General features: G+C 63.3%; 202 protein-coding genes, 1 other RNA gene, 5 pseudogenes and 1 riboswitch (1 of these 209 cut by a window edge). Of the genes and pseudogenes, 91 read left to right on the top strand and 117 right to left on the bottom strand.

Features of this window, described 5'->3' with window-relative positions; all coding sequences use genetic code 11:
- Positions 1 to 94 precede the first annotated feature (94 nt).
- Positions 95 to 1,057 (bottom strand): HNH endonuclease, encoded by a 963-nt coding sequence (locus THIVI_RS16955; RefSeq protein ID WP_014779763.1) that lies wholly within the window; start codon positions 1,055 to 1,057, stop codon positions 95 to 97.
- 562 nt (positions 1,058 to 1,619) lie between these two features.
- On the opposite strand from THIVI_RS16955, the pseudogene THIVI_RS26190 reads away from it, so the two are divergent.
- From THIVI_RS26190 to THIVI_RS16945, 3 genes and pseudogenes are all read left to right on the top strand, one after another.
- Positions 1,620 to 2,036, top strand: a pseudogene (locus tag THIVI_RS26190) (DUF1016 N-terminal domain-containing protein); the annotation flags it as partial.
- Complete coding sequence (locus tag THIVI_RS26185; protein WP_342610614.1) at positions 2,020 to 2,319, top strand: PDDEXK nuclease domain-containing protein; 300 nt, start codon at positions 2,020 to 2,022, stop codon at positions 2,317 to 2,319. The pseudogene THIVI_RS26190 and the gene THIVI_RS26185, both read left to right, overlap by 17 nt.
- Positions 2,320 to 2,556: 237 nt before the next feature.
- A complete protein-coding gene (locus tag THIVI_RS16945) occupies positions 2,557 to 5,406 on the top strand; it encodes a valine--tRNA ligase (RefSeq protein WP_014779761.1) in 2,850 nt (949 codons plus the stop codon).
- Positions 5,407 to 5,680: 274 nt separating this feature from the next.
- On the opposite strand, the gene THIVI_RS16940 is transcribed toward THIVI_RS16945, so the two are convergent.
- From THIVI_RS16940 to THIVI_RS16930, 3 genes are all read right to left on the bottom strand, one after another.
- Positions 5,681 to 6,412: a c-type cytochrome gene (locus THIVI_RS16940; RefSeq protein ID WP_014779760.1), complete on the bottom strand. Its 732-nt coding sequence runs from the start codon at positions 6,410 to 6,412 to the stop codon at positions 5,681 to 5,683.
- A 14-nt stretch (positions 6,413 to 6,426) separates the two neighbouring features.
- Positions 6,427 to 7,110 (bottom strand): c-type cytochrome, encoded by a 684-nt coding sequence (locus tag THIVI_RS16935; protein WP_157174492.1) that lies wholly within the window; start codon positions 7,108 to 7,110, stop codon positions 6,427 to 6,429.
- Between the two features lie 71 nt (positions 7,111 to 7,181).
- A complete protein-coding gene (locus THIVI_RS16930; RefSeq protein ID WP_014779758.1) occupies positions 7,182 to 9,017 on the bottom strand; it encodes an MtrB/PioB family outer membrane beta-barrel protein in 1,836 nt (611 codons plus the stop codon).
- 60 nt (positions 9,018 to 9,077) lie between these two features.
- Here THIVI_RS16930 and THIVI_RS23910 point away from each other — a divergent pair, with 60 nt between their 5' ends.
- Positions 9,078 to 9,800: an IS1 family transposase gene (locus THIVI_RS23910; protein WP_014776653.1), complete on the top strand. Its 723-nt coding sequence runs from the start codon at positions 9,078 to 9,080 to the stop codon at positions 9,798 to 9,800.
- Positions 9,801 to 9,802: 2 nt separating this feature from the next.
- On the opposite strand, the gene THIVI_RS16920 is transcribed toward THIVI_RS23910, so the two are convergent.
- The 3 genes from THIVI_RS16920 to THIVI_RS16910 all read right to left on the bottom strand — a co-directional run bounded on the left by THIVI_RS16920 (position 9,803) and on the right by THIVI_RS16910 (position 13,570).
- A complete protein-coding gene (locus THIVI_RS16920) occupies positions 9,803 to 10,801 on the bottom strand; it encodes an MtrB/PioB family outer membrane beta-barrel protein (RefSeq protein ID WP_014779757.1) in 999 nt (332 codons plus the stop codon).
- Positions 10,802 to 10,894: 93 nt separating this feature from the next.
- Positions 10,895 to 11,914 carry a DmsE family decaheme c-type cytochrome gene (locus THIVI_RS16915; RefSeq protein ID WP_014779756.1) on the bottom strand — a complete coding sequence of 340 codons (1,020 nt, stop codon included), beginning with the start codon at positions 11,912 to 11,914 and terminating at the stop codon, positions 10,895 to 10,897.
- A 642-nt stretch (positions 11,915 to 12,556) separates the two neighbouring features.
- Positions 12,557 to 13,570, bottom strand: a complete 1,014-nt coding sequence (locus tag THIVI_RS16910; RefSeq protein WP_014779755.1) for a helix-turn-helix domain-containing protein — start codon at positions 13,568 to 13,570, stop codon at positions 12,557 to 12,559.
- Between the two features lie 394 nt (positions 13,571 to 13,964).
- On the opposite strand from THIVI_RS16910, the gene THIVI_RS16905 reads away from it, so the two are divergent.
- From THIVI_RS16905 to THIVI_RS16895, 3 genes are read left to right on the top strand one after another with little or no spacing between them, the layout of a single operon-like run.
- Complete coding sequence (locus tag THIVI_RS16905; protein ID WP_014779754.1) at positions 13,965 to 14,594, top strand: IS607 family transposase; 630 nt, start codon at positions 13,965 to 13,967, stop codon at positions 14,592 to 14,594.
- Positions 14,591 to 15,979 (top strand): transposase, encoded by a 1,389-nt coding sequence (locus THIVI_RS16900; protein ID WP_014779753.1) that lies wholly within the window; start codon positions 14,591 to 14,593, stop codon positions 15,977 to 15,979. The genes THIVI_RS16905 and THIVI_RS16900 overlap by 4 nt, the downstream gene beginning before the upstream one ends.
- Positions 15,980 to 15,995: 16 nt before the next feature.
- Positions 15,996 to 17,294: a dicarboxylate/amino acid:cation symporter gene (locus THIVI_RS16895; RefSeq protein ID WP_014779752.1), complete on the top strand. Its 1,299-nt coding sequence runs from the start codon at positions 15,996 to 15,998 to the stop codon at positions 17,292 to 17,294.
- A gap of 27 nt (positions 17,295 to 17,321) precedes the next feature.
- Here the strand turns inward: THIVI_RS16895 and THIVI_RS16890 are convergent, their stop codons facing one another.
- Positions 17,322 to 19,055, bottom strand: coding sequence for an SWIM zinc finger family protein (locus THIVI_RS16890; protein WP_014779751.1), 1,734 nt, complete (start codon positions 19,053 to 19,055; stop codon positions 17,322 to 17,324).
- Between the two features lie 375 nt (positions 19,056 to 19,430).
- On the opposite strand from THIVI_RS16890, the gene THIVI_RS16885 reads away from it, so the two are divergent.
- The 4 genes from THIVI_RS16885 (at position 19,431) to THIVI_RS16875 (ending at position 23,322) form a co-directional block, all read left to right on the top strand.
- On the top strand, positions 19,431 to 20,540 hold the full coding sequence (locus THIVI_RS16885; protein ID WP_041447215.1) for an IS5 family transposase: 1,110 nt from the start codon (positions 19,431 to 19,433) through the stop codon (positions 20,538 to 20,540).
- 568 nt (positions 20,541 to 21,108) lie between these two features.
- Positions 21,109 to 22,014: a PhoPQ-activated protein PqaA family protein gene (locus THIVI_RS16880; RefSeq protein WP_083845773.1), complete on the top strand. Its 906-nt coding sequence runs from the start codon at positions 21,109 to 21,111 to the stop codon at positions 22,012 to 22,014.
- Between the two features lie 23 nt (positions 22,015 to 22,037).
- A complete protein-coding gene (locus THIVI_RS23905) occupies positions 22,038 to 22,760 on the top strand; it encodes an IS1 family transposase (RefSeq protein WP_014776653.1) in 723 nt (240 codons plus the stop codon).
- Positions 22,761 to 22,788: 28 nt separating this feature from the next.
- Positions 22,789 to 23,322 carry a PhoPQ-activated protein PqaA family protein gene (locus THIVI_RS16875; protein ID WP_052315052.1) on the top strand — a complete coding sequence of 178 codons (534 nt, stop codon included), beginning with the start codon at positions 22,789 to 22,791 and terminating at the stop codon, positions 23,320 to 23,322.
- A gap of 97 nt (positions 23,323 to 23,419) precedes the next feature.
- Here the strand turns inward: THIVI_RS16875 and trpE are convergent, their stop codons facing one another.
- From trpE to rpe, 3 genes are all read right to left on the bottom strand, one after another.
- Entirely contained in the window at positions 23,420 to 24,919 is a 1,500-nt protein-coding gene (gene trpE / locus THIVI_RS16870; RefSeq protein ID WP_014779750.1) for an anthranilate synthase component I, read from the bottom strand.
- A gap of 119 nt (positions 24,920 to 25,038) precedes the next feature.
- Entirely contained in the window at positions 25,039 to 25,713 is a 675-nt protein-coding gene (locus tag THIVI_RS16865) for a phosphoglycolate phosphatase (protein WP_014779749.1), read from the bottom strand.
- Positions 25,714 to 25,927: 214 nt separating this feature from the next.
- Entirely contained in the window at positions 25,928 to 26,611 is a 684-nt protein-coding gene (rpe, locus tag THIVI_RS16860) for a ribulose-phosphate 3-epimerase (protein WP_014779748.1), read from the bottom strand.
- A 331-nt stretch (positions 26,612 to 26,942) separates the two neighbouring features.
- Between rpe and THIVI_RS16855 the strand changes: the two genes are divergently transcribed.
- A complete protein-coding gene (locus tag THIVI_RS16855) occupies positions 26,943 to 27,983 on the top strand; it encodes an NADP(H)-dependent aldo-keto reductase (protein ID WP_014779747.1) in 1,041 nt (346 codons plus the stop codon).
- Between the two features lie 203 nt (positions 27,984 to 28,186).
- Here the strand turns inward: THIVI_RS16855 and THIVI_RS16850 are convergent, their stop codons facing one another.
- Both THIVI_RS16850 and hemF read right to left on the bottom strand, forming a co-directional pair.
- Positions 28,187 to 28,405: a hypothetical protein gene (locus THIVI_RS16850; protein ID WP_157174491.1), complete on the bottom strand. Its 219-nt coding sequence runs from the start codon at positions 28,403 to 28,405 to the stop codon at positions 28,187 to 28,189.
- Between the two features lie 19 nt (positions 28,406 to 28,424).
- Positions 28,425 to 29,366 (bottom strand): oxygen-dependent coproporphyrinogen oxidase, encoded by a 942-nt coding sequence (gene hemF / locus THIVI_RS16845; protein ID WP_014779745.1) that lies wholly within the window; start codon positions 29,364 to 29,366, stop codon positions 28,425 to 28,427.
- Between the two features lie 95 nt (positions 29,367 to 29,461).
- Here hemF and THIVI_RS16840 point away from each other — a divergent pair, with 95 nt between their 5' ends.
- The 3 genes from THIVI_RS16840 to speE all read left to right on the top strand — a co-directional run bounded on the left by THIVI_RS16840 (position 29,462) and on the right by speE (position 34,337).
- Positions 29,462 to 31,909: a penicillin acylase family protein gene (locus THIVI_RS16840; RefSeq protein ID WP_014779744.1), complete on the top strand. Its 2,448-nt coding sequence runs from the start codon at positions 29,462 to 29,464 to the stop codon at positions 31,907 to 31,909.
- A gap of 117 nt (positions 31,910 to 32,026) precedes the next feature.
- Positions 32,027 to 33,214 (top strand): DesA family fatty acid desaturase, encoded by a 1,188-nt coding sequence (locus THIVI_RS16835; protein ID WP_014779743.1) that lies wholly within the window; start codon positions 32,027 to 32,029, stop codon positions 33,212 to 33,214.
- Positions 33,215 to 33,464: 250 nt separating this feature from the next.
- Complete coding sequence (speE, locus tag THIVI_RS16830; protein WP_014779742.1) at positions 33,465 to 34,337, top strand: polyamine aminopropyltransferase; 873 nt, start codon at positions 33,465 to 33,467, stop codon at positions 34,335 to 34,337.
- Positions 34,338 to 34,537: 200 nt separating this feature from the next.
- Here speE and THIVI_RS16825 read toward each other — a convergent pair whose 3' ends face one another.
- From THIVI_RS16825 to THIVI_RS16815, 3 genes are all read right to left on the bottom strand, one after another.
- Positions 34,538 to 35,878 carry an ammonium transporter gene (locus THIVI_RS16825; protein ID WP_014779741.1) on the bottom strand — a complete coding sequence of 447 codons (1,341 nt, stop codon included), beginning with the start codon at positions 35,876 to 35,878 and terminating at the stop codon, positions 34,538 to 34,540.
- A gap of 23 nt (positions 35,879 to 35,901) precedes the next feature.
- Positions 35,902 to 36,240: a P-II family nitrogen regulator gene (gene glnK / locus THIVI_RS16820; protein ID WP_014779740.1), complete on the bottom strand. Its 339-nt coding sequence runs from the start codon at positions 36,238 to 36,240 to the stop codon at positions 35,902 to 35,904.
- Between the two features lie 76 nt (positions 36,241 to 36,316).
- On the bottom strand, positions 36,317 to 37,045 hold the full coding sequence (locus tag THIVI_RS16815; protein WP_014779739.1) for a TorF family putative porin: 729 nt from the start codon (positions 37,043 to 37,045) through the stop codon (positions 36,317 to 36,319).
- 382 nt (positions 37,046 to 37,427) lie between these two features.
- Here THIVI_RS16815 and ubiK point away from each other — a divergent pair, with 382 nt between their 5' ends.
- The 6 genes from ubiK (at position 37,428) to THIVI_RS16785 (ending at position 44,948) form a co-directional block, all read left to right on the top strand.
- A complete protein-coding gene (gene ubiK, locus THIVI_RS16810; RefSeq protein WP_014779738.1) occupies positions 37,428 to 37,694 on the top strand; it encodes a ubiquinone biosynthesis accessory factor UbiK in 267 nt (88 codons plus the stop codon).
- A gap of 16 nt (positions 37,695 to 37,710) precedes the next feature.
- The gene (locus tag THIVI_RS16805) at positions 37,711 to 39,237 is read left to right on the top strand and encodes a YifB family Mg chelatase-like AAA ATPase (RefSeq protein ID WP_014779737.1); all 1,527 of its coding nucleotides are present in this window, start codon (positions 37,711 to 37,713) and stop codon (positions 39,235 to 39,237) included.
- Between the two features lie 276 nt (positions 39,238 to 39,513).
- Positions 39,514 to 41,433: an ATP-binding cassette domain-containing protein gene (locus THIVI_RS16800; RefSeq protein WP_014779736.1), complete on the top strand. Its 1,920-nt coding sequence runs from the start codon at positions 39,514 to 39,516 to the stop codon at positions 41,431 to 41,433.
- Positions 41,434 to 41,449: 16 nt separating this feature from the next.
- Positions 41,450 to 41,989 (top strand): DUF2939 domain-containing protein, encoded by a 540-nt coding sequence (locus THIVI_RS22955; RefSeq protein WP_157174490.1) that lies wholly within the window; start codon positions 41,450 to 41,452, stop codon positions 41,987 to 41,989.
- Between the two features lie 13 nt (positions 41,990 to 42,002).
- Positions 42,003 to 42,296: a hypothetical protein gene (locus THIVI_RS16790; RefSeq protein ID WP_014779734.1), complete on the top strand. Its 294-nt coding sequence runs from the start codon at positions 42,003 to 42,005 to the stop codon at positions 42,294 to 42,296.
- A gap of 147 nt (positions 42,297 to 42,443) precedes the next feature.
- Entirely contained in the window at positions 42,444 to 44,948 is a 2,505-nt protein-coding gene (locus THIVI_RS16785; protein ID WP_014779733.1) for a glycogen/starch/alpha-glucan phosphorylase, read from the top strand.
- Positions 44,949 to 45,190: 242 nt separating this feature from the next.
- On the opposite strand, the gene THIVI_RS16780 is transcribed toward THIVI_RS16785, so the two are convergent.
- From THIVI_RS16780 to thiC, 7 genes are all read right to left on the bottom strand, one after another.
- Entirely contained in the window at positions 45,191 to 46,147 is a 957-nt protein-coding gene (locus THIVI_RS16780; RefSeq protein WP_014779732.1) for a GGDEF domain-containing protein, read from the bottom strand.
- Positions 46,144 to 47,220, bottom strand: coding sequence for a cobalamin B12-binding domain-containing protein (locus THIVI_RS16775; RefSeq protein WP_245537297.1), 1,077 nt, complete (start codon positions 47,218 to 47,220; stop codon positions 46,144 to 46,146). The genes THIVI_RS16780 and THIVI_RS16775 overlap by 4 nt, the downstream gene beginning before the upstream one ends.
- Before the next feature lie 276 nt (positions 47,221 to 47,496).
- Positions 47,497 to 47,649: a hypothetical protein gene (locus THIVI_RS24820; RefSeq protein ID WP_157174489.1), complete on the bottom strand. Its 153-nt coding sequence runs from the start codon at positions 47,647 to 47,649 to the stop codon at positions 47,497 to 47,499.
- Positions 47,650 to 47,670: 21 nt separating this feature from the next.
- Positions 47,671 to 49,356 carry a DUF262 domain-containing protein gene (locus THIVI_RS16770; protein ID WP_014779730.1) on the bottom strand — a complete coding sequence of 562 codons (1,686 nt, stop codon included), beginning with the start codon at positions 49,354 to 49,356 and terminating at the stop codon, positions 47,671 to 47,673.
- 13 nt (positions 49,357 to 49,369) lie between these two features.
- Entirely contained in the window at positions 49,370 to 50,185 is an 816-nt protein-coding gene (locus THIVI_RS16765; RefSeq protein WP_157174488.1) for a hypothetical protein, read from the bottom strand.
- Positions 50,186 to 50,357: 172 nt separating this feature from the next.
- Complete coding sequence (locus THIVI_RS16760; protein WP_169315581.1) at positions 50,358 to 51,527, bottom strand: AAA family ATPase; 1,170 nt, start codon at positions 51,525 to 51,527, stop codon at positions 50,358 to 50,360.
- Positions 51,528 to 51,580: 53 nt separating this feature from the next.
- Entirely contained in the window at positions 51,581 to 53,473 is a 1,893-nt protein-coding gene (gene thiC, locus THIVI_RS16755) for a phosphomethylpyrimidine synthase ThiC (protein ID WP_014779727.1), read from the bottom strand.
- Positions 53,474 to 53,693: 220 nt separating this feature from the next.
- Positions 53,694 to 53,861: riboswitch (TPP riboswitch) on the bottom strand.
- A gap of 161 nt (positions 53,862 to 54,022) precedes the next feature.
- Between thiC and THIVI_RS16750 the strand changes: the two genes are divergently transcribed.
- Both THIVI_RS16750 and THIVI_RS16745 read left to right on the top strand, forming a co-directional pair.
- Positions 54,023 to 56,128, top strand: a complete 2,106-nt coding sequence (locus tag THIVI_RS16750) for an EAL domain-containing response regulator (protein WP_157174487.1) — start codon at positions 54,023 to 54,025, stop codon at positions 56,126 to 56,128.
- Positions 56,118 to 56,777: a hypothetical protein gene (locus tag THIVI_RS16745; protein WP_014779725.1), complete on the top strand. Its 660-nt coding sequence runs from the start codon at positions 56,118 to 56,120 to the stop codon at positions 56,775 to 56,777. Before THIVI_RS16750 ends, THIVI_RS16745 begins: the two co-directional genes overlap by 11 nt.
- Here THIVI_RS16745 and THIVI_RS16740 read toward each other — a convergent pair.
- The 11 genes from THIVI_RS16740 to THIVI_RS16690 form a co-directional block, all read right to left on the bottom strand.
- Complete coding sequence (locus tag THIVI_RS16740; protein WP_014779724.1) at positions 56,774 to 57,916, bottom strand: ABC transporter ATP-binding protein; 1,143 nt, start codon at positions 57,914 to 57,916, stop codon at positions 56,774 to 56,776. The genes THIVI_RS16745 and THIVI_RS16740 overlap by 4 nt on opposite strands.
- A complete protein-coding gene (locus THIVI_RS16735; protein WP_014779723.1) occupies positions 57,916 to 58,581 on the bottom strand; it encodes a molybdate ABC transporter permease subunit in 666 nt (221 codons plus the stop codon). Before THIVI_RS16735 ends, THIVI_RS16740 begins: the two co-directional genes overlap by 1 nt.
- Positions 58,581 to 59,288, bottom strand: a complete 708-nt coding sequence (gene modA / locus THIVI_RS16730) for a molybdate ABC transporter substrate-binding protein (protein ID WP_014779722.1) — start codon at positions 59,286 to 59,288, stop codon at positions 58,581 to 58,583. The genes THIVI_RS16735 and modA overlap by 1 nt, the downstream gene beginning before the upstream one ends.
- A gap of 16 nt (positions 59,289 to 59,304) precedes the next feature.
- The gene (locus THIVI_RS26180; RefSeq protein WP_041447064.1) at positions 59,305 to 59,556 is read right to left on the bottom strand and encodes a TonB-dependent receptor; all 252 of its coding nucleotides are present in this window, start codon (positions 59,554 to 59,556) and stop codon (positions 59,305 to 59,307) included.
- 45 nt (positions 59,557 to 59,601) lie between these two features.
- Complete coding sequence (locus THIVI_RS26175) at positions 59,602 to 61,554, bottom strand: TonB-dependent receptor domain-containing protein (protein WP_041447063.1); 1,953 nt, start codon at positions 61,552 to 61,554, stop codon at positions 59,602 to 59,604.
- A gap of 42 nt (positions 61,555 to 61,596) precedes the next feature.
- Complete coding sequence (locus THIVI_RS16715; RefSeq protein ID WP_014779721.1) at positions 61,597 to 62,643, bottom strand: ABC transporter substrate-binding protein; 1,047 nt, start codon at positions 62,641 to 62,643, stop codon at positions 61,597 to 61,599.
- Positions 62,644 to 62,707: 64 nt separating this feature from the next.
- Positions 62,708 to 63,544, bottom strand: coding sequence for an energy transducer TonB (locus THIVI_RS16710; RefSeq protein WP_014779720.1), 837 nt, complete (start codon positions 63,542 to 63,544; stop codon positions 62,708 to 62,710).
- Positions 63,541 to 63,936, bottom strand: a complete 396-nt coding sequence (locus THIVI_RS16705) for an ExbD/TolR family protein (protein ID WP_014779719.1) — start codon at positions 63,934 to 63,936, stop codon at positions 63,541 to 63,543. The genes THIVI_RS16710 and THIVI_RS16705 overlap by 4 nt, the downstream gene beginning before the upstream one ends.
- A complete protein-coding gene (locus tag THIVI_RS16700) occupies positions 63,936 to 64,595 on the bottom strand; it encodes a MotA/TolQ/ExbB proton channel family protein (protein WP_014779718.1) in 660 nt (219 codons plus the stop codon). The genes THIVI_RS16705 and THIVI_RS16700 overlap by 1 nt, the downstream gene beginning before the upstream one ends.
- 29 nt (positions 64,596 to 64,624) lie before the next feature.
- Positions 64,625 to 65,734: an IS5 family transposase gene (locus THIVI_RS16695; protein ID WP_041447215.1), complete on the bottom strand. Its 1,110-nt coding sequence runs from the start codon at positions 65,732 to 65,734 to the stop codon at positions 64,625 to 64,627.
- Positions 65,735 to 66,368: 634 nt separating this feature from the next.
- On the bottom strand, positions 66,369 to 67,304 hold the full coding sequence (locus tag THIVI_RS16690) for an AEC family transporter (RefSeq protein ID WP_014779717.1): 936 nt from the start codon (positions 67,302 to 67,304) through the stop codon (positions 66,369 to 66,371).
- A gap of 666 nt (positions 67,305 to 67,970) precedes the next feature.
- Here THIVI_RS16690 and THIVI_RS25140 point away from each other — a divergent pair.
- Positions 67,971 to 68,132 carry a hypothetical protein gene (locus THIVI_RS25140; protein WP_014779716.1) on the top strand — a complete coding sequence of 54 codons (162 nt, stop codon included), beginning with the start codon at positions 67,971 to 67,973 and terminating at the stop codon, positions 68,130 to 68,132.
- Positions 68,133 to 68,189: 57 nt separating this feature from the next.
- On the opposite strand, the gene THIVI_RS16685 is transcribed toward THIVI_RS25140, so the two are convergent.
- Both THIVI_RS16685 and phaE read right to left on the bottom strand, forming a co-directional pair.
- Complete coding sequence (locus tag THIVI_RS16685) at positions 68,190 to 69,257, bottom strand: class III poly(R)-hydroxyalkanoic acid synthase subunit PhaC (RefSeq protein WP_014779715.1); 1,068 nt, start codon at positions 69,255 to 69,257, stop codon at positions 68,190 to 68,192.
- 57 nt (positions 69,258 to 69,314) lie between these two features.
- Positions 69,315 to 70,373 carry a class III poly(R)-hydroxyalkanoic acid synthase subunit PhaE gene (gene phaE, locus THIVI_RS16680; RefSeq protein ID WP_014779714.1) on the bottom strand — a complete coding sequence of 353 codons (1,059 nt, stop codon included), beginning with the start codon at positions 70,371 to 70,373 and terminating at the stop codon, positions 69,315 to 69,317.
- A gap of 314 nt (positions 70,374 to 70,687) precedes the next feature.
- On the opposite strand from phaE, the gene THIVI_RS16675 reads away from it, so the two are divergent.
- The 5 genes from THIVI_RS16675 to gatB all read left to right on the top strand — a co-directional run bounded on the left by THIVI_RS16675 (position 70,688) and on the right by gatB (position 75,913).
- Positions 70,688 to 71,872 carry an acetyl-CoA C-acetyltransferase gene (locus THIVI_RS16675; protein ID WP_014779713.1) on the top strand — a complete coding sequence of 395 codons (1,185 nt, stop codon included), beginning with the start codon at positions 70,688 to 70,690 and terminating at the stop codon, positions 71,870 to 71,872.
- Between the two features lie 162 nt (positions 71,873 to 72,034).
- Positions 72,035 to 72,508 carry a polyhydroxyalkanoate synthesis repressor PhaR gene (gene phaR / locus THIVI_RS16670; RefSeq protein ID WP_014779712.1) on the top strand — a complete coding sequence of 158 codons (474 nt, stop codon included), beginning with the start codon at positions 72,035 to 72,037 and terminating at the stop codon, positions 72,506 to 72,508.
- Between the two features lie 103 nt (positions 72,509 to 72,611).
- Complete coding sequence (locus THIVI_RS16665; RefSeq protein ID WP_014779711.1) at positions 72,612 to 72,977, top strand: phasin family protein; 366 nt, start codon at positions 72,612 to 72,614, stop codon at positions 72,975 to 72,977.
- 134 nt (positions 72,978 to 73,111) lie between these two features.
- On the top strand, positions 73,112 to 73,852 hold the full coding sequence (phbB, locus tag THIVI_RS16660; protein ID WP_014779709.1) for a beta-ketoacyl-ACP reductase: 741 nt from the start codon (positions 73,112 to 73,114) through the stop codon (positions 73,850 to 73,852).
- A 627-nt stretch (positions 73,853 to 74,479) separates the two neighbouring features.
- Positions 74,480 to 75,913: an Asp-tRNA(Asn)/Glu-tRNA(Gln) amidotransferase subunit GatB gene (gatB, locus tag THIVI_RS16655; protein ID WP_014779708.1), complete on the top strand. Its 1,434-nt coding sequence runs from the start codon at positions 74,480 to 74,482 to the stop codon at positions 75,911 to 75,913.
- Positions 75,914 to 75,944: 31 nt separating this feature from the next.
- Here the strand turns inward: gatB and THIVI_RS16650 are convergent, their stop codons facing one another.
- The 4 genes from THIVI_RS16650 to THIVI_RS16635 form a co-directional block, all read right to left on the bottom strand.
- The gene (locus tag THIVI_RS16650; RefSeq protein WP_014779707.1) at positions 75,945 to 76,991 is read right to left on the bottom strand and encodes a BPSS1780 family membrane protein; all 1,047 of its coding nucleotides are present in this window, start codon (positions 76,989 to 76,991) and stop codon (positions 75,945 to 75,947) included.
- A gap of 29 nt (positions 76,992 to 77,020) precedes the next feature.
- The gene (locus THIVI_RS16645; RefSeq protein WP_014779706.1) at positions 77,021 to 79,006 is read right to left on the bottom strand and encodes an outer membrane protein assembly factor BamD; all 1,986 of its coding nucleotides are present in this window, start codon (positions 79,004 to 79,006) and stop codon (positions 77,021 to 77,023) included.
- Positions 79,007 to 79,352: 346 nt separating this feature from the next.
- A complete protein-coding gene (locus THIVI_RS16640) occupies positions 79,353 to 79,964 on the bottom strand; it encodes a hypothetical protein (RefSeq protein WP_157174486.1) in 612 nt (203 codons plus the stop codon).
- A gap of 10 nt (positions 79,965 to 79,974) precedes the next feature.
- A complete protein-coding gene (locus THIVI_RS16635; RefSeq protein ID WP_174284512.1) occupies positions 79,975 to 80,733 on the bottom strand; it encodes a glycine zipper domain-containing protein in 759 nt (252 codons plus the stop codon).
- A gap of 789 nt (positions 80,734 to 81,522) precedes the next feature.
- Between THIVI_RS16635 and THIVI_RS16630 the strand changes: the two genes are divergently transcribed.
- Positions 81,523 to 81,765, top strand: a complete 243-nt coding sequence (locus tag THIVI_RS16630; RefSeq protein ID WP_014779703.1) for a hypothetical protein — start codon at positions 81,523 to 81,525, stop codon at positions 81,763 to 81,765.
- A 108-nt stretch (positions 81,766 to 81,873) separates the two neighbouring features.
- On the top strand, positions 81,874 to 82,668 hold the full coding sequence (locus THIVI_RS16625) for a TIR domain-containing protein (RefSeq protein ID WP_014779702.1): 795 nt from the start codon (positions 81,874 to 81,876) through the stop codon (positions 82,666 to 82,668).
- A gap of 97 nt (positions 82,669 to 82,765) precedes the next feature.
- Here the strand turns inward: THIVI_RS16625 and THIVI_RS16620 are convergent, their stop codons facing one another.
- The 6 genes from THIVI_RS16620 to THIVI_RS22950 all read right to left on the bottom strand — a co-directional run bounded on the left by THIVI_RS16620 (position 82,766) and on the right by THIVI_RS22950 (position 90,468).
- Complete coding sequence (locus tag THIVI_RS16620; RefSeq protein ID WP_014779701.1) at positions 82,766 to 83,044, bottom strand: hypothetical protein; 279 nt, start codon at positions 83,042 to 83,044, stop codon at positions 82,766 to 82,768.
- Positions 83,045 to 83,121: 77 nt separating this feature from the next.
- On the bottom strand, positions 83,122 to 84,762 hold the full coding sequence (locus tag THIVI_RS16615) for a formylglycine-generating enzyme family protein (RefSeq protein WP_245537296.1): 1,641 nt from the start codon (positions 84,760 to 84,762) through the stop codon (positions 83,122 to 83,124).
- Positions 84,763 to 84,862: 100 nt separating this feature from the next.
- On the bottom strand, positions 84,863 to 86,080 hold the full coding sequence (locus tag THIVI_RS16610) for an FtsX-like permease family protein (protein ID WP_014779699.1): 1,218 nt from the start codon (positions 86,078 to 86,080) through the stop codon (positions 84,863 to 84,865).
- Positions 86,081 to 86,084: 4 nt separating this feature from the next.
- Positions 86,085 to 86,849, bottom strand: coding sequence for an ABC transporter ATP-binding protein (locus THIVI_RS16605; RefSeq protein ID WP_014779698.1), 765 nt, complete (start codon positions 86,847 to 86,849; stop codon positions 86,085 to 86,087).
- Positions 86,846 to 88,918, bottom strand: coding sequence for a vWA domain-containing protein (locus THIVI_RS16600; protein WP_014779697.1), 2,073 nt, complete (start codon positions 88,916 to 88,918; stop codon positions 86,846 to 86,848). The genes THIVI_RS16605 and THIVI_RS16600 overlap by 4 nt, the downstream gene beginning before the upstream one ends.
- Positions 88,915 to 90,468: a serine/threonine-protein kinase gene (locus tag THIVI_RS22950; protein ID WP_014779696.1), complete on the bottom strand. Its 1,554-nt coding sequence runs from the start codon at positions 90,466 to 90,468 to the stop codon at positions 88,915 to 88,917. The genes THIVI_RS16600 and THIVI_RS22950 overlap by 4 nt, the downstream gene beginning before the upstream one ends.
- 249 nt (positions 90,469 to 90,717) lie before the next feature.
- On the opposite strand from THIVI_RS22950, the gene THIVI_RS16590 reads away from it, so the two are divergent.
- From THIVI_RS16590 to THIVI_RS16565, 6 genes are all read left to right on the top strand, one after another.
- Positions 90,718 to 95,565 (top strand): nSTAND1 domain-containing NTPase, encoded by a 4,848-nt coding sequence (locus THIVI_RS16590; protein WP_014779695.1) that lies wholly within the window; start codon positions 90,718 to 90,720, stop codon positions 95,563 to 95,565.
- A complete protein-coding gene (locus tag THIVI_RS16585; RefSeq protein WP_041447062.1) occupies positions 95,562 to 95,762 on the top strand; it encodes a hypothetical protein in 201 nt (66 codons plus the stop codon). The genes THIVI_RS16590 and THIVI_RS16585 overlap by 4 nt, the downstream gene beginning before the upstream one ends.
- A 16-nt stretch (positions 95,763 to 95,778) precedes the next feature.
- The gene (locus tag THIVI_RS16580; protein WP_014779694.1) at positions 95,779 to 96,483 is read left to right on the top strand and encodes a DUF2499 domain-containing protein; all 705 of its coding nucleotides are present in this window, start codon (positions 95,779 to 95,781) and stop codon (positions 96,481 to 96,483) included.
- Positions 96,480 to 96,734 carry a hypothetical protein gene (locus tag THIVI_RS16575; protein ID WP_014779693.1) on the top strand — a complete coding sequence of 85 codons (255 nt, stop codon included), beginning with the start codon at positions 96,480 to 96,482 and terminating at the stop codon, positions 96,732 to 96,734. The genes THIVI_RS16580 and THIVI_RS16575 overlap by 4 nt, the downstream gene beginning before the upstream one ends.
- An 8-nt stretch (positions 96,735 to 96,742) precedes the next feature.
- Positions 96,743 to 97,081 carry a hypothetical protein gene (locus THIVI_RS16570; RefSeq protein ID WP_157174484.1) on the top strand — a complete coding sequence of 113 codons (339 nt, stop codon included), beginning with the start codon at positions 96,743 to 96,745 and terminating at the stop codon, positions 97,079 to 97,081.
- 118 nt (positions 97,082 to 97,199) lie between these two features.
- A complete protein-coding gene (locus THIVI_RS16565; RefSeq protein ID WP_014779691.1) occupies positions 97,200 to 97,652 on the top strand; it encodes an NUDIX domain-containing protein in 453 nt (150 codons plus the stop codon).
- Between the two features lie 194 nt (positions 97,653 to 97,846).
- Here THIVI_RS16565 and THIVI_RS16560 read toward each other — a convergent pair whose 3' ends face one another.
- Complete coding sequence (locus THIVI_RS16560) at positions 97,847 to 98,380, bottom strand: rhodanese-like domain-containing protein (protein ID WP_217160910.1); 534 nt, start codon at positions 98,378 to 98,380, stop codon at positions 97,847 to 97,849.
- Positions 98,381 to 98,623: 243 nt separating this feature from the next.
- Between THIVI_RS16560 and THIVI_RS16555 the strand changes: the two genes are divergently transcribed.
- Positions 98,624 to 99,928 (top strand): MFS transporter, encoded by a 1,305-nt coding sequence (locus THIVI_RS16555; protein ID WP_014779689.1) that lies wholly within the window; start codon positions 98,624 to 98,626, stop codon positions 99,926 to 99,928.
- Positions 99,929 to 100,060: 132 nt separating this feature from the next.
- Here THIVI_RS16555 and THIVI_RS16550 read toward each other — a convergent pair whose 3' ends face one another.
- From THIVI_RS16550 to THIVI_RS16540, 3 genes are all read right to left on the bottom strand, one after another.
- Entirely contained in the window at positions 100,061 to 100,477 is a 417-nt protein-coding gene (locus THIVI_RS16550; protein WP_014779688.1) for a hypothetical protein, read from the bottom strand.
- Positions 100,478 to 100,672: 195 nt separating this feature from the next.
- On the bottom strand, positions 100,673 to 101,215 hold the full coding sequence (locus THIVI_RS16545) for a DUF1415 domain-containing protein (RefSeq protein WP_014779687.1): 543 nt from the start codon (positions 101,213 to 101,215) through the stop codon (positions 100,673 to 100,675).
- Positions 101,216 to 101,293: 78 nt separating this feature from the next.
- Entirely contained in the window at positions 101,294 to 101,500 is a 207-nt protein-coding gene (locus THIVI_RS16540; RefSeq protein ID WP_014779686.1) for a YjfB family protein, read from the bottom strand.
- 168 nt (positions 101,501 to 101,668) lie between these two features.
- On the opposite strand from THIVI_RS16540, the gene THIVI_RS16535 reads away from it, so the two are divergent.
- On the top strand, positions 101,669 to 102,121 hold the full coding sequence (locus tag THIVI_RS16535) for a hypothetical protein (RefSeq protein WP_014779685.1): 453 nt from the start codon (positions 101,669 to 101,671) through the stop codon (positions 102,119 to 102,121).
- A gap of 102 nt (positions 102,122 to 102,223) precedes the next feature.
- On the opposite strand, the gene lexA is transcribed toward THIVI_RS16535, so the two are convergent.
- A complete protein-coding gene (gene lexA, locus THIVI_RS16530) occupies positions 102,224 to 102,691 on the bottom strand; it encodes a transcriptional repressor LexA (protein WP_014779684.1) in 468 nt (155 codons plus the stop codon).
- A 239-nt stretch (positions 102,692 to 102,930) separates the two neighbouring features.
- Between lexA and THIVI_RS24815 the strand changes: the two genes are divergently transcribed.
- Positions 102,931 to 103,308 (top strand): hypothetical protein, encoded by a 378-nt coding sequence (locus tag THIVI_RS24815; RefSeq protein WP_014779683.1) that lies wholly within the window; start codon positions 102,931 to 102,933, stop codon positions 103,306 to 103,308.
- 93 nt (positions 103,309 to 103,401) lie between these two features.
- Here the strand turns inward: THIVI_RS24815 and THIVI_RS16525 are convergent, their stop codons facing one another.
- Positions 103,402 to 104,511 (bottom strand): IS5 family transposase, encoded by a 1,110-nt coding sequence (locus tag THIVI_RS16525; protein ID WP_041447215.1) that lies wholly within the window; start codon positions 104,509 to 104,511, stop codon positions 103,402 to 103,404.
- A gap of 247 nt (positions 104,512 to 104,758) precedes the next feature.
- On the opposite strand from THIVI_RS16525, the gene aceE reads away from it, so the two are divergent.
- The 5 genes from aceE (at position 104,759) to THIVI_RS16500 (ending at position 112,922) form a co-directional block, all read left to right on the top strand.
- Positions 104,759 to 107,413: a pyruvate dehydrogenase (acetyl-transferring), homodimeric type gene (gene aceE, locus THIVI_RS16520; protein ID WP_014779682.1), complete on the top strand. Its 2,655-nt coding sequence runs from the start codon at positions 104,759 to 104,761 to the stop codon at positions 107,411 to 107,413.
- A gap of 34 nt (positions 107,414 to 107,447) precedes the next feature.
- A complete protein-coding gene (aceF, locus tag THIVI_RS16515; protein WP_014779681.1) occupies positions 107,448 to 109,178 on the top strand; it encodes a dihydrolipoyllysine-residue acetyltransferase in 1,731 nt (576 codons plus the stop codon).
- Between the two features lie 70 nt (positions 109,179 to 109,248).
- Positions 109,249 to 110,256, top strand: a complete 1,008-nt coding sequence (locus THIVI_RS16510; RefSeq protein WP_052315050.1) for an ATP-dependent 6-phosphofructokinase — start codon at positions 109,249 to 109,251, stop codon at positions 110,254 to 110,256.
- Between the two features lie 233 nt (positions 110,257 to 110,489).
- Positions 110,490 to 112,202, top strand: a complete 1,713-nt coding sequence (gene lpdA / locus THIVI_RS16505; RefSeq protein ID WP_014779679.1) for a dihydrolipoyl dehydrogenase — start codon at positions 110,490 to 110,492, stop codon at positions 112,200 to 112,202.
- A gap of 15 nt (positions 112,203 to 112,217) precedes the next feature.
- Positions 112,218 to 112,922 (top strand): hypothetical protein, encoded by a 705-nt coding sequence (locus THIVI_RS16500; protein WP_014779678.1) that lies wholly within the window; start codon positions 112,218 to 112,220, stop codon positions 112,920 to 112,922.
- A gap of 129 nt (positions 112,923 to 113,051) precedes the next feature.
- On the opposite strand, the gene rlmKL is transcribed toward THIVI_RS16500, so the two are convergent.
- The 9 genes from rlmKL to rsxA form a co-directional block, all read right to left on the bottom strand.
- Positions 113,052 to 115,214: a bifunctional 23S rRNA (guanine(2069)-N(7))-methyltransferase RlmK/23S rRNA (guanine(2445)-N(2))-methyltransferase RlmL gene (rlmKL, locus tag THIVI_RS16495; RefSeq protein ID WP_014779677.1), complete on the bottom strand. Its 2,163-nt coding sequence runs from the start codon at positions 115,212 to 115,214 to the stop codon at positions 113,052 to 113,054.
- Between the two features lie 6 nt (positions 115,215 to 115,220).
- On the bottom strand, positions 115,221 to 115,643 hold the full coding sequence (locus THIVI_RS16490) for a YajD family HNH nuclease (protein WP_014779676.1): 423 nt from the start codon (positions 115,641 to 115,643) through the stop codon (positions 115,221 to 115,223).
- Between the two features lie 337 nt (positions 115,644 to 115,980).
- Complete coding sequence (locus tag THIVI_RS16485; protein WP_014779675.1) at positions 115,981 to 116,259, bottom strand: RnfH family protein; 279 nt, start codon at positions 116,257 to 116,259, stop codon at positions 115,981 to 115,983.
- Positions 116,260 to 116,283: 24 nt separating this feature from the next.
- On the bottom strand, positions 116,284 to 116,985 hold the full coding sequence (locus THIVI_RS16480; protein WP_014779674.1) for an electron transport complex subunit E: 702 nt from the start codon (positions 116,983 to 116,985) through the stop codon (positions 116,284 to 116,286).
- Between the two features lie 35 nt (positions 116,986 to 117,020).
- Entirely contained in the window at positions 117,021 to 117,683 is a 663-nt protein-coding gene (gene rsxG, locus THIVI_RS16475; protein WP_014779673.1) for an electron transport complex subunit RsxG, read from the bottom strand.
- On the bottom strand, positions 117,680 to 118,771 hold the full coding sequence (locus tag THIVI_RS16470; protein ID WP_014779672.1) for an RnfABCDGE type electron transport complex subunit D: 1,092 nt from the start codon (positions 118,769 to 118,771) through the stop codon (positions 117,680 to 117,682). The genes rsxG and THIVI_RS16470 overlap by 4 nt, the downstream gene beginning before the upstream one ends.
- A 1-nt stretch (position 118,772) precedes the next feature.
- A complete protein-coding gene (rsxC, locus tag THIVI_RS16465) occupies positions 118,773 to 120,293 on the bottom strand; it encodes an electron transport complex subunit RsxC (protein WP_014779671.1) in 1,521 nt (506 codons plus the stop codon).
- Positions 120,294 to 120,298: 5 nt separating this feature from the next.
- Positions 120,299 to 120,829 carry an RnfABCDGE type electron transport complex subunit B gene (locus tag THIVI_RS16460; RefSeq protein WP_014779670.1) on the bottom strand — a complete coding sequence of 177 codons (531 nt, stop codon included), beginning with the start codon at positions 120,827 to 120,829 and terminating at the stop codon, positions 120,299 to 120,301.
- Between the two features lie 139 nt (positions 120,830 to 120,968).
- The gene (gene rsxA / locus THIVI_RS16455) at positions 120,969 to 121,544 is read right to left on the bottom strand and encodes an electron transport complex subunit RsxA (protein WP_041447061.1); all 576 of its coding nucleotides are present in this window, start codon (positions 121,542 to 121,544) and stop codon (positions 120,969 to 120,971) included.
- Between the two features lie 467 nt (positions 121,545 to 122,011).
- Between rsxA and nifL the strand changes: the two genes are divergently transcribed.
- Together nifL and nifA are read left to right on the top strand one after the other, a co-directional pair.
- On the top strand, positions 122,012 to 123,652 hold the full coding sequence (gene nifL, locus THIVI_RS16450; protein ID WP_014779668.1) for a nitrogen fixation negative regulator NifL: 1,641 nt from the start codon (positions 122,012 to 122,014) through the stop codon (positions 123,650 to 123,652).
- A gap of 17 nt (positions 123,653 to 123,669) precedes the next feature.
- On the top strand, positions 123,670 to 125,256 hold the full coding sequence (gene nifA, locus THIVI_RS16445; RefSeq protein WP_041447688.1) for a nif-specific transcriptional activator NifA: 1,587 nt from the start codon (positions 123,670 to 123,672) through the stop codon (positions 125,254 to 125,256).
- On the opposite strand, the gene THIVI_RS16440 is transcribed toward nifA, so the two are convergent.
- From THIVI_RS16440 to THIVI_RS16425, 5 genes are all read right to left on the bottom strand, one after another.
- Entirely contained in the window at positions 125,231 to 126,502 is a 1,272-nt protein-coding gene (locus THIVI_RS16440) for an EAL and HDOD domain-containing protein (protein WP_014779666.1), read from the bottom strand. The genes nifA and THIVI_RS16440 overlap by 26 nt on opposite strands.
- Positions 126,499 to 127,149: a 5-formyltetrahydrofolate cyclo-ligase gene (locus THIVI_RS16435; protein WP_052315049.1), complete on the bottom strand. Its 651-nt coding sequence runs from the start codon at positions 127,147 to 127,149 to the stop codon at positions 126,499 to 126,501. The genes THIVI_RS16440 and THIVI_RS16435 overlap by 4 nt, the downstream gene beginning before the upstream one ends.
- 12 nt (positions 127,150 to 127,161) lie before the next feature.
- Positions 127,162 to 127,348, bottom strand: a non-coding RNA gene (gene ssrS, locus THIVI_RS23900) — 6S RNA.
- Positions 127,349 to 127,362: 14 nt separating this feature from the next.
- Complete coding sequence (locus tag THIVI_RS16430) at positions 127,363 to 127,740, bottom strand: cell division protein ZapA (RefSeq protein WP_014779663.1); 378 nt, start codon at positions 127,738 to 127,740, stop codon at positions 127,363 to 127,365.
- Positions 127,737 to 127,946, bottom strand: a complete 210-nt coding sequence (locus tag THIVI_RS16425) for a TIGR02449 family protein (RefSeq protein ID WP_014779662.1) — start codon at positions 127,944 to 127,946, stop codon at positions 127,737 to 127,739. Before THIVI_RS16425 ends, THIVI_RS16430 begins: the two co-directional genes overlap by 4 nt.
- Positions 127,947 to 128,110: 164 nt before the next feature.
- On the opposite strand from THIVI_RS16425, the gene THIVI_RS16420 reads away from it, so the two are divergent.
- From THIVI_RS16420 to yihA, 10 genes are all read left to right on the top strand, one after another.
- Positions 128,111 to 128,638 (top strand): UPF0149 family protein, encoded by a 528-nt coding sequence (locus tag THIVI_RS16420; protein ID WP_014779661.1) that lies wholly within the window; start codon positions 128,111 to 128,113, stop codon positions 128,636 to 128,638.
- The gene (pepP, locus tag THIVI_RS16415) at positions 128,635 to 129,954 is read left to right on the top strand and encodes a Xaa-Pro aminopeptidase (protein ID WP_014779660.1); all 1,320 of its coding nucleotides are present in this window, start codon (positions 128,635 to 128,637) and stop codon (positions 129,952 to 129,954) included. Before THIVI_RS16420 ends, pepP begins: the two co-directional genes overlap by 4 nt.
- A 27-nt stretch (positions 129,955 to 129,981) precedes the next feature.
- The gene (gene ubiH / locus THIVI_RS16410) at positions 129,982 to 131,229 is read left to right on the top strand and encodes a 2-octaprenyl-6-methoxyphenyl hydroxylase (protein WP_245537294.1); all 1,248 of its coding nucleotides are present in this window, start codon (positions 129,982 to 129,984) and stop codon (positions 131,227 to 131,229) included.
- On the top strand, positions 131,222 to 132,451 hold the full coding sequence (locus tag THIVI_RS16405) for a UbiH/UbiF/VisC/COQ6 family ubiquinone biosynthesis hydroxylase (RefSeq protein WP_014779658.1): 1,230 nt from the start codon (positions 131,222 to 131,224) through the stop codon (positions 132,449 to 132,451). The genes ubiH and THIVI_RS16405 overlap by 8 nt, the downstream gene beginning before the upstream one ends.
- 287 nt (positions 132,452 to 132,738) lie before the next feature.
- Positions 132,739 to 133,101, top strand: coding sequence for a hypothetical protein (locus THIVI_RS16400; RefSeq protein WP_014779657.1), 363 nt, complete (start codon positions 132,739 to 132,741; stop codon positions 133,099 to 133,101).
- A 68-nt stretch (positions 133,102 to 133,169) separates the two neighbouring features.
- The gene (locus tag THIVI_RS16395) at positions 133,170 to 134,423 is read left to right on the top strand and encodes a 6-phosphofructokinase (RefSeq protein ID WP_014779656.1); all 1,254 of its coding nucleotides are present in this window, start codon (positions 133,170 to 133,172) and stop codon (positions 134,421 to 134,423) included.
- Positions 134,424 to 134,429: 6 nt separating this feature from the next.
- The gene (locus THIVI_RS16390) at positions 134,430 to 134,633 is read left to right on the top strand and encodes a hypothetical protein (protein ID WP_014779655.1); all 204 of its coding nucleotides are present in this window, start codon (positions 134,430 to 134,432) and stop codon (positions 134,631 to 134,633) included.
- 440 nt (positions 134,634 to 135,073) lie between these two features.
- Complete coding sequence (ppa, locus tag THIVI_RS16385; RefSeq protein ID WP_014779654.1) at positions 135,074 to 135,622, top strand: inorganic diphosphatase; 549 nt, start codon at positions 135,074 to 135,076, stop codon at positions 135,620 to 135,622.
- The gene (gene moaC / locus THIVI_RS16380) at positions 135,622 to 136,107 is read left to right on the top strand and encodes a cyclic pyranopterin monophosphate synthase MoaC (RefSeq protein ID WP_014779653.1); all 486 of its coding nucleotides are present in this window, start codon (positions 135,622 to 135,624) and stop codon (positions 136,105 to 136,107) included. The genes ppa and moaC overlap by 1 nt, the downstream gene beginning before the upstream one ends.
- An 8-nt stretch (positions 136,108 to 136,115) precedes the next feature.
- Positions 136,116 to 136,775 carry a ribosome biogenesis GTP-binding protein YihA/YsxC gene (gene yihA, locus THIVI_RS16375; RefSeq protein ID WP_041447685.1) on the top strand — a complete coding sequence of 220 codons (660 nt, stop codon included), beginning with the start codon at positions 136,116 to 136,118 and terminating at the stop codon, positions 136,773 to 136,775.
- A 245-nt stretch (positions 136,776 to 137,020) separates the two neighbouring features.
- Here yihA and THIVI_RS22945 read toward each other — a convergent pair whose 3' ends face one another.
- Entirely contained in the window at positions 137,021 to 137,851 is an 831-nt protein-coding gene (locus THIVI_RS22945; protein ID WP_014779651.1) for a hypothetical protein, read from the bottom strand.
- Between the two features lie 320 nt (positions 137,852 to 138,171).
- Between THIVI_RS22945 and THIVI_RS16365 the strand changes: the two genes are divergently transcribed.
- Positions 138,172 to 139,659: a phosphomannomutase gene (locus THIVI_RS16365; RefSeq protein WP_014779650.1), complete on the top strand. Its 1,488-nt coding sequence runs from the start codon at positions 138,172 to 138,174 to the stop codon at positions 139,657 to 139,659.
- A 99-nt stretch (positions 139,660 to 139,758) separates the two neighbouring features.
- Here the strand turns inward: THIVI_RS16365 and THIVI_RS16360 are convergent, their stop codons facing one another.
- Both THIVI_RS16360 and THIVI_RS16355 read right to left on the bottom strand, forming a co-directional pair.
- Positions 139,759 to 140,205 (bottom strand): hypothetical protein, encoded by a 447-nt coding sequence (locus tag THIVI_RS16360; RefSeq protein ID WP_014779649.1) that lies wholly within the window; start codon positions 140,203 to 140,205, stop codon positions 139,759 to 139,761.
- Between the two features lie 149 nt (positions 140,206 to 140,354).
- Positions 140,355 to 141,134 (bottom strand): lytic transglycosylase domain-containing protein, encoded by a 780-nt coding sequence (locus tag THIVI_RS16355; RefSeq protein WP_014779648.1) that lies wholly within the window; start codon positions 141,132 to 141,134, stop codon positions 140,355 to 140,357.
- 120 nt (positions 141,135 to 141,254) lie between these two features.
- On the opposite strand from THIVI_RS16355, the gene nth reads away from it, so the two are divergent.
- The 4 genes from nth (at position 141,255) to THIVI_RS16335 (ending at position 144,954) form a co-directional block, all read left to right on the top strand.
- Positions 141,255 to 141,890 (top strand): endonuclease III, encoded by a 636-nt coding sequence (nth, locus tag THIVI_RS16350; protein WP_041447060.1) that lies wholly within the window; start codon positions 141,255 to 141,257, stop codon positions 141,888 to 141,890.
- Positions 141,891 to 141,990: 100 nt separating this feature from the next.
- Complete coding sequence (locus THIVI_RS16345) at positions 141,991 to 142,422, top strand: DUF1841 family protein (RefSeq protein ID WP_014779646.1); 432 nt, start codon at positions 141,991 to 141,993, stop codon at positions 142,420 to 142,422.
- An 84-nt stretch (positions 142,423 to 142,506) separates the two neighbouring features.
- Positions 142,507 to 143,904, top strand: coding sequence for a Si-specific NAD(P)(+) transhydrogenase (gene sthA / locus THIVI_RS16340; RefSeq protein WP_014779645.1), 1,398 nt, complete (start codon positions 142,507 to 142,509; stop codon positions 143,902 to 143,904).
- Between the two features lie 366 nt (positions 143,905 to 144,270).
- Positions 144,271 to 144,954, top strand: a complete 684-nt coding sequence (locus THIVI_RS16335; protein WP_014779644.1) for a hypothetical protein — start codon at positions 144,271 to 144,273, stop codon at positions 144,952 to 144,954.
- Positions 144,955 to 145,069: 115 nt separating this feature from the next.
- Here the strand turns inward: THIVI_RS16335 and gshA are convergent, their stop codons facing one another.
- The 6 genes from gshA to rluD form a co-directional block, all read right to left on the bottom strand.
- Entirely contained in the window at positions 145,070 to 146,653 is a 1,584-nt protein-coding gene (gene gshA, locus THIVI_RS16330) for a glutamate--cysteine ligase (protein WP_014779643.1), read from the bottom strand.
- Between the two features lie 2 nt (positions 146,654 to 146,655).
- Positions 146,656 to 148,755, bottom strand: a complete 2,100-nt coding sequence (locus THIVI_RS16325; protein ID WP_014779642.1) for a carboxy terminal-processing peptidase — start codon at positions 148,753 to 148,755, stop codon at positions 146,656 to 146,658.
- A 128-nt stretch (positions 148,756 to 148,883) separates the two neighbouring features.
- Complete coding sequence (gene def, locus THIVI_RS16320; protein WP_014779641.1) at positions 148,884 to 149,387, bottom strand: peptide deformylase; 504 nt, start codon at positions 149,385 to 149,387, stop codon at positions 148,884 to 148,886.
- Positions 149,388 to 149,390: 3 nt separating this feature from the next.
- Complete coding sequence (locus THIVI_RS16315) at positions 149,391 to 149,912, bottom strand: glycine cleavage system transcriptional repressor (protein ID WP_014779640.1); 522 nt, start codon at positions 149,910 to 149,912, stop codon at positions 149,391 to 149,393.
- 28 nt (positions 149,913 to 149,940) lie between these two features.
- The gene (gene pgeF / locus THIVI_RS16310) at positions 149,941 to 150,738 is read right to left on the bottom strand and encodes a peptidoglycan editing factor PgeF (RefSeq protein ID WP_014779639.1); all 798 of its coding nucleotides are present in this window, start codon (positions 150,736 to 150,738) and stop codon (positions 149,941 to 149,943) included.
- Positions 150,719 to 151,699, bottom strand: coding sequence for a 23S rRNA pseudouridine(1911/1915/1917) synthase RluD (rluD, locus tag THIVI_RS16305; protein WP_014779638.1), 981 nt, complete (start codon positions 151,697 to 151,699; stop codon positions 150,719 to 150,721). Before rluD ends, pgeF begins: the two co-directional genes overlap by 20 nt.
- Before the next feature lie 114 nt (positions 151,700 to 151,813).
- Between rluD and THIVI_RS16300 the strand changes: the two genes are divergently transcribed.
- Entirely contained in the window at positions 151,814 to 152,641 is an 828-nt protein-coding gene (locus tag THIVI_RS16300; protein ID WP_014779637.1) for an outer membrane protein assembly factor BamD, read from the top strand.
- Here the strand turns inward: THIVI_RS16300 and THIVI_RS16295 are convergent.
- From THIVI_RS16295 to sucC, 5 genes are all read right to left on the bottom strand, one after another.
- Positions 152,638 to 152,976, bottom strand: coding sequence for a P-II family nitrogen regulator (locus tag THIVI_RS16295; protein ID WP_014779636.1), 339 nt, complete (start codon positions 152,974 to 152,976; stop codon positions 152,638 to 152,640). The two genes, THIVI_RS16300 and THIVI_RS16295, sit on opposite strands and share 4 nt — an antisense overlap.
- A gap of 90 nt (positions 152,977 to 153,066) precedes the next feature.
- Complete coding sequence (locus tag THIVI_RS16290) at positions 153,067 to 154,677, bottom strand: NAD+ synthase (RefSeq protein WP_014779635.1); 1,611 nt, start codon at positions 154,675 to 154,677, stop codon at positions 153,067 to 153,069.
- Positions 154,678 to 154,771: 94 nt separating this feature from the next.
- Entirely contained in the window at positions 154,772 to 155,218 is a 447-nt protein-coding gene (locus THIVI_RS16285) for a DUF29 domain-containing protein (protein ID WP_014779634.1), read from the bottom strand.
- A gap of 78 nt (positions 155,219 to 155,296) precedes the next feature.
- On the bottom strand, positions 155,297 to 156,169 hold the full coding sequence (gene sucD / locus THIVI_RS16280; RefSeq protein ID WP_014779633.1) for a succinate--CoA ligase subunit alpha: 873 nt from the start codon (positions 156,167 to 156,169) through the stop codon (positions 155,297 to 155,299).
- Positions 156,166 to 157,362, bottom strand: coding sequence for an ADP-forming succinate--CoA ligase subunit beta (sucC, locus tag THIVI_RS16275; RefSeq protein WP_014779632.1), 1,197 nt, complete (start codon positions 157,360 to 157,362; stop codon positions 156,166 to 156,168). The genes sucD and sucC overlap by 4 nt, the downstream gene beginning before the upstream one ends.
- Before the next feature lie 222 nt (positions 157,363 to 157,584).
- On the opposite strand from sucC, the gene THIVI_RS16270 reads away from it, so the two are divergent.
- Positions 157,585 to 158,694: an IS5 family transposase gene (locus tag THIVI_RS16270; RefSeq protein WP_041447215.1), complete on the top strand. Its 1,110-nt coding sequence runs from the start codon at positions 157,585 to 157,587 to the stop codon at positions 158,692 to 158,694.
- 144 nt (positions 158,695 to 158,838) lie between these two features.
- On the opposite strand, the gene THIVI_RS16265 is transcribed toward THIVI_RS16270, so the two are convergent.
- The gene (locus THIVI_RS16265; protein ID WP_014779631.1) at positions 158,839 to 159,471 is read right to left on the bottom strand and encodes a hypothetical protein; all 633 of its coding nucleotides are present in this window, start codon (positions 159,469 to 159,471) and stop codon (positions 158,839 to 158,841) included.
- A gap of 52 nt (positions 159,472 to 159,523) precedes the next feature.
- Positions 159,524 to 160,318, bottom strand: a complete 795-nt coding sequence (locus THIVI_RS16260) for a DUF2272 domain-containing protein (RefSeq protein WP_014779630.1) — start codon at positions 160,316 to 160,318, stop codon at positions 159,524 to 159,526.
- 206 nt (positions 160,319 to 160,524) lie between these two features.
- Here THIVI_RS16260 and metG point away from each other — a divergent pair, with 206 nt between their 5' ends.
- The 3 genes from metG to hrpA all read left to right on the top strand — a co-directional run bounded on the left by metG (position 160,525) and on the right by hrpA (position 168,993).
- Complete coding sequence (metG, locus tag THIVI_RS16255) at positions 160,525 to 162,573, top strand: methionine--tRNA ligase (protein ID WP_014779629.1); 2,049 nt, start codon at positions 160,525 to 160,527, stop codon at positions 162,571 to 162,573.
- A 190-nt stretch (positions 162,574 to 162,763) separates the two neighbouring features.
- Positions 162,764 to 164,803 (top strand): response regulator, encoded by a 2,040-nt coding sequence (locus THIVI_RS16250; RefSeq protein WP_014779628.1) that lies wholly within the window; start codon positions 162,764 to 162,766, stop codon positions 164,801 to 164,803.
- A 74-nt stretch (positions 164,804 to 164,877) separates the two neighbouring features.
- Complete coding sequence (gene hrpA, locus THIVI_RS16245; protein ID WP_014779627.1) at positions 164,878 to 168,993, top strand: ATP-dependent RNA helicase HrpA; 4,116 nt, start codon at positions 164,878 to 164,880, stop codon at positions 168,991 to 168,993.
- An 80-nt stretch (positions 168,994 to 169,073) separates the two neighbouring features.
- On the opposite strand, the gene THIVI_RS16240 is transcribed toward hrpA, so the two are convergent.
- The 5 genes from THIVI_RS16240 to THIVI_RS16220 all read right to left on the bottom strand — a co-directional run bounded on the left by THIVI_RS16240 (position 169,074) and on the right by THIVI_RS16220 (position 176,002).
- Positions 169,074 to 169,727 carry a peroxiredoxin gene (locus tag THIVI_RS16240; RefSeq protein ID WP_014779626.1) on the bottom strand — a complete coding sequence of 218 codons (654 nt, stop codon included), beginning with the start codon at positions 169,725 to 169,727 and terminating at the stop codon, positions 169,074 to 169,076.
- Between the two features lie 181 nt (positions 169,728 to 169,908).
- Complete coding sequence (gene yoaA / locus THIVI_RS16235; RefSeq protein ID WP_041447680.1) at positions 169,909 to 171,831, bottom strand: DNA repair helicase YoaA; 1,923 nt, start codon at positions 171,829 to 171,831, stop codon at positions 169,909 to 169,911.
- A gap of 39 nt (positions 171,832 to 171,870) precedes the next feature.
- Positions 171,871 to 172,872, bottom strand: coding sequence for a tetratricopeptide repeat protein (locus THIVI_RS22940; RefSeq protein WP_014779624.1), 1,002 nt, complete (start codon positions 172,870 to 172,872; stop codon positions 171,871 to 171,873).
- 116 nt (positions 172,873 to 172,988) lie between these two features.
- On the bottom strand, positions 172,989 to 175,415 hold the full coding sequence (mrcB, locus tag THIVI_RS16225) for a penicillin-binding protein 1B (RefSeq protein ID WP_041447058.1): 2,427 nt from the start codon (positions 175,413 to 175,415) through the stop codon (positions 172,989 to 172,991).
- Between the two features lie 212 nt (positions 175,416 to 175,627).
- Positions 175,628 to 176,002: a VOC family protein gene (locus tag THIVI_RS16220; protein WP_014779622.1), complete on the bottom strand. Its 375-nt coding sequence runs from the start codon at positions 176,000 to 176,002 to the stop codon at positions 175,628 to 175,630.
- A 267-nt stretch (positions 176,003 to 176,269) separates the two neighbouring features.
- Here THIVI_RS16220 and ribF point away from each other — a divergent pair, with 267 nt between their 5' ends.
- Entirely contained in the window at positions 176,270 to 177,235 is a 966-nt protein-coding gene (gene ribF, locus THIVI_RS16215; protein ID WP_014779621.1) for a bifunctional riboflavin kinase/FAD synthetase, read from the top strand.
- Positions 177,236 to 177,259: 24 nt separating this feature from the next.
- On the top strand, positions 177,260 to 178,156 hold the full coding sequence (locus THIVI_RS16210; protein WP_014779620.1) for an ATP-binding protein: 897 nt from the start codon (positions 177,260 to 177,262) through the stop codon (positions 178,154 to 178,156).
- 137 nt (positions 178,157 to 178,293) lie between these two features.
- Here THIVI_RS16210 and mtnA read toward each other — a convergent pair whose 3' ends face one another.
- Positions 178,294 to 179,367, bottom strand: coding sequence for an S-methyl-5-thioribose-1-phosphate isomerase (gene mtnA / locus THIVI_RS16205; protein ID WP_014779619.1), 1,074 nt, complete (start codon positions 179,365 to 179,367; stop codon positions 178,294 to 178,296).
- A gap of 68 nt (positions 179,368 to 179,435) precedes the next feature.
- Here mtnA and THIVI_RS16200 point away from each other — a divergent pair, with 68 nt between their 5' ends.
- Positions 179,436 to 180,752 carry a TRZ/ATZ family hydrolase gene (locus tag THIVI_RS16200; RefSeq protein ID WP_014779618.1) on the top strand — a complete coding sequence of 439 codons (1,317 nt, stop codon included), beginning with the start codon at positions 179,436 to 179,438 and terminating at the stop codon, positions 180,750 to 180,752.
- 123 nt (positions 180,753 to 180,875) lie between these two features.
- Here the strand turns inward: THIVI_RS16200 and THIVI_RS16195 are convergent, their stop codons facing one another.
- The 3 genes and pseudogenes from THIVI_RS16195 to THIVI_RS23895 form a co-directional block, all read right to left on the bottom strand.
- Positions 180,876 to 181,931 carry a transposase gene (locus tag THIVI_RS16195; RefSeq protein WP_014777014.1) on the bottom strand — a complete coding sequence of 352 codons (1,056 nt, stop codon included), beginning with the start codon at positions 181,929 to 181,931 and terminating at the stop codon, positions 180,876 to 180,878.
- Complete coding sequence (locus THIVI_RS16190; RefSeq protein ID WP_014779617.1) at positions 181,906 to 182,148, bottom strand: hypothetical protein; 243 nt, start codon at positions 182,146 to 182,148, stop codon at positions 181,906 to 181,908. The genes THIVI_RS16195 and THIVI_RS16190 overlap by 26 nt, the downstream gene beginning before the upstream one ends.
- Positions 182,145 to 182,321: pseudogene (locus THIVI_RS23895) on the bottom strand (ATP-binding protein); the annotation flags it as partial. The gene THIVI_RS16190 and the pseudogene THIVI_RS23895, both read right to left, overlap by 4 nt.
- On the opposite strand from THIVI_RS23895, the pseudogene THIVI_RS23890 reads away from it, so the two are divergent.
- Positions 182,280 to 182,580 (top strand): annotated as a pseudogene (locus tag THIVI_RS23890) (transposase domain-containing protein); the annotation flags it as partial. The pseudogenes THIVI_RS23895 and THIVI_RS23890 overlap by 42 nt on opposite strands.
- Before the next feature lie 161 nt (positions 182,581 to 182,741).
- Positions 182,742 to 182,969: pseudogene (locus tag THIVI_RS25845) on the top strand (IS5/IS1182 family transposase); the annotation flags it as partial.
- Between the two features lie 56 nt (positions 182,970 to 183,025).
- On the opposite strand, the pseudogene THIVI_RS23885 reads toward THIVI_RS25845, so the two are convergent.
- The 4 genes and pseudogenes from THIVI_RS23885 to pyrE form a co-directional block, all read right to left on the bottom strand.
- Positions 183,026 to 183,445 (bottom strand): annotated as a pseudogene (locus THIVI_RS23885) (transposase); the annotation flags it as partial.
- A gap of 127 nt (positions 183,446 to 183,572) precedes the next feature.
- Positions 183,573 to 184,943, bottom strand: a complete 1,371-nt coding sequence (locus tag THIVI_RS16170) for a capsular polysaccharide export protein, LipB/KpsS family (RefSeq protein WP_245537291.1) — start codon at positions 184,941 to 184,943, stop codon at positions 183,573 to 183,575.
- A 4-nt stretch (positions 184,944 to 184,947) separates the two neighbouring features.
- Positions 184,948 to 185,877 carry a DUF4124 domain-containing protein gene (locus THIVI_RS16165; protein WP_281054926.1) on the bottom strand — a complete coding sequence of 310 codons (930 nt, stop codon included), beginning with the start codon at positions 185,875 to 185,877 and terminating at the stop codon, positions 184,948 to 184,950.
- A 94-nt stretch (positions 185,878 to 185,971) separates the two neighbouring features.
- Positions 185,972 to 186,613, bottom strand: coding sequence for an orotate phosphoribosyltransferase (gene pyrE, locus THIVI_RS16160; RefSeq protein WP_014779614.1), 642 nt, complete (start codon positions 186,611 to 186,613; stop codon positions 185,972 to 185,974).
- Between the two features lie 61 nt (positions 186,614 to 186,674).
- Between pyrE and THIVI_RS16155 the strand changes: the two genes are divergently transcribed.
- On the top strand, positions 186,675 to 187,364 hold the full coding sequence (locus tag THIVI_RS16155) for a sulfite exporter TauE/SafE family protein (protein WP_014779613.1): 690 nt from the start codon (positions 186,675 to 186,677) through the stop codon (positions 187,362 to 187,364).
- 89 nt (positions 187,365 to 187,453) lie between these two features.
- Here the strand turns inward: THIVI_RS16155 and THIVI_RS16150 are convergent, their stop codons facing one another.
- From THIVI_RS16150 to THIVI_RS16120, 7 genes are read right to left on the bottom strand one after another with little or no spacing between them, the layout of a single operon-like run.
- Positions 187,454 to 187,744, bottom strand: a complete 291-nt coding sequence (locus THIVI_RS16150) for a DUF167 domain-containing protein (RefSeq protein ID WP_014779612.1) — start codon at positions 187,742 to 187,744, stop codon at positions 187,454 to 187,456.
- A 12-nt stretch (positions 187,745 to 187,756) separates the two neighbouring features.
- On the bottom strand, positions 187,757 to 188,329 hold the full coding sequence (locus THIVI_RS16145; RefSeq protein ID WP_014779611.1) for a YggT family protein: 573 nt from the start codon (positions 188,327 to 188,329) through the stop codon (positions 187,757 to 187,759).
- Positions 188,326 to 189,156, bottom strand: coding sequence for a pyrroline-5-carboxylate reductase (gene proC, locus THIVI_RS16140; RefSeq protein ID WP_014779610.1), 831 nt, complete (start codon positions 189,154 to 189,156; stop codon positions 188,326 to 188,328). Before proC ends, THIVI_RS16145 begins: the two co-directional genes overlap by 4 nt.
- 59 nt (positions 189,157 to 189,215) lie before the next feature.
- Positions 189,216 to 189,911, bottom strand: a complete 696-nt coding sequence (locus THIVI_RS16135; protein ID WP_014779609.1) for a YggS family pyridoxal phosphate-dependent enzyme — start codon at positions 189,909 to 189,911, stop codon at positions 189,216 to 189,218.
- A 6-nt stretch (positions 189,912 to 189,917) separates the two neighbouring features.
- Positions 189,918 to 190,541, bottom strand: a complete 624-nt coding sequence (locus tag THIVI_RS16130) for an XTP/dITP diphosphatase (RefSeq protein WP_014779608.1) — start codon at positions 190,539 to 190,541, stop codon at positions 189,918 to 189,920.
- A gap of 22 nt (positions 190,542 to 190,563) precedes the next feature.
- Positions 190,564 to 191,280, bottom strand: a complete 717-nt coding sequence (rph, locus tag THIVI_RS16125; RefSeq protein WP_014779607.1) for a ribonuclease PH — start codon at positions 191,278 to 191,280, stop codon at positions 190,564 to 190,566.
- Positions 191,281 to 191,293: 13 nt separating this feature from the next.
- Positions 191,294 to 192,274 carry a serine/threonine-protein kinase gene (locus tag THIVI_RS16120; RefSeq protein WP_014779606.1) on the bottom strand — a complete coding sequence of 327 codons (981 nt, stop codon included), beginning with the start codon at positions 192,272 to 192,274 and terminating at the stop codon, positions 191,294 to 191,296.
- A gap of 126 nt (positions 192,275 to 192,400) precedes the next feature.
- Between THIVI_RS16120 and THIVI_RS16115 the strand changes: the two genes are divergently transcribed.
- From THIVI_RS16115 to THIVI_RS16070, 10 genes are all read left to right on the top strand, one after another.
- On the top strand, positions 192,401 to 193,267 hold the full coding sequence (locus THIVI_RS16115; RefSeq protein WP_014779605.1) for a YicC/YloC family endoribonuclease: 867 nt from the start codon (positions 192,401 to 192,403) through the stop codon (positions 193,265 to 193,267).
- A gap of 28 nt (positions 193,268 to 193,295) precedes the next feature.
- On the top strand, positions 193,296 to 193,907 hold the full coding sequence (gene gmk, locus THIVI_RS16110) for a guanylate kinase (RefSeq protein ID WP_014779604.1): 612 nt from the start codon (positions 193,296 to 193,298) through the stop codon (positions 193,905 to 193,907).
- A gap of 34 nt (positions 193,908 to 193,941) precedes the next feature.
- Entirely contained in the window at positions 193,942 to 194,244 is a 303-nt protein-coding gene (gene rpoZ, locus THIVI_RS16105) for a DNA-directed RNA polymerase subunit omega (protein WP_014779603.1), read from the top strand.
- Positions 194,245 to 196,578, top strand: a complete 2,334-nt coding sequence (locus THIVI_RS16100) for a RelA/SpoT family protein (protein ID WP_014779602.1) — start codon at positions 194,245 to 194,247, stop codon at positions 196,576 to 196,578.
- Positions 196,579 to 196,719: 141 nt separating this feature from the next.
- Positions 196,720 to 197,136, top strand: coding sequence for a hypothetical protein (locus tag THIVI_RS16095; protein ID WP_014779601.1), 417 nt, complete (start codon positions 196,720 to 196,722; stop codon positions 197,134 to 197,136).
- Between the two features lie 55 nt (positions 197,137 to 197,191).
- Positions 197,192 to 198,346 (top strand): 5-(carboxyamino)imidazole ribonucleotide synthase, encoded by a 1,155-nt coding sequence (purK, locus tag THIVI_RS16090; protein ID WP_014779600.1) that lies wholly within the window; start codon positions 197,192 to 197,194, stop codon positions 198,344 to 198,346.
- Positions 198,343 to 198,864: a 5-(carboxyamino)imidazole ribonucleotide mutase gene (gene purE, locus THIVI_RS16085; protein WP_014779599.1), complete on the top strand. Its 522-nt coding sequence runs from the start codon at positions 198,343 to 198,345 to the stop codon at positions 198,862 to 198,864. Before purK ends, purE begins: the two co-directional genes overlap by 4 nt.
- 2 nt (positions 198,865 to 198,866) lie before the next feature.
- Positions 198,867 to 199,664: a Uma2 family endonuclease gene (locus THIVI_RS16080; RefSeq protein ID WP_014779598.1), complete on the top strand. Its 798-nt coding sequence runs from the start codon at positions 198,867 to 198,869 to the stop codon at positions 199,662 to 199,664.
- Positions 199,665 to 199,769: 105 nt separating this feature from the next.
- Entirely contained in the window at positions 199,770 to 200,807 is a 1,038-nt protein-coding gene (locus tag THIVI_RS16075) for a type IV pilus twitching motility protein PilT (RefSeq protein ID WP_014779597.1), read from the top strand.
- Positions 200,807 to 201,964, top strand: coding sequence for a PilT/PilU family type 4a pilus ATPase (locus THIVI_RS16070; protein WP_014779596.1), 1,158 nt, complete (start codon positions 200,807 to 200,809; stop codon positions 201,962 to 201,964). Before THIVI_RS16075 ends, THIVI_RS16070 begins: the two co-directional genes overlap by 1 nt.
- A gap of 43 nt (positions 201,965 to 202,007) precedes the next feature.
- Here the strand turns inward: THIVI_RS16070 and THIVI_RS16065 are convergent, their stop codons facing one another.
- The 8 genes from THIVI_RS16065 to gshB all read right to left on the bottom strand — a co-directional run bounded on the left by THIVI_RS16065 (position 202,008) and on the right by gshB (position 209,189).
- Positions 202,008 to 203,300: a dihydroorotase gene (locus THIVI_RS16065; RefSeq protein ID WP_014779595.1), complete on the bottom strand. Its 1,293-nt coding sequence runs from the start codon at positions 203,298 to 203,300 to the stop codon at positions 202,008 to 202,010.
- Complete coding sequence (locus THIVI_RS16060; protein WP_014779594.1) at positions 203,293 to 204,291, bottom strand: aspartate carbamoyltransferase catalytic subunit; 999 nt, start codon at positions 204,289 to 204,291, stop codon at positions 203,293 to 203,295. Before THIVI_RS16060 ends, THIVI_RS16065 begins: the two co-directional genes overlap by 8 nt.
- Positions 204,288 to 204,941: a bifunctional pyr operon transcriptional regulator/uracil phosphoribosyltransferase PyrR gene (pyrR, locus tag THIVI_RS16055; RefSeq protein ID WP_014779593.1), complete on the bottom strand. Its 654-nt coding sequence runs from the start codon at positions 204,939 to 204,941 to the stop codon at positions 204,288 to 204,290. Before pyrR ends, THIVI_RS16060 begins: the two co-directional genes overlap by 4 nt.
- Positions 204,928 to 205,341: a Holliday junction resolvase RuvX gene (gene ruvX / locus THIVI_RS16050; RefSeq protein ID WP_014779592.1), complete on the bottom strand. Its 414-nt coding sequence runs from the start codon at positions 205,339 to 205,341 to the stop codon at positions 204,928 to 204,930. Before ruvX ends, pyrR begins: the two co-directional genes overlap by 14 nt.
- Positions 205,342 to 205,359: 18 nt before the next feature.
- Positions 205,360 to 205,926: a YqgE/AlgH family protein gene (locus THIVI_RS16045; RefSeq protein WP_014779591.1), complete on the bottom strand. Its 567-nt coding sequence runs from the start codon at positions 205,924 to 205,926 to the stop codon at positions 205,360 to 205,362.
- 145 nt (positions 205,927 to 206,071) lie between these two features.
- Positions 206,072 to 207,100, bottom strand: coding sequence for a TonB family protein (locus tag THIVI_RS22925; protein WP_014779590.1), 1,029 nt, complete (start codon positions 207,098 to 207,100; stop codon positions 206,072 to 206,074).
- Entirely contained in the window at positions 207,097 to 208,218 is a 1,122-nt protein-coding gene (locus tag THIVI_RS16035) for an FAD:protein FMN transferase (RefSeq protein WP_014779589.1), read from the bottom strand. The genes THIVI_RS22925 and THIVI_RS16035 overlap by 4 nt, the downstream gene beginning before the upstream one ends.
- Positions 208,219 to 208,232: 14 nt before the next feature.
- On the bottom strand, positions 208,233 to 209,189 hold the full coding sequence (gene gshB / locus THIVI_RS16030) for a glutathione synthase (RefSeq protein WP_014779588.1): 957 nt from the start codon (positions 209,187 to 209,189) through the stop codon (positions 208,233 to 208,235).
- A gap of 340 nt (positions 209,190 to 209,529) precedes the next feature.
- Here gshB and THIVI_RS16025 point away from each other — a divergent pair, with 340 nt between their 5' ends.
- From THIVI_RS16025 to THIVI_RS16005, 5 genes are all read left to right on the top strand, one after another.
- Positions 209,530 to 209,967 carry a response regulator gene (locus THIVI_RS16025; RefSeq protein ID WP_014779587.1) on the top strand — a complete coding sequence of 146 codons (438 nt, stop codon included), beginning with the start codon at positions 209,530 to 209,532 and terminating at the stop codon, positions 209,965 to 209,967.
- Positions 209,968 to 210,074: 107 nt separating this feature from the next.
- Entirely contained in the window at positions 210,075 to 210,509 is a 435-nt protein-coding gene (locus tag THIVI_RS16020) for a response regulator (RefSeq protein WP_014779586.1), read from the top strand.
- 5 nt (positions 210,510 to 210,514) lie between these two features.
- The gene (locus THIVI_RS16015; protein ID WP_014779585.1) at positions 210,515 to 211,114 is read left to right on the top strand and encodes a chemotaxis protein CheW; all 600 of its coding nucleotides are present in this window, start codon (positions 210,515 to 210,517) and stop codon (positions 211,112 to 211,114) included.
- 229 nt (positions 211,115 to 211,343) lie between these two features.
- Positions 211,344 to 213,287: a methyl-accepting chemotaxis protein gene (locus tag THIVI_RS16010; protein WP_245537289.1), complete on the top strand. Its 1,944-nt coding sequence runs from the start codon at positions 211,344 to 211,346 to the stop codon at positions 213,285 to 213,287.
- A 53-nt stretch (positions 213,288 to 213,340) separates the two neighbouring features.
- Positions 213,341 to 218,959 (top strand): hybrid sensor histidine kinase/response regulator, encoded by a 5,619-nt coding sequence (locus THIVI_RS16005; RefSeq protein ID WP_014779583.1) that lies wholly within the window; start codon positions 213,341 to 213,343, stop codon positions 218,957 to 218,959.
- On the opposite strand, the gene THIVI_RS16000 is transcribed toward THIVI_RS16005, so the two are convergent.
- Positions 218,956 to 219,690 (bottom strand): 16S rRNA (uracil(1498)-N(3))-methyltransferase, encoded by a 735-nt coding sequence (locus tag THIVI_RS16000; protein WP_014779582.1) that lies wholly within the window; start codon positions 219,688 to 219,690, stop codon positions 218,956 to 218,958. The two genes, THIVI_RS16005 and THIVI_RS16000, sit on opposite strands and share 4 nt — an antisense overlap.
- 9 nt (positions 219,691 to 219,699) lie before the next feature.
- Positions 219,700 to 220,092 (bottom strand): DUF423 domain-containing protein, encoded by a 393-nt coding sequence (locus THIVI_RS15995; RefSeq protein WP_041447671.1) that lies wholly within the window; start codon positions 220,090 to 220,092, stop codon positions 219,700 to 219,702.
- Between the two features lie 462 nt (positions 220,093 to 220,554).
- Between THIVI_RS15995 and aprB the strand changes: the two genes are divergently transcribed.
- The 3 genes from aprB to THIVI_RS15980 all read left to right on the top strand — a co-directional run bounded on the left by aprB (position 220,555) and on the right by THIVI_RS15980 (position 224,372).
- Entirely contained in the window at positions 220,555 to 221,022 is a 468-nt protein-coding gene (gene aprB, locus THIVI_RS15990; protein ID WP_014779580.1) for an adenylyl-sulfate reductase subunit beta, read from the top strand.
- 96 nt (positions 221,023 to 221,118) lie between these two features.
- Positions 221,119 to 223,098: an adenylyl-sulfate reductase subunit alpha gene (gene aprA, locus THIVI_RS15985; RefSeq protein WP_014779579.1), complete on the top strand. Its 1,980-nt coding sequence runs from the start codon at positions 221,119 to 221,121 to the stop codon at positions 223,096 to 223,098.
- Between the two features lie 164 nt (positions 223,099 to 223,262).
- Positions 223,263 to 224,372, top strand: a complete 1,110-nt coding sequence (locus THIVI_RS15980; protein ID WP_041447215.1) for an IS5 family transposase — start codon at positions 223,263 to 223,265, stop codon at positions 224,370 to 224,372.
- A gap of 398 nt (positions 224,373 to 224,770) precedes the next feature.
- Here THIVI_RS15980 and THIVI_RS15975 read toward each other — a convergent pair whose 3' ends face one another.
- From THIVI_RS15975 to THIVI_RS15955, 5 genes are all read right to left on the bottom strand, one after another.
- Positions 224,771 to 226,909 carry a tetratricopeptide repeat protein gene (locus tag THIVI_RS15975; protein WP_014779577.1) on the bottom strand — a complete coding sequence of 713 codons (2,139 nt, stop codon included), beginning with the start codon at positions 226,907 to 226,909 and terminating at the stop codon, positions 224,771 to 224,773.
- A gap of 148 nt (positions 226,910 to 227,057) precedes the next feature.
- Positions 227,058 to 227,927, bottom strand: a complete 870-nt coding sequence (locus THIVI_RS15970; protein WP_157174482.1) for a vWA domain-containing protein — start codon at positions 227,925 to 227,927, stop codon at positions 227,058 to 227,060.
- Between the two features lie 1,136 nt (positions 227,928 to 229,063).
- The gene (locus THIVI_RS24810) at positions 229,064 to 229,195 is read right to left on the bottom strand and encodes a hypothetical protein (protein WP_157174481.1); all 132 of its coding nucleotides are present in this window, start codon (positions 229,193 to 229,195) and stop codon (positions 229,064 to 229,066) included.
- Positions 229,196 to 229,248: 53 nt separating this feature from the next.
- Positions 229,249 to 230,358, bottom strand: coding sequence for an IS5 family transposase (locus THIVI_RS15960; RefSeq protein ID WP_041447215.1), 1,110 nt, complete (start codon positions 230,356 to 230,358; stop codon positions 229,249 to 229,251).
- 68 nt (positions 230,359 to 230,426) lie between these two features.
- Positions 230,427 to 230,686 carry the 3' end of a phosphatidate cytidylyltransferase gene (locus THIVI_RS15955; protein WP_014779575.1) on the bottom strand. It continues 688 nt past the right edge of the window, so 260 of the gene's 948 nt are visible here — the last part of the coding sequence; its start codon lies off the right edge, out of view; its stop codon occupies positions 230,427 to 230,429.

Genomic DNA, 230,686 nt, shown 5'->3' with positions numbered 1-230,686 from the left:
GTCCAGGCCAATCTGACCGCTCACCGCGTGCCCCGGTCGCACGCAGTTCTTTCGGTACCGACGGCTCATGATCCACTGAACGGTATCCATGCGCTCACCCCACCCGCCGAAACGCCTCAAACCGTTCAGCCAGATAATCCCGATTGGGCCGATCCCCGTCATGGCGAGGAAGGCGGATGGTCTGGCCGTGTAACGCTTTGATCGCCGTCTCCAGCGTCGGCCCGTCGTGCTGCCCGAGCACGGACTCGGCGATGACGATCCGCCCGTCTGGGTCGATGCCCAATAGATTTCGGTCGTAGGCGGTGTGGTGCAGGATCGAGAGACAGATGCCGTTGGTGACATCCGGCTGTCCGCGCTCATCGCGGTCAGGAATGATGTGGGCGGCTTGCAGCAGTTCCGGGATGGGTAATCCTGAAACCGAACAGCGACGGTCGTAGGCGGACAGCACCAGTTCGCGGAATTCGGCCTGATGCAGCCGGACCTTCGCCTCAATGGTGCTGTAGCGGCGTTCGATGGGTGACGCTGGCTCGCGCGCTGCGGACGGTTGCGCCAACTCATAGTGGCCGGCGGTCTCACGCACCTCGGAAGGTTGGACCAATTCAAATTGGCTGCCGATTGCGACGGTACAGAACAGGCTGTGCGGATTCCATTCCATCAGATAGCAGGGGTAGAGAATCTGATAGATGCCCGGCACCAGCGCGTAGAAATAGATCAGGGGCGACTGATCCGCGAACGCCTCGCGCAGACAGGTATTGTCATGGTTGCCGGGATCGTCACCCTGAAACGCATAGGAAAAATAGCCATCGCCAACGAGTGCGTCATCATAACGAGCCGTGCGGCCTTTCCGGGGTTTGGTGGTCTTGATACTGAGGACGCCCCGTTTCATCTGTCGCGGTCGATGAATGCCGCGCGCCTTGCCGGCGAGATAGACCTGCTCGCCGTCGAACTCGAAACCATCCTGAATCGCGTCCCAGGCAACGGCTCCGCTGTAGTCGTGCATGAGCCGCGCGCAACGAGCAAAAGCCGCCAGACGAATCTCGTGGTCTCTATCCGTCAATCGAATAGGCTCCTTATTCTTGACTTTGGTGGGCACAGGGCAGCAGCGTGAAATCCTGCAATCATGTGCTTCCCAACCTGACAGGTCGAAGTCGAACGTCCCGTCATCGTCCGCAACCTGACACGCCCGATCCTCTGCCGCAGCGGCGGCATCGACCGTCAGTGCCGGTTGCACTTCGGATATCGCATGTGGTGGGGCGGTGGGATAAACAGGGCCGTCGCTGTGGTCAGCGAACGTCGGAACCGGCGGGCAATGCGCCATCCCATTCGCGTATGGCGCCGATCGATGACCGTCGTTCGTCAGGGCTCGCCTCGATCACACCGCGCCAGTACGAGTTTTAAGCATACTACCGCAAATGCCCTGCCGGGCAGACAGCCGGTTCACTCTGATCGAAATACAGCGTTAATCAGCGCTGCGCGGACAGCAGGCGCGATCTTCAATGCCCTGATCGATGCCGGTGGCCAGGTCTAGCCCGTATCGTGGAAGGTGTGGCTGAAATTCGCTGCATGGCGCACCATCCACCGGGCCGGTTGATGCCTGATCTGAATCAGCCCGGCGGCGCATGCCGGCGACCAGCCATCGCGCTGCTCCCTTTCGCAATCGGTACCATCACAGCCGATCCCGACGACGCTGCGACGACAGCCACCTTGGAACAGATGTTCAACCAGATTCAGTCATGACCCATTCAGAAGCGCATTATGCGGGTCTGCAAGGCGACATCATTCGCTTGCTGGAGAGCGCCCGCCGCTCGGCGGCACGCAGCGTCAATGCGCTGATGACCGCCAGTTATTGGGAGATCGGGCGACGCATCGTCGAGTTTGAGCAGGGAGGAACGGAGCGCGCCGAATATGGCGAGGCATTGATCCAACGACTGGCGCTGGACCTGACAGGTCGGTTTTGGCGAGGCTTCAGCCGTCAGAATCTTCAGCAGATGCGAGCCTTTTACCTAACCTTGCCGCTGGATGACATTTGCCAGACACTGTCTGGCAAATCCTCGCCCGCCCAGACATTCGAGACGTCGTCCGCAACCTCTTCAGCGCCCCAAATTCGCCAGACGGCATCTGGAGAATCGCAAGCGACTCAAGGCGTCCAGACAACGCCGGCGCCATCTCCTGATCATCGACCTCAAGATCGGCAGGTTCAGCTACGCGGACGCCGGCCAGATGCACCTCTATCTGAACGATGCCCGCGAGCACTGGATGAAGCCCGGTGAGAACCCACCGGTGGGCCCTCATTCTCTGCGCCGGGACCGGTGGTCGTGAGGCTGTGCGTCAGACCCTGGCGGATATTTTGACTCCCGATCTCAACCTGCCGAAAGCGACAGCGACGCATGAACCAATGTTGACCTTGGCAAGAGTCGTGAAGGCCGCGGTATCGGCGCGATCCTGGTCACGAATAACGAAGACGATTTCAAAGCTTACCCTGGCTTGACTGTCGAAAACTGGACATCGGGTATACTGCGCCATTTCGCACGCGCGCGACCACGAGCCTACCCCGCCATGCTGGATAAAAATTACGACCCTCAAGCCCTGGAGAAAAACTGGTATCGGTTTTGGGAGGAACAGGGCTACTTTGTCCCGGCCGCAACCGCCCGCACGCACGAGGGCGGCGCCTACTGCATCATGATCCCCCCGCCCAACGTGACCGGCAGTCTGCACATGGGGCACGCCTTCCAGGACACCATCATGGATGCCCTGATCCGCTATCGCCGGATGCAGGGCGACCGCACGCTCTGGCAGGCGGGCACGGACCATGCCGGCATCGCGACTCAGATGGTGGTGGAACGTCTGATCAATGCCGAGGGCCAGACTCGGCACGATTATGGCCGCGCGCGTTTCACCGAGCGGGTTTGGGAGTGGAAGGCCGAATCCGGCGGGACCATCACCCGCCAGTTGCGCCGCATGGGCTCCTCGCTCGACTGGGCGCACGAGCGCTTCACCATGGACGAAGGCTTGTCCGAGGCGGTGCGCGAGGTCTTCGTGCGGCTGTTCGAGGAGGGGCTGATCTATCGCGGCAAGCGGCTGGTGAACTGGGATCCGGTGCTGCATACGGCCGTTTCGGACCTGGAGGTCATCTCCGAGGAAGAAAGCGGCCACATGTGGGACATGCGCTACCCCTTGATCCAGCCGCTCGGCGCGCCGGAACCGCTCTACATGGTGGTCTCGACCACCCGTCCCGAAACCCTGCTCGGCGATTGCGCGGTGGCCGTCAACCCCGAGGACGAGCGCTACAGACACCTGATCGGCGAGTTCGTCGAGCTGCCGCTGACCGGGCGGCGCATCCCTATCCTCGCCGACGAGCACGCCGATCCCACGTTCGGCACCGGCTGCGTCAAGATCACCCCGGCGCATGATTTCAATGACCATCAGGTCTGGCTGCGGCACCGCGACGAGACGAGCATCGCCAATCAGCCGCATGGCGGGCTCGTCAACATCTTCACGCCCGATGCGGCAGTCCGTGACAACGAGCCGGAAGAAGGCCAATTGTTGCCGGCCGCCTATATCGGACTTGATCGCTACGAGGCGCGCAAGCGCATTGTCGCCGACCTGGAATCGCTCGGCCTGCTGGCGGCGGTCAAGGATCACCGGTTGCAACAGCCACGCGGCGACCGCTCCGGCGCGGTCATCGAACCCTATCTGACCGATCAGTGGTACGTGCGCGTGCAGCCGCTCGCCGATCCGGCGATCAAGGCGGTCGAGAACGGCGATATCCGCTTCGTGCCGGACAACTGGAAGAACACCTATTTCGAGTGGATGCGCAACATCCAGGACTGGTGCATCAGCCGTCAGATCTGGTGGGGACACCGCATCCCGGCCTGGTACGACTGCGAGGGCAACGTCTATGTCGGGCGCTCCGAGCAGGAGATCCGCGACAAGCATCAATTCGGCCCCGAGGTGGTGCTGGTCCAGGATCCGGACGTGCTCGACACCTGGTTCAGCTCCGCGCTCTGGCCCTTCAGTACGCTCGGCTGGCCGGAGGAAACCGATCGGTTAAAAACTTTTTACCCAACGTCGGTGCTGGTCACCGGCTTCGACATCATCTTCTTCTGGGTCGCCCGGATGATCATGATGGGGCTCAAATTCATGGGGGACGTACCCTTTCGGGAGGTCTACATCCATGGCCTGGTGCGCGACGCCCACGGCGACAAGATGTCCAAGTCGAAGGGCAATGTCCTCGACCCCATCGATCTGATCGACGGTATCGAGCTGGAGGCGCTGGTCGAGAAGCGCACCAAGGGCATGATGCAACCGCATCTCGCCGACAAGATCGCCAAGGACACCCGCAAGGATTTTCCCGACGGTATCCCCGCCTTCGGCACCGACGCCCTGCGCTTCACCTTCGCCGCGCTCGCCACCACCGGGCGCGACATCAAGTTCGACTTGAGCCGCACCGAAGGCTATCGCAACTTCTGCAACAAGCTCTGGAACGCCTCGCGCTATGTGCTGATGAACACCGAGGGGCAGGATTGCGGTCTGGGATCCGACCCGCTGGAACTCTCCGCCGCCGACCGCTGGATTCGCGCGCGCCTCAACGCCACCATCGCCACCGTCACCGCCGCCATCGAGAGTTACCGCTTCGACCTCGCCGCCCAAGCGCTCTATGAATTCACCTGGAACGACTTCTGCGACTGGTATCTGGAGCTGTCCAAGCCGGTGCTCACGGGCGATCAGGCATCGGACGCAGCCAAGCGCGGCACCCGCCGGACTTTGGTCGCCACGCTGGAGACCCTGCTGCGCCTCGCTCATCCCGTCATGCCCTTCATCACCGAGGAGATTTGGCAGAAAGTTAAGCCGCTCGCCGGTGTCGATGGGGACACCATCATGCTCGCGCCCTACCCTGTCGCCGAGGTTGGCGCCGAGGACGCCCAGGCGGTCGACGAGATCGACTGGGTGAAGCAATGCATCCTGGGCGTGCGCAGGATCAAGGGCGAGATGAACATCGCACCCGGCAAACCGCTGCCGGTACTGGTGGCCAATGCCTCCGAACAGGACCGGCGCTGGCTCGACACCGCGCGGCCCTATCTGGATTTTCTCGCCCGTACCGAGTCCATCACCCTTCTTGATGACGAGCACGCCGCGCCCGAATCGGCCATCGCGCTGGTCGGCGCCATGAAGCTCCTGATCCCGATGGCCGGGTTGATCGACAAGGATGCCGAACTCAAGCGGCTGGACAAGGAAATCACGCGCCTGACCGACGACATCGCCCGCACCGAGCAGAAGCTCGCCAACCCGAGTTTCGTCGACAAGGCGCCGGAGGCGGTGGTCGGGAAAGAACGCGCCAAACTAGCCGAGCACGCCGCCGCCATCGGCAATCTCCAGACTCAGCGAGCCAGGATCGCGGCGCTCTAAACAGACCGGCGACAAGCGGGATGGAGTGCTCAATCCCGCGCGCGGGCGCCTCGGCGGCCCGTCACCACCGACGGCTTACGGTCACTGCCATTAAGTTAAGCCGTTCGTGGTGAGTCCTGAGCATGGCCGAAGGGTCGAACCATGAACGGCTTAACGCTCAAAGGCTTAGGATTTCCCGCCCGCCCCATTCGACAATCTCATGACAGGCTTCGACCCTTCGACAAGCTCAGGACTCAGGGCGAACGGAAAATCCTTAACTTAATGGCAGTGATGCTTACGGTGTGCCAGAAGAGACCTCCGTCTTGACCGCCATCCGGGAGATATAATCGGTCACCGCGTCAACCTCGGCATCCGAGTAGGGCTTGATGGCATCCACCATTTCCGGGTTGGCGTTGCGCCGTACCCCGTCGCGGATGTCGTAGGCCTGGCGCAGCAGATACTTGTAATGCTGGCCGTTCAGCCGGGGGTAGAACTTCTGATCGCTACCCTCGCCGCTGGAACCGTGACAGCTCTTGCAATCCTTCCGATACAGCTCGGCCCCAACTGAAAGCGTCTCGCCAGTTCCCTGCCCATGATCTTCCGGCACGGGAAGCCGATGCAGATAGACAGCGATATCGGCCATCTCCTGAGTGCTGATGACGTGCTCGTTGGCATAGGGGTACATCTTGGGGTTATCCCGGCGACCCTCGCGCACATCCGCCAACTGCTTGATCAGGACCGATGCGTGCTGACCCGCCAGCCGCGGGTAAAAGCCCGCTTCGTCGCCTGGGGCATCGCTGCCGTGACAGCCCACGCAGACGATGAAAGCGGCCTCGCCGTGCTCGGCGTTTCCCTGGGCGCGCAAGGCGAGCAGTTCCTCCCCCTTGAGATCGTTCCAGATATAACCGGGAGACTCGATGCCGGGGGCATAGGGTTGACGAGGAGGATCCACGATGGGTGGAGTGGGGGCGTCCGCCCACGCGGACGCGCCGATCAGCGAGAGTGCAAGGATCATAAACCTGTTCATCGTTTCACCTTCCTTTAGCGCCCGACCGGGGGCACCGGCATGGAGGCAACATATTGGGCCACGGCCTGGATCTCATCGTCCGTGAGCCGGCTCACCGTGGTGCGCATGAGCATCCCGAAATCGTTGGTGCGCTCGCCGCTACGGAAGTTGCGCAACTGCTGAATGACATACTCGGCGTTCTGGGCAGCGATCATCGGGAAACGGGGCGCCCCGGCTCCGGTCTTGGTGTGACAACCGGCGCAGGCGGGCACGCCGTTTTCCTTATTGCCTTCCAGGTAGACGCGCTCCCCCGCCGCGATCAGCTTGGGGTTGGTGACGATGCCAGGCGTCCGCTGCTGGCGGCTGAAATAATTCGCAATGGCCTGAATCTCGCCTCGACTGAGATCGCCCAGGATGGGCTGCATGATCTCGCTCTTGCGCGCGCCGCTCCGCACATCCCTGAGCTGCTTGGCGAGGTACTCGGCGGACAGTCCGGCCAGTTTGGGAAAAGGCGGCGCAAGACTGTTGCCGGTCTGGGTATGACAGGTCGCGCAGGAGTCCGTAATAAGCCGATCGACATCGGTGGTCTGCGCGAACAGCGGTGTCGCGAACAAGGCCGCGAGTGCGGCCAGCACCAGCGCTCCGACCCGCTTTTCAGGCCCTGATCGGCCCTTGACGGCGCCGCTCGGCCCGCCGTGACTCTCGATAAAACATGACACGTTTGATCCCCCCGCGAAATGAATCCAGGCACAAGACCGCCCGCCAGGCGTGCGGCCCGATCGCCGCGCTGTCAGAAGCTCACCTGCACCAACAGGCCGAAGACATTGTTGTGATAGTCCTGGGTTCCCGAATCCAGATAGACCGCCTGGTTCCCCGTCGTCAGCGGGACGGGATTCTCCGCCACGCCCACGTAATGCCAGTCGTCGACGGTACCTTCCTCGTAGCGATAGAGTGCGCGCAGGGCCACCGATTTGGAGATCGGCACGACGAGGTTGAAATTCAGGATCTGCTGGGTGTAATCCATGTCCGGCATACCGCTGCCCGCCAGTTCCGTCAGGACCGGCGTGAGGGCCAGGGCTGCGGGGTTGTAGCTGTAATCCAGGCTGGAACTGCCGGTGACATAGGTGTAATCCAGTTCCAACCGGGCGAATCCGAAGTCATAGCGCCCTCCCAACCCGAAGGCATGATTGGTGTCCTCGTTCTCGACCGTCCACTGCCGGCTGTCTGGCCACAGGGGACTGGTCGGCGAATGATCCGCGCAACTGTTCTGCCAGTCGCCGGAACTCACGAGCACCGTGTTGACAAGGGTCGCGCCAGCCCTCCCGGGCGCCGCTGGCGTGGTGCCGGTCCCGACAAATCCGTCGCTGTAGAAATAATAGTAATTGCCGATGATGCAGCCGTTCGGTTGGACCCCCGCCTGACTCAGCGAGGATTTCTGGTAGCTGTAGTAACCGAAGAGCCCGAGCTTGGCGGACGGCTGCCAATTCACATCGAGACTGGCCGAGCCGAGCGTCTGATTGTCGGTCCGTCCGAAGTCCGAATTGGGGTAGTCGTTATCCCGGTACTGGCCGCTGATCCCGATGTCGAGATCCTGCCTCGCAATGACGTCCAGGCGCAGGTCGAGCCCCAGACGGTCGCGGTCCGCGAGATCGAACTTGCGGAATGAACTCATGGCGTGGATCCAGCTTGCCACGTTGGTCAGGTTCGCCGTCGGTTCGGGACCAAGCGATGCGCTGTAGAACGCATGATAGGGGTCGGGGTCATAGGTATCGCCGCGCCGCCGCCCGTACTCGGCCGAGGCCCTCAGGGTGCCCCAATCGAAGGCGCGATTGACATATCCAACCTTGAGCATGTTCTCCCAGGTCTTGTCGCGTTCGCGGTGCTCACGGCGGTATTCCTCGCGCTCAAGTCGCCCGTTGATGCTCTGGCCGCGCGCCAGCCGGTATTCCCCACCGAACTCGTAATTGAGCTTGCTGTATTCGTAGGGGACGTTGCGGATATTGACGTTGCCGGCGCTGGGGACCAAACCCAGGGCCTGGGTCGCCTCCAGGTTGCAACCGGTCGTGTTGAAGGCGGTATTGAGGGTTCCCCTGGGATTGTTGCCGGCGGTGGCGTTGGGGAACACGAAGGCGCCGCCGCTGCCGTCGTTGAGCAGGCGCCCCCATTGTCCGGTCAGCGGGTTGCAAGCCTGATAGTCGGTCTTGTTGTCGGTCGCGTAATAGCGGATCTTGCCGTTGAGATCGAGTTTTGCGGTCGGGCGCATGACCAGCCCGAGATCGAACAGTTGGGTGTCGATCTCGGCGTCCGCGCTCTGCTTGCTGAGCGCGCCGGTGGTGTTCCAGTTGTTGAGCGCCGACACGCCATTGATCGAGAGCCCCCGCATGTCAAGCGAGGTCGGCGCGATCAGGTCATCATCCTGCGTCATCTTGCTAAGCGAAACGGTGGCGGTCAGCCGGCTGTTGAACCAGTCCGGCATGGAGCGGCCATACTCGGCGCGCAGATTGTAATAGTTGTTGTCCGGATAGAGATCGTAGGTGCCGGTGGTGAAGAGCGACGGATCGAGAACGTTCGGGGCGACGGCGGCGATGGTATTGGTGCCGACATAGAGCGGATTCTCGAAGGTCATGGTGTCGATGGGTAGTGCCCCAATCTATAGGATCTAAAATCTGACTGGATTTATTCAAACATGAATCACTGCCCAACTTGCAACACCACCAAGATCGTGAAGAATGGATTTAATGCAACCGGAAAGCAAAACCATCTTTGTCGGGAATGTGGCCGTCAATTCGTGATTGACCCCTTAGTTTCAGCGATTTCTGAAGAGACCAAATCGCTGATCGATCGACTGCTTCTTGAACGGATTGCGCTTGCTGGTATCGCGCGTGTTGCAAATGTCTCTGAATCCTGGTTGCAAATCTATGTCAATCAAAAATACGAGGGCGTTCCGCGCCAATTAAACGTGCCAAAGTTGTCTGATTTTCGACTGGTTGTCGAGTGCGACGAACTGTGGTCATTTGTTTTGAAAAAAGATGAAAAACAATGGGTTTGGATCGCGAAAGATCGTGACTCTGGATATGTTGTCGGACTTTATATCGGATCTCGTGGCATTAAGGGTGCGCAAGGATTATGGAATTCATTGCCACGCGATTATCAAGAATTGGCCGATTTCTACACCGATTTTTGGGAAGCTTATCAATCCGTTTTTCCAGAATTCCGTCATTACGCTGTCGGTAAGGAATCGGGAAAGACAAATCATATCGAACGATACAACTGCACACTCAGGCAACGTATTTCCAGGCTCGTACGAAAAGCACTTTCTTTCTCAAAAAAGCTTGAGAACCATATTGGAGCTATTTGGCATTTTGTCCATCATTATAATAGCACTCTCTCAGTTAAAGCTCATTCGTGAAATCATATAGAGAAGGGCACTACCGTGTCGATGTTGTTGCGAAACAGCGAGACATTGGCCTGTAGATTCAGGTTATTGACCCCGTCGTCGAAGCGCAGGGCGGCCAGGATGTCATGGGTGTCGTAGTCGATGGACTCGGGGAGTTCGATATTCCCGCCGCCGCCGCCGCCGCCGAACACGGCGGCAAAGGGCCGTTCGCCGTCGCGATGTTCCTTACTGTAACTGCCGTAAAAACGCCAGGCGTTGGTGATGTACTTGTCGAAGCTCAATCCACCCGTGCGCCGCACCAGGCCCAGTTCCGAGTCGTCGAGCGCGTCGATGGCATCGACCATGTTGTCGATGGTGGCGGTCTGACTCCTCGCCGCATTCGGGGCGCCGGTCGCCGGAACCCTGGTTCCGCCGGGCGCGAGCGTTTTCAGGGTCAGGTTATCGCTGCCAACCCCGTTCCACAGGTTGCGATAGGTGCTGGTAAAGGTGTGCGGGATCTCGTTGTAGAAGATCTTCACCTTCCAGTCGTTATAGCGCCCGAAGTTGATCCCGCCATATTGGTCCCGATAGCCCAGCCCCCCGCCCAACGCTTCCAGGAAGTAGCCCTTGCCTTTTTCCGGCTGATCCGCCTGGATGTGAAAGTTGTTGAGATACAGACCGCCCGTGGGCAGATCCTTGTACTGGTTGAACCAGGCGCTGCCGGTCGTTCCGGCCGAACCCATGCCGCCGGCCTCGATCTGGCCGTGATAGGTCCAATCCGAGGTGGTCGTCGTGGCGGGCACCGCCGCCGGCCAGCCAAGGAGCTTGCCGGTCGGCGTGCGCTCGCCCGGCGAGGCATCCAGGGTCTCCGGATCCCGCGCCGGAATGGTCCTCAAGGTATCGGGGTTGAGTGCATTGCCGAGCATGGTATTGACGCCGACGGCTGAGTCCGCCCGCACGCCACCCGCCCCCAGCTGCGCGATCGCCGCCGTGATACAGACGGTCAGGGTTTTTTTGCGCCATGGCTTATTCATATCGGCAAACCTCGGTTTCCGCTCTGATTCTTGGCACCGGCCGGGATTGTCGATCCGGCACGGTCATCTTCAATGACACTGCGGTAGGGCGATTCATCGCTGGAACCTGGCCCCGGACGGGTGGTTGCTGCCGTGGATCTGGGTATGGCAATTCTGGCAACCGCGCCCGATGACCCGCGCGCTCTGAATGCCTCCCAGCAGTTGCGACTGCGCGGTCTGGCTGTTGTTGTACATCGTGCCCGGATGGCCCACCGAGGCGTCATGACACTGTTGACAGAGGAATGGACGGGGCGTGACCAGCAGCTTTTCGTTGTTGGAGCCGTGGGGCACATGGCAGTTGGCGCAATTCTCGCGTACCGGCGCATGCTCCCAGAGGAAGGGGCCGCGCTTCTCGGCATGACAGGTGTAGCAGACCTCGTTGACCGTATCCCCCTTGAGCAATGGCCGGGTTGGGGAACCATGCGGATTGTGACAATCCACGCAGGTCATCTTGCCCTCCGGCAGGGGCATGTGGGAGCGTTTATGGAAATCCGCGCGCTCTTTCTGATGACAGGTGTAACAGGTCTCGGAAATGCTCGACCGGACCAGTGCCCCACTGACCGAGTTTTTCACCATCGGGCTGTGACAGTCGCTGCAGGCCAGCCCGTTGATATCATGGGTTGAGCGCACCCAATGCAGCCGTTCCCCGCCCTGATGGCAGGTCAGGCACTGCGTATTCTGTTTCGCGACCGGCGTACCCCAATCTCGCGTGAAACCGATGATCAGCGCGGGGTTCAAGCTATCCTCGGCGTGCTTGGAGCCGGGGCCGTGACAGGACTCGCAGACTTCGCCCTGGCGCGCGGTGCGGGGATTGGCGCGGAATGCCTTGAGGTGTTCCCCCATGCTGGCGTGCTCGTTCGCATGCTCGTGGCACTGGATGCACGCCTTTTCGCCGATGTAGGTCGAGTCCTGGTTCGTCAGGTCGATCCGCGTCTGCTCGCCGGCGGGAGATCCGTCATTCACGCCCTGATGCGTCATGGGAGTGCAGGAGACGATCAGCATGGTGGCCAACAACATCGCCACCGGGGTCGCCAGGCGGATGCGTGGCGGGGAAAGCGAGGGAAAAATGCTCATCGCGCTCCTCAGTCCTCGTTTGAGCCATGGCCATCGCCAGGGCAGGCTAGCGGGATTCCTCGCCACAACGACCGCATGGACGTTGGAGAGGGTGACACGGGCGGTACCGAGCGAATCGGCGAGCGCTCGGAAAAACGCCGATCAATCGTTTGAGAGGGAGAGAGAAGGACAGACGGAAACACGGATCGACATGATCGACCCCGATCCGCACGGAACATCCACCCCATCCAATTCGTTTTTATTCCCCTTGAGAGACGACCCAGCCGCGACACGCGATAGGGCGCATTCTCAAGAGAGCGCCCGTTCTTGCCGAGCGTTCACTCACAAGGCGAGTGTGACAAATTCGATAACAAGGTGTATTGACGCAGAATGACAGTGGTTTTGACTCTGAGCGCCATGGCGAGACAGGGCGCGTCAGTTGGCTCCATGACAGGCAGCCATCGGGACGTAGAAAATGGACAGTGGCTGAATGACGATCTCACGCGGAGGCGCGGAGTGCGCGGAGAGAGAAATGATGAATGATGGGGACGGCCTCCAAGTGGCCTCCCGATGGCAATCGCTCGGCGTGAGCCGTGAGACTTTTTCCGACTCTCCGCGTGCTCCGCGTCTCCGCGTGAAACTTAGAAAGTGTCCACTAACTGTCTAAAGCGCGGGCGTCGCGTCCGAGATGCCTGTGTTCAACTGGCTCCGGGCCTCGCGAGGCGAGATCCCGAATTGTTTGCGGAAGGCGCGGCTGAAATGCGCCTGGTCGTGGAATCCCCAGGTATAGGCAATGTCGCTGATGGAGCGTTTACCCGATGCGTCCTGACGCAGCTCCCGATAGCATTGCTCCAGGCGCAGCACCCAGACCCAGCGCATCAGGGAGATACCTTCGTCCGAGAAAACGCGGTGGATCTGACGGGGAGACAACCCCAGGGATCCCGCAATCAGATCCACGTTCAGAGCGGGGTTGCGCAGATTGAGTTGGACGATTTTCTTGATGCGATCTTTCTGGAACAGGGATTGTTGCACGCAGTCTCGGTTGATCGGGACGGCGAAGCAAACCAAGGCCCCCATCAGGTTGATCACGGCGTCGGCGAGACCGTCGTTCGCCGCCCCGCCCAGTGAATCCTGCCAACGATGCAGTGAATGCACCGCATCGCAGAAGACCGCCGGCACCCCGCTGCTCCCGCGAATGGGGGTGAGCATGGCTGCCCGCCACAGAGGGAAGCGGTCCGCGATCTCGTCCTCTGGGGCCTCGATCAGGGCGAAGCGGAAGGATCCCTCGACGCGCAACGACAGAGGGCGTCCGCTGCGTGTCAGGCACAGGTCGCCAGGTCCGATCTCGGCGGTGCGAGCCCCCTGCCTAGCGGTGGATGTCCCTTCGATCTGGATCAGCGCGGTGACCCTGGCCACGGTCGAACTCCCGTCGGTGTCGATGGAGAGGGGACCGCCGGATGCCTTTAGCATTTCAACCCGGCCAATGGCGCAGCTCTGGACGTTCAACTCCGGGGGATCGCCTGCCTCGATCCGGTGCGGACGTGAATGCGGATCACCCTGCCGTAAAGCGTCGTAGAGTGTGAGCGGGCGGACGCTTCGGGAGGCTTCCGCGCGGTCGGTAACGGGAACGTCCAGCGCGACTTGCCCTGCCAGAATTGAAGTTGAGGATCGCTGCATCGGTGCTCCTGGCAGAGGGCTGCCGATTGTTTGCACAATTGATGCGCAATTTGACGATGTTTTATTTGACTGTCAATGATTCATGTCAAACACCATGTCAATCAAGATTGACACTTATCATTCGGTTTTGACCGATATTGTGAAAGCGCTGACTCAACCGGAGCGATCGCCGCGCGCGACGGCGATCCTCCTCGCGTCTTGATGGCGTTCGACAAAATGCTCGATCTAGCTCGCCAGAAGTTCGGGGATCGACCGCTCACAATCGATCCGCCGTCTTTTGGTTCTGGCTTCGCCGGGTTAGGCTCATTCACTCAGGCGCCTGAGTTGACAACATACAGACCGGAGCTATCAACTGCTCCTTAATTCTTTTTCATAACTCACTATAATTGCTCTTATGAGCAAGATTTACCGCATCAACGAGTTTGCGAAACGGATCGGGAAAGCGCCCTCGACGCTCCGGCGCTGGGAGCGCGAGGGCAAGCTCGTCGCCAAGCGTCACCCGTCCGGGCATCGCTACTTTGACGAAACGGACGTGCGCCTGCTCACAGGCGTTGCCCCGGAGCAGCGCGCGGTGGTGGTGTACTGCCGCGTGTCGAGTGCCGGGCAGAAGGACGATCTGGCCTCGCAGGTCAAAGCGATGGAAACCTACTGCCTGGGCGCGGGGATCGCGGTCGACGAGTGGATTCAGGAAATCGGCGGCGGGATGAACTTCAAGCGCAAGCGGTTTCTTGCCTTGGTGGAGCGGATCGAACGCGGCGAGCTTCGCCAACTCCTGATCGCTCACAAGGATCGCCTGATGCGTTTCGGCTTCGACCTGTTCGAGCACATCGCCCGGCACAACGGTTGCGAAGTCGTGATCGTGAATCAGGAATCGCTCTCGCCTCAGCAGGAAATGGTCGAGGATTTGCTGGCCATCGTGCACACGTTTTCTTGTCGCCTGGACGGACTACGCCAGTACAAGCAAGCGATCAAGGCCGACTTCCCCGAGTGTTCCGCCGTCCAACCCAAGGCGCTCTGCGAATGAAGGTGACGCGCACCCTGCGCGCCGACGCCCCGCCTGAACTCGCGCCGATCTGTCGGGCGATGGGCTATCTGCGCGGGGACGTCTGGCGGCGCTACGGCGCGCTCGGTAACGTCGGACGCTCCGCCCTAGACATCCGCAAGGACATCGTTGCGCGGAATCTGTACGGATCGCTGCCGGTCGACGGCACCATCCGCAACGAAACGACCAAGGATGTCGTCAACGACCTCTTGACCTACAAGGCCGCAGCCAAACTCAAGGTGCGGCAGGCTATCGCCAAGCGCACGACCGACCCGGCCGAACGCAAGCGGCTCTATACCCTGCTCAAAAATGATCAATGGCGGGACGAGCCCTTTCTGCACCGGCAGATGCGCAAGCATTTCCGGCATGGTGTCAGCCACACGTCCAATCAGTTCGTCGTGCGCTCCGACAAGCACGCGTCGGCGATCGTGGATGGCCGGCTGGTCATCACGATTCGGATTGCCAAGCCGTCTGGCGGCGACCTCCGGTTGGTCACGACCAGCACCGGCAAGCATGTCGACCTGACCGGCTGCAACCTGCGCATCTGCGTCAAGGACGGCTTCACCGAGATCCACTACGCCGCCGACAAGGGGGCGGGGCGTCCGCACGGGGAGCAGGCACTCGGGGTCGACAAGGGCTACACCGAGGCGTTTACCGATTCCGACGGCGAGGCGCACGGCGCGGCTTTCGGTGCGGTCTTGACCGACTACAGCGACGCCGCCGCCAAGACCGGGAAACAGCGCAACAAACTCCATGCGCTGGAGAAAAAACACCGCGACGCCGGGCGGATCGCCAAGGCCGACCGGATTCGCCGCTGCAACCTGGGGCGCAAAAAGATCGACGCCCGGAAGCGGCGCACCAAACAACGTCTGCGCACCATCGCCTTCCAGTCTGCGCATTCCATCGTGGACAAGGCCGCGCTGGTGGCTTCCGAAGATTTAACGTCGCCCATTGCCAGCAAGGTGCAATGGAAGCGATACAACCGACGCATGAGCGGATGGGCGAAAGGCACGTTAGCCGATGCCCTCGACTCGGTGTGCGAGCAGCGTAATGCCGAGCATGTGCTCGTCAATGGCGCCTATACGTCGCAAATGGACTCGACCACTGGCTTGCTGCAAGGCCGGCGAGTGGGCGATAAGTTTTACCGGGCAACCGGGGACGTTCTTCAGGCGGACCATAACGCGGCTCTGAACGTGTTGGCGCGCCTCGCCGATCCCGAAATCAAGCGGTTTACGCCGTATCGGGACGTGAAGCGGGTGTTACTGGCACGTTCTCCGGCGCCACTGAGCGTCAAGAGGCTTGAGTTGGGCGATCCGTCGCGTCAACCCAGTGCGGATAAGTCCATTGAGCAAGTTTGCTCAAGATAAATGGAACAGTAACCCCATGGCACTAAGCAAGCTCAAACTCCACTGGCAAATCCTGATCGCCCTGGTTCTCGCCGTCACCGCGGGACTCTTGGTCGGCCGCGAGGCTGGATTCTTCGGCGCCAGTCTCTATTCCGCGCTCGATTTTCTCGGGCAATTGTTTCTCAACGCACTCAAAATGCTGATCGTGCCGCTGATCCTGTCGTCGATGATCGTCGGGGTTTCCGGGATCGGCGGGGCGAGCGATCTCAAGCGACTGGGTGCGAAGACGATCGGCTATTACGCCACCACCACGCTGCTGGCCGTGCTGGTCGGTCTGTTTCTCGTGAATCTGATCCAGCCGGGCGTGGTGGACGGCGATCCGAAGGCGGTCTTCGGATTCAGCGCGGACGCCACGGCACTCCAGGAACAACTGAGCGGCCGGGACGGCGGCGACGTGGTGGATGTCTTCCTGCGCATGATCCCCCCGAACGTGGTGTCCGCCGCGGCGAACGGCGAAATGCTCGGCCTGATCTTCTTCGGTCTGCTCTACGGGTTCTTTCTTACCCGCGTCGCGCCGGTCTACGCGGAGGCCCAGTACAACTTTTGGCAGGGCATGTTCGAGATCATGATGAAGATCACCGATCTCGTCATGCGCTTCGCCCCCATCGGTGTGTTCGCGCTGGTGGCCCGAACCGTGGCCGATACGGGTCTGGCGGCGCTTGGTCCGCTGGCGCTCTTCTTCCTGACCGTGGTGCTAGGGCTCGCCATCCACACGTTTCTGGTGCTGCCACTGCTGTTGCGTTTCATCGGCGGGGTCAGTCCCATGCGCCACTTTCAGGCCATGGGCGCGGCACTGCTGACCGCCTTCTCGACCGCCTCCTCGTCCGCCACCGTCCCGGTCACCATGGAGTGTCTGGAAAAGAACGCCGGGGTCTCGAACAAGGTCACCAGCTTCGTGATCCCGCTGGGCGCGACCATCAACATGGACGGAACCGCGCTTTACGAGTGCGTGGTGGTCCTGTTCATCGCGCAGGCTTACGGAATCGAGCTGTCGTTTGCCTCGCAGTTCGTCATCGTGATCCTGGCGCTCATGACCTCGATCGGGGTGGCCGGCATCCCGGCCGCGAGTCTGGTCGCCATCACCATCATCCTGGCCGCGGTCGGATTGCCGCTAGAGGGCATCGGGCTGATTCTCGCGGTCGATCGCATCCTCGACATGATGCGCACCGCGGTCAATGTCTTCAGCGATAGCTGCGGGGCGGTGATCATCGCCCGTCGCGAGGGGGAGACCGGTGTGCTGCAGGGCGAGACGTTCAAACCGAAATCCGGCGGGTGAAACCGCAAAGGACACAAAAGAAAGGATTCAGATCCTGTCGAGCAGTTTGATGAAATTCCGCTTCGGCTTGTACTGAATCCGCAGTTCGGCCAGGTACTCCGCGAATTGCCGTGTCCGATCCAGCGTCTTCATCAAGCCGCCGATTTTGCGGATTAGCTTGATCGCCTCGTCGTAGGCCGTGTTATTGGTCTGCTGGACGATGGACGGCACGACGCGCCGGTAGAGCGCGATGGCGTCCTCGGGTCGCGAGGCTTCGATCTGGTCGGCGAGTGCGATCAGCAAACGACGGTCGCAGGTGCCGGCACTGAGCGAAGCCGAAGCGCCTTGCTGGGCGGTCATCCAAGCGGCGTCCAGGTCGTTCTCCCACAAGGCGATTTCAAGCCGCCGCGAATAATCGGGAACCGATGGCGTCGTCTTCCAGCGGTTCGTCGTGGCGGCCTCGCGGACGATGGTCTCGTCCAGCCAGGCCAGCGCCCGCTCGCGCTGTTCGGTCCAGCGACCGAGCTTGTCGGCAACCGCGTGGAGTTTCCGATAGTGCGCAAGTTCCGGCTGTTCCTCGAACTGGATCCAGGTCAGTTGCAGCGCCTCGTCATGGCGTCCGCGTTCGAGATAGGCCACGGCCAGAAAATCGCGCAGACGGTTATCCGGTCGCTCGGGGAATGCCTTGAGTCCGCGTTCCGCCCAGTCCAGCGCCTTCTCGGGCTCTCCGGCCTTGACCCAAAGCTCGGCGATGTCGAGATAGCGATAGGCGGAGGTAAGATCTTGCGAGCGGATCGATACCAGTTCCTCGATATCGCCGCTGGCCTCGGCCAGTCGCTCCATGAGGCGGGTGATCCGTAATCGATGGGCGTCGTAAGCGCTCTTGCTGCTCCGGGGACCGAGTTCGCGCCACTCGGCTTCGACCAGCTCCCGATAGCGCCGCAGACCGGTTTCGCCCAGCACTTCGCGATAGGTGAACGGGTCGAAGCTGCAATAGTTGAATGAGAGCTGGGCTTCCAGCCGAAACAGGCGCGTTGCCAGTTCGACCGGATCCGGACGGGCCAGCTCGCAGGCATCCAGATGCAAGCGGTTCAAGCGATCCATGATCTCGACCGCCTCCCCCTCCTCATCGTCGATCTCCTGAGCGGCGGCCTCGGCGCGCTCGATCGCGTATTCGGTCAGATCAACCAGCAGTGCGGCCGTGTTGGGCTGGAGCAATTCATCCAGCGAATCGATCACCGTGCCAAGGTCATCGGCAAAATCGTCTGCCCCGCTGCCATTCACCTGGGTCGCGGCATTGATCGCCCGGCGGAAAATCTTGGCCTGATCGCTACCGGCGCCACTGCGCTCGGCCTTGAGCAGAAGCGACTGGTAGAGCCGATCGTCGCGCTGGACAATCTCCAGCAAGAGGTCGATGAGAATTTCCGCCGGCTGGGTCGCCAAATAGTCCCGGATGAGCCGCCAAGGGTCGGGCCTTGGTCCGGCGTCGGATTCCGGCAGATCCGCGGCTCCGGCCAGCCACGCGAGCCCGACCGCGACGCAATGCTTGCAGAAATTGCCCTCGGCGGCGTGCGGGCAGGTGCAATCATAGGCGAGATCGCCATCGTCATCCCACAGCTCGACCTGGTAGGTTTCGGTGCCCTCGACCTTGGCCGTGAGTTTGTCGCCGATCATCCGCACGCGCCGGACGGCCGCATTGGAGTAATAGGCTTCACCCCGCCAGAAGACCTTTTTGCCGGCCAGGTCTTCGAGCAGGTCAATGGTAATCAGATCGGCGAGCATCGAATTTCCCCTTTTGATCAGTCAGACGCGCTTCAACCCGCAGCCATAGCGATCGATCCCGACCTCGGCGGCAGTGAAGGCGCAGATCTTGTTAAGGTGATTTCCGGAAAAGCTCATACCCACTTTCGTGGTGACATTGCATCCGTTCGTGATGAGTCCTGAGCCCGTCGAAGGGTCGAACCATGAACGGATGCAATGTCGGCCTCGGAGTGCGATTTCCGCCCGTCCCATTCGGCAAGCTCATGACAGGCTTCGACACGCTCAGGACGAACGGAAATCGGTAAAGTCATTCCCGGAAATCACCTAAGAGGGTGTAGACAAAAATAATTGAGCTGCTATTTGTATACCAGTCTACAACTGAGCTGGTGTGCGCTGATGTCGAAAGCTGGTCGTCCCCCCAAGATTCACGAGGCGGAGCAAGCGGTATTGCGTCAAATTGTCACGGATCGCCCGACCTCCACGCTGTCAGAGATTGCCCGGGAACTCGCGGCACGGACGGGAATCGAGGCTCATGAAGCCACGATTCGCAAGTCCTTGCGGGAGGCGGGCGTCACGCGCCTCCGGGGCGAGAGTGGTCTCGAGGCGCAAGCGCGCGCAACGCCGCGTCGGTATGGGTATACGGATGCGCATCGTCGCCACGACCCCGACCAAAGCTACCCAAGTTGTCTGACCGATGCGGAGTGGGACTTGGTCGCCGCTCTCTTTGAGATGCCGGGCGGGCGGGGTCAACCGCCCCGCGTGTCGCGCCGGAGCATCCTGGAGGCGTGTTGCTACGTGGTGCGCACGGGGTGCGCGTGGCGGATGCTGCCGCACGATTTCGCGCCTTGGCAGAATGTCTACAAGACGTTTCGCCGTTGGAGTGCGGCTGGGAAGTTTGAGCAGATGCATGATCGACTGCGGGGGCAATGGCGCGAACGCGAGGGGCGTGAGATCGCGCCGACGGCGGCGGTGCTGGATGCGCAATCGACCCGCGGCTCGCCGCAGGGTGGACCGAGCGGCTTTGATGCGGGCAAGCAGGTCAAGGGGCGCAAGCGCAGCCTGGTGGTCGATACCTTGGGGTTCGTGTTGGCGGTGAGCGTGGTCGCGGCCAATCTTCAGGACCGCGATGCCGCCTCGGGCGCCGTCGCTGACGCGGCCGCCAAGTACCCCCAGATCAACACGCTGTTTGTCGATAGCGCCTACGCCGGTCAATTTGCCCAAACCACCGAGCAGACCCACGCGATCCGCGTGGAAGTCGTGCGCCATCCAGCCAACAAAAGCGTTGGCTCCTGGCACGTGGACGGGGCGCCTGACCGAGTGGTGATCGCCAACGCCGACGGCTTCGTTCCGCTGCCGAAGCGCTGGGTTGTCGAGCGCACCCATGCGTGGAATGAGCGTGCCCGTCGATTGATCATGCATCATGACCGTCTGCCAGCGGTCTCCGAAACCTGGGTTTGGCTGGCGGAGGCGCGCATCCTGCTGCGGCGGTTGACCACAACGGTTTGATTTTGTCTACACCCTCTAAGAAACTGTCCATTAACTGTTTCCCGATTTGAACTGTACTCTGTGCGTGGCGACCTTGAATCCGTTCGTGGTGAGTCCTGAGCCCGTCGAAGGGTCGAACCATGAACGGATTCAAGGTCAACCTCGGAGCGCGATTTTCCGTTCATCCTTCGACAAGCTCAGGACGAACGGAAAATCGGGAAATCGGGAAATCGGGAAATCGGGAAATCGGGAAATCCTATGTGGACAGTTACTAAGTTGGGCGTCGATCATCGTTTCGGCCATCGCTCGTTGTCGTTGTCGAATCATCGACAACGACAACGCATCTGCAAGCATTTGGCGCCATCAAGCAATCTGCGACATGGGGGCGGGACGCCCGCCCCCGGAACACTGGCCGGATCGGTGATCGAAGCCCCAAGTTGCCACCTTGATGGATCGGCGTCCATCGGAGTTCGCTAGCGTTGTAAGTGCCCCTGCTGCGCAACGACTGCGGAGCGTCGGGACATCCCGCCTCGGCACGCACGGGCAACTATACTTGAGTTAAAGCGAATCAATCCTAAAGAGGACAGTCATGAGCATTCGACTTGCACGCGGCACACTCGCGCTCGGGTGGTGCATGGCGTTGATGCTGACGGTCACGGCTCAGGTCGCGGCCGAGACGGCATTGGATGAGTATGTGGCGCGGCCCGATCCCGCCTACCGCTATCGCCTCTACCAGACTGATCGCACCTTTGCCTACACAACCTATTTCCTGCAGATGACGTCGCAACAGTGGCGCACCGCCGCCGAGGTGGATCGCCCCCTCTGGACGCATGAGATCCAGGTGACGGTGCCAAATTTGCGGTATTCCTCGAGTCCGCGGACCGCTCTGCTCATCGTCAATGGGGGCCGCAACGGTCGTCCCCTGGACACGGAAACCGGCGAACTCTTGAGTACCCTGGCCCTGGTCACGGGGTCGGTGGTGGCGATGGTGAATCAGATCCCGAATCAGCCGCTTTATTTGACCGACGAGATCGATGTACCGCGCTCGGAGGATGCGCTCCTCGCGTACAGCCTGGACAAGGTTCTGACCACCGGCGATCCCGCGTGGGCGGTGCATTTCGCCATGACCAAGGCGGTCGTGCGGGCGATGGATACGGTGCAGACCTGGCTGCGCTGGCGCCGAGTCCGGATCGACGATTTCATCGTCCTGGGAGGCTCCAAGCGGGGTTGGACCGCGTGGCTGGCGGCGGCGGTCGATCCGCGCGTCAAGGCGGTCGTTCCGGTATCGAGCGACCTGCTGAACCTGTCTCGGCAATTCACGCATCAGTGGGAGGCGTTGGGTTTCTACACGCCGGCGATCGCCGACTATGTCGCCTTCGATCTGCCGTGCCGGGCCCAGTCTCCGGAGGCGCAATCGCTACTGGAAATCATCGACCCCTATTTCTACCGCGACCGCTACACCATGCCGGGTAGTGCCCCAATCTATAGGATCTAAAATCTGACTGGATTTATTCAAACATGAATCACTGCCCAACTTGCAACACCACCAAGATCGTGAAGAATGGATTTAATGCAACCGGAAAGCAAAACCATCTTTGTCGGGAATGTGGCCGTCAATTCGTGATTGACCCCTTAGTTTCAGCGATTTCTGAAGAGACCAAATCGCTGATCGATCGACTGCTTCTTGAACGGATTGCGCTTGCTGGTATCGCGCGTGTTGCAAATGTCTCTGAATCCTGGTTGCAAATCTATGTCAATCAAAAATACGAGGGCGTTCCGCGCCAATTAAACGTGCCAAAGTTGTCTGATTTTCGACTGGTTGTCGAGTGCGACGAACTGTGGTCATTTGTTTTGAAAAAAGATGAAAAACAATGGGTTTGGATCGCGAAAGATCGTGACTCTGGATATGTTGTCGGACTTTATATCGGATCTCGTGGCATTAAGGGTGCGCAAGGATTATGGAATTCATTGCCACGCGATTATCAAGAATTGGCCGATTTCTACACCGATTTTTGGGAAGCTTATCAATCCGTTTTTCCAGAATTCCGTCATTACGCTGTCGGTAAGGAATCGGGAAAGACAAATCATATCGAACGATACAACTGCACACTCAGGCAACGTATTTCCAGGCTCGTACGAAAAGCACTTTCTTTCTCAAAAAAGCTTGAGAACCATATTGGAGCTATTTGGCATTTTGTCCATCATTATAATAGCACTCTCTCAGTTAAAGCTCATTCGTGAAATCATATAGAGAAGGGCACTACCCACCATGCCGAAACGGGTGATCAATTCGGCGGGCGATCAGTTCTTCCTGTCCGATTCCTCGCAGTTCTATTTCGCTGCCCTGCCCGAACCGAAGCAACTGCGCTACACGTTCAATACCGACCATCGGCAGGGCGAGGAGACGTTGAGTCTGCTGGATGTCGCTTTTGACTCGCTCGCCTGGATCCGCGACGTCGAGCGGGACGCCCCGGCGCCCCGCTTCTCCTGGACGTTCGAGGACGACGGCAGTATCCGGGTCGTCGCCGCGGATGCGCCGGACGCGGTCTATCTCGTGCAGGCCACGAATCCGTTCGCCCGCGATTTTCGCCTGGAGACGATCGGCGAGGCCTGGATGCGCACCCTGCTCCCGAGCCTGGGAAACGGGGTCTATGTCGGCTTCGTCCCGCCGCCCACGCGGGGATGGAGCGCCTTTGCCGTGGAACTTGTCTTCAACGCGCGTTCGTTCGAGCGTCAGACGCTGACGACCGATGTCAGGGTAACGCCCGCGACCCTGCCCTTCGCCGGCACGGCCTGTCGATGAGACATCGCCGAACCGGGCGGATCCGGGATGGAAGCGAGAATGACCGCCAGATGACCGGGTCTTCGGAAGCGAGTACGGCGGCGCCTGGCCCGAGCCGTCAGACGCGCTTCAACCCGCAGCCATAGCGATCGATCCCGACCTCGGCGGCGGTGACGGCGCGAAAGATGGCGCGGCCCTTGTTCATGGTCTCCTGCCATTCCATTTCCGGCACCGAGTCGGCGACGATGCCGGCGCCGGCCTGGATGTGCAGCATGCCGTCCTGGATGACGGCGGTACGAATCGCGATGGCGGTGTCCATGTTGCCGTTCCAGGAGAGATAGCCGACCGCGCCGGAGTAGATGCCGCGCTTGACCGGCTCCAGCTCGTCGATGATCTCCATGGCGCGGATCTTGGGCGCGCCCGAGACGGTCCCGGCCGGAAAGGTGGCACGCAGCACGTCGAGCGCGCTCATGCCCTCCCGGAGCGTGCCGACCACGTTGGAGACGATGTGCATGACGTGCGAATAGCGCTCGACGATCATCTTGTCGGTCAGGCGCACGCTGCCGATCTCGGCGACCCGCCCGGCATCGTTGCGGCCCAGATCGATCAGCATCAGATGCTCGGCCAGCTCCTTGGGGTCGGCCAGCAGCTCGGCCTCCAGCGTCTGGTCCTCGGCCTCGGTGTGGCCGCGGCGACGAGTGCCGGCGATGGGTCGCACCGTGACCACGCCATCCTCCAGCCGGGTCAGAATCTCGGGCGAGGAGCCGACGATGTGGAAGTCGCCAAGATCCAGAAAGTACATATAGGGTGAGGGATTGAGCCCGCGCAGCGCACGGTACAGATCGAGCGGCGGTGCCTGAAAGGGGATGGAGAGTCGCTGCGACAGCACCACCTGCATGCAGTCGCCTTCGAGGATGTAGTCCTTGATGCGCGCGACCGCCTGCTTGAAACCCTCTTCGGTGAAGCCGGAGACGAAATCGGCCTCGCTAACCTCGCGCGCTGTCCCGCCGTTGCGACGCGGCGCGCCGTGGCGCATGCGCTCGGTGAGTTCGGCGATCCGGGCCTCGCCCGCCTCCAGCGTATCGCCGGCCGTCGGATCGAGATGCAGGATGATGTAGAGACGCCCGCTGAGATTGTCGAACACGACCACCTCGTCCGAGACCATCAGCAGGATATCCGGCGTGCCCAACTGATCCGGATTCGGACACAGGGCCAGACGCGGCTCGATATAGCGGATGGTGTCGTAGCCGAAATAACCGACGAGCCCGCCCACGAAGCGCGGCAGCCCTTCAACTTCGGCGACCTGAAAGCGTTGCTGGAAGGCTTCGAGCCAGCCGAGCGGATCGGCCGTTTCGACCTCCTCGATCACCGTGCCGTCGCGCTCGACGCGAATCCGCTGTCCGTCGATTCGGATCAGGGTCCGGCAGGGCAACCCGATGATCGAATAACGGCCCCATTTTTCGCCGCCCTGCACCGACTCGAACAGATAGGAATAGGGTCCGCCGGCGAGCTTGAGATAGACGCTCAGCGGGGTATCGAGGTCGGCCAGCACCTCGCAGGCGACCGGAATGCGGTTGTAGCCCTGATCGGCCAGGGCGCGAAAGGTCTTGGGGGTCATCGGAATCTCCAGGCAAACGTCAGTGCCAAAGGTTAGCGAAGGCGTCTCGGCGTCGCCATCGCCGCCCGATCATTGCTCGTCTTGCCTGGATGTGCATCGCGCGGTACTCGCTTTCCGACTTAAGCCAAGGGAGCCAGCAATCCCTTGAGTTCGACCATCGAATCGATCACCGCGTCCGGGTTGGAGTCGCGGATATCCTCGCCATGGTTATAGCCATAGCTCATGCAGATAATCCCGAAACCGGCGGCCCGCGCCGCCTTCACGTCGCTGACCGAGTCGCCGATCATCAGGGCCTCGGCGGGCATGACGCCGAAATGATCGGCGGCATGCAGCAGGGGCATGGGGTCGGGTTTCTTGCGCGGCAGGCTGTCGCCGCTGACGACCAGCGTGAAGCGCTCGCGAATCCCGAGATGGGTCAGCAGCGGTTCGGTGAACTGCGCGGCCTTGTTGGTCACGCAACCGAGCGGATAACCAGCCGACGCCAGGAAGTCGAGACCCTCGCGCACCCCCGGATAGAGGATCGAGCGGGTGTAGGTATTCTCGGCATAGAGTTCGAGAAAGAGCGGATAGGCCAGCGAATAGTCGGCGGCGTCCGGCTCGCCTTCGAGTTGTCCGGTCAAGGCCCGGCACACCAGCTTTTCGACCCCGTTGCCCACCCAGGTGCGCACCGCCGCCTCGCCGCGCGGCGCGCGTCCGAGCCGCTCCATCATGGCGTCCACGCAAAAGGTCAGGTCCGGAACGCTGTCGACCAGCGTTCCGTCCAGGTCACAGAGGATCATCTTCGGTTGCAACATGCGGGGACTCGTTCCAGGTAAAAATTAAACGGCGCCTTGCGGGATATGCACTGATTGTGCATTGATCTGGTCTCGCATGAACCGGAAAACGCCGGTGCTGACGCCGTTTAAGCGTTTCATCTTTAATCACTTAAACCGCGTCGACACCGACGCTGATCGATTCATGCCAACCTGGCTGATCGCTCGAAACGACGCATGGTGCGCCGGACGCGGTTTAACCGGCCATCGCCGCGCGCATCTCGCGGATGATGCTGTCGTAGCGATGGGGGTCGGAATCCTTGCCTTTGCCGAAAATTCCGGAGCCCGACACGAAGGTATCGGCGCCAGCGGCCTTGACCTCGGCGATGTTGTCCGCCTTTACCCCGCCGTCGATCTCCAGGCGGATGTCGAACCCGGAGGCGTCGATCATCCGGCGCGCCTGACGCAGCTTCTCGAAGGTCGCCGGAATGAAACTCTGACCGCCGAAACCGGGGTTGACCGACATCAGCAGGATCATATCCACCTTGTCCATCACGTAATCCAGATAGCTCAGGGGCGTCGCCGGATTGAACACCAGACCGGACTTGCAGCCCTCGCCGCGAATCAGTTGCAGCGTGCGGTCGATGTGCTCGCTCGCCTCCGGATGGAAGGTGATATAGGTCGCGCCCGCGGCGGCGAAATCGGGGATGATGCGATCCACCGGCTTGACCATCAGATGCACGTCGATGGGTGCCGTGACCCCGTGCTTGCGCAGCGCCTCGCAGACCAGCGGACCGATGGTCAGGTTCGGGACGTAATGATTGTCCATGACGTCGAAATGGACGATGTCGGCGCCGGCGGCCAGGACGTTGTCCACTTCCTCGCCGAGCCGGGCGAAGTCCGCCGACAGAATGGACGGTGCGATCAGATCAGAAGCCATCGTGGTGTCCCCCAGGGTCGTCGTGGCTCGGCGCGGATGGCTCGGCCAGGATCAGGATTGAGTGTGGTTTTGTCAGCGGAGAACTCTAACCCATGCGCGCGAGATTTTCACTCGACCTCGACGCGAGCCAGCGCCGAAACGCTACAATCCTCATTTTGACGTAGGAGCCCACTTACGGGCGACTTGCGGATTTGCTTCTGGGCGATGGGGTGTTTGGCAGACCCAAGAGCGGCTGGCTGTCGCCCGCAAGCGGGCTCCTATGGTGGCGGATGACGCCACAATAAGGACGCCTGAATCCGCCCGACATCAATCAACCCTCACGGAGATCGCCATGCAACGCAGACCACTTGGCAACTCGGGGATCCAGGTCAGCGCGCTGTGCCTCGGCACCATGACCTTCGGCCAGCAGAATACCGAAGCGGAGGCCCACGCCCAACTGGATCGCGCCCTTGCCGCCGGGATCAATTTCATCGATACGGCCGAGATGTATCCGGTGCCGCCGCTGGCCGAGACCCAGGGGCTCACCGAGCGCTATATCGGCACCTGGCTCCAGTCACGCCGCTGCCGCGATCGGGTCGTGCTGGCCAGCAAGGTCGCGGGGCCGGGGGATTGGCTGCCGTATCTCCGCGGCGGTCGCAACCGGCTCGACCGCGCCAATATCGAGACCGCGCTGGATGCCAGCCTGCAACGGCTGCAAACCGACTGGATCGATCTCTATCAACTCCACTGGCCGGATCGCGAGACCAATTATTTCGGCAAGCTCGGTTACACGCACACCGCCGATGACCAAAGCGTGCCGCTGCTGGAGACGCTGGAGGTGCTCACCGATCTGATCAAGGCCGGCAAGATCCGCCACATCGGCGTGTCCAACGAGACGCCCTGGGGTCTGATGCGCTTCCTGGCGCTCGCCGACCAGCACGGTCTGCCGCGCATGGTCAGCATTCAGAATCCCTACAGCCTGCTCAATCGCACCTTCGAGATCGGGCTTGCGGAGATTGCGCTCCGCGAGGCATGCGGACTGCTGGCCTACTCGCCCCTGGCCTTTGGCGTGCTCTCGGGCAAATATCTGCATGGGCAGCGTCCGGCGTCCGGTCGCATCACCCTGTTCGAGCGCTTCAGCCGTTACTCCAACCCCGAGGCCGAATGCGCGACCGCCGAGTATGTGGCGCTGGCCCGCCGCCACGGCCTGGATCCGGCCCAGATGGCCCTGGCCTGGGTAACCAGTCGCCCCTTCACCACCTCTAACATCATCGGGGCGACCACGCTGGAGCAGTTGGACAGCGATCTTGCCAGTATCGATCTGGTGCTCGACGAGACGGTGATCGCCGAGATCGAGTCGATCCATACCAGTCAGCCGAATCCGGCGCCCTGAACGCCAGTCTGCACAGGATTGACTGCGATCGCCGCGCTTGCGGCGGCGGTTGATCCGAACGGGGAGCGCTGACGGTCACCTCACGAACGGGAAATCTTCCGGATGTTCGCGCCCTCCCTGAACCCGCCTGTCGTCTCCTGAAGCCGTTCGTGGTGAGGCCCTCGAACCACGAATGGCTTCACGCGCCGAAACCAGCTCAGGATTCAGGACGAGCGGGAAATCCTCCGGGTGTTCCCGGCGGGGACGGAGTATTGCACCCCGGCGTTCATGTTGGCGTATTCCTCTTCGCGCGTCATGGCCTGCCCGCTCGCACAGCGTTCAAACGCGCCAAACAGATCGCGCCGCGAATTGAAGCCCTGGTGCTCGACCTCGCGGAACCAGAACCCGCCTTTCCCGTCCGTGGCCATGTAGAAATCATCCACGGGAGGAGCCGCGAACACGCTAAATGGACGGCATGGATTCGCTGTCTTGGTCCAGCCACTCCCGCGGCACCAGAAAGCGTTCGTATAGATCTTCCTCGGGGCTACCGGGCTCGGGCCGAAAATCATAACGCCAACTGACCTCGGGCGGCATGGAGACGAGGATGGATTCGGTGCGCCCGCCCGACTGGAGCCCGAAGAAGGTTCCGCGGTCATAGAGCAGATTGAACTCGACATAGCGTCCGCGCCGGTATTTCTGAAAGGCGCGTTCGCGCTCGCCATAGGTTTTGGCCCAGCGGCGCTGCACGATGGGGAGATAGCCCGGCAGGTAGCCATCGCCAATCGCGCGCAGGAAGGCGAAACTGCGGTCGAACCCGCCCTGATCGAAGTCATCGAAAAAAAGCCCGCCGACGCCACGCGGTTCGTTGCGGTGCTTCAGGAAAAAATATTCGTCGCAGCCGCGTTTCAGGCGCGCATAGAGATCCTCGCCAAAGGGCTCGCAAAGCGCACGCGCGTTGCGGTGCCAGTGCACGACGTCCTCATCGAAGCCATAGTAGGGCGTGAGATCGAAGCCGCCGCCGAACCACCAGACCGGCTCCGCCCCGGCTTTTTCGGCGATGAAAAAGCGCACGTTGAGATGCGACGTGGGGACATAGGGATTCCAGGGGTGCGCAACCAACGAGACGCCCATGGCCTCGAAGCGGCGCCCGGCCAGCTCGGGCCGGCGGGCGCTGGCGGACGGCGGGAGCCGTTCGCCGAAGACATGCGAGAAATTGAGCCCGCACTGCTCGAAAACCATGCCGTCGCGCATCACGCGGGTACGACCGCCACCGCCATCCGGACGCTCCCAGGCATCCTCCCGGAAGCCCGCGCCGCCATCGGTGTCGCGCAGGGCATCGCGGATTCGGTCCTGCAACGCCATCAGATAGCGTTTGACGGACTCGGTATCGGGTTGATTCGGCATCGCGGGGCCTCCTTGGAGAGTTGGCAATCGTGAGAAGATAGGGCCGATCCGAAAAAATCGCTATTCCGGTTCACCAATCAAGGGTTCAAACGTCAATGTCGCGCCGCGTCCTCCTCCGGGTCTTGTCCATCCTGCTGATCCTTGCCGTGACCGGCGCCGCGAGTCTGTACTGGCTTGCCAGGCGTGCCGAGCCAGTTTACAGCGGCACACTGGCCCTGCCCGGCTTGACGAGCCCGGTGCGCGTCGGCTTCGGGCCGCACGCGGTGCCGACCATCGCGGCGGACACTCTCCGGGATCTGCTGTTCGCCCAGGGCTATATCGTCGCCTCCGAACGTCTGTGGCAGATGGATACGCTACGCCGACTGGCCGGCGGTCGTCTGGCCGAGGTGTTTGGCGCGGACGCGCTCCCGGCGGATCGCTTTTTTCGGACCGTCGGACTCGCCCACGAGGCCCGGCGGACGCTGGAAAGCCTGGATGCGTCCGACCGCGACTTGCTCGCGGCCTATGCGGCCGGGGTGAATGCCTATCGGGACGAAGCGCGCGCGCGGTTGCCGCTGGAGTATCGGATCGCCGGTTTCGCGCCCGCCCCCTGGGAGCCGGAAGACAGCCTGGTCATCGGCGGTTACATGGCCTGGACCCAGTCGTTCAACCTGCGCGCCGAGCTGACCTTTCTGCGTCTGGCGGCGCGGATCGGTTCCGCGCGGGCGCGCGAATTGTTCCCGACCGACGAGGGGATTCCGGCCCCCGAGGTGGCGCCGGAGCTGGTCCGCTATCTGTCCGCGAATCGCCCGTCGCGGATGGACCTGACGGAAGAGCCTTCGCTGGATGCGGCTTTCCAGTTGCCGGCGCGCTTCGGTCTGCCGATCCCCGGCGCCGCTAGCAACGCCTGGGGCGTGACCGGCTCGCGCACCGCGACCGGGGCGGCCATGCTCGCCAACGATCCCCATCTGGCCCCGTCCATGCCGGGGATCTGGTATGAGTTGGAGTTGATCGCTCCCGAGCTGCATCTGTCGGGCGTGACCCTGCCGGGCGTGCCCTTGGTTCTGATCGGCCACAACGAGCACCTCGCCTGGGGTTTCACGAGTGCGATCGCCGACACGCAGGATCTCTTTGTCGAACGCGCCACGCCGGATGGTCGGGTGGAGCGCGCGGGAAGCGACCCGGAGCCGATCCTATCCCGCATCGAGCGCATTCCCGTCAAGGACGCGGAACCGGTCGAGCTGGCGGTTCGTCGCACCTCGCACGGGGTCATCGTCAACGGAATCCTGGGCGACGCGACCGACAGTCCCATGGATCTGCCCGGCCTGGACACCGCCGATCTGCTGGCGCTGCGACAGAACAACGATCTGCCGGATCTGAGCTTCGCGGCCATCCACCGGCTCGCCCGATCCCGCACCCTGAGCGAGGCGCGCGAGGCCTCGACCGGATTCCGCCAAGTCGCGTTGAATCTGATGCTGGCCCACCGAGACGGTGGGATTGCCTGGCAGGTCACGGGCTTGCTGCCGAAGCGTGGCAAGGGTTCCGGCGCCTTTCCTTCGCCGGGTTGGCTGCCGGAGTACGCCTGGCGGGGATTCGTCCCGCAACGTCTTAACCCCGCCCAGACCGATCCCAGTGGCGGCGCCTTGATCACCGCCAACAATCGCACCATTCCGGCGGATTATCCGGTCGCGGTCAGCCGCGCCTGGATGGCGCCCTACCGCGCCCAGCGAATCGCCGAACTGCTCGCTGGGTCGCCGCCGCTGACGCCCGCGTCCATGGCCGACATCCAGCGCGATCGCGCGAGTCTTCAGGCGCGTCTGATGCAACAGTCGCTGCGTCGCATCGAGATGGAACTGCGCGCGGTCGACGCGCGTGCTTGGGAGATCGCCAGCGACTCGCTGCTCGACTGGAATGGCGTCATGGATGGCGACAGTCCTTCGGCGGCCTTGTTCATCCTGCTGGAACCGGCGCTGTTCGAGGCGCTCTACGGAGATGAACTGGGCGAGGATCTGGCCGCGCTGATGGAGATGGCCATGGTCGCCTACAACCCCCTGCAGGAGACGTTGCGCTCCGGTCAATCCAGCTTCTGGGACGATATCAGGACACCCAGGGTCGAAACCCCGGCCGAGATCTGGGCGCGGGCGATCCTGGCGGCAACGGCGGACCTAAAGGCCCGCTCCGGAGTCTCGGGCCAGGCGCCTCTGGAGCGCATCCGCACCCTGACCTTTCCGCACGCCTTCGACAAGCTGCCCGTCCTCGGACCCTGGTTCAGCGTCGGTCCCATCGGAGTGGGCGGCGGCACGGATACCGTTGATGTCATGAAGGCCACGCCGCTGAAGCCCGAGCAGGCCCTGTTCGCGCCCTCCATGCGCATGGTCGCGACCCCGGCGGACTGGACGCAGACCCGCGGCACTCTCCCGCTCGGTCAATCGGGACACCGCTTTTCGCCCTATCGGACCGATCAGCTCGATGACTGGCTGGCGGGAGACAGTCATCCCTGGCCCTGGAACGGACCGGTCGATGGCAATGTTGTGGGTCAGCTCCTGTTGATGCCGCTCGATTGAATTTGGCCGGCCATTCGCGATCAGACGACGAACGGTCCAAACCATTCCGGTCGGAATGGGTCTATAGATGGCTGGGTAAATTTACCCGAGCATCCCTTTTTCTCCATAGGAATTTCGATGACTCTCTACGGCATTCTCGATGTCAGCCTCTGGCAGGCAGTGCTTTTCACCCTCGTTCTGACGCACATCACCATCGCTGGCGTGACCATTTATCTGCACCGGGCGCAGGCCCATCGCGCACTCGATCTGCATCCCATCGTGGCGCATTTTTTTCGATTCTGGCTGTGGCTGACCACCGGCATGGTGACCCGCGAATGGGTGGCGGTGCATCGCCGTCATCACGCCAAATGCGAAACCGCCGAGGATCCGCATAGCCCGCGGGTGCTGGGGCTGCGCAAGGTCTTGACCGAGGGGGCCGAACTCTACGCCGAGGCCGCCGCCGATCGGCCAACGGTGGAGCGCTATGGGCAGGGCGTCCCCAACGACTGGCTGGAACGCCAGGTCTACAGCCGCTTCCGCTGGCATGGGTTGGGTCTGATGCTGATCCTCGATCTGGCGTTGTTCGGCCTTTATGGTCCGGTGGTGTGGGCGGTGCAGATGCTGTGGATTCCGGTCTGGGCCGCCGGTGTCGTCAATGGCGTCGGGCATTATTACGGCTATCGCAGCTACGAGTCGCCGGATGCCTCGACCAATTTCCTCCCCTGGGGCATCCTGATCGGCGGCGAGGAACTGCACAACAACCATCACGCCTATCCGAGTTCGGCGCGTCTTTCCTCGCAGTGGTGGGAATTCGACATCGGCTGGCTGTATATCCGGATCCTCAGCGCCCTGCGTCTGGCCCACATCCGCCGGATCGCGCCCCAGCCGCGGGTCATCGCGGGGAAGCATCAACTGGATATGGAGACCCTGCGCGCCGTCATCGTGAGCCGGATGCATGTGTTTGCCCGCTATGGCAAAGAGGTCATGCGGCCGGTTTCGCGGGACGCCTTGTGCCGTGACGCGGAGCATTGCCGACATCTGGTTCGAAGCGCCCAGCGTTTGCTGGTCAAGGAGGGGAAGCGGCTCGACGCTGGTGCCAGGGAGCGTCTGGAACAACTGCTGGCGCGGCATCGGACCCTAGCCATCGTCTATCGGTTCCGGGAGCGTCTCCAGGAGGTCTGGGATCGTCAGGCGTCGTCTCAGGAGGCGCTGCTGGCCGCTCTGGGGGACTGGTGTCAGCAGGCCGAGACCAGCGGTATCGAGGCGCTGGAACGCTTTTCCCGCAATCTGCGTGGCTATTCGCTGCAAGGCATGCCCGCAGTCTAGGCCCGTCCCCTCACAGCTCACTGCCATTCAGTCAAGCCGTTCATGGTTCGATAAACTCACCACGAACGGTTCGATAAACTCACCACGAACGGTTCGATAAACTCACCACGAACGGCTTGATAAACTCACCACGAACGGCTTGACTGAATGGCCGTGGGACGACAGCCTGGAATGATCGCGTCGGATCGCTTGTGAGCCTTCCGTCCGATTCCTCATAATGGCGATCCTTCTTTTCCACTGGATGCCCGCCATGCTCGACCCCACTCACTGGTTCTCGGAAGTTGCCGCGGACGACGGTAGCGCCTTCTCCCTGAAGATCCGCGAGAAGCTCCACGAGGAGCAGACGCCCTTTCAGTTCATCGAGATCTACGCCACCGAGGGTTTCGGCAATCTGATGGTGATCGACGGCTGCACCATGCTGTCGAGCCGCGATAATTTTCTCTATCACGAGATGATGTCCCACCCGGCGCTCTTCACCCATCCGGCGCCCCGGCGGGTCTGTATCATCGGCGGCGGCGACTGCGGCACCCTGCGCGAGGTGCTGAAACATCCGGGGGTCGAGTCGGCGGTGCAGATCGATATCGACGAAGGGGTCACCCGGCTCGCCGAGCGCTATTTCCCCGAACTCACCGCCGCGAACCATGACCCGCGCGCCCAACTGTTGTTCGAGGACGGCATCCGCTGGATCCGGGAAGCCCCCACCGGTAGCCTGGATCTCATCATCGTCGACAGCACCGACCCGGTCGGCCCGGCCCTGGGACTCTTCAGCCAGGACTTCTACGCCGAGTGCCTGCGCGCGCTCGATACCCATGGGATCCTGGTGCAACAGAGCGAATCGCCCCTGTATCACCTGCGCATCCTGCAGGAGATGCATGGTGCGATGCGCGCCGCCGGCTTCGCCGACACCCAAACCCTGTCGTTCCCTCAGCCGATCTACCCCTCGGGCTGGTGGAGCGCGACCCTGGCCGGCAAGGCGGTAACGCTGGCCGATTTCCGGGTCGCGGATGCGGAATGCAAACCCTTTGAAACCGAGTATTACAACGCGGGGATTCACCGCGCGGCCTTGGCTCAACCGGAGTTCGTTCGGCGCGGGCTCGCGGCGATTGCCGAGACGCGAGACTGATTCGGAGAAAAAAAAGGGGCCATCAGGCCCCGAAATCAAGTCACAACAGCAGAGAAAATCGACAGTCTCCGACCCCTTCGAGATGCCGGCAAGTTCCTTGCCGGCGGGAATCGGAGCGTCGCGTCAGCGGGAGCCAGCTCCGTGGCGGGTAGAGAAAAGATCCAGGTCGCGGTCGCATCCCTGCGACCGCCGCGCACGGCTCAGAGAATGTAACCGCGTTCGTCGTGCTGCGAGAGGTCGAGCCCCTCGGTTTCCTGCTCCTCGTTCACCCGCAGACCGATGGTCAGATCGACCAGCTTGAGGATGATATAGCTCAAAACCGCCGTATAGACCAGGGTCACCAGAACGCCCTTGGTCTGGATCCAGAGCTGACCGGCGATGGTCACGCCCTCGGCCAGACCGGCGCCGCCCAGGCTCGCGGCGGCAAAGATGCCGGTCAGCAGCGCGCCGACGATGCCGCCGACGGCATGCACGCCGAAGACATCGAGCGAGTCGTCGTAGCCCAGCGCCCGCTTGAGCTTGGTCGAGGCCAGGAAGCAGATGACGCCAGAAGCCGCGCCGATCGCCAGGGCACCGAGCGGACCGGCAGTCCCGGAGGCGGGTGTGATGGCGACCAGACCTGCAACGGCGCCGGTGGCGATACCGAGCACGCTGGCCTTGCCGTGGTTGACCCACTCCGAGAACATCCAGGCCAATGCCGCGGTGGCGGTGGCGATCTGGGTGACCAGCATGGCCATGCCGGCGCTCTCGTTGGCCGCGACCGCGCTGCCGGCGTTGAAGCCGAACCAGCCGACCCACAGCATGGAGGCGCCGATGACGGTATAGCCCAGGTTATGCGGCGGCATGGCGGTGGTCGGATAGCCTTTGCGTTTGCCCAGCACGAGCGCCGCGACCAGACCGGCGACACCGGCGTTGATGTGCACCACGGTGCCGCCGGCGAAATCGAGCACGCCCCAATCCCACATCAGCCCGCCATCGCCGCTCCACACCATGTGAGCGATCGGCAGATAGACGATGGTGAACCAGATCCCCATGAACCACAGCAGGGCGGAGAACTTCATGCGTTCGGCAAAGGCACCGACGATCAGGGCCGGAGTGATGATGGCAAAGGTCATCTGGAAGGTGGCGAAGACCGTTTCGGGGATCGCCGCCGTCAGGCTCTCGCGGGTCACGCCGCCCAACAACACCTTATCGAAGCCGCCGATGAAGGAGTTGAAATTCACCACGCCCTGTTCCATCCCGACGGTCGAGAAGGCCAGGCTGTAACCGTAGATCACCCAGAGCACGGTCATCAGCGCAGTGATGGCAAAACATTGCATCAGCACCGAAAGCACGTTCTTGGAACGCACCAGGCCGCCGTAGAAGAGGGCCAGGCCGGGAATGGTCATGAACAGCACCAGCGCGGTGGCGGTCAGCATCCAGGCGGTATCGCCGCTGTTCAGGACGGGAACCTCTTCCTGAGCCAGCGCGAGCATTGGGGCCAGGGTTAGGATGCCGGCCAGGGCCGGCGTGGCAAGCCGTTTGGGATCCAGTTTAGACATCGATAGGGTCTCCTTGGCGGCGATCACAATGCGTCCGACCCGGTTTCGCCGGTGCGGATGCGGATGACCTGGTTGAGTTCGAACACGAAGATCTTGCCGTCGCCGATCTTGCCGGTGCGGGCGGCGTTGCTGATCGCCTCGATCACCTTCTCGACCATGTCGTCGTCGACCGCGATCTCGACCTTGATCTTCGGCAGGAAATCGACGACGTATTCGGCACCGCGATAGAGTTCCGTATGGCCTTTCTGGCGTCCGAAGCCCTTGACTTCGATGACGGTGATGCCGGAGACGCCGATGTCTCCCAGCGCCTCGCGGACATCGTCGAGCTTGAAGGGTTTAATGACGGCTGCAACCATTTTCATGGCGTTTTAGCTCCTGTTGAAGACCGGGGCGATCACGCCCCGAGCCGTGGGGTTGACGTCGCGAACGTTGCCGAGATCAGAATTCTTTGTTCCAGCCGATCCACAACTTCGGATCCTCGTCGTAGGTGTCGCGGCCGATTTGATCGTAGTTGAAGCTGAAGGTACCGAAATCGCCGGCCTCGCGGCTGATGGAGGCGCCCCAGTGACCGTAATCGTTGCCGCCGTCGTTGTAGCGGAAATCGTAGTAACCGCCGTGCAGATTCAGCCCCAGTTCGTAGGGCAGATCGAAGTCCAGCGCGGCGTGATAGTAGAGGTCGCCCTGGATATAGTTGGCCTCGGTATTGGCCACCCCAGGCGCATCGTCGGCCTGACCATAAAACGTATAGGCGATGCCCGCGGTCAGCCATTTATAGGTTGCGCTGGCACCAAGCTCGGAAAAGTCGCTGTCGCGGCCGTCCGGATAGGCGTAATAGATGAGGTTGAGATCGTAGCTGAAGTCGTCGTTGATCGAGCCACCAAAGCCGGTGTAGAGGTCGAGTTCGTAATTGGTCTCGTTACCCTCGCCAAAGTCCACGTTCGACAGCCAGGTACCGGCATAAAAACCGCTCTGGTGCGCATAATCCAGCCCGCCCTGAACCGCCGGCTGATTATCGGTCTGGGTCTGTCCGCGCCATATGTAGTTGCTGACCACGCCGATGTTGGCGCTGATCGAGTGGGGATCCTCGGCCATGGCGGCCTGAAAAGCACCCGCGCTCATGACGAGGGTTCCAACGGCCAGTGCGGTACCGATGTGTGTTGGTTTCATTGGGTTGTACCTCAATAGGATCCAGGCATCTGTTAGAAGATAGGGCGGACCGGGCCGACGCCTGGAAGAAGGCCGGAATGCCGCACAATGACGTAGTGTCCAGTTTATGCACGGTACATGCCATTCCATGATTGCGGTAAAAACAAGACGTTTTTCGATCTTGCGTGCCATATTCGCAACAAAGATTGCACCAAGACAAAACAACGCTTTTCGACAAGACACTCGAACGCACCAAAATAGAGCGGCTTTCGACGCAGACGCGCAAACGCACCGCCCCTATAATGTTCGCCAGCATTCTCCCCCGGCCGCCTGTCTTCCAATAGGCGGGCCACGCTCGATTGGTCATGGGTCGCGACCGACCCCCGCGCAGAGGTAACTCCCAATGTTGGATCCGAAACAATTCGACGACCTGTTCCAGCGTCTCTCCTCGGCCATGCCGAAGGGTCTCCAGGTGTTGCAGGAAGACATCAATCGCAACCTCCGGGCTTCCCTGGAATCGGGACTGTCCCGACTGGATCTGGTGACGCGCGAGGAGTTCGACGTGCAGTCGGCGGTCCTGGCGCGGACACGCGAAAAACTGATCGCGCTGGAGACGCAGGTGAAGACGCTGGAGCAGGCGCTCGCGGTCGGCCGACCGCAAGCGGACTGAGCGCGCGGCCAGGGACTTGGCGCTCTGCATCCTGTACAGCCGCGCCCGCGTCGGCATCCATGCCCCGGCGGTGACGGTCGAGGTCCATCTGTCCGGCGGTCTGCCCTCGCTCTCGATGGTCGGTCTGCCGGAACTGGCGGTGAAAGAGAGCAAGGATCGGGTGCGCGGCGCCCTGCTCAACGGGCGTTTCCGCTTTCCCGACGGGCACGTCACCATCAATCTGGCGCCCGCGGATTTGCCCAAGGAAGGCGGTCGCTTCGATCTGCCGATCGCGCTCGGCATCCTGGGCGCCTCGGGTCAGGTGGCCGCCAAGGCGCTCGATCGCTATGAGTTCATCGGCGAACTGGCCCTGTCCGGCGCGCTGCGGCCGGTCAATGGGGTGCTGCCAGCGGCGGTCGCGGCGCGCGACGCGGGCCGCGAACTCATCCTGCCGCGCGAGAATGCCGCCGAGGCGGCGCTGGTCAGCGGTCTGTCGCTGCGACCGGCGGGTCATCTGATGGAGGTCTGCGAACATCTGAATGGCACCAGCCTGCTGTCCGCCTTCGTGTCGGGCGAGGATTCCGGCCATGACAACGATCCCGCCTATCCCGAACTGGCCGAGGTGCGCGGCCAGGAGCACGCCAAGCGAGCATTGGAGATTGCCGCCGCGGGGGGGCATAGCCTGCTGTTGATCGGCCCGCCCGGCACGGGCAAGTCGATGCTGGCCAACCGGCTGCCGGGTCTGCTGCCGCCCATGACCGAGGCCGAGGCGCTGGAGACGGCGGCGATCCGCTCGGTTAGCGACCGGGATCGCTTCGACCCGAGCCGCTGGCGCGAACGGCCCTTTCGGTCGCCGCACCATACCGCGTCCGGGGTCGCGCTGGTCGGCGGGGGCAGCAATCCCCGGCCGGGCGAGATTTCGCTGGCCCATCAGGGCGTGCTCTTTCTCGACGAACTGCCGGAATACGATCGCAAGGTGCTGGAGGTGCTGCGCGAGCCCCTGGAGTCGGGTTATATCGATATCTCCAGGGCGGCGCGCCAGGCGCGCTTTCCGGCGCGCTTCCAGTTGCTGGCGGCCATGAATCCCTGCCCCTGCGGCTATCTGGGCGACAGCAGCGGGCGCTGCCGCTGTACCATCGAGCAGATCGGGCGCTATCGCGGACGTATCTCCGGCCCCCTGCTCGACCGTATCGACATGCACGTCGAGGTGCCCCGGCTCGATGTCTCGCGGCTGGGCGGACCGCGTCCCGCGGACGCCGAAACCACGGCGCTGGTACGCGCGCGGGTCGCCGCCGCCCGCGTCCTCCAGCAGACCCGCGCCGGCAAGCCGAACAACGCGCTGGCACCGAGCGAGATCGATCGCGACTGCGCGCTCGACGAGGCCGGGCGGCGACTCATGGAGCAAGCGCTGACCCGCCTTGCACTCTCGGCGCGGGCCTACCATCGGATCCTGAAGGTCGCCCGGACCATCGCCGATCTTCAGCAGGCGAACGCCATCGATTCCACGCACCTGAGCGAAGCTATCGGCTATCGTCGTCTCGATCGAGGACAGCCGCACTCCTGAACCCGGTAGCGCCGACCGATAGGCCATCCGCGACATGACGCCATCGCGCCATTCGCATTCTCTTTTTAGCGACACTTTAGGCAAGCCGCGCAACAATTTGATGAGGGAAATCCCTTCCATCTGCTAGAATGGCGGTCACAAAATCCTATTTTGGTGGCATGCATGCAACAACTTATGCCGCGTCGACGCTTGGATTGAGCTTCACCGCACCCCGTTTTCCGTCATCGCGCAGGGCATCGCGTTGACATCTCCCTCACTCTCCTTGCCGCGACGATCATGCTTCAACTGAAAGACCTGAGTTTCCGCCGTGGCCCCAACCTCCTGCTGGAAGAGGCGTCGATCGCCATCTATCCCGGCCAGAAGGTGGGTCTGGTGGGCGCCAACGGCTGCGGGAAATCGAGCCTCTTCGCCCTACTGCTGGGCGATCTGCACGCGGACGCGGGCGGGTTTTCGATCCCGGCCGACTGGGAGGTCGCGCATGTCGCCCAGCACACCCCGGACACCGAGCGCGCGGCCATCGAGTTCGTGCTGGATGGCGACCGCGAGCTGCGCCAGATCGAGAGCGAGTTGACCGCCGCCGATGCCGCCGGCGACGGACTGCGTCACGGCGAACTGCTGGGCCGGCTGGAATCCATCGGCGGTTACGACGCCGAAAGCCGCGCCGCGCGTCTGCTGCATGGCCTGGGCTTCGCGCCGGGCGACGAGCGCCGCCCGGTCAACAGCTACTCGGGCGGCTGGCGGATGCGTCTCGCGCTGGCGCGCACGCTGATGTGCCGCTCGGATCTGCTGCTGCTCGACGAGCCGACCAACCATCTGGATCTGGACGCCGTGATCTGGCTCGAAGGCTGGCTCAAGAGCTATCCGGGCACCCTGATGCTGATCTCGCATGACCGCGATTTTCTGGACGCGGTCGGCAGCCACATCCTGCACCTGGAACATCGGCGACTCACGCTCTACGCGGGCAATTATTCGGCCTTCGAGCGCCAACGCGCCGAGCGGCTCGCCCAGCAGCAGTCGGCTTATGTCCGTCAGCAACGCGAAATCGCCCACATGCACAGCTTTGTCGAACGCTTCCGCGCCAAGGCGACCAAGGCGCGTCAGGCGCAGAGTCGGGTGAAGGCGCTGGAGCGCATGGAGCTGATCGCCCCGGCGCATATCGACTCGCCCTTCCGTTTCGGTTTCGAGCCGGCCGGGAATCTGCCCCGTCCGCTGCTGCGGATGGACAAAGCGACGGCCGGCTATGGCGCGAAGCCCGTCCTCCAGAGTGTCGGATTCAGTCTGGAACCGGGCGACCGCATCGGCCTGCTGGGACGCAACGGCGCGGGTAAATCGACGCTGATCAAGGTGCTGGCCGGCGAGCTGGCGCTGTTGTCGGGCCAGTGCGAGCGTGCGCAGGATCTGCGCGTGGGCTATTTCGCCCAGCATCAACTGGATCAACTCGACCGCCACGGCACCCCGCTCGGTCATCTGCGCCGACTCGATCCGAACGCCACCGAACAGACCTTGCGCAACTATCTGGGCGGTTTCGGTTTCGCCGGCGACCGCGCGCTCGATCCGATCGCGCCACTCTCGGGCGGCGAAAAGGCGCGTCTGGTGCTGGCCATGATCATCCGTCAGAAGCCCAATCTGCTGCTGCTCGACGAACCGACCAATCATCTGGATCTGGAGATGCGCCACGCGCTCAGCGAGGCGTTGCAGGGCTTCGAGGGCGCGCTGGTGCTGGTCTCGCACGACCGTCATCTGCTGCGGGTGACCAGCGACACCCTGATGCTGGTAGATGGCGGCGGGGTGCGCCTGTTCGACGGCGATCTGGACGATTATCCGGCCTGGCTGGCGGGACGCGATCCGGCCGCGCGACCGGCGGACGCGACGGACAGCGCCCGCGACGGCGGCGACCGCAAGCAGCAGCGTCGTCAGTCGGCGGAGGCGCGCAAGGCATTGCAGCCGCTGCGCAACCGCGAAAAGCAGTTGGAACAGCGGCTCGCGACGCTCAACGCGCGCCGCGCGACCCTGGATCAGGCGCTTGCGGCATCCGATCTCTACGCGCCCGAGAGCAAGGCGCGACTGCTGGCCCTGCTGGCCGAGCAGCGCCAAATCAGCGCGGATCTGGAAGCGACCGAGGACGCCTGGCTGGAGGTCAGCGAGTCCATCGAGCAATTTCATGCCAGCGACGATGCCCCGAATGCGCGCGCGTGAGAAGGCGGTTTTCCGAATGCCGACGATCACGCGCGCGCGCCATCGGACCTGGGTGGCCATGCACCGCTGGTGGCGGCGCGCGCGCCGGCCCGCCAGACGCCTGCTGCTTCTGGGCCTGGCACTGGTCATGCTCTACGGACTCTGGCCCTATGCGACACTCTGGAGCCTGAACCGCGCGCTCGCCCAGGACGACGAGACGACACTGGAGCGACTGGTGGATCTGGATGCGATTCGCGACGAACTGGCGCGCCGTCTCAACAAGGAGCGCCCCAGCGCCATCGACGGGCTCTCCGACGATTTTATCGAGTGGCTGGAGTCGGGGATTCGATACCACGGCGTCCATGCGCTGGAGCGCATCGTCACGCTCGACTGGGTGCGGGCGCAACTGACCGCGAGAGCGCTTCCCGGTGAAGACTTTCCGCCCCTCCTCGTCACCGGCTTTTTCGAGAGTCCACGAAATTTCCGCGCGCGGATCGGTCACCGCAACGCGGAGCCGGTCATCCTGCGGCTGCACCTCGACCGGCGAGGCTGGCGTGTCTCGACCCTCTACTATTGATGTCAATACCAACATGACGACCGCGAAGCTCACTGCATCGGAGCGGGCACGCCAATTGATCGCCCCGCTACTCGCACCCTCCGACAGTCCGTTCAAGGATTACCTCAGAGCCACCGATTACTGTACGGCGGTGATGTTGTACACCGAACTCCAGACCGACCGGGAATACCTGGCCCAATGGCGCGCGGCGTTCGCGGCCCTGATGGTCGCCAACGACGAGAAGCGGGCCCGCTTGCTCAGTCGGCTGCGGGGCGATTTCAAACACGGACTTTCGCCACTGCCGACCCTGATCGCGATGCGGAATTGAACGCGGGACATCCGCTGTCGGTACTGACTCAATGTTGCCGATTCGCCACGATTTGTCGCGGGCGGCACAACAGGTTCGCGCCCAGTCACACCAGCGGCTACTATATCGCCAATATTCAACACACAACCTAACAGGATCCAACCTAGTATGTCCCCCTTGAACGGCCCCACCAAACCTCATCCGAACGCGCACTTCTTCGACCTTCCGCCCCTGCCCATGGACTCCGAAGGGATCGCGCAGGACTTCCGGCGCTATTACGCCCACACCTTCGGGCGGGACCATGACGCGCAGGCGATCTATTATTCCTACAAGGCATTGTCCATCACCCTGCGCGACCGTCTGATGGAGCGCTGGAAGCGGACCCGCCAGTCCTATGACGAGGCGGGATGCAAGCGCACCTACTATCTGTCGCTGGAATTCCTGATGGGCCGCGCGCTATCGAACGCCATGCTCAACCTCGGAATCAACAGCGCCGTGGAGCAGGGACTCTACGGCATGGGTCTGGCGCTGGAGGAGATTGCCGGCAACGAACCCGATGCCGGCCTGGGCAATGGCGGTCTGGGCCGTCTGGCGGCCTGCTTTCTGGACTCCTGCGCCACTCTGCAGCTTCCGGTGCGGGGCTATGGACTGCGCTACGAATACGGCATGTTCCGCCAGTTGATCGAGGGCGGCGAACAGCTCGAAGAGCCGGATCACTGGTTGCGCGATGGCAACCCCTGGGAACTCGAACGCCCCGAATTCACCCAACGCATCCCCTTCGGCGGCCGCACCGAGACCAGCGTGGACCGACGCGGTCGCAAGACGGTGCGCTGGGTGGATACCCATGACGTCCTGGCGGTCCCCTACGATATTCCCGTTCCCGGTTATCGCAACGAGACCGTCAATACCCTGCGTCTCTGGAAATCCGCCGCCACCGACGAATTCGACCTTGGCGAATTCAACGCCGGCAGTTACCCGGAGTCGGTCGCCCAGAAGAACGAGGCCGAGCACATCACCATGGTGCTCTACCCCAACGACGCCAACGAATGCGGCAAGGAATTGCGGCTGCGTCAGCAGTTCTTCCTCGCCAGCGCCAGCATCAAGGACGTGCTGCGCGACTGGATCCGGCTCAACGGCAACGACTTCAGCCGCTTCGCCGAGCACAACTGTTTCCAGCTCAACGACACCCATCCCGCCGTCTCGGTCGCCGAGCTGATGCGCCAACTGATGGACGATCATGATCTGGAGTGGGACACCGCCTGGCCGATCGTTCGCCAGACCATGGCCTACACCAATCACACCCTGCTGCCCGAGGCGCTGGAACGCTGGTCGGTGCGGTTGTTTCGCCAACTGCTGCCGCGCATCCTGGAGATCATCTTCGAGATCAACGCCCGTTTCCTGGCGGAAGTCGCGACCCGCTGGCCGGGCGACACCGACCGCCAGCGGCGCATGTCGCTGATCGAGGAAGGCTACGATCCGCAGGTGCGGATGGCCTATCTGGCGATCGTCGGCAGTTTCTCGGTCAACGGCGTCGCCGCGCTGCACTCGGAGCTTCTGATCGAGGGCCTGTTCCGCGATTTCCACGACATCTGGCCCAAGAAATTCAACAACAAGACCAACGGCGTCACCCAGCGGCGCTGGCTGGCCATGTGCAATCCGGGTCTGCGCGAACTGCTCGACGAGACTATCGGCACCGAGTGGGTGCGCGACCTCAGCCAGCTCCAGCAGCTTGCGCCCTCTGCCGAGGACGCGGACTTCCGCGCCCGCTGGCACGCCATCAAGCAGGACAACAAGCGTCGTCTGGCCGAGCATGTCGCACAAATCTGCCGGGTGGACTTTCCGCTGGACGCCGTCTTCGACGTGCAGGTCAAGCGCATCCACGAATACAAGCGCCAGTTGCTCAATGTCCTGCATGTCATCCATCTCTATAACCGTATCAAGCGCGGCGACACCCGCGACTGGACCGCGCGCTGCGTCCTGATCGGCGGCAAGGCGGCCCCCGGTTATGTGATGGCCAAGCAGATCATCAAGCTGATCAATAACGTCGCTCGCGCCATCAACAACGATCCCGAAACCGCTGGCCTGTTGCGGGTCGCGTTCGTGCCGGATTACCGTGTCTCGCTCATGGAAGTGATCGCGCCCGGCACCGATCTGTCCGAACAGATCTCCACCGCCGGCAAGGAGGCATCCGGGACGGGCAACATGAAGTTCATGATGAACGGCGCGGTCACCATCGGCACCCTGGATGGGGCCAACATCGAGATCCGCGATCAGGTGGGCGAGGAGAATTTCTTCCTCTTCGGCATGACCGCCGCTGGTGTCGAGTCACGCCGTCATCACTATGACCCCAATGGCATCATCGCCGGCGATCCGGCCCTGCTGGAGGTCATGAGTCTGCTGGAGTCCGGGCATTTCAATCAGTTCGAGGGCGGCATCTTCGACCAGATCATCCTCGCGATCCGCAACCCGCACGATCCCTGGATGACCGCCGCGGATTTCCGCAGCTATATCGACGTGCAGGAGCAGGCCGCCGCGGCCTACCTGGATCGTGACCGCTGGTTGCGCATGAGCATCCTGAACAGCGCCCGCAGCGGTCATTTCTCGTCCGACCGCACCATCGCCGAATACAACCAGGATATCTGGCACCTCGACGCCGTCCCGCCCAAGGCATAAGGCTTGACGGCCTCCATGGACCCGGCAACGGGTCCATGGCAATACCTTCCGGGGAAGTTTCTACCGGAATCAACGCTTCAAATGGACGGGATTAACAGGATTGCTCAGGATAGACAGGATTTTGTCAAAAGCTGTTTTTAATCCTGTGAATCTTGAAACATCCTGTTAATCCTGTCCATTTTGAAGCCTTGGGCATGGGTATGAACTTTCCCGGAAATCACCTTAACGCTCCTATCGCCGCTTCAGGCGCCGCACGCCTCCGCGATCACCCGGTTACGTCCCTCCGCCTTGGCCCGATAGAGCAGATCGTCGGCCCGGATCAGGAGCGTTTCCGCCGTTTCCCCTGGACTCAACTCGGTCACGCCAAAGCTGGCGGTCACACGAAAATCCGCATCGAGCGGGCGCAGCTGGGACATCTGAACGCGCAGACGCCCGGCGGCTTCGCTGGCGGCGCGCAGGTCGGCGTCGAGCATGTACAGAACAAATTCCTCCCCGCCAAACCGCCCGGACAGATCGGCCGCCCGCACCTGGGACTTCAGCAAGCCCGCGAACGCGACCAGCGTCGCATCGCCGCCCGCATGCCCGAAACGGTCGTTGACCTGCTTGAAATGATCCAGGTCGATCATCACGAGCGATAAACGATGATCGCGCGCCTGGGCATGCGCGAGAGTGGTCTGCAAACGCTCCATGAAATAGCGTCGATTGGCGAGACCGGTGAGCGGATCGGTCCGTGCCAGCTCCAGATTCAAATCATTCGCCATGGCCAGTTCATGGTTGGTCTTGCGCAGATCCCGCACCAGCCGCGACATCTCGATCGCCAGGTTGCCCATGCGTTCGATGATGTCGCTCTTGGCGGCATTGGCCAACTCGCCGATGAGCAGGGAGCCCTGAGCGACGGGGTAGGCATGAAACAGATAGGTTTCGCCGCCGTCCAGGCTTTTGAAAACATGCGCGACCGGGGTACGGTTGACGAGTCCGGATTCGATCTCCAGGGTATCGCCGCGCCCGCCGCCCAGAAAACGCGACAGCGGCTCCCCCCGCACGCGCTTGAAGCTGGAAAAGTGCGATCGAAAGGCAAGATTGCTCTCGCCGATCAACCCCTGACCGTCCACTTCGACCACCAGCAGACGCCCCGAATCCATGACATAGTTGCGCAACGCCCAGATCAGATCGGGGTGAGATAAGATTTCTTCGTTCATGCAGCGATCTCCAGACTACGCGCCCAGATGACGGCTGCCTCGCAGTCGGTCAGAAACAGATCCGCGCCGATCGCGTCGAGCAGCGAGGGGGCGGTCAGCAGGGCGCGCCCGCCGACCAGGATGGGGGTGTCCGATGCCGGCCCGAGGTCTGCGCGCAGGGCCGCGACCGTTTCCCGAGCGGCCTCCAGATTGCTGAGGAGGCTGACCGAGAGCGCAATGAAGCGAGGCGATTCCGCGCGCATGGTATCGACCAGGGTCTCCAGCGCGCAATCGCTGGCAAGAAAAGTCACATCCCAGCCGTCGAGTTCAAGACAGGAGGCGACCATCCAGGCCCCGAGTTCGTGAAACTCGTTAGTCACCGAGGCGACGATGGCGCGCCCGCGCGCCTTGGCCGGAAAGGGTTGTTCATAATAGAGTGCGGAAAGCACCAGATACGCCATGGCGGTGGCCTGATGCTCCATTTCAACCGAGACGGCTCCTTTCTCCCAGCGGACGCCGATCTCGACCATCGCCGGATAAAAAATCCACTGGAGTAACCGCGGGAAGGTCATGCCCTCGTTCAGCAGATTCTGACAATGATGGAGCACCGCAAGGTGATCGCCCGCGATCAACGCCTCGACGACCTTCCCGTGTACCTCGACCAGTCCGACCGGAACCGTCGGGCGCTCCGATCGATACCGCTTGGCGGCCGCAATCACGTCGGCGTGGACCGCCAGCATCCAGTCATACAGCGGCATCAGGCTCGCCGCCTCGGCACTTGGAAGCTGCTCGCGGATCGCCCTTTTCCAGGCATCTAGTTGAACGGGAAAGTAATCATAGGGCACGCCCTGATGATGGTAGGCGTGATAGGCCCAGGGTAACGACTTGGCCAGTAGCTCAAAATTTCGAGTCCGCAAGACCTCCGCAACGAAGGCGCCGTGGTTGCGATGGTTAACCTCCAGCAGGCGGAATGCATTGCCGTTGAGGAATTCATCGAGACGGGGATGCTGCATCAGCAGATGCGAGACCTGACTGGCCAAGCGGTCGGCATGATCGGCATAGAGACGGGCGGCCCGCGGCGGGATCGGTGGCATATTTTCGAACCCGAATGCGGGCATCGCGGAAGGATCGATGATCATTGAGTCCTGGGGGGTCCGGGTCCGCCGACTCATGGCGCAAGAGGGAAAGATTATAGAATCTGGCAAGGCGCGAAACCAGCGCGCATTGCCGTCAGCATTTCCCGTTTCGGCGTTATCCGCCGACGTAGGAGCCCGCTTGCGGGCGACGTGACACGCCAAAATGCCTTCCGCGCGCACCTCCCGTCGCCCGCAAACGGGCTCCTACGGGTAAGCGCTTTCACGAGAATCGCCTTAAACCTCCTTGTAGATGTTCGCACCTTCCTGCCGGAACTCCCGCGCCTTTTCCTGCATGCCGGCTTCCACCGCGATCTCGATATTCTCGATCCGATGCGCCTGCGCATAATCGCGCACATCCTGGGTGATCGTCCCAACGGAAATGGCCATTGATCGACCAGCCCATTGAAGCTACTCGGTGTCGATCGCTGCCGATTGAGGAGTCGGATCGGGCGGAGGGATTACGCCCTCTCGTTTCATATGCTCCAACTCCAATTGAATAAGATAGTCACGCCGTACATTAAGGAATGCATCGCGGTTTCCAGTCTCAAGTAATCCCCAAGAATCCGGTGGAATACCATGACTAAGCAGGATTTGAGCACGTAGACTTGAGTCGAGCTTCAATAGCCAACTCATGGCTTGAGAGCGATCCTTGGGATCGAACCTAAGAATGCGATTCGCGGGACTCGACTTGAGATCCTTGTCGTTCACGGTGGCGGCGATGTAACCGATCGCATTGGATCGATGTTCCGTGATCAAACGCCAGGGCTCCTCCACGGGTTTGCCATCGCGGCCCCGAGGCTGGAGCGAGAGGAGCACGAGCAGCCAGGTGCGTGCTCGGGCGCTGCGCATGTCAAATGTTTTCGGGAAGGGTTGCGCTGGCTCATCCATGCGCATGTTCTCAAGGAGTGGATTTGGACAGCTCGTTCGTGCGATCTTGCCGCGCATCTCGGCAACTAAGTGTCCAACACGAGAAGGATTGCCGGATGCGAACCAGCCGGCAAACGACGAAACCCAGAACCAACGTCGTAAGAATGCCGTCTGATCCGGGGTGGGGCTTTCACAGTCGCGAAAGAACGCGGCGAGAACAACGAGCTGCATGGCATAAGGCAACAGGCGATCCGTATAGACGCCGATGCTGTTGAGGAACCGAGCGGCCCGCTCCATGGCAGCCTTGGTTGGCTCGATGATCGACGGAAGCCGCTTCAGCAGATCACTGCGCTTCGCATCCACGAGTCGAGTCCAATCGGTCCTGTAGATGTCTTCCTCCAGACAAGCCAGTAGGCCGCGCAGAACGATGGTTCGATCAATGCCGCCAAATCCATAGCCATCCAGAAGGTCAAGCATTTCATCGATCATTTCGGAGAGATTGAACGCCGGACTTCCGCCAGGCGCTTCGCGATACATGAGCGCCGACACCATCTGGTCCGCGCTCATTGGCTGCCCTTTGGAATTCAGCCGAGCGAAGATATCGACGGCCTGCGTGAGTTCGGTGTTGCTGATGCGAATGATGGGAAGCTTGTATTCGTTGAATGTCTGTAGGAGCGCTTCGATTTTACGGACGTAATGGCCTCCATTGTCACCGCCATCGTGAAGGATGCGTTTGCACTCTCCGATGAAAGAAATGGTGTCCATCAATTTCCTTAGCGGAAAATGCCAGGGTTGCAGTTCGTCGCCTACGCGCGGATGCTCGAATTGCTCATCCTTCGCGTTGTACCAGATCTCCCAGCGTCCGGGATCTTCATCATCCTGTTGCGCCGATTGATTGAGAGGCGCCATCAAGGCGCCCGCCAGGGTTGAGAGACGTTGATGTCCATCCAGCACATGAGACGATATCCCATCCGCGCCACGGGGGACAGGAATCGGTCCAATGTTAGGGCGGCTGCTGAGATGCTCGTCGGTATCCCAAATCAGGAGGCTGCCGATGGGATAGCGGCGGCGGATGCTGTCCAGGAGATCAAGCATTTGGACGCGCCGCCAAACGTAGCCTCGCTGAAAATTCGGTATCCGCAGTTTGCCGGCCGTGACGTTGCGCACGAGTTCGAAGACAAAGACGACTTCTGGTTTAACCTCGGGGGAGAAGGAACGCGGTTCCATTGATGCCTCTGGGTTAGAGACTCTGAGTGATCATGTCGACAAGACGGTCCAATTCGCCCTTGCCATCACGGTTGCGTAAGGCATCGGCGGTCAGGTGTTGCCGATGGGTCGACAGCAGATCAATGAGGTCATTACGAAGTCTATGGTTCTGCATCAAGGCGAGATCTTCGGGGGCGATATCGTCGTACAGCGCCTGCTCTTGTGAATCATCGAGTTGACCCGGAAATTTCTTTTTCATCGGCACATGATCGCGTTGTGCTGGCGTCAATCTGCAGATCGCGGCAACGAGCGGTCGGACCGCTTGGCTCGGCGGTTCGGTGGCCCAGCCCTGTAGGACTTCGTCCGGGATATAGTTCTCGATCGCGCGCTTGGACAAGATCAGGCAGAGCAAGGCATGTGCCTCGCACAGATCGGCGATGACCTTGGCGTCGTCGCTGATGTGTCCTGGGAATCGAGCATCGCTGTCCGCGAAGACAATCGCACGCAAGGGCAGTCCGGTTGCGGTGAATTCCTGAACACGAGACTCGATGATCTTCGGAAGCTCCCCATTTCCGCCGCCACTATCGCAACGGAATGGTTTCGCCGCGCATCCATCGAGGAAGACCTTGAGCTCGGCGGGTGCCAACACCGACAGAATCGCGTCCAGGAACAGGCCATCGGTGAAGCGATTCTCCACGCATATGCAGAGCGGTTGAGTGAAGAGGCGCGCGGCGACGTTGGGGGCGAGGGTTTCGGGTGAGTCCGTGAGCGAGACGCCCCAAACCTTGCGGTGTAGTCGTCCCCGAGGATAGCTGCTACGAATCGTGGCCTGCTCGAACAGCTTGCGCATCGACGGTCGATTGCTTCCACTGAGCCAGGCGCTCGCCTCCAGCGCATCCGGATCGTCGACTTGCCATTCGTGCCAACCGTCCTCGACGGCATAGAGGATGTGATCTAGATGCCGCCATTGCTGGGGGTCTTGAAGCGCGTCTGGTGCGAAGATTACCCGCATGCAAAGTGACTCAGTCTGAACGCGGGCGCGCGGCGCGGCGCATGGCACGCACCTCTTGGTAGCCTTCCGAGAAGACGCCTTCTGGCCAGTCATCGACCTCGCCGTCGGCGAGGATCTGAATCGGACGGATCTCGCTGCTGCCGTCGCTCTTGTCTTCGATCCAATACAAAGCTACGTCGTGAGGAGCCGCAACACTTTCCGCGATGCGTCGGCGGATTCGCAACAGAAGGTTTTCCGAGTGCGTCTCAACCAGAATTTGTCCCTTTCTGGTCGAGACGGTCTCTAGGAAGAGGTCGGCCAGGGCTGCGTGAGCTGCCGGATGGAGGTGCAATTCAGGCTCTTCGACGAGGTCTATGAACCCTGGATATTCTTGCGATCGATGCAGGAGTTGTTGCACAACAACCGGCAAAAGCTGTTGCATGCCATCCCCGGCGTCCGCCAAATTGATCTCGACTTCGCCGCGACGCAGCACACAGCGGAATATGCCAGCGGCGCTATCCAAGGCAAGGCGCCAGCCGTCCATGTGTTCTTGGAACCAATCGCCAGCCGCATCTAGCAGTTCCGATGACTCCGCAAGCCATTCTGGCGCTCCGTCACCGTCAAGCCCAATCGGACGCGGGGTGCTTCGCTCGTAGGAACGGTCGATTGGTTTGCGGTAACCGCCCAGATGTGAAATCCGCTCTTCGAAATCCTGGATTCGTTGGCGCCAGTCCTCGAACAACTCTCCGGGCAACCTTTGATGGTTACGCGCCTCAGGTAGCAAGCCCCGGAATTCAATCTTGCCGAAATCGCCATAACTCGGTGGGCGTCCGCGCGTTGCCTCCCATTCAAGCAGTAGCGACGGCTCCTCAAGCTGAAAGCGCGAAACAACTTGGTAATCACCCCTAGCGATGGCGCCCGACTGAGACTCGGAAATATTCTGAACCTTGGCGCTCAGGGCGATTTGCCGATGATTATCTTCGATTGCCAGAGAGAAGTTGATGTGGCCATGGATCAAGCGCTGATGGATCAGATCGCGGAAGGACTCGCCGTAGGTCAATTCATCGACGTCCAAGGGAAAGCCGCTGCGTGCGCGGGAAGACAAGGCGCGTAGCAGGAGCCTTGGTAGACGTAGCAAAGCGGTCTTTCCGCTGTTGTTTCGGCCAAACAGGATCGTGATTGGACGCAGTTCAATCTCCACCTTTGTTCGGAAAGGCTTGTATCCTTCACAACCGAATCTAAGGAGTTTCATTTCTAGACCGCCTTGTAGATCGCCGCCCCTTCCTCCAGGAACTCCCGCGCCTTCTCCTTCATGCCTTCCTCCACCGCGACCTCGATGTTCTCAATCCGATGCGCCTGCGCATAATCGCGCACATCCTGGGTGATCTTCATCGAACAGAAATGCGGTCCGCACATGGAGCAGAAATGGGCGACCTTGTGCGCGGCGTGGGGCATGGTCTGGTCGTGATATTCGCGCGCGCGGTCGGGATCGAGCGAGAGGTTGAACTGATCCTCCCAACGGAACTCGAAGCGTGCCTTGGAGAGCGCGTTGTCGCGGATCTGCGCGCCGGGCAGACCCTTGGCCAGATCGGCGGCGTGGGCGGCGATCTTGTAGGTGACGATGCCGTCGCGCACGTCCTCTTTGTTGGGCAGACCCAGATGCTCCTTAGGCGTGACATAACAGAGCATGGCGGTGCCATACCAGCCGATATTGGCCGCGCCAATGCCGGAGGTGATGTGATCGTAGGCCGGCGCGATGTCGGTGATCAATGGCCCGAGGGTATAGAAGGGCGCTTCATCACAGTCCGCCAGTTCCTTAGTCATGTTCTCCTGGATTTTCTGCAGCGGGACATGGCCGGGGCCTTCGATCATGACCTGGACATCCTGCTCCCAGGCGAATTTGGTCAGCTCGCCCAGGGTTTCGAGCTCGGCGAACTGGGCGCGGTCGTTGGCGTCGGCGATGGAGCCGGGGCGCAGTCCGTCGCCGAGGCTGAAGGTCACGTCATACGCCTTCATGATCTCGCAGATCTCGCCGAAGTGGGTGTAGAGGAAGTTTTCCCGATGGTGCGCAAGGCACCACTTGGCGAGGATGGAGCCGCCGCGCGAGACGATGCCGGTGAGCCGATCGGCGGTCAGCGGCACGTAACGCAGCAGCACGCCAGCGTGGATGGTGAAGTAGTCCACGCCCTGCTCGGCCTGCTCAATCAGCGTGTCGCGCATCAGCTCCCAGGTCAGTTCCTCGGGCCGTCCGTCGACCTTTTCGAGCGCCTGATAGATGGGCACGGTGCCGATCGGCATGGGAGCGTTGCGCAGGATCCACTCGCGGGTCTCGTGGATGTTCTTGCCGGTGGAGAGATCCATCAGGGTGTCGCCGCCCCAACGCGCCGACCAGACCATCTTCTCGACCTCTTCCTCGATCGAGGAACTGAGGGCCGAGTTGCCGATGTTGGTGTTGATCTTCACCCGGAAATTGCGCCCGATGATCATCGGCTCGACTTCCGGATGGTTGATGTTGGCCGGGAGGATGGCGCGCCCGCGCGCAATCTCCTCGCGCACGAACTCGGGGGTGATCAGATCGGGCAGGCTGGCGCCGAAGGCGTGGCCGGGATGCTGACGCAACACCTTGGCATAGCGTGGATCGGCGCGCAGTTCGTCGAGCCGCAGGCTCTCGCGGATGGCGACATATTCCATCTCGGGCGTAACGATGCCCTGGCGGGCGTAGTGCATCTGGGTGACGTTCCGCCCGGCCTTGGCGCGGCGCGGGGTGCGCAGATGCTCGAACCGCAGATGGGCCAACGTCGGATCGCTCTGGCGCGCGTGGCCGAAGGCGGAGGTCGGGCCGGTCAGGAATTCGGTGTCGCCACGCTCCTCGATCCAGGCCGAGCGCAGGTCGGCGAGACCGGCCATGAGATCGATGCGGGCGTGCGGATCGGTGTAGGGACCGGAGGTGTCATAGAGCATGACCGGCGGGTTTTCCTCCTCGCCCTGACTGGTCTGAGTCGGGGTCAAAGTCACCTCGCGCATCGGCACGCGCAGATCGGGGCGCGAGCCGGTCACATAGACCTTGCGGGAGTTCGGAAAGGGTTCGGTCACCTCTTCGGAGAGCCGGGCGGTGGTGCGGACGAATTCTTGCGGGATGGCGCTCATCTGATGTCCTCAAGGCTGAAACGGGGCGCATGGGCGCCGAAGGTCGATCGGTGCATGGCGGCTGGGGCGCTCGGGCAGGCCGGAACTCGACCGGATCAGCGGGGAAAGTCTGACGGGAAACGGGAATGCCGGAGACGTCGCCGCGGTGCGGGCCATGCGCTCCCGGTTGTCATGGGATCGGGCATGCATTCCCGCTCAACGGCGTTCTCTCCATTCGTGCCATTTCATTCGCCTGCTTTCCTGCGCCAGCATGACCCGGATCAGGTTCAAAGGGTCTTTTCTCAGCCCGCCACGCAAGCTGTCGATGGAACCTCGGTTGAGCCGGTCAGGCTCCAGACACCAAAGCTTCAGCGACAGCGGGTCATCGAGGGCACCCCCAGCAGCCTACAGTGGTTGAAACTAGCGAAAGGCGACGGTGATTTCAACCGCAATTCCCGCCCGTCCGGATTGCGTCACGCCCGCCAGCGTTTCATCATGCTGACGGGCTCCTCCGTCAACAGGAAAATCGCTGGCGATCATTTGTTCCCCGACGACAGGTTCTTCACGACCATGACACCTCTCACCCTCGCGGAAACTGGCCGCCGCGTCTATTATCTCGGGGCCGATCAGGGCTTGCTGACCGACTTGGCGCCTCTGCTCGAACCAAGAGACTTACATCTGACGGCCTTCGCCAGCCTCGCCGACCTGTCACAGGCATTCGGGCGCGCGCCGCCGGCCGCCCTGCTGCTCGACATGACCCACATCGCCGGAGCCAGCGGGTTGGAACGCTTTCTCGACGGACTCTTTCTCGCCGTTCGGCAGCGTCCTGGCGTGATCTGTATCGCCAGCCGCAAGGCCGGCGACGAGACCCTGGCGCATCGGCTGGCGGCCATGCGCGCGGGCGCCAACAGCTATGTGGTGGCACCGGTTCCGCCCCGCCGCCTGGCCAGTCGGATCATCCGGATGTGCGGCGTGGTCGAGACGAGCCGTTATCGCATCCTCGTGGCCGAGGACGATCCGGCCCAGGCCAAATATATTGCGGTCCTGTTGGCGAATGCCGGCATGGAGACGCTGGTGGTCGAGGATCCGATGAAACTCCTGGGCCGGATGCAGGCGTTCCGGCCCAACCTGATCCTCATGGATCTTTACATGCCAGGCGCGACCGGCGCCGAAATGGCCGCCATCATTCGCGATCATGACGAACTCTTTGGAATCCCCATCCTCTTTCTTTCGGCGGAAACCGATCTCGACAAGCAACTGGAGGCGCTCAAGGCGGGCGGCGACGGCTTCATCGCCAAACCGGTTCGTCGCAAACAGTTGATCGGCGCCGTCGAACACCGCATCCGGATGTCGCGCTGGCTGCAGGACCGGCACACCCTGGACAATCGCCGCGAGAGCGCCAACGGCTTCCTGCCCCGCGATGTCTTCATGCGGCACCTGGACCGGATCAGCCGTTCCGGAGCCATCGAGAGCGAGGGCCGTGGACTGCTGGTCATCGAGATCGACGACTATCCACGCATCCTTGCGGCACTGGGTCTCGGCCGCGTCGAGAAGATGCTGCGCCAGATGGAAATTCAGATCAGTCATCACATGACCGCCCGCGAAAGCGCGACGCGCCTGGACGACTGCCGCTATGGGCTGATCGCACAGCGGGAAAACCGGATGCAATTACAGGATCTGGCCAGAAAGCTGTGCGCGCTGCTGGCGCAGGTCAAGCCGGAGAAACCGGCGCAGGAAATCGGCATCACGGTCAGTCTCGGGATCGGACTCTTTCTGCCGAGCGCCGGGGACGCCATCGCCATGATCTCCAGGGGAGAGAAGGCGGCGGTCAGCGCCCGGCGAGCCGGCGGCAATCGGTTCCGTGTCTGGACGCCGTCGGTGGTGTCCGACGGGGTGCCCGAATCCGACGCGATGATTCAACGGCTGATCGTCGCCGCGCTCGCCCAGAACGGCCTGATCCTGCTGTTTCAGCCGCTCATGCCGCGCGTCCCAGGCGAAGGCGAACTTTACGAGGCACAGATCAGGCTCCGAACGCTGGACGGCGAACAGATCCAGCCGGCCGATTTTCTGTCCGTCGCGACGCGCGGCAAGCTGATGCCGCGCGTCGACCGCTGGGTGCTGGAACGGGCATTGGAGGTCATGGACCGCCAGCGCCAGCCCTGCAATGGCGCGCGGGGCAACCCGAAACTGCGGCTCCTGGTGCATCAAACCATCGGCACCCTGGCGGAACCCGAGTGGCTCCCCTGGTTCCGCGATCAGGTCGTCCAGCGCGACCTGATCCAGTCGAGTCCGCTGCTTGAATTCCAGATGAGCGATCTGCATCGGAACATCCTCGCCGCGATCCCCGTGCTGGAGCGTTTGCTCACCTATGGCGTCCAGATCTGCGTGGCGAATGTTTCCGGGACTCCGGAAGAGGTGGCCTTGCTCGGCAGACTTGGGGCGACGTTCGCGAAGCTGTCGTTCCAGACCATTCACAACACCGAGCAGGGGCAATTGATCGATCTGATCGAGCGCCTGCGCGAGCAGGGCATCGCCGTGATCGCCGCCGGCATCGAGGATCCGGATACCATCGCCCGCGTCTGGAATTGCCGGCCGGATTACCTTCAGGGGAATTTTCTGCAAATCCCGAGCGCTGAGTTGAGCTTCGACTTTCAGCATTCGTCCGATGACCATTGATTTCGACCGCGACGGCGGCCCCCTGGATGACGCCATGACGTCCGCTCGGTCGGGTGCCATGATCGCCAACCATACCGGTCGACTAATTCTGACGACCGAGGATCCCAGCGCCAGCCCGGACGGCGAGAAACTGATCGCGGCCATGGCACGCGCGGACTTGATCGGTGCGCGGCTGGATGAACGGTCAAACAGGCTTGGGACGGGGCCTCGCGACTGTGCCTACCGTATCGGCGACGGTTTTCTGAGTCTGGTGTCCTTTACGGGCTGCGCGGTCAGGATCGCGACCGCGCCCGATCCGCTCGCACCTTTCTGCCATCTTCGTTTTCCGCCGCTCGCGCCCCATCCGCAACTGTACGCCGGACGCAACACGCGGCCTCCGCGCTGCCGGGACTGCCGCGGGCGGCTGGAGAACTGGCGCGAACGCACGGCGCAGTGGGCGAACCAGCCGGATCTGTGCGTCCCCTGCCCAAGCTGCGGCGCGACCCGTCCGCCCTGGCAATGGGACTGGAAGGAACAGGGCGGATTCGGACGGCGGACGATTTTGATTGAAGAGATCTTTCCGGGGGAGGCCACGCCAACCGACGCGCTATTCGACCTGCTGCGAGCGGCTAGCGGAATTGGATGGCGTCATTTTTACGTGCGCGATTAAAAATGCACGGCGGTGTCGAGTGGATGGTGCATGCATCCTCGCAGCGGCAATGAACCGATCGGATCGACACAAATCGGACCATGCCATCTGGTCGGTAAGCTAATGATGGTGTCTTCCGGAACATCCAGCCTGGTCTGGGTTCCCGGCTCCGGACACTGAGCGGCTTGGGCCAGATGGATCCGTAGTAGCGAACGGTCGGTCAACCGGCAGAACAGGGCCTGATAACCGCCCATGTCAGAGACACGGGCGACCTCGACCGGCAAGCCCCGCTCTGCGTTGAGTCTCGGACCATCGGGCAGGATGGCGATGGCGTCCGCTCGCCTGCTCGGCTCGTGCGGCCCGAGCCGCAAAGCCCCCCAGGCTCCGTGTGCCGTCTGACGATCCCAGGACGACACCGACAGAAGGTTGTGCCAGCCGAGCACGCGCGCGGTCTCGGCATCGATCGGCCGGGCGAAGATCTCATGTGTGGGTCCGATCTGGCGCAGTTCGCCGTCGATGAGGACGCCGACCCGGTCGGCGATCAGACGGACGTCTTCCAGGTCGTGCGTCACCAGGATCGTCGGCACCGAGCGGTCGGCGAGCACCTCCTGAAACAGCAGCCGCAGCGATTGGCGCAGACTGCAGTCGACGGCGGAAAAGGGCTCATCGAGCAGCAGCACAGCCGGCTCGGATGCCAGGGCGCGGGCCAGGGCGACGCGCTGGCGCTGTCCGCCCGAGAGCGTCTCCGGTCGACGCGCGGCCAGTCCGTCGAGCTGAAGGCGCGCCAGCCAGAACGCGACCGCCGCCTCCCGGTCGCGGCCGCGCGGCAATCCGTAAGCGATGTTGCCGGCGACGCTCAGATGGGGGAAAAGCGCGTACTCCTGAAACAGAAGCCCGACACGCCGGTGGCGTGGGGCCAGATCGATTCGGTGGGCGCGGTCGAGCCACGTCCGATCGCCGTGCCGGATATGACCGGCGGCGTGGATCTCCAGTCCGGCCAGGAGCCTCAGCAGCGTGCTTTTTCCGCACCCGGACGGGCCGATCAGGGCGGTGACGCCGGTCGGCGGCACGCAGAGATCCAGGCGCAGACGAAAGCCGGGGCGGCTGAAGTCGAGAGAGGCTTCGAGGCCAACATCGAGATTGTCATCGCAACATCGCATCAGAGCCGTCCCAGCCGCCGCAGCAGCGTGAAGAGCCCCAACGACAGCACCCCAAGCAGCACCGAGAGGCGAGTGGCGCAGTCGAAATCGCCGTCGAGCACCCGATTGTAGATGGCCAGCGACAGAGTCTCGGTCGAACCCAGGATGTTGCCGCCGAGCATCAGGGTGATGCCGACCTCGCCGAAGGAGCGCCCGACCCCCAGGGTGAGACCGGCGGCGATGTGCCGCCGGATCACCGGGATCACGACCAGAAAGAGCGTCTCCCAACGGCCCTTGCCGAGCGTGTAGGAGACCTCGATCAGCTCGCGGGCCTGACCCTCGATGGCCGACTGGATCGGCTTGACCACCAGCGGCAGACCGGCGATGAAGGCGGCCAGCACCAGTGCCGGGAAGGAGAACACCAGATCCCAGCCCAGCCGCGCGTGCAGCGGAGCGCCGAGCGCGCCCTGCCGACCGAACAGCATCAGCAGGAAGAAGCCGATGGCGATCGGCGGAAACACCAGCGGCAGCGAGACCAGCGCGTCCAGCAGTCCGCGCAGCGGGATCGGCTGACTGAGCGCGTAGCCCAGCGCGATGCCGGCCACCAGAAAGAGGACCAGCACCACGCCGGCCACCTGGAGACTCAGTAGCAGGGCGCTCGGCGCGCAGTCGAGCAGGTGCGTCATCAGAGGCCGTACCGGGTCAGGATCGCCCTGGACTCGGCGGTGCCCAAAAAGGCCGCGAACGCCTTGGCCGCTTCCGATTCGGGCCGATCCTTGGGGAAAGCCAGGACGATAACCGGCGGATCATAGAGGTCGACGGGGATCTCATCGTAGCCGGCGAGCTTATCCTTGAGCCCCAGCGCATCGGTGATGTTGATGAAGCCCGCGTCCACCGTTCCTGCCGCCAGATAGGCGGAGACCTGCGGGACCGTCGCCAGGGTCATCAGCTTGCCCTTGATCGCCGGCATCAGCCCGCTGCGCTCCAGGAACTGGGTCGCGGCCTGACCGTAGATCGCCTTCTTGGGATCGGGCAGCGCGATGCGCTCGACCTTGGTGTCGGTCAACGCCTGATACCCGCTCAGACGCCGCGCGCCATAGGCCAGCACCAGCCGTCCGGTCCCGAGGGCGATGTCGCGCCCGAACAGCCCGGTCCGGGCGAGAAACGCCTGCTCGCCGACCACCAGATCGACCCGGCCGCTGTCGCGCGTCTGGGCCAGCACCTGTTGCAGGTTGCCGAAGATCGCCTCGACCTTGGTTCCGTAGGATTGGCCGAAGGCGTCATAGATCTCCATCAGGGGCTTTTTGTAGCCGGCACTGGCGGCGATCAGCAGCGGCTCGGCCGAGACCGAGAGGGACAGAAAAAGCGTGAGGATGAGAGTGATGACGCGCATGGACGCTCTCCTTGGCTCAGAACTGGGCCGACAGCCCGACATAGAGCGTGCGCGGCGCGCCGTATTGGTAGGTCGAACCGTTGCCGGTCACCCCGTTGAGGGCGGCGGTGTAGGCGGCGATGGCGTCGTCCGCGGCGCTGATCGGGCCGATGTATTCGCGGTCGAAGAGATTCAGCACATTCAGCGAGAGCGTCAGCGCGCGGGTCAGGCGGTACTGCGCCAGGACGTCGACCAGGGTCACCGCATCGACCCGCTCTTCGTTGAGCACGTCGCCATAGCGCTCGCCGATATAGCGTGCGTCGAGGCCGATGCCTCAGGCCTGATGGTCATACCGCGCGCCAAGCTTGAGCATGTGCTCGGGGGCGTCCACCACCTGCTTGTCTTCGCAGGCGATGGTGGCGGTCGAGGACAGCGCGAGGTCTTCCAGATAGCGGAAGCGGTTCCAGGTGTAGTTGCCGGTCAGGCGCCAGGCCGGGCTGATCCGCAGGTTGCCTTCGAGTTCGATCCCGTAACGGTCCGCGTCGGCTGCGTTCCAGGGATAGCGCACACCGATGGCAGGGTCGTAGATGGTGGATTGCTTGTTGTAGTGCCGGGCGTAAAAAGTCGTGAGGCCGACATCCCAGTTGTCCCGCGCATGCCGCAATCCAAGATCGATGTTGTTGGCCGTCTCCAACTCCAGCCGATCCCAGAGCGACTGGAAGCTCACGCCTTTCCGCACGAACTGCGCCTTCTGGACGTAGTAATAGGGGAAGAGATTGACATCCAGCCCGTAACTGCGTCCCAGCCGGGCGAACAGGCTGGTCGTGGGGTCGAGGGTCCAGGTCACGCCCAGGTAGGGCAGCCACTCGTCGAAGGTCTTGGCGTCGGCCGAGGCCATGGGATCGACGCCGCCGGCCGCGCGCGCGGCGTCGGGATCCGTCAGCGTGGCCGCCTTGCCGGTAGCGCTGTAGGCGGTGAGCGCGCCCAGGCGCAGATTGACGTACCGCAGTCCGGCCTCGACGTTGAGCCGGTCGAAGGTTCCCTGATAAGTGACATAAGGCGACAGCAGCCGGTGCGGATCGTTGTCGGACAGCATCTGCCAGCCATCGAAGACCAGCCCCGAGTTGGTAACCCTGTACTTCTGCTGGGTGGATGGCGGGCCGGGCGGCTCCTGGCTCTGGATCCAGAACCCCGGTTGAAGGCTCTGGGTGGGTGTCAGTTGCCAGTCCAGACGGGTCAGCACGCCCAGGTTTTCATGGTCGATCATCCAATCGATCACCCGGCTCTTGGTCGCATCCGTGGCATTGATCGCGCTGAACCAGTAGTTGCCGGACTCGTTGAGGTAATAGGGCTTGATCGAAAGCTGCATGTCCTCGGCCAGGCGCAGGCGCAGATTGGCGTAGACGAAGCGATCGATGAATGCCTGACGGTTGTAGTCGTAATGATCGACGCGCGTTGGATCGTTCGACCAGTCGCGCTCGAAGTTGGCGAAGTTGCTGGCGGTGGCGTAATCGAAGAAGCGATAGTTGTGGCGCTCGTCCTGGCTGTAGCCGGCATAGAGTTCGGCCTGCCAGGCCGCGCCGCCATCCAGGGCCATCCCGCCGAAGAGGTTCTGCCGCTCGAAGTCGCCTTCACCCTTCCATTTGTCGCCCGCGTTGAGGCTCCCCGACAAAAATCCGGAGAAGGGTCCGTGCTGGCCGGTATCCTGCCGGAAGAAGAGCCGTTTGAAATCGTCGCTGCCGCCCTCCAGCCTGAGCTGGCTGGCGGCGGTCGCCTGGGGTCCGAGCGTCGTCAGATTGATTTTGCCCGGCAGATTGCTGAAGCCCAGTGATTTATTCACCGGTGCCGCGCCCCGGTAAACGCTGATCTCGGAGATGTTTTCCAGATCCAGAATGCCCTTGCTGCCGCCAGGATTGACGGTGATGGGCAAGTCATCGATGTTGCGCGAGGAGGAGGGGCCGGTCTGACCGACACCGCGGATCTTGATGGTTTCGTGAAACCCGACCTCGGTCAGACCATGGGGGTCGGCACTCTGGAAATTGACCGACGGCGTGTCGGCGATGGCCTTGAACGGCGATGACGCGGACGGACCGGCCGCCGCGCGCACGGCGCGGGCATCGAGCCGCGTGACCGTGGCGGTCGCGCCGAGGTCGGGAAGTGCCTGTTCATCGGCGGTGACGGTCACCATCGGCAACTCGGGCGTCGTCTCGGCCGTGGCCCCGATCGCGAGGGGCAGCAGACAGAGAGTCAGGCACAGCCCGGTGGCTGTATGTCTGGTGTGGTTCATATTCGTTCGCTCTAAATTCATATCACGATAGGCGGCAAGGACTCAGCCCTGTCCGAGGATGTCGCGCACATTCACGACATCCGACGTCACGCCCAGGAAGAGCCCGTAGAAGGACGTGATCTCCAAGTCGGCATCCCAGGGGAAGCGCTCCGGATAGAGCCGATTGGCGAACCACTGGATGGCCAGCGCGCGCATGAAGGACGGCGGGCGTCCCAGCCAGTTGAAAGACTTGGTGGGCGCCAGATGGACCTGTCCCTCACGCACCGCGCGCAGCTCGCCCCAAGTCGGATCGGTCTTGACGCGGGCGAGGAACCGGGCGTCGTCGGTCAGGATGGCATCGGGGTCGAGCGTCTTGAGCTGTTCCAGCGTGACCTTTTCGCGTCCGCACATCGCCTGGGTCTTGCAGTCCATGACGTTCTCGCCACCCGCCAGGCCGATGACCTCGGCATGGAAGGAATCGGCGCATTCGGTGAGCAGACCCTCCGGACCTTCGGCGAAGTAGACCCGCTTGCGCTCGCCGTCCGGGATCGTTCCCACCGCCTGCTCGACGCGGGTCATGGCCTCGCGGATGGCGTTGGCAAGCTGGGTGGCGCGTGCCTCCGCGCCGATGGCCTGGCCGACCAATTCCAGGGCGGCGGGATAGTCGGCCAGTCGCGCGAGGTGAACGAAGAGGCCGGGCGTGCCGAGCCAGCGGAAGCTGTCCTCGACCCGCGTGGCGTCGATGAACGGCATGTCCCAGGCGATGGTGAGTTGGGGCGCGGCCTTGGCCAGAATCGCCGGATTCGGCGGCGGGCCTTCGCCCGTGTAGCGTCCGACGATCGGCAGCTTCATCACCGCCGGCGGGACATAGACGGCATCCTCGGGCTGGAAGGGGAAACTCAGGGTCACGAGCTTGCCGGGATCGATGGCATAGACCAGCGGGACGATGGGCGGCGTGGCGGCGAAGATCCGATCCACCCGGTCGGGGATTTGGACGCGGCGACCGGTCATATCGACCAGCTCGGCGGACTGGGCGGTGCCGGCGAGGACCAGCGCCGTCGCCAGCAGGGTGCGACGGTAGGGAAAGGGAGGGCGAAGAGCACTGTGCATCGGACAACTTCCTTCATCGTTTGACGATCTGAAAACCGCTTGGCAGGGCCAGGCGAGTCGTGGGTTATTGATTGAGCTTGAACCGGATGGGGATCCGCACCCAGACCGTGATCGGCTGCCCCTTCTGGCGGGCGGGTTTGAAGCGCCAGCGTTTGACCGCACGGATAGCGGACTGATCGAGGCTGGAGACGCCCGAGGAGCCGGCGAGCTGGACGTCGCTGGCCCTGCCGCCAGTCGTGACCAGCACGCGCAAATAGACCGTGCCCTCCTGACGCGCACGGCGTGCCGTGTCCGGATAGCCGGGCGCGGGATTGTTCAGATAGGCCGCAGGCGACGTGGGGCCGCTGCTGGCAGCCCGATCCTGGCCGCTGGCGGCGCCCGCTGCGCTTCCCTTGCCGGGCGATCCGGGGTTGCTTGCGGTCCCTGGATCGGCCTTGGCGAGACGCCTGTCCGGTTGCGGCGACGACACCGGTTTCGGTTTGGTTTTGGCGATCGGCTTCGGTTTGGGTATCGGCTTGACCTCGACCTTGGGCTTTGGCTGCGGTTTCGGCGCGGCGGCGACCATAGGTTCCGGGTCGGTCGGCTCCGAATCGGCTAGCTCCGGCGGCGTCTCCGGAACGACCGGCTCGGGTTCTGAAGGGGGCGGCGGAGTCGGGTCCGGCTCAGGTTCCGATTCCGGCTCCGCCACGGAAGAAAGGCCGCCCGCCGCACCAGCCGCAGCGGGTTCGGCCAGCACGGGGACGGAAACCAAACTGACTTCGATCGGGGCGCTCGGGGCCTGGAGATCGCGCGGCGACGGCCAGGCGGCGAGTCCCGCCAGCATCGCGCCTTCGGCCACCATCGCGATGGCGGCGGCCAGCCACAGCGGCAGGCTGGGCAGTGGCGCGGCGGCGCGTGTCACGCCTCCGGCTCCCGGGTCGCAATGCCGATACGACTGATGCCCACATGGCGACAGGTGTCCATGACCGCGATCAGATCGCCGAGCGCCGCCTCTTCGGCCCCGGCGATGACCACGCGGGATTCCGTGCCCCGGTCGCGCAGTAGCGCCGCGAGCTGCTCCAGGTTCAGACTCCGCCGATCGACGCTGATCATCCCCGCCGCGTCCAGACCGATCACGACCTGCGGCGATTCCAGCCGCTCCGCGCTGGAACTGCCCGGCAGCCGGCTGTCGATCCCGCTGGCCGGGATCATGTTGAGCGTGACCAGGATGAAGAACACCAGCAGAAAGAACATGATGTCGATCATGGGCACGATCTCGATCCGTGCCTTGCGACGCGACTGCAGATAGCGCATCAGCCCGCTCCAGAGCCGTCGGTCAGGACCAGCGGGATCGCCACGTCCGGTTGGCCGAAACGGTTGACCAGCATCGCCTTGAGCGTTTCGAGTTGATGGACCGCCAGCCGGACCCGTTCGCTGAGTCCGTTGAAGAACACCAGCCCGATGACGGCGATCAGCAGCCCGGCGGCGGTCGCGACCAGGGCCTCGGCCACCCCGCCGGTGACGGCGTTCGGCGACGCGCCCGGCTCGGTCAGGACATGGAAGGCGTGGAACATGCCAATGATGGTTCCCAGCAGCCCGAGCAAGGGGGCCAGGGTCACCGTGGTATCCAGCACCCAGAGACGCCGGTCGAGCAACGGGACATGGCGCAGAATGACCTCGTCGAGCCGGTTGGCCAACTGGGATTCGGCCGCTGGAGGCAGCGCCAGCGTGGTTTCCAGCAGCACGCCATGGAGATGCCTGGCCTGCGTGTCGCGGATCCATTCGAGCCCTGCGCGGTCCCCGATCGCGACCGGGACCAAGGCTTGGGTCAGTGCCTCGCCCTGACGTGTCAGGCTACGCAACACCCAGCTGCGCTCGGCGATAACCGTCAGCGTCACGGTCAGCAGCCCCACCATCAGATAGAGGATGCCGCCCGACTGATCGGCCAGTTGCAGCCAATAGGCAAAATTCATCCGCGCCCCCTCAGAGGGTGTAGACAAAATCAAACCGTTGTGGTCAACCGCCGCAGCAGGATGCGCGCCTCCGCCAGCCAAACCCAGGTTTCGGAGACCGCTGGCAGACGGTCATGATGCATGATCAATCGACGGGCACGCTCATTCCACGCATGGGTGCGCTCGACAACCCAGCGCTTCGGCAGCGGAACGAAGCCGTCGGCGTTGGCGATCACCACTCGGTCAGGCGCCCCGTCCACGTGCCAGGAGCCAACGCTTTTGTTGGCTGGATGGCGCACGACTTCCACGCGGATCGCGTGGGTCTGCTCGGTGGTTTGGGCAAATTGACCGGCGTAGGCGCTATCGACAAACAGCGTGTTGATCTGGGGGTACTTGGCGGCCGCGTCAGCGACGGCGCCCGAGGCGGCATCGCGGTCCTGAAGATTGGCCGCGACCACGCTCACCGCCAACACGAACCCCAAGGTATCGACCACCAGGCTGCGCTTGCGCCCCTTGACCTGCTTGCCCGCATCAAAGCCGCTCGGTCCACCCTGCGGCGAGCCGCGGGTCGATTGCGCATCCAGCACCGCCGCCGTCGGCGCGATCTCACGCCCCTCGCGTTCGCGCCATTGCCCCCGCAGTCGATCATGCATCTGCTCAAACTTCCCAGCCGCACTCCAACGGCGAAACGTCTTGTAGACATTCTGCCAAGGCGCGAAATCGTGCGGCAGCATCCGCCACGCGCACCCCGTGCGCACCACGTAGCAACACGCCTCCAGGATGCTCCGGCGCGACACGCGGGGCGGTTGACCCCGCCCGCCCGGCATCTCAAAGAGAGCGGCGACCAAGTCCCACTCCGCATCGGTCAGACAACTTGGGTAGCTTTGGTCGGGGTCGTGGCGACGATGCGCATCCGTATACCCATACCGACGCGGCGTTGCGCGCGCTTGCGCCTCGAGACCACTCTCGCCCCGGAGGCGCGTGACGCCCGCCTCCCGCAAGGACTTGCGAATCGTGGCTTCATGAGCCTCGATTCCCGTCCGTGCCGCGAGTTCCCGGGCAATCTCTGACAGCGTGGAGGTCGGGCGATCCGTGACAATTTGACGCAATACCGCTTGCTCCGCCTCGTGAATCTTGGGGGGACGACCAGCTTTCGACATCAGCGCACACCAGCTCAGTTGTAGACTGGTATACAAATAGCAGCTCAATTATTTTTGTCTACACCCTCTGAGTGAAGCGAATGGATTACTGGCTCATCCAGGCTATCGCTATACTTTTTTGGCATAACGTATTGCGAAACCAGATCGGGGGATCGAGCCCAGCGGACGGAGTTGTCAAAGCAGATTCGATGCCATCTTTCTGCCGTGCTCACGCCAGCCGTTAAAGGCTTGTCTCAGAAAAGAATAAGAGTCAAGCCGAAGAAAGACTCGGCGATGGATGGCTGGGAATGGAGCGAATGCCACGCTACGCTATAGTTATTTGTATATAACGTGACATCGAACTGATCGCCTTACACCTGTTCATGAGTCGCGCGGTCGGTCACCCACCCGAACCAAGGGGCACTTGTCCGAGCTGCGGCTAGACCCGTCCGCCCTGGCAGTGGGACTGGAAGGAACAGGGCGGATTCGGACGGCGGACGATTTTGATTGAAGAGGTCTTTCCGGGGGAGGCCACGCCAACCGATGCGCTATTCGACCTGCTGCGAGCGGCTAGCGGAATTGAATGGCGTCATTTTTACGTGCGGGACTGAACCCGCGACGGGTGGAAACCGATCGAGCGATCCCGCGGGCGCTGTCAGCTTCCGAGGATCCAGAGCCCCAGATTCAGGGTGAAGAAGGACAGCAGGGTCGTGATCAGCAGGGCGGATGCGCACAGTTCGCCCAGCCCATAGCGCTGGGCAAGCAGGGGGAAGATGGTGACCATCGGCAGCCCGGACAGAATCAGCGCCGCCTGGGTGAGCGTGGGGTCGAAGGCCGGAACCAGGAACAGCATCAGGAGCACCGCAGCGGGGTGAATCAGGAGCTTGCCGGCGGCGATGGCCAGGGCCGGCCCCAGTCCATGCTGGAGCCGTTGTCCAGCCAGGGTTCCGCCGATCGCGAACAGCGCCACCGCCGCCGCGGAACCGGCCAGCATGTCGACCGTGCGCCCGAGCAGGGCGGGCAGCCGCCAGCCAAGCGCGGCGAACAACAATCCGGCGGCGATCGCCAGCATGATCGGATTGCGGACGACCTGGAACACAACCTTGCCCAGGGTTCGCGCCAGGCCATGACGGCCCCGTCTGTCATGCAATTCCGCCAGGATCAGGGTCAGCGGCAGAATCAGCAGCACCTCGGTCAGGATCGACATGGCGACCGCGATCAGCGCCTCCGCCCCCAGGATCTGCGAGATCAGCGCATAGCCCAGATAGCCGCTGTTCGACATCGAGACGCCCATGCCGAAAAAGGCATTGTCCAGCGGATGCGTGCGCCGTGCGACGGCGGCCGCCGTCAGCCCGAGCGCGTAGGCGATCAGCGAACCGCCGACATAGGCGAACAGAAACGCGGGCACAATGATCTGGTCCAGAGGACGCTGCGACAGCGTATTGAAGAGCAGCGCCGGCAGGGCGAAGGAGAGTGCGTAGCGGCCCATGGCGAGCGCGCCCTCGCGCGGGATCCAACCCGCCCGAACCGCCGCGAATCCAAGTGCGATCAACAGGAAGATGGGCGAGGTGACGGAGACGATGGCAAGCAAAACGGACGCGTCCTAGACAGGTTGGCGGGCGGGTTGAGGCGGTGATCGTACGTCCTGCCGTGTCGTTAGCGTGAGTGGGAAACCGTCCGTTGTCACGGTTGGGCGAACAGCCAGCCGCCAGCCGTTATTTTGCCGAGGTTTTCGCTGATCGAAGCTTCCCCCGCTGGTTGACCTGAAACGCCAAGCGCAATGGCCAAGTGCTTGATTCAAAATCTGGCCGCTGGAGGCTGGAAGCTCTTTTCGGGGTTTAACCAAGGTATTCGCTAAGAAATATCCACGGACCGCACATGGCATTCCTTGTATTTTACTTTGTTATGGCTATTTTCGGTTGCGTGGGCAGGTGACCCACTCTACTCAACCGACAACTTGCTCTCTCATTTGACAGCTTGCGAAAAGAGGTGAATGTCATGACTCAAGAAGTGATGCGTAAAAACGAGCGCCAAGCCTTCTGGTTTATGGTTGCGATTTGCCTTGCCCCGCTTATCCCCTACGCACTGCGCGGGGGATCCTGAGGCCACTTGCTGACATCGACTCCGCCAGGGGCGGAGTCGACCGCTTCATTCGCGTCGCGGCAAGGGTTCCGGCCTTTGCGCGGCGCTCCTTTTTGACGGACAAACGTCAGGAACCCGCGAAGAGCGGCCCCCCAACGACTCGCTGGAGACCATCATGGCGAACAATTCGCTTGCCGCAGCCGAGCTTTTCGTGTTCCTGGGACTCGCTGGCTGGCTGCTTTACTACCAGTTTACGTCTTCGTCCAGGCGCGATGGCGACCACCAACAACCGCCAAAGGATCCGGTCGACACGCAAGACGCCAAGGAGGATGCGTGACCGGATTCGGACGGCTTGCGGATCGTCCCGCAAGCGCCCCGCTCCCTCACTGCCCGCTTACGACCGTTCGTTCAACCACTTGCCGATGGCGGGCGTGACTTCCTTCTGCGCCTTGCCGCTGACATAGATGCCGATATGGCCGCCGGGGAAGGCGAGTTCGGTGTAGTCCTCGCTGCCCACCAGACCCTTCATCGGGCGTGACGCATCCGGCGGAACCAGATGGTCCTGCAGGGCGTAGATGTTCAGCACCGGACAGGTGACATTCTTCAGATCCACCTCGCGCTCGCCCAGCATGACGCCACCATTGATGAAGCCGTTGCGCTGGTAGAAATCCTTGGTGAACTGGCGGAAGGTCTCGCCGGCCTGGTCCGGGCTGTCGAAGATCCACTTTTCCATGCGCAGGAAGTTCTTGACCTTGGCCGGGTCGTCGAGCATGTCGACCATGTTGATGTATTTCTGTCCCATCAGGCTGTAGGGCTTGAGGGTAAGGAATGTCCAGTTCAGCAACTCGCCGGGGATGTTGCCGATGGTGTCGACGGCCAGATCGACATCGACGTTCTGAATCCAGGCGGACAGCAGATTGTCCGGGGTCTTGAAGTCAACCGGCGTGACCATGGTCACCAGGTTATTGACCTTGTCCGGATGCATCGAGGCATACATGAGGCTGAAGACGCCGCCCTGACAGATGCCGAGCAGGTTGACCTTGTCGACGCCAAGTTGCTCGCGCAGATGATCCACGCAGCTGTCGATGTAGCCGTTGATGTAGTCGTCCAGATTGATGGCCCGATCGGCCTGATCCGGATAGCCCCAGTCGATCAGATAGACATCCTGTCCGGTGGCGAGCAAACCCTTGATGGTCGAGCGGTCTTCCTGGATGTCGGTCATGTAGGGCCGGTTGACCAGCGCATAGACGATCAGCAGCGGCACGGCGCTCGGGGTGACGCCCTCGGGGGTGTCGTAACGATACAGCACCAGCTTGTCTTCCTTGTAGACAGGCTGTTTCGGGCTGACGCCGGTGTCGATGGCCTCGGCGTTGAGCAGGTTTTCCATACCCTGACCCAGCTTGCGGCTGTAGTCGAGCATTTCCTGGGCAAGTTTGTCTGGTCGGATGTCGATCGGGATCATGATGTTTTGCCTCGCGGTGTTCGTTGGTGACGCAGCGCCGTGGAGATGCCGGCCGGTTTACTCTGGCTTGGCGACGGGCTTGCGGCGCGCCGGAGCCTTGGCGGCGGACGCGGCGACCTTCAGCGCGGTCGGCGGACTGGACAGGGTTTCGCCCGCCAGTGCCGCGACCTGCTTCTCCAGCGCATGCAGTCGATTGCGCAGGTGCTTGTTCTCGCGGCGGCTCTCCTGAAGACGCTCCTGCACCGTGCGCATTTCGCTCCGGCTTGGCATGTTCATCGCGCCGAGCTGTTCGTCGACCATGATCGACATGCGTTTTTTCAGGGCCATCTGCGCATTGATCAGGCGACCGTGGATCTGGGCGTATTCCGGTGTCGCGACCTCGTCGGCATAAACGGTCTCGCAGCAACTCACCCAGTTATCATAGAGCGCGCGGGCCGAGTCGATGCTCTTGCCGCTGTCGATCACTTCCTGAAGGTAGCCGCCCATGCGTTCCACCGACTTCATCCCGAGCCGGTTGTAGAAGCTGGTGTATTCCTGCAGCGCGGATTGATAGTCTGCGGCGCGGCGCATCAACTCCTGATACTGGCCCTGCTCCTCGCGGGTATAGCCGAGACCGGGCGCGGAGAGCACGCGGTCCAGGTTGCCCTTGAATTGATCGTGCGGGATGTTGCGCAGAAAATCGCCGGGCATGGGCGACATGGAGGACATCATGCGCTGCCAGTTGTCGAGCGGCAGTTCCCAGAAGGACATCATGCGCTGCGCCGCGTTGCCGCCGTCGTCCAGCGAGCCGGTGAAACGCTTCTGCATGTCCTCGATCGCCTTGGTCCAGAGTGCCAGGCCGTTGGTGGCGTTGTCATCGCCCGTGCGGGCGCCGAAGGTTTCCGCCATGCGGAAGAACGCCTTGCCCTGTTCCATCATCTTTTCCATGAATGCCTTGGAGGCATCCGGTGCGGCGGGGGACATGGCCTGCCACCAATGATCGAGCGCACCTTCCCAGGGCGTGGTCAGCTTGGCGCCTTCCATGCCCATCGCCTTGCTGCTCATCTCTGTCCAGTTATCCCAATACTTGCGCTGCAGCGCGAGCCAATCGTTATTGAAAAAGGTTTCGTTCGACATGTTTCTGCCCTCCCGGTTTCGTATGGGGCGAAACTTAACACGCGGATTTGTGCACTGCAACAAAGGTGCGTAGAATTAAAGCGCGTCATGGAGTGACCAAGGAGCGTTTCGATCGATCGGCTGGGTTGTCAGTCCCTCGGAAGGTCGGAGTCGACGCGCTTTGAATGATTAAAAATTTCAATTACTTGACCGGTTTTCCGCGACGGCGGTCGGTTTGTGCGAGTTCCCCAACTCGCCCGACATAAGGCATGTCATCGCGGACTCGGTTTAGATCTCACGTTCGCCACGAATAGATCCAAGAGGACATCCACACCATGAGCGAGAATATCGTGATCGTTGCCGCGGGTCGCACCGCGGTCGGCACCTTTGGGGGCGGTCTTTCCGCCCTCCCCGCCACCGAACTGGGCGCCGTCGTGCTCAAGGCACTGATGGAGCGTACAGGGATTGCCCCGGAGCAGATCGACGAGGTCATCCTGGGACAGGTGCTGACCGCCGGCGTCGGCCAGAACCCGGCGCGCCAGACCACCCTGAACGCGGGTCTGCCCCAGCAGGTTCCGGCCATGACCATCAACAAGGTCTGCGGCAGCGGGCTCAAGGCGGTTCATCTGGCCATGCAGGCGGTCGCCTGCGGCGACGCGGACATCGTGATCGCCGGCGGTCAGGAAAGCATGAGTCAGTCCTCGCACGTCCTGCCGCGTTCGCGCGAGGGTCAGCGCATGGGCGACTGGCAGTTGAAGGACACCATGATCGTCGACGGTCTCTGGGATGCCTTCAATCAGTACCACATGGGCGTCACCGCCGAGAACATCGCCAAGCAATATGCCTTTACCCGCGAGGCGCAGGACGCCTTTGCCGCCGCCTCGCAACAGAAGGCCGAGGCCGCCATCAAGTCCGGTCGCTTCGTCGACGAGATCATTCCGGTGAGCATCCCCCAGCGCAAGGGCGATCCGCTGGTCTGCGCCACCGACGAATTTCCGCGTCCCGGCACCACCGCCGAGACCCTGGGCAAGCTGCGTCCCGCCTTCGACAAGGAAGGCACCGTGACCGCCGGCAATGCCTCGGGCATCAATGACGGCGCAGCCATGGTCGTGGTCATGAAGGAGTCCAAGGCCAAGGAACTGGGTCTGACCCCGATGGCCCGTCTGGTCGCCTTCGCGAGCGCTGGCGTCGATCCCGCCATCATGGGCACCGGCCCGATTCCAGCCTCCACCAAATGTCTGGAAAAGGCCGGCTGGACCCCAGCCGATCTGGATCTGATCGAGGCCAACGAAGCCTTCGCCGCCCAGGCGATGTCGGTGAATCAGGACATGGGCTGGGATCTGTCCAAGGTCAATGTCAACGGCGGCGCCATTTCCATCGGCCATCCGATCGGCGCCTCCGGCGCGCGCATCCTGGTCACCCTGCTCTATGAGATGCAGAAGCGCGATGCCAAGAAGGGTTTGGCAACGCTGTGCATCGGCGGCGGACAGGGTGTCGCCCTGGCGGTCGAGCGTCTCTGACGCGAAGTCCGGGGGAATCCGCTGTCGCGAGTTTCCCCTGGTGATTGCGGTTTCAATGATGAAACATTGAAACCGCGTCAGCGCCGACGCGAGTTGGCGCGAACGAGTCAAGAACCCATGCGCAACACTTTGCAGACTATGCCGAACGCGGTTTAGGTGACCATGAACAGCGAGCGTCTCATCAAGAAATATCCGAACCGCCGCCTCTATGACACCGAGGTCAGCCGCTACATCACCCTTTCCGATGTCCGCGCACTCGTGATGAACTGCACCAGCATCAAGGTCGTCGACACGGCCAACGACAGCGACATCACCCGCTCCATCCTGCTCCAGATCATGCTTGAAGAAGAATCCGGCGGCGAGCCGCTTTTCAGCGCCACCATGCTCGCCCAGATCATCCGCTTCTATGGCGGCACCCTGCAGGGCATGTTCGCCCGCTATCTGGAAACCTCGCTCGATCTCTTCGCCAAACAGCAGCAGGAAATGACCCAGTCCTGGGCCGAAAATCCCTTCGAGGCCATGAGCCGCATGACCCAGAAAAATGTCGAGATCTGGGCCGACCTCCAGAAGGATTTTCTGCGCGCGGCCCGCTTCGAGTTCGGCGGCGAACGCAAGAAAAAGGATGACGCGGTTTAAATAAAAAGAATTGCAAAATCGGTGTTGACCTGAGCGGCCGAGACGGCTATTGTGCACTGCAACAATTGCTGCACTGCACAATCATGCTTCTGGAGAGATACCGATGAATACCACCGATACCTTGAACACCGTCAACGAAATGGCTAGCAAGAGCGTCGAGCGTCTGACCAGCCTGGGCGAACTGAACGTGCGCATCTTCGAGAAGATGGCGGCCCGTCAGATGGACGCGCTGACCCTGTACATGGATCACGCCACCCGCGTCACCAAGCTGGCCACCGAAGCGAAAGGCTACAACGAATTTTTCCAGGGTCAGGTCGACGCGACCAAGGAACTCAGCGAGCGCGTGATGGCCGAAAGTAAGACCACCATGCAGTTGGTCAGCGAGGCACGCGACGATTATCGCGCCTGGCTCGAAAAGAACACGGCCGAGCTGACCGCCGATCTGCGCAAGAACACCGCGACCGCGTAATCAGGCGGCGCATCCCAGCGGTCCAGGGACGGACCCCCATTGGCCATGATGCCGGGCACGCCCGGCATCATGGCCAATGGAACCTTAAACATCCGATAAACCCTAACGACCAATAAGATTTTGGAGGAATGACCATGGCACGCATCGCACTCGTCACCGGTGGTATCGGCGGAATCGGCACCGCCATCTGTACGCGTCTGGCCAAGGACGGTTGCACCGTCGTGGCGAACCACCACCCGTCCGAGGCGGATGCCGCCGACGCCTGGAAGCAAGCGCGCGCCGCCGAAGGCTTCACGATCGCGACCTTTGCCGCCGACGTCTCCTCGTTCGAGGACAGCACGCGCATGGTCAACGAGATTACCGAGCAGCATGGCCCGATCGACATCCTGGTGAATTGCGCCGGCATCACCCGCGACAAGACCTTCAAGAAGATGGAAGCCGCCCACTGGAACGCGGTGATCAACGTCAACCTGAACAGCGTCTTCAATGTCACCCGTCCGATCTGGGAAGGCATGCTGGAGCGCGGCTTCGGACGCATCATCAACATTTCGTCCGTCAACGGACAGCGCGGCCAGTTCGGTCAGGCTAACTACTCGGCGGCCAAGGCCGGCATGCATGGCTTCACCATGGCCCTGGCCCAGGAAGGCGCGTCCAAGGGCGTGACCGTCAACACCGTCTCGCCTGGCTATGTCGAGACCGCCATGACCCTGGCGATGGACGAGACCGTGCGCAACAGCATCATCGGCGGTATCCCGATGCGCCGCATGGCGCAGCCCGACGAGATCGCCGCCGCCATCGCCTTCCTGGCCGGCGACCAGAGCGCCTATGTGACCGGCGCCAACCTGCCGGTCAATGGCGGCCTGTTCATGCACTAACGGTCAACCGCGGACGAATCGGGCGCCAATGTTGCGACAAGCCTGATCTCCGACTGATTTTCACAGAGTCCTCCTCGTCTCTCTCATCATGAGACGTTTTCAGCCCGGCACCCCGCCGGGCTTTTTTTTGTTCCGAATCCGTGCGGCTCCCTGGCCCAACCGGATGACAGCCGCGTTGCCACGCCATGGCGTGTCGTTTCGCCGGATTGCGCATGGCGGTATACTGCCGTTTCGCAACGCGACGGCGGCCGAACTGGCGTGTTCATCGTTCGATGTGAGCGTTCCCGGCACCGCAGGCCACCCGACACGCGCGGTCGCACGCTGGATTCGCTTGGACGCAGCCGCGTCACTGCCATTAAGTTAAGGATTTTCCGTTCGCCCTGAGCTTGTCGAAGGGCGGACGGAAAATCCTAAGCCTCTGAGCGTTAAGCCGTTCATGGTTCGAGGGCCTCACCACGAACGGCTTAACTTAATGGCAGTGACGCAGCTGCGTCAATTCACCATCGACGCCGGCCATGCCGGAGACAGTCGCGGACCCCTTCGGATAGCGGGCGGCGTCTGGACGCCGGTCTGGATGCCTTGTTCTTTCGGGCCTCACGCGCGCCCCTCACTCAGGTTGACATCGTCATGGCATGGGAAACCGTCATCGGTCTTGAGATTCATACCCAACTCGCGACCCACTCCAAGATTTTCTCCGGCGCGCCGACCGCATTCGGTGCCGCGCCCAACACCCAGGCATGCGCCATCGATCTGGGCCTGCCGGGCGTGCTGCCGGTGCTCAATGCCGAGGCGGTCCGGCTCGCCGTGCGTTTCGGCCGTGCGATCAACGCGGAGATCGCGCCGCGCTCGATCTTCGCGCGCAAGAATTATTTCTATCCGGATCTGCCCAAGGGCTACCAGATCAGCCAGTACGAGCTGCCGGTCGTGGGCAAGGGTCAGGTCGAGATCGTCCTCGACGATGGCACGGTCAAAACGGTTGGGGTGACGCGCGCCCATCTGGAAGAGGACGCGGGCAAGTCGCTGCATGAGGATTTCCACGGCTATACCGGCATCGATCTGAACCGCGCCGGGACGCCGCTGCTGGAGATCGTCTCCGAGCCCGACATGCGCTCGGCCCAGGAGGCCGTGGCCTATGCCAAAAAAATCCATCAGCTCGTGCGCTATATCGGTATCAGCGACGGCAATATGCAGGAAGGCTCCTTTCGGGTCGACGCGAACGTCTCGGTGCGCCCGGTCGGTCAACAGGAATTGGGCACCCGTGCCGAGATCAAGAACGTCAACTCGTTCCGCTTTCTGGAGAAGGCCATCGCCTTCGAGGTCGAGCGACAGATCGATCTGATCGAGGGCGGCGGGCGTGTCATCCAGGAGACCCGGCTCTATGACGCAGCCAAAGACGAAACCCGCTCCATGCGCACCAAGGAGGAGGCGAACGATTACCGCTATTTCCCCGATCCCGATCTGCTGCCGCTGGAAATCGATCCCGACTTTCTCGCCGCCGCGACCGCCGATCTGCCGGAACTGCCAGATGCCAAGCGTGCGCGTTTTCATGACGAGTACGGTCTGTCGGCGTATGACGCCAATCTGCTGACCGCCACGCGCGAGCTGGCGGAGTATTTCGAGACGGTCGCCCGCGAGACCGGCGAACCCAAGCTGGCGGCCAATTGGATCGGCGGCGAGCTGATGGCGTCGCTCAACAAGGCGGAGGGCGATATCGCCCAGAGTCCGGTGTCGGCGCCCATGCTCGCGGGTCTGCTCCGGCGCATCCAGGACAACACCGTCTCGGGCAAGCTCGCCAAGCAGGTGTTCGAGGCGATGTGGGCTGGCGAGGGCGACGCGGACCAGATTATCGCGGCCAGGGGACTGACCCAGATCACCGACAGCAGCGCCATCGAATCGCTGATCGCGGACATCGTCGCCGCCAATCCGGGTCAGGTGGAGCAGTACCGCGCCGGCAAGGACAAGGTGTTCGGCTTCTTCGTCGGGCAGGCGATGAAGCAGAGCGGCGGCAAGGCCAATCCCGGGCAAGTCAACGAGATCCTGAAGCGGCTGCTTCAGGGTTGAGTATCAACCCTGCCCGTCCTGCCGGACAGGGTTATAGCAGGAAAATATCCCGATACGCGGCATAGATCGCAATGGTCAGAATGGGCAGAACCAGGATCAGCCCGAGCATGACTGGGATGGATCCCAGCAGCACCATCGCAATGGCGATGAGCGTGAAGACAAGGAAGGGCAGGATATTCTTCAGGCAACCGAGGAAACTCAGCCGGAAGGCTCGCAGCACGGGAACATCGTTCAACGCGACCAGGCTGGGCGCGAAAAAAACCGCCATCGCAAGCGGAATACCGAGCAGCATCAGGATGAGGAATGGCAATGCCACCATCGGACTCATCGCCATCAATGAATCCAGGTCGTTCGGATCCGGGGCTGCGGCATCCATCACAACCCCGGTCGAGGCCATGATGCCCACAAAGAGTGCCGCGAGGACGAGCAAGACCCCAATCCACAACAGCAGATAGACCCCGCCCACCAGGGCCAGCGGACCCGGTTTGTTCGACACCCCGGCAAACAGATAGCCGACCCTGAAGTCCTCGCCTTGCGTCTGGGCGTGGGCACCGATCATGAGTCCGGCGCTCAGCATGGGACCAAGAATAACGGTCGCGAGTCCGCCGAGCACGGGCACCAGACTGAGCACCATCAGGATCAGATAGAACAGCAGCACCGCGCCGATCCAGGCCCAGGGACGCTGCCGGAACAGGGACCAGGCATCGGCGATCCAGCCCCAGCCGCGCCCGATCGGAACCGCGCTGGGCACGGGCGAACCGGCTTCGCCGTCGCGCGTCTGAAGCGGCGACGCGAAATGCGACCCGGCGGCAAGCGCGGATGCCACACCCGGCGCGCCCGTCTCGCCCTGAGATTCGATCTCGATGACCAATCCGCTAGCCGTCAGCTCCGCGCCATAGCGTTCGGCTTCATTCACGGTCAGACCGTGTTTGATGATCCGCCCACCTCCCTTCAGGATCAGATCGTGAGCGGTTTCGACATCCATGCCGAAGCGCACGGCCAGGCGGTTCGCAACGTCCCGCGGATCCTGACCGGGCAACAGATTTCCAGAGAACCGGATGCGATACTGTGACGACACGGCGCTTGCTCCTCTTCGATGGGGACCATTCAGGCGGTGAAACGTTTCAGCCAGGCCAGAATACCGGGCTCGGCCAGCCAGACATCGCGCATCTCCTCGCGATACAGCCACGCCTGATCGTCGCCGCCGGGCGTCATCCCGAGCGGATTCAGGCGCGGCTGTTTGATGCGCTTGCGGGTCAGGTAGCCGGGGATGCGCGGCAGGCGTCGAATCGCCGTATTCAGCACCAGCCGCGCCCGCTCCTCCCGGCCCAGCCGATACAGCGCCAGCACCTCGCCATAGGCCAGATCGGCGAGCAGATCGTTCGGGAAGCGGCGCGCCAGGGCCAGCGCCTGTTCGTCCTCGCCATCCCGGAGATAGAGATTCATCAGTTCGGCGCGTGCGCCATGATTGTCCTGGGGGTTGAGGCGCAACAGGGTTTCCAGGGTATCGATCGCCCCCTTAGGCTCGCCTTCCTGAATCTGGCAGAGATAGCGGCGGAACAACAGCCGCAACGCCGGGCGATTGGTCGCCGCCGACCAGGGGATGCAGCGGTCGCCCTCCGGCGGGAGTGTCCGCTCCAGGATCGACCAGGCACGGTCCAGGAGAGGCCGCTGCAGGGCGTGCGAGATCCAGGGTAGCGCGCTTTCGGGATGTTCATAGAGCGCGGTGGCCAGATCGTCGAGAACATCCAGGCTATCGGCGACTTCGGGATGTTCGAGCAGATAGTCCAGCCAATCGGGTTCCTCCCACACATCGGCATCCTCGGCCAGCGAGAGGTGGGTGGAGTCCGGTTTGGCGGACGGATACCGCGCGCGCCAGATTGATTCGATACGCCGCACCGCGGCGGGCGGCCGCAGTTCCGCCTGGGTGCCCTGCCCGGCGGCCGACTCGCCAGTGGGCGTGTCGATATCCCCGGCGGACAACCGGGCGGCCGTGCGCTTCCGACTCAATCCCGGCGAATCCTCGCGGAGAGTCAGCGGGTCGGCCTTCTGGCGTCGGGAGGCGTCCCGCAGCAGCGCCGTTCCATACACTGGCAGCGGCCGGGTGCCAATGACGGCGACCCAATCGCGCAAATCCACCAACAGAGGATCCAGCGCGTCAACGTGGCTATTGACCATGGCCTCCTGCGGGTCGGCGATGGCGCGCTCCAAAAAATCCATGAAGACCTCGTCCTTGAAGCCAAGACGACGGAAGCGGTGCAGCCAGAAGCGCGACCGTTCGCGGGCCAGCAGATCCTTGTGCTGTGCCGCGAGCAGGGTGATTTCCAGCAGGGCGGTACTCGGGTTGTCCGGATTGCTGCGCAGAGCGGCCGTGAACGCGGCCTCGGCCTGGACGAAATCGCCCTCGTCGATATGCATGGTGCTGCGCCGCTGCCAGGCGGTGGCCTGCAGCGGCCGACTGCCCTCGGCGCAGACACGGTTGAGAAAGGCGCTTTTCTTGCGCCAGTGGTCGAGCCGGTCGTAGGCGTCGCAGAGGATGTCGAAGGCCGGCTCGTAGCGCGCATCCAAATCGTCCAGCGGCCCAGCGAAGAGCGGCTCCAGCAGGGCGACGGCGCGGCCTGGCCGATCCTCTTCGAGCCAGCGGTCGGCGATCTTCGCCAGCAGCGGACCGGGGATGGCATCCAGCGCCAGGGCATCGCGCAGGGTGCGCTCGGGGATCTCGTCGAGCAGGATCTCCCAGATGAGTTCGCTGGAGAGTTCGGGCATCTCGTCGAGATCGCCGCAGCAATCGCGGTGGCGCAGCCCCGATCCGCAGGCGCAGGGAGCCTCGGGCGGAAGCGGCGCGATCGGCTGCGGGAGGAAATCGTTGGTCGGCAGAGGCGTGGCGTTCCAGATAACGGTCCCGAGCAGGGTGGCGAGCCGTTGGCTTTCGAGCTTGCCCAGGTAGGTGTCGGACAATCCGAGCAGACTCGGAATCGTCTCCCGCGCCCAGGCGAGGAAACGATCCGCATCGGGCGTGGTCAGGATCTGTCGCACCGAGTGTACGATGACCAGCTCGAAATGCTCGGCGTCGGCGGTTTCATGAAGAAACATGGCGGGTTACTCCGATCAAGCGAGGCTTTGCCGCAAACGCGACCGCCTCCACGCATCAGGGTCGACAGCAAACCTTATTTAGGACAGATCCTGGCGGCGCCAAAACCGAATTCGCTCACTGGCCCCGATAAGACATTTGCAGACATTGTAACCGAGACGAGCGGTGCGATGAGGACGGGAAATCCGGGGCGTCGGAAGGACATGCCTGTCGAATGGGATGAACGGACAATCGCGCGTCGAGGTTGACCTTGAATCCGTTCATGGTTCGACAAGCTCACCACGAACGGATTCAAGGTCAATCTCGAACATGGTCTCGAACATGGGTATGCGCTTTTCCGGAAGCCGCCTAAAAGGCCTGACCGGAAACGGTTCCCACCAGACCGTCGATCTCGTTGAGTTCGTTCTCCAAGCCCCGCGAGCGTTGCTTGAGATCCTCCAGGGATTGCGCCTCCGGGCGGATCGAGCCTAGTTGGCCTTGCGTCCGGACGATTCGCGACTGGGCCTGATCCAGCCGTTCTACCCGTGTGCGGGCGGCGGGCGTCCGCTGTCCCTGAGCGGCCAGCAAGGCGCGCTCGCGCCGAATGCGATTCTCCTGTGCAGCCAGTCGCGCGCGCGCCCGATCAAGATCCGTGCGCACCGCCGCGCGCGCGCGCTCCAGTTCGTGGGCCTGTGCCTTGAGCTGCTCCTGTGCGCTCAGTTCGCCCCGATAGACACCCTCCCGCTCGTCGACCCGGCGCTGGTAGCCGCCGCCCGCGAGACCGACGACTCCGCTCGCGAATCCGCCCTGATGCGGATCGTCGTCGATCGCGCAGCCGCCGAGCCAGATCGGGAGACAGAACGGCAGGCACAGGCCCGCCAGCCACTGCCGCCAGCGAGGAAAACGCCGGTGCCTGAGAGCCCATCCCATGGCCGCGCTCGAAGCCAGTTCGGTCACCGCCATCTCCGCGTGGTCCATCATCGTCTCCTCGCTATGCGACCGAGATGCTGCTGGCCAGCCCGTCAAGGGTTTCGATCTGTCGATTGAAGGTCTGGATCTCTCCTTGAAGCCGGGCGGTATCGGTGGCGGGATTCTGCTGCCGGTAGGTCTTCTCCGCACCCTGGAACATGCCTTGTTTCTCCCTCGCGCCCTTGCTCGCCTGGGCAACCACCGACCCGTTAGCGGCAATTCGTTGACGGACACCGGCAACCTCGGCATCCGTGGCCTGGCCTTTCTTGTAACGCTTTTGAACATCGGCGAGGCGACGCTTGTCCTCGGCGATGACCGTGCGCACGCTCGCGATCAACTCCTTTGTCTCGGTATTGGACTGACGCACGTCAGCGATCATGGAGTCGAGCTGGTCCTCCTTGTCCGAATACTGATTCTGTTTGTGTCCGATATAGGCCCCGGCGAGCCCGCCGACAGCCCCCCCGACCAGCGCCTTTTTCAGGAGATCGGAGCCTTTGTCGCCCTGGATGACGCCCCACAGGGTTCCGGCGCCGGCCCCGATCAGCACCCCTTCCCAGACCGTTTTCTGGAAGGCGCGACTTTGCTCGCGCAAGCGCCGCTCGGCTGGGGTCAGATCCGCCTCCGCCGCCGCCGCGGGCACCGCTCCGCCGCCCACTCCCTGTATCCAGGACGTGGCGCCGGCCACCGAATTGCCGAGCTGGTCTCCGGGAGTGACGCAGCCGCCGGCCAACGCCCCCAACACCAGGGCACCCAACACGGCGCCAGGAGCGATCTTTAGCACGGTTCTCGTTTCGTCGGATTGGCGGCACATCATGAACTCCCTGCCCGCCAATGAGGACGGGCACAACTAAATCTTTGAAAAAAAATGTTAATAAGGCGATACTGACACACGCTACGAATTTTACGAATTGGTATTTTAATTTAATAAAAGCATGGCGTTATACGTTTTTGTTGGTCAGTAGAGCCAGCAAACATACATTTTAAAAATCACCGTATTGGAAAGATTCATGAAAAAAATGACGGCGTACAAAGCCGCTCCCGTAAAACTCCTGGCACCCCTTTGTTTGGGACTCACCCTCGCTTCAACACAGGCCCTAGCACAAAATTGCCCCGCGCCATCCAGCGGCAATCTCTTCAACCTTTCGCTTTGCGTTGAGGGAGATGTCGCCAGCGTAGGGGCTAATTCGATCAGCGACATTATCGTCCGGCCTACGACACCCTACCTCCGGGCGGCTCCTTCAGCCTCGGCGCCCGCTTCGGCAGTTACAGCCTCGGAGACTTCACTCAAAACGTCTTCACCCTGCCGATCTCCTACAGCTACGCCTTCGCGAATTATGATCGGCTGATCGTGCGGGCGCCGATCACTATCCACGGATCTGGGGTCTCTAGGCCATATTTTTTCCGGATCGCTCACGAGCGATCTGATGTTCTACGATAACAGCAAGTTTCAGGCAAGCATGGGCAACATGATTGGCTATTATCTAACCTTGCCAATACGCTTTGGCGATTACAGCGTGGACTACGACCTGGAAAACACGATCTTCGCAACGGACTTTTATTCTCGATTCGATTGCATAAACGCCTCTGGAACCGAGCATTCAGCATCGACATTTTTGCGACCGACACCCGCTTTTTCGGCGACGATCTCTATAGCGATAACTATCAGGAATTCGACATCAGCTTCGGCCCGTCGCGTTCCGGTGACAAGCTCACTCCAAACCTTGCCAGCCATCCCATGGGCGTTGGGATCAAGTATCTCACAGGGGACGGCGAAATCGACGGTTTTGAACTGAGTTTCGGCTATCGCTCCTAAGCCGCGTCCCGAGGGATGCGCGCTGTTTCCGATGCGCGGTTTAGGTCTACCCGGACCGTCGGACACCCGGCGGTCAAGCGCGTGACACTCGCATAGAGAACCATCGCCATGCCGCGTGTTTTCATCAGTTACTCAAGCAAGGATCTGGATTTCATCCGGACGCAACTGCAACCCATCCTCGACGAACTCGGCATGGTCGCCTGGTGCTCCGCGACGGACATGCGAATCGCCGCGGATTGGGAGCGCCAGATCCGTGTCGCCCTGGCTCAGGCGGACTGGTTCGTGGTCGTCATGTCGCCCGATGCGCAGACCTCCGACTGGGTCCAGGCAGAGACCCACTGGGCGCTGGAACATAAGCGCGGTCGGGTCATCCCCTTGATGGTCCGCAGTTGCACTCCCGAAGAAATTCACCTAAAGCTCGGCAAGCTGCAATATATCGATTATCGCCATGATCCGGCGGAAGCCGCCGCGCGGCTACGGGCGCTGATCGGCGAACCCGCATCCAACGCAATCACCAGGATGACCGCTCCCATCCCGATGCATGACGCTTGCGATGCCACCGTCATTCGCGAACGGCTGGCGGCCGAGGTGCTGCTCTTCGTCGAACCCGACTCGCAGCCGGGATACGAACAGCGACTGCGGATCCAGTCCTCGGCGATGATCGGCAGGATGGAGGGTGTCGATTTACGCCTGCCCGACGGATGCATCTCTCGCCGGCATGCCAAATTGAGCGTGAGTCGGTCAAGTTCTGGACCAGTCTTGACACTAGACGACCTCGACAGCGCAAACGGGACTTACGTCAATCAGGAGCGCTTGAGGGCAAGCCGCTGTCTCGCCGTGGGCGATCTGATCGAACTCGGTAATGTCCGGCTCTTGGTTCGAGTCATCGAGCACCAATCGTGACCAATGGCCGACTTGGTCAAACGCCCAGACTCAAGCCCTGACCATGCTGGAAACAACGCCGTCCAAGGTCTTGATCGCCTGATTGTAAGCGTCAAGTTCACGTTTCATGGCCTGGGATACTGGCTCCGACGATAGCGCCGCCGACCGCGTCTTCGGCATCTCCTCCCGCCACCGCGCCGATAGTGGTCCCCGCGACCGAACCGATCAAGACCGCCTGCCACACGGTCCGGTCAAACTTTCGGCCCTGCTCGCGGAGCGCTTGCTCGGCGGGACTGAGTTCGCCCGTATAGCCGTAATTATCCGTAGGCTCGAGCAGTTCGAGACCGCCGATCGAAAATCGCCCGCCGACCTCCGCCGGAGGTCGACCAGAACCCAAGACCGGCTCGGTGACTCATCCCCCCAAGGTCGCGAAGGGCAGCATGGCCGCCACGGCCAATCGTCTAAATGCAATCGTCATGGTTGATTCGCCGGGTCAATTCGCATCAGATCCTCCCGCCAACGCGCCTTGTCTACCGCCTGATCGCCGCGATAAGCCCGGAGATGAGCGACGAAGAGGCGCGCATAGGGGATGAGGTAGATATTGTTCTTCGCCTGAAGCTCAGCCTCGACGACAGGCAATTGCGCCTCCGCCTCGCTCTCCGTGTAATCGACGCCAACCCCAACCGTCATGTCTCCATAATAAGACAGGCTGTTGGCTAGACTGGTCTCGATCTCGCGAAGTGCCTCGTCCCACTTGACCTGCTTGGTCGCGAGCGACGAGCGCGCCTCATCAACCAGGGCATCTCCTCCGGCAACGCCTTTGGCACCCTCGCTCAGCTCCTCGAAGCGGCTTTTGGCGAGCTTCTGGAGGCTGCGGATCACCTCGGCGCGCTGGGCGTCGGTGACCACGCGCTTGCCCATGAAGGCGCCAGTGCGCAGCAGGGCACGCAGGGTCCGCGCCCGCGCCTCGTTAATTGCGGACTGAGACTGCTCCATGTTGCGCTGGATGATTTCGAGGCGGGCGCGTACCGCGTCGTCCTGAGTCTGAATCGACAGTTCCTGGAGTTGCTGCAACGCCAGTGTCGCATCCGTGCCGACCTCCCCGCCGAGTTGCGGAAGACCGGTCCAGGATTGCTTGATGGCATCCAGGCGCTCCGGAGAGACGATGACTGGGGCGGTCACCACCAGCCGGAAGCCCAGGCTGTCCATGGTCTTGGCCCGGCCAGTGCCCGGATCGAAATAATTGTGTTCCTGACGGACCGCGCTACCGAGTTGGCTGTCCGGAGTCAGGAGATCGCCGCCGCGACTGACGAAGCCACCGGCCTGACCGTGGTCGCGACCGCGCCGATCAAGATGGAAGGGAGTGAGGGTCAGCTCCGAGGCATTCCCGAGGATGTCGTGGAGACCGAGCGGATTGGGTTTCAAAAGCCCCACCGGGTGCAGTACGCCCTCGGCAGAGCCGGAGCTTTCGTACCAGGCATAGCGGGCCAGGTCGCCCTCCGGCATGGGAAAACGGGGGGCGAGAAAATCGGCGGCGTCCACGGCCAGCCCACCGCGTGCGGCAAACTCCCACTCCTCTTCGGTGGGTAGGCGCAGAAATCCGGACGCCCGGTCCTCCTTGGGCAGCGCATCCGGCGCCTCGCCCAGCAGCCACTCCGTATAGCGGCGGGTGAGGTCCACCGCCTCGAACCAGCTCGCCCCGGTCATGGGTAGGCGTCCGCGCATGTTGGGTTTGGGGCAGTCCGGCTCCATCAGCGCGGCATACTGATCGCGAGTCACCTCGTACTTGCCGAGATAATACCGCCGCGTCGCGCCCCCCTTGGTCGTGAAGGCTCCAGCCAGATGGCTCAGGCGCCGACCCTCCTTATAGCCACGCTCCGCGTCGCTGTGCCCAAGTTCCACCGGTCGGTCGTCCAGCCAGCCACCACCGGGAATCTCGACCGGCCGAAAGGCCATGGCACCACCGCAGGGCAGAGGCAGGATCAGGTCGGACGGCTGATCCGGCGGAGTCGGGGCCGGATTGTAGAACTTGTCGGGCCAGGCGATCTCGGCGCCCAAGACCGACAGCGTCGCCAGTAAGAGTGCAAGGGGTAAGATGCAAGGAGCAAGGCGCAAGGAAAGACTCCCTGCCTGCCCCTTGCTCGCGCTCACCCGCCGCCGACTCCTTGCGCTTTCTTGCTTGCCCCTTGCCCCTTGCCCCTTGCCTCTCAATCCTTCAGACATCGCGAATCCCCTCGGCGGGTTCGATGCGCGCGGCCCGCCAACCGGCCCAGGCGGCGGCCGCGGCGGCGCCAAACAGGGTGGTGACGAGCGCGAGCGCGACATGGATGGGCAGGAGCCGGCAGATCGACTCGCCCGGTTGCAGACTCAAAACGAACCAGCCATTCAGGATCGATGATACCGGCAGATAGACCAGCACCGCGGCGATCGCTCCCAGCGCAGCAACCAGGGCGGCCTGCGCGACCGGGAACAGGATGAGGCTCGCCGTGGGGAAGCCGATAAGTCGCAGAATGCTGAGTTCCCGCCACTTGCGCTCGACATTGGCAAGCAGGTTGGCGGCCAGCGAGGCGAGGAAACCCAGGGTGCCGATGAACGCGATCAGCCAGAAGACCCGGCTCAGATTCCGGTCCAGAGTCTGCATGCTCGCGATCTCCGCCAACTGGCTGCGTACCGCGATCCCCTCGGCGCTCAGGTCCGACTCCAGACGCGCCACGTCATCGATGCTCGCCGCATAGAGTCGAAACCGCGCGAAACTCCGCGCGACCTGCGGCGGCGCGGTACCCGCCCAACCGAGCGCGGGTACCGCGACCCCGTCCCGATAATCCTCGGTGGCGACGAGAAGTGGCAGCGAGACCAGCGCGGCTTCCTCGCTCATGATGTCCGGGGACAAGACGCCAGTGACCATGACCTCCCAGACCACGCCCTCGTCACGACCGCCATGGCTGCGGTCGATCCGGGCCAGAAGCCGTTCCCCGGCGGCGACCCCGAGCTTGCCCGCCGCGCTGACCGAGAGAACCAGTTCCGCGAGTCCATCGGGGGGCTTGAAATGCGGCCCGAGCAATGGATCGCGGGGACCGCTGGGGATCATCTGGAGCGCGCGCAGTTCGCTCCCGGTCTTCAGATTCTGGAGCCGGCTCAGGCTTGCGGCGATACGCCGGGTGTTGGGAATCACGAAGGCCACATCCGTCCGGGCGGTCATGCGCTCGAACCAGGCAGAGTCGAACCGGTCACTTCCCACCGCGCCGATCTCCCGATTGGCGGGCGACTGCACCAGACGTTGGGCCAGGGTGTCCACCAGCCCAAATTTGAGACCGAAGAGGATCAGGAGCGGGGCGAGCACCGCCGTCAGCGCCAGCACGTAACACAGCGAGATGCGCCGTTCGTGGGCGAAATCCCGATAGGCGAGCCGCAGGATCTCACGGGTGGCGTGCATGGGTTTAATTCCAGAAGAGCGAGCGGGTCAGATCGCCGTCGCGCTCGATGCGGTGCTCCAGAATCTGGACGCCGGATACCGCCCCAGGCGTCCAGTCATGGGTGGCGATCACCGCCGTGATGCCGGCCTTCCGGACCAACTCCAGGAGCAGTTCGCGGATCGCGACGGCGTTCACCGGATCCACCGAGGCGGTCGGCTCGTCCGCCAGGATCACGCTCGGACGATGGGCCATGGCCCGGGCGATCGCCACCCGCTGGCGTTCGCCCACCGAGAGCTGCCCAGGTCGCCGGTCCAACTGGTCGACGATACTCAGGCGCTCCGCCAGTCGCTCGATGTGTCCGCCAGGGTTGCGTCCCAGCAGCCGGCAGGCCAGGGCGATATTCTCCCGTGCGGTGAGAAAAGGCAGCAAGCCGCCGGTCTGGAGCACATAGCCAATCCGCGCCCCGCGCAACCGGCCAAGTTCGTTCAGATCGCTTCGCTCCCACAGCCGGAGCAGGTCCGTCGGTTCTCGATGCTCGGGACGAAAACTGAAGGTGTCGGCCCCGTCGGGCCGCAGCGCCAGTGCCAGCAGATCGAGCAGGGTACTCTTGCCGCTGCCACTCTCGCCGCGCAGCACCGCCACCTCGCCCGGCGCGATGGTGAGCGAGGGCACCCGCAGCTCGAAGCCCGCCACGCCAGAACCCGACCCCGCGCCTGCTTCCGGCGCGCTCAGTCGACGCTTGACCAGATTCCGGCAGACATAGACCGGCTGCGAGGCATTGAGCCTCAAGGCAGTACGTCCAGAGGAACGGTGGTGACGGATTCGCCCTTGGGCACAGTCGGCGCGAGCGTGATCCAGCGGTCGGTCTCATCGTGGATGCGGCGATAGAGCCGGATCTTCTCCTCGATCGCGTCCAGCACCTCCTGCTGCTCCGCGAAGGAGCGCGACAGCCAACGCGCCTCGGTGAGATTCATCACCTGGCTGGTATAGGGCAAGTCGTCCAGCCACTCGCCCACCAGACCGACATCCGCTAGCCGGCCCACCTGGACCTGACTGACCTGGTTTGGGTTGCGCGCCAGGGCCGCGGCGGCCCCCCGCAACTGGCCGAAGAAGTCCTTGGGACTCATGAAGGTTCCCTCCCCCGCCCTGAAGATCGCCTCCAGAGTCTCCTGGAGATCGCTCAACTGATTCTTGGTGATCAGCACCCGAACCTCAAGGGTCTTCTGGCTCGGGTCGAGCAGATCCCGATCCGCAACCCAGGCGTCGATCAGACGCGGCGCCCGGCTACCGCGTTCCCGCCCGAGATAGGCGAGCTGCATGGCCCGGCCCACCAAGGCGGTTCTGCGCTCCACCTCGTTCGCGTCGGACACTTTGGGAACCTGGATGACCTGACCCGAGCGGATGCCCTGGATCTGCTGCACCAGGACATCGGCCAGGGTGTCCACCTGGGCGCCGAAGGCATCGACCGAGCCGCCTTCCACCGGAAAATACAGATCGCCCGCATCGCCCCAGCGACTCAGTGCCCGGTACTGGGCGGCCGCGCCCGCGTGGGTCTGGCGGCCCTCGGGCGTCAGAAGGTGCAGGGTCGCGATCGCGATCTTGCCGCCCCCAGCCACCTGATCTTTTTCCTGCGCCAGAAGTCGCAGACGCTCCGCGCCCAACTGGGTGCGGGCCAGCGGATCCGTGGCATCCCGCGCCCCGGCGTCGGTGATCAGCACGATGAAGCGTCCCGCGTAGCCGCTCCAGTCGATCCTTTCGATGGCGTCATGAATGCCGGCGAAGGCGTCCTCGTTGAAACCCTTGCTGGAGACGTTGGATTCCTCGACCTGGGCGATCCGGGAGAGAAACGCGGATGGGTCGCGCCCGTCTTTCAGGGTCGCGACGACTTGGGTCACGTAGCCCAGACCAGGGGCGACATCCACATTGTCCCGGTAGGCGACTAGGCCAAACGTCAGTGCGTCGCCCATGGGCGAACCTTTGAGCTGATCGTAGATCCGCCGCACCGCGTCACGGGTGCGGTTGATGTAGGGGCCCATGGAGGTCGTGGTGTCGATGACGAAGACCACCGCCGCGCGGTAGTCCGCCGATACGCTCACCGCCCCGTCGACGGGAATTTCCCCGCCAGTCCCAGTGGGCTCGCTGGCGAGCAGATCCTGCTCCCCCGCCTGGAGCGTAACCGCCGCTATGTTGAGCAGAGTGGCGCTGTGTCCGCTTTCCAGATAGACCTCCTCGAATCCGAGAATGGGCAGCAGGTAGAACTGGCGGTTGGGGTCCACATAGGTGTCCGGTTCCCTGGCGATCGCCGGGAAGCCATCAGGGATCTGGCCTGCTTGAATCGCCGCTCGCAGGCGGTTGGTTTCCGGCGTCAGTTGCTCGGATTCCAGGAGACTCACGAGGCTCGCCTGGTCGCGGAAAAACAGTGCCGGCTCCCGATTTTCGGTGCGCGCGAAGGCAACAGTGAGCGTCTGGCGCCAGTCGATCGCGGCGGTGGCGGGCAGCCAGCCCTGAACGCCATTGCGAACCGCCGCGCCCACCTCGATCCAATCCTGGTCGCCGATGCGTTGACGCGCATAGACATGGAGAATGCTCAAGGGGGGCAAAACCTCGCCACTGGCACCCGACTTGCCCGGCGTCTCGTTGAGCAGCGCGCCAGGGCGGGTCAGCACCCGCTGGTAGAGTCCGGTCTTGCCGGTCATGGGCAGCGCCTCCCGATCGGCGCCCAGGGCGAGGGGGCAGGAGCCGAGCATGGCGCCTAGAAGCCATGCGATCGCGAGGGAACGTAAATCGACCCGTGGCCGCTGGTTGCGCGGAGCCTCCTGACGCATCGGGAATGACTGAGCGGACGCATATCGATTCATGGCATGGTCTCGGCGGACTGCATGGCTTCCAGACGCACACCCGCCTCCGCGACACCCAACTCGGCGGCGCGCCGATACCAGTCACGGGCCTTCTCGGCATTCGGCCTGGAGAACGGCGATGTCGTGTCAGACCAAAGGAGCGGGTCATAGAATTCCGCCAGGGCGAAGGCCGCCGGCCCATGCGCGTCCGTCGCGAGCACCCGGATCAGGGCGAAGGCCGGATCGATCTTGCCGGCGGCGCGCAGGCGTTCGGCCAGTGCCCAGATCTGGTCCGTGGGCGGTTTATCCGAGGCGAGACGGGCTTGGATCAGGGCGAAGGCATCCTCCAGCCGATCGGACCGAATCAGCCCTTCCAGGTTCTCCATGGCTGGAGTCGCCGGCCTGTCCGGCTCGCGATCCACCGGGTCGATCTTCGACACGGCCGGCTCGCCAGCCTCGATTCGGGACTTGGCGGTCGAGATCCCCGACTCGCCCGTCGGCGTCCGGGGGACATCGAGCGGCCGCAAGACCCAGTAGAGACTGGCGCCCATCCCCAGAAGCAGGATCAGCACGATGGCGGGAACCAGCCAGCGGCGACCTGTCGCCGGACCCGATCCAATCCGCCCAGCACCCGCATCCTTAGACGCTTCAGCGGAATCCTTGACGGCGAGGAGCGCGGAGGCAGGCCAGCGCTCCAGCAGCGCCTCCACACTGGCCGGACGCGCCGCCGGGTCCGGTTGCAGCATGGCGGTCAACCAGTCGCGCAGCGCGGCGGGCACCGCGCTCAAGTCCGGCAAATTCTGACGACTCCGCAGGGCGGCCGCGAAACTCTCTCCCATCTCCAGCGGCCGACCCAGGGCGGCGGCCAGGAGCAGGCCCAGGCTATAAATGTCCGAGCGGGCGTCCACCACCCCACCATAGAGCCCGAATTGTTCTGGGGAGGCATAGCGATACTTGCCGGCAAAGGACGTACCCACAATGGTTTCCTGACCTGGATCGGTGAGCTTGCAGAGCCCGAAGTCGATGAGCTTGGCGGACTCGATTCGGTCTCCCGGGAGGATCACATTGTCCGGGGAGAGATCGCGGTGCACCGCCCCCTTGCGATGCGCCTCGGCGAGCCCGGCGCACAACCGGTCGCGCAGGGTCAGAACCTCCTCGACCGTCAAGGGCTCGTGCTTCAGTCGCTCGGAGAGCGGCGCCCCCTCCACGTACTCCATGACCAGATAGTCCCGGCCCTGGTCATCGCGCACGAAGCCATCGTAGTTCACCACCGCATCGTGTCGGACGCCGCGGAGCACCTTCGCCTCGCGATAGAAAAGATCCATGACCTGCGCGTTACCGCCCATGGACGGGCGGATCACCTTGACTGCGTGCTCGGTCCCCAGTCCGGCATGGCGGGCCAGATAGACCTCCCCCATGCCGCCCCCGCCAAGCAGACGCTCCACCCGGTACGTGTTGACGAGCAGCGTATTGGGTGGGATGCCGTCGGCGGCGGGCCGCGGGGCCAGCACCTGGGTTTCCTGCTCATCCGCGCGGGAGGACTGCATCGGTCGGGTTTTCTCCAGGTTCATGGGTCAGTTCCGCCAGGCGCCAGGAATCGGAACACGAATAGCATGATCCGCCCGATCGTTTAGCCCAACACGAGCAACCACAGCGATTCCAGCAGGCAGAGTCGAGACCGGAGTCATAGCGCGATCCGTTGGCCAAGCATAACGAAGACAGGGGTATCGAGGTACTGGCACGAATGCTCCTGAACATCTTGCGCAGCGCTCGCGACCCGGCCAATCTACCGGCAAGCCAGCGCTTTCCGAACCCGAGCCATGACAGAACCCAAGGTCCGTATCTTCGTGTCCTCGCCCTCCGATGTCGAGCATGAACGCGCGCTCGTCAAGGACATCATCGAGGCGCTGGCCCAGGAGTACCGGCCCTATTTCCAGCTTCAAGCGGTGCTCTGGGAGGAAGAGGCGCTGACCGCCGCGCGGAGTTTCCAGGCCGGGCTGCTGCGTCCGTCCGAGTGCGAGATCGTTCTCGTCATGCTCTGGACCCGGCTCGGCACGCCACTCGCCGACGATCCCTATGGCGGTATGACAGGCACCGAATGGGAGTTCGTGGATGCGGTCGATGCCTCCGCGCGACAAGACACGCCGGAGGTGCTGGTCTATCGCAAGACCGCCCCGCGCCTGGTCGACATCAACAACGCCGAGGCGATCCGCGCGGCGGTGTCCGATCGGGATCGGCTCGACGTCTTCTTTCGCACCCATTTTTTCAACCCGGACGGCAGTTTCCGGCGCGCTTTCCGCCAGTTCGAGAACGATACCGCCTTCCGCGATCTGGTCGAGACCCAACTGCGCAAGCTGCTGAATCGGCGTATCAGCGCCGAGCGCCGCTTTGCCGCGGGCGTCATCGAGTGGCGGGGCAGTCCCTTTCGCGCCCAGGGGCCATTCGATGTCGGCGACGAGCGCGTGTTCACCGGACGCGAGACGGAAACCCGCGAGCTGGTCGCGCGGCTCGATGGACTGAGGGGCAAGGGGCAAGGGGCAAGGGACAAGGGACAGGGGCTGCTGTTGCTGACCGGTCCCAGCGGGGTGGGTAAGACCTCGCTGCTGCGAGCCGGCCTGCTGCCGCATCTGGTGCGGCCTTTTCTGCTGACCGGGGTGGCGGCTTGTCGCTGGTGTCTGGTCGCGCCGGACCCGGAGGATCCGCTGGACTCGCTCGCGCGCGCGCTGGTCTCGCCCGGCATGCTGGGAGCCTCGCTCGCGGCCTTCGGGCTGGATGCCGAGCGTCTGGCCAAACTCTTCGCGAGCGCGCCCACGGTCGGCGCGGACCAGATCCGCGCCGCGCTCGCCCAGACGGTCAACGACGACCTGCAACAGACGGGCGGGCGCGAGGGGCGTCTCCAGTTGGCCGTGATCCTGGATCCGCTCGACGGTCTGTTCGCCGAGGCGCGACTGGACGCGCCGCGCACCCAAACCTTTGCGGACACCCTGGCGGCGCTCGCCGCGCAGGAGGGCATCTGGATCGTCGCCGCGCTGGGCAGCCAGCATCTGCCCGGCCTGACACGGTTTCAGGCCCTGACAGACTTGCTTGACGAACAAAGCTGTTATCGACTGGAACCGCCGGCCCTGGGGCGGATCCGTCAGGTGATGGAAATCCCCGCGCGCGTGGCGGGCATCGAGTTCGAGGCGATGGGCCGGGATTCCGGACACGGGTTGGTCGAGGCGCTGGAGTCCGAGGCCAGCGCCGTGACGCACTGGCCGGCGCTGCTGGAACAGACCCTGGAGGATCTCTACCGGCAGCTCGTGTCCTCCGAGACCGCTCAAGATTCGCTGTTGACGTTGCGCGCCTACCAGGCCATCGGCGGACTCTCCGGCGCGCTGCTCAAGCGCGCCGACGACCTGTGGCAAACCCTGGACGAAGAGACGCGCGGCGCCCTGCCCATGCTCTGTCGCGCCCTACTGGCGCTGGAGGGCGGGCATCAGGCGCGGGCGAGCGCGCGCGAAGGAAATCTGCAAACCCTGCTGCGCGACGACCGCTGCGCGACCCTGACGCAAGTCTTCATCGCGGCCCGACTGGTCGTCGCCGAGTCGGTCTGGGATCCCGCGCAGCGCAGTCTCTGCCCCGTGATCGAGATCACGCTCGGCGCTTCGCTACGGCATCTCCTGGCCCAACTCCGCGAGGAATGGCGGGCGCGCTTCAAACTTGGACAGACGGCCGACTCGCTCGACGCCTTCCTCGCCGCGCCGGCGACCGACCTTGCGGAGACCGAGTCCGCCGCCGACCCGACCCTCCAGTGGGAGGAGTACCGGGCGATCGCCTCTTTCGCCCACCCGGCCCTGTTCCAGCGCTGGGGGCCGGTGCGCGATTGGCTGGCAAACCCCGACAACCGCCGCGATCTGACCCTGCGTTCGCAGATCGCCCGGCAGGCACGCCTGTGGAAGCGAACCGACTGCAATCGCGAATATCTGCTGGGCGAGGTCGGTCATGCCGCGGCGCGGGTCTTCGCCCAAGCCCACGGGGAGGAACTCGAACCCCTGGAGCAGGAATTTCTGGAGCGCTCCTGGTCGCGGCTGCAATGGCAGCGGCGGCGCAACCGCAGGGTCATCGGCGCGCTGCTGGCGGTGCTGATGCTGTTCGCCGGCGTCGCCCTCTACGCGCTCTGGGACGCCTCGCGCCAGACCCTGCTCAATCGGCAAAGCGGACTGTTGCGCGAGGCGGAGATCGCGATCGGACGCGGCAACACACCCGAGGCGATCCGCCTGGGTCTGGCGGCCGGTCCCGATCTGCCGGAGGTGGGAACCGACGTGCTCAGCCGCGCGCTCTCCAGCAATCGACTCCTGGCGATGCAGCGGATCGGAGACACCGCAGAGCAGGCGTTCAGCGACGACGGCGAATATCTGGCCACCCTGTCGACCGGCAAAGGCGCGCAACTCTGGGCGCGGCGGGGCAATGGCTTCGAGCCGGCGTCCGAACCCGCGTCCGAATTGGCCGGACCCGATCTCCCGATCCACGCGATCCGCTTCGCCGGACACGGCGAGCGACGAACGCTCCTGGGGATCGGAGCCACCGGCGTTTGGCGTCTGCCGGCCCCCGCCGGACAACCGCCAGACTGGAGCTGCGGCGAGATCAAGGAGACCGCCATCGCACTGGATCCGGAGGGTCGCTTCCTAGCCCTCGCGCACGAGATGCCACCGGACCGCTTCGCCGTCTGCCTGCTCGATCTCTCGCGTCCCGGCCCGCCACTCTGGAATCGCCCCCAACACAGTGCCGCGGTGCGCAGTCTGGACTTCGCGCCCGACGGAACACGCCTGGTCAGTGCGTCGCGCGACGGTCTGGCCAAAGTCATGGACACCCTGAGCGGAGACGAACGACTCGTCCTGCCCCGCGACGGCACGCCGGGGCGGCCCGCGCTGCGGGCGGTCTTCAACGCCGATGGCACACGAATCGCCGTGTCTTCGCTGGACGAACGGGTTCGCCTCTACGATCCGAGCGGCAACCAACTCGCCGAACTCGGCTCCATCCAGCGCGGCAATCGCCGTGTTCGGATCCATCAATCCACGGTGCGCGATCTCGCCTTCTCGCCTGACGGTCTCTCGCTGGCTGTCGGCGATGGCACGGGCCAGTTGGTGCGCTGGGATCTGCGCACCAAGTCCGCCGAGGTCATCGGCCAGCACGATCTGGGGATCGACCGAATCGAAATTTCCCGCCATCCCGACCCCAACCGTGGCGAACATCTGATTCTCAGCGTTTCGCAGGACCGGACCGCGCGTCTCTGGACCCTGGAGACCGGCCGCGAGCTGGCGGTCTTCAGTCATGAGCAGGCCATCGCGGAGGCCCGCTTCAGCCAGGATGGGCGATTCGTCATGACCACCGCGCGACCGGATGGCTCGGCGCGTCTGTGGTCGACGGAATCCGCGAACCCCCTGGCCGCCCGGCTGGACCAAGAGGATCACGTCTGGCACCTCGCCATGGCCGAGACGCCCGCCATTTCAGGGGGCGACGCCCGCGCGCTCCTGATCGCGACCGCCGCCTACGATGGCCGCGTGGAGGTCTGGAAGGACGACCGCCAGTCCAGCGCCGCGCCGCCGGTCAAGCTCAAGTCGCTGGACGGTCACCAGGGCCGCGTGCGTCGGGTCGCGTTCTCGCCCTCGGCGCGCTGGCTGACGAGCGCGGGCTCCGATGGCACCGCGCGCCTGTGGGCGCTGCACACCGACGCGGCCTGCGCGCTACGCGTCGCCAGTCAGGAGCAGGTCTGCCGGACCGCCGGTGCGCTGGACTGTCCGAATGTCTATCGGATCCTGTTCGCCCCGGACGAACGCTGGTTGCTGACCGCCTCCAGCGATCCCGACCAACCCGTCCGTTTCTGGGATCCCGAGACCTGTTCCGCCCTCCCCCTGCCGGATATTTTCGGTGCGTCCAAGGGCCGGATCCGGAGCGCGGCCATTGCCAACCCCGCGCCGGATGCAACGCTCCTGGCCACCGGCAACGATCAGGGCCGGGTCCAGTTGCTGCGACGCGATCGCCAGGGCGCCTGGACCCAGGTCTGCCAGTGGGACGCGCACTCGGCGGTCATCGCCGAGCTGACCTTTTCGCGCGATGGACATTGGCTGGCCGCCGCCAGCCGCGACGGGCGTGCCTCGCTCTACCGGATCGGCGCTGGCCCATGCGGCGAGCCCCGCTATCTGGACGGACAGGCCGGCAGCCTCTATGACGTCCAGTTCGCCCCCGACGGCAAGGCGTTGGCGACCGCCTCGCTGGAGTCCAAGGCCCATGTCTGGTCGCTCGATGGAACCCTGCTGGCCGAACTGGGCGGGCACACGAATCGCGTCATCTCCGCCCAGTTCAGCCCGGACGGCCGCTGGATCCTGACCGCCTCGCGCGACGGCACGGTGCGGATCTGGAAACGCCCGCTTCGCGCGCAGATCCAATCCATGGACGCCTATCTGACGCTCGACGCCAATCTCGGCGCCGTCACCCATGCCGCGTTCAGCCCCGATGGACAGCGCATCGGCGCCGGCTATTGGGAGAATGCGGCGCTGCTGTGGCGATTGTGGGACGAGGATGCGCGGCCCGATCGACATCTGGAACGGCTGTGGGGCAAAAACCGCGCCCGACTCCAGGTCATTCGCGAGGCGATTCGTTTCCGGGACGGGTTCCGACTTGAACGGTGATCGCTTGCAATGCCTTTTTTAGCCTGATTGTGCTGGCGTATTGGCTACACCGACGCATCCATGCCTGCCCGCGTTGCGGCGGGGCCTCGCGGGCGCTCAAGCCCCCACACATGGGATCGCCGGCGCGCTATCTCTACCGGCGCTGCCGCACCTTCTTCGAGCATGGCGAGATCGAGGGCGGGTGGCCGTGGAAATGACTCGGACAACCTAACTATGCTGCTCTCCTGGCCCACCTGGCTGATTCATCTCTTCACCGTCACGGAATGGCTGGTGGCGATGCGGCTCTTCTGGCGCTACGGCACGCTGATCCAGCGCCGGGAACCGCGGGTCTTCGCCGTTTGCATGACGCCGCATTTACTGGGCGGCATCCTGATTCTGCTGTTTCATCTCAGCGGGGATACGCAACGGTGGCTGTTGGAACTGGCGCGGGTCATGACCTTTGGCGGGAGCCTGTCGCTGTTGGCCGCGACGCTGGCGATGACGCTGGGTCGCCGGCAGCGCTGGGCGTGGGTCATCGTGCCGGCGGGTCTCCTCTGGGCACTGGCGCAGTGGCCCCTGCTCGGGGACTCCAGCGCGGTCCTGTTGCGCGGCGCGAATGTCGCTTATCTGCTCTTTCTGTTGACGTTGCTGCTGGTGTATCGTCGCGACCGAACGCTGTTTTCGCCGGTGACGATCGGCGGCTTCTGGTTCCTGCTGGCGTTTGTCGCGGTGACGATCCTCAGTACCCGGATCGCGACGGTCACGCAGGGCTTGCCGAGTCTGTCACACGCGGATCTGCTGCATGGCGCGAGCGAAAGCCTGCTGTCCGTGAGCAATCTCTTGGTGGCGCTGGGCGTGTTCCTTCACATTCAACGCTTCGGTCGGCCAACCGCACGCCGGCTTGACGGGGCGACTCAGACCGACGGAGACGCGCGATGACACGCTGGATCATGCTGATGTTCGCGGCGCTGCTGGCGATGCCGGTCGGGGCACGTTCGTCGGACGACGCACCGAAAGACCGCGACCAAGACCGCCGCGACAAGATCATCCGTCCCTTGATTCCCGGAACGTCTGCGCCGGATTATGGTGCTCCAGCGATCATCATCAAGGACGGGAAAGTCTACGATCTGATTCCGGGGACGCATGCACCGGATTATGGGTCGGGACGCTACCTCATCCAGGAGCGATGACCTCGCAGATGCCGGACGACAGCGATCTCGCCAACCTCGCCCGGCTGCTGCGGGCATCGCCGGAGGTCTTGCTCGCTTATGGTGTCGAGGACCAGACCGGGGCGGATGCCCAGGCGGTGGCGCTGCTCGGGACCGAACCCTTTGGACCGGAACGGCTCTCCGCGCTCCGCGCCGCGCTCGTCGCGACGGTCGAAACGGGTCGCCTGGAACTGATCGACCTTGGGCCGGTTCCGCCACAACGGCAACGCCAGATCCTCCAGCGCGGGCGACTGCTCTATGCGCGGGAGTGCGCGTTGGTCGGACCCTTCGAGCTTGGCGTCTTGCGCGCCTGCCTGGATGCACGCTGAACCTTCTCGGCGGAGGGCGTTCGATCCCGCGTGGACGCTGCCGCGCCAGACCGAGACGCGGGCATTGCGTGTCGCGCGCGTCTTTTCCTGCTGTCTGCATCCACCTGGAGCGCCGATCATGACCAAACCCGTGACCCCACTGCTGGCCGCCGATGCCATCATCGAGCTGGCCGACCGGCCCGGCCGCCCGATCGTGCTCATCGAGCGCCGCTATCCGCCGCCTGGCTGGGCGATTCCCGGCGGTTTCGTGGACATCGGCGAACGCCTGGAGCAGGCCGCCGTGCGCGAGGCATTGGAAGAAACGGCGCTGCGGGTGACGCTGCGCGCCTTGCTGGGGCTCTACTCGGACCCGCAACGGGATCCGCGCGGCCACACGGTCACCGCTGTTTATGTGGCCGAGGCAACCGGCGAGCCCCGCGCCCAGGACGACGCGCGCAACCTGGCGGTCTTTTCGGTCGATGCGCTGCCTGAACTGCTCGCCTTCGATCATGCCCTGGTGCTCCGCGACTATCTGCGCTTCCGGGAGACGGGCGAGGTCGCACCGCTGCGGGGCGGCTCTGGCAATCGCTGACGGAGGCAGGCGCTGAACCACTGGCATGAGTGTTAAGCCGTTCGTGGTGAGTTTGTCGAACCACGAACGGCTTAACCTCATGGCGGCGAGGCGCCGATCCCGAGCGGATTCAAAACCAGTCTCTTGGTGCGGATCTCTGGATTTCGAGGGTGGGTGATCGTGCAAACATAGCGGATGATCGCCCAGCGTCAACACTACGTCGGGCAGATGGCGGTCATCCAATCGAACCGCCGAAGGTTGGATTGCCAACCATGGCAACCCAACGACGCGGCTACCTCGCGCGGGATTCTTGAGGTAACTAACTCGACGGCAGGGAGTTGATTCGCTGTCATCGGGTCAAGATAGTCGACGAGCGCTTTGAATCCGCCCTCCAAAATGAAGACGTTTTCAAAACCGATATGGCGCAAGGCCGTGCCGGCGGCGGAAGCTCGAAGACCGGATTTGCAGAGAACCACCACGGTTCGATCCTTCGGTATGCGGGCGAGATTCGCTGGAAGAAAGAGTTCGTGGAGCGAGAGAGTGAGATGACCGGGTAACGCGGCGGTGAAGATCCCGGTCTCCGCGGGTGTGCGCACGTCGAGCGTGACCATCGGTTCACCCCGTTTCACTCGGTTGACGAAGGCTTCCGGCTTGATGCAATGCAACGCCTTGCCCGCCTGTAACCCTTGAACCGGCATGAACAGATTGGCATAGCTTTCGGCGAGCTTCGCATCGTAGGCCCCAGCCAACGGGCCGAATCCCGTCAAGAATGCGAACGCCGTCATCAAAACAACGGTACGAGTCGGAGACACGACACACCTCCTGTTTCACACGTTGATGAGACAATAAAAGTATATATAAAATTTCTAATATTGAAGTGAGAAAGGGGATAAATTGGTTACCTGACCGCCCCCAGTTTCTCAGCGGCGCGGCGCTCGTGCTTGGTGCCGGATTGATATTCGGATTGACCTCAACCCTGCCTGGAGCCTGTCGTGAGCATCTCCGAACCCGAGTTTGAACCGCTTGCACGCCATACCATCCGTCGTCTCACCTGGCGGCTGATCCCCTTTCTCGGTCTGCTCTATATCGTCGCCTATCTCGACCGGATCAACATCAGCTTCGCGGCCTTGCAGATGAACCAGGATCTGGGGTTGAGCGCGGTGGCCTATGGCACCGGTGCCGGGCTGTTCTTCCTTGGCTACGTGCTGTTCGAGATTCCCAGCAACCTCCTCCTGCAACGCATCGGTCCGCGGATCTGGATCGCCCGGATCATGGTGAGTTGGGGTCTGATCTCGATGGCGATGGCCTTGACCCAGGGGGAAACGAGCTTTTATGTGCTGCGCTTTCTGCTCGGGGTGGCGGAGGCCGGTTTCTTTCCCGGCATCATCCTCTATCTGACCGGCTGGTTTCCGGCGCGGGAGCGGGCGCGGGCGGTCGCCCTGTTCGCCACCGCCACCGCGCTCGCCGGGGTCATCGGCAGCCCGCTGTCCGGCGCTCTTCTGGAACTGGACGGCTGGTGGGGTTGGCGCGGCTGGCACTGGCTGTTCGTGCTGGAAGGACTGCCAGCGGTGCTGTTGGGGCTGGTGGTGCTGTTCAAGCTGCCCGATCGCCCCGAGCAAGCCCGCTGGCTGCCCCCGGACGAGCGCAACTGGTTGACGCGGACGCTGACGCGCGAGCGAGAAACCAACTCGGCGTGGCAACGCCAGACCTTGGGCGAGGCGCTGGGCAGTCTGGAGGTATGGCGGCTGGGGCTGGTCTACTTCTGCATGGTCATCGGGATGTACGGTATTGGGATGTGGCTGCCGCAGATGCTGCGCGCGATGACCAGGGCGAGCGACTTCACCCTCGGGCTGCTCAACGCCCTGCCATTCCTGGCGGCGGCCTTGGGGATGGTCCTGATCGGCTGGCACTCTGACCGGCGCGGGGAGCGGCGCTGGCATGTCGCCGGTTCGCTCGCGCTGGCGGCGACCGGGGCGCTGTGGGCGGCGACGACCCAATCATTACCGTTGGCGTTGCTGGCGTTCTCGTTGGCGGCGCTCGGGGTGTGGGGCGTGATGGGTCCATTCTGGGCGCTGGCGACCTCTTTTTTGAGCGGAACGGCCGCGGCGGGCGGGATCGCCTTGATCAATTCGCTGGGCAATATCGGGGGCTTTGTTGGACCCTACTTGATGGGGTGGTTCAAGCAGATGACGGACGGGTACAGTGCGGGCTTGGTGGCCGTGGCGGTAATCCTGTTGGCGGGCGGTGCCTTGGTGCGATCTTCAACTTCCGCGCGCGGTGGTTCTGCGGAGGGCTAATTGGTCATGATGCCATGTCATGCTTGGCGGTTGGTCGACTACTCCTCCGCCTGACCGCCCGAGGTCGGCATGCCTGCATTCGATGGGTGCGACGCGGGATCGTCGGTCCCGCGTGGCTTTCGCCGCTGGCGCTTATTGTTTGATCATGTCACGGCAAGCCGCGACCCGGAACGTGGCACTGGCCTGGGTGTAGCACAGTTCCAGCGTGTCACCCATTAGGGTTCCGGTGTAGGTGCCGTCCTCGTCGGCCATCAGCAGGTTCTGGCCATCGCGACGGATCACACCCACGGCATCTTCGCATTTGTGCTGGGTACACCACTGTGCGTGGAACGAGCGACCCTCCTGTTTTTCAATGTTCAAGGTAAAGGTCAGATCGGCCTCCGCCGCATAGCGGTCGCCTTCATGGTCGCCATGTGCGGAAAGGCCGGCTTTGGCGCCTTGCCGAGTGCCATCGGCTTCGACCCACTTGCCGACTAAGTTGCCATCCGCCAGCGTGAAACCACTGGCGAACAACAAGCCGGCGACCAGTGTGAGATTGACTGTTTTCATGCGTGTGCTCCTCTGCCGAGCCTCGCGAAACGGGGCGCGGAGTCGTTGGTGATGGAGAGATCAGGTGCCATCGGTGCACGGTGGCGGCGCTGTTGCGCGTTCCACGTTGAGCGTGGACCTCGCGTCTTGAGTATGGACCAACGCGAGTCGGCGCGGTCCCTCAGCGGTCGCGCCGGTCGGTCGGATGAACAGCCCTCATGGCTGACGCCACAAAGCCTGCCATCCCGCCTGCCCTAGCGCGTTGAGCGTCTCGATATTGCGCTCATAAATGGTCTCGGCTTCGGGGAATGCCGCCACGGCGCGTTCGATGCTTGCTTCGCGCAGCAGGTGCAGGGTTGGAAACGGAGCCCGGTTGGTGAAGTTGCCGAGGTCGTCGGGTTCTGTTCCCGCGAACTGGAAGGTCGGATGAAAGCTGGCGATCTGGATGACACCTTGCAGCTCGTGTTCCTCCACGGCCGCCTCGGCCAGCGGGATGAACGCATTGAAATCGAGAAAATCCGACAGCAGCGTGGGATGGACCAGTAGTGTCGTCTCGACGGCATCGTGGTCGGCGGCGGCCAGAAAATCCAGCTCGCGGTCAATGTCTTCCAAGAGTCCGTCCAGATGCCGCGCCCGGCTCACCACGAACCGCACCCGGTGCTTCACGTAGACCGCTTTGGCGAAGGGGCACAGGTTGAGCCCGATGACCGCCTGTTCGATCCATTTTCGGGTTGCCGCGATGATCGCTTCGTCGTTCATGAACGCGACTCCAAAGCGATGCACCATCTGATTGGGCTGCGTGCGCGTCTCGGGAGACGCTTGGATCGACTGCCGGCCTTACGCCGTGACATTGAGTTGCGTGCCCACATGGGCGGACCCACCCTGGGTGGAGCTGGGCAGGTTTTCCAGCAGTTGGAGGGCGGATTGCTCCTGGATGTCGATGGCTTTCTTGAGGACGGCCACATCCACCGCTCCCTCCAGCTTATTCTGACTCAAACTCGTCGCGAGTTGGGCCAGGCCGACGGTTGAACTGGGAATCTCCATGGAATGACCTCGTGGTGTCGGATGGAATGGTCACGCTGGCTCGTCAATCTCGACGAGCCATTTTGTTTTAACGGCCGCCGCCCCGGATCCTGGACTAGACTGGAAGCGGGATTCGTCGCGGCCCAGTCGAGGCAGCGGGGGTTGTCATCCACGACAGAGGAGATTGCCATGTTCCAGGTTCAGTCGATGCGGATCGCGATGCTCGCCGCTCTCGGCGTTCTCCTGGTCTTGTGGGGGAGCGCCCGGGCGGAGCAGGAACGCAAGGAGGATGCGGCGGCCGCGCTGGAGGTCAAGGTGCTGGAGGCGCAGGTGTCCCCAGGGCAAGGGGATCGCGACGAAGTGCTCTACCGCATGGAGGTCATCTCGGTGCTGCGCTCCACCGTCCAGGTCACGCCAGGAGACACCATCGTCGTACGTGCCGACGCCGTGAGCCAGGAGGCTCTGGACCGGGGCCTCGTGGGGCCAAGGGTTCTGGCCCCGGGTTGGCTCGGGGTCGCCTATCTCAACCCCGACCCCAAGGCCAGCGGCCCCGAGGCACGCCGGCAGTTCACCATGGGCGCCAACGACGACAGCTTCGAGGATCTCCCGCAAGGGCCTCCCTCCCTGCGGTGGACCCAGTAGGTCGGAAGGGCGGCCAGTCGCTCGCGAATCAGGCGATTCGTTTCTCGGCGCATCCGAAGGCGTTGCTCGGTTTAGAGATGCCGCCGGGCTTGTGCGGTAGGTTTAACGGCTCATGCGCACCGTGCCGGAGACGATCCCCAGGATCTCGATCTCGTCATGGCGCAGATAGAGCGGCTCCATGTCGGGGTTGGCCGGTTGCAGGCGGATACCGTTCGGCTCGACATAGAAGCGCTTCAGCGTGACGCGCTCGCCGTTGATCAGGGCAACCACCGTCTCGCCGTTCTCCGCCGTCTGGCGCTTCTCGACGATGATGATATCGCCGTCCTGGATCTGATCGTCGATCATCGAATGCCCACGCACCCGCAGCGCGTAGCTGTTCTTGGTCACCATCTGGCTGGGGACCGTGACGGTCTCGTAATCCTCGGGGGTTTCCACCGGACGACCTGCGGCGACATAGCCCAGGAGCGGAATCTCCACGCCGGGTTCGGTGTCCAGGTCGAGCGGTTCCAGGGTGGGATCCCAGACCAGACGCGTGCGTTTCGGGAAGAGCAGATACGCGGGTTGCACCATGAGCGGTCTCCAAGGCTTTCAGTGGCTTGACGGCACGCGATGCCTTCCAGTTTAGTCAAAGCAGACGAAGGGCGAAAGCGCCGGGGTGGCGGTCGCAGATAAGCTGTCATGTCTCCCAGGGCTTAGTCGTCTGCGTTCGTCTTGCGTGAGATGGGTTGTGTCCTAAACTTTATTACTGTGCGACACGTCCTCTTCGGTGCGTATCTTGAGTTGGACTTGGATTCAAGGAGACCGATGCAATGATTACTACCCACGACCACTCTATCGCCAGCGTAGCAGTCATCGTTTTGGCGACTTGGGCGCTCCCCGCTTCGGCAGGTTGTTATAGCGATTGGTGCGCGGGGCAGAGCAGCGGCTCGGCAGCGGCGAACCGCACTCTCAAATACGGCGGAACCTACGGACAGGCCGGCGCCGACGCGCTCAACTATGGACGCGGCTACGGCACCTCGGCTGGCTCGGGTGGCTACTACTCCCCTTATGCGAACGGTTCGCCACCACCGGGCTATGCCCCACCGCAACCGATGAGTCCTCAGCAACGGCAAGAGATCGAAAGGCTGCAACGCCAGACCGACACCTTGATCAACCAGATCTACAATGATCCGCGAATCTGGCGGTGACTGTGCGTGCTCGCTCACGGCCGTTCGTGCAGCGTTGTCAACGTAACGGAGGGGCCGCCTCATCGAGTGCCGACTGAGAGGGTGTAGACAAAATCAAACCGTTGTGGTCAACCGCCGCAGCAGGATGCGCGCCTCCGCCAGCCAAACCCAGGTTTCGGAGACCGCTGGCAGACGGTCATGATGCATGATCAATCGACGGGCACGCTCATTCCACGCATGGGTGCGCTCGACAACCCAGCGCTTCGGCAGCGGAACGAAGCCGTCGGCGTTGGCGATCACCACTCGGTCAGGCGCCCCGTCCACGTGCCAGGAGCCAACGCTTTTGTTGGCTGGATGGCGCACGACTTCCACGCGGATCGCGTGGGTCTGCTCGGTGGTTTGGGCAAATTGACCGGCGTAGGCGCTATCGACAAACAGCGTGTTGATCTGGGGGTACTTGGCGGCCGCGTCAGCGACGGCGCCCGAGGCGGCATCGCGGTCCTGAAGATTGGCCGCGACCACGCTCACCGCCAACACGAACCCCAAGGTATCGACCACCAGGCTGCGCTTGCGCCCCTTGACCTGCTTGCCCGCATCAAAGCCGCTCGGTCCACCCTGCGGCGAGCCGCGGGTCGATTGCGCATCCAGCACCGCCGCCGTCGGCGCGATCTCACGCCCCTCGCGTTCGCGCCATTGCCCCCGCAGTCGATCATGCATCTGCTCAAACTTCCCAGCCGCACTCCAACGGCGAAACGTCTTGTAGACATTCTGCCAAGGCGCGAAATCGTGCGGCAGCATCCGCCACGCGCACCCCGTGCGCACCACGTAGCAACACGCCTCCAGGATGCTCCGGCGCGACACGCGGGGCGGTTGACCCCGCCCGCCCGGCATCTCAAAGAGAGCGGCGACCAAGTCCCACTCCGCATCGGTCAGACAACTTGGGTAGCTTTGGTCGGGGTCGTGGCGACGATGCGCATCCGTATACCCATACCGACGCGGCGTTGCGCGCGCTTGCGCCTCGAGACCACTCTCGCCCCGGAGGCGCGTGACGCCCGCCTCCCGCAAGGACTTGCGAATCGTTGCTTCATGAGCCTCGATTCCCGTCCGTGCCGCGAGTTCCCGGGCAATCTCTGACAGCGTGGAGGTCGGGCGATCCGTGACAATTTGACGCAATACCGCTTGCTCCGCCTCGTGAATCTTGGGGGGACGACCAGCTTTCGACATCAGCGCACACCAGCTCAGTTGTAGACTGGTATACAAATAGCAGCTCAATTATTTTTGTCTACACCCTCTAAGAACCAACCCCAAAGATCGCCGAGTGCAACTCGGCGCTCCCGGGGCGCCATCCATCTCGGCCATGTACGGCTGACATCCATTGCTCGACTGAATTCTTAGCATTGCAGAAAAGCGGCTGCGATATAATCGCCGCATCGCTTGTACCGCCTGCTTTGAAAGCCTTCCGGGAAACGCCATGATCAACAAGCCCGACATCGATCCTCAAGAGACACAGGAATGGCTCGATTCGCTCGACGCCGTGCTGGAAAACGAAGGCGTCGAACGCGCCCATTTTCTGCTGGAGCGCCTGATCGACAAGGCGCGCCGTTCCGGCGCCTATCTTCCCTATAGCGCCAATACCGCTTACCTGAATACCATCCCCGTGCAGCGCCAGGAACCCTTCCCCGGGGACCGGGCCATGGAGCGACGCATCCGCTCCTTCGTGCGCTGGAACGCGATGGCGATGGTGGTCCAGGCCAATCGTCTGTCGACCGAACTGGGCGGACACATCTCCAGTTTCGCCTCCTCGGCGACCCTCTTCGATATCGCCTACACCCATTTTCTACACGCCCGCGACAAGGATCACGGCGGCGATCTGGTGTTCTTCCAGGGCCATTCCGCGCCCGGCATCTATGCCCGCGCCTTCCTCGAAGGTCGTCTCAGCGAGGAGCAGCTCTACGGTTTCCGGCAGGAAGTGGACGGTAACGGACTCTCCTCCTATCCGCATCCCTGGCTGATGCCCAATTTCTGGCAGTTTCCCACCGTCTCGATGGGGCTCGGCCCCCTGATGGCCATCTATCAGGCGCGCTTCATGCGCTATCTGCGCGACCGCGAAGTGGTCAATACCGCCGAGCGCAAGGTCTGGGCCTTCCTGGGGGACGGCGAGATGGACGAACCCGAGTCGCTCGGTGCCATCTCGCTGGCCGCCCGCGAGCGTCTCGACAACCTGGTGTTCGTCGTCAACTGCAACCTCCAGCGGCTCGACGGCCCGGTGCGCGGCAACGGCAAGATCATCCAGGAACTTGAAGCGGTCTTCCGCGGCGCCGGCTGGAACGTGATCAAGGTGATCTGGGGCAGCTATTGGGATCCGCTCTTGGCGCGCGATAAACAGGGCCTGCTGCTCAAGCGCATGGAAGAGTGCGTCGACGGCGACTATCAGACCTACAAGGCGCGGGGCGGCGCCTATACTCGTGAGCATTTCTTCGGCAAATATCCTGAACTCAGGGACATGGTCGCCAATATGAGCGACGAGGACATCTGGCGTCTCAACCGTGGCGGTCACGATCCGGTCAAGGTCTACAACGCCTATGCGCAGGCCATGATGGCTAACGGCAAACCGACGGTCATCCTGGCCAAGACGGTCAAGGGCTATGGCATGGGCGTGGCCGGCGAGGGGATGAACATTACCCATTCGCAGAAAAAGATGGGCGAAACCCAGCTCAAGGCGTTCCGCGACCGCTTTAATATCCCGATCTCGGACGACCGGATCGGCGCGGCGCCCTTCTACAAGCCGGCGGCGGACAGCCCGGAAGTTCAATATCTGCACAAGGTCCGCGAACGGCTCGGCGGTTTCCTGCCGGCCCGCCGCGACGAGGCCGCGCCGCTTGAGATACCGGGGCTCGACGCCTTCGCGTCGCTGCTCGAAGGTAGCGGCGACAAGGAAATGTCGACCACCATGGCGCTGGTGCGTCTGCTGACCATGATCATCCGCGACAAGCGGATCGGGAAGTATGTCGTCCCCATCGTCCCGGACGAGGCCCGCACCTTTGGCATGGAAGGCATGTTCCGCCAACTCGGCATCTACTCCTCCGTGGGCCAGCTCTACGAGCCGGTGGACTCCGATCAGGTGATGTATTACCGCGAGGACAAAAAGGGGCAGATTCTGGAGGAAGGCATCAACGAGGCCGGCGCCATGTCGTCCTGGATCGCCGCGGCCACCGCCTACGCGAATCATGGTCAAAGCATGATTCCCTTCTATATCTATTACTCGATGTTCGGCTTCCAGCGCATCGGCGACCTGGCGTGGGCGGCGGGCGATATGCGCGCGAGGGGTTTCCTGATCGGCGGCACCGCCGGGCGCACCACGCTCGCTGGCGAGGGTCTGCAACATCAGGACGGACACAGCCAGGTCCTCGCCTCCACCATCCCGAACTGCGTCGCCTACGACCCCGCCTATGCCTACGAGATGGCCGTCATCGTCCAGGACGGGCTGCGGCGGATGTACCAGGAGAAGGAAAACATCTTCTATTACATCACCGCGATGAACGAGAACTATGTTCAGCCGGCCATGCCCGAGGGCAGCGAGGCGGGTATTCTCCGAGGCATGTATCGCGTTCAGCGCGGGGAGGAGCGTAGCCATCGTGTCCAGTTGCTCGGCGCCGGCACCATTCTGCGCGAGGTGCTGGCCGCCGCCGACCTGCTGGAAAAAGACTTCGATGTCGGTTCGGCGGTCTGGAGCGTGACCAGCTTCAACGAGCTGCGGCGCGAGGGCATCGACGTGGAGCGCTGGAACATGCTGCACCCCGAGCAGGAACAGCGCACCACCTATGTCGAGGCCCAACTGGCCGGAACGCGCGGCCCCATCGTCGCGGCCACCGACTATATGCGCACCTACGCCGATCAGATCCGACCCTATGTTCCCCGCCGCTATCTGGTGCTGGGAACCGACGGTTTCGGACGTAGCGACATGCGCAGCCAACTGCGCAAATTTTTCGAGGTGAATCGATATTACGTGGCGATCGCCGCGCTCAAGGCACTGGCGGACGAAGGGGAAATCCCCACGACGATGGTCTCAGAAGCCATCGCGAAGTACCGCATCGACCCGGAAAAGCCCAACCCGGTCACGGTTTGAAGCACCCGGCAACACAGGCCCAGGAGGACACAGCGTGGCAACCGTCGAAGAAATTCTGCTGCCCGACATCGGGGACTTTTCCAATGTCGAGGTGATCGAGATCCTGGTCGCCCCCGGTGACCGGATCGAAGTCGAGCAATCCGTGCTCACCCTAGAAAGCGAAAAAGCGACCATCGAGATTCCCTCGCCTAAGAGCGGCGTGGTGAAGGAGATTATCGCCAAGGTCGGAGGCAAAATCAGCCAGGGTTCGCCGCTGATGACACTTGAGGTGTCGGAGACGGCGGAGGCAAGCGATGTCTCGACTCCGACGGCGGAGCCAGCCGTCGCGACACCGGAAGTTCAGCCGTATCGGCCATCGGCCGCCACGCTCGCGACCCGGCCCGCACCCAAAGCGCCGGGAAAATCCGTCGATAGCGGCGAGACGGTTTCGGTCGTCCTGCCGGACGTGGGCGATTTCAGCGATGTCCCGGTGGTCGAGATCCTGATCGCCCCCGGCGACCGGATCGAGGTCAATCAATCCCTGCTGACGCTGGAGACCGACAAGGCGACCATGGAGATTCCCTCGCCTCAGGCGGGCGTGGTCGAGGAAGTAGTCGTGAAGCTCGGCGATACCCTGAACCCCGGCGATCTGATCCTGACCCTGCGCGCCGAACCCGGCGCCGAGACCAGTCCGCCAGCAGCCAGGGAAGCGGAGCGTCCGCCGCCCCGACCGACGCCGAGTCAGACCGCCACATCGATCCCCGACACCGCCGCCGAACGCTCGACCGTCAGCGTGCGGGCACACGGCGAGGCCGAGCGCCGACAGGCGCCGGTGCTGCCGCGTCCGGAGGATATGACCGCCATCGCCAAAGGCCGTAAGCCACACGCCAGCCCCGGCGTGCGCCGCTTCGCGCGCCAGCTCGGCGTCGACCTGGCGCGGGTCAAGGGGTCAGGCCCCAAGGGTCGCGTGGTCAAGGACGACGTGCAGAACTTCGTCAAACAGGCGCTCACCCAGGGCGCGGGCGCCGCCTCCGCGACGGCGCTGCCCTTCCAGCTCCCCTCGGCCCCCGAGATCGATTTTGCCCGTTTCGGCGAGGTCGAGCTGACCGAACTGCCGCGCATCAAGAAGATTAGCGGACGGCATTTGCATCGCAGTTGGATCACCGTCCCGCATGTCACCCAATTCGACGAGGCGGACATTACCGAACTGGAAGCCTTCCGCAAGAACCAGCAGGAGGCGGCCGCCAAGGAAGGCGTCAAGCTCACCTTCCTGCCCTTCCTGCTCAAGGTCGTCGCCACCGCGCTCAACCGGATGCCGATCCTCAAGGCATCCCTGAGCGGCGATGGCGAACACCTGATCCACAAACGCTTCACGCATATCGGCGTGGCGGTCGACACCCCCAAGGGACTGCTGGTGCCCGTGGTGCGCGACGTGGACCGGAAAAGTCTCTACGCGCTGGCCCGCGAACTGACCGACCTCAGCGCCAAGGCACGCGACGGCAAGCTGTTGCCCGGCGACATGCAGGGCGGCTGCTTCTCCATCTCCAGTCTCGGCGGCATCGGCGGCACCGCCTTCACGCCCATCGTCAACGCCCCTGAGGTCGCCATTCTCGGCGTCTCCCGCTCCGCGATCAAGCCGGTCTGGGACGGTGAAGCGTTCGCGCCGCGACTGCTGCTGCCGCTCTCGCTTTCCTACGATCACCGTGTCGTCGACGGGGCCGATGGGGCACGCTTCACGGCCTTGCTGGGGCAGTTGCTGGGGGATATTCGTCGGTTATTGCTGTAAAACTTCTTTTTTTCTCGTGACGCCGCGTCGTGGTGTCACGAGACAAACCCCTTCGATTCACGCCATCCAAATGATTCCCCCCAAAGAGGCCGACCACTTGAGCACGCAGAGACCGCGACGCATTGGCGTTCTGACCAGTGGGGGAGACGCTCCCGGCATGAATGCCTGCCTGCGCGCCATCGTGCGCACGGCGGTGTATCACAACCTGGAGGTGATCGGTTTCCAGCGCGGTTATTGCGGGGTGCTGCTCGGGGAATACCTGACCCTCGACGCGCGCTCGGTCGCCAACATCATCCATCGCGGCGGAACCATCCTGGGCAGCGCCCGCTGTCCCGAGATGCATCATGTCGAGGGACTGGAGCGCGCGGCGAGTACCCTGAAAGGACTCGGGATCGAGGCCCTGCTCGTGATCGGCGGCAATGGCTCCATGCAAGGCGCGCTGTCGCTCGCCGAGCATTGGTCCGGGCAAATCATCGGACTGCCCGGCACCATCGACAACGATTTGGGTGGCACCGACTGGACCATCGGCTTTTTCACCGCATTGGATACCGCGCTGGATGCCGCCGACCGTCTGCGCGACACCGCCGAGGCGTTCGATCGCATCTTCCTGCTGGAGGTCATGGGACGGCATGCCGGCTGGATCGCCCTGTTCACGGGCATCGGCGGCGGCGCCGAGGAGATTTTGATTCCCGAGCACGCCTACGACCCCGACACCATCGTCAAGCGCATCAAGGAATCCCGTTCCCGCGGCAAGCGCAGCCACATCATTGTCGTGGCCGAAGGCGCCTGCGAAGGGGGCGTGAGCCGGGTGGCGGCGGACATCGAGGGCCACGGCTTCGAGACGCGCACCTGCGTGCTGGGTCATGTCCAGCGCGGCGGCTCGCCAGTGGCGCTGGATCGCTATCTGGCCACCGAACTTGGCGTCTTCGCCGTCCAGGCGGCGCTTGATGGCAAGAGCCATGTACTCGCGGGCAAGCAGGGGAAGACCAATCGGTTGGTCCCACTGAACGAGGCCCTGGATGGCAATAACCAACCGCCCATGCATCTGCTGGAGATTAACCGCTTCCTGGCGACCTGAACCACCTGCCAAGTTGTCTCCCGCGATCTCCCAGACACCAACCGTTGTTCGTGGATTGATCGACATGATTTCTCGTGATACCGCTCTGCGGTGTCACGCCTCTGACGGCGCTCCGCATCCTTAGCAATCCGACGCAGACCTTCGCCTCACGCGCCCGGATCGTTTAGCATTCCCTCCCAATCGAATTCATTGATCACCCAGCGCCGCTTCAGGCCATAGAGAAATATTGCACCATGAACGAAACGATCGAAATCAAGGTTCCGGATATCGGCGACTTCAAGGATGTGGAAGTCATCGAGGTGCTGGTATCGCCCGGCGACCAAGTCACTGAAGAAGCGTCACTGATCGCCCTCGAAAGCGACAAGACGACCATGGAAATTCCCGCTCCGTGCGCGGGAACCGTCAAGTCCGTCAGCGTCAAGGTTGGCGACCGGGTCTCGCAAAACGCTGCCATCCTCACGCTGGAGGTCGACAGCGAAGCCGCCGCCCGCGTCAGATCCGGCGCCGCGGCAAACGTCGCCGGCGATCAAGGCCCGGCGGATCTGGTGACCGAGGTCGTGATCCTCGGCGCCGGTCCCGGCGGCTACACCGCCGCCTTCCGCGCCGCCGATCTGGGCAAGAAAGTGGTCCTGATCGAGCGTTACGAAACGCTCGGCGGGGTCTGTCTCAATGTCGGCTGCATCCCCTCCAAGGCGCTGCTGCATACCGCCGTCATCATGGAAGAGGTCAAAACGCTGGGCGTCATGGGCGTCACCTACGCCGCCCCCGAGGTCGATCTCGACCAGATGCGCGCGGGCAAGAATCAGGTGGTCGCCAAGCTCACCGGCGGACTCGCCGCCATGGCCAAGCAGCGCAAGGTGCAGGTGATCCAGGGCAGCGGGCGTTTCGAGTCGCCCAATCGCATCGGTGTCGAAACCAAGGAAGGCCGGGTACGCATCCAGTTCGACCAGGCCATCATCGCCTGCGGTTCGTCCTCGATCAAAATCCCCGGCTTTCCGCATGAAGATCCGCGCGTCATGGACTCCACCGACGCGCTCGCGCTGGCCGATGTGCCGGAGCGGATGCTGATCGTCGGGGGCGGCATCATCGGTCTGGAGATGGCGAGCGTCTACAGCGCGCTCGGCTCGAAGATCGACGTGGTGGAGTTCAAGGACCAACTCATGCCCGGCTGCGACCTGGATCTGGTCCGCTGTGTCGAGAAGATCATCAAGAAACGCTACGACCGGATCATGCTGGAAACCAAGGTCGCCAGTCTGAGCGCCAGCGCCGAGGGCATCAAGGCCGTCTTCGAGGGCAAGCATCCCGGCGAGTCGACCTACGACAAGGTGCTGGTCGCGGTGGGCCGTCTGCCCAACGGCAAGCTGATCAATGCCGAGGCCGCCGGGGTCAAGGTCGATCAGCATGGCTTCATCAAGGTCGATCAGCACATGCGCACCAACGTGCCCAACATCTTCGCCATTGGCGACGTGGTTGGCGGCCCGATGCTGGCCCACAAGGCGACTCACGAGGCCAAGGTCGCCGCTGAGGTGATCGCCGGACTGCCCGCGCTCTTCGACCCGCTGACCATTCCCTCGGTCGCCTACACCGACCCCGAGGTCGCCTGGATGGGGCTGACCGAAACCAAGGCCAAGGCCGACGGCATCCCCTACGAAAAAGGCGTCTTCCCCTGGGCCGCGAGCGGCCGCGCGCTCGGCATCCATCGCGACGAGGGCATGACCAAGCTGCTGTTCGACCCCGAGACCAAGCGCATCCTTGGGGCCGGCATCGCCGGACCCAACGCCGGCGAACTGATCGGCGAGGCCGTGCTGGCGCTGGAGATGGGCGCGGACATGGAAGACATCGGGCTGACCATCCACCCACATCCGACCCTGTGCGAAACCATCGGGCTGGCGGCGGAGATGGCGCATGGGTCGATTACGGATTTGATTGCGCCGAAGAAGCGTTAGGGTGCATCCAAATCCATGCCCAAGGAACCCGAGTTCGCAACAGCCGGAAGCCAGCGCTGGCTCCAGATTGCCGTCGCCAAGGCACCTCATCTCATCGAGCAGGCACTCCGCGATGCGGGTGCCATCGAGGAGGATGAAACGCTCGCTTGGTGCTCGCCAATTGGCTTCACGCACTTTGCGGAGTATCGCGATGAAGCGGCTTTCAGGATGCTTGGTATCGGCGAGTTTCCGATCCGCGACCTGACGGATTTCTGGCCCCGTCGCGGTCCGGTTTGGGATGGGCTGGCCGTCACGAATCGAGAGAGGTTCGTCCTCGTCGAAGCCAAGGCGCATGTCGCGGAGGTCTTGTCACCTCCATCGAAAGCTGGCCTAAAGTCCAGAGCGATCATTGATGCCGCGCTTGAGGAAGCGCGCGTATTCTATGCCCCGCGCTCAAACAAAGTTTGGTCAGAGCATTTCTACCAATATGTGAACCGCCTTGCACATCAATACCTTGTCGCACATGTCAACGAACTTCCTTCTCGCCTCGTCTTCCTTGACTTCTACAATGCCAGAGACATGAAAGGGCCATCCAGCGCCGCCGAGTGGGTGGGTGTAGCGAAACTGATTCATGCTTTCCTTGGGCTACCCGAATCACTCGAACGCTTTGGCGTCTATCATGCGTTCGTCGATGTGGAAGAACTGGAAAATGCACTCTGCTCTCCCAGTCAACTGGGCTGACTCATTTGACACATCAGCAGCTCGCGTTTGATTTGGTCGGCGATTTAACGATCTCCCGGTCTCCCAAGGTTTCCGCCGCCATCGAATGGCTGTCCGAAGCCAAGGAAGCCGAGGCACGTGGAGCAATTTTCACGCGCCCGGATAACGGATCTTCCAGCAATTGTGGATCCGCGGATTCCGGGCAAAATCCCGCGGCAGGGTCTCGGCGCTGATGTCAGTCACCTCCAGCCCCGCCAACCCCTCCAGATCGATGCGGAAGCGGCGCAGGTTGTTGGAGAAGATCAGCACTCCGTCCGGCTCCAGCAGGCGCAGCGTGGAATGGATCAGGCTCACATGATCGCGCTGAATATCGAGCGTGCCGTACATCCGCTTGGAGGTCGAAAAGCTCGGCGGATCGAGAAAGATCAGGTCGTACTGTCGTCGGCCAGCCGTGCGGTCCAGCCAGCGCAGACAGTCGGCCTGGACCAGTTCGTGTTGCTCCAGATCGATTCCGTTCAGGGTCAGATTGCTCTGTGCCCAGTCGAGATAGGTGTTCGACATGTCCACCGTGGTGCTGGAAAGGGCGCCAGACCTGGCCGCGTAGACGGTCGCCGTGCCGGTATAGCCGAACAGATTCAGGAAACGCTTGCCCGGCGCCAGCGTGCCGATCAGTCGGCGCACGTCGCGATGGTCCAGGAACAGACCGGTATCCAGATAATCCTCGAAATTGACCAGGAAACGATGCCCGCCCTCGGCGACTTCGTGAAAATGGCCGGTCTCGTCGAGGCGCTCGTACTGGTTCGACCCCTTTTGGGGCTGACGCACCTTGAAGTAAACCTGCTCGCCAGGCACTTCCAGGACTTCCGGGATGAGCCCCAACGCCTCGCGCAGACGGTGGCGGGCCTTTTTTGGATCGATGCTGGCGGGCGCGGCGTATTCCTGCACCTGCACCCAGCGCTGCTTGCCGGCATAGATGTCCACGGCGAGCGCGTATTCGGGCAGATCGGCGTCATAGAGGCGCAGACAGTCGATCTGCTCGTCGCGCTGCCATTTGCGCAGCGCCTTCAGGTTCTTTTTGAGCCGGTTGGCGAGCATGTCGGCGCTCGGACTGCGCGCTTCCGGCGGCAATGGGCGCGGCTGGTTGGTGACGAAATACTGTGGTTCGACCTGAAAGTGCAGGAGCTTGCACTCGATGGGTCCGTTATAGAGCGTGTGCATTCTGACCGCCCGCAGACCCATGTACTTGCCCAAATCCGGTGTGCCGGTGAAGACCGCCGCGCGCCAGCCGAGGAAGCGATCCTTGAGGACCGAGCCCAGGCGGGCGTAGAGGGCCGGCAGTTCGTCCTCTTCCCCCAGGCGCTCGCCATAGGGCGGATTGACGATGACCAGGCCCTCGTCCTCGACCCGGCCCGGCCGGCAGTCGGACAGCTCGCGCCGCTCGAAATGCGCCAGGCCCTCAAGCCCGGCCCGAGCCAGATGGTGGATGGAGGCGCGGATCGCGTTGGGATTCTGGTCGTAACCGCGCAGCGCGCCGAGTCGTTTTAAACCGGCGTCGCGGCGAATGTGGGCCTCGTCAAGCAGGCGTTGCCAGACCGTGTCATCGAACTGGGTCCAGCCGTGGAAGCCGAAGCGCTCGCGCAGCAATCCGGGTGCGATGTCGGCCGCGATCAGGGCGCCCTCGATGACGAGCGTGCCCGAGCCGCACATGGGGTCGAGCAGCGCGCCGCCTTCGGCGGCAATCTCCGGCCAGCCGGCGCGCAGCAGCAGGGCGGCGGCGAGATTTTCCTTCAGCGGGGCCGCCGAGCCTTCGTCGCGATAGCCGCGCAGATGCAGCGAGTCGCCGGATAGGTCGAGACTGATGCCGACGCTGTCCTGATGGGCGTAGACATGGATGCGCAGGTCGGGATGATCCTGATCGACGCTCGGACGCCGCCCGAGCCGGCTCATGAAGTGGTCGGCGATCGCATCCTTGACCCGCAGCACGGCGAAGTGCGGATGATTGATGCCTTTCAGGTCGCCGTCGAACTGGACCGCGAAGGTGTGCTCCGGCGTCAGATGGTCCTCCCAGCGAATGTCCGCCGCCGCCGCGTAGAGATCGTCAGGCCCGACGGCCGGAGACTGGCCCAAGGGCAACAGGATGCGATTGGCGACCCGCGACCAGAGACAGGCTCGATAACCGTCTTCCAATCGGCCTGAGAAGCGCGCGCCGCCGCGCGTCTCGGTGGCGTCGGACATGCCGAGCCGGATGAGTTCCTCGGCGAGCAGACTGCCCATGTGCTTCGGGGCGGATGCGAAAAAAAGGTGAGGGGACATGCGGGTCTAATCGTCCTTCTTGAGCAGGCCAGCGAGCGCCTCGAACGGATTGTGGGTCGTCTGTTTCGCGGTCCCGCCGCTGCTGCGCGCGCCGCCGCGACCGGCGGCCAGCGCGGCGAGATGTTCCTCGTACTTCTGATGCTCGTTGTCGTGGCAGTAGAGACACAACAACTCCCAGTTGCTGCCATCGGGCGGATTGTTATCGTGGTCCATATCCTTGTGATGAACCGTCAGCTCGCGCAGATTTTCGCGGGTGAAAGTCCGCGCGCAGCGCCCGCAGACCCAGGGATAGAGTTTGAGCGCCTGGTCGCGGTAACCCGCCGCACGCTCCTCGCCGGCCTTGCGCGCGTCCGCGACGACGCGGTCGAGCTTGGCGCTGTCGATGGGTTTGCCGGTTTTTCCGTGGCGTGGGCCGTTGGTCGTGGCCATGTTAGAGATCCTCGATGAGGGAGTCGGTTCGCGCAACGCGATGCCCGTTCCGTTCTCCGGGAACATCGCGGAAGCGCGCCCGGAGAGAGCATTGACTGGGCGAGGGTCCATCCAGGGCAGGGGGCGGGACGATGGCTCCCGAGAATAACGATATTGGAGTTTGCTATCCGGAGCGCTGGATTGTATCCAACATCCTGACGGAATGTTAGCGCATCCGATTTGGATTGCCGATCGGTGCTCGGTTTCTTCGCTCCGGCCGGGCGGCCGAAACACCGAGTGTAATTCGGCGATTCCAGGGGAGGACGCGGCTCCGCCGCTGGCATCGAGAGGTTGGGATCTAATCCTCTACATCCGTGTCCCGGTCGCGCCGCTCGACGGTTTCCGGGTCGGCGGTGATGGGTCGGTAGATCTCGACCCGGTTGCCGTCACTCAAGCGGGTGTCGAGCGGGACGATCTTGCCGAAGATGCCGACCTTGTTGCTCGCGAGGTCGATGTCCGGGAACTGGTTGAGCAGGCCGGAGCGTTCGATCGCATTCCGTACCGTGCTGTCGTCCGGCACGTCGAGTTTGAGCCAGGTCTGTTTGAATTTGTCCGCGTAGGCGACGCCAATGTGCATGGGATCGATGACCTCCGGTTTTGGTTAAGCCGTCTTCAAGGCTAGCGATTCACGCCGTTTGGCCTCCGCCGCGCGGGCATCGATGACCCGCTTGCCTGCGAGCAGAAAGCCTAGGGCCAGGAAGCCGCCGGGGGGGAGGATGGCAAGCAGGAAGCCGCGATAGTCCGGGATCAGGGTAAGTTCGAGGAAGGACATCGCCTGTCCGAGCAACAGCGAGGCGCCCGCGAAGAGGGTGCCGCTGCCGACGATCTCGCGCACGCCGCCGAGCACCACCAGGATGGCCGTGAATCCAAGCCCCATCATGAGTCCATCGAGCGCGGCGGACGCAACCGGGTTTTTCGAGGCGAAGGCTTCGGCGCGCCCCAGGATGGCGCAATTGACCACAATCAGCGCAATGAATAGCCCCAGCACCTTATGCAACTCGTGGGCGTAGGCGTTGAGCCCGAGATCCACCAGGGTGACTAGGGTGGCGATCACCACGATATAGACCGGGATGCGGACCTCCGGCGTGACCAGGTCGCGGATCAGCGAGATCAGTATATTAGACGCCAGCAGGACCGCCGTGGTCGCCAGCCCCATGCCGAGTCCGTTGGTGGCGGTCCCGGTCACGGCCAGTGTCGGACAGAGCGCCAGACTCTGGCTGAGGACGACGTTGTTGGACCAGAGACCGTCGCGCGCGATTCGGCCCCATTGGATGCCTGCTGTTTTGTCTGTCGCTGTTGTCATGATGGTCGCCGGTTGTTTTGGTCAGTGGTCAGTGGTCAGTGGTCAGTGGTCAGTTGGCCGCCGTTGACTGAAATCACGGGCGGGGCGGTGAGCGTATCGCGCTGGGCGGCGAAGAATTCCAGCCCGCCCTTGAGCGCGCGGACCACTGCGCGCGGGGTGATGGTGGCCCCACTGAATTGGTCGAAGTCGCCGCCGTCCTTCTTGACCCCCCAGCGTTCCGCCGGTGGGTTGTCGAGCGAGAGTCCGTCGAATGCGAGTATCCAGTCGTCCTTGGCGATCTCGATCTTGTCGCCGAGTCCGGGCGTTTCCTTGTGCGACAGGACGCGCGCGCCCAGAACCTTGCCGTCGGCCGCGACCCCGAGGATGACGGCGATCTCGCCAGCGTAGCCGTTGCCCGTGACTTGAAAGGCGACCGCAGTCACCTGTCCTCCGACCAAGGCTCGATAGACCAGTGTCGGGGCTCCGCTGGTGTCGTTCAGGGTGAGAGTGTTGGCCAGCAGGTCGTTCTCGTGCAGTGCCGACGGAATGACCTGCTCCAGCGATGCCTTCATGTCCTCGGCCAGCCGCTGGGCGATGGGCTCGCGCGTCACCCGGTCGGCGACGACCAGCAGGGTGGCGGCGAGCGCCACGGTGCCCCCCAGCAGCAGGCCCTGATAGCCGATGCCCTGGCGGAAGTTGGACCATGCCAGTGTATTCATCGGCTGACCTCGATCTCGTCGGCGTATTCGATGGGGCTGCCCTTGCGGTCGCGTCCGTAGACGCGGGGGCGGACATAATGATCGATCAAAGGGGTACAGGCGTTCATCAGCATGACCGCGAAGGCGACTCCCTCCGGGTACCCGGTCCAGGTGCGAATGACATAGACCAAGAGTCCGCAGCCCGCCCCGAAGAGAATCTGGCCCCGGAGCGAGACCGGCGAGGTCACCAGATCGGTGGCGATGAAGAAGGCGCCAAGCAGGGTTGCGCCGGAGACCAGATGATAGAGCGGCCCGGTGTAGTGCTCCGGGTCGACAACGTGCATCAAGGTGGCGATCAGCGCGAGGGTTCCGAGCATCGCGACCGGGATGTGCCAGGTGATGATGCGTTTATAGAGCAGGAACAGCCCGCCGAACAGGATCAGCAGCGCGGAACCTTCGCCCAGACTGCCGGAGAGCGTGCCTACCGCGTCCGTCATGGGTGCGTAGATGCCGGGCAGAATCTCCGAGAGGACGCGGCCCTGTGCCAGTTCGGTGCGCACATGCCCCAGCAGGGTGGCCCCGGAGAAGGCGTCGGCCGCCTGTCCGCCAAAGGTGATCGCCAGCCCTTCCAGCCAGTCCGGGCTGCCGGCCGCGAACAGTGGCGCGGGGTTGACGAAGCTGGTCATCTCCAGCGGAAAGGAGATCAGCAGCGCGACCCGGGCGACCATCGCCGGATTGAACAGATTCTGCCCGATGCCGCCGAACACCTGTTTGGCGATGACGATGGCGATCAGGCCGCCGACCACGCCGGTCCACCAGGGCGCCCAGGGCGGCAGGGTCATGGCCAGCAGCCAGCCGGTCAGGACCGCCGAGCCGTCCAGGAGATAGGGTCGGATCGGTTTGCCGGCGATCCACAGACAGACGGCCTCGGCGAGCAGGACCGTCACCAGCGTCACCGCGAACAGCCAGATGGCCGGCCAGCCGAACTGCCAGAAGCCGAAGGCCGTCGCCGGCAGGAGAGCCAGTATCACCAGACCCATGGTCCGCGAGATACTGACGCGCTCGTGGGCAAAGGGACCGGCGGTGAGCGCGGGGGTCTCGATATTCATCTCATGCCTCTGTTTCGACTGCCTGAGCTTGAGTCGGCGCCGCGCCCGCGGGGATCGCCGCCGCCTCCGCCGCAGCGCGTTTCTTCGCCTCGGCCTCGCGCTTGCGCGCCGCCATGGCCTCGCGCTTGGCCCGCTGAATCGCCTCGATCCGCGCGGTGCGCTGTTCGATCAGCCGTTTGGTTTCGGCCTGCTTCTGCTTGGCGCGACCGCGCGCGGCCATCTCGCCCTTGGCATAGTTGAAAAACTGCACCAGCGGGATATGCGCCGGACAGACATAGGCGCAGGAGCCGCAACCGATGCAGTCCATCAGACCCAGCCCGACCGCGCCCTCCAGATCGCCGGCGCGGGTGTGCGCCGCCAGGTTCAGGGGGACCAGACCGCAGGGACAGGCCTGTACGCAACTGCCGCAGCGGATACAGGGCATGGGGTCGCGCAGATTGGTCTCGGCGGCGGTCAAGGCCAGCACGCCATTGCTGCCTTTGACCATGGGGACGCGAGTGCTCGGCAGGGGCTGACCCATCATGGGGCCGCCGCTGAGTAGCCGCGCCGGTTCTTCGCTGAATCCGCCGCAGTAGTCGAGCAGATCCTGCACTCGCGTCCCTAGCGGAACCCGTAGATTGCGCGGTCGCGAAATGGCGCCGCCGCTAATCGTGACCACCCGCGCGACCAGCGGATAGCCAAACCGCAGCGCCTCGTGCACCGCAAAGGCCGTGGCAGGATTGTGGACCACCACGCCGATATCCGCCGTCAGACCGCGTGCCGGGGTCTCGCGTCCGGTCAGGGTCTGGACCAGATGTTTCTCCGACCCCATCGGATAACGAGTCGGCAGGCGCGCGATCTGGATATTGGAATAGGCTGAGGCGGTGATCGCCATCGCCGCCTGCGCCTCGGGCTTGTTGTTTTCGATGCCGATGACGATCCGCGCGACGCCCAGCGCGTGGGCCATGATGCGGATGCCGTCGATCACCGCCTCGGTCCGTTCGCGCATCAGCCGGTCGTCGCAGGTGAGATAGGGTTCGCACTCGGCGCCGTTGATGACCAGGGTGTGTAGCTTATATTTCTTGCGCAGATTGAGCTTGACCGCCGCCGGGAAAGTGGCGCCGCCCAGCCCGACGATCCCAGCCGCGCCCACACGCGCGGCGATCTCGTCCGAGTCGAGCGCGAAGGGATCGGGGACGCCCTGGATCTGGTCCGACCAACGGTCCTCGCCGTCGGGCTGAAGGGTCACGGTGGGCACCGAGAGCCCCGAGGCATGATGTGCCGGGTAACTGCCCACGCCGACGATGCGACCCGACGTCGGCGCATGGACCGGCGCGGAGATCATGCCCTGGCCTTGGGCGATCAGATCGCCCTTGGCGACCCGCTGACCGCGCCGTACCGCCGGGCTGGCGGGTGCGCCGATATGCTGCTGGAGCGGGATATGCAGCAGGGCCGGCATGGGCAGGGTCTCGATGGCCTGTCCCGCCGCCAGTTGCTTGCGATCGTCCGGATGGACGCCGCCACGGATCTTGAAGAGTTTCATCGCATTCATCCCGCCAGAGCCAGTGGCTTGGGCCAGAACCAGGTCTGGAGTGTCGCGGTCATCGGGCGCATCTCGATACACTCGGTCGGACAGACATCGAAGCACAGCTCGCAGCCGATACAGGCGTCGGCGAAGACGCTATGGATCATGTTGTTCGCGCCCATGATGGCGTCGGTGGGGCAACGCTTGAAACACTTGGTGCAGCCCACGCAGAGGTTTTCGTGGATGTGCGCGATCATCGGCGGTTTGTCCGCGACCCCGGAGAGATCCGCCGTGATCCCGAGTAGAGCTGCCAGTTCTTCCGCCAGGACGCGACCGCCCGGCGGACAGAGCGTGACCGGTGCTGTGCCGGCGGCGATGGCTTCCGCCGCCGGTCCGCAGCCCGGATAGCCGCATTGACCGCATTGCGAGCCGGGCATCAGTGCCACCACCTGTTCGGTGAGCGGATTCCCCTCGACCTTGAGATAGCGCGCGGCGACGCCGAGCAGCCAACCCAGGATCAGGCCAAGCGCGGTAAGACTGGCGATGGCTAACATATCTGCACTGCTCGTTGGTGTAGGATGGGAAGAGCGGCCTGGCACATCATCCCAGGATGGTTCCGACGCCGACTGGCCGAGAAACCCATCGCGGCGAAGCGATGCGCTGGAAGAAATAGGTTTCGCTGCACTCTCTCCATCACGCCAACCCCGCGAAGCCCATGAACGCCAGCGACAGCAGGCCGGCGACGATGAAGGCAATCGGCATCCCAGCAAACGCAGCGGGAACCTGGGCCAGCGCCAGACGCTCGCGCAACCCGGCGAACAGCACCATGACCAGGGTGAAACCGAGCGCCGAGCCCAGGCCATAGAGCACGCTCTCCAGAAACCCATGCGCTTCCTGGATATTCAGCAGGGCCACGCCGAGCACGGCGCAGTTGGTGGTGATCAGCGGCAGATAGATCCCCAGCACCTGATAGAGCGCCGGCGAAATCCGCCGCACCGCCAGCTCGGTGAACTGCACCACCGAGGCAATGACCACGATAAAGGTCAGGATGCGCAGATAGCCAATATCCAGTGGCCCAAGCACATAGTTTTCCAACAGCCAGCTCGCCACTGCCGCCAGGGTCATGACAAAGGTCGTGGCAAGCCCCATGCCTAGCGCCGAGTCGAGTTTGCTGGACACGCCCATAAAGGGGCAGAGTCCGAGAAACTTGACCAGCACCACGTTGTTCACCAGTGCGGTGCCGAGGATCAGCATGAGATACTCGCCCATCTTGAAATATGTCCCTGCGCGTCAAACTTGATGAGTCAGTAAATGCAAAGGCGATGCCATCGATTTCCAGAGACGTGTCGCGCGCCTCCCGGCGACCCTTCGCGGTGAGGATGCAGGCGCCAGGAGTCCGTCGAAACAAAGGCTTAATTGAACGGAGATGACGGGTTGGAGCGGCCAGTCGCGGTTCATGTCGGAGGCGAACATCGATCTCCCCGCGACGTCGTCCTGTCATGACGGCAACAGAATTTTTGTTGCAGTGCAGTGCGATTGTTGGAAAACTCACAGCGTCTTTTCCGTCGCTTGCACTCAAGTACTCGCGACGGAAAGATCATCCGGTTTGTTTTTTGCCTAAATTTTTCATCTTTTAAACCGCGTCCCGCCGTGCGTCGTGGGCGACCAGCGAGGCTGGAGTCATCCGCAACCGCGTCTGGCACGCTGGACGCAGTTTAAAATATCAGGAGAACGCCGTGCCGGTTCGACATGCCCCGGAGCCCGTCCAGCAGGCCGTGATCAACGCGCTGAGCGCCTTTCTCGCCTCGCCCCCGGACGGCACCCCGCCGGAACTGGTTGAGGCGCTGGCCCTCATGGGCGGCAATGCGACCGACCCGCTGCCGCCGCGGCTCTTCTACGAGGCGGTCGAACAGTCGCCGATCGCCATCTCGATCACCGATGCCAGGGCGACGATTCTCTATGCCAATCTCGCCTTTGAGGCCCTGACCGGTTACAGCCGCGAGGAGGTGCTGGGCCAGAACGAAGCGATCCTGTCCAATAACGCGACCCCGGCCACGGTCTACGAGCATCTGTGGCGGACCATCGAGCGCAAACAGACCTGGACCGGCACCCTGGTCAACCGCACCAAGCAAGGCGGCGATTACCTGGCGGAGCTGATCATCTCGCCGGTGCTGGGGCGCGATGGCGGACTCCAGTATTTCCTCGGCATGCACCGCGACGTGACTAAGGTGCACGAGCTGGAAGGCGCGCTACGCCAGCAGAAGGCGCGCATCGAGACGGTGCTGGACGCCGCGCCCGTGCTGGTCGTGCTGCTCGACCGCGAGGGCAGGGTCATCCTCGACAATCAGGAATACAAAAAACTGCTCGGCGATCTGCGCGGCAAGGAACCGGTCGATGTCCTGCGCGCGGCGATCGGCGAGCAGATCGGCAGCGACCCCTTCGCGGCCTGTCTCGACGGTCGCGGTTTCAAGAATGTCGAGGTCAGCATCGACATCCGCGGGCATCAGGGACCGCGCTGGTTCTCCTGCTCGGGGACGCCGGTCGATGAGTCCGACCCCACGGCGCGTAGCTATTTCGGTCAATTGGCCCCTGGAGAACGCCGTCTGCTCATCCTGGCCAACGATGTCACCGGGCGTCATCGCGAGATCGAGCGCGCGCAACTGGAACATCTGCGCGCGAGCCTGGCCGAACAGCAGTTGATGCACGGCATGCGCGAGGCGCTGGCCGCGGCCATCTATCAAATTCAGGTGCCGCTCAATGTCATCAACGCCGCCGCCGGCATGCTGCGCAGCGGCGCGGGGAACGTGGAGACCCTGGCGGGGATGCTCGACCAGATCAGCGATTCCGGCGCGCGCGCGCTGGCCACTTTGAGCGCGGCCCTGCCCGAGGGACCGCGCGAGGCCGGCGTCATGGTCAATGTCAACGCGTTGTTGCGACAAGTGCTCGAACTGGAGACCGAACGCCTGCTGGCGACCGGTATCGTGGTGGATTGGCAGCCGGCCTCCGTCCTACCCGAACTGCCCGGCCACCAGAACCAGTTGCGCTCATTGTTCAAACATCTGATTGATAACGCCATCCAGGCGCTGCGCGAGTCCAGCCGTCCGCAGCGCGAGCTGCGCCTGAGCACCCGTCGCCTGGACAGCAGCGTGGAGATCGAGATCCAGGACAATGGTCCGGGCATCGCCTCCGAGGACCGCTACCGGGTTTTCGAGCCCTTTTTCATCGGTTGGCGCAACCGTCGCGGCCGGGCCGGAATGGGGCTCGCGCTGGCCCAGGAAATCGCCAACGCCCATGGCGGATCGATCGAGGTCGATCCCGAGCAAACCGACGGCTGTCTGATCCGCGTGTCCCTGACCGCCGTGCTACCGGACGAATGACCTTGCCAGAACGAGCCATGAATTCTCCTGTCACCGATTTCGGCCATGCCGAGGACGCCCTGCGTCTCGCCTTGCTGGAGTCCCAACTGGCCGCGCTGTTCGAGGTGAGCAGCGTGCTGAGCCGTTCGTTGAATCTGCGCCAGACGCTGCGCGAGGTGCTCGGCGTCCTGCACGAGTGTGGGCGTATGGGTCACGGACTGGTCTGTCTGCTCGACGAAGAGCGCGGCGAACTCCTGATCAGCGCTATCCACGACAAGGACGCCGAACCCTTTGAAAAGATCAGCTACCAACCGGGCGAGGGCGTGATCGGACGCATCCTTTCCACCAACGCCCCCTGGATTTTGCCGCGGGTGGCCGACGAACCGAATTTTCTGGATCGTCTGAACCTCTACGATCCGAATCTTCCTTTTATCGGCGTCCCGATCCGCTGCGGGGATGATGGCGCGATCGGCGTCTTCGCCGCTCAGCCGCCCGCCGACGAGAGTCTACTTGCCGACCGGTCGCGCTTTCTCGAAATGGTTGCCAACCTGATCGGGCAGGCGGTCCGTCTTGCCCGCACCGTCGAGGCCGAACAGCAGGCGCTGCGCGAGGAGCGCGACAAACTGCGCCGCGAGGTCAAGGGCGCCCATGGGTTCGACAGCATCATCGGGCGTGCCAACAGCATGCGCCTGGTCTTCGATCAGGTGCGTCAGGTCGCCAAATGGAACACCACGGTGCTGATCCGGGGCGAATCCGGAACCGGCAAGGAACTGATCGCCAACGCCATTCATTACAATTCGCCGCGCGCGCGCGCCGCCTTCATCAAGCTCAACTGCGCCGCCCTGCCGGATAACCTGCTGGAGTCCGAGCTGTTCGGGCACGAAAAAGGCGCCTTCACCGGTGCCGTCAGTCTGCGCAAGGGACGCTTCGAGCAGGCCGACGGCGGCACGCTCTTTCTCGACGAGATCGGCGAAATCTCGCCCGCCTTTCAGGCCAAACTCTTGCGCGTCCTGCAGGAAGGCGAATTCGAGCGGGTTGGCGGAGGGCGGACACTGAAAGTCGACGTGCGGGTGATTGCCGCCACCAACCGCGATCTGGAGTCCGGGGTGCGCGCCGGCGAGTTCCGCGAGGATTTGTATTATCGCCTCAACGTCATGCCGATCCGCATGCCCGCACTGCGCGAGCGCATCGAGGATGTCCCGGATCTGGCGCGTTTTCTGGTCGACAAGGTCGCCCGTCTGCAGGGCCGCGAACTCGAAATCACCGACAGCGCGCTGCGTGTCCTGATGCGCTACGACTGGCCCGGCAACGTCCGCGAGCTGGAAAATTGCATGGAGCGCGCCGCGGTCATGAGCGAGCAGGGGATCATCGATCGGGATGTCATCAATCTGACCGGGATCGACGTGAGCGCCGGGGGCGCGGATTTTTCCCAGCCATCCGTCGTCACGGCGACAACCAGTCAGATCGATCTCAACGACCCCGATCTGGACGAGCGCGAACGGGTCATCGCCGCGCTGGAAGAGGCCGGCTGGGTCCAGGCCAAGGCCGCGCGCCTGCTCAACATGACCCCGCGCCAGATCGCCTATCGGATTCAGACGCTCAATATTCGGATGCGCCAGTTCTGATGCCCGTTTCGGACACGATCCCCATCGTCTCATTGGACCACTGAAGCGCCTCCAGGTAGGCGCGCAAATATTCGTCGCGGGGGATCTGGCTGTCGGCCAGCCCTTCCCAACGCCCCTGCTCGTATTCGACCACCTGTCGCAGTAACTCTCCCAGGATGCCTTCGCCTTCCAAGAGTGCGAGCTTGATCGGCAGGCTCAAGCCCAGATTGTCGAGCAGGGTCGGCATGTCGCTGTCCATCAGGGCGTCGATGAGCGAAAACAGACCCACGACAAACATCTGGTGCCGGATGTCAGGCTGGAATCGCTCGGCCAACAGTTCGCACATGCGCGCTCGGATCATGCAGGTGACGATCAATGCGCTCGGCTTGCCGTGGGCAACTTGCCCCATGAGGATCAGGTAGGCCCAGTTCCGGATCCGATCGATTCCGATCAGCGTGATGGCGTCCCGCAATGAATCGATCTCGCGCCGCCGGGCGAATGCCGCGCTATTGACGTAACGCAGCAGTTTGTAGGTCATGGTCACTTCTTGCGCGAGTACCCGCTCCAGATCCCGTACATCGCTGTCAGGATCCTCTAACTGCTGGATCAACCGTAAGACCACGGCCTGATTGGGCGGCAGGCCATGTTGCGCGACCATCTTTGGACGGCAATAGAAAAAGCCCTGGAAATAGTCGAATCCCAATGCCTGGCAACGCTCATGGAGTTCCTGTGTCTCCACGTTCTTCGCCACCACGCCGACATCATGGGAACGGAGCATGGCAAGCAGTTCCCGAAGCCGTGCCGGATCCTGTTTGAGCACATCGAGCTTGACGTAATCCGCGAGTTCCAGGAGAGGCTGGCGACCCGGGCGGGCGGCGAAGTCGTCCAGGGAGACTTTATGACCGAGATCCTTGAGTCTCCTCAGACCGGTCAGGATCTGGTCGTCGGGCTCCAGGTCTTCGCGGATTTCCAGCACGACCTGCCCCTCGAAAAAGGGCAACAGGGATGCGTCGACGATGAATCGGCGCGAAAGATTGACAAACGCCAGCGCGCTGCCAACCAAGGTGTCGATCCCGATATGCATAAAGCTCCCGAGAATCACCGCCGATGACGCAAGATCCTCGTCATCGATCCGGGCATGCTCCGTGTTGGCATGGCGGTACAGAAGCTCGTAGCCGATCACTCCCAGGCTCTGGTCATGGATTGGCTGTCTGGCGATATAGATATCAAGTGCGTCGCTGTCATTGCGCGAGTCGGTGATGGTCATGATGGCGCGATCCGGCTCTGAACGAGGCGGTCGCCCGCGGATGGCTTGGCATAGACCTGACGTTCCGTGACAACCGCATCCAGTGGAATGTCCCAGGGACTGGGTTCGATGCGCGCGACGCGCTGACATTCGTGGGCGATGCCGATCAAGCGGGGGCGTCTCCAGGAGCGGCGTTCTCTCAGATAGGCCAGGGAGCGATCATAGAAGCCGCCTCCCATGCCGATGCGATGACAGTCCGTATCGAAGCCTACCAGGGGCATCAGCACGAGCGCTAGATTCCAGGGGAGTTTGAGCTGGCGTCCGCGGGCCGTCGGTTCCGGGATGCCGAAGCGATTGGGGCGCATACGGTCTCCCGGACGGAAGCGCACGAACCAGATCTTTCCGCGTCCCCAACAGGTGTTGCGTGGTCTCAGGACGGGGAGATAGCACACTTTTCCGCGCTGGTTTGCGTACCGCAGGAGTGGGCGCGGATCCAACTCGCCGTCGGTCGGCCAATAGAAGGCAATGCGCCGGGCACGCAGAAAAAAACGATGGTGTTTGAGTTGTTTCGCCACGCTGGCGGCGTGTCGTCGATGCTGGCGGGGTTGCAGTCGCCGTCGCGCGGCTCGCAGCTCGCGTCGCGTTTGAGGTGGGAGATTGAGTGGCATGGAGCGAAAGGGACACCCCCCATTGACGCCGTTATCGGCCTTCGTTCTTGAACCAAGCGGTTCAAGTGGGGACAATTGGCTCGGCTTCAGGCTTTCCGCTCGATGACGGACATGCGCAACAGCCAAGCGGTCCTCATCCCCTGGGTAGCAATTAGGCTCAAGAAAATACCCAGGCCGTGATCGAGCGCTACAGGGGGTGTCTTGGGAATAAGGCTATACCCTTTCATTCGAGGCGTCCAGCAGTGGTTCCGCAGGTTCTGCAAGAGGGGTTTCGGCGGGTTGTTCAGCGGGCGGTTCGTTGGCGAGCGCCATCGAGATCCGCTCCTGAAGTTCGCGTAGACGCCGACCGGCATCCGGGTCGAGTCCAGGCTGCGCGCGTTGAAGCTGAATGAGGTCATGCGCGATGTTCAACGCCGCCATCACCGCGATGCGGTCGGTGCCGATCACCCGGCCATTTTGACGAATCTCGCGCATGCGATGGTCGAGCAGACGGGCCGACGCCTTCAAATCCTCCTGTTCATGTTGCGCACAAGCGATCCGATACTCTTTTTCCAGGATTTTGATACTGACCTGCAGCGGCTCGTCGCTCACAAATTTTCCTCCATTGCGCGCAACCGGGACAGCATGGCTTCGACGCGGCTACGGCTCTGCTCGGTTTTTTCGATCAATTCGCCGCGTTCGGCGACCAGGGTTTCCTGGCGCGCGCGCAGGGTGAGATTTTCCTCCCGGAGCCGTTGATTCAGGCGGATCAGGGCGTTTACCTGCTGCTCCAGTTCGTCGAGGTCGAAGTTGGCCAAAGTCCGCGGCTCCGTTGAAATTCCCTGCACTATAGAAGGGGCGTCGTGAGCGGTCAATCGGGCGGAAGCGCATGCTATGATTTAGCGGTTATTTCTCAACATTTGGGCGTATCCCCCAGGGTACGGAGGTTTCCACGGACATCGACTACGATCAGGTTGGCCGCTTGTTGGAGGTCAGCCCTTTAAATCCGTCACCCGGCGAAGCACATGGAATCCTGTGCGGTCTCCTCTGCGGTGGCGATCCGGATCCGCTGAACGCCTGGTTTCTGCAACTCCTGCCCGCTGCGGAACCTGCGGAGCCCGCCGATCCGCGGCTCGCCGGGGTCCGCGAAGGTCTGAGCGATCTGGCGACCGCGACTCAAAACGGGATACGCGATCCGGATCTGGGCTTCCATCCGCTCTTGCCGGACGACGACCGTCCGCTAGCCGAGCGCGCAACCGCGCTCTATGACTGGGTGCGGGGATTCCTCTTCGCCTTCGGCGTACTGGGCGTGGCGGTGTCCGATCTCTCCGAGCAGACCCGCGAGATTCTGCGAGATTTTACCGATCTGACGCGGATGGACCTCGATGATCTTGACGATGTCGAAGAAAACGAGGAGGCGCTGGCCGAAGTGATCGAATTTATCCGTGTGGCGGCAATGCTGATTCATGACGAGCGGGCGAGTCCAGGCGACGCGTCCGGGCAGCCATGAACGCGACCGAATACAAACGCCGTCGGCGTGCCCTGTTGAAATCCATCGGTCCCGAAGGGCTCGCGATCCTGCCGGCGGCGCGCGAGGCGATCCGCAATCGCGATGTTCATTATCCTTTTCGTCAGAACAGCGATTTCAGCTATGTCTCCGGTTTTCCGGAGCCTGACGCCTTCGCGGTCTTTGTGCCCCGGCGCAAGGAAGGCGAATTCATTCTTTTCTGTCGACCCCGTGACGCGGAGCGCGAACAGTGGGATGGGGCGCGTCTCGGTCTCGAAGGCGCGACCGAGCGCTTTGGCGCCGATCAGGCCCATCCCCTCGACGCGCTGGATGAGATCCTGCCAACCCTGATCGACGGGCGGACCCGGCTGTACTATCCGATCGGCACCGACGCGGGTCTCGATCAGCGGGTGATGGGTTGGGTGAATCGGGTCCGCGCCAAGATTCGCACCGGCGCGGTCGCCCCCGACACCTTCATCGCCATCGAATCGCTGCTGCACGAGCAACGGTTGCGCAAAAGCAGGACCGAGGCCGCCCTGATGCGCCGGGCCGCGCGCATCTCCGCTCAGGCCCATCGACGCTTGATGCGCCATTGCGTCCCCGGCGTGAAGGAACTGGATCTGGAGGCCGAATTTCAGCATGCCTGCGCCATCGCCGGCGCCCGCTTCAACGCCTATCCGATGATCGTGGGCGGCGGCGCGAACGCCTGTGTGCTGCATTACATCGCCAATGACGCCGTGCTGCGCGACGGTGATCTGGTGCTGATCGATGCGGGCTGCGAACTTGACGGCTATGCTTCCGATATTACCCGCACCTTTCCAGTCAACGGCCGTTTCAGCCCGCCCCAGCGCGAACTGTACGAACTGGTGCTCAAGGCCCAGCAGGCGGCCATCGACAAGGCCCGTCCGGGTAGCCGCTGGAACGAACCGCACGACGCGGCGGTACGGGTGCTGACCGAGGGTCTGGTCCGGCTTGGCATTCTGAGTGGCGAGGTCGATCCGCTCATTCAGGAGGAAGCCTATAAGCCCTATTACATGCACCGCACCGGCCATTGGCTTGGGATGGACGTGCACGATGTCGGCGCCTACAAACACGCTGGCGCCTGGCGCGTCTTCGAGCCCGGCATGGTGTTGACCGTGGAGCCGGGGCTGTACATGCCGGACACGGAAGCGGTGCCGGAACCCTATCGCAAGATCGGCATCCGGATCGAGGACGATGTGCTGATCACAGAGGAGGGCAACGAGATTCTCTCCGCGGCGGCTCCCACGCAGCCGGACGAGATCGAGGCGTTGATGGCGGGGTCTCGTCAAGCACGTTGAAGAACGGGTGCGCTAACGATGGAGCAGATGAGCTTGGCAATGCTGCACGAATACGACGTAGCGATTATCGGCGGCGGTCTGGTCGGCGGCAGTCTGGCCTCTGCCCTGGCCAGCACCCGACTGCGGGTCGCGCTGATCGAGGCGGTACCGACGGTTGCCGCGCAACATCCCAGTTACGACGAGCGCGTCATCGCGCTCTCGCTAGGCAGCCAGCGGATTTTCGAGGCCATGGGCCTGTGGCCGGATATGGCGCCCGAGGCGGAGCCGATCCTGAAGGTGCATGTCTCCGAACGGGGGCAATACGGCATCGCCCGGCTCGATCGCGCCGAGGAAGGCGTCGCGACGCTGGGCGCTGTCGTGCCAGCGCGCGCCATGGGCGTGGCGATCCGTTTGGCGCTCGATCATGCCGACAACATCGAACTCCTCTGCCCCGCGCGGCTGATCGAGCATCGCGTGCATGGCGACGGGGTGGATCTGGATGTCCAGGTGGACGGGGAGACCCGTCATCTGCGCACCCGTTTGCTGGTCGCCGCCGACGGCGGCGATTCGGCCATCCGCGAACGGCTCAGTCTGAAGGCGCGGGAGCATGCCTATGGTCAGGATGCCATCATCGCTACGGTCACGCCGGATCGCCCCCGGACTGGCGTGGCCTTCGAACGTTTCACCGATTCTGGCCCTCTGGCGTTGCTCCCCATGACCGGCGGGCGCTATTCGGTGGTCTGGACCTGTCGCGAGAACGAGACCGCCGATCTGCTGGCGCTCTCGGACGCTGAGTTTCTGGACCGTCTCCAGGATCGCTTCGGGTATCGGCTGGGTCGCTTGACTCGGGCCTCTGCGCGTCGCGCCTACCCGCTCAAACTCCGGCTGATCCGCGCTCCGGTGCAGGAGCGTCTGGTCCTGATCGGCAACGCGGCGCACAGCCTGCATCCGGTCGCCGGCCAGGGCTTCAATCTGGGTCTGCGGGACGTCGCGGCATTGGCCGAGGTGCTGGCGCGGAGTGCGGTGACGGGCGCCGACCCTGGTGCGGCCGCGACCCTGTCCGAGTATGCGCGCTGGCGCGGTCGCGATCAGGCCGGAACCGCCAGTCTGACCGACGCCCTGGCGCGACTCTTCGTCATCCCCTTGGCGCCGGTTCGGTTTGCCCGCGGGGCGGGGCTGCTTGGGCTGGATCTGCTGCCGTGCGCGCGCCATCGGCTCGCCAGACGTTTCATGGGCCTGGACGTTCCCCTGCCGCATCTGGCGCGCGGACTTTCATTGGAGCATGTAAATGACTGAGCCAGAGCAGTCCTTCGATATCGCCGTCGTCGGCGGCGGCATGGTTGGCGCGGCCTTTGCCTGCGCCATGTCCGGCAAGGGTCTCTCCATCGCCGTGATCGAGTCGCGCGCGCCACGTCGCGACTGGCCGGCGGGCGAGGTGGATCTGCGGGTCTCGGCCTTGAGTCGGGCCAGCCAGCGGATGCTCCGGCGCCTGGGCGTCTGGGAGCGCATCCTGGAACTCGGCGCCAGTCCCTACCGCCAGATGCGGGTGTGGGACGCGGTCGGCGGCGGTCGGATTCACTTCGACAGTCAGGATTTGGGCGAGGCGGATCTGGGTCATATCGTCGAGAATCGAGTTATCCAGCTCGCGCTTTGGGAGCAATTGGAACAATCCCCCGACGTCACCCTGATCTGCCCCGCCGTCATCGCGGATCTGGACCGCCGCGAGCCGCCCGCGCGGATTCGGTTCGCCGACGGTCGATCGATCGACGCACGTCTGCTGGTCGGTGCCGACGGCCGCGATTCGCTGGTGCGCGATCTGGCCGGCATCCAGACCGAGGGCTGGAATTATGACCAACGCGCGATCGTCGCCAACGTCATGCCCGCCGACTGGCACCAGGAGACCGCCTGGCAGCGTTTTCTGCCGACGGGACCGCTGGCGTTGCTGCCATTGTCAGACGGGCGTTGTTCGATCGTCTGGAGCGCCGACGACGAGCGCGCGGTCGAACTCATGGGCCTGGACGACGCGCTGTTCTCCGAGGCGGTCACCGACGCCTCCGAGTCCTGTCTCGGTCGCTTGATCCTGGACGGACCGCGCGCGTCCGTCCCGCTGCGGTTACAGCATGCCAAGCAGTATGTCCTACCGGGACTGGCATTGATCGGCGATGCCGCCCATGCCATCCATCCGCTGGCGGGGCAGGGCGTCAATCTGGGTTTTCTGGATGCAGCCGAACTGGCGGCGACCCTGGATCTGGCGCTCGAACGCCGTCGCGATCTCGCCGGTCTCTGGACACTGCGTCATTATGAGCGGGCGCGTCGTGGCGACAATCTGCTGATGCTCGGCGCCATGGATGTCTTCAAACGGATCTTCGGCGACAGCCGGCAACCGCTGGCCGCCATACGCGGTCTGGGCCTGACGACCGTTGACCGAATCGCACCGCTCAAACGTTTGTTCATGGACCGCGCCCTGGGTCTGGGCGCGGATCTGCCGCCGCTGGCGCGGCCGTACACCGCTTCGTAGGAGCCCGCTTGCGGGCGATGCGATGGGCCGCGAGCAAAGGCTTCCGGTGACTCCGCGCCGCCATGTCGACCGCGTCGCCCGCAAGTGGGCTCCTACGGCGGCGGGGTGCCCAAACGAGAACCGGGGGACGGCGGTCATTGCCGGCGGCTGGTGTCCTCGCGGTTTAACATTTGGAACTGGCGTCCGTTTTGGTTAGTCTTGCTGCATTTTTCACGGAGTGCTTGCGATAGCGCGGTTCATCGCTCGCCATACTTGATCGAACAACGTCTGACCAGCGACAACCCAATATGGCCACCATCCCCGACATCACGGAAACCGAGCAGTGGCTGATGCGGACCACGCTCCGCGAGCGCTACGGGCATGACCTGGAGATCCAACTCGCCGACGCGGAGATCCGTCTCGCCGCCTCCGATCGCGAGCTGACGACCTGTCCGGTGATCTACTGGCAGTCCGATGACGGTTGCAACTTCGTCATCTTCAAGGCCGGCGAGCGTGCCTATCGCTGCCAGTTTTTTTATAAGCCGTACAAGCAGATGGGCACTGGTATCGAGCAGTACGACGACCTGGCCGAGTGCGCCGTCGCGCTGCTTCAGGCCCAGGCCGATTATGTCGCCGAACAGCGTGGCGATCTGCCTAGCGCGCGCCGCTGATGGCCGTGGCGCCAATGCATCATTTAGTCTGACATCCGCACACCTGAAATCAGCACGAGAGAACAACCATGTCCGCGAAAAATGCCTTTTATGCGCAATCCGGCGGCGTCACCGCCGTCATCAACGCCTCCGCCTGCGGGGTGATCGAGACCGCCCGCCGTCACACCGACCAGATCGCTAACGTCTATGCCGGTCGCAACGGCATCATCGGCGCGCTGACCGAGGATCTGATCGACACCAGCCAGGAATCCGACGAGGCCATCGCCGCGCTGCGCTACACCCCTTCCGGCGCCTTCGGTTCCTGTCGCTACAAGCTCAAAAGTCTGGAGGCCAACCGGCGCGAATACGAGCGTCTGATCGAGGTCTTCAAGGCCCACGACATCGGCTATTTCTTCTACAACGGCGGTGGCGACTCGGCCGACACCTGCTACAAGGTTTCGCAACTCTCCGAGGCGCTGGGCTATCCGGTCCAGGCGATTCATGTCCCCAAGACGGTCGACAACGACCTGCCGATCACCGATAACTGCCCCGGTTTCGGCTCGGTCGCCAAGTACATTGCCACCTCCGCGCTGGAAGCCTCGTTTGACGTGCGCTCGATGTGCAAGACCTCGACCAAGGTGTTTGTCCTTGAGGTCATGGGCCGTCACGCCGGCTGGATCGCCGCCGCTGGCGGTCTGATCGAGGACCACAACATCCCGGTCATGATTCTCTTCCCCGAGATCGAATTCGATCAGGCGCGGTTCATTGCCGCCGTCAAGGAAAAGGTCGAGCGTTTCGACTTCTGCACCATCGTCGTCTCCGAGGGCGCCAAATATCCCGATGGCCGCTTCCTGGCCGAACAGGGCACGCGCGACGCCTTCGGTCACGCCCAGCTCGGCGGTGCCGCGCCCGTGGTTGCGAACATGATCAAGGACGCGACCGGCTACAAGTTCCATTGGGCGGTGGCCGATTATCTCCAGCGCGCCGCGCGCCATCTCGCCTCCAAGACCGATGTCGAGCAGGCGTATGCCATGGGTCGGGCCGGGGTCGAATTCGCGTTGGCCGGACACAATGCCGTGATGCCGACCGTCCGGCGTCTGAGCAGCGATCCCTATGCCTGGGAAGTCGGCGAGGCGCCGCTGTCGGAGGTCGCCAATGTCGAAAAATTCATGCCGCGCGACTTCATCACCGAGGACGGTTTCGGCATCACCCCGGTCTGCAAGGAGTATCTGATCCCGCTGATCCAGGGCGAGGACTATCCGCCATTCGAGCATGGCCTGCCGAAGTACGTGACGCTGAAGAATGCCCCGGTGGCGCGCAAGCTCGGGACGTTCGAGGTCTGATCGACGATGACGCTCGACCATGCTCGCGAGCTGATTCGTACCCAGCTTCAGTTCGGCAGCGGTTATAACCGCCACGCCGTCCGGCTGATTCTGGGCGAGATTCAACGCGAGCATGGTCGGGGCGCGGTGGATGACGTGATTCGGGAACTGGATCTGGAAAAGTTCTTCGGGCTCCAGCCAGGGCAGGATTTTTCCGGAACGGGACGCTAGTGCGTGCCATCAATTCTATTTGTGTGGGATTCCCGCTGGCCTGTAGGGGTGAATTCATTCGCCGCGTGGGTTGTGCGGATACAGGGGATGTCGAGGATGTCGGGGCGAATGAATTCGCCCCTACTAAGGATGCCGCGCGACATCCATGTCGAGCGTATCGATCCCCAACTTGGAATATTGGCGGGATGGCGGTCATTCCCTACGAATACAATTGATGATACGCCCTAAACCGCGTCGACTCCGCCAGCCGGCTGGCCGATCACGTAACAGAACGCATCTCGTCCTGGATTAGGGTTCCGCGCGCAAGGATTGAGATTTCCAAGTCTGGGATGGATTACAATTGGCAATCGAACGTCGCGCCAGGCCCGTCAGGGCCTTTTTGCATTGAGCCCGAACGCTTAGCCGCGACGCCTACACTGCTGAACCACTGAGGCCGATCCATGGATTTATCGAAGGTTTCCCGGGGCGATAACGTCCCCAATATCATCAACGTGATCATCGAGATCCCGTCCCACGCCGAGCCGGTCAAGTACGAAATGGACAAGGAGACCGGCGCCATGTTCGTCGATCGCTTCATGTCCACGGCCATGCACTATCCCTGCAATTATGGCTATGTGCCCCACACCCTGTCGTCGGATGGCGACCCGGTGGACGTGATCGTGGTGACGCCCTACCCGCTGATCTCCGGATCCGTCATCAAGTGCCGGCCCATCGGCGTTCTGACGATGACCGACGAGTCTGGCGACGACGCCAAGATCCTCGCGCTGCCGGTCGACAAGCTGTTCAAGGGCTATCGTAACGTCGAGAGTTTCCGCGATATGCCGCCGCATCTGCTGGATCAGATCGCGCACTTTTTCGAGCACTACAAGGATCTCGACGAGGGCAAGTGGGTGCGCGTCGGCGGTTGGGGCGGTCGCGACGAAGCCTGTCAGGAAATCATGGCGAGCGTCGAGATGTTCGAGAACGCCCCGGAAAAGCCGGCCTTCTAATGCCGCTGACCCACTTCACGCCAGCGGGCGAGGCCCACATGGTGGATGTGGGCGGCAAGGCCGTGAGCCGGCGGTGCGCGGTGGCCGAGGGCTGGATCCGCATGGAGGCGGCCACCCTCGCGCTGATCGAGTCGGGTGGCCACGCCAAGGGCGATGTGCTGGGAATCGCGCGCGTCGCCGGGATCATGGGGGCAAAGCGGACCGCCGATCTGGTGCCGCTGTGTCATCCCTTGAGTCTGACCAGGGCCGAGATCGATCTGGCCATTCGTGCCGAGGACGGCTCGGTTTATTGTCGCGCAACCGTTGAAACCACGGGCCAGACCGGCGTCGAAATGGAGGCGCTCTGCGCCGTCCAGGTCAGTCTGCTAACGATTTACGACATGTGCAAGGCCGTCGATCGCGGGATGACGATCTCGAACGTCCGCCTTCTGGAGAAAGCGGGCGGCGCTTCCGGCCACTGGATCCGCGATCCGAGCCTAACGTGACAATGCAGATGAATCCCTTCTATCAGCGTGCCCACTTTCTCACCGCCGCCACGCGGCTTGATCAGACGCCCGCCGATAGCGGTCGCGAAGTCGCCTTCGCGGGGCGCTCGAACGCGGGTAAATCGAGCGCCATCAATACGCTCTGCCATCAGAAGAGCCTGGCAAGAACGAGTAAGACCCCTGGTCGTACCCAACAGATCATCTTCTTCGAACTGGACGCGGAACGCCGCCTGGTGGACCTGCCCGGCTATGGCTATGCCAAGGTCTCGGAGGCCATCAAGCTGCAATGGCAGCAGCATCTGGCGAATTATCTGGAATATCGCCGTTCGCTGGCTGGGCTCGTGATCGTGATGGATATCCGTCACCCGCTGACGGAGTTCGATCGGCGGATGCTGGACTGGGGCCGGCGGGGCGAGCGGTCGATTCTGCTGCTGCTGACCAAGGCGGATAAACTGAAACGGGGCGCCGCGCAGGCGACTCGGCTCGCGGTGGAACGCGAGGTCGCGAATGACGATGGCCGGGTTGCGGTGCGGTTGTTTTCGGCGTTGGAACGACAGGGTGTCGAAACGGTGCAGGGGTTGCTTGATCGATGGCTTGAGGTGCCCGATCCCAATCTCGTGGACAGTGCCGCTGACAGCGTGACGGGAATAGGCAGTTCTCGCTCCTGATTCATTGGCGCCATGCGCAGCGAGCGTTGCGCATGAATCCGGTCCTTAGTAACTGTCCACATACGATTTTCCGATTTTCCGTTCGCCCTGAGCCCTGAGCGGAGCCGAAGGGTCGAAGGGTGAATGGAAAATTCTGGTGGCCTGAAAGTTAAGCCGTTCATGGTTCGACCCTTCGACGGGCTCAGGGCTCGCCACGAACGGCTTAACTTAATCGCAGTGATCCGGCCCTTAGGATCTCTCGATCCTCAGTTGCCAGTCGACCAGGGCGGCGGGCCTTGATCGTAGCCCGGAGCTTCCGGGTAGGGCATCATGTGCGGATGCATCATGCCGCGTGGAGCGTTGCGATACGCGCCATCGCCCGGATAGCCCCAGGATTCCTGAGCGGGGCCGGCGTCAGGATAAGGCATGGGGCGCGACATCCTTTCCGGAGTGCGCCCGAAGAGTGCCTGGGCCGCTTCACGTTGCTCGTCGGTCATCTGTTCGACGGTCTTGCGGTATTCCTCAAAGCGTTTTTCCATCTCCTGGCGGCGTTTTTCGGCTTCTTCCCAAGGCGGCGTCTCGGGCATCTCGATGCCGCGTTCGGCCGCGTCCGCGCGCATCCGCTTCCAGCGTTCCTCGCGCATGGCCTGCCGCTCCTCGGGGGTTATGGCGCGCATCCGCTCTTGCATCCGTGCTCTCATGTCTTCACGCCACTGGTTCATCGCGGCGTTATCCTCATTCCGCATATCGTGCGGAACCGCCATCTCGGGCAGGGTTTCCCAGGGCGGCGATTCGGGCATCTCCACCCCCATCTCGGCGGCACTCGCGCGTAATTCGTCGTAACGCTTTTTGCGCTCCGCCAGCATGGCCGCGCGACGCTCTTTAGCTTCGGCGCGAGCGGTTTCGGCCGGTGTCGGCGTGGCATCGGCTGGTTTCGCACTGGCTGGGTAAGGGGCTGGAGCCGCGGGCTCGGCGGCCTTCGTGGGCGCGGGTTGCGGTTCGGCGGCGGTCGCGCTGGGCGCCGATAGCGTTTGGGTCAGCGCCAGAACCAAGGCGGCGGACGATGCGAGCGGGAGGAATGGTTTCGTCACGGTCATGATGGCTCCTCGTTATGATTGATGTTTGCTCGGTCGCACGGGCGATGACGATGCAGGCCGAGCCGCATGCGTTGTTATCTTCTTGTCGGCCCCGGCTGGCCGGTCCCGCGAGTCACCGCGAAGCGAAAACGCTCATCACCAAGGTCTGCAACCCTGCGCGCGGTTTGACCGGTCGACAGCCCTCTTGAAATACGATCGGGTTCCGTCTTTCACAAGGGGCGGTCGCTGTAAGATTGAAAATGCGCGGAATGACTGCGGTAAGATTGCGTTTTGAAACGAATCACCTTCAGCCGGCAAGGGTTCTCCGCGGGGAAGCGAGCATGCGTATTGGCGATCTGATGAACGAGAGCGGCGTCAAGTTTGGCACCAGCGGCGCCCGTGGGCTAGCCGCGGACATGACCGATTGGGTCTGTTATGCCTATACGGCAGGTTTTCTTGGCTATCTCAAGACCGCCGGAATCCTGGTGTCGGGTCAGGAGGTTGGGATCGCGGGGGATCTGCGTCCCAGTTCGCCGCGCATCATGAATGCCTGCGCTGCGGCCGTCCTCGATCTCGGCTGTCGTCCGCGCAATTTCGGCTCGATCCCCAGCCCGGCGCTCGTGGTTCATGGCATGGCGCGTGGCATGCCGACCCTCATGGTGACCGGCAGCCATATCCCCGACGATCGCAATGGCATCAAGTTCAATCTGCCGACGGGCGAAATTCTCAAGCGCGACGAGGAAGGTATCAGCCTTCAGGAGGTCCGGCGTCCGGAGGGTCTGTTCGATGCCCTCGGCGGCTTTGCGGTGGGGCAGGGCGCGGCGCTGCCGGATCCGGACCCGATCGCCTACCGTGAATATGTTGACCGTTATTTGGGGTTTTTCCCGGCGAATTGTCTCCGGGGTCTGAGAGTGGGCGTGTATGAGCATTCCAGCGTGGCGCGCGAGGCCTATGTCGAAGTGCTCGCGGGTCTGGGCGCGCGGGTCGACCGGCTGGGATACTCGGATGTCTTCATCCCGGTCGATACCGAGGCGATCCGCCCCGAGGATGTGGTCCTGGCCCGCGACTGGGCCGCGAGCGGCCAGTTCGATGCGCTGGTATCGGCGGATGGCGACGGCGACCGCCCGCTGATCGGCGACGAAACGGGCGCCTGGTTGCGCGGGGATATCGCCGGCGTGCTCTGCGCGCGCCAACTCGGTGCCCGTGGCGTGGTGACTCCGGTGAGCAGCAACACGGCGGTGGAAAAATGCGGCTGTTTCGCGTCGGTGAGACGCACTCGGATCGGCTCGCCATTCGTCATCGAGGGCATGTTGCAGACGATGGACGAAGGTCTGACTCCCGTGGTCGGTTACGAGGCCAACGGCGGTTTTTTGCTTGGCACGGACATCGAGCGCGACGGCCGCGTGCTGGCGGCGCTACCGACCCGCGACGCCGTCATCGTTGCAGTGACCATCCTGCTGGCCGCGGTCGAACAGGGCAAGCCGCTGTCCGCGCTCGCCCGCGATCTGCCGGGCCGCTTCACCCACAGCGATCGTCTCAAGGACTTCCCGACCGAGATCGCCCGGGCCGGTATCGCGGCGCTGTCCAGCGGCGATGTCCAGCGGGATAAGGCGGCCATCGAAGCGGCGTTTGGTGTGCGGTTCGGCGCGGTTGCCGACCTGGATACGACCGATGGCCTGCGGATGACCTTTGTCAGCGGCGAGATCGCGCATCTGCGCCCATCGGGTAATGCGCCCGAGTTGCGCGCCTATACCGAGGCCGACAGCCCGGAGCGGGCGGCGGAGATGAATCGGATCTGCATGGAGATTCTGGCCGGGTGGCGGGGGTGATCGGTTGACGCCGACCGGAGGTCGGCGCTCCCAGGTTCGCGCCCGGTCTTCGTTCAGAGTTCGGCAAGAATATGGCTATGCACTTTTCAGGAAATCGCCTTAAAGCTCGACCACATCCGCGACGATCTTGTAGAAATACTCAAGCCAGTGCTCGCTATCGGGAAAGTCCATCGAAAGCGGTCGCTGACCGTCGGTCTCCCGGATGCAGGTGAACACCGGCGAGCCATCTTTGCGGAGGGTCGCCTCGAAGCTCAGAAAGCCATGCGGCATGGCTAATTTCAGGCCATACGGCGCCCGCTCCGGTCCTGGCATCGACATCAGCAGCCCTGATACCCGATCGTCCCGACGATCATAGTCATCGGGCCAGATTTGACGCAGGACGGAGATGCGAACGTATTCGTTTTCGACATCCTTGAAGGCGCGGATGAGCGGCGCAGCCAGCTGAGCGCATGACGAATAGACATGCCGCTCCTTCAATTCGGAGTCCTGAGCGATCAGGACGCTTTCCTGCGCAAGTTCCCTTAATTTTTGAAGCGTTGGATTCATTTGAATATACCCTGGCCTTGGTTCGCCGTCGCCCGCCTGCCCGAGTCGATCATCGTGGGCAGCAGTCAGCATGATAGCGGAACAGGGTCTCATCTGGATGCCTGCTCTGTTATCGCCCGGCGAATTTCTCGGGTCTCCCACGACGCATGTCAACGAATGACACTCGTCTCCAACTCGAACATGGGTTTGCTTTTCGGACCCACTTCATGCAGCGACGGATCCAAATAACGGGCACTGAGCGTCGGTTTGACGTTCAGCGACAGCAGAGAGGGATCGAGATATTTTTTGAGCAGGCGCCGTGCCTTCCCGGTATTGCGCACGCCGCGCAGCGTGCGAACCTGCTTGAGCGCCGCTTGCGTGGGTGCGGTGCCGCCGTGACGACGATAATTGTTGATCACGGCCTCGGTATAGTTGAGTGTCTCCAGATAGGTGACCTGGCTGTTGGTGCGATCGACCACGCCCTCGCCAGCGTTGTAGGCCATGATCACTCGACCGTAATCGTTATTATATTTGTTTAGGAGTCGCTTGAGATGTCGCGTCCCCGTGCGGAGGTTGGTCTGGGGATCGAAGAGCGCGTCCGCCGAGGAGACGCCATAATCCGATGCGGTGGCCGGCATCAACTGCATCAGGCCGACCGCGCCGGCACTGGACACCGCATGGGCGTTGTAGTTGGATTCGGCGGCGACGACAGCGCGTACCAGTGCCTCCTCGACGCCGTATCGGCTTGCTACCGCGGGGATCAGTGCGGCGACCTGGGCGCGGCTTGGGCGTGTTCGGTTGGGCGGATAGGGCAAGGCTGGCCGAGGTGGCGCGGCGTCGACGGTTTCGGCGACATTCGCGGGTTGGGACTGATCTTTTGGCGTGCTCCAGGCGACGGTGGGAGCAAGCAGCAAGAGCAGCAACAGGACACTCGAAAAAGAGTAGATCATCCGTTCGACGAACCTCTGTGCTGGGCAGGAATCGGGTGGGATGGCTCGATCATGGTCGGTGTTGCCGATCACGGATCGTTCGAGTCGCATCGCACGACAGAGCGAGACACAATTCAAGCAATGAATAAAGAAAAACGCCACCGAATCTTTGAGCGTCTGCGCAACGCCAACCCCGCGCCCACCACCGAACTGATGTATGAGACGCCCTTCGAGTTACTGATCGCGGTCATCCTCTCGGCTCAGGCGACCGACAGGAGCGTCAACAAAGCCACGGCCAGCCTCTTTCCGCTCGCCCGGACTCCCGCGGAGATCCTGGCGCTCGGCGAGGAGGGACTCAAGTCGCACATCCGCACCATCGGGCTCTTCAACAGCAAGGCCCGGAATATCCTCAAGACCTGCGCCATCCTGATCGCCGAGCATGGCGGCGAGGTGCCGCGCGAGCGCAAGGCGCTGGAGGCGCTGCCTGGAGTCGGTCGCAAGACCGCGAATGTGATCTTGAATACGGCGTTCGGCGAACCGACCATCGCCGTGGATACGCATATCTTTCGAGTGGCCAACCGGACCCGGCTCGCCGAAGGCAAGACCCCGCTGGCGGTCGAACAGCAATTGCTGCGGCATGTCCCAAAGCCCTTCCAGAAAGACGCCCACCATTGGCTGATCCTGCACGGTCGCTATGTCTGTGTCGCCCGCACGCCGCATTGTCCGCATTGCATCATTGCCGATCTGTGCGAGTTTCCGGACAAAAGGCCGGATTGAGGATGGCGCGGCTTGACGACCCGATCCGACGCTGCCGGATTCTGATCAAGTTCCATCTGCGTGCCCATCCACCATTTTTTAGCGAGACGTCACGCACACCATGTTTTCCTCGGATCGCAACAGCCATCGAGACGTTTTCATCCAGGCCTGGAAGAAGGCCAGGGCCGAACAACCGCTGGAACCACTGGAACGACAGATCGTCGGAATCCTGCGGCAACATCCGGAGTATCAGCCGTTTCTCGAAGCGGAGGACAGCGCGCTGGAGCGTGATTTTCCCCCCGAGCAGGGCGAAGCCAACCCATTCCTGCATCTGGGGCTGCACATGGTCATTCTGGAGCAATTGAGCATCGATCAGCCCGCGGGCATCCGGAAATTGTATCGGAACCTGGCGCGGCGCACCGGCGACGCCCACGAGGCGGAGCACCGCATCATGGCGTGTCTCGCGGAGAGTCTCTGGAAACTCCAGCACGACCGGCAGCCCTTCAACGAAAACGACTATCTGGATTGCATCAGGCGTGCCGGCCGCGTTTGATCACGGCGGTGACCGTCGCCGGATTCGGGGGCTCCCGTGTTAGCCTTGACCTTCGTTAGAAACTGACAATGGAACCCTGAATCGATGGCCACGCAAGACTTCGACAGCATCGTGATTGGCACCGGACCCGGCGGCGAGGGGGCCGCGATGAAGCTGGCCAAGGCCGGTCAGCGGATCGCGGTCATCGAGGCCCACGACGCGGTCGGCGGCGGCTGCACCCATTGGGGCACGATCCCGAGCAAGGCGCTGCGTCACTCGATCCAGATGCTGGCGGATTACCGCCGCAATCCACTCTTCCAGCACACGCAGCACCAGATCGAGGTGGAATTTCCGGATCTGCTGCGGGCGGCGGATGGCGTCATCAACGAGCAGGTCCGTACCCGCTATCGCTATTACCAACGCAACCGGGTTCAGGTTATTTTCGGGCACGCGCGTTTTCTGGAGCCCGATCTGCTGGAAGTGCGACGCCCCGGCGGCCTGACCGATCGACTGCGCGCGCAACATATTGTGATCGCCACCGGTTCGCGACCCTATCATCCGCCCGAGCTGGATTTCAGCCATCCCCGGATCCGCGACAGCGACTCGGTGCTCGCGCTTCCGCATACGCCAAGATCGATCACCATCTATGGGGCAGGGGTCATCGGGTGCGAGTACGCCTCGATCATGAGCTCGCTCGATGTGAAGGTGAATCTGGTCGACACCCGTGACCGGCTCCTCTCCTTTCTCGACGACGAGATCACCGACGCGCTCAGTTATCGCCTGCGTCAGCAGGGCGTCGTGATCCGGCACAACGAGACCTATCGGCGCGTGGAGGCCGGCGCGGATGGCGTGGTGCTGCATTGCGAGTCCGGCAAGAAATTCAAGACCGATATCTTGCTGTGGGCGAACGGGCGCACCGGCAATACTCATGACTTGGGGCTCGACGCTATCGGCCTGACCCCAAATCAGCGGGGCCAGTTGGATGTGAACGCCAGCTATCAGACCGCCCTGCCCCACATCTACGCGGTCGGCGACGTGGTTGGCGCGCCTGCGCTGGCCAGCGCCAGTTATGATCAGGGACGTTTCGTGGGCGCTCATATCGCCGACGGGGACTGCGACTGGTCGCTGATCGAGGAATTCCCGACCGGGATCTACACCGTGCCCGAGATCAGTTCCATCGGCCGCACCGAACGCGAACTCACCGCCAGCCAGATCCCCTACGAGGTCGCGCAAGCGGACTTCAAAAGCATCGCCCGCGCCCAGATCACGGGACATACCGTCGGCATGCTCAAGCTGCTGTTTCATCGCGAGACGCTGGAGATCCTCGGCATCCACTGCTTCGGCGAACAGGCGGCCGAGATCGTGCATATCGGTCAGGCCATCATGTCCCAGCGTGGCGCGGCGAATACCATTCGCTATTTCACCGAGACCACCTTCAACTATCCCACCATGGCCGAAGCCTATCGGGTCGCGGCGCTCAATGGGTTGAATCGACTCTTTTGAGTATCGGTCCGGCCCTGGAATCGCCGAGTTGTACTCGGCACTCCGGATGCCAGACCGAAGCAATCGGCGAAATTCGTCTATTGCTATTTCATAAGATGCTTATATACTAACCCCGTTCTGAGCGAAAACCGCTGCTTGATCACGCAGGCACTCGTCCCTGAAGAGCCTGAATCGTCTGTGGTTCGCACTGTTGATGTAAAAAATTAAAAAACCGAAACCGTCTCTGCCGCAACGGTCAATGGCTAACGCAAAGCCGATGCCACTCGAAAACAGCGCCTGTCATGCTGGATGCGGTTTGATCGATCAGGATATTGCATAGCCGTTTGCGCGTTCGTTTCTTTGTCTTCCATCACCAAGGTGTGTCCTATGTCCAAGCTGATCCAAGCCGCTTCCATCCTCGCCCTCGCTGCCGCCGCCTCCACGGCTGGTGCCTGGTATACCGCTCCTCCCCAGGCCTCCGCCATGACGCAGGCGCCGCAACCGGCGGCGGTCGAGCAGGGCGCTGAGAATTTCAGGCCGGTAACGGGCCGTCCATTCGGTGCCGGTCACGCCTTCCCGGACGTTCCGCCGATGCCGGAGTTTGGACAATATCCCGTCATGCCCGAGATGCCCGCGTTCGGTCAGTTCCCGAACCGACCTGACATGCCGCCGATGCCCGCGTTCGGCCAGTTCTCGAATCGGCCTGACATGCCGCCGATGCCTGAGTTCGGCCAGCACCCCGCCATGCCCGAAATGCCCGCGTTCGGCCAGTTCCCGAATCGCCCTGATATGCCGCCGATGCCAGAATTCGGACAGTATCCAGCTATGCCCGAGATGCCCGAGATGAACCGTGAGCGTCCGGCCATGCCTGAAGCGTTCGAGGCCCGAATCAAGGAAATGGAAGCCCGTCGCGCCCAGGCGAAACAGCAGATGGAAGAGCGTCGCGCGGCCATGAAGAGCGAGCAGGAGCAGCGTCGTGCCCAGTATGCCGCGCACAGCTTCGATGCGGGCCGGGGTATGAACGCCAATGCGCCGTGCGCGCCCGCGACGACCTCGCCCTCCGTGCAGTAATGGGTTGAACGATCGCCATCGGCGGCAATCCGCCGCTCAGGCAAAAGCCCCGTCGCGGTCGCGACGGGGCTTTTTTCGTGGCTGAATGCGGTTTATGAATGCTCCCGAAAATCGCCTAATGGCCTTGGGCGAAATAGGCATCCAGAAAGTCGTCGAAGCTCCGATCGTCCGCGGCTTCGATCTCTCGCTGTTGCCGGAGCGAGTCGACCGCCAACCGATCGAACAACGCCTGACGTTCAGGACTCAGTTCCGATGACCGCAGGTCGCGACGATGCTCCTCGGCAAGCCGTTGCGAAAAGGCAAAAAATCCTTCGCGCCGCTCCCGCATCGTCTCCAGGATCCGCGCGGAGGGCGTGAGGTCGGGATGGTCGACCTTTTCCTGCTGCCGCCGCAAATTCTCGGAGCGCGGGCCATTCGCCGCGCCGTCCAGCAATTCCGCCGCCGCCGCCATGCCGGCAAGAATCTCGCCCGCCCACTGACGCAAGGTGACCGGGTGTCGGTCGCGGACTAACGCCAGCCCCGGCTCACGGCCGCGATGGGCGGTCAGCACCTGATTCTCGTCGATGTCCCGACGCTCGCGCGCGCCGATCCTCGGGCTGCCGAGCAGCAGGCAGTAGAGCATCAGGCCGTCGAGGAACAACAGTTGTTCGTCGCCCACGCCCACCGGCTCGAAGATGTTGACATCCAGCGAGCGGAGTTCGATATAGCGAATGCCGCGCCGACGCAAGGCCAGGGTCGGTTTCTCCATCCAGTCCGTGATCTGCTTCGGTCGCACCGTGCTGTAGTATTCGTTTTCGATCTGGAGCACGTTGGCGTTGAGCTGCTCGTAGCGGTCGCCGACCTTGACCCCGATGGCCTCGTATTGCGGACAGGGCGTCTGGATGGCCCAGGTCAGACTGCGTACATAGGCGTCGAGGCTGTCGTAGTTGGCCTTGATGCCCGTCCCTTCCTCCTGTTTGTTCTGATAGCCGATGTCGCCCATGCGCAGCGAGGTTGCGTGCGGATCGAAGAGGGTATCGGCATCGAAATGCTGGAGATCGGTCTCGCGCCCCTGCACGAAACTGGCGCAGACCGCTGGCGAGGCCCCGAACAGATAGGGCACGAGCCAGCCGATGCGCTGCAGGTTGCGGATCATGCCCATCTGGGCCTCGGCGCGAAATCCGACGCGCTCGCCCGCGACCGCCTCCTGGTCCTGGTAGAGATCCCAGAAGGCGTCCGCGAACGAAAAATTGAAGTGGACCCCGGCAATCAACTGCATGGTGCGTCCGTAGCGATTGCCGAGACCGCGCCGATAGGCGGTTTTCATGGTCGCCGCGTTGGAGGTTCCATACTGGGCGAGCGGAATCTCGCCGGCACGCGACAGGATGCAGGGCATGCTGGTGCCCCAGAGCAGTTCATCCGGAAGATGCCGGTAGACATAACAATGGATGTCCTTCAAAAATTCCAGCGCCGCCTGTCCGCTGCTCAGCGGCGGCGTAATGAGTTCGATCAGTGCCTCGGAAAAATCCGTGGTGATGTAGGGATGGGTGAGCGCCGCGCCCAGGGCGGACGGGTGCGGCGTCTCGGCGAGTCCGCCATTCGCCGAGACGCGCAGACCTTCTTTCTCCAGACCGATGCGATTGCCGGCGAAGGTGGCGCTGCCACCCGCGGCCGCCAGCCGCGCAATCCGCCGTTCCAGCGTCGCTTGCGAGTCGTTCAATCTCAGTCTCTCATCACGGCCATGGGGCGTTTGGCGCGTTCCAGCAGCACGCCATCGATCAGGATGCGCGCCGCTTCGTCCACCTCGATGCGCGCGATGGCCTTGCGCTGCACGTCCAGTGCATCCTCGTCGATCTGCTCCGCGTCCTCGTCCACGGGCGTGATTCCCCGCGCGCGCAGAAAGCTGTCCTGATCGTTCTTGAATGCGCGCTCGCGTTGCTCGTCAGCCGTGCGCCGTTCGGTTTCGCGCAGCGAGACCTGCGTTTGCTCCTCGATCTCGCGCATCATTTTGCTGCGCTCGGTGAGCATCTTGAAACCGGAATCGCGGGCAATCCGCTCGGCGGACTGGCGCGTCAACAGATCCACCCCGACCAGGCCGTTGCCCTGATAGGCGGCGGCCTGAATCCGCGTCCAGGGCAACGCATTGTCGAGCGAGCGTTCGCCGTGCTCCTTCAGATACTCCGCGCTCGGAAAACGGATATCGGGTTCGACGCCGCGCAACTGGGTGCTGCCGCCGTTGATCCGGAAGAATTCGGCCATGGTCAGCCGCAAACGGCCAAGATCGTTGGCCTCGCCGGGCACATAGCGGTTGAGATCGATCAGCGTTTGTACCGTTCCCTTGCCGAATGTCGGTTCGCCGATGATCAGACCCCGCCCGTAGTCCTGGATCGCGGCGGCGAAAATCTCCGAGGCGGAGGCGCTGTCGCGATCGACCAGAACGGCCAGCGGTCCGGAATAGGCCACGCCAGCATCGGTATCCGCCTCGATGTCGACCTTGCCGAAGGCATCCTTGACCTGAACCACGGGTCCGGTGTCGATAAAGAGACCGGTCAGCGACGTGGCTTCGGCCAGCGAGCCGCCGCCATTGCCGCGCAGGTCGATCAGAATGCCGGCGACGCCGCGCGCGACCAGATCGTCGATCAAACGGCGCACGTCGCGGGTCGTGCTGCGAAAATCGCGATTGCCGGATCCTTCCGCCGCGAAATCGCGATAGAAGGCGGGGATTTCCACCACGCCGATCTTCAGTCCGGGGCCGTTGGCGAGATCCTCTACGACAAAGCTCTTGGCGGCCTGATCTTCCAGCTTGATTTCATTGCGAACCAACGAAATCTCGCGCGCCCGACCGGTTGAACCGCTGGCCTTCGAGAGCAATTGCAGACGCACCACGGAACCCTTCGGCCCCCGGATTTTGTCCACCACGTCCTCCAGCCTCCAGCCGACCACGTCCTCCATCGGGCCGTCGAGTCCCTGGGCAACGCCCACGATCTGATCGCCCGTGTGGATCTGGCCGGAGTCGCGAGCGGGACCGCCGGGAACCGTGCTCTGCACGACGGTGTATTCGTTATCGCCGCGCAGCACCGCGCCGATGCCTTCCAGGGACAGCTTCATGCTGATGTCGAAATTCTCGGAGGTGTCTGGCGACATGAAGCTGGTATGCGGCTCCAGCGTCTGCGTGTAGGCATTCATGAAGGTCTGGAAGACATCGTCCCCATCGAACTGATGAATCCGCCGGGCAAGCCCCTCGTAGCGCTTTTGCAGACGCTCGCGAATCTCTGCGTCCGGTTTGTCGGCCAGACGCAGGGTGAGGAAGTCGTTCATCACCCGTTTGCGCCACAGATCGTCGAGGGTGGCGCTGTCGGTCGCCCAACGGGGATCGGCGGGTTCGAAGGCGTAGGACTCCGTCCGGGTGAAATCGAACGTGCCTTCCAGGAGTTTGAGCGCATGTGCGACCCGCTCGTCGACCCGCATGCGATAGACGCGAAAGATATCGAAGGCGATATCGAGATCGCCCCGGCGCAGGCTGTCGTCGAGATGACGGGCGCCATTCTCGAACCGCTCCACATCGCGGGCCAGGAAGAAGGAACGGTTGGGGTCCAGGGCTTCCAGGTATTTATCCAACACCTGACGCGCAAAGGTCTTGTCGAGATTCACCTTGCGGTAGTGATAGCGTTCCAGCACCTTGTTGATGACGATCGCCGATTTGGTGTGTCCCGGATTCGGGAAGAGTTCCGACAGCGGGATTGGATGCGGAACGGCAAGGGCGGCCGAGGCCGCCAACAGCAGCATCGCAACCGGCAGGAATCGGAACAGGCGCTGTTTCATGGGCAGTACTCTTTAACAATAGTCAATTTTCAGCCGCGTCGAGTCTGGCATGCGTCGTTTTCCGCGACGGACCGGCCTCTCTGGCGCCGACACACATCGGAACTGACACGGTTGCAGCGTTGAAATGTTCAGGTTTTGTAGACTTTCCGCCGGTAGAGGTCGGTCCGCCGGCTGACCACGCGGTCGACGAACAGCAGTCCGTCGAGATGATCCAATTCATGTTGGACCGCGCGCGCTTCATATCCCTCCATGGCGAATTCATGTTCCCGGCCATCGGGATCCTGTGTCTTGAGACGGATGCTGGTCGCGCGGATCACATTGCCGGTGTAGTCCGGCACCGACAGACAGCCCTCGCGCCCGATCGCATAGCCATCCCAGTGCACGATCTCCGGATTCACTAGCACCAGATAGCCGTGATTCGGGGTTTTGGGCCGCCCCGAGACGTCGACGATCACGATGCGCTGAAAGCGTCCGACCTGAGGCGCGGCAATGCCGACCGCAGCGGGGCCGTCCTGGCGCGTCTCTTCCAGATCCGCGACAAAGGCCCGCAGTTCGTCATCGAAACGCTCGACGGGCGCCGACACCTGCTTCAGTCGGGGATCGGGGAGTTTGAGAATGTCCAGAATGGCCATCGGTCAACCGATCAGTAAGTCGACGGGCGAAACATCCACGGATACGCCCTGTTCGACGAGAGGCGAAAGCGCGGACTCCAGGGTTTCCAGCGTCTCGGCGCAGAAACCCTGGATGTTCATGATATAGATCGGCCGCTCTTGGTCGCCAGCCACGTCCGATTCAAGTTCCAGGATGTTGAAGCCATGATTGGTTAGGATCCAGGTCACCTCGGCGACGATGCCGGCGCGATCCGCCCCCGTCACCCGCACCTGGAAATTCGGCACCAGATGCTGGTGCAATCCGCCATGCACCTGATCCAGATGGACGCGCAGACCGAGTTCGCCAGCCACGGGAGCGAGTGCGTCCAGGATCTCCCGACCGGACCCTTCGCCGCGCACCATCAGCATGATGGTGAAATTGCCGCCGAGCCGAATCATCGACGCCTCGCCGAGATGACAGCCGACCTCGTAGAGCGCGCGCGTGACCCGCGCGACGATTCCCGGGCGGTCGGCGCCCACCAGAGTCAACATATTCCAATCTGACATGGATTTTCTCTCTGTGAATCCGGAACAATCATGCTTGGTTCGCGCCTTGCGCGCGGGCGCTATCTTCGTCGCGCGGCGCGAGCCAGATCAGGCTGGCCATGCGCCCGGTGACGCCATCGCGCCGGTACGAAAAAAACCGTCGCGGCTGCGAGAAGGTACAGTCTCCGCCCCCGTAAACCCGTTCGATGCCAAGCCGGTCCAGACGCTGGCGCGCGAGCAGAAACAGATCGGCGAACCAGGGACTGCCCGGCGACTCTCCCGCGCCGGTCCGCGGGCCTGGACGAAAGGCCGCCGCCGCGCGCGCATCCGCTGCGACGAAGCGCTCGCGCACCTCGTCGCCGACCGCGAAGGCCGCGGGCCCGATCGCCGGGCCAAGCCAGACCAGCAGGCGCTCCGGTGCGATGTCCAGTGCCGCCACCGCCGCCTCCACCACGCCCCCGGCCAAGCCCCGCCAACCGGCGTGGACGGCGGCGACGCGGGTTCCCTGCGCGTCGCAAAGGAGCAGCGGTAGACAGTCGGCGGTCATCACGACACAGGCCGCGCCCGGCGTATCCGCCACGGCACCATCGGCGTCGCGGTTCAGACTCGCCGCGCCGGCGCGGACGATCGCGCGACCATGTACCTGACGCAGCCAGTAGGGCTCGGTGGACAACCCGAGTTGTGCTAGGAGTCGCGCGCGATTTTCATCGACCCGCGCAGGCTCGTCGCCCACATGATCGCCCAGGTTGAGGCTCGCAAACGGCCCTTCGCTCCGACCACCATCGCGAGTGGTGGAGATGGTGCGCACCCAGGGCGGCGCTGGCCACTCAGGGCGAATCAGTTCCAACCTTCGCCTCCCGTCGAAACAAATCCAACAAAGCCTCCAGGTCCGGGGCTATCGGAATCTCCCAGACCATGGCCTCTCCGCTCGCCGGATGATTCAGCCCCAAGCGGATCGCATGCAGCGCCTGACGCGGAAATGCCTGGAGTTCAAGGGTTAATTCGGCCGCGCAGCCGCGCGGCGGACGCGGCCGTCCGCCATAGGTGCGATCGCCGACCAGCGGATGGTGCAGATGCGTCAGGTGTACCCTGATTTGATGGGTCCGGCCGGTCTCCAGTTCAACGCCCAACAGGGTATGGCCAGGATAACGCTCCAGGACGCGATAATGGGTCACCGCCGGACGGCCATGGGGAACCACCGCCATCCGGATACGCTGGGTGGGATGGCGTCCGACCGGGGCATCAATGCGACCGCCCGTCACCAGTTCGCCGACCGCCAGCGCGCGGTATTCGCGATGCACCCGGCGCGCCTGAAGCTGTTCCACCAGCGACTTGTGCGCGGCGAGTGTCCTGGCCACGACCAGCAGACCGCTCGTGTCCTTGTCGAGCCGATGGACGATGCCGGCGCGCGGCACCTTCGCCAGCTCCGGGGCGTGGTGCAGCAGCGCGTTCTGGAGCGTGCCGTCGGGGTTGCCGGCCGCGGGATGGACCACCAGCCCCGCCGGTTTGTTGATCACCAGCAGGTGCGCGTCCTCATGGACCAGATCCAGCGCGATGTCCTGGGCCGTGCAGGCATCGCTCGCCGCGAGCAACGCATCGAGACGGATGGCGTCGCCGTCCCAGACCTTGTCGCGACAGCGGCGCGGCGCGTCGTTGACCAGCACCTGCCCGGACTCGATCCACTGTTGCAGACGGCTGCGGGAAAACTCCGGCAGGAGCGCCGCCAGCGCCTGATCGAGACGCGCGCCCGCGAGCGCGGAATCCACCCGCACCGCATGTCGCACCGATTCGGAGGCCGCCGGGTTCATGAGAAAATGGTCCCGGCGCCGAGGTTGGCGAGACGCGACGAACCGCATCGCCGCGCGCTGGAACAACGCCCTTCGGGTATACTGCCGACGATTTGAAACAGGTGTCTTTGAGTCATGCCTCGAACGTTAACACGACTGCCCGTGCTGTTGCTCGTCGTCGCGCTTGCCGGCTGTGGAATCTTCGGCAAGGAAATCGACCCAACCGAGGGCTGGAGCGCCGCGAAGCTCTACGCGGAGGCGGCCTCCGAACTTGATTCCAGCAATTACACGCGCGCCGTCGAACTCTACGAAAAGCTGGAGTCGCGCTATCCCTTCGGGCGTTATGCCATGCAGGCCCAGCTCGATGTGGCCTATGCGCACTATCGCGCGGAGGAGCCGGAGAAGGCCATCGCCGCCGCCGATCGTTTCATCAAGCTCTATCCGCAGAATCCGTTCGTCGACTATGCCTACTATTTGAAAGGTATCGTCAACTACAACCGCAGCGTGGGTTTCCTGGATCGCTACATCCCGACCGACCCATCCCAGCGCGATCCTGGCTCGGCACTTGACGCCTTCACCGATTTCTCCGCGCTGGTCGAGCGGTTTCCGGACAGCAAATACTCTGAAGATGCGCGTCAGCGCATGCTCTATCTACGTAACAACCTCGCCAGACATGAAGTCAATGTCGCACGTTATTACATGCGTCGTGGCGCCTATCTGGCTGCGGCCAATCGCGCCAACTACGTCATCGAGCGTTTTCAACGCACCAGTGCCGTCGAGGATGCGCTGGAGGTGCTGATCGACGCCTACCGTGCGCTGGACAAGCCGGAACTGGCCGCCGACGCAACGCGGGTGCTGGAGCTGAATCGTCAGGCCGGGCGCTTCGTGTCCGACGAGCCCGAGCCTGGCGAGGTCGATCTTGCCCGCAAGCTCTGGGAGTACCTCAAGCTCGACGAAGGTTAAATGGCGGCCTCGTCTTCCTCGCCGGTGCGAATCCGCACGACCCGCGTGACCTCGGAGACGAAGATCTTGCCGTCGCCGATCTTGCCGGTCCGGGCGGCTGCGGTGATGGCGTTGATGCAACCCTCGACCTGCTCGTCGGCGAGCACCAGCTCGATTTTGACCTTCGGCAGGAAATCAACCACGTACTCGGCGCCACGATAGAGTTCGGTGTGGCCCTTTTGGCGCCCAAAACCCTTGACCTCGATCGCGGTCATGCCCGTGATGCCGGCAGCGGACAAGGCCTCGCGGACATCGTCCAGCTTGAAGGGTTTGATGATGGCTTCGACCTTTTTCATGAGAATCTCCGTTGTGGGTCGCGGCGAATTGAAGTACGGAAGTATAGGTTCACGACCGAACGATGAACAGCGCCAAGGGGACGCTGCCGCTCAGAAGCCGCTGGTAATGGGATACCGACGATCACGTCCGAACGCCCGCTCCGAGATGCGGACTCCAGGAGGCGACTGCCGCCGTTTGTATTCGTTGCGATCCACGAGTCGCGCCACCCGGCGCACCACTTCGGCCGGGTAGCCCTGGTTAACGATCGCCTCGACGCCCTCGTCCAGTTCGATATAGAGGCGCAGGATCGCGTCCAAAACCTCGTAGGAAGGAAGGCTATCCTGATCGGTCTGATCGGGTCGCAATTCCGCCGAGGGCGGCCGCGTCAGCACACGCTCCGGAATCGCCGCCGAGCGCGTGTTGCGGTAGCGCGCCAGTCGATAGACCAGCATCTTGGGGACATCCTTGATGGGCGCGAATCCGCCCGCCATGTCGCCATAGAGCGTGGCATAACCGACCGCCATCTCGCTCTTGTTGCCGGTGGTCAACAGGATGCGCCCGGTCTTGTTACTAATCGCCATCAGAATGACCCCGCGACAGCGCGCCTGGATGTTTTCCTCCGTGACATCCGCCGGCTGTCCTGCAAAGGCCGGTTCCAGCATCTCCAGAAAGGTTCGGAAGGCGGGCTCGATCGGGATGATTTGCGTCGCCACCCCCAGCAGATGGGCCTCTTCGAGCGCATCCTCATTGCTCATGTCGGCGGTATAACGCGAGGGCATCAGAACCGCCTCGACCCGCTCCGGTCCCAGCGCATCCACCGCAATCGTCAGGGTCAGCGCCGAGTCGATCCCGCCGGACAGACCCAGCACCGCGCCGCTGAAACCGTTCTTGCGCACATAATCGCGCACCCCGAGCACCAGCGCGTCATAGATGGCCGCCTCTTCGTCGGGCGGCGGTCCCATGGCCGCGGGACTCGTCGCGACGATCGTCCCGGCGTCATCGAAGTCGACGGTCAGCACGGACTCCTCGAAACCCGGCGCGCGCGCGACGATCCGCCCGGCGCGATCCGCCACGAAGGAGGCCCCGTCGAACACCAGCTCATCCTGCCCGCCCACCAGATTCGCGTAGAGGATCGTCAATCCGTGATCGCTCGCCCGACGCGCCACCAGCGCCTCGCGGTCCTCGCTCTTGCCGGCATGAAAGGGCGAGGCATTGAGATTGAGCAGGAGCTGGGCACCGGCCTCGGCCGCCTGGCGCGTGGGTCCGGCGTGCCAGATATCCTCGCAGACACTCAGCCCGATCCGCAGACCGCGATGCTCGAACACCGTCGGCGTCGCGCCTGGCTGGAAATAGCGCTTCTCGTCGAAGACGCTGTAATTGGGCAGATGCTGCTTGGCATATTCGGCGATCACCTCGCCCTCGCGCAGCACCCCGGCCACGTTGAAGAGTCCGCCCACGGCCTGAAGCGGATAGCCCAGAACCAGTGTGATGCCAGTCGCCTCCGCGCGGATACGCTCCAGCGCCGTCTCGACCCGGCGCAGGAACTCCGGGCGCAACAGGAGATCCTCCGGCGGATAGCCGGTCAGCGCGAGTTCGGGGAAGACCAGCAGATCCGCGCCCTCGACGCGCGCCCGGGTGGATTCGGCGACGATGCGCGCGGCGTTACCGGCGACATCGCCGACCAGCGGATTCATCTGTGCGATCTGGATACGACAAGCCAAGGTGATTCGCTCCGAAGCTAAATGGTCTCAATCATAAAGAGTCGCCGTCGCTCAACGCGAATCCAGGCCCTTTTGTTCGTTCCATGGCGGATGGCTAGACCGACTCAGGCAGCCAATCCTCGTCCAGCATCTGTTCGAGAGAATAGGGACATCCGATCGGGAAAAGATGCGGCTCCAGATCGGTTTCGATGACCGCCTCGCGTACCGCCTTGCCATAGACTTTGGCAAGGTTCTCGTCATCCAGCAGCACCTTAAGGCTGGGCGATTGTTCCAACAGGCGTTCGATGGCCGTCCGTTGATGAACGATGGTCAGCAGCCAGCTTCGGCCGCGCCGTTCCGGTTGGTATTGATGTTTCAGCAGATGCAGGAGCAATACCTGCAAACGGTTCAGGAGTTCCCGGCGTTCGCTGGCACTCATGCCTTCCAGTTCCTCGGCAAGATGCTGGGCGTCCACCTGATCGATCTGACCGGCGCGCAGCAACCGGGCGTTATGCATGGCCCAGGCATGGAAATCGGCGTCATAGGTCAGGTTCTCTGTCATCGCTGTTTCCTATCGAGATGGATTGATTCGCGGAAAAGCCTGAACAGACTGATCAAATTCTATCGACCGTCGAATGGATCAAGCCCCCAGCAACTCCGCCATCCGCGCCCCCATCGACGCCGGCGAGCGCACGGTTGTGACTCCAGCGGCCTCCAGCGCGGCATATTTACCCTCGGCGGTGCCCTGGCCGCCGGTGACGATGGCTCCGGCATGGCCCATGCGCTTGCCGGCGGGCGCGGTGACGCCGGCGATATAGGCCACCACTGGCTTGGTCATCCGGGTCTGGATGAACGCGGCCGCCGCCTCTTCCGTGCCGCCGCCGATTTCGCCGACCAGAATTACCCCATCGGTCTCGTGATCGGACTCGAACAACGTCAGACAATCGACAAAATTCAGCCCCTGAATGGGATCGCCGCCGATCCCGATGCAGGTGCTTTGACCCAGGCCCGCCTGGGTGGTCTGAAAGACCGCTTCGTAGGTCAAGGTTCCCGAGCGCGAGACGATCCCGATCCGCCCTGGTCGATGGATCGAGCCGGGCATGATGCCGATCTTGCAGGCGCCGGGGGTGATGACGCCCGGACAATTGGGACCGATCAGCACTGACGCGCTGTTCGCCAGCGCCGCCTTGACGCGCAGCATGTCGAGCACCGGAATCCCCTCGGTGATACAGACGATGACCCGAATGCCCGCGTCCGCTGCCTCCAGGATGGCGTCCGCCGCATAGGGCGCGGGCACATAGATCATGGTGGCATCGGCGCCGGTTTCACGGACCGCAGCATGCACGGTATCGAACACGGGGCGGTCGAGATGGCGCTGACCGCCCTTGCCGGGCGTGACTCCGCCGACTAGATTGGTGCCGTAGGCGATCGCCTGTTCGCTGTGAAAAGTTCCCTGTTTGCCCGTGAACCCCTGACAGATCAGGCGCGTTCCGGCATCGATTAGGACACTCATTGCGCGCCCTCCCGCAAGCCTGTTCTCGCGGCGCGACCGGCGGCCGTCACCACCTTGTCCGCCGCCTCGCTCAGATTGCTGGCGGTCACGACGGACAGATCGCTGTCGGCGAGCATCCGCAGCCCCTGGGGCGCATTGGTGCCTTCCAACCGCACTACGACGGGGACAGCGACATCCACCTCGCGCACCGCCCGCATGATGCCCTCGGCGATCAGGTCGCACCGCACGATGCCGCCGAAGATATTGACCAGCACCGCCGTCACCTTGGGGTCGGAGAGGATGAGCTTGAACGCCTCGGCCACCCGTTCCGCCGTGGCGCCGCCGCCCACGTCGAGAAAATTGGCCGGTGCGCCGCCGTGCAGCTTCACCAGATCCATGGTCGCCATCGCCAGTCCGGCGCCATTGACCATGCAGCCGATATTGCCGTCGAGGCTGATGTAATTGAGTTCGTGCACCTTGGCCTCCGACTCGCGGGCATCCTCCTGGGTGGGGTCGCGCAAGGACTCCAGGTCGGGATGCCGGTACAGTGCGTTGTCGTCCAGATTGATCTTGGCGTCCAGCGCGATCAGATCGCCCGTCTCCGTCACGACCAGCGGGTTGATTTCCACCTGACTGGCGTCGCACTCGGTGGCCAGCCGGTAGAGTCCGTCCATCAGGGCCGCCAGCGCCTTGGTTTGAGTCCCTTCCAGACCGAGCCCGAAGCCGAGCCGGCGCGCATGAAAGGGTTGCAGGCCGGTGGCCGGATGGACCCGGGTCAGCAGGATCTTGTCGGGCGTCGCGGCGGCCACCGCCTCGATCTCCATGCCCCCGGACGCGGAGGCCATGAACAGCAGTTGTTCCGAGGCGCGATCCACCAGCAGGCTCAGATAGAGTTCGCGGGCGATCGCGGTGGGTTGCTCCACCAGCAGGCAGCCGACGGGCAATCCCTCCGGGCCGCTCTGATGGGTGACCAGACGACTGCCGAGCAGACACCGCGCCGCGCTGGCGACCTGTTCGTCCGCATCGGCCAGGATCACGCCGCCGGCCTTGCCGCGTCCGCCCGCATGGATCTGCGCCTTGACGACCCAGCGTCGTCCGCCGAGTTCGGCGCAGGCCGCCTGAGCCGACTCCGGCGTCGTCGCGACAAGCCCCGCCGGTACCGGGATCCGATAGCGACGAAAAAGCTGCTTGGCTTGGTATTCGTGTAGATTCATCGCATGCTCGCGGTCACGGTCGACAAGTGCGGATTGGATTCGAGGACGCTGCCCATTCCGCTGGCTGGATTCGCGCAATTCTGATCCAAACCGCGTCCAGAGTGAAATTAAACCGCGTCCGTCATTGAGAGCAAGGCAGGACGGCGTCCACTCAGAGGGTGTAGACAAAAATAATTGAGCTGCTATTTGTATACCAGTCTACAACTGAGCTGGTGTGCGCTGATGTCGAAAGCTGGTCGTCCCCCCAAGATTCACGAGGCGGAGCAAGCGGTATTGCGTCAAATTGTCACGGATCGCCCGACCTCCACGCTGTCAGAGATTGCCCGGGAACTCGCGGCACGGACGGGAATCGAGGCTCATGAAGCCACGATTCGCAAGTCCTTGCGGGAGGCGGGCGTCACGCGCCTCCGGGGCGAGAGTGGTCTCGAGGCGCAAGCGCGCGCAACGCCGCGTCGGTATGGGTATACGGATGCGCATCGTCGCCACGACCCCGACCAAAGCTACCCAAGTTGTCTGACCGATGCGGAGTGGGACTTGGTCGCCGCTCTCTTTGAGATGCCGGGCGGGCGGGGTCAACCGCCCCGCGTGTCGCGCCGGAGCATCCTGGAGGCGTGTTGCTACGTGGTGCGCACGGGGTGCGCGTGGCGGATGCTGCCGCACGATTTCGCGCCTTGGCAGAATGTCTACAAGACGTTTCGCCGTTGGAGTGCGGCTGGGAAGTTTGAGCAGATGCATGATCGACTGCGGGGGCAATGGCGCGAACGCGAGGGGCGTGAGATCGCGCCGACGGCGGCGGTGCTGGATGCGCAATCGACCCGCGGCTCGCCGCAGGGTGGACCGAGCGGCTTTGATGCGGGCAAGCAGGTCAAGGGGCGCAAGCGCAGCCTGGTGGTCGATACCTTGGGGTTCGTGTTGGCGGTGAGCGTGGTCGCGGCCAATCTTCAGGACCGCGATGCCGCCTCGGGCGCCGTCGCTGACGCGGCCGCCAAGTACCCCCAGATCAACACGCTGTTTGTCGATAGCGCCTACGCCGGTCAATTTGCCCAAACCACCGAGCAGACCCACGCGATCCGCGTGGAAGTCGTGCGCCATCCAGCCAACAAAAGCGTTGGCTCCTGGCACGTGGACGGGGCGCCTGACCGAGTGGTGATCGCCAACGCCGACGGCTTCGTTCCGCTGCCGAAGCGCTGGGTTGTCGAGCGCACCCATGCGTGGAATGAGCGTGCCCGTCGATTGATCATGCATCATGACCGTCTGCCAGCGGTCTCCGAAACCTGGGTTTGGCTGGCGGAGGCGCGCATCCTGCTGCGGCGGTTGACCACAACGGTTTGATTTTGTCTACACCCTCTTAGGGCGCGTCACCAATTCTCGTCCTGTCGGGGCGAATGTATTCGCCGCGTTGGCTGCGCGGACACAGGGATGCAGAGGCGAATGAATTCGCCCCGACGGCGATGCCGCGCAACACCCGCTCACCGGCTAACCATTGCGCATCACCACCGGCAGGCTCGCCAGATTCACGGTGCCGTACTGGCTGGTGAAGGTGATGGACGAGCCGCCGCCCTGCTGTTGGGAGAAACCGCCGATCTGATGATCGAGAGTGTCATAGACCCAGCAGTTGCCGCCGGTGTCCACGGCCAGGCGGCGAGCATTGGCGAAATAGGCGTATTTGACGTTGTTCTGAGCGCCGGTGGCGCTGGGCGAGCCGAGTTCGGCGGGCCACCAGTTGACTGACGGGTCCGGGACGAAGAGGCTGGATTGGCCCTGAAAACCGCCCGCTGTCTGGCTCTGATAGCCCATCCCGCCCTGGTTCTGGGACTGGAAACTCCCGCTTTGGAGCAATCCGGGCTGACGCGCCAGGACGCCCGAGAGATCGTTGCACAGCGAGTCGACACGGCCTTTCAGTGAATTGTTGAACATGTCGCCGAGCATGATCATGCCGCCCTGCATCCATTGGCCGCCGCCGCCGAATTCGGGATGGCCGAATTGGGCCATGGAGCCGTTGCCGTGCAGGACGGCGAACAGCATGTGGGTGACGGCGTCGGTGCTGAAGCCGTGACGCTGGGCCAGCTCGGAGACGAGATTTTGACCTTCGGGTGTGAGTTGCTGCATGTGCTTGGCCTGATGAGGTTGGAGTCGAATACAGGCTAGCACGCGCGGATGATTACAAGCGATTTTCCATGATCAGGAACCAGGGGCGCCGTGGCACCGTCTGCAGGCGTCCTTGGCCGTCCAGTTCCAGGGTTGTCCGCGAAACCGAGTTGCGGACGTTCCCGCCGATCGCCTCCAGGATCCGGGGGGTCTTGGCGACCACCAGATCGCAATGGGTGCTGGCGCCATTGAGTGCCCTGGCGCTGGTATAACCATTGATGCTGCTCGGGCGGGACGCGCCGCGGGAGGCGCAGATCAGATCGCCTGGCTGAGGGCTGTAGTCCATGATCCGGCGGGGAACGAACCAGCGGCCCGGATAGCCGGCTTCGTCGATCATGCTGGCGAGGTAGACCCAATGCGAGTCCGAGCGGCGGAACTGGCTCTCGGGGACGCCGGCCGACTGCATCACCCAGCTTATGAAGGCGGCGGACCAGGGCTGCTGGCAATCCATGCCGTCCAATCGCGGTTTGCCGACCGCGCGCCAGTAGGCATTGACCCGGCTGCTGTGGCGCCCACCGTCGTCCTCCCAGGATCCGACGTGCGGAATGCTCTCCTCGGACCCTTTTAATACCACGGTCTGACGGTCGAAAAACTCCCATTCGCGCGTGGCGCGGGAAATCATCGCCTGTTTGAGTCTGGCGTTGGAGGCGGGCGCCGATCCAATCCTGGCTCCCGCCCAGGTTCCGAATTTGTCCCTTGAGTCGGCCGCGGGGGTCTGGGGAGCGGTTCCGCAGGACGCCAGTGCGAGACAGAACGGGATGAGCAGGGCCAGTCTTGACCATTTCAGAACGACAGATTGGATCGGCACGGCGTGGTGATCTCCTGATGGCTGTTGGGGGGTGCCGCCTTACTGCCATTAAGTTAAACCGTTCGTGGAGAGCTTGTCGAACCATGAATGGCTTAAGCGCGCGCAAGCCCAGCCGGTGAAAATGGCTCGCCCGCGCCGGCATGGCCGGTGGGCGGGCGAGCGTGAGATACTTTCGATCTTTAGTCGAAGACCAACCGAGCAACCACATGAGCAAGCCTCGCGACATCCTCATCACCAGCGCCCTGCCCTACGCCAATGGGCCGATCCATATCGGTCATTTGGTCGAATATATCCAGACCGACATCTGGGCGCGGTTTCAGAAGATGCGCGGTCATCATTGCTGGTATGTGTGCGCCGACGACGCGCACGGCACGCCGATCATGCTGCGCGCGCGTCAGGAGAGCATTGCACCCGAGGCACTCATCGCGCGCGTCGCCGCGGAACATCAGGCCGATTTCGCGGACTTCCGGGTCGGTTTCGACAACTATCATTCCACCCATTCGCCCGAAAATCAGCACTTCGCCACGCTCATCTACGAGCGTAACCGGGACGCGGGACACATCGCCAAACGGACGATCACCCAAGCCTATGACCCGGTCGAACGGATGTTTCTGCCCGACCGTTTCATCAAGGGCGAATGTCCCAAATGCGGCGCGGCGGATCAGTACGGCGACAACTGCGAGGTCTGCGGGGCGAGCTACTCGCCCGCCGAGCTGAAAAATCCGCGCTCGGCGGTCTCGGGCGCGGTGCCCGAGCAGCGCGAATCCGATCATTATTTCTTCCGGCTGGGCGATTTCGAGGAGATGCTGCGGGTCTGGACCCGTGGCGGCCTGCAAAAAGAGGTCGCCAACAAGCTCGACGAATGGTTCGACGCCGGACTCCAGGAGTGGGACATCTCGCGCGACGCGCCCTATTTCGGCTTCGAGATCCCCGATCATCCGGGCAAGTTTTTCTATGTCTGGCTGGACGCGCCCATCGGCTATCTGGCGAGCTTCAAGAATCTCTGCGACCGCACCGAGGGGCTGGATTTCGACCATTACTGGGGGAAGGATTCGACCGCCGAGCTGTATCACTTCATCGGCAAGGACATCATCTATTTCCACGCGCTGTTTTTCCCCGCCATGCTCCACGGCGCGGGCTTCCGTACCCCGAGCGCCATCTTCGCCCACGGCTTTCTCACCGTAGACGGACAGAAAATGTCCAAGTCGCGCGGCACCTTCATCAAGGCGCGGACCTATCTGGATCACCTCAACCCCGAATATCTGCGTTACTACTTCGCCGCCAAGCTGGGGCCGGGCGTTGACGACATCGATCTGAACCTGGAGGACTTCACCGCGCGGGTCAACGCGGACCTGGTCGGCAAGGTGGTCAATATCGCCAGCCGCTGCGCCGGTTTCATCGGCAAGCGGTTCGCAGGCCGGTTGTCGGGCGCCTTGTCGGAATCCGCGCTGTTCGCCGAGTTCGTCCAGGCCGGCGACGCCATCGCCGACGCCTATGAGCGGCGCGAATTCAGCCGCGCGGTGCGCGAGATCATGGCCCTGGCCGACCGCGCCAATCAGTACATCGACGAGAAAGCACCCTGGGTGGTCGCGAAACAGCCGGTGCGGGATGCCGAGTTGCAGGATATCTGTTCCATGGGGCTCAATCTGTTCCGGCTCCTGATCGGCTATCTGCGCCCCATCCTGCCCGGCACCGCAGTCGATGCCGAGGCGTTTATGCGGATCGAGCCGCTGACCTGGGCGGCGCTCGCCGAGCCATTGCTGGACCACGAGATCGCGCCCTTCACGCCGCTCATGACCCGCGTCGAGCCGACCCGGATCGCGGCCATGCTGGAGGCATCGAAAGAAGATCTGAGCGTCACGGGCGCGACCGCGACCGCAGCCGTGCCGGACGAACCCAATCCGCACCTGACGCGCGACCCCATCGCCGACCCGGTCGATTACGAGACCTTCGCCAAAACCGATCTGCGGATCGCGCGCATCCGCGAGGCAAAATGGGTCGAGGGCGCCGACAAGCTGCTGCAACTCACGCTCGATCTGGGCGGCGAGACCCGCAACGTCTTCGCCGGAATCCGCTCGGCCTATGATCCCAAAGATCTGGAAGGGCGGCTGACGGTGATGGTCGCCAACCTGGCCCCGCGCAAGATGCGCTTCGGCATCTCCGAGGGCATGGTGCTGGCCGCCGGACCGGGCGGGAAAGATCTCTTCATCCTCAGCCCGGACAGCGGCGCCGAGCCGGGGATGAAGGTTAAATAGCGGGGCCTAGCGACCGTTCATGGTTCGACCCTTCGGCTGCGCCCAGCAGGGCTCACCTCGAACGGATGACAGGTTGCGGTTCACGGTTCGACAAAGGCACCACGAACGGATTACATTTGACCCAGACGTCTTCCGGACATCGTCTTAAAGACAACTCCAGATCCTCAACCTGGCGGGATGGAACCTAAACATGCTGACTCCAAGGCTTCGCGAGACAGAGACCGCCGGCAGGATCCTGTTCCTGACCCCGGACCGGGACGCCGCCGACGCGCTGCAGGCGGCGCTGAACCGTCGCTCGATTCGCTGCGAATCCTGCGCGACCCCAGCCGAGGCGATCGCGCGATGCGCGAGCGAGATGCCAGCGCTGCTGCTGTTCGATACGCGATCGGTCTCCGAGCCAGAAGCGCTTGGCCCTCTGACGGCGCGTATCCTGGCTGGCCATTCGCCTGCGAGCCCCCTGGTCGTCCTGGCCCACAGCGAGGATATCCGCTTCCGGCTCGCCGCCATGCGCGCGGGTGCCGAGGTCTATCTGCCGTTCCCGCGAGAGACCGGAGAACTGGCCGACCGCCTCGCGCGGCTGCTCGGCGCACAGCGGAAGGAGCCCGATAGAATCCTGGTCGTCGACGATCAACCGGTCGCCGCGCTCTTTGCCTCCCGGATTCTGCAGGGTGCCGGGATGGTCACCGAACGGGTCTGCGATCCGCTGGAGGTGATGCAGGCGCTGGATCGCTTTGCCCCGGATCTCGTGCTGATGGACCTGCACATGCCGGGCGCGTCCGGGATCGAACTCACCGGTATCATCCGCGATGAAGAGCGTTTCGCGGATCTGCCGATTATTTTTCTGTCTTCGGAGCTAGATCCGGAACAACAGATCGCGGCACTGCGGATCGGTGGCGACGACTTCCTCGCCAAACCGGTCGCGCCCGACCGCCTCGTGGAGCGCGTGCAACAACGTCTTCTCCGGGCCAGGGAACGGACGCGCCGACAGCCGGGAGCGGAGACCATCGACCGTTCGACGGGTCTGGCGACCCGCGACCGTCTGCTCAAGCGGCTCGATCAATTGATCGGCCTGGCGCGGCCAAACCAACCGCCGGGCGCCAATCCGCGTCAGGCCGGACAACGCGGCCTGGTCTATCTGGAAGTGGACGGCGATGCGCAAGCCCTGGAGCGAATGGCCGCGGTGGTCGCCGGTCGCATCCAGGAAGGCGATCTGGCTGCACGGGTGGGCGAACGTGCGATTGCCGTGCTGATTCGTCGCGGCACGCATCTGGCGCTGGCCGAGTTCGCGCAGGCATTGACCTATCAGGTTGGACAGGCACTGGCGGATGATGGAATGGCCGCGGATCTGGGCGGCGGCTGGTATCCCCTGGTTGGCGGCTGCAATGACTCGGTCACGCTACTCTCGCGCGCCGGAAAGGCGGCGCGTCTGTCCTTGCGGCACGGCCATCGCGACCTCGGGCATGATGCCCGCGCGGACCAGGACGAGGAAGACCTGGCGCTTCAGTCAGCGGTCGTGCAGGCAATCCGGGCCGGTCGCCTGCAGTTGCTGTTCGAGCCCATCGTGGCGCTGACCGGGACCGAGGCGGAACGCTACGAGGTGACGCCGCGCATCTGCCTGAGCGATGGCGAATTGCTTGCTCCAAGCGATTTCGCTCCGCTCTTGGCGCGCGCGAATGCTGGCGCCGACCTTGATCGCTGGCTCTTGACCGCTGGTCTGAATGTCATGCGAGAGCGGCTGAGCGCCGGTCAGCCGGTCCAGCTCTTTCTCCATCAGTCGTTCGCGGGAGTGGCGGCGGAGGATTGGGTCGAGTGGGTACGCGACCAGATCAACGAACGCGACCTGATCCGTCAGAGACCCATCGTGCAGCTTGAAGTCGCGGAGGCGGATGCCAATCTGGAACTCGCGATCGGAAGATCCGATCAACTCAGACGCCTGGGAATCCGGCTCTGTCTCAATGGCATCGACCGCGATATGCGCAGCAGCCGCGTCCTCCAGGCGATCCCAGCGCATTTTGCGCGGATCGTCCGGCGCGCCGTCCAAGGGCCGAACGCGGAAGCCCTCGCGGGGCTGATTTGGTCCGTCAAATCCAGCGGGGCGAAGGTGATCGCCACCGGGGTGGATGGACCGGACACCATCGGACGGCTCTTCGGCGCCGGCGTCGACTTCATCCAGGGGCCGTATGTACAGCCGCCGACCGGGGTCATGGACTACGATTTCATGGGCGTTTAGGTGTCGGGTGGCCTGACCCGAATGCCATTTCCAGATAACCCGAACCCTTGCTCCTTCGATAAACCAGATCCGCCTTGAATTCACTCCGACTCCCGTCCGACCAAGACCTTGATCGCTGCCTGATTCGAGACCGTCCGTCCTTGCGGTCGCGTCTGCGCGGGTTGCGCAAACGCGCCAGCGCGGCCCAGCCCTTCGATCAGGGTCTGGCCAAACTCTGGCTGGACATCCAGCAATCCCAGGCGTTGCTGGAACGACGCAAGGCCCAGGTGCCGAGAATCCAGTATCCCGAGGAACTGCCGGTCAGCGAGCGCCGCGCCGAAGTGGCCGAGTTGATCGCTCGTCATCAGGTGGTGGTGCTGTGCGGCGAGACCGGCTCGGGCAAATCCACTCAGCTACCCAAAATCTGTCTGGAATTGGGGCGCGGGCTGGCTGGACGCATCGGGCACACCCAGCCGCGACGGATCGCCGCGCGCACCCTGGCCAGCCGAATCGCGCAGGAACTCGGCGCGAGCGCGACCGATCGCGGGGGCGATCCGATCAACAGTCTGGTCGGCTACAAGGTGCGCTTTCATGACCGAATCCGTCCCGAAACCTGCATCAAGCTGATGACCGACGGCATCCTGCTGGCCGAAATCCAGCAGGATCGCCTGCTCACCGAGTACGACACGCTCATCATCGACGAGGCCCATGAGCGCAGTCTCAACATCGACTTTTTGCTCGGCTATCTGCGCGGCATCCTGCCGCGCCGCCCGGATCTCAAGCTGATCGTCACCTCGGCGACCATCGACCCGCAGCGGTTTGCCAGCCATTTCGCCGAACCCGACGGCCAGCCCGCGCCCATCGTCGAAATCTCGGGCCGCACCTGGCCGGTCGAGGTCCGCTACCGTCCGCCAGCGGACGACGAACACGCCGGCGAGCGCGACGACGCCATGCAGCAGGCGATCTCGGATGCGGTCTGCGAACTGGCAATGGTCGGGCGCGGCGACGTGCTGGTCTTTCTCTCCGGCGAACGCGAGATTCGCGAGACCGCCGAGACACTGCGCAAGCACCACCCGCCCGCGACCGAGATCCTACCGCTGTTCGCCCGTCAGGGGCCGCGGGAACAGGCGCGCATCTTTCAGCCGCACAGCGCGCGCCGCGTCATCTTGACCACCAACGTGGCCGAAACCTCGCTCACGGTGCCCGGCATCCATTATGTGATCGATCCCGGATTCGCGCGCATCAGCCGCTACAGCCATCGCACCAAGGTCCAGCGTCTGCCGGTCGAGCGGATTTCGCAGGCATCGGCCAATCAGCGCAAGGGACGTTGCGGGCGCATCGCCTCGGGCGTCTGCATCCGGCTCTACCGCGAGGACAATTTCGAGTCCCGCGCCGACTTCACCGAGCCGGAGATCGCGCGCACCAACCTGGCCGCCGTCATCCTGCAGATGAAGATGCTCGGTTTCGGGGCCGTCGAGCGTTTTCCGTTCGTCGACCCGCCCGATTCCCGGCTGGTCACGGACGGTTATCGCGCCCTGGAAGAACTGGGCGCGCTTGATACCAAAGGGGATCTGACCACGCTCGGCAAGCAGCTCGGACGCCTCCCCGTCGACCCGCGCATCGGGCGCATGCTGCTCGCCGCCGTGGATCATCACTGTCTGGGCGAGATGCTGATCATCGCGGCGGCGCTGAGCGTGCAGGATCCGCGCGAGCGTCCGCTCGACAAACAGCAGGCCGCCGACGAAATCCACGCCACCTTCCGTCATCCGGAGTCGGATTTTCTCACCTTCGTCAACCTCTGGCGCTTTCTCGACAAGGAACGTCACGAGTTGTCGCGAAATAAATTTATCAAACTCTGCCAGCGCCATTTCCTCTCTTGGAACCGGGTCCAGGAGTGGCGCGACATCCATGCGCAACTGCGCGAGCAGATGTTGGAGATCGGGAAGGGGGCGGAAAAGGGTCAAGGGGCAAGGGACAAGGGGCAAGGAAGAACAAGGGGCGAGGGGCAAGAGGTGAGGAGCAAGAAACAAGGAACAAACCAGCACGAGGCAAGCGCGTCTTCCCTTGCCCCTTGCCCCTTGCCCCTTGACCCTGTCGCAATCCACCGCGCCCTGCTGACCGGCCTGCTGGGCAACATCGGTTTCCGGGAGGCCGAGCGCGAGTTTCAGGGCGCGCGCAACGGTCGCTTCTTCATTCATCCCAGTTCCGCGCTCTTCGCCAAACCGCCGAAATGGGTGGTGGTCGCCGAGCGGGTCGAGACGACGCGCCAGTACGGGCGTATCGCGGCCCAGGTCCAGCCGGGCTGGATCGAGGACGCGGGCCGGCATCTGCTCCAGCGCAGCTATTCCGAACCGCACTGGCAGGCCAAGTCCGGTCAGGTCGCGGCCTTCGAGAAGGTCACGCTGTTTGGCGTGACGCTGGTTCCGAAGCGGCGCGTCAACTATGGCCCCATCAATCCCGCCGAGGCGCGCGAGATCTTTCTGCGCTTTGCCCTGACCGAGGGCGATTTCGAGACCCGCGCGCCCTTCTGGCGTCACAATCGCGAGTTGATCGAGTACGTCCGTCACCTGGAGGCCAAGTCGCGACGGCGCGACATCCTGGTGGACGAGGAGGCCATTTACACCTTCTACGCCGACCGCGTGCCGACGGGCATTTACTCGACCCCTCAGTTCGAGAAGTGGCTGCGTCAGGCCACGCGCGCGGAGCCAAAACTCCTGCACATGCGCATGTCCGACCTCATGCTCCACGAGGCGGCGGACGTCACCGAGCAATCCTTTCCCGACAGCCTGCGCGTCGGCGCCACCGCGCTGCCTCTGGAATACCGCTTCGAGCCCGGCGACACCGCCGACGGCGTCACGCTCGTCGTCCCGCTGCCGCTCATCAACCAGGTCTCCAGCGAACGGCTCGACTGGCTGGTGCCGGGTCTGATCGAGGAACGCATCGTCGCCCTGCTGCGCGGACTGCCCAAACAACTCCGCAAGACCTTCGTGCCCATCCCCGACACCGCTGCCCGGCTGGTCGCACGCCTGAAGCCGTCCGACCGACCGCTGGTCCAGGCGCTGTCCGAGGCGTTGAAGGCCATGACCGGCATCCAGGTGCCGGAGGATGCCTGGGATCCGTCCGTCATCCCCGAGCACCTGCGCATGAAGATTCGGCTAGTGGACGACACTGGTAAACCGCTCGCGGTCGGCGACGATCCGATTCAGCTCAAGCGCCAGTTCGGCGGCCAGGGTCGGCAGGGTTTTAGCCAGCAGTCATCCAGCCCGCTCGAACGCGAAGACATCACCCGCTGGACCTTCGGCGATCTGCCCGAACAGGTCGATCTGACCCGCGCCGGCATCCGGCTGCGCGGCTATCCGGCGCTGGTCGACTGCGGCGACCGTGTCGCCATTCGGATTCTGGATTCGGCGGAGAGCGCCGCGGCGGCGCAGCGCGCTGGACTGCGGCGACTCGTCATGCTGCATCTCGGGGCCGATCTGCGCCAGGTGCGCCGGCAACTGACGGATCTGGATCGGATGCGACTGCAATATGCCAGGGCACCCAACGCGAAAAATCGCGACGGATCGCCGGCGCTGGGGCCCGGAAGCCCGACCAAGGGCCAGCCGAACAAGGAGCCGGATCTGGCCGACGAACTGATCGCGCTCATCCTTGACTTGACCTTCCTCGAAGGGCTGCCGCCCATCCGCACTCAAGCGGTCTTTGAACAGCGCTTGGCCGAGCGCAAGGATCGCCTCTTTCCCACCGTGACCGAGGTGTGCAAGCTGATCGGCGGCATCCTCGCGGCCTATCAGGATCTGCGCCAGCGTCTCGCCAGTATCACCCAGGTCAACTGGATGCCCTCCGTACTGGACATCCAGGCGCAACTGGACGCGCTGATCTTTCGCGGCTTCCCGCAGCGCGTCCCTTTCGCGCATCTCAAGGACTATCCGCGCTATCTCAAGGCGATCGATCAGCGGCTGGGACGCCTGACGTATGCCCCCGACAGGGACCGGCAATGGATGGCCGACATGGACGAGATCCAGTCAAGCTGGCGCAAGCGCGTGGCGGAGCGTCAGCGCACCCTGAGCGACGCCGACGCGGATCCGCGCCTGGACGAGATTCGCTGGCTGCTGGAGGAACTGCGCGTCGCGCTCTTCGCCCAGCAGCTCGGGACCGCCGTTCCAGTCTCGGTCAAACGCATTCGGACACGGTGGCGCGAGTTGGGGTTGTGAACTCGACTGAAGCACCTCCATGCGCAAAAAAGCCCCGGCCTGGGCCGGGGCTTTCCCTCATCAGGTCGAATCGCGTCCGTTTAGAGCGACTTCTTGCAGAAGTACCAGTCCACGCATTCGTGCTCGCCAGCGGCGACCCGTGCGTTGGCCTCTGCCACGGTGCCCGGCGGCGGGACGATAACCTTGTCGCCCGGCTGCCAGTTCTCGGGGGTCGCGACCTTATGCGTTTCGGAGGTCTGCATGGCCTTGACCAGACGCAGAATCTCGTCGATGGAGCGACCGTTGCTCATCGGGTAGTAGAGCATGGCCCGCAGCACGCCATTGGGGTCGATCACAAAGGTCGCCCGGACTGCGGAGGTGTCGCTCGCGCCTGGCTGGATCATCCCGTAAGCCTTGGCGACCTGCATCGACAGATCGGCGATGATCGGGAAGCCGATTTCGACGTCGAATTTTTCCTTGATGTTGCGCACCCAGGCAACGTGGCTGTAATGACTGTCGATCGATAGTCCCAGAAGGTCGCAATCGATCGCCTGAAAATCCGCGTGCCGACGCGCAAAACCCATAAACTCGGTGGTGCACACGGGGGTGAAATCGGCCGGGTGCGAGAAAAGCACCAGCCACTTTCCGCGATAGTCTTCCAGGGTCTTGCGGCCATGGGTGGTGGGCGCATCGAACGCTGGCGCGGCTTCGTTGAGACGCGGCATGGCGGGGGCGACGTTGGATTCGTTAGTCATGCGAATGCTCCAAGTGTGTCAGTGATGTTCGGTGGATGGCCTCGTTCAGGAGTGCGTGTAGATTAGCGATATCAAATAACCACATAAAATCGTTTAGATTGATGGGCCGCATCGGCTCTGACGATTGCGTTTTATCAATTTATTTGAAAATTCTATCGTGGCCTGACTCAGTTGAAACAACTCATCCGCCGGCATCCGTCCCCGCGCCAAAAAACGCCCGGACATCCTCGATCTGGCGGGTACGGGCCATCGCCGGCAGGCTGTCAAGAAAGGTATAGCCATAGGAGCGCGACAGGAGGCGCGGATCGCAGACGACCAGCACGCCGCGATCTTCGCTGCCGCGAATCAGACGCCCGGCGCCCTGCTTGAGCGCGATCACGGCCTGCGGCAATTGATAGTCGCGGAAGGGATTGCCGCCGCGCTGGCGCAGCGCGTCGATGCGCGCGGCCAGCACCGGATCGCCCGGCGAGGCGAACGGCAGACGGTCGATCAGGACACAGGACAGCGCCTCGCCGCGCACGTCGACGCCTTCCCAAAAGCTTGAGGTACCGAGCAGAACCGCGTTGCCGAGTTCGCGAAAGCGTTCCAGCAGCTCGGCGCGTGGCGCGCTGCCCTGGATCAGCAGCGGATAGTCGATCCGGCCCTCCAGCCCGGCGGCCAGTTCGCGCAGCGCGCGGTGACTGGTGAAGAGCAGAAAGGCGCGCCCACGGCTGTAGCCGATCACCTCCTGGGCCAGTTCGAGCACCTGCCGGTTATAGTCGGGATCGGACGGCGGCGGCAGACCGCGCGGGACGAACCAGAGCGCCTGATTGGGGTAGTCGAAGGGGCTTTCCCAGCGTTCGGTCTGGGCCTCCTCGATGCCGAGCTGGCGGGCGAAATGCCCGAAATCGTGGCCGACCGCGAGGGTGGCCGAGGTGAAGATCCAGGCGGTGCGCTCCTGGCCGATCTGCTCGCGAAAGACCTCGGCAACCTCCAGCGGAGTCTGATGCAGCCGGAAACCGCGCCCCAGGGTCTCGAACCAGCGCACGGCGTCCTCGGGCTCGCTGGCCACCAGGGTATGCAGACGCTCCCGCTGATCCCCGGCCCGCGCCAGGCAGGCATCCAGTCCCTTGCCCCGGCCCGACATCGCCTTGAGCGCCTCGGCCAATGAAGACAAGCGGCGTTCGAGCGTTTCCAGCGCCCGCTGAACGCCCGGATCGCCGGCGAATTCGCGCCAGGGACCGCGGCGATCCGCATCGCCCAACCCGAGCCGCGCATCCTGCACCGCGCGGCGCAGTTTGCCGGCGCGCTCGGGCAGTTCCGGGACATCGCCCGCCTCGCGGCGCGCTTCGAGTTCGGTGTCGCGCGCCAGATCCAACAGTTGACGGCTACTGAGCGAGATACCGAAGAAGTTCGACGCGGTGTCGGGAAGCTGGTGCGCCTCGTCGATCACGAAGCAGTCGGCGCCCGGCAGAATCTCGCCGAACCCCTCGTCCTTGAGCGCCAGATCGGCGCACAGCAGATGATGATTGACGACCACTACATCGGCCGCCTGGGCCTCGCGGCGGGCGGCGACCAGATGGCAGCCCTGCCAGTCCGGGCAGTCCTGACCGAGACAGTTGTCGCTGGTCGAGGTGACCTCGGGCCAGATCGGGGCATCCTCGGGGAGCGGCAACTCGGCGATGTCGCCACGCCGGGTGGACGTGGACCAGTCGCGCACCTGCTGGAGATGGTGACGCAGTTCGGGGGAGAGGTGGCCGGGGTCATCCAGCAGCAGATGGAGCCGATGACGGCAGAGATAATTGGCGCGGCCTTTCAGCAGCGCGCTCGATACCGGCAGGCCGAGCGCCTCCCGGATCAACGGCAGATCGCGATGAAACAACTGATCCTGAAGATTGCGCGTGCCGGTGGAGATCAGCACCTTGCGTCGGGACAGCAGCGCCGGGGCCAGATACGCGAAGGTCTTGCCGGTGCCGGTGCCGGCCTCGCAGATCAGGACGCCGCCAGTGTCCATAATGGCGGCGATCCGCTCGGCCATCGCCTGCTGCTGCGCCCGGTAGCGGAAGCCGGGCACCCGTTCGGCGAGCACCCCGTCGGGGCCAAAAATCGGTGACAGATCAGACACGGGGCGCAAACATCGGGGACCGAACCGCCATGGGGCCGGTCAATCCGCGCCCGCGCGGCGATCCGCCTCGGCGGCCCCCGAGGTATCGCCGGCGCGGCGCTTGGATTCGGCGATAATGCGCCAGTTATCCTTCTTGACGACGGCGTTCGCGCCCGCCAGATCGTTGGAACGCGCCGCGAGATTCCCCGCCTGACTGCCCTGCCCCTGCTCCATGCGCACCCGCGCGAGACGATTCCAGAGATAGGCCTCGCGCGGGGCGATCCGCAGCGAACGTTCCAGCGAGGCGGCTGCGCCGGCATAGTCGCCGGACTGACGCTGCTGTTCCGCCTGACTGGCCAGCGCCTGCGCGGCTGGCGGCAGGCTCGGCGCGGCGATGGGCGGAGCGGCGGGCGCGGGCGGAGTCGCCTTGACCGTCGGTTGCTCCGGCGCTGGCGGGGCGACTCTCGGCGGCGCGGGCTCGACCTTCGCCACCGTTGGCGCGGGGGTTGGCGTCGGCCTGGGCGCAGGTTCGGCCTTCGCCACGGTCGGCGCGGGGGCCGGTGTCGCTGGCGGAGTCGGAATGGGCTTTCTGGGGGCGGACGGCGCGGCTTCGGGTGGTTTTGGCGCGGTCCGCGCAATCGATGGGGTCGCCGGTTTGGCTGGCACGGCGGGTTTGGCCGGTGCGGGCTTCGCGTCTGGCGTCGGCGTTGGCGCACCCTGGACCGTCCTGGGTGCGGCGGGCTTGACGGGCGCAGCCCCGACTGCGGGGGCTGCTGGCGTCGGATCGGATGCTGGCGGGTCAGCCGGCTCGGGCTCGGGTGGCGCGCCGGGATCCCGGTAGGCGTACAGCGTGGTTTTGGCTTTGACCGGCGCGGCGGGTTTTGGTGTCGGCGCGGTCTGGCGGATTGTCTCGGGCGCGGGTGCTGCGACCGGTTCCGCCGGCAAACGTGGCGCTACCTGAACCACCGGTGCGGGCGGTCCCTCGCGGGGTTCCATGGCGCAGGCAGTCAAGCCAACCGCGGCCATCAGAATCGTCGGCAGTCTGGTCGATATATCCATCATGGTTCTTGATCGCAAAGTGAATGTCATGTCGTCTTAAACCGCGCCCACTCCGACAGTCGCCGATGCTGCCGAGGTTGCTCCAATCCAAAAACATCGTAGACCGCGCTGGGTGCGGTTTAATTGTAAAAATCGCTCATGAACAGATTTTTGCCGCTCGCTGGCTGAGGCGGTTTTGGCGTTGGCGCGGGGGGCGGCGGCTCACGCTCGGCGACTGGTTCCTCGACGGTTTGAGCGGCCGTCTCCGCGCCAGCGCCACCACCCTGACCGGGTCGCTTGCTGGCGTTTCCGCCACCGTTGCTGCCGCAGCGGGATGCGCTGTCGCCGATGTAGGGCACATTCGAACGCCCGCAGGCATTCGCGATCACGACGCCATCGGGCGGGAACTCGGACAGCGGCTCATTGGGCAGCGCCAGCATGAAATCGCCCCACACCCGCAACGCGCCGGTGCCGCCGGCGAGCCCCATGGGCTGATAGTCGTCGCGGCCGACCCAGACCACGGCAACCTTGTCGCCCGAAAAGCCGGCGTACCAACTGTCGCGCATGTCGTCGGTGGTGCCGGTCTTGCCCGCCATCGTCATGCCTTCCGGCAATTTTTCCCCCAGCCAGCGGGCGGTTCCATGGGTCACCACCCGCTGCAGGGCCCAGGTGGTGAGATAGGCGGCCTTGGGGTCGACCACCGCCTCGACCGCGAGCGGATAGCGGTTCAGCGGCTGACCCCGGGCATCCACGACCTCGCGAATCGCCCGCAGCGGCGCTCGATAGCCGCTCGCCGCGATGGTCTGATACATCTGCGCCACTTCGAGCGGCGACATGGACACCGAGCCCAGCAACAGCGAGGGGACGACCCGGATCTTCCGCTGCACCCCGAGCTGATAGAGCGTCTCGGCAACCTTTTTCACCCCGACACTGAGCCCGAGATTCACCGTCGCCAGATTCAGCGAACGGGCCAGCGCGTCGGAGAGCGGCACCGAGCCATTGACCCGGCGGTCGTAGTTTTTCGGCTCCCAGCGTTTGTTGCCGTCGGGCAGACTGACCGGGGTATCCTGAATGCTGGTGGTCAGGGTGAAACGCTGGGGTTGCGACAAAGCGGTCAAATAAACCGCCGGCTTGACCAGCGAGCCGATCGAGCGGACGGTGTCGAGCGCCCGGTTGAAGCCCGCGTAGCCCGGCTTGCGCCCCCCGGCCACGGCCAGCACCTCGCCCTGATCCACCGAGGTCACCACCGCCGCGGTTTCCAGGGTTCCGGCTTTCATACGGCGGGACTTTTCCAGCGCGGCCAATTGGACCGGGAGCGATCGCTCGACCGTCGACTGCACCAGCGGATCCAGGGTCGTGAAGATATTCAGCCCCTCGGAACGCAGATCCTCGTCGCGATAGTCGCGCTGCAATTGGCGCCTGACCAGCGAGATGAAATCGGGATACTCGCCGACCGGACGCCCGCCGCCCTCCGCCAGCCCTAGTGGGGCCAGCTTGGCCTGCGCGGCGTCCTCGGCCAGAATCACGCCATCGCGGACCATGAGATCCAGCACTAGATCGCGGCGCGTTTTAGCGGCTTGCGGATGACGTCGCGGATCCAGACTGGAGGGTGCCTGGACCAAGCCGATCAGCAGCGCGGTTTCCGGGATCCCAATCTCGCTCAGCGATTTATTGAAGAAAAACGCGCTTGCGAGCGCGAATCCGTGGATCGCGCGGCTGCCGTCCTGACCGAGATAGATCTCGTTGGCATAGGCTTCCAGGATCTCCTCCTTGCTGTAGCGTCGCTCCAGCAGGAGCGCCATATAGGCTTCCTTGAGCTTGCGCTCGAAGGTGCGGTCGGCGTTCAGATAGAAATTTTTGACCAACTGCTGGGTCAGGGTACTGGCGCCCTCGACCACCGAACCGGCCTGCAGGTTGCTGTAGGCGGCGCGCAGGATACCCTTGGGATCCACGCCGAAGTGACGGTCGAAATTGCGATCCTCGACCGCCATCAGGGTCTTGACCAAAAGCTGGGGGAGATCCTTGCCCCGTACCAGCAGGCGATCTTCGTTGTGCGTCGGATAGATGCTGGCGATCAGCATGGCATCGAGCCGGACCAGCGCCGGATCGGGACCGCCAGCGGTATCCTTCAGGCTCGCGACCCGCTGGTCGGCAAGCTGGATATCGAGTTGCCGGCCTGGTTCCTGACCGTCCCAGAAGCGGAAGGGCCGGGTATGCACCCGAAAGTGCTCGCCCTCGCGACGATAGGTGCCCGGATTGGAAGGTTCGGCGGCCTGGCGATAATTGAGACGATCCAGTTCGGCCTGAAACTGGTCCGGACTCAAGGCGCGACCGGCATAGAGTTCGAGCGGACGCGCGAACACCCGCGCCGGCAGCGCCCAGCGCTGACCCTCGAACTTGCCCCGCACCACGCGGTCGAGATGGACGCCATAGAGCACGCCGGCCACGCCGATCCCCGCCGCGAGCAAGAGCGTCCAGAGCAACAGAACTCCGCCGAGACGGAAACGCTTGCGGGGAGATGGGCGCCTCCTCGCACTGGAAGCGGATTGGCGACTTGGTAGGGCCACGGGTCAACACCATCCGCGCGCGCGCGCGGATCTTACAGGTAGCAAATAAGGACGGGGAATTGAATACATCGGGAAGGTAGTCTGTCTTTTATCGGCGTTTCAGTTGCTTATCGTCCCATTTGCAGCCTTCCGACACAACCTTTCGCGCTGGTGGCATGGGATTGGGCCAATCGTCCAAGCGCTGTCCCGGAGTGTTCCAGCGCGCCGCCTGCTTAAACATCTTCAATAAATTCCAATGCGTTGCCGTCGGGATCGCGACAAAAGAGCGCGCGCCGTCCCGAGCGGCTTAGGGTGTAGGGAATTCCCTCGGCATCGAGACGCGCGATCAACTCGTTCAGAGACGACACCAGCAGCGCCGCGTGCCGATCGCGTCCGCCATGGGCGGGACGGCCATCGACCGGATCCGGATTCGGCAGTTCCAGCAGATGAATCTGTCGCGCCCCGACCCCGAACCAGATGCCAGGGAAGGGGAGTTCTGGTCGTTCCGCAAGCGGCTCCAGACCCAGCACCCCCTCATAAAAACGTCGCGACCGAGCAGTCTCGGCAACGACCAGACTGACATGGTGAATATCTCGCACGAGCGACATAAAATCCTCCTGGACGTGGTGCCGGTTTCGATCCTGCACTCTAATGTTTTTTGTCTTGCGAAACATCCATGCCGACAGCGGTGACAAGGTTTGGCGCCGAGGCGTCCGGAACCTTCGCACCAAACGACGTGGACCAGTCCGGACGCGGTTTTGGCGAGGCCATGGCGCGCCGGTTGAGCGATACGCGTGACAGGCCGCTTGCCGCGTATACTGCCCCCTCATCCGGCACATGTTGGTCATTGAGGCGGCGATTGATTTGGTAGTTTCATGCGACTGATTCGAGGCTTACATAACCTGCGACCGGCTGATCGGGGCTGTGTCGCCACCATCGGCAATTTCGATGGGGTCCATCTGGGCCATCGCGCCGTCTTTCAGCGACTGATCGCCCGCGGACGCGATCTGGCGTTGCCGGCGACCGTGATCACCTTCGAGCCGCAACCGCTGGAATTCTTCGCCCCAGACGCCGCGCCCGCGCGTCTGACGCGGCTACGCGAGAAACTGGACGCCATCCGCAACGACGGGATCGAGCAGGTGATGCTGTTGGCATTCGGCCCCAGGCTCGCCGCCATGGATGCGCGGACCTTCGTGCAACGCCTGTTGATCGACGGACTCGGCGTGCGGTTTCTGCTGGTCGGGGACGATTTCCGCTTCGGGCAGGGCCGCGCGGGCGACTATGGGATGCTGCGCGCGATGGGCGAAGAAGCGGCCCGGAGCGGCACGGGGTTCGCGGTCGAGAATCTCCACACCATCACCCACGGCGAAGAGCGCATCAGCAGCACGCGGGTCCGCGAGGCGCTGGCACGGGGCGATCTGGAGCAGGCCCAGCATCTGCTCGGGCGACCCTATCGGATCGAGGGGCGCGTGGCGCATGGCGACAAGCGCGGACATTCCATCGGCTTTCCCACCGCCAACCTGAATCTGCATCGCCGTTTCAGCCCCCTGCGGGGCGTTTATGCCGTGGTCGCGCACGGTCTTGGACCCGAACCGCGCGCCGGCGTCGCCAACATCGGCACCCGTCCCACCGTCGACGGCCAGGGCTGTCGGCTGGAGGTGCATCTGTTCGACTTCGACGAAACCATCTACGGGCGGCATCTCCAGGTCGAATTTCGGCTCAAACTCCGCGACGAACGGCGTTTCGACTCTTTCGACGATCTCAGGCGTCAGATCCAGTTGGATGCGACAGCCGCGCGGGCCTATCTGGGCGCGGCCAAACGCGCGGATGCGCCGCGCTGATCCTTTCCGTAAACACGATCCACCATGTCCAAAATCAAACACCTGATCGCCCGCGCAACGTCGCTTATTGACCGTCTGGAGCATCTGCTACCGGCCGACAGCCTTCCGCCGGACTGGTCGGCCCACGCCTTTCGCTGGCGCCGGCAAGCCGCGCGCGGCTGGCTGCAGGCCGTGCATGCGCCGCATCGGATCGCACTTGAGGATCTGCTGTGCCTGGACCGACAGAAGGAGGAAGTCGAGCGCAATACGCGTCAGTTTCTCGCGGGCAACCGGGCGAACAATGTCCTGCTGTGGGGCTCGCGCGGTACCGGCAAGTCATCGCTCGTCAAGGCCGTTTTCAATGCCCACCGTTACGCCGGGCTGCGCCTGATCGAAGTCGATAAGGACGACCTGATCCAACTGCCCGACATTCTGGAACTGCTCGGCAATCGCCCCGAGCGCTTCATTCTCTATTGCGACGATCTCTCGTTCGAGGCTAGCGAATCCGGTTACAAGGCGCTCAAGGCCGCGCTCGACGGCTCGATCACCGCCACCCCGGACAATCTGCTGATCTATGCCACGTCCAACCGCCGCCATCTGCTGCCCGAATTCCACGCCGAGAACCGGGAGGCACGTATCCTCGATGGCGAGTTGCATCAGGGCGAATCGGTCGAGGAAAAGATCTCGCTCTCGGACCGCTTCGGTCTCTGGGTCGCCTTTCATCCCTTCAGTCAGGCGCAATATCTGACCGTCGTCCGTCACTGGCTCCGCCGACTCCATCACGACCCGATCGACTGGTCGGCCGTGGCCTGGGAGCCGATCGAACGCGACGCGCTGCAATGGGCGCTGCAGCGCGGCTCGCGCAGCGGACGGACCGCCTGGCAGTTCGCGCTGGATTGGGCGGGGCGCGAGGAAGATCCGCCGCATTTAAACCGCAATTAACCGAGAAAATGCGCATTGATGCCGTCTCAAAGGCGACCGCATCAACGACCAGAGTCATCCACGAAAAGCACGAAAAGACACGAAAATTTTTTTCGAGGATTTCGTGTTTTTCGTGGACAAAATCAACTGCGCCCGCCTCAGCGCTCCCCCATCGAGCTATCCATCAGCGCCCGCATCTTCTCGGTCGTCGGATTCAACACCACCCCGCGCTCGGTCACGATGGCGTCGACCAGCGCGGCGGGCGTCACGTCGAAGACCGGATTGCGGGCCACGCAACCCGCCGGTGCGAGACGCCGTCCACCGCAGCTCAGCAACTCGTCGGAATCGCGTTCCTCGATCGGGATCTCGGCGCCGGAGGCCACTTCCATATCCACCGTCGAGGTCGGCGCGGCGACCATGACCTTGATCCCGTGATAGCGGGCTAGAACCGCCAACCCGTAGGTGCCGATCTTGTTCGCCACGTCGCCATTGGCGGCGATGCGATCCGAACCGACGATGACCCAGCCGACCGAGCCGCCCGCCATCAGACTGGCCGCGGCGCCGTCCGCCTGGAGGGTGACGGGAATGCCGTCATGCATCAGCTCCCAGGCCGTGAGACGCGCGCCCTGCATCCAGGGTCGGGTCTCGTCGGCGTAGACGCGCCGGATTTTCCCCGCCGCGAAGGCGCTACGCACCACGCCCAGCGCGGTGCCATAACCGCCGGTGGCGATGGCGCCCGCGTTGCAATGGGTGACGATGTCGGTCGGACCTTCGATCAGTTCGGCCCCCAGATCGCCCATACGGTGGTTCGCGGCCCGATCCTCCTCGTGAATCGCCAGCGCCTCGCGCAAGAGCGCCGGAGTCGGATCGGTCGTGTCAAGACGCTCGATCAGCGCGCGCATGCGACGGATCGCCCAGAACAGATTGACGGCAGTCGGTCGCGAGGCGGCGAGGCGCTCCAGATCCGCCTCGATCGCCGTCTTCCAGCCGACGCCGGCCGTCGCATGGGCGGCACGGCCGGCCAGGACCACACCATAGGCCGCGGTCACCCCGATCGCGGGGGCGCCTCGGACGACCATCGCGCGAATCGCCTCCGCAACCTCGGGCGCCTGCTGGTATGAGAGAAACTCCGCACGTTCGGGCAGCACGCGCTGATCGGCCAGGTAGAGTCGATCCTCGTACCAGAGCGCGGCATCGTCGGGCGTGGGAAGGGTGGGCTTGGTGGTGTTCATCGATGGCTCCATGTGGCAAGTTGAGCGCCATTCTCTCTTATTCGACGCCACAACCAAAGGATCGAGCGATGCAAGCCGAACTGTTGATCCATTCTCAATGGGTGCTGCCCGTGGATTCCGAGAATCGGCAACTGACCGATCATGCCCTGGCGATTGCCGACGGGCGCATCCTGGCCCTGCTGCCATCGGATGAGGCGCGTCGCTCCATTCAGGCGGAGCGGGTGATCGAACTGGAGGGGCATCTCCTGATACCAGGTCTGGTCAACGCGCATACCCATGCGGCCATGACCCTGATGCGCGGCTTCGCGGACGACATGCCCTTGATGACCTGGCTACACCAGCACATCTGGCCCACGGAGCGCCGCTGGATCGATCCGAGCTTTGTCAGGGACGGTACCCGGCTGGCGGTGCTGGAAATGCTGCGTGGCGGCGTGACCTGCTACAACGACATGTATTTCCATCCCGACGTCGCCGCCCAGGTGACCGCGGAGGCCGGGATGCGCGCCGTCATCGGGATGATCGTACTGGACTCGCCCATCGGCTATGCCGCCGACGCGGACGACTGCATCACCCGTGGGCTGGCGTTTCAGGATCGCTATCGCGACCATCCGCTGATTCGGATCGCTTTCGCGCCGCATTCGCCCTATGCCGTCTCCGATGTCCCCCTGCGCCGCATCCGCACCCTCGCCGACGAGCTAGAGGTGCCGGTCCATCTCCACCTCCAAGAAACCCGCGACGAAATCGTCCAGTCATTGCGCGACCATGGAGAGCGCCCGATCAAGCGGCTCGATCGGTTGGGACTCGTCGGACCAGGCCTGATCGCGGTCCACATGACTCAACTCGATGACACGGAAATCGCGAGACTGGCGAGTGCCGGCGCTCACGTCGTCCACTGCCCGGAATCGAATCTCAAGCTCGCGAGCGGTTTCTGCCCCGTCGCCAAACTGCTGGCGGCGGGCGTCAACGTCGCCCTTGGCACGGACGGCGCGGCCAGCAACAACGATCTAGATCTGCTCGGAGAGATGCGCACTGCGGCCCTGCTCGGGAAAGGCGTCGCTGGTTCGGCCTCGGCGATCCCGGCGGCAACCGCGTTACGCATGGCCACCATTCAGGGTGCGCGCGCACTAGGGCTTGAGGATGAAATCGGTTCGCTGGAGCCTGGAAAATCCGCCGATCTCGTGGCCCTGGACCTACGCGACGCCCATACCCAACCACTCTACCGCCCGATATCCCAGTTGGTCTACGCGGCGGGTCGGCATCAGGTTCGCCAGGTTTGGATCCAGGGTCGACAGGTAATCCGCGATGGCATGCCGACGCGCCTGGACCCGGTTGAGGCGATTGCGGCAGCGCAGGTCTGGGGTGAGCGGATCCGGGCCGATAGTTAAACCGCATGTTCAGACAGCAAACGCGAACTTACGTCGCCGCCTGAACGGCGCGAACCTCATCACCTATCAGTTACTCACGGGCATGAAAAGCGGGCAACGGGAGGTCGTTTTGAAGGCACCGCTTCAGACGGCGCAGGCCGCGCGTGAACCACGAGACCAGGCTACGATAGAGTTTCCTGAAGCTCCAATGCGCGGGGTCGTTCTGCGCCTGGACTTTTTTTCGAGTGGTGTCGGATCGTTCAGCCCCTCGTCTCGGCCGGCGCGAACACACCAGTACATGGCCAAGGCCATGATGAGCACCAGTCGCTCCAAACGCTCGGCATGCTGGAGTTGCGAATCCTCCAAGTCGAAGCCCCGGCCCTTGACGTCGGAGAACATCGGTTCGATGGCCCAGCGAGCAGCGTCGTCAAGCACGCTTGCCCGTGTCGGGGCGGCGTCCATGGCAATGATCCACGGCTCGGGGTGGCCATCCTCGTGCAGGATCCCGAGGTTCGTGATCACCCCCTGCGCAAACAGGCGCACACCGGTGAAGTAACGTTCCGTCACCCCGTGTGCCAACGCGCCCGTCGTCGTCTCATCGCCCTGCCCGGTATCCGTTAGCACGTTGCTCTTCAGGCGCAGCCGGTCGCTCCAGCCCCGGGCTTGGAGCCACCCGAACAGGCCCGCCGACGGATAGAACCGGTCCGCCGATAGCAGCACGCGCGCCCCGGACGGCAGCCAGGCCAGGAGCGGCTCCAACACCACCTGCTGGCCCGCGAAGCCGAGATTGGCCGCCCCTTCCTCAGCCCGCCACGCCAGCGGTATCGCGCGATCACCCACCCGCAACGCCACCATCAGCAGCGCCATCCGATCACCCAAATCGGTTTGGTCCAGGCTCAACAACACCGTCTGACCATGGCTGGCCGCCTTCGCCAACTCCGCTCGTGCAAAGGGCTCAATCACCATTCCCGGACCCAACCGCGGATTCTTCAGCAAACGCCTCAGCCATTGCTCGCGCATGTCCTGCCGCTCGGTGTCCAAGGGCAGCAGATTGGCCAACTCCACCGTGTTCGGGGTTTGGCCTTCGATCATCGCCCCGACCGCCAACGCCAGCTTGCTCACCACCGTCTTGCGCAGACGCGGGTGCACCTCGCGCAGCCCGCACGCCACTTCATCAGCCAATCGTTTGACGCTTCCCATGATCCTCAATCACCTCAACATCGACTGAGCGGCAGTTTGCCAGAATGTGATAGGTGATGAGCGGCGCGAACATCATTTTTCGCGCGCAAATGCGCATTCCACGCCATTCGGCCACCTGTTGCAGCAACATCCGGCCGGCGATTCCAGCGGCATTCGGCCACCCGTTCCACGGCGATTCGACCGGGGCAGTCGGAGCGAAGCGACGCAGGCGGGTCATTGGTACGCGGCGGATCCGGCCGGCGTCAACGTCCGGGCGTGGCGTTTGCGCATCGACTCGCCGTTGAGGGTGATCCGGTCGGCGTTGTGGACCAGACGATCGAGGATCGCGTCGGCGAGAGTGGGATCCCCGATCAAGTCGTGCCAATGGTCAACCGGAAGCTGGCTGGTGATCTGCGGCCGATCCCCTTGGGTCGGAAGAACTGGATGTTCTGTTTGACCGAGGTCGGCGCCGAGGCGGTGGCCACCCTGCAAAGCCTCATCGTCACCTGCCGCCTGCACGACATTGCCCCCTACGACGACCTCGTCGACCTGCTCCAGCGCATCGACCGCCATCGCGCCTCCGAGGTCCACTTGCTCATCCTGCGGCTGTGGAAGCAGCACTTCCGCGCACAACCCGCTGCGCTCTGACTTGCATCACCTGCGCTCCTGAGCAAGGACGCCGCGTAGAGACCGCTTACGCTGGCAGCGGGGTTGGCCGGGTGCGGATGCCCAACCGAACGCAGCTGGAACTGCGCGCAAGCGATCTGGAATCGCTCCTGTCCGAGGGGCACTGGGCGCGTCTGGTGTGAGCCTGGGTCGAGCGAGCCGTTCAGCACCGACACCGAGACGCAGGTCATCGTCGGGAGCGAAGCCGCCACCGTCAGCACCGACATGGTGCAACCGAGCCCGATGATCGAACAGGTCGGCGGGCGCTATGGCAAGCCCCCCGATGAGTGGCTGGTCGACGGCGGCTACCCGGCCCATGAGCAAAGCGAGCAAGCCGCCGCGCATACCACGATCCATGCTCCGGTGCCCAAGCCGAAGAACCCCGGTGCCGACCGGCGTGATCGATCACGCTCTGCTGGCTTCTACAGGCGGTACTCGAATTCTTCACAACCTCTGAGCGTATAGGCGCTCTCGCGCTCGGCCATCGCCTGCATCAGGCTTGCGCCGGATCAGCCAAACGGTCGGGTAGCTGACGCCCAACTGGCGTTTCATGGCGAAGACCGACAGACCGGTCTTACCTGGCTGATCAAATAGATCGCCAGAAACCAGATGCGCAGCGCCAAATGGGTGCTCTGAAACAGGGTGCCCGCGATCAGCGAGGTTTACGTCCGGCACACTTGGCATTGAAAGGTTTTGTGGGCACCGACATGGAGGATATCGACGTGATGGTGGCCGCACTTGGGGAAACAAAACCCATCGGGCCAACGGATCCGCTCCAGTGCCGCCTCGCATTGAGCTTCGGTGCCGAACTGCTCATAAAACGCCGGCAGCGACAAGCCCGGTTGGAATTGGATGCGATTCGTCGGCATGAGCGAGGATCCTCCGCGAGCTGTGGTAGCCCACCTGTGCGCCATGTCTCGGGAAAATAATGGCCCGGCTGAAGAAACTTGCTAAGTCAGGTAAAGAATTGATGACGCATCCTAACCTTATGTTTCTTTATGCGCCAACGCCTGACGTTGTCTGTTGCCGGATGATTTCGACCATCCGCTCGGCCAGATTTCGGACCGATTCGGGCGAATGGTCCCGCCAGTGCGCATGCACGAAGGCGAAGAAATACAGATAGCGCAGGTATTGACCGACCAACGCCTCGTTCAGTGGCTCGCGTAAGGCGCGCCGGAGTTGGGGCGTCAACGCGTCGCGGTCTCGAACGGGATACACCAATCCCTCGCGTACATAGAAGTTCTGTCCCAGCGTCACGACCGGCTTGCCGAAAATCATGCCCTCGATCCCGACCGTCGAGTTCACGGTGATGACACAGTCGGCCCGTTTCAGGATTGTCCGCACATCGCCGCCGCCAACCCAGACAACCTCTGGAAAAGCGCGCGCCACGGGATCGTAATCGGTTTTTTTGAGATCCGCGGGATGGAGTTTGACCACCAGTCTCAATGCGGGATCGATCTCGCGCAATGCCTGAACGAGGTCGCCAATGGCTGCGTCGAGCCGGTTTCCATACAGCGGCGAATGGACAATCAATTGGCTGTCGTTTCTCACCTGGAGCGGAAAGAAGACGAATCGCTCGGGTAGCACGGGCATGCTCCGCGGGATGAGCGTGTTGGCTCGGATCGAGCGGGGGCGTTGCCGCCAGTCGATCCAGCTCTGGATGAGATAGGCCGTCAAGGATGGACGAATCCTGCCGCCCTGTGGCTCCGAACGGATTGAAGGCTGGCCGGAACGATAGCCGGCGATCAGTGAATCGAACTCCTGAAGCTGCTGCTCGGAATAGCGGAGAACCTGAATGTCGGCAAGACGCATCTGCAAACCGATGGAAGCGAAGGCGTTGACGCCCTTGGGATCGAGCTGCAAGGTGTTCGGCAGATAGCCATTTTCTCCAAACAGAAGCGGGATGCCTCGTGCCCTGGCCAACTGCTCGGTCGTGGCCGCGGCGAGCCCCGATCCGTTCCAGAGGAAAACGCCGCTCGGCCGTATCGCTTCGAGGAAGCGGTCCAACTCCCGAACCAGCCAGCAGAAGACTGGCGCACGCTGCCGCACCAGTTCTCGGTCAGACGCCTTGCGGAGTCGCGCGATGAGTTGTTCCGGGTCGATTCGGATGCCCTCCGGCCAGCTTTCGACGCTGCCTGAGCGCCGCCGCGGATACACGTCCTGACCTAGCCGGCGCAGCAAACTGCGGCTTTTCACCTGGCGCGAAAAAAAAACCGGGCGATAGGCCGGCGAGAGAGCCGCGCCGACTCCGACAAAAAACTGGACCAGGTTTGGCCCCGGATCGATGAAGACAACAGGCGATGAAGACTGGGGCCTGAAACCCTGGACATCGAGTCGCTTGCGAGCAGGCGTTCGAGCGGTTTTCAATGTTTCAATCCGCCTGCGGGTCGACAGCGGCCCGGAAGCCATCGCGGATGGCGAGCGCGGACGGGTTCGTGCAAGTCAGGTTCGCGGTCAGACGGTTTTTGCATTCCAGGTCCAAATACAGATAAACAGGTTCTTGCGGTGTTTTCTGAATCCAGACGAGCGTCAGAAGACGATCTTCCCGCTCATCCCGTTGAGCTGCGATCAATAGCCCTGGACCCGTGATTTCCTCTTTCGTGGCCGCCTGGTCACGCACATAGGCCAAAGCCCGCTCCCAGGCATGGGCGCATTGCTCGCTTCCGTGGCAGCTCACGAGATTGTTTAACCGTAACCCCGCTGCCCGTTTCCGGGAAGTGTCAGCGGATTCCGGAAGTTGTCGGAGCCTTCTGTAACGCGCCAGGATTCCATCGAAATCCTGGCGTATCGACTCTTTCAGAAATTCGTGTTCGAGGATGGTGGAATAGCCATCGCGCAGAAGCTGTTCCGCGCTGGCGATGTCCTCTTGGAATTGCGCGGGAACGGTCTTTGCGGTTCGCTCCAGTTCGGCGGATTTCTGATGCAGCTCTCGCAGCCGTCTCAACTCAAAACGAATGCGATCGCGCGTGGTTTGACCGAGCGCTTCTATGGCAGCCACCTTGCCCTCCCTGGCCAAGGCCAGATCCTCAATGGTGCGAAAGTTCTGTATCAACTGCTGGTTAGCGACCTTATCCTGTTCAACACGCCGTGCTTCCTCTTTCTGCAAGCGTTCCAGTTCAACGGCCTGCCGGATTTCTTCCTCCGTGGGCGCCGGGGCAATCATCTCCGTTCGCAACCCCTCCTCGCTGAGTTTGATATGACCCTGATCGATCTGAGCGGGCGGTATCCGATCGGCGTAGTGCACGTTTCCGCTCTCATCGACCCATCGATACGTACTCGAATCGGCATATCCAAGGCTCATCCACCAGCCAGCCCCCGGACAGGAGCCAACACACAGCAAACCGAGCATAAAAAAGATCGGCCACGGAGAGGCGCGGCAGGGACGTCCCGCCATCTCACGCACCATATTTTGAGCGATAGTGATGCATGGATGTCAAAAAACCAGGCTCGCTCGGCTGCTCATCGAGATAAGCGATCAGGTCAGTCAACGTCAGGATGCAATAAACGGGGAGACCGAAGGTGGCACGCACCTCGTCCACGGCGGAACGAGTGCTCTGCCCTCTTTCCTGCCGATCCAGCGCGATCACCACACCGGCGGGGATGGCGCCAGCCGCGCGGATGATGTCGACCGACTCACGCACCGACGTACCGGCGGTGATGACATCGTCGATGATCAGGATGCGCCCCGCGAGCGGGCTACCGACGATCAGACCGCCCTCGCCATGATCCTTGACCTCCTTGCGATTGAAGGCATAGGGTGCGACCTGTCCATGCTCGGTCGCCAATGTCACGCTGGTCGCCGCGGCCAGTGGAATCCCTTTGTACGCCGGTCCGTACAAAACATCGTATTCCACGCCCGAGGCGATGATGCAATGGGCGTAGGCGCGAGCGAGCCGGGCGAGTCGGGCACCGGTATTGAAGAGTCCGGCATTGAAAAAATACGGGCTTTGGCGGCCGGACTTCAGCGTGAAATCGCCGAAGCCGAGGGCGCCGATCTCGATGGCAAAATTCAGAAACGCTCGTTGGTAATCATGCATCGCGACTGTCCCGCCGACAAAAAATGAATGAGATGACCGCTCGATCCGGAGAACTGGCGTGATGGACGCGCCACTGTTTCAAGTGTACATCACCGCCTTTCTGGTTGGCTTCTTGGGCGGCGTCCATTGTCTGACGATGTGCGGCGGTCTCGTCGGTTCGCTGACCCTGGGACTCGATGCGCGCATTCGCGCGGAACCCTGGCGGATGCTGCCCTACCAGTTCGCTTATAACCTCGCCCGCGTCGCCGGCTATGGCGTCGCCGGCGCGTTGTTCGGTGGCCTGGGCGCTCTGCTGCTGCAACTCGATTCGTTCCAGGTCATGCAGCGAGGACTCTATGCCTTCGCGGGCATCATGATGATTCTGCTGGGCCTGTATCTGGGCGGTTGGTGGAGGCTGCTGGCCGTGGCCGAGCGTCTGGGGCTAATCCTGTGGCGCCGGCTGCAACCTCTCACGCGCCGTCTGCTTCCGGTGCGAACCTTGAGCCAGGCCGCCGCGATCGGTTTTCTCTGGGCCTGGATTCCCTGCGGGCTGGTCTATAGCGTCCTGATCACGGCCACCGCCACCGGCAGTCCAGCGAATGGGGCCGGGCTCATGCTGGCCTTCGGTCTGGGCACGCTGCCAAACCTGCTGGGCATCGGTCTGCTGGCGGGCGCCGCCGCGCGGATCGCCGAACGCGCCTGGATTCGGCAGGTCGCCGGGCTCCTGGTGATCGGTTTCGGCTTATACGCCCTCTGGCAGTTAGTCGGCTAGCCGTGTTGAGTGGTCGGCGCCCCCGGAATCCTCGGTTTTTCCTTGCTATTTTGACACTTCTCTTTTGACTGGGAAGTCAAAAGAGAACGTCAAGCCGCATCCACCGGGATCGGAAACAGCCTTGGGCTCTCGATCCGCAGCCGCTTATAGCGAGCATGCTCGCCACTGAGGATCGTCACCCGCGAGGGCGGCACGCCAAAGGCTGCGGCGATGAATCGCTTCAACGACTCCGTTCCCTTGCCATCGACCGGCGGCGACTGGATGCGAACGCGATAATAGTCTCCGCCCGGATCGGGGCCGACAAAGCCATCCCGAGGGGCGCGCGGCTGCACGCGTAGCGACAGTTCCAGATCCTCGCCGTTCCAGCGATACCAGGACATCCCATTCTTCCCTCAGAAGGGACTGCCGACGATCCATTTGAGCGGCGGAATCAGCAGCATGTTGAGCAGGGTCAGGCCGATGAGGACCAGCATGGGCGAAAGGTCGATCCCGCCGATGGGTTTGATCAACCGTTGCGCCGGACGCATGACGGGGTCGGTGAGTCGGGTCAGCAGCGCAACCGCCGGGTTGTAAGGATCGGGACTGACCCAACTCAGGATGACCCGGATCAGGATCGCGAACAGAAAGAGATTGATGAAGAGTTCGACAACGCTAGGGACCGCCCAGCCAAAGGCCATGAAGGGGCGATCGAGGCCGAGCAGAAGCGCCAGAATCCCCAACTCGATGGTCGTGAGCAGCCAGACGAGCACCAAGGCGGCCAAATCCATCCCGCCATAGCCGGGAATGATCTGACGCAGCGGACGCAGCACGGGCGTGGTGACCTTGACCACGAACTGCGAAATGGGATTGTAGAAATCCGCCCGCGCCCATTGCAGCAGAAACCGGATCGCCACCACGGCGGTATAGAGACCAAACAGAGTCTGGATCAGGAAGACAAGCGGGTCGAGCAGATAGGAACCAGTCATGGTTGCTCCGAAAGGGTCTGTGAGATGTCGGCGGCCCGATCACGCGCTGCCCTAGCGGCGCGCGCCACGAGCGCATGCAGGTCCGCTTCCTGAAACACCGCGAGCGCACGCTCGGTAGTTCCCCCCGGCGAGGTAACCTGTTCACGCAGGCGCGACGGCGGGGCGGCGCTTTCCATCGCCATCTTGGCCGCGCCCAAGGCGGTCTGGATGGTCAGCAGACGCGCGGTCTGCGGGTCGAGACCGAGTTCGATGCCAGCCGCTTCCAACGCTTCCATGAAGAGAAAGAAATAGGCGGGACCGCTGCCGGAGATGGCGGTCACCGCATCGATACGGGCCTCGTCCTCGACCCAGCGGATGAGTCCGGCGGCGCGCAGGATGGTCTCGGCGCGATTGCGACCCTCGGCGTCGACCTCCGGGCTGGCATGCAGTCCGATGGCGCCGGTCTGCACCATCGCCGGGGTGTTCGGCATGGCGCGCACCACCGGCAGCGGGGCGCCGAACCAGCGTTGCATGGCCTGCTCGGGGACGCCAGCCATCACCGAAATGATCAGCGGTTGGGCGGCGGTCACCGCGGCGGCGATGTCGGTACAGACCTGTGCCGCCATCTGCGGTTTGACGCAGAGTACGAGTGTCTCCGCGTTGGCGATGGCCTCGGCGTTATTGGCGAAGGCGCGCACACCGAAGCTGGCTTGAAGCGTCTCCCGACGCTCCTGACTCGGATCGGCGACCTGGATGGTATCTGGCGCGTGGCCGTCGGCGGTCAGGCCGGCGATCAGGCTGGTGGCCATGTTGCCGCCACCGATGAAGGCGATTCTGGCTGTGGTCATATCAACCCCGGAAACGTGAAACGGAATGGGCGGCGCGATGCCTGATCGACGCCTGATGCTCAATTATACGGGCGCGGCCCAAAGATCGCCGTGCCGATGCGAACGAAGGTCGCCCCTTCCAGAATCGCGGCCTCCAGATCGTCGGACATCCCCATGGACAGACAGGAGAGCGGGCGCGCCGGCGTGGCGAGCCGGTCGCGCAGGTTGCGCAGTGCCGCGAAGGGTTGACGCTGCACCGCTTCATCCTCGGTCGGGGCGGGCAGGGTCATGAGTCCGCGCACGCGCAGACCGGTCAAGGCATCGCAGACGGCGAGCAGATCGGCGACGTCCGCCGGATCGACACCTTCCTTACTGGATTCGCCGCTCAGATTGACCTCAAGACAGACCTTCAGCGGCGGGGCATCGGCAGGGCGCTGCGCGTTCAGGCGACGCGCATGCGCGGGATCCGCCAGGCTGTGCACCCAGTCGAAATGGGTCGCGATCTGACGCGTCTTGTTGGCCTGCACGCGGCCGATGAAGTGCCATTCGATATCCAGGTCGGTCAGTTGGGCCATCTTGTCGAGCGCCTCCTGGACATAACTTTCGCCGAAGGCACGCTGTCCTAACTGGTAAGCGGCGCGGATGGCGTCGGCGGATTGCTTCTTGCTGACGGCGATCAGTGCGACTTGCTCGGGAGGGCGGCCCGCGCGCGCGCAGGCGGCCTGGATGCGCGCGCGCACCTGTTGCAGATGGGATTCAATGTTTGCAGCGATCATGAGGTTTCAAGCGAAAAGCCGTTGCGCGTCCAGCAGATCGTGCAGTTTACGCAGCGCCTGTCCCCGGTGACTGAGCCGGTTCTTAGTCTCGGGGTCGAGTTCGGCGGAACTGCAACCGTGCGTCGGCACGAAAAAGATCGGATCGTAGCCGAAACCGTTTTCGCCGCGAACCTCGGTCAGAATCACGCCCTCCCAGGTGCCCTGACAGATGAGCGGCGTCGGGTCGAAGGCATGGCGCAGATAGACCAAGACGCACTGAAAACGGGCGGTCCGCGCGGTCTCGGGCAGGCCTTCAAGATCCTTTAGCAGCTTGACGAGATTGTCCTCGTCGGAGGCGCCGACGCCCGCGTAACGGGCCGAGTAGATGCCAGGCGCGCCCTGTAGCGCGTCGACCTCCAGTCCCGAGTCGTCGGCGATGGCCGCAAGCCCGCTGCATTGCGCCGCATGACGGGCCTTGAGAATCGCGTTTTCGACAAAGGTCAAGCCGGTTTCCGCGACCTCGGGGACGCCATACTCGCTTTGCGGCACGACTCGAATTCGCGCGTCCGCGAGCAGTTGGCTGATTTCGCGCACCTTGCCCGCGTTATTGCTGGCCAGGACGATCGACTCTCCGTGATGCGATAGGCTCATCGACATCCTCCAAGTTTAAACTTCATTGACCGAGCGCCGCGCGCTGCGCGGTCTGAATCTGACGGATCCCGGCCGCGCCCAGCGCCAGCAGGGCATCCAGTTCCTCGCGACTGAAGGGCGCGCCCTCGGCGGTGCCCTGGACTTCGATAAAGCGGCCCTCGCCATCCATGATCAGATTCATGTCGGTCTCGGCGGCGCTGTCCTCGGCATAGTCCAGGTCGAGCACGGGGACGCCGTTGTAGATGCCGACCGAAACCGCCGCGACCTGCGAATGGATGGGACTGGACGCCAGTTCGCCGCGCGCGAGCAGCCCGTCGACGGCGTCGCGCAGCGCGACCCAGGCGCCGGTGATGGAGGCGGTGCGGGTGCCGCCGTCGGCTTGCAGCACGTCGCAATCCAGGGTGATCGAGCGTTCTCCGAGCGCCCGCAGATCGACGGCCGCGCGCAACGAGCGACCGATGAGACGCTGAATCTCCAGGGTGCGGCCACCCTGTTTGCCCTTGGTCGCCTCGCGCTGGGTCCGTTGATCGGTGGCGCGCGGCAGCATCCCGTATTCGGCCGTGATCCAGCCCTTGCCCTGTCCCTTGAGGAAGGGCGGTACGCGCGCCTCGACGCTGGCCGTGCAGAGGACGCGGGTGTCGCCGCATTCGACCAGCACCGAACCCTCGGCGTGGCGCGTGAAACCGCGAGTGAAGCGGAGCGGACGGAGTTCGTCGGGGCGTCGTTGCGATGGTCTCATGATGTCTCGGTGTTCAGTGATGTGGCTTTGGCGATTTCAGGAAATCACCTTGATGATCGATTCCGTGACTAGCGACCGAAGCCGCCGGGGCCGTTTCCGTGAGTCGGGCAAGTTGAGTCTCGTCGAGGTGCGAGGACAGCACGGCCAAGAGTTGCGCGGCATCCTGGGGACGCTCCGCGGGATCCATGCGGAGCGACCAGTCGACGGCCTCCAGCAGAAATGCCGGATAGCGGTCCTTGAGCGCAACGGCGGCGGGGACGAGTGTATCCTCCTTTTGACGCTCGGGCGCGGGCTGGGGCGTACGGCCCTCCATGCAGGTGCGAAGACTGGCGCCGACCGCGTAGACATCGGTCCAGGGACCGACCTGCCCCGTCCGGAAATATTGCTCCACCGGAGAGTAACCGGCCGTAATCACCTGACCGCCGCGGGTCCGCCCTCGACTGAGCGGATGGACCGCGCCCAGATCGAGCAGCAGCGGCTGATTGCCGTGTCGCAGATGGATGTTGCCCGGCTTTACGTCCAGGTGCAGCATGGCGCTGCGATGCAGCAGCGCCAGCGCATCCAGAATCGGCACGAAGACCTCCAGCAGAAAGGTGGTACTGAGCCCGCCCTTGCGTTCGTGCAGATAGGCGCCAAGATTGCGGCCGCGCTCGTTCGGCATCACCAGATAGCCGGTGTCGTAGGCCAGAATAAAGGCCAAAACCCGCACGATGTTGGGATGCTGCAGCGCTGCCAGCGCCTTGACTTCCTGGAAAAATAACTTCTTCCCGTGGTGGAGGTTTTCGGTATAGTCGGGATCGATCGGCACCACTCGCAGCGCGCTGTCGCGACATGCGATCTTCTTGGGCATGTATTCCTTGATCACCACGTCTCCACCGCTTTCCTCGTCCTTGGCCAGATAGATGAGGCTGAAACCGCCCTTGGCGATCGGCTTGACGATTCGATAACAGCCCACAAGGGTGCCGGGGGTGAGACTCTCGCGAGCGGCGGCCATGATTGCGGGTGCTGATTTCCGGGCAAACGTTGATTGGATTCAACCGGTATAATAGACCCATCGCGCACGGATAGGCCGCCGTTGCGTTTTTTTGCGCCCTGACCGACCCGAGAGACACTCCTCATCATGATTAAAAGTATGACGGCCTTCGCCCGCGAGTCCAGCGGCGGAGACTTCGGCGAATTGACCTGGGAAATACGCTCCGTCAACCATCGCTATCTGGAATCCTATCTCCGCCTGCCCGAGGAACTGCGCGCGCTCGATGTCACCGTGCGGGCGCGCCTGGCGGCCCGTCTCCAGCGGGGCAAGGTCGATTGCGGACTGCGTTATGCCCCGGCGGTCGGCGCCGTGGGCCGTTTGCGGATCAACCGCCCGTTCGTCGAGCAACTGCTGGCGGCCGGGCAGGAAGTGGGACAACTGATGGGGCGCGGCGTCGAGCCGTCGCCGTTCGAACTCCTGCGCTGGCCGGGGGTCATTCAGGAACAGGAGCCGGATCTGGATCGGCTGACGACCGCGGCCCTGGAACTGCTGGAGATCACGCTCGACACCCTGCTCGCGACCCGCGAGCGCGAGGGCGCGCGGTTGGAGATCCTGCTGCGCGATCGCTGCGACCGTCTGCTGGAAAGCGTGACGAGGGTGCGCGCGCGCATGCCGGAGGTGCTGGCCGGGGTGCGCGGGCGGCTCGCCGAGCGGCTCGCCGAGTTGCGGGCCGAACTGGATCCCGCCCGTCTGGAACAGGAAATCTCGCTGCTGGCCGCGAAACTCGACGTGGACGAAGAGATGGACCGGCTGGAGGCCCACGCGGCCGAGGTTCGGGATGTCCTGACCCGCGACGAGCCGGTGGGTCGACGGCTGGATTTCCTGATGCAGGAACTCAACCGCGAGGCCAATACCCTGGGCTCGAAGTCCGCGGACGTGGCGGTGACGCGCGAGGCGGTGGAGATGAAGGTGCTGATCGAGCAGATGCGCGAACAGATCCAGAATCTGGAATAGACGCCGGCAACCGCGCGCGGAGAGCAGCATGGACGAAGGAGTCCTTTTCATTGTCTCGGCCCCGTCGGGCGCCGGCAAAACCAGTCTGGTCAAGGCGCTGCTGACGCGCGACCCCGGTCTGTCGCTGTCCGTCTCCTGCACCACGCGGCCCGCGCGCGCGGGCGAGGAGGACGGAATCCACTATCATTTTCTGGACCAGGGCCGGTTTCGCCGGGCGCTTGCCGAAGGTGCCTTTCTGGAGTCCGCGGAGGTATTCGGCAACCTCTATGGCACCCGCGAGCGGGACGTGCGCGACTGTCTGGCCAAGGGACGGGATCTGATCCTGGAGATCGACTGGCAGGGCGCGCGCCAGGTGCGGGAACGCTTTCCGGCGGCGGTGGGGATTTTCGTGCTGCCGCCGACCATCGCGGAATTAGAGCGCCGGCTGCGAGGCCGGGGCACAGACAGCGACGCGGTCATCGCGCGTCGCATGACCCAGGCGCGCGGCGAGATGGCGCATTATGCCGAATATGATTATCTGGTGGTCAACGATCATTTCGAGACCGCGCTCGACGCGCTCGCGGCGATCGCCACCGCCGAGCGGCATCGTCTGGCCCGCCAACGCCCGCGTCTGAGCGATCTGCTGGATCGCTTGGACTAAACAATCGCCTGGACTGAATTCACAGGAGAAAAACATGGCAAGAATTACCGTCGAGGATTGTCTCGACCATGTCGATAACCGCTTCGATCTCGTCTTGCTCGCCACCAAGCGCGCACGGCAACTGGCCAATGGCGTCGAACCCATTCTGCCCTGGGCCAATGACAAACCCACCGTGATGGCGCTGCGTGAGATTGCCGCCGGGCATATCTCCAATGCCATGGTTCAGGCAGCCCAGCGGGAGATGGACGAGACGGCGGCGGCCCTGGAACAAGCCATTGCGGAAGGCTTTCGCGTCGATCCCTCGGAACCGGAGCAGCCGGGGAATGCCCTCGACTGAATGAATGACGTGCCCGCCACGCTGGGACAACTCGGTGCACAGGGCGTCTGCCCCGCTTCCGCCACGCCGCTGCCGCACGGCGCGAGTGGCCTGATCTCCGTCGGTTCGCGACCGCTGCAGGCGGTCGCGGCGCCGGAGAGCGGGTCCGGCTTGAGGTCTGGCGAGCGGGCTGACAGCGAAGTCCCGGCGCCAACCGAGCAGCGCTATCTGATCAGCGACCTGTGCGCCTATCTCGACGCGTACCTCCCGCCCGAGCAAGTTAAGGAGTGTTATCGCGCCTATATGTTCGGGGCCGAGGCGCATTCCGGACAGACGCGCAAATCCGGCGAGCCCTACATCTATCACCCGCTGGCGGTGGCACGCATCCTCGCCGAGATGCGGATGGATTATAAGTGTCTCATCGCGGCCTTTCTGCACGATGTCATCGAGGATACCGAGATCGCCAAGGATCAGGTGGCCGAACTCTTCGGCGAGGATGTCGCCGAACTGGTCGATGGCGTCAGCAAGCTGACTCAGATCGATTTCAAATCGCGGGCCGAGGCCCAGGCGGCCAGCCTGCAGAAAATGCTGCTGGCGATGACGCGGGATATCCGTGTCATCCTGATCAAGCTCGCCGATCGGCTTCACAACATGCGCACGCTCGACTCCATGAGCCCGGAGGCCTGTCGGCGTATCTCCCGCGAGACCCTCGACATCTTCGCCCCGATCGCCAACCGGCTCGGGATCAATCGGGTGCGGGTGGAACTGGAGGAACTGGGCTTCGCGCATTACTGGCCCTGGCGTCGCCGGGTCATCCAGCGCGCCTTGATCAAGACCAGCGGCGCGCGCATCGAGATGGTCTCCACCGTGGAGACCGCGCTGAAACGCGCCTTGCAACAGGAGGACATTCAGGGCGCGGTCGAGGGGAGGCGCAAGCATCTCTATGGCATTTACAGCAAGATGCGCGACAAATCGCGCGATTTTTCGGAAATCGTCGACGTCTTCGCCTTCCGGGTCACGGTGGACCGGGTGGATACCTGCTACCGGGTACTGGGCCTGGTGCACAATCTATACAAACCGGTGCCGGGGCGTTTCAAGGACTATATCGCGATCCCCAAGGCCAACGGCTATCAATCGTTGCACACCGCGCTGGTCGGTCCGCAAGGCATCCAGATCGAGATTCAGATTCGCACCGAGGACATGCAGCGGGTGGCGGAGTCGGGCATCGCCGCCCACTGGATGTATAAATCCGGAAACCAGTCGACCGCCAATCCCACCACGCTCGCCGCCGACTGGTTGCAGAACCTGCTGGAAATGCAGCGCGAGGCGGGCAATTCGGTGGAGTTCCTGGAACATGTCAAGGTCGACCTCTTTCCGGGCGAGGTTTATATTTTTACCCCCAAGGGCCACATCCTGAGCCTCAAGCGCGGCGCCACCGTGGTCGATTTCGCCTACGCGATCCACTCCGACGTGGGCAATAGTTGCGTGGCCGCGCGGATCGACCGGCGGATGGCGCACCTGAACACGATCCTGCGCAATGGCCAGACCGTGGAAATCATCACCGCGCCTGGCGCGCGTCCGAATCCCGGCTGGCTCAATTTCGTGGTGACGGCCAAGGCGCGGGTCAATATCCGCGGCTATCTCAAAAATATCCGCCATCTCGAAGCGCAGAACTTTGGGCGACGACTCCTGAGCGTCGAACTCGCCGCCTTCAACACCGACGTCGATCGGGTCGATCCGCTACGCCTCGCGGCCTATCTGGAGGACGGCAACCTGCGCGGCATCGAGGATCTGTTCGGTGAGATCGGTCTGGGCAATCGCCTGGCCACCCTCGTGGCCCGACGTTTGGTCGGGGCCGAGGGCGACGAAACCGCTGGCGAGGCTCGTCAGGATCAGGATCTCCACCCCCACCGGCTTGCCATCCGGGGGACCGAGGGTATGGTGGTCAGTTTCGCCCGCTGCTGTCGCCCCATCCCCGGCGATGACATCACCGCGCTCTTCAGTCCGGGCCGCGGCATCGTGGTCCACCGCGCCGAGTGCCGCAACCTGGGGAGTCTGGACGGCAAACGCGACAAGCGTCTCGACGTGCAATGGTCGGACCAGCCCGAGGGCGAATACCCCACCGAGATTCGGGTCGAGATCGGCAATCGCCGCGGCGCCCTGGCCGTGGTTGCCGGGGCGATTGCCGAGCAGGGCTCGAATATCGAGAATGTCCTCTCAAGAGAGAAAGATGGCATGACGACCGACCTGGAGTTTCTGATCCTGGTCCACGGCCGCGCCCACCTTGCCCGCATCATGCGCCGCCTGCGGCAGATCCCACTGATTACCCGGATTGTGCGCGTCGCGCGATCCTGAACCTCGCCCATCATGGACCGAGCGTTGCGCGCTGAAGCCGCGACGGCTGACCGTTGTAACCAAAGTTCCGCGACGCCAACTACAGACCGATAAGGCCACTGGCGCATACCGCGTGGGCGTTGTTTAAGGGTGATCCTCACAATGAATGAAATCTCACGCGACGAGCGTCTGTCCGCGACCCGGCGCACCATGGACCTCCTGCAGGGCTGGGGTCTGGGCGCCCGCGAGATTGCCGTGATTCTACAGCTCCCGGAGACCGTCAAGGCCCGGCATATTGGCCGTTTTTGCGATGGGGAGCCATTCCCCGACGATCCTCTGGTGAACCGCCGGGTCGACTATCTCTCCCGGATCGAGGAGGCATTGCACACCTTCTTTCCCCGCAATCCGGAGATGCGTCATCTGTGGGTCAAGCGGGCGAACAAGCGCTTCGGGCAGCGCGCGCCGGTGTCTGTGATGGTGGAGGACGGCGAGAGCGGCATGATCTCGGTGCTATCCCATCTGGATTGCACCTTTGCCTGGGATCTGACCGGCTCGAAGACGGACTACGCCCGGACCTGAGTCATCCGCGCGCCAAGGGCTTTCCATTTTTGCCGAGAAGGCAGAAGATTGCGTCATGGACGCATTCCCACTCCCCCTTGCCCGTATCGGCATTATTGGCGGCGGTCAACTTGGCCGCATGATGGCCAAGGCCGCTAAACGACTCGGCTGTACCTGCGTGGTGCTCGATCCGACTCCCGGCTCGCCCGCCGGACAGGTCGCCGGGCATCAGATCGTCGGTCATTATCATGACCCGGCGAAACTGCGCGAACTGGCCGAATCCTGCGATGTCACCACCTTCGATATCGAGGATATCGACACCGACACCCTGATCCAGCTTGTCCGCGAAGGTCACAACGTCCACCCCTCGCCCAGGGTGCTGGCGCTGATCCAGGACAAGCTGACTCAAAAACAGGCGCTGGCGGAGGCCGGAATCCCCACCTCGCCCTTTATCCCGATGGCGGACCCCAGCCCGGCGGGATTCGCCGACTTCGGCTATCCGCTCGTACAGAAGGCGCGTCGCGGCGGCTATGACGGGCGCGGGGTCGCGATCATGCGGAGTCCCGAGGACTATCCGCAGCACCTGCCCGTGCCCTCGCTGGTCGAGCGCTTCGTCCCGGCCACGAAAGAACTGGCCGTGCTGGTGGCGCGCGGACTGGATGGCGACTGCCGGAGTTATCCCGTGGTGGAGATGTGTTTTCGCCCCGGCGAGAATGTGCTCGACATGCTGCTCGCCCCCGCGAACCTTCCCGCCGAGACGGCCGCGGCCGCCGAGAAGCTCGCCGTGCGGACACTGGAAGTGCTGGGCGGCGTCGGGATTTTTGGCGTGGAGATGTTCCTGACCGGGGACGGCTCGCTCCTGGTCAACGAAGTGGCCCCGCGAACCCACAATTCCGGCCACCACACGATCGAGGCCAATGTCACCGATCAGTTCGAGCAGCATCTGCGGGCCATCGTCGGTCTTCCGCTGGGATCGACGGCGCAATTGTCGCCGGCGGCCATGATCAATCTGCTTGGCGCACCCGGACATCGGGGCCGTCCCGTGATCAAAGGCATGGCGGAGGCGCTGGCGATTCCCGGCGTCTGTCTGCATCTGTACGGCAAGGCCGCGACCGCGCCCTTTCGCAAGATGGGGCATGTCACGGTGCTCGATCCGGACATCGAGACCGCCCGCCGCAAGGCCGAGCGTGTCCGCGATCTCATCGAAATTTCCGGAGAGGATCATCCATGAGCCAGTCCGCAAACCATGGCCTGCCGCTGGTCGGGATCATCATGGGCAGCGATTCGGACCTGCCGGTGATGCGCGAGGCCGCCGAGATCCTGACCGAATTCGGCGTGCCGCATGAAATGACCATCGTTTCCGCCCATCGCACGCCCCGCCGACTCTACGAGTATGCCGAGTCGGCCGTGGACCGCGGACTGCGGGTGATCGTCGCCGGCGCGGGCGGCGCGGCGCATCTGCCGGGCATGGCCGCGGCCATCACCCCGCTGCCGGTGATCGGCGTGCCGGTCAAGAGCGCCTGTCTGTCCGGGGAGGATTCTCTGCTTTCCATCGTCCAGATGCCGCCCGGCGTGCCGGTGGCGACGGTGGCGATCAATGGCGCGAAAAACGCCGGCATCCTCGCCGTCCAGATCCTCGGAGCCTCGGATCCGGCGATGCGCGAACGGATCGTCCGTTACAAGCGGGATCTGGAGGCGATGGTGATGGAAAAAGTGGCTAAGCTGGAGCAAACCGCGCGGGAGTCATGACCATGAATCCTTTGTCCCGTATCGATCCCGACGACCCCTATCCCGAGAGCGATGGACAGCCCATGGCGGACAACACGGAGCAGTACGAATGGATCGTCAGGATCAAGGAAAATCTGGAGATCCTGTTCGCCGACCGGGCGGATGTTTTCATCGCCGGCGATCTCCTGTGGTATCCGGTCCCTGACCGCCAAATCGTCGGTCCCATCGCGCCGGATGTGCTGGTTGCCTTCGGGAGACCCAAGGGCAAACGCGGCTCGTACAAACAATGGGAAGAGGGTGGTATCGCTCCGCAGGTGGTCTTCGAGATCCTGTCGCCCTCCAACAGCCGCAAGGAGATGGCCGATAAGCGGGACTATTACGAACTCTATGGCGTCGAGGAATATTACCTCTATGACCCGGACTGCAACCGCTTGGAGATCTGGCGGCGCGAGGACGGCCGGTTGCTGCCGGTCTCCCATCTGAACGGCTGGGTAAGTCCGCGGCTAGGTATCCGGTTCGCCCTGCGTCCCGAGACGCTAGAACTCTTCGACCCGCACGGTCGTCCGTTCATGACCTCGGTCGAGCTGGCGCGCCATGTCGAGCAGGCACAGGCGCGAGCGGAGCAGGAACAGGCGCGGGCCGACCAGGAACAAGCGCGGGCCGATCAGGAACGGGCGCGAGCCGATCAGGAGCGAACGCGAGCGGACCAGGAAAGGGCGCGGGCCGATCAGGCCAGTCAGCGCGCGGAGCGTCTGGCCGAACGCTTGCGCGCGCTCGGCATCGATCCGGAGACACTCGCCTCTGACAAGAATCGGCACTGAACGCTGGAATTCGTGAACCGGTCGAAGGTTCACGAGTCCGGATACGTTTTCAATTCAGGATCGCTTTGCACAAGCCCGCCGGGCTGACCACCAACGGAGTGACGCGTGGATATCGCCGAACTACTTGCCTTCAGTGTCAAGAACAATGCCTCCGACCTGCATCTGTCGGCCGGGCTTCCCCCCATGATTCGTGTCGACGGCGATATGCGCCGGATCAATGTTCCGCCCCTGGAACATCGTTCGGTGCATTCGTTGGTCTACGACATCATGAACGACAAGCAGCGCAAGGATTACGAGGAATTCCTGGAGACCGACTTTTCGTTCGAGATCCCGGGCGTGGCGCGTTTTCGGGTCAATGCCTTCAACCAGAAGCGTGGCGCTGGCGCGGTCTTTCGGACCATTCCCTCGAAGGTGCTGACGCTGGAGGATCTGAAGGCTCCGGCGAGTTTCAAGGACATCGTCGATGTCCCGCGCGGTCTGGTGCTGGTGACCGGGCCGACCGGCTCCGGCAAATCGACCACCCTGGCGGCGATGGTGGATCATCTCAACGACAATAAATACGAACACATCCTCACCATCGAGGATCCGATCGAGTTCGTGCATACCAGCAAAAAGTGTCTGGTCAATCAGCGCGAGGTCCATCGCGATACCCTCGGCTTCAGCGAGGCGCTACGCTCCGCCCTGCGCCAGGATCCGGACATCATCCTGGTCGGCGAAATGCGCGACCTGGAGACCATCCGGCTCGCGCTCACCGCCGCCGAGACCGGCCATTTGGTGTTCGGCACCCTGCATACCACCTCGGCGGCCAAGACCATTGACCGCATCATCGACGTCTTTCCCGCCGCCGAGAAGGACATGGTCCGCGCCATGCTCTCGGAATCGCTGCGCTCGGTCATCGCCCAGACACTGCTGAAAAAGACCGGGGGCGGCCGGATCGCGGCCCACGAGATCATGATCGGCACGCCCGCCATCCGCAACCTGATCCGCGAGGCCAAGGTCGCTCAAATGTATTCGGCGATCCAGACCGGTCAGGCGCACGGTATGCAGACCCTGGATCAGAATCTGAAAGAGCTGATGCAGAAGGGCCTGATCGCGCGCAAGGATGCCCGCGCGAAGGCCCAGAACAAGGACGATTTCATGTAATGGACCTGAAACGCGCGCTGGAACAACTGCTTGGCGCACTGGACGAAAAGAAGGGTTCCGACCTCTTCATCACGACCGGCTGGCCGCCCAGTATCAAGATCGATGGCGCGATCTACCCCGCCGCCAAGCAGCCGCTCACCGCCGATCAGGCGCGCGGCATGGTCTATGAAATCATGAACGAGCGCCAGCGCGCCGAGTTCGACGACACCAAGGAGTGCCAATTCGCGATCGACCGCTCGCCGCTCGGTCGCTTCCGCGTCAGCGCCTTCGTCCAGCGCGATTCGGTCGGGATGGTGCTGCGGCGCATCGAGTCCCGGATCCCGACCCTGGAAGAACTCAAACTGCCCTCGATTCTGCGCGATCTGGGCATGGTTAAACGCGGCCTCGTGATTTTCGTCGGCGCGACCGGTACCGGCAAATCCACCTCGCTGGCGGCCCTCGTCGGCTATCGCAATCGCAAGAGCAGCGGACACATCATCACCGTCGAGGATCCGATCGAGTTCGTGCATGAACACGACGGCTGCATCATCACACAGCGCGAGGTGGGGGTAGATACCGAATCCTTCGAGGTCGCGCTGCGCAATACCCTGCGCCAGGCCCCGGATGTCATCCTGATCGGCGAGATCCGCACCCGGGCGACCATGGAATACGCCATCACCTTCGCCGAAACCGGCCATCTGGTGCTGGCCACCCTGCACGCCAACAATGCCAATCAGGCGTTGGACCGCGTCATCAACTTCTTTCCGGAAGACTCCCGCGATCAGATGCTGTTGGATCTGTCGCTCAACCTCAAGGCCATCGTCGCCCAGCAGTTGGTGCCCCGCAAGAGCGGCCAGGGGCGGCGCGCGGTGGTCGAAATCCTGCTCAACACGCCGCTGGCCGCCGACCTGATCCGCAAGGGCGAGGTGAGCAAACTCAAGGAGTTGATGAAGAAGTCCGGCGAGCAGGGCATGATCACCTTCGACCAGGCGCTCTTCAATCTCTACGAGGAGGGCGAGATCAGCTACGAGGACGCGATCCGCTACGCCGATTCGGCCAACGAGGTGCGACTCATCATCAAATTACAGGGTGGCACCGCGCAACGGGCCGCGACCGATCGCACCATCGACGGTATCACGCTGGTGCAGGAGGAAGAGCGGAAGCCGCCGCCGCGCTGAGCGGAGGCCCATTGCGCATCGGATGGGGTTTTGCCGCGCGCGATCAGCCCTGCTTCTCGAACACGACGCGACCGCCAAGCAGCGTCCAGACGACACGCCCACGCATTTTCTGACCCAGGAACGGCGAATGATGGCCGCGACTGACCAGGGTCTCGGCGGTCGGAATCCAGGTCTCCCCAGGATCGAAGACACAGAGGTCGGCGGGATCGCCGGGCGCGAGCCGCCCCAGGTTTCGGCCCAGGATCGCGGCGGGACCAACCGTCAGTCGCGCGATCGCTCCCGAAAGATCCAGGACGCCCTCGGCGACCAGGCGCAGCGCCAGCGGCAGCAGGGTCTCCAGGGTGGAGATGCCGGGCGCGGTCTCCGGAAAGGGCGCGAGCTTGGCGTCCGCGTCATGCGGCTGGTGGTCGGAGCAGATGGCGGCGAGATCCCCTCTCGCGAGCGCGGCGCGCAAGGCGTCCCGGTCGGCGAGGGTGCGCAGCGGCGGGATCAGATGACAGTTCGCGTCGAAGTCGGCGAGATCCGCTTCGGTTAGAAAGAGCTGATGCAGGCTGACATCGCCGCTGGCGTTTACCCCACGGCGGCGCGCCTCGGCCAGCATCGCCACCCCGCGCGCCGTGGAAAGACCGCGAAAGTGAATGCGCGCCCCGGTCTGTTCGGCGAGCGCCAGATCGCGCGCGACCGCGACCGTTTCGCTGGCTTCCGGGATGCCGGGGAGTCCAAGTCGCGTGCTCATGCGTCCCTCATGCACGCAGCCGCCCTCGCCTAGATCCTGATCCCGCGGGTGGAGAAAGACCGTGAGCCCGAAGGTGGCGGCATACTCCAGCGCCCGGCGCTGTACCTGAGCATTGCGGATTGGCCGGTCGGCCTGGCTCAACACCGGACAACCGGCCTGCTTGAGCGCCGCCATTTCGGTGATCTTGTGGCCTTCCAGACCCTGAGTCACGGCGCCCGCCGGCAGGACATGGGCATATCCCAAACGTTCGGCGGTCTGATGCACGAGCTGCGCGACGGCTGGGGTGTCGATCACCGGCAGGGTGTCGGGCGGACAGCAGAGCGTGGTGATGCCGGAGGCGGCGGCGGCGCGGGTTTCGCTAGCGATGGTCGCCTTCTGTTCGTGGCCGGGTTCGCGCAGCCGGGCGCAGAGATCGACGAAGCCGGGACAGACGATCAGACCCCGCGCGTCGAGCGTGCGCTCGGGCCGAAAACCTTCCGGGGCGTCGCCGATGGCGAGCACCCGGCCCTCGGCGAGGTGCAGGTCGGCGATGCGGTCGATGCCGCTAGCGGGGTCGATCAGCCGCCCGTTGCGGAGACTGATGCGGGATGCATTAACCATTGAGAAACTCGTCTCGCCCCTGGCTATTCAGATTTTGAGTGCCGATGCACATCGACATCACCGCCATACGCACCGCGATCCCGTTCGTCACCTGCTCCAGAATGACCGAGCGGGGGCCGTCGGCCACCTGCGAATCCATCTCCACGCCTCGGTTGATGGGGCCGGGGTGCATGACGATGGCATCCGGGCGGGCGCCGGACAGACGCTTCTCGGTCAGCCCGAACAGGTGAAAATATTCATGCTCGCTGGGCAGGAGCGCGCTGTTCATACGCTCGCGCTGGATGCGCAGCATGATGACCACGTCCACGTCGCGCACGCCCTCGCTCAGATCATGGAAGGCGCGCACGCCGAAGGCTTCCTCGACCTGGTTGGGCAGCAGGGTGCGCGGGGCGATGACGCGGATCTCGGCGACGCCCAGGGTCGTGAGGGCATGGATCTGGGAGCGCGCCACGCGCGAGTGCAGGATGTCGCCCACGATGGCGACGCGCAGATTCGCGAAATCCGGTTTGTGCCGGCGAATGGTGAACATGTCCAGCATGCCCTGGGTCGGGTGCGAGTGCCGCCCGTCGCCAGCATTGATGATACTGACATGCGGATCGGCATGCGCGGCGATGAAGTGGGCGGCGCCGCTGGTGGCGTGACGCACCACGAACATGTCGACATGCATCGCCTCCAGGTTGTGCAGGGTATCGAGCAGCGTCTCGCCCTTGGCGGTGGCCGAGGTGGAGATGTTGAGATTGAGCACATCCGCCGACAACCGTTTGGCGGCCAGCTCGAAGGTGGTGCGGGTGCGAGTGCTGTTCTCGAAAAAAAGGTTGGCGACGACCTTGCCGCGGCATAGCGGCACCTTCTTGACCGCCTGCTGGGCGACCCCGAGAAAGCCCTCCGCGCGGTCCAGGATCTCGGTCAGAAGCTCCCGACTCAGACCCTCGATGGTGAGGAAGTGCTTGAGATGACCCTGCGCATCGAGTTGTGGATTCGGCGTGTTCATGGGCGGTTCGTTTCCGGATCGGAGCCTGTGCAGACGTGCGGATCCTCCTCGGGGGTTGACCGCGCGTCCTTGAGGTCGCTCTTGCCGGCGGGTTTTCGGGGCGTTTGTCCCCGGAGCAGAACCAAGGGGTCGGGGCCACTGAGCTTGATCTGTTCGTCCCGCTCCAGACGCGCGCGTAAGCCGACCACGTCCGGGGCGATCGGCAGTTCGCGCCCGGCGCGCTCGGCCAGGGTCGCCAGAATCACCGAGGCCGGCCGGCCGTAATCGAACAGGACATTGAGCGCGGCACGGATGGTGCGCCCGCTTTGCAGCACGTCGTCGACCAGGATCAGATGACGATCGTCGATCCCGACCGGCAGACAGGAGGGGCGAACCTGCGGATGCAGGCCGATCCGGGTGAAGTCGTCGCGGTAGAAGGAGATATCCAGATGACCGAGCGGCTCGTGCAGGCCAAGCGCCCCATGCAGTCGCTCCGCGACCCAGACACCGCCGGTATGGATGCCGATCATGAGTGGGTCGGCAATGCCCTGGCGAGCCAGCAGGGCGGTCAGTTCATCGACCATCCTGGCGATGGCGGCATCGATCTCGGCGGCATCTTTCCAGAGTTCGGTCCGACCGAGGTCGGGCGTGCGGATGTCAGGGTTGCTCACAAAGCCAGGTTTCCAGGATGAGGGCCGCCGCGAGCGCGTCGACGGCTTCCCGGGTGGGTGGCGCGTGGCCGGGGCGCTCCATGATCTGACGGCGAGCCTCGATGGAAGTCAGGCGTTCGTCGATCAGATGGACCGCGAGTCCGTAACGACCCTGAAGCTGGCGCGCGAAACGGTGAACCCGCTGCGACCAGTCCACTTCGGTATCGTCCATGTTGTAGGGGAGCCCGACGACCAGTGCGCTGGGTCGCCAGTCGCGGATCAGCGTCTCGATCTGTGGCCAGTCTGGCTGTTCGTTCCGATGGCGCAGCGTGATCAGGGGGCTTGCCGAGCGTGTCACCAACTGGCCCACGGCCACGCCGATCTTGCGCGTGCCGAAATCGAATCCTAACAGGGTCGTCATACGCGCTCCGGACGCGGTTTACGCGTGACCGGCTTCGCCGCTGAGTAGGTTGAGATCCACCACGCCAAGCAATTGGGCGGCAGCCATCCAGCGCGCGCTCGATGGCAGGCGGAAAATGATGTCATTGCTGGCCGGCCCGTTGAGCCAGGCGTTGGCGCCCATCTCCTGCTCCAGTTGGCCGCCGCCCCAGCCAGCATAGCCCAGCGCGATCAGGGTTTGTTCGGGGCCTTCGCCGCTGGCGATGGCTTCGAGGACGTCACGGGAAGTAGTGACGCTGATATCGGGCGTGATGGCCAGGGTGGAATCGAAGGCCGGCCCGGAGGTATGGAGCACGAAACCGCGATCGGTCTGGACCGGACCGCCCTGATAGACCGGCGTCTCGCGCACTGCGGCACTCAAGGTCGTGATATCGAGTTGGGAGAGCAGGTCGCCGAGCGTGACCTCCAGCGGGCGATTGATCACGATGCCCATGGCGCCTTGATCGGTATGCTCGCAGACATAGGTGACCGTTCGCGCGAAATTCGGATCCTGCAGACCCGGCATCGCGATCAGAAAATGGTTGGTCAGTGAGGTGCTGAATGGCATGGACGTTAGTATCCTGATCGGCGCGCGGCGAGGCAAGCGTTGCCAAGCGGTATTCTGACCGATTTCAGCGTTCAGGAACCAGAAAGATAATCCCTGCCAACAGCCAAATCTCCGATGGACCTGCGCTGGAGGCTGGCTGCTCTATTTAGCGCTCCCAGCCCAAAACGCCGCCCTGCATGAACTGCCAGGTGCGGATGATGTCGAGCACATCGGTTTCGGCGGCGATGTCCGGCGGAAAAGGCGAATAGGGCGCGGCCAGTTCGACGATCTGGATCGCGGCCTGATCCAGCAGATCCAGGCCGGAGGAACGCACCACGCGGATGCGTTCCACACTGCCGTCCGAGCGCAGCGCGACATGCAGGATCAAACTGCCATAAAGCTGCTCCTCCTTGGCCGCTTGAGGATAGTTGAGGTTGCCGATGCGCTCCACTTTACGCGCCCACGCACCCAGATAGCTCGCATAGCGAAATTCGCGGGTGCTGGCGCTGATGGATTTGCGCCGCACGCGATTTGCGTGGTCGGATGCCCGCGTCTCCAGGCTGGCGGTCAGACGCGCGATCTCCGTGCCCTGGCTGGCGAGGATGCGGGCGGCATCCGCGGGAGCTTGCCGTCGCGACAGAGTTTCAAGCGACGGTCGAGGCTCCGGGGTGGGCGCGACCCTGGCGGCGAGCACCGCTGGATCATCCCGCGAGACAGGCTGCTGCGATGGCGCTGGCGGCCCCCGGGCGATATCGTTGGGGTCGACCGATGGTTGAGTCACCTCCTCCGGGATAGGCGGCTCGGCGAAAACGCTCTCCGGACGGGTCTCATCGATGGTCTCGTTCGCCGCTGGCGCTGGGTCGTCGCGGGGCTGCGGTGCCCGATCGGACCGGATCGTCGTGGCGGCATCGCCGCGCGGCGATTCTCCCAGCCGATTCTGTCTCGCGAGTGCCGCGTCTGGCAATGGCTGGACGACCGCCGACCCGGCTGCATGCAGAATCAGAACCTCGAGAGCCGTTTCCGGGATTGGTTCCGGTTTCGGTGGCGCGACGGGCGCCAGCAGGATCGCAAGCAGGTGGATCAACCCGGCGCCGATCAGCGCCGGAGCGAAGGCCGGCGTCGCGCGGCCACCATCCGCGGCGGTCAGGAGACGCGGCAGCGTCCTCGGCGCATCCGGTTCACTGGCGAGGGTCATTGCAATTCGGTTTTCGATGGCTCGGCGGTCGTTTTCAGCGGCTCGCTCAGTACGATGTCATCCTGGTCATCCACGCGTTCGATGCGTTCCGCCATGGCCGGGTTCATCCGCACCCTGCCCTGACGATCCATCAACAGGACATAACGCACCCCCATTTTGACCGCGATCCGGTGCCAGTCCGTCGGTCCGGCGATCAAAAGCGCGGTGGCGGCCGCCGCCGCCGTCGTTGCGTCGTCGTGGATGACGGTGACCGCCCGCGTTTCCTGGGCCGGCGACCCGGCGCGCGGATCGATGACATCATGGTACAGCGTGCCCTCGAACAGAAAATTGCGGTCATATTCGGCGATCGTGGCCACACTCTCGTTGCCCCGAATCGGCAGGATGGCGAAGACGCCCGAACCGTTGGGGCGGCGAATCGGAATCCGCCAGGGCTGGCCGGCACGGTCGCCGATGGCGCGCAGATGCCCGCCGGCCTGGATCAGTGCATTGGCGATCCCGGTTTCCATCAAGTGCTCGATGGACAGGTCGATCGCATGGCTTTTGGCGATCGCGTTGAAATCCAAGCTCAACGCGGAGTTGTGGCCGCGCAACTCAAGACCGTCGATATCGATCTGCGCCATGGTCGGGTTGGCCTTGACCAGGCGCGCAATCCGCTCGGGCGAGGGTGGCGGATGGCTGCCCAACCGATCATCGTGAAAGCCCCACAGATCCTTTAAGCGGCCAATGGCAGGATTGAAGAGGCCATCGCTGCGCGTCTCCAGGGTCTTGCTGAGTCGTACCAAGGGCAGCATGGAGGGCGGCGCGACGAAGGGCTGGCCGGTCGCGAGCAGGCGATTGACGCGCGTCATGGGACCGGGCGTCCAGGCATGCCAATCGCGTTCCAGGTAGACAAAATCCTGCTCGATCCGCGCCGCGGCCTGTTTTGCCTGTTCCTTGCCGACCCCCACCAGACTCACGTCCACCTGGGTGCCGAACGCCGTGAAGCGGGTGACGATGACTGGAGACTTGTCCTTACAGGCGGCAAGCGCGAGCAACGCGATCAGCACGATCAAGGCCAGCCGTCGACGCATCGGGTTGGGTGCGCGAGGAGCGGTCGAGGGGGACGGCGTATACGGCATGATGTCGCTGTTCCTCAGGAATGGCGGCGGAGTTGAGCCTCGATGCACGCCATCAACTCTCCCGCGATGTCGAGACCATGGGCCGCATCCAGTTCGCGGATACAGGTTGGACTGGTGACATTGATCTCGGTCAGATAATCGCCGATCACGTCCAGGCCCGCGAACAGGATGCCGCGCGCCTTGAGTTCGGGGCCGACCTGCCCGGCGATCCAGCGATCCCGCGCGGTCAACGGCCGTGCCTCGGCGCTGGCCCCGGCGGCAAGATTGCCGCGGGTCTCGCCAGGCGCCGGGATGCGCGCCAGACAGTAGGGCACGGGTTCGCCATCGACCATCAGTATCCGTTTGTCGCCGTCGCGGATCTCGGGAACGAAACGCTGAACCATGCAGAACCGTCGGCCAAAATTCGTCAACGTCTCGATGATGACGCTCAGATTGGGATCGCCCTGGCGCACCCGAAACACCGAAGCACCGCCCATGCCGTCGAGCGGTTTCAGAATAATGTCGCGATGGCGCGCGTGAAAGGCGCGAATATCCGCCGCGCGACGGGTGATCAGGGTGGGCGGCGTGCACTGCGGGAATGCGGACGTAAAGACCTTTTCGTTCGCATCGCGCAGGCTGCGCGGATGATTGACCACCAGACAGCCCTCGCGCTGGGCCTGCTCCAGGAGGTAGGTCGTAAAAATATATTCCATGTCGAACGGCGGATCCTTGCGCATCAGCAGGGCATCGAGCCGGGCGAGCGGGCGCGTTTCCTCCGCCCCGAAACGATACCAGCCGCCGGGGTCGTCGGTGACCTCGATGGCGCGCAGGCGCGCCATGGCGCGGCCGTCGAGCAGGTAAAGGTCGGCGACCTCCAGATACCAGAGTGTCCAGCCACGCCGTTGCGCGGCCAGCATCATGGCGAAGGTGCTGTCTTTTTTGATGTTGATGGATCCGATCGGATCCATCGCAAAGCCGATCTCGATGGACATGCCGGCAGTCTACTTCAGCTATCGGGCGCTTGTCAGGGCATTCTGGCGTGCTTGCACGCCGAATCGCTTGACTCTAGGATCTGAAACCTGTCGAGCCTTGTCGGTGACTCGACTCGACCGTGCGTGAACCGACGCGCGGCGACGCTGACGCGGTTTCAGGAGTCTTCGGTCATCCGGAATCCTTCCGCATCCGGGAACCCAGTCCTTGGTATCATGTCCCATGACTTCCAGAATGGTGATGCGGTTCGCATCGACGCACCACCCCGACCATGGTACAACTCCGGGCTATGTATGGCTGTCCTCAATCCTGTCTCGGCAAAGGGCCGTACCTGTGACGGACATGGGTAATTCCGACTTGCGCGGCGCCAGGATCCTGGTCATCGACGACAGTAAAACGATCCGACGCACCGCGGAAAATCTGTTAGCGAAGGCCGGCTGCGAGGTTTGTGTCGCGGAGGATGGCTTTGACGCGCTCGGTAAAATCGTCAGCTTCAAGCCCGAACTGGTCTTTGTCGACATCATGATGCCACGACTCGACGGTTACCATACCTGCGCGTTGATCAAGAGCAACCCCGCCTTGCGGCATACGCCAGTGGTGATGCTTTCCAGCAAGGATGGGTTATTTGATCGCGCCAAGGGTCGGCTGGTCGGCGCTCAGCTTTACCTCTCCAAGCCCTTTACCGGCGAGGAACTGCTGGAGGCGGTGAGAGGCAATCTGCGCCCGTCCTCTCGGCTCCACACCGGGCCGGCGGACGGACAGGAGCCGTTGGAACCCTGAATTGATTTTACTAATCAACTGGTTAGGAGCTTGCGCAATCGGACGCGTTGTCGATCACGACCTCGTTCATGAGCACGGATCATTCGCCGATAAGCCTTAGGCACATCATGACACGCTTACACCCTAACTCGAATCCACCAGCTCGGGACGCGAGCGATGACGGTGCCCCGTCCGTGGCGGCAACCGTGCTGGTCGTCGACGATTCGCCGACCGAGACGCGGATTCTCTCCAACACGCTCATCAAGGCCGGATACCGAGTCGAAACCGCGACCAACGGGGAGGAAGGCGTCGAGGCCGCGCGCCGGCTTCGCCCCGACGTGATTCTGATGGATGTCATCATGCCGATCCTGAACGGCTTTCAGGCGACGCGGATCCTGCGCGGCGACGCGGAGACCGCCGATATCCCCATCATCATGGTGACGACCAAGGACATGAAAACGGACCGTACCTGGGGTTTGCGTCAAGGCGCCAACGATTATCTGGTCAAACCCGTGGATCGCCAGCTGCTCCTCGAACGGATTCGCATCCTTTTGGGTGCCTGACGTCCATGGCGCGCACCAACCGCCCCAGAACCGATCTGCACGCGCTGATTCGCGACCTCGACGCACGCTGTCGGGCGCGTGCCGCCGGCTTGCCGGACGAGACCAAGCCCCCCGATAGCTGGGCCGCGGTGTTGTTTCTCGTGCGCGCGCAAGCCTTTCTAACCCCGCTGGAACAGATTGCCGAGGTTCTCGAACTGCCTCGCGAGATTACGCGGGTACCCGGCACCAAGCCCTGGCTTCTTGGCGTCGCGAACAATCGCGGTATCCTGCTCCCGATCTTCCATCTGGCCGCCTTTATCGAGGGTACCCGGCTGCGGATCCGCGCCGGCGAATCGGAATCGGGTCCGGATCGACGCCGCGAAACTCGCGGTCGGGAGCGTGTATTGGTGGTCAGGCAGGATGAGTTGCCATGCGGCCTGGTCGTCTCCGAAGCGATTGGCATGCGCTATATCAAACTCGGTGACCGGGTCGACGCGCTGCCGGAAGGATTGGGCGCGAGCAAACCCTACGTCGATGCGTCGTTTCTGCTCGACGGCGTGCCCGTGCCGGTCATCCGGCTGGGTCGCCTGATGGCCGATCCACAGTTCAATGCGGCCATGGTTTAAGGTGGTCGACAATCGAATTCGACAGTCGTCTCGGTCGGCGATCCAGGTTTCGTGACGACCGCGCCAACCGCGCCGCGAACCGCCAAGACGTGATCCGGAAGATTTCATGGATATTCGAAAAGACAATCAACGCATCGGGAGTCGGCATTAGATGGCGAAGCCAATCAAGATGACTTTTGGAAAGTCCGCGCCGGGCGGGTTACTGGGTGGGTCGCAGGGAACCACATTCGTGTTTTTACTGATTGCGTTCGTCTTCGCCGCGCTGGCCTTTGCGATCGATCTGAAGCTGAGCGCTGTCGACACCTCGGCCGCGCGTCAGGCGCGCGCCGCGGCCCTGGGGATGACCCAGTCTGGTCAATTGCTCCGCTCCGCGCGCGAGGCCACGCGGGGCGACAGCAATGCCCTTGAGCGACTGCGTCAGGAACGTGATCGTTTAGAGTCCGACCTTACGGCGTTGTTCGGTGGCATGACACAGCGCCAGGACCGCCTGACGCAAGCCGAAAACGCCTGGTCCGCGGTCAGCACCGATGCGGAGCGCATTCTGGCCGAAAAGGACCGTCTCCTGACCCTGCGCAAACACATCGACGCTCTCGAAGCGGTCTTGCCGAATGCCCGCGAAGCCATGACGGCGGCGGCGAATCGCTTCGTCTCCGAAGGCGCGTCGCCCGCTCAGGCACTTCAGGCGGGCCTGCAAGCGGCCCGGCTGGAACGCATGGATGCGGCGCTGGCGCGATTCATGGCGGGCGAAGCGCTCGCATCCCAAACCATCGAGAATTTTTCGGCCGAGAGCGACGCGTTCGCTGCCGCGCTGAACGATCTGACCAAGCCGGCCGGGGCCGCGTCCAGTACGGGCGCTCGTTCCACGCTCGCCGAGGCGACCCGGCTCTTTGCCGCAATGCGCGTGTCGGGCAAGGAGATGCTGGGCTTGATGACGGAGGTTCAACCCGTGATCGACCGGTTGCCGGATCTGGAAAGCGACGGGCTACGGCTGGAGACGTCGCTAAACGTCCTGATGTCCGACATTGGCACGGCGGGGCGGCACGTCAACATTGCCGGCATTCCCATCGGTTCAGGCGCGGTTTTGCTGTTCGGCGCCCTTGCCTTGCTGAGCCTCGTTCTGTTGACGCTGTTGACCTTGCGCGACGCCAAGCGTCGGGAGGAGCTTTCGACCGCCCAGACCGAGCGTGACGAGGGCGCGATCCTGCGTCTGCTCGATGAAATGGGCGATCTCGCCAGCGGCGATCTGACGGTCGAGGCCACGGTCACCGAGGACAAGACCGGTGCCATCGCCGACGCCATCAATTATGCGATCGAGGCCCTGCGAAGCCTGGTGACCACCATCAACACGACCGCCGCCAAGGTCACGCACTCGGCGCAGGAGAGTCGCGCGATCGCCATGCGGCTCGCCGAGGCGAGCAGCGTGCAATCTCTGCAGATCACCCAGGCATCGGCGGCCGTGCAGTCGCTCACAGTCCAGATCGACGAAGTGGCCCGCAATGCCGGCGAATCCGCCGAGGTCGCGTCCCGTTCGGTCGAGGTGGCCGGACGCGGCGCCCAAACGGTGCGCGATACCATCCAGGGCATGGACGCGATCCGCGAGCAGATCCAGGAAACCTCAAAGCGTATCAAACGGTTGGGCGAAAGCTCGCAGGAGATCGGCGAGATTGTCGAACTGATCGACGACATCGCCGATCAGACCAATATTCTGGCGCTGAACGCGGCCATGCAGGCGGCGATGGCGGGCGAGGCCGGACGCGGTTTCGCGGTGGTCGCCGACGAGGTCCAGCGGCTCGCGGAGCGTTCGCGCAACGCCACCAAGCAGATCGAGGTGCTGGTGCGGACCATCCAGGCGGACACCAACGAGGCGGTCAGTTCCATGGAGGCCAGCACCGCCGGCGTGGTCGAAGGCGCCAACCTGGCCGAGAACGCGGGCGAGGCGCTGCGCGAGATCGAGAACGTCTCGGCCTATATCGCCGATCTGACCAAGCGCATTTCCGATTCCTCCCAGCGTCAGTCCAGGCAGTCCGCCGAGATCAACGATACCGTCCAGGCCATTCGCGCCATCACCGAGGAAAACACGGATGGCACGCGCCGCGCAGCGGACTCGGTCGAGGAACTCGCCAATCTGGCCATCGAATTGCAGCGGTCGGTCGCGGGCTTCCGGCTTCCCTGACGGATCGGCCGATCCCGAGCCGAGCCACAGAGCGCACCACGAGTAGCGGGGCAATGGCAGAAAAAAAGGTGGTTGAAGGTCTGAAGTGGGTCAAGGGCGAAATCGCCGCGACCCTGCGTCCGGTTCGTGCGCTGGTCGAGGCCGACGGGGTGTCCGCCGTGCCGCAAGATCCGACGGCTGCCGTTCAAGCCCTGGAGCAGGTCCACGGTGTCTTGCTGGCCTTGCAACTGAAGGCTCCCGCGCGTCTCGCGCGGGAGATGACTCTGCTGGCCGAACGCATGCGCGATGGCCTCGCGGGGGAAGACCCGGCGGACGCGCGTTCTGGCACGCGGGCGATGGGTCAGGCGCTGGCCCAGTTGAACCATCATCTCGACCGCCTGGATGCCGGTTTCGACGAATCGCCACGGAGCCTCTGGCCGATCATCGACGCGGTCCGCGCGGCCTGCGATGTTCAGCCGCTCACCCATGCCGAGCAGCTGAGCTTCGCGGCCGCGGATACCAATGGCGCTTCCCCAGGGACGCCCGAGACTCTGGAGAACCTGGCCGAGGTCGTGCGTCAGGTGCGTCCTCAATATCATCGTTATCTGGTCGAATGGTATCGGGGCGATCCGAACAGACAGAGCCTGCCCCGTCTCGGCGGTCTGTTTCATCATCTGCACGACTCCCTTCGGGAGGGCGTGCTGGCCGACCTGTTTCGTCTCGCCGAAGTCTTTACCGAGGCATTGCGGAACGGCGCTCTGGCGACCGACGCGCGAGCGCGCTCCTTGATGGGGCACCTCGACCGGGTCTTGAAGGCGTTGAGCCAACAGCCGCCTCAATGGCCGGAAGTCGATGCGCTGTCGCTCATCGACCATCTCTTGAGAAGTCTGTCGGAAGGGGGCGTCAACAGTCCGCTGATTGCCCAGCTTCAGTCCCTATATGATTCAAGCCAGTCCGTAACCGCCCTGCCGCGCGCCGATCTGGAAGGTCTGGGTGGCGACGAGGCGCTCGCCGAGCTTGCACGCGCGCTGTTGAGCGAATTCGCTCAACTCAAGGAGCAGTTTGACCGGCTGGCGCGCGACGCACAGACGGATCGCACCGCGCTGGATGCCTTTTGCGCACACCTGCGTCGTCTGGCCGACACCCTGGATGTGGCCGAGGTCGGCAACCTGCCAAACCGCCTGCGCGCACTCGCCACTGACTTCGGCGCATTGGCACTAGACGAGATCGCGGAAGATCAGGCGCGGCTGGAATCGCACGCCATGGAGTTGCTGGGTATCGAAGCGGTCCTGCTCGCCCATGCCGACCACCGTTCGACACGCCCCAGACAACTCATCGCGCCCGACATGGACCTGTCCGAACTCACCGCCGCCACCTTGCGCGAGGCGGGTTACGAGCTGGTGCGCGTGAAGGACGCTATCGCCAACTGTCATGTCGACCAGGGCATCCGGGAGACCCTGAATCCGGTGCGGCAGCATCTTTTCAGCGTCTCCGGCGCCTTGAACATTCTTGGCGAGATTCCCGCCGCGCGGCTTGCCGAATCCATTGGCGAGTTGGTTCAACAGCGTTATGTCAAGGCCGAGCACGCGCCCACCGATGCCGAGTTCGAGCATCTCGCCGATGCCGTCGCCGCGCTCGAACTTTACATTGGTCATCTGCAGGATGCGGTGCCCTTCGGCGACAGTCTGATCGAACGCGGCGGCCAGTCCATTCGCGCGCTTCAATCCGAGCCTGGGGACACTTTGGCACCCCCCATCGGGGAGATCGCCAACGCGCTTTCGGTGTCCATCGATCTCGATCTCGATCTCGATCTCGACGAAGCGCTGCCTCTCGATGCCACGGCGCCACCGGACGTTCCGGCGTCCGGTCAGGAGCAACCCATCTCGGATCACGGGATCTCCGAGGCCCTGCCCGGCCTGATCGAATCGGAATTCTCCGACGATGACGAGACGGAGTTTCTCGATATCTTCATGGAGGAGGCCCGCGAGGAAACCGCCTCGGCACAGATCCAGTTCGCGCGCTGGGAGTCCAATCCCAACGACACCGCCGCCCTCGCCTCGCTCAGGCGCAGCTTCCATACGCTCAAGGGTAGCGGCCGACTGGTCGGCGCCCTGCAGGTGGCCGAGTTTGGTCAGGCGGTCGAATTTTTACTCAATCGTCTGATCGAAGATCAGGCGCTTCCCTCCGAGGAGATTCTGGCCTGTGTCGCCGAGGCGGTGAACCTGTTACCCGAACTCGTGACGGCCGAGTCCGAGGGTCGCCCGTTCGACATCGATCCGCTCATTTCGCGCGCCAATCGGTTGCGGGAGAGCGCCAACCTTGTTCCAGGCCCGGAACCTATGATCGATCCCGGTCAGCCCCTGTCGCTCGACGCGCCAGCGGGGGAGGCGCTCGCGGACCAGGTGACCGATCACGACAGCCTGTTCGTTGCCGATGAAGAATTGCTGCGGATTTTTCAGGCCGAAACGCACGAGCATCTCGCCGAACTGCGGGCTTTTCTGCGGCGGGCCGAGGCGGGTGACGCCAGGGTGGACGAAGCGACTCAGCGCGCCTTGCATACCCTGACCGGCAGTGCCCGAATGTCGGGGATCGACTCCATTGCCGTCGTCACCAAGGGCCTGGAGCAATGTATCAAGCCTTTGCTGGCCTTGGACGGCGATCTGGACGATGGCCTGCTCACCCTCATCCGGCGCGCTGTCGAAGGCATCCGGGAGCGGGTCGACGAATTGCCGAACCTGGGCGCTGGCGCGGCGGCTCTGGTCGGACTTGCCGAGGAGATCGCTCAACTCGCGCAGCCCGTCATCGCCGGGGAGAAGATCGACACTCCCGCCGCAAGCGATGCTCTCCCGGCTGAGATTCCGCCCGAACCAGCGTCCGAGCCAATGTCCGCGCAAGCGGAAGCCGTCCTCGGCGAGGAACTTGAATTTCTCCTGGCGGATGCCGAGCCGGACGCAAGCGCTTGGGGATGGCTGGATGAAGGCGAGGGCGAAACCGTCGAGCCAGAAGCAAGCTTCGGAGAGACGCTCCCCGAGGCACTGGCGGACACGGGCGATTCCGATCAGTTGGCGGGCGAAATCGTCGAGGATGCCGAACTGGCGGCTACCGTCGTTGCAACGACTCAGCCCCTCTCCGCCGTGCTTCCTGGTCTCCGGGAAGACGTCGAGACCCCGCCGCCTCCGGTCATCGATATGACCGCCGCAAGCTGGCCGCCATCAACAACGTTGCTGGAGGCCGTCGAACCCTCCGACGCCATGCCGGCCCCCGATCCGGAAATGGCCGGCCTGTTCCTGGAAGATGCGCGGGATCTGCTCGACAAACTCGATACCCAGTTCCGGGAATGGCAGTTCGCCCCAGAGAACATTGGCGCACTGGATGGCATCAACCGCCTGCTGCATACGCTGAAAGGTAGCGCGCGACTCACCGGTGTTGCGGCTATCGGCGATCTCAGTCATGCGCTGGAAACCCGCCTGAAGGCATTGAGCGAGGAGCCGGGCGCGGTCAACGATACGACGATGGAGTTGGCCCAGCGTGCCGTGGATACCCTCTCGGCTCAGATCGACGCCCTGGAGCAAGGAGCGCCCATTCCGCGCATGTCCGGCCTGATCGAGGCGCTCGGCCAAGCTCCACTGGAGATGCTGGACGCGCCCGTGCCGTTCCCCGTATCGCCCACCCCGGAACCGTTCGCGGACCTGGCGAATATGCGCGAAGAGGCGCTCCAGACCGGCGCCGAAGCGCCCGCTCCAAGCGGAGTCGAAGGGCCTGTACTGAGCGGAGTCGAAGGGCCTGTCCCGAGCGGAGTCGAAGGGCCTGTCCCGAGCGGAGTCGAAGGGCCTGTCCCGAGCGGAGTCGAAGGGGCTGTGGCGGTTCCCGTCAGCCCACAGATTCGGGTGCGTTCCGATCTGCTGAACCGCCTGGTCAACCATGCCGGGGAAATCAGCATCTACCGCGGGCGTCTTAGCCAACGCAATGGTTTGCTGGGCTTCGGCCTGGGCGAATTCGACCAGACCGTCGCGCGCCTGCGCGAGCAGCTCCGGCTGCTGGAGATCGAGACACAGACCCAGATCATGCATCGTGTCGAGCGCGAGGGCGACGTCTCCGACTATAACCGCGAGTTCGATCCGCTTGAAATGGACCGTTTCTCAAGACTCCAGCAGCTTTCCGGCAGCCTGGCGGAGACCGTCAACGACCTGGTCAGCATCAAGGACATGCTGGGCGGCTATCAGCGCGAATTCACGGATCTGCTGACCCAGCAGGCGCGTCTCGCCGACGATCTTCAGGACGGACTGCTGCGCACCCGACTGGTACCCTTTGTCCAGGTGGTGCCGCGTCTGCATCGCCTGGTGCGCCAGACCGCCGACACCCTCGGCAAGTCGGCGCGCCTGGAGGTGATCGGACCCGAGGTCGAACTGGACCGCACCATCCTGGATCGGCTGGTCGCCCCGCTCGAACACCTGTTGCGCAACGCGGTGGATCACGGCCTGGAGGATTCCAAGACGCGGACCGCGAACGGCAAGCCGGCGACGGGCAAGGTGACGCTGGCCCTGCGCCGCGAAGGCAATGACGCGGTGATCAGCCTGAGCGACGATGGCAAGGGCATGGATCTCGCCGCCATTCGACAACAGGCGATCGCCCGCGGATTGCTGGCGCCCCAGACCATTCTGCCGGACGAGGCGCTGCTGCAATTCATCCTCGAACCCGGTTTCACGACCTCCGGCAAGGTCACCCAGATCTCGGGGCGCGGCGTCGGTCTGGACGTGGTGGCCTCCGAGATCAAGGTCGCCAATGGCTCGATCGCCCTGGAATCGGTCCCCGGCCAGGGTGCCCGTTTCACCGTCCGACTGCCCTTGACGCTGGCTATCATCGAGGCATTCCTGGTCTCCGCGGGGGACAACATCTATGCCGTGCCGCACAGCACGGTGGAGGCGGCGGGGCGTATCGGCCGCGACGATCTGCTGGCCATCTACCGGGGCGAGGCGACGGAATTCACCTCGCGCGGCCACAGCTACAAGGTCGTCTATCTGGGCGGCGTGCTCGATCCCGCGCAAGAACCCGACATCGGCGAACGGCGCTGGCTGCCGCTGCTGATGATCCGGCTCGGCGAGCAGCGCGTGGCACTGCATGTCGACAGCCTGCTCGAAAGTCAGCGGATCCTGGTCAAGCCACTAGGTCCACAGCTTGCTGGCGTGCGCTGGCTGAGCGGGGGCACGATTCTGCCGGATGGGCGGGTCGCGCTGATTCTTGACGCCTTAGCGCTGCTGCGATCCGGCGCGGCTCAGCTCTATCGGCCGGCTGCCGCGGCGGTGGAGACCACGAAGGGGCCGCTCTGTGTGATGGTGGTGGACGACTCGCTCACCGTGCGGCGTGTCACGAGCCGTTTGCTGCGGCGTCAGAATATGGAAGTGCTGACGGCCAAGGACGGGGTCGAGGCCCTGACCCTGCTCGACGAGCGCATGCCCGATCTGTTGTTGCTGGATATCGAGATGCCGCGCATGGACGGCTACGAACTGGCGCGTCACATCCGCCGCTCCGAGGGACTGCGGGATTTGCCGATCATCATGATCACCTCGCGCACCGGTGCCAAACATCGCGAGTACGCCATGCAGTTGGGAGTGGATCGCTACCTCGGCAAGCCGTACCAGGAATCCGAACTGCTCAACGAGATCAACTCGCTGCTGGCGGAGCGTGCCGGTTAAACACCCCCGAAATCCCCCCACAGCGCCTGAATGACCGCGATGGCGGCGAGCGGCGCCGTCTCGGTGCGGAGAATGCGCGGCCCCAGACGCACGCCTTGAAAACCCTGGCGTCGGGCCTGCTCGCGTTCGCGCGAACTCAATCCGCCCTCCGGTCCCACCAGCAGGGTTACGTCTATCTCCGGCGCGGGAAACTCGGTCAGAGCCAGCGGCGCCAGGGGATCGAGCAGCAGACCGCCGGCGGGCGCGGTCGCCAACCAGGGTTCCAGTGTGGCGGCCGGTTCCAGCGTCGGCAGCCGCCGCCGCCCGGACTGCTCGCAGGCGCCGATCACGATGCCGCGCCAGTGTTCCAGGCGCCGCTCCAGCCGCGCGCCATCCAGGCGGACCTGACTGCGTTCGGTGAACAGGGGCGTGAGTCGGTCGACCCCGAGTTCCACTGCCTTTTGAATGGCATAGTCCATACGCTCGCCTTTGGAGACGCCAAGCGCCAGATAGATACGCAGTCGTGGGGCGGTTTCCGGTTCGCTCGCGCCCTCGACGAGGACCGTCGCGGCCGTGCGATTCGACTCGATCAGGCGGGCCGGATAGTCGCGGCCATCGCCATTGAACAGGATCAGCGGGGCGTCCGCGACTAGCCTGAGAACCTGGGTCAGATGCCGCGTCGGACCCGCGGCCAATGTCAGACTGGATCCGATACGCAAGGGCGATTCGACGAAAATACGAGAAAGACGCATCGCGGCCGATCAGCCCGGATTCGCGGTGGCGCGCCAGGCGCCCACCGCCAGCAGTCCCCAGCCGACGAGCAAGGCAAGGCCGCCCAAGGGTGTGATCGCGCCGAGCCAGCGCGCGCCGCTGAGCGTCATCAGAAACAGACTGCCGCTGAACAGGGTGCAACCGATCAGAAAGGCCCAAGCGGCGGCATGCGCCAATCCGGCGGCCGGACGCTGGAGCAGAAACAGGCCGCAGACCAGAATAGCCAGCGCGTGCAGTCCCAGATAGTCCGCGCCGGTCCCCCAGTTGGCGAGCAGATCGGGCGCGACGCGTCCCTTGAGTCCGTGGGCGCCGAATGCGCCGAGGGCGACCGTCAGCAATCCGCCGACGGCCCCCAGCGTCAGCCACAGTCGCGCCTGATTCATGGCGTGATTTTCCGAGAGCGACTCGCGCATGGTGGACTGCCTCATCAAGTGAACTTGGGTGATTTCCGATCTTGTCGATGACCGTGCGGCTCAGGCCGCCGAAAACGACACGAATCGTGCCAGACACGCGGTCGATCCATTCGACGGGAGCATCGCCATCAGAATTACCTAATAAGGCAATTTTATGAAAGCAGCCGGAAATACTGTTTTGATTTTGCCTCGGCGAATCACTACGCTCCGATCCCCATAGTACCCGGTCAGGACTTGATCGTCCTCGTTTCAGTCCCCCAAGCTTGCGCCCGGGGCGATAGAGAGGACGAGCCTTGTCGAACCAGGCGCGGATGCAAAATTCCAAACCATCTCCCGAGGATCCGATGCCGCGGGAGTCGAGAGCCGCTTCCCGTCCTTAGTCAAGCAACAAGGCGGCATTCACCGCAGTGAACCGTTAGGAGATCGAGCACCATGCCAACGTTTGTACGTACCGATAAGTGCGATGGCTGCAAGGGCCAGGACAAGACCGCTTGCATGTATATCTGCCCCCACGACCTGATGAAACTCGACCAGGACGGCTCCGAGACCGGCCATGCCATGAAGGCGTTCAACCAAGAACCCGAGCAGTGCTGGGAGTGCTACTCCTGCGTCAAGATCTGCCCTCAGCAGGCGATCGAATGCCGCCATTACGCCGATGTGGTGCCGATGGGCGCCTCGGTTCAACCCCTGCGCGGCACCGATTCGATCATGTGGACCATCAAATTCCGCAACGGCAACATGAAGCGCTTCAAATTCCCCATCCGCACCACCCCCGAGGGTTCCATCGATCCCTACGGCTCCAAGCCAGAGGCCGACATCGCCAAGATCGGCGACGCTGGATTCTTCACCCTGGGCGGCGTTCAGAAGCCCGGCAATCCGAGCGAACTGATCCGGAAATAATCGGCTCCCGGCCCGGCAAAGCGCCGGGCAGGATCAAGGCGACGTTCATCCGTTCGCCCCAAGAACACCTAGAACAAAAACTCTGAGGTAGACGAAATGGCTGGAGAATTCGGCAATCCCGAAATCGTCGAGGAAGAAGTCGACATCCTGATCATCGGTGGCGGCATGGGCGCCTGCGGCGCGGCCTATGAGATCGGCCCCTGGCTCGATCAGGCGAAGAAACAGGGCTTCGACCTCAAGGTCAAGCTGGTCGACAAGGCCGCCATGGACCGCTCCGGCGCCGTGGCCCAGGGCCTGTCCGCCATCAACACCTATCTGGGCGACAACGATCCCGCCGATTATGCCCGCATGGTCTCCAACGACCTGATGGGTATTACCCGCGACGACCTAGCCTATGACCTGGGCCGCCACGTTGACGATTCGGTCCACCTGTTCGAGGAATGGGGCCTGCCGATCTGGAAGCAGCCCGGCGACGAAGGCAAGAATCTGGTCGACGGCGGCAAGCCGGTGCGTTCGGGCAAGTGGCAGATCATGATCAACGGCGAATCCTACAAGTGGATCGTCGCTGAGGCCGCCAAGAAGGCGCTGGGCACCGACCGCATCCAGGAACGTGTCTTCATCGTCAAGCTCGTCAACGACAAGAACGACAAGAACCGCATTGCCGGCGCCATCGGCTTCTCGGTGCGCGAGCACAAGGTCTATGTCTACAAGTTCAAGGCGTGCCTGCTGGTCGCCGGCGGCTGCGTGAACATCTTCCGTCCGCGCTCGGTCGGTGAAGGCACCGGTCGCGCCTGGTATCCGGTGTGGAATGCCGGCTCGACCTACGCCATGGCCGCCGAGGCTGGCGCCGAGCTGACCATGATGGAAAACCGCTTCGTGCCCGCCCGCTTCAAGGACGGTTACGGCCCGGTCGGCGCCTGGTTCCTGCTCTTCAAGGCCAAGGCCACCAACGCCTTCGGCGAAGTCTACATGGACACCAACAAGGAACTGTTGAACGACTACCCGCCCTACGGCCAGGCCGCCGTCCCGGCATCCTGTCTGCGCAACCATCTGATGATGAAGGAAATGCGCGAGGGTCGCGGACCGATCTATATGGACACGGTCACCGCACTCGGCAAGTTGGCCGAGACCATGACCCCGAAGGAGATCAAGCACCTCGAAGCCGAGGCCTGGGAAGACTTCCTGGATATGTGCATCGGTCAGGCCGGTGTCTGGGCCGGCGAGAACATCGAGCCGGAGAAGAAGAACTCCGAGTTAATGCCGACCGAACCCTACCTGCTCGGCTCGCATTCGGGCTGCTGCGGCATCTGGGTCTCGGGTCCGACTGATCTCGGCGCCCCGACCTCCGAGGATCACGCCGACGCCGGCAAGATCCCGAGCCACCTGCCCTCCGGCTGGAGCTGGGGCTATCGCTCCATGACCACCGTCAAGGGTCTGTTCACCGCCGCTGACGGCGTGGGCGCCTCCGGTCACAAGTTCTCCTCCGGCTCGCATGCCGAGGGACGGCTCGCGGCCAAGGCGATGGTCAAGTTCTGCATGGACAATAAGGACCACAAGCCCGAGTTGGCCGATTCGGTCGCCGATCTGGTCGACGCGATCTACCGTCCGGTGCGCAACTTCATCGAGAACAAGGACTACAGCACCGCGATCGACGTGAACCCGCACTACATCACGCCGAAGATGCTCCAGTTCCGCTTGCAGAAGATCATGGACGAGTACGTCGCCGGCGTCTCGACCATGTATCAGACCAACGCCAAGATGATGGAAGTGGCGGAGATGAAGCTGGAGATGCTCAAGGAAGACGCGCTGAAGATGCGGGCGAAGGATCTGCACGAACTGCTGCGCGCCTGGGAGAACTACCACCGCATCCTGACCGCCGAAGCGCACATGAAGCACATCCAGTTCCGCGAGGAGAGCCGTTACCCCGGCTTCTACTATCGGATGGATTACAACTTCGTCGACGAGAAGAACTGGAAGTGTTTCGTCAACTCGGTCTATGACAAGGAGAGCAAGACCTGGAACTGCTTCAAGCGCGCCCATGTCGATGTGGTCGATAAGGCGAAGCTGTTCAAGTAGACCCAGGGATTGACGGCTCCGCTTGGAGCCGATACTGAGCCAAAGCGTCCGGTCACCCTCGGGTGGCCGGACGTTTTTATGATGGACGTTTGCTTAGAGGGTGTAGACAAAAATAATTGAGCTGCTATTTGTATACCAGTCTACAACTGAGCTGGTGTGCGCTGATGTCGAAAGCTGGTCGTCCCCCCAAGATTCACGAGGCGGAGCAAGCGGTATTGCGTCAAATTGTCACGGATCGCCCGACCTCCACGCTGTCAGAGATTGCCCGGGAACTCGCGGCACGGACGGGAATCGAGGCTCATGAAGCAACGATTCGCAAGTCCTTGCGGGAGGCGGGCGTCACGCGCCTCCGGGGCGAGAGTGGTCTCGAGGCGCAAGCGCGCGCAACGCCGCGTCGGTATGGGTATACGGATGCGCATCGTCGCCACGACCCCGACCAAAGCTACCCAAGTTGTCTGACCGATGCGGAGTGGGACTTGGTCGCCGCTCTCTTTGAGATGCCGGGCGGGCGGGGTCAACCGCCCCGCGTGTCGCGCCGGAGCATCCTGGAGGCGTGTTGCTACGTGGTGCGCACGGGGTGCGCGTGGCGGATGCTGCCGCACGATTTCGCGCCTTGGCAGAATGTCTACAAGACGTTTCGCCGTTGGAGTGCGGCTGGGAAGTTTGAGCAGATGCATGATCGACTGCGGGGGCAATGGCGCGAACGCGAGGGGCGTGAGATCGCGCCGACGGCGGCGGTGCTGGATGCGCAATCGACCCGCGGCTCGCCGCAGGGTGGACCGAGCGGCTTTGATGCGGGCAAGCAGGTCAAGGGGCGCAAGCGCAGCCTGGTGGTCGATACCTTGGGGTTCGTGTTGGCGGTGAGCGTGGTCGCGGCCAATCTTCAGGACCGCGATGCCGCCTCGGGCGCCGTCGCTGACGCGGCCGCCAAGTACCCCCAGATCAACACGCTGTTTGTCGATAGCGCCTACGCCGGTCAATTTGCCCAAACCACCGAGCAGACCCACGCGATCCGCGTGGAAGTCGTGCGCCATCCAGCCAACAAAAGCGTTGGCTCCTGGCACGTGGACGGGGCGCCTGACCGAGTGGTGATCGCCAACGCCGACGGCTTCGTTCCGCTGCCGAAGCGCTGGGTTGTCGAGCGCACCCATGCGTGGAATGAGCGTGCCCGTCGATTGATCATGCATCATGACCGTCTGCCAGCGGTCTCCGAAACCTGGGTTTGGCTGGCGGAGGCGCGCATCCTGCTGCGGCGGTTGACCACAACGGTTTGATTTTGTCTACACCCTCTTAGAAAGTGTCCACTAACTGTTTCCCGATTTGAACTGTGCTGGATGATTTCCGGAAAGGATTGCCCCCAGATTGCAGCCGGTCGTAGTGAAATTGCAGTTTCAGAGCGCGATTCCCGTCCACCCTACCCCAGACATCGGTTGCGCTCCACCCGGCACCTTGTCCAGGGTTGACGCGATGGTGTGCCTTGTCAACACTCGCAATATGACCGCTGAACTTATCACCCGATTCCGCAACGTAATGGCGCAACGCACGCTGACCATCGGGATGGAACTGAGTTTGTTGGAGCGGTCGGAGGGCGGTGGGATGCGCTGCCCATTCGAGGGCATCCATGTCGAATCGGATGGTCTGACCGCGCATGGAACGCTATCAGGCGTCCGCGCTATTTAAGGCGATCAATAAAACTGGAAGCCTCGTCCCTGCCATCAAACGCTGGATGGCCTTGCAATAAATCGCCGAGCGTCTTTTTCACCTTTTCCACGTTCTTATCGACCGCATAGTCCATTCTCGCGAGATGATAGAGGATCTCCGGCCTCGATCCCTTAGCGATCTGGTTAGCGTTCCTGGCATATTCCAGGGCCTGTGGATACTCGCCCCGTTGGAAGAAAATCCAGCCCAACGTGTCCTGAACACCGCTATTCCCAGGCTGGATCTCATTCGCCCTGGTCGCCAGATCAAGGGCCTTGCCTAAATTCTCTCCGCGTCTTGCATACAACCAAGCGAGTTGGTTGTACCCAATGAAACTGTCGGGAAAGTCCGCGATGAGTTGTCGATAGATCCGGACGGCCTCGTCCGTGTTCTGCTGTCGTTCGTGAAGCATGCCGAGCGTGACCAGGACGGACGCATCGAGATGGAGCCGCCGCGCGGCCTCGAAGTGCTCGATTGCCTGCGCGTTATCTCCGGTTTCCAGGCTCAGGCCCGCCAGCAAAGTGTGCGCGGCGAAGAATTTCGGAGCGGCAATCAGGGCGTGGCGCAGATGCTTGATCGCCCCCTGTCGATCCCCCAATGCCAGTTGGCTCAGTGCACTGAAATAACGCCCGAACGGTGAATCCGGATCATGCGCAAGGCCAGCGGAGAAGGCGCGTCCGGCGGCCGGCTGGAGATCCTTGAGATAGAGCGCGAACCCAAGCAGAAAGGACGGCCGCTCAAGCTTGAACGCGGCGTCATCAAGGGTCCGCGCCTCCAATCCTATTAGTGAAAAAGGCGCTAGAATCGATTCGCTTCGCTGCCAATGAGGCCGCGCTTCGTCGAAGCGTCCGGATGACAGCAGGGCGGTCGCGGTGATCAGATCGGCGAGCGGTTGTCCGGCAGGCGCCTTCGCCAATTCCGCGATCTCGGTCTTCGTCGGTTCCTTGCCCAAGGCGATGGAGACCACCAGTTCCAGAAAACGTGGACCCGCTGCGGCAACCTGTCGATTCAAGATCCGAAGGCGCTGTTGCGCCCCGGTCAGGTCGTTTTCGACCAGATCGGCATAGACCAGCAGATAGCCTGCCTGGTCATCGGACACCAGAGGAACGAGTGCCTCACGCGCCTCGGCAGGCCGATCCAGGCGCAGCAAAATATCTCCAAGCAACCGGCGGGCCATCGGTGCGTCTTGATCGAGCAGGGCGCGGGCGTGCCGCTCCGCCTCCGCGTAGTCGCGCTGCTCCAGCAGGACTGGAACCAGGCGTTGACGGGCCAGGAGATTCGACGGATCGGCATCGACACAGGCCAGCAGGCGCGTCGCGGCCATCCGGGCATCGGATTCCAGTTGATCGAGCGTGGCCAGCCCGATCAGGGCCGGGCAGTTGGTGGGCTGGATGGCCAGTGCCTGATCGAACGCCTGGTGGGCGCCCTGATCGTCGCGGCGGAGGAGGCGAGCCGAGCCCAGATTGGTGAAACCGGGCACGAATCGGTCGGACTTGGCGATGGCATCCTCGAAACTGGAGATTGCGGCGTCCACCTCGCCTTGCTCGATCCGAAGCCGGCCGATCAGGTTATCGGGATACGGATGACGCGGATCGAGTTCACCTGCCTGGCGCGCGGCCTCCAGCGCATCGGCGAAACGCCGTTGCGCCCTGAGGAGAAAGGCCCGTGCGAGCGGGCGATACATGGCCGTGGTCCCGACCGGCCCATCCACTGGGATCTGATCCAGGGCGGCCTGGGCCTGAGCGGTTTGTCCGGCCGCCGCGAGGGCCAGCGCATTCAGGAGACTGGCGCGCGAGTCACTTGGAAGGCGTTGCGCCAGGCGTGGAGCCCAGCGGATGACCCCGCCCATGTCGCCCTGACTCCTCAACCGGCTCTCGATCTCGTCGAGCGCCCGCCATGGATCGCGCTCAATGAGCCTGGCGAAGGCATCGTCCGCGCCCGAGACATTCGGATCCCACGGCATGAGTTCCGAGACCAATCCAAAAACGTCGCTGGAATCGATGAGCGAGGGATCGAGTGCGCTGCCCATCGCGGCCGGCGCGGGCAGATCGGCCGCGTCGATCCCCAATGAACAGGATAATGACAAAAGCAGGATAGGCGACAATCGAGACATTGGACTCAGTTCCCATAGAGACCGCGCCTGCGGGGATCGGCCAGCGCCGACGCCATCGAGGCGCTTCCACACGAAGCGGACTGGCCCGCGCCGACAGCGGGCCAGTCCGCGGTTCAGATGGCGCCGTTCGGACGCCGAAACATCCGCTTCAACGGATAACCCGCTTCCGCCGCGCCGCGCCGAATCCCAGCATGCCCGCAGCCAGCAGACCCACCACACCCGGCATCGGCACACCATTCGCCTGCGCCACGAGCGTCAGGCTCGCGGTCGCGACGCTTCGATCAGTGGCATAGGCCGTCGCGGTCCAGGTGTTGGAGCCAGCCAGCAGGTTATATGATTGCGGCACGGTGAAACCGCCCAGCGGATCAAGCGCGACATTGTTGAGTTGCGTGCCATTCGGCAAGGTCACATCGACATGATCGATACCGACCAGCGACCCGCCGGCGGTGAACTGGTCGACCAGGGTTTGCATACTCGCGGTGCCGTTGATGAAGGCGCCATGGTCATCCGCGTTGCCCAGAATGTTATCGACTCCATCGACGATGCCCTGCATCGTCAACACGCTGGCGCCCGGCAGAGCCACCGAACTGATCAGATCGACGCCCTGAGTCGCATGGCCATCGGCGGTCGTACCAGGATTCCCAGAGGTAGAGCCATCGGAAAATACCACCATCGCGGCGATGGTGCTGGGATCATTGAGCTTCCCACCCGCAGTCAGGACACTGAACGCCTGAATCTGGCCACTGGGAATGTCTGTACCGCCCGAGGCATCGACGCTGTTGATCGCCGTGATTACGGCGGCAAGGTCAGTACTGAGATCCGACAGGACACGAACCGTACTGGCACTGGAGTCGAACTGCACTACCCCGACCCGCACGCCGGTGGTTGGCAGCCTGTTGACGAGGTCGGTCGCAAGCAACCGCTGCCACATCTGGCGATTTTGGGTAAGGGTTGTGCCGTTATAAGTCGCCGCATAACTTGGAGAAGCCATACTCCCCGACGAATCGAGCACCAGCACCAGATCGAGCCCCGGATTGGTCTGCCCGGTCGCACTCGCGTTACCGGTGGGCGTGAAAGCGGTTCCGACAGGTGCCGTCGTGCCATTGGCCGGCGAGGTCCAGGATACCGACGCGGCGGCTTGGACGGCCGAGACGCTGACCAGTCCCGCAAGTCCGAAGAGGCTGCTGATCAGCCATCGAGCGTTAGATTTCATGTGTATTCACTCCTAAAGTCTAAATGATGCAATTACTAGATCCAGAACAGGAAACAGACAAATTCTTGTTTCAAAACTGGCAATTCGACACTGAATATCGATCTCGCGCCCGAAGTCTCCTAAAATCAAGCACGGCCGCGATCAATCCGCGACGTCTCCAACCCTATCCGGATCGCCGAGGCGTTTGGCCTCAGACACAAATCCAGCTAAACCCGGAAATGGAGACGTTCACGACTAATCCCCTGAGCAATATTCGCACCTAAAATTGACGGCGCCATCAAGCGGCACTCTACCAAGGGTGCCGTAAAGATTCATAACACTGTTTAATAATAGAAAATTAGGCGAAGGCATGAAGCAGGATGCGTCTCCATGCCTCATGCGCAGCCGTCGCGGACGGGGCGAAACCCTCGCGAGTGTAAAAAATCCCGACACCCAACCTCCAGAGCAATCGCATCGCTATCAAATTTTTATAATTTATTCAATGCATTATAAAAATCGTGCTGTGTTGGCGATGACCTTTCGGGTGTCGGGATTTTTTACAGCCATCGACCCGCCAAACTCGAAATTGGCCTCGTCAGGTCAGTCGCCGCTCCTCAAAGGCTTGTCATATCTAGAGATATTCGGTTCTGGCACCTGGGGCCAAGTGTAAAAATTTCCAACAACCCCACAGAAACCAAGCTCGACTGGATCGGGGTTTCCGCCGCATGTCCACCCGAGTAAAACCGGGACGGATCCTGAGGTACCCCCACGAATTCATCCTCCATCGCCCCCGTAGGCCAGCAGTGCGTCGTGGTCATTCGCAACCCATTGGTTACGGTGGGGATCAGCTCTTCAAGCATCTTGCGACAACTGTCAAGGGCGAACAGCAGGCGGGCCAAGAGCAGGCGCGAATAGACGCGCCGCTTACCGTTGTCGGGATGCAGGCGCTGATCGATCCCTGCCTATTCAGCTGCCGTCCCGAGCAGCCAAAACAGGAATGCCGCCAGCGAGGCGATGAGCACCAACACCGCGAAACGCACGGCGCTTCGCGAACGGCTGCGCTCCAACCCTTCGCCAAAATGCAAATTTTTCATGTCGCGAAAACGCTCCTCAATTTGCATGCGTTTCTTAGAGGGTGTAGACAAAATCAAACCGTTGTGGTCAACCGCCGCAGCAGGATGCGCGCCTCCGCCAGCCAAACCCAGGTTTCGGAGACCGCTGGCAGACGGTCATGATGCATGATCAATCGACGGGCACGCTCATTCCACGCATGGGTGCGCTCGACAACCCAGCGCTTCGGCAGCGGAACGAAGCCGTCGGCGTTGGCGATCACCACTCGGTCAGGCGCCCCGTCCACGTGCCAGGAGCCAACGCTTTTGTTGGCTGGATGGCGCACGACTTCCACGCGGATCGCGTGGGTCTGCTCGGTGGTTTGGGCAAATTGACCGGCGTAGGCGCTATCGACAAACAGCGTGTTGATCTGGGGGTACTTGGCGGCCGCGTCAGCGACGGCGCCCGAGGCGGCATCGCGGTCCTGAAGATTGGCCGCGACCACGCTCACCGCCAACACGAACCCCAAGGTATCGACCACCAGGCTGCGCTTGCGCCCCTTGACCTGCTTGCCCGCATCAAAGCCGCTCGGTCCACCCTGCGGCGAGCCGCGGGTCGATTGCGCATCCAGCACCGCCGCCGTCGGCGCGATCTCACGCCCCTCGCGTTCGCGCCATTGCCCCCGCAGTCGATCATGCATCTGCTCAAACTTCCCAGCCGCACTCCAACGGCGAAACGTCTTGTAGACATTCTGCCAAGGCGCGAAATCGTGCGGCAGCATCCGCCACGCGCACCCCGTGCGCACCACGTAGCAACACGCCTCCAGGATGCTCCGGCGCGACACGCGGGGCGGTTGACCCCGCCCGCCCGGCATCTCAAAGAGAGCGGCGACCAAGTCCCACTCCGCATCGGTCAGACAACTTGGGTAGCTTTGGTCGGGGTCGTGGCGACGATGCGCATCCGTATACCCATACCGACGCGGCGTTGCGCGCGCTTGCGCCTCGAGACCACTCTCGCCCCGGAGGCGCGTGACGCCCGCCTCCCGCAAGGACTTGCGAATCGTTGCTTCATGAGCCTCGATTCCCGTCCGTGCCGCGAGTTCCCGGGCAATCTCTGACAGCGTGGAGGTCGGGCGATCCGTGACAATTTGACGCAATACCGCTTGCTCCGCCTCGTGAATCTTGGGGGGACGACCAGCTTTCGACATCAGCGCACACCAGCTCAGTTGTAGACTGGTATACAAATAGCAGCTCAATTATTTTTGTCTACACCCTCTCAGGCGTAGAAATAACGCACCACATGGAAGAACACCGGAGCGGCAAAACAGAGCGAGTCGATGCGGTCCAGCACGCCGCCGTGCCCCTCGATCAGCGCGCCGAAGTCCTTGATGCCCCGGTCGCGCTTGATCGCGGACATGACCAGCCCGCCCGCGAACCCCAGGATGCAGATCAGCAGTGCAATGACGCCGGCCGCCCAGGGGCTGAAGGGCGTGGCCCACCAGAGCAGCGCGCCCACCAGGCTGGCGCTGGCGATGC

The sequence above is a fragment of the Thiocystis violascens DSM 198 genome (assembly GCF_000227745.2).
Classification (GTDB): Bacteria; Pseudomonadota; Gammaproteobacteria; order Chromatiales; family Chromatiaceae; genus Chromatium; species Chromatium violascens.
Note: the sequence above shows the minus strand (reverse complement) of the source record. Positions and strands in the feature narration are given on the sequence as shown.

Excerpts from the sequence above, each read along its gene's own strand:
- THIVI_RS16265 (WP_014779631.1), bottom strand. The coding sequence starts at position 159,471 with ATGCAGCAACTCACACCCGAAGGTCAAAATCTCGTCTCCGAGCTGGCC.
- THIVI_RS16020 (WP_014779586.1), top strand. The coding sequence starts at position 210,075 with ATGACACGCTTACACCCTAACTCGAATCCACCAGCTCGGGACGCGAGC.
- THIVI_RS16920 (WP_014779757.1), bottom strand. The coding sequence starts at position 10,801 with ATGAATAAGCCATGGCGCAAAAAAACCCTGACCGTCTGTATCACGGCG.
- THIVI_RS16460 (WP_014779670.1), bottom strand. The coding sequence starts at position 120,829 with ATGTTAGCCATCGCCAGTCTTACCGCGCTTGGCCTGATCCTGGGTTGG.
- THIVI_RS16750 (WP_157174487.1), top strand. The coding sequence starts at position 54,023 with ATGACACCTCTCACCCTCGCGGAAACTGGCCGCCGCGTCTATTATCTC.
- THIVI_RS16625 (WP_014779702.1), top strand. The coding sequence starts at position 81,874 with ATGCCGCGTGTTTTCATCAGTTACTCAAGCAAGGATCTGGATTTCATC.
- THIVI_RS16875 (WP_052315052.1), top strand. The coding sequence starts at position 22,789 with ATGCCGAAACGGGTGATCAATTCGGCGGGCGATCAGTTCTTCCTGTCC.
- THIVI_RS16565 (WP_014779691.1), top strand. The coding sequence starts at position 97,200 with ATGACCAAACCCGTGACCCCACTGCTGGCCGCCGATGCCATCATCGAG.
- THIVI_RS16600 (WP_014779697.1), bottom strand. The coding sequence starts at position 88,918 with ATGAATCGATATGCGTCCGCTCAGTCATTCCCGATGCGTCAGGAGGCT.
- THIVI_RS16295 (WP_014779636.1), bottom strand. The coding sequence starts at position 152,976 with ATGAAAAAGGTCGAAGCCATCATCAAACCCTTCAAGCTGGACGATGTC.
- THIVI_RS16610 (WP_014779699.1), bottom strand. The coding sequence starts at position 86,080 with ATGCACGCCACCCGTGAGATCCTGCGGCTCGCCTATCGGGATTTCGCC.
- THIVI_RS16765 (WP_157174488.1), bottom strand. The coding sequence starts at position 50,185 with ATGCGCAAGCTGTTCGAGCAGGCCACGATTCGTAGCAGCTATCCTCGG.
- hemF (WP_014779745.1), bottom strand. The coding sequence starts at position 29,366 with ATGCCGAATCAACCCGATACCGAGTCCGTCAAACGCTATCTGATGGCG.
- THIVI_RS16240 (WP_014779626.1), bottom strand. The coding sequence starts at position 169,727 with ATGACTAACGAATCCAACGTCGCCCCCGCCATGCCGCGTCTCAACGAA.
- THIVI_RS16550 (WP_014779688.1), bottom strand. The coding sequence starts at position 100,477 with ATGAAAACAGTCAATCTCACACTGGTCGCCGGCTTGTTGTTCGCCAGT.
- THIVI_RS16395 (WP_014779656.1), top strand. The coding sequence starts at position 133,170 with ATGTCCGCGAAAAATGCCTTTTATGCGCAATCCGGCGGCGTCACCGCC.
- THIVI_RS16930 (WP_014779758.1), bottom strand. The coding sequence starts at position 9,017 with ATGACCTTCGAGAATCCGCTCTATGTCGGCACCAATACCATCGCCGCC.
- THIVI_RS16135 (WP_014779609.1), bottom strand. The coding sequence starts at position 189,911 with ATGATCGCTGCAAACATTGAATCCCATCTGCAACAGGTGCGCGCGCGC.
- THIVI_RS16115 (WP_014779605.1), top strand. The coding sequence starts at position 192,401 with ATGATTAAAAGTATGACGGCCTTCGCCCGCGAGTCCAGCGGCGGAGAC.
- THIVI_RS16885 (WP_041447215.1), top strand. The coding sequence starts at position 19,431 with ATGTCGAAAGCTGGTCGTCCCCCCAAGATTCACGAGGCGGAGCAAGCG.
- phbB (WP_014779709.1), top strand. The coding sequence starts at position 73,112 with ATGGCACGCATCGCACTCGTCACCGGTGGTATCGGCGGAATCGGCACC.
- moaC (WP_014779653.1), top strand. The coding sequence starts at position 135,622 with ATGCCGCTGACCCACTTCACGCCAGCGGGCGAGGCCCACATGGTGGAT.
- THIVI_RS16665 (WP_014779711.1), top strand. The coding sequence starts at position 72,612 with ATGAATACCACCGATACCTTGAACACCGTCAACGAAATGGCTAGCAAG.
- THIVI_RS16435 (WP_052315049.1), bottom strand. The coding sequence starts at position 127,149 with ATGCCACTCAATCTCCCACCTCAAACGCGACGCGAGCTGCGAGCCGCG.
- THIVI_RS16150 (WP_014779612.1), bottom strand. The coding sequence starts at position 187,744 with ATGTCCTGGTATCGCTGGAACGGCGAGGATCTGGAACTGTCGCTACGC.
- THIVI_RS16785 (WP_014779733.1), top strand. The coding sequence starts at position 42,444 with ATGTCCCCCTTGAACGGCCCCACCAAACCTCATCCGAACGCGCACTTC.
- rpoZ (WP_014779603.1), top strand. The coding sequence starts at position 193,942 with ATGGCAAGAATTACCGTCGAGGATTGTCTCGACCATGTCGATAACCGC.
- THIVI_RS16045 (WP_014779591.1), bottom strand. The coding sequence starts at position 205,926 with ATGCCATTCAGCACCTCACTGACCAACCATTTTCTGATCGCGATGCCG.
- THIVI_RS16325 (WP_014779642.1), bottom strand. The coding sequence starts at position 148,755 with ATGAAACAGCGCCTGTTCCGATTCCTGCCGGTTGCGATGCTGCTGTTG.
- THIVI_RS16300 (WP_014779637.1), top strand. The coding sequence starts at position 151,814 with ATGCCTCGAACGTTAACACGACTGCCCGTGCTGTTGCTCGTCGTCGCG.
- THIVI_RS16120 (WP_014779606.1), bottom strand. The coding sequence starts at position 192,274 with ATGGCCGCCGCTCGCGAGAGTCTCACCCCCGGCACCCTTGTGGGCTGT.
- aceE (WP_014779682.1), top strand. The coding sequence starts at position 104,759 with ATGATCAACAAGCCCGACATCGATCCTCAAGAGACACAGGAATGGCTC.
- sucC (WP_014779632.1), bottom strand. The coding sequence starts at position 157,362 with ATGAATCTACACGAATACCAAGCCAAGCAGCTTTTTCGTCGCTATCGG.
- THIVI_RS16915 (WP_014779756.1), bottom strand. The coding sequence starts at position 11,914 with ATGAGCATTTTTCCCTCGCTTTCCCCGCCACGCATCCGCCTGGCGACC.
- THIVI_RS16855 (WP_014779747.1), top strand. The coding sequence starts at position 26,943 with ATGCAACGCAGACCACTTGGCAACTCGGGGATCCAGGTCAGCGCGCTG.
- THIVI_RS16190 (WP_014779617.1), bottom strand. The coding sequence starts at position 182,148 with ATGACCCGCCTGCGTCGCTTCGCTCCGACTGCCCCGGTCGAATCGCCG.
- THIVI_RS16865 (WP_014779749.1), bottom strand. The coding sequence starts at position 25,713 with ATGTTGCAACCGAAGATGATCCTCTGTGACCTGGACGGAACGCTGGTC.
- pyrE (WP_014779614.1), bottom strand. The coding sequence starts at position 186,613 with ATGCATGATTACCAACGAGCGTTTCTGAATTTTGCCATCGAGATCGGC.
- thiC (WP_014779727.1), bottom strand. The coding sequence starts at position 53,473 with ATGAGCGCCATCCCGCAAGAATTCGTCCGCACCACCGCCCGGCTCTCC.
- sucD (WP_014779633.1), bottom strand. The coding sequence starts at position 156,169 with ATGAGTGTCCTAATCGATGCCGGAACGCGCCTGATCTGTCAGGGGTTC.
- glnK (WP_014779740.1), bottom strand. The coding sequence starts at position 36,240 with ATGAAAATGGTTGCAGCCGTCATTAAACCCTTCAAGCTCGACGATGTC.
- THIVI_RS16815 (WP_014779739.1), bottom strand. The coding sequence starts at position 37,045 with ATGAAACCAACACACATCGGTACCGCACTGGCCGTTGGAACCCTCGTC.
- THIVI_RS16130 (WP_014779608.1), bottom strand. The coding sequence starts at position 190,541 with ATGAGCCTATCGCATCACGGAGAGTCGATCGTCCTGGCCAGCAATAAC.
- THIVI_RS16270 (WP_041447215.1), top strand. The coding sequence starts at position 157,585 with ATGTCGAAAGCTGGTCGTCCCCCCAAGATTCACGAGGCGGAGCAAGCG.
- aprA (WP_014779579.1), top strand. The coding sequence starts at position 221,119 with ATGGCTGGAGAATTCGGCAATCCCGAAATCGTCGAGGAAGAAGTCGAC.
- nth (WP_041447060.1), top strand. The coding sequence starts at position 141,255 with ATGAATAAAGAAAAACGCCACCGAATCTTTGAGCGTCTGCGCAACGCC.
- THIVI_RS16780 (WP_014779732.1), bottom strand. The coding sequence starts at position 46,147 with ATGAACGAAGAAATCTTATCTCACCCCGATCTGATCTGGGCGTTGCGC.
- purK (WP_014779600.1), top strand. The coding sequence starts at position 197,192 with ATGGACGCATTCCCACTCCCCCTTGCCCGTATCGGCATTATTGGCGGC.
- THIVI_RS24820 (WP_157174489.1), bottom strand. The coding sequence starts at position 47,649 with ATGGCCATTTCCGTTGGGACGATCACCCAGGATGTGCGCGATTATGCG.
- THIVI_RS16315 (WP_014779640.1), bottom strand. The coding sequence starts at position 149,912 with ATGTCAGATTGGAATATGTTGACTCTGGTGGGCGCCGACCGCCCGGGA.
- THIVI_RS16745 (WP_014779725.1), top strand. The coding sequence starts at position 56,118 with ATGACCATTGATTTCGACCGCGACGGCGGCCCCCTGGATGACGCCATG.
- ribF (WP_014779621.1), top strand. The coding sequence starts at position 176,270 with ATGCGACTGATTCGAGGCTTACATAACCTGCGACCGGCTGATCGGGGC.
- THIVI_RS16580 (WP_014779694.1), top strand. The coding sequence starts at position 95,779 with ATGCTGCTCTCCTGGCCCACCTGGCTGATTCATCTCTTCACCGTCACG.
- THIVI_RS16835 (WP_014779743.1), top strand. The coding sequence starts at position 32,027 with ATGACTCTCTACGGCATTCTCGATGTCAGCCTCTGGCAGGCAGTGCTT.
- THIVI_RS22955 (WP_157174490.1), top strand. The coding sequence starts at position 41,450 with ATGCCGACGATCACGCGCGCGCGCCATCGGACCTGGGTGGCCATGCAC.
- THIVI_RS16490 (WP_014779676.1), bottom strand. The coding sequence starts at position 115,643 with ATGGCCACGACCAACGGCCCACGCCACGGAAAAACCGGCAAACCCATC.
- rpe (WP_014779748.1), bottom strand. The coding sequence starts at position 26,611 with ATGGCTTCTGATCTGATCGCACCGTCCATTCTGTCGGCGGACTTCGCC.
- speE (WP_014779742.1), top strand. The coding sequence starts at position 33,465 with ATGCTCGACCCCACTCACTGGTTCTCGGAAGTTGCCGCGGACGACGGT.
- THIVI_RS24810 (WP_157174481.1), bottom strand. The coding sequence starts at position 229,195 with ATGAAAAATTTGCATTTTGGCGAAGGGTTGGAGCGCAGCCGTTCGCGA.
- THIVI_RS16825 (WP_014779741.1), bottom strand. The coding sequence starts at position 35,878 with ATGTCTAAACTGGATCCCAAACGGCTTGCCACGCCGGCCCTGGCCGGC.
- THIVI_RS16540 (WP_014779686.1), bottom strand. The coding sequence starts at position 101,500 with ATGGAGATTCCCAGTTCAACCGTCGGCCTGGCCCAACTCGCGACGAGT.
- THIVI_RS16770 (WP_014779730.1), bottom strand. The coding sequence starts at position 49,356 with ATGGAACCGCGTTCCTTCTCCCCCGAGGTTAAACCAGAAGTCGTCTTT.
- THIVI_RS16575 (WP_014779693.1), top strand. The coding sequence starts at position 96,480 with ATGACACGCTGGATCATGCTGATGTTCGCGGCGCTGCTGGCGATGCCG.
- THIVI_RS16510 (WP_052315050.1), top strand. The coding sequence starts at position 109,249 with ATGATTCCCCCCAAAGAGGCCGACCACTTGAGCACGCAGAGACCGCGA.
- THIVI_RS23910 (WP_014776653.1), top strand. The coding sequence starts at position 9,078 with ATGAATCACTGCCCAACTTGCAACACCACCAAGATCGTGAAGAATGGA.
- THIVI_RS16945 (WP_014779761.1), top strand. The coding sequence starts at position 2,557 with ATGCTGGATAAAAATTACGACCCTCAAGCCCTGGAGAAAAACTGGTAT.
- rph (WP_014779607.1), bottom strand. The coding sequence starts at position 191,280 with ATGAGACCATCGCAACGACGCCCCGACGAACTCCGTCCGCTCCGCTTC.
- THIVI_RS22940 (WP_014779624.1), bottom strand. The coding sequence starts at position 172,872 with ATGATGGATATATCGACCAGACTGCCGACGATTCTGATGGCCGCGGTT.
- trpE (WP_014779750.1), bottom strand. The coding sequence starts at position 24,919 with ATGACCCCCAAGACCTTTCGCGCCCTGGCCGATCAGGGCTACAACCGC.
- ruvX (WP_014779592.1), bottom strand. The coding sequence starts at position 205,341 with ATGACGACCCTGTTAGGATTCGATTTCGGCACGCGCAAGATCGGCGTG.
- rsxC (WP_014779671.1), bottom strand. The coding sequence starts at position 120,293 with ATGAAACTCTTCAAGATCCGTGGCGGCGTCCATCCGGACGATCGCAAG.
- THIVI_RS16400 (WP_014779657.1), top strand. The coding sequence starts at position 132,739 with ATGGCCACCATCCCCGACATCACGGAAACCGAGCAGTGGCTGATGCGG.
- THIVI_RS26175 (WP_041447063.1), bottom strand. The coding sequence starts at position 61,554 with ATGAACCACACCAGACATACAGCCACCGGGCTGTGCCTGACTCTCTGT.
- THIVI_RS16905 (WP_014779754.1), top strand. The coding sequence starts at position 13,965 with ATGAGCAAGATTTACCGCATCAACGAGTTTGCGAAACGGATCGGGAAA.
- THIVI_RS16060 (WP_014779594.1), bottom strand. The coding sequence starts at position 204,291 with ATGAACACGCCGAATCCACAACTCGATGCGCAGGGTCATCTCAAGCAC.
- rlmKL (WP_014779677.1), bottom strand. The coding sequence starts at position 115,214 with ATGTCCCCTCACCTTTTTTTCGCATCCGCCCCGAAGCACATGGGCAGT.
- THIVI_RS16335 (WP_014779644.1), top strand. The coding sequence starts at position 144,271 with ATGTCCAAGCTGATCCAAGCCGCTTCCATCCTCGCCCTCGCTGCCGCC.
- THIVI_RS16250 (WP_014779628.1), top strand. The coding sequence starts at position 162,764 with ATGCTGACTCCAAGGCTTCGCGAGACAGAGACCGCCGGCAGGATCCTG.
- lpdA (WP_014779679.1), top strand. The coding sequence starts at position 110,490 with ATGAACGAAACGATCGAAATCAAGGTTCCGGATATCGGCGACTTCAAG.
- THIVI_RS16590 (WP_014779695.1), top strand. The coding sequence starts at position 90,718 with ATGACAGAACCCAAGGTCCGTATCTTCGTGTCCTCGCCCTCCGATGTC.
- THIVI_RS16685 (WP_014779715.1), bottom strand. The coding sequence starts at position 69,257 with ATGATCCCGATCGACATCCGACCAGACAAACTTGCCCAGGAAATGCTC.
- THIVI_RS16640 (WP_157174486.1), bottom strand. The coding sequence starts at position 79,964 with ATGATGGACCACGCGGAGATGGCGGTGACCGAACTGGCTTCGAGCGCG.
- THIVI_RS16790 (WP_014779734.1), top strand. The coding sequence starts at position 42,003 with ATGACGACCGCGAAGCTCACTGCATCGGAGCGGGCACGCCAATTGATC.
- THIVI_RS16485 (WP_014779675.1), bottom strand. The coding sequence starts at position 116,259 with ATGCACATTGGCGTCGCCTACGCGGACAAATTCAAACAGACCTGGCTC.
- THIVI_RS16165 (WP_281054926.1), bottom strand. The coding sequence starts at position 185,877 with ATGAGCCTTGGATATGCCGATTCGAGTACGTATCGATGGGTCGATGAG.
- THIVI_RS16900 (WP_014779753.1), top strand. The coding sequence starts at position 14,591 with ATGAAGGTGACGCGCACCCTGCGCGCCGACGCCCCGCCTGAACTCGCG.
- THIVI_RS15995 (WP_041447671.1), bottom strand. The coding sequence starts at position 220,092 with ATGAATCAGGCGCGACTGTGGCTGACGCTGGGGGCCGTCGGCGGATTG.
- THIVI_RS22925 (WP_014779590.1), bottom strand. The coding sequence starts at position 207,100 with ATGACCCTCGCCAGTGAACCGGATGCGCCGAGGACGCTGCCGCGTCTC.
- THIVI_RS16570 (WP_157174484.1), top strand. The coding sequence starts at position 96,743 with ATGCCGGACGACAGCGATCTCGCCAACCTCGCCCGGCTGCTGCGGGCA.
- rsxA (WP_041447061.1), bottom strand. The coding sequence starts at position 121,544 with ATGGGCGAGTATCTCATGCTGATCCTCGGCACCGCACTGGTGAACAAC.
- THIVI_RS16910 (WP_014779755.1), bottom strand. The coding sequence starts at position 13,570 with ATGCAGCGATCCTCAACTTCAATTCTGGCAGGGCAAGTCGCGCTGGAC.
- THIVI_RS23905 (WP_014776653.1), top strand. The coding sequence starts at position 22,038 with ATGAATCACTGCCCAACTTGCAACACCACCAAGATCGTGAAGAATGGA.
- THIVI_RS16705 (WP_014779719.1), bottom strand. The coding sequence starts at position 63,936 with ATGCGCTATCTGCAGTCGCGTCGCAAGGCACGGATCGAGATCGTGCCC.
- yihA (WP_041447685.1), top strand. The coding sequence starts at position 136,116 with ATGAATCCCTTCTATCAGCGTGCCCACTTTCTCACCGCCGCCACGCGG.
- rsxG (WP_014779673.1), bottom strand. The coding sequence starts at position 117,683 with ATGAATACACTGGCATGGTCCAACTTCCGCCAGGGCATCGGCTATCAG.
- phaE (WP_014779714.1), bottom strand. The coding sequence starts at position 70,373 with ATGTCGAACGAAACCTTTTTCAATAACGATTGGCTCGCGCTGCAGCGC.
- THIVI_RS22950 (WP_014779696.1), bottom strand. The coding sequence starts at position 90,468 with ATGAACCTGGAGAAAACCCGACCGATGCAGTCCTCCCGCGCGGATGAG.
- THIVI_RS16195 (WP_014777014.1), bottom strand. The coding sequence starts at position 181,931 with ATGGGAAGCGTCAAACGATTGGCTGATGAAGTGGCGTGCGGGCTGCGC.
- THIVI_RS16345 (WP_014779646.1), top strand. The coding sequence starts at position 141,991 with ATGTTTTCCTCGGATCGCAACAGCCATCGAGACGTTTTCATCCAGGCC.
- THIVI_RS16545 (WP_014779687.1), bottom strand. The coding sequence starts at position 101,215 with ATGAACGACGAAGCGATCATCGCGGCAACCCGAAAATGGATCGAACAG.
- rluD (WP_014779638.1), bottom strand. The coding sequence starts at position 151,699 with ATGAACCCGGCGGCCTCCGAATCGGTGCGACATGCGGTGCGGGTGGAT.
- THIVI_RS16480 (WP_014779674.1), bottom strand. The coding sequence starts at position 116,985 with ATGACAACAGCGACAGACAAAACAGCAGGCATCCAATGGGGCCGAATC.
- def (WP_014779641.1), bottom strand. The coding sequence starts at position 149,387 with ATGGCCATTCTGGACATTCTCAAACTCCCCGATCCCCGACTGAAGCAG.
- THIVI_RS15960 (WP_041447215.1), bottom strand. The coding sequence starts at position 230,358 with ATGTCGAAAGCTGGTCGTCCCCCCAAGATTCACGAGGCGGAGCAAGCG.
- THIVI_RS16200 (WP_014779618.1), top strand. The coding sequence starts at position 179,436 with ATGCAAGCCGAACTGTTGATCCATTCTCAATGGGTGCTGCCCGTGGAT.
- gmk (WP_014779604.1), top strand. The coding sequence starts at position 193,296 with ATGGACGAAGGAGTCCTTTTCATTGTCTCGGCCCCGTCGGGCGCCGGC.
- THIVI_RS16440 (WP_014779666.1), bottom strand. The coding sequence starts at position 126,502 with ATGACCATCACCGACTCGCGCAATGACAGCGACGCACTTGATATCTAT.
- THIVI_RS16800 (WP_014779736.1), top strand. The coding sequence starts at position 39,514 with ATGCTTCAACTGAAAGACCTGAGTTTCCGCCGTGGCCCCAACCTCCTG.
- THIVI_RS16940 (WP_014779760.1), bottom strand. The coding sequence starts at position 6,412 with ATGAACAGGTTTATGATCCTTGCACTCTCGCTGATCGGCGCGTCCGCG.
- THIVI_RS16065 (WP_014779595.1), bottom strand. The coding sequence starts at position 203,300 with ATGGTTAATGCATCCCGCATCAGTCTCCGCAACGGGCGGCTGATCGAC.
- THIVI_RS16500 (WP_014779678.1), top strand. The coding sequence starts at position 112,218 with ATGCCCAAGGAACCCGAGTTCGCAACAGCCGGAAGCCAGCGCTGGCTC.
- THIVI_RS16405 (WP_014779658.1), top strand. The coding sequence starts at position 131,222 with ATGACTGAGCCAGAGCAGTCCTTCGATATCGCCGTCGTCGGCGGCGGC.
- THIVI_RS16390 (WP_014779655.1), top strand. The coding sequence starts at position 134,430 with ATGACGCTCGACCATGCTCGCGAGCTGATTCGTACCCAGCTTCAGTTC.
- THIVI_RS16005 (WP_014779583.1), top strand. The coding sequence starts at position 213,341 with ATGGCAGAAAAAAAGGTGGTTGAAGGTCTGAAGTGGGTCAAGGGCGAA.
- THIVI_RS16285 (WP_014779634.1), bottom strand. The coding sequence starts at position 155,218 with ATGACAGAGAACCTGACCTATGACGCCGATTTCCATGCCTGGGCCATG.
- THIVI_RS16895 (WP_014779752.1), top strand. The coding sequence starts at position 15,996 with ATGGCACTAAGCAAGCTCAAACTCCACTGGCAAATCCTGATCGCCCTG.
- purE (WP_014779599.1), top strand. The coding sequence starts at position 198,343 with ATGAGCCAGTCCGCAAACCATGGCCTGCCGCTGGTCGGGATCATCATG.
- modA (WP_014779722.1), bottom strand. The coding sequence starts at position 59,288 with ATGCGCGTCATCACTCTCATCCTCACGCTTTTTCTGTCCCTCTCGGTC.
- mtnA (WP_014779619.1), bottom strand. The coding sequence starts at position 179,367 with ATGAACACCACCAAGCCCACCCTTCCCACGCCCGACGATGCCGCGCTC.
- THIVI_RS16025 (WP_014779587.1), top strand. The coding sequence starts at position 209,530 with ATGGGTAATTCCGACTTGCGCGGCGCCAGGATCCTGGTCATCGACGAC.
- THIVI_RS16080 (WP_014779598.1), top strand. The coding sequence starts at position 198,867 with ATGAATCCTTTGTCCCGTATCGATCCCGACGACCCCTATCCCGAGAGC.
- THIVI_RS16840 (WP_014779744.1), top strand. The coding sequence starts at position 29,462 with ATGTCGCGCCGCGTCCTCCTCCGGGTCTTGTCCATCCTGCTGATCCTT.
- THIVI_RS16645 (WP_014779706.1), bottom strand. The coding sequence starts at position 79,006 with ATGTTTCTTCATGAAACCGCCGACGCCGAGCATTTCGAGCTGGTCATC.
- THIVI_RS16070 (WP_014779596.1), top strand. The coding sequence starts at position 200,807 with ATGGACCTGAAACGCGCGCTGGAACAACTGCTTGGCGCACTGGACGAA.
- phaR (WP_014779712.1), top strand. The coding sequence starts at position 72,035 with ATGAACAGCGAGCGTCTCATCAAGAAATATCCGAACCGCCGCCTCTAT.
- lexA (WP_014779684.1), bottom strand. The coding sequence starts at position 102,691 with ATGGTGCAACCCGCGTATCTGCTCTTCCCGAAACGCACGCGTCTGGTC.
- gshB (WP_014779588.1), bottom strand. The coding sequence starts at position 209,189 with ATGTCCATCGAGATCGGCTTTGCGATGGATCCGATCGGATCCATCAAC.
- THIVI_RS16695 (WP_041447215.1), bottom strand. The coding sequence starts at position 65,734 with ATGTCGAAAGCTGGTCGTCCCCCCAAGATTCACGAGGCGGAGCAAGCG.
- THIVI_RS16355 (WP_014779648.1), bottom strand. The coding sequence starts at position 141,134 with ATGATCTACTCTTTTTCGAGTGTCCTGTTGCTGCTCTTGCTGCTTGCT.
- THIVI_RS24815 (WP_014779683.1), top strand. The coding sequence starts at position 102,931 with ATGATTACTACCCACGACCACTCTATCGCCAGCGTAGCAGTCATCGTT.
- aprB (WP_014779580.1), top strand. The coding sequence starts at position 220,555 with ATGCCAACGTTTGTACGTACCGATAAGTGCGATGGCTGCAAGGGCCAG.
- THIVI_RS16000 (WP_014779582.1), bottom strand. The coding sequence starts at position 219,690 with ATGCGTCTTTCTCGTATTTTCGTCGAATCGCCCTTGCGTATCGGATCC.
- THIVI_RS16700 (WP_014779718.1), bottom strand. The coding sequence starts at position 64,595 with ATGAATTTTGCCTATTGGCTGCAACTGGCCGATCAGTCGGGCGGCATC.
- ubiH (WP_245537294.1), top strand. The coding sequence starts at position 129,982 with ATGAGCTTGGCAATGCTGCACGAATACGACGTAGCGATTATCGGCGGC.
- ubiK (WP_014779738.1), top strand. The coding sequence starts at position 37,428 with ATGTTGGATCCGAAACAATTCGACGACCTGTTCCAGCGTCTCTCCTCG.
- THIVI_RS16715 (WP_014779721.1), bottom strand. The coding sequence starts at position 62,643 with ATGCACAGTGCTCTTCGCCCTCCCTTTCCCTACCGTCGCACCCTGCTG.
- THIVI_RS16365 (WP_014779650.1), top strand. The coding sequence starts at position 138,172 with ATGCGTATTGGCGATCTGATGAACGAGAGCGGCGTCAAGTTTGGCACC.
- THIVI_RS16015 (WP_014779585.1), top strand. The coding sequence starts at position 210,515 with ATGGCGCGCACCAACCGCCCCAGAACCGATCTGCACGCGCTGATTCGC.
- THIVI_RS16675 (WP_014779713.1), top strand. The coding sequence starts at position 70,688 with ATGAGCGAGAATATCGTGATCGTTGCCGCGGGTCGCACCGCGGTCGGC.
- THIVI_RS16535 (WP_014779685.1), top strand. The coding sequence starts at position 101,669 with ATGTTCCAGGTTCAGTCGATGCGGATCGCGATGCTCGCCGCTCTCGGC.
- proC (WP_014779610.1), bottom strand. The coding sequence starts at position 189,156 with ATGACCACAGCCAGAATCGCCTTCATCGGTGGCGGCAACATGGCCACC.
- THIVI_RS16890 (WP_014779751.1), bottom strand. The coding sequence starts at position 19,055 with ATGCTCGCCGATCTGATTACCATTGACCTGCTCGAAGACCTGGCCGGC.
- THIVI_RS16880 (WP_083845773.1), top strand. The coding sequence starts at position 21,109 with ATGAGCATTCGACTTGCACGCGGCACACTCGCGCTCGGGTGGTGCATG.
- THIVI_RS16740 (WP_014779724.1), bottom strand. The coding sequence starts at position 57,916 with ATGCGATGTTGCGATGACAATCTCGATGTTGGCCTCGAAGCCTCTCTC.
- THIVI_RS16470 (WP_014779672.1), bottom strand. The coding sequence starts at position 118,771 with ATGAATATCGAGACCCCCGCGCTCACCGCCGGTCCCTTTGCCCACGAG.
- THIVI_RS16035 (WP_014779589.1), bottom strand. The coding sequence starts at position 208,218 with ATGCCGTATACGCCGTCCCCCTCGACCGCTCCTCGCGCACCCAACCCG.
- THIVI_RS26185 (WP_342610614.1), top strand. The coding sequence starts at position 2,020 with ATGACATTTGCCAGACACTGTCTGGCAAATCCTCGCCCGCCCAGACAT.
- THIVI_RS15980 (WP_041447215.1), top strand. The coding sequence starts at position 223,263 with ATGTCGAAAGCTGGTCGTCCCCCCAAGATTCACGAGGCGGAGCAAGCG.
- metG (WP_014779629.1), top strand. The coding sequence starts at position 160,525 with ATGAGCAAGCCTCGCGACATCCTCATCACCAGCGCCCTGCCCTACGCC.
- THIVI_RS15975 (WP_014779577.1), bottom strand. The coding sequence starts at position 226,909 with ATGTCTCGATTGTCGCCTATCCTGCTTTTGTCATTATCCTGTTCATTG.
- THIVI_RS22945 (WP_014779651.1), bottom strand. The coding sequence starts at position 137,851 with ATGACCGTGACGAAACCATTCCTCCCGCTCGCATCGTCCGCCGCCTTG.
- pepP (WP_014779660.1), top strand. The coding sequence starts at position 128,635 with ATGAACGCGACCGAATACAAACGCCGTCGGCGTGCCCTGTTGAAATCC.
- THIVI_RS16735 (WP_014779723.1), bottom strand. The coding sequence starts at position 58,581 with ATGACGCACCTGCTCGACTGCGCGCCGAGCGCCCTGCTACTGAGTCTC.
- THIVI_RS16360 (WP_014779649.1), bottom strand. The coding sequence starts at position 140,205 with ATGAATCCAACGCTTCAAAAATTAAGGGAACTTGCGCAGGAAAGCGTC.
- THIVI_RS16145 (WP_014779611.1), bottom strand. The coding sequence starts at position 188,329 with ATGACTGGTTCCTATCTGCTCGACCCGCTTGTCTTCCTGATCCAGACT.
- THIVI_RS16775 (WP_245537297.1), bottom strand. The coding sequence starts at position 47,220 with ATGCCACCGATCCCGCCGCGGGCCGCCCGTCTCTATGCCGATCATGCC.
- ppa (WP_014779654.1), top strand. The coding sequence starts at position 135,074 with ATGGATTTATCGAAGGTTTCCCGGGGCGATAACGTCCCCAATATCATC.
- THIVI_RS16210 (WP_014779620.1), top strand. The coding sequence starts at position 177,260 with ATGTCCAAAATCAAACACCTGATCGCCCGCGCAACGTCGCTTATTGAC.
- THIVI_RS16155 (WP_014779613.1), top strand. The coding sequence starts at position 186,675 with ATGGACGCGCCACTGTTTCAAGTGTACATCACCGCCTTTCTGGTTGGC.
- THIVI_RS16525 (WP_041447215.1), bottom strand. The coding sequence starts at position 104,511 with ATGTCGAAAGCTGGTCGTCCCCCCAAGATTCACGAGGCGGAGCAAGCG.
- THIVI_RS25140 (WP_014779716.1), top strand. The coding sequence starts at position 67,971 with ATGGCGAACAATTCGCTTGCCGCAGCCGAGCTTTTCGTGTTCCTGGGA.
- sthA (WP_014779645.1), top strand. The coding sequence starts at position 142,507 with ATGGCCACGCAAGACTTCGACAGCATCGTGATTGGCACCGGACCCGGC.
- gatB (WP_014779708.1), top strand. The coding sequence starts at position 74,480 with ATGGCATGGGAAACCGTCATCGGTCTTGAGATTCATACCCAACTCGCG.
- THIVI_RS16220 (WP_014779622.1), bottom strand. The coding sequence starts at position 176,002 with ATGTCGCTCGTGCGAGATATTCACCATGTCAGTCTGGTCGTTGCCGAG.
- nifA (WP_041447688.1), top strand. The coding sequence starts at position 123,670 with ATGAATTCTCCTGTCACCGATTTCGGCCATGCCGAGGACGCCCTGCGT.
- THIVI_RS16100 (WP_014779602.1), top strand. The coding sequence starts at position 194,245 with ATGAATGACGTGCCCGCCACGCTGGGACAACTCGGTGCACAGGGCGTC.
- THIVI_RS16095 (WP_014779601.1), top strand. The coding sequence starts at position 196,720 with ATGAATGAAATCTCACGCGACGAGCGTCTGTCCGCGACCCGGCGCACC.